The organism is Nonomuraea sp. NPDC049504 (assembly GCF_040676845.1).
In the GTDB taxonomy this organism is placed as follows: domain Bacteria; phylum Actinomycetota; class Actinomycetes; order Streptosporangiales; family Streptosporangiaceae; genus Nonomuraea; species Nonomuraea salmonea.
Window position 1 is genome coordinate 1 of the sequence record NZ_JBFAPT010000008.1, and the last position, 226859, is coordinate 226859.

General features: G+C 69.6%; 204 protein-coding genes, 3 pseudogenes and 4 riboswitches (1 of these 211 running past the window's edge). Of the genes and pseudogenes, 105 read left to right on the plus strand and 102 right to left on the minus strand.

The window, feature by feature from the left end; translation table 11 throughout:
• The first annotated feature begins 120 nt into the window (after positions 1-120).
• Positions 121-1674, plus strand: a complete 1554-nt coding sequence (locus AB0K28_RS16870; RefSeq protein ID WP_364370440.1) for an MFS transporter — start codon at positions 121-123, stop codon at positions 1672-1674.
• Between the two features lie 271 nt (positions 1675-1945).
• Here AB0K28_RS16870 and AB0K28_RS16875 read toward each other — a convergent pair whose 3' ends face one another.
• Positions 1946-2599: a GH25 family lysozyme gene (locus AB0K28_RS16875; RefSeq protein ID WP_364370443.1), complete on the minus strand. Its 654-nt coding sequence runs from the start codon at positions 2597-2599 to the stop codon at positions 1946-1948.
• An 84-nt stretch (positions 2600-2683) separates the two neighbouring features.
• A riboswitch (cyclic di-AMP (ydaO/yuaA leader) is annotated at positions 2684-2830 on the minus strand.
• Positions 2831-3362: 532 nt separating this feature from the next.
• Positions 3363-3509, plus strand: a riboswitch (cyclic di-AMP (ydaO/yuaA leader).
• A gap of 13 nt (positions 3510-3522) precedes the next feature.
• Here AB0K28_RS16875 and AB0K28_RS16880 point away from each other — a divergent pair.
• Positions 3523-4155 carry a CHAP domain-containing protein gene (locus AB0K28_RS16880; protein ID WP_364370446.1) on the plus strand — a complete coding sequence of 211 codons (633 nt, stop codon included), beginning with the start codon at positions 3523-3525 and terminating at the stop codon, positions 4153-4155.
• Positions 4156-4432: 277 nt separating this feature from the next.
• Positions 4433-4588: riboswitch (cyclic di-AMP (ydaO/yuaA leader) on the plus strand.
• Between the two features lie 13 nt (positions 4589-4601).
• The gene (locus AB0K28_RS16885; RefSeq protein WP_364370449.1) at positions 4602-5363 is read left to right on the plus strand and encodes a CHAP domain-containing protein; all 762 of its coding nucleotides are present in this window, start codon (positions 4602-4604) and stop codon (positions 5361-5363) included.
• Positions 5364-5455: 92 nt separating this feature from the next.
• Here AB0K28_RS16885 and AB0K28_RS16890 read toward each other — a convergent pair whose 3' ends face one another.
• Entirely contained in the window at positions 5456-8503 is a 3048-nt protein-coding gene (locus AB0K28_RS16890; RefSeq protein ID WP_364370452.1) for a DEAD/DEAH box helicase family protein, read from the minus strand.
• 361 nt (positions 8504-8864) lie between these two features.
• Between AB0K28_RS16890 and AB0K28_RS16895 the strand changes: the two genes are divergently transcribed.
• From AB0K28_RS16895 to AB0K28_RS16935, 9 genes are all read left to right on the plus strand, one after another.
• Positions 8865-9212, plus strand: a complete 348-nt coding sequence (locus AB0K28_RS16895) for an NADH-quinone oxidoreductase subunit A (protein WP_364370455.1) — start codon at positions 8865-8867, stop codon at positions 9210-9212.
• Positions 9203-10339 carry a hypothetical protein gene (locus tag AB0K28_RS16900; protein WP_364370457.1) on the plus strand — a complete coding sequence of 379 codons (1137 nt, stop codon included), beginning with the start codon at positions 9203-9205 and terminating at the stop codon, positions 10337-10339. Before AB0K28_RS16895 ends, AB0K28_RS16900 begins: the two co-directional genes overlap by 10 nt.
• Positions 10332-11216 (plus strand): complex I subunit 1 family protein, encoded by an 885-nt coding sequence (locus tag AB0K28_RS16905; protein WP_364370460.1) that lies wholly within the window; start codon positions 10332-10334, stop codon positions 11214-11216. The genes AB0K28_RS16900 and AB0K28_RS16905 overlap by 8 nt, the downstream gene beginning before the upstream one ends.
• Entirely contained in the window at positions 11216-11842 is a 627-nt protein-coding gene (locus AB0K28_RS16910) for an NADH-quinone oxidoreductase subunit J (RefSeq protein WP_364370463.1), read from the plus strand. The genes AB0K28_RS16905 and AB0K28_RS16910 overlap by 1 nt, the downstream gene beginning before the upstream one ends.
• Complete coding sequence (gene nuoK, locus AB0K28_RS16915) at positions 11842-12147, plus strand: NADH-quinone oxidoreductase subunit NuoK (RefSeq protein ID WP_364370466.1); 306 nt, start codon at positions 11842-11844, stop codon at positions 12145-12147. The genes AB0K28_RS16910 and nuoK overlap by 1 nt, the downstream gene beginning before the upstream one ends.
• Positions 12144-13943, plus strand: coding sequence for a proton-conducting transporter membrane subunit (locus tag AB0K28_RS16920; RefSeq protein WP_364370469.1), 1800 nt, complete (start codon positions 12144-12146; stop codon positions 13941-13943). Before nuoK ends, AB0K28_RS16920 begins: the two co-directional genes overlap by 4 nt.
• Entirely contained in the window at positions 13940-15403 is a 1464-nt protein-coding gene (locus AB0K28_RS16925; RefSeq protein ID WP_364370472.1) for an NADH-quinone oxidoreductase subunit M, read from the plus strand. The genes AB0K28_RS16920 and AB0K28_RS16925 overlap by 4 nt, the downstream gene beginning before the upstream one ends.
• Before the next feature lie 5 nt (positions 15404-15408).
• Positions 15409-16785: an NADH-quinone oxidoreductase subunit N gene (locus AB0K28_RS16930; RefSeq protein WP_364370475.1), complete on the plus strand. Its 1377-nt coding sequence runs from the start codon at positions 15409-15411 to the stop codon at positions 16783-16785.
• A 114-nt stretch (positions 16786-16899) separates the two neighbouring features.
• On the plus strand, positions 16900-17574 hold the full coding sequence (locus tag AB0K28_RS16935) for a DUF305 domain-containing protein (protein WP_364370478.1): 675 nt from the start codon (positions 16900-16902) through the stop codon (positions 17572-17574).
• A 168-nt stretch (positions 17575-17742) separates the two neighbouring features.
• Here AB0K28_RS16935 and AB0K28_RS16940 read toward each other — a convergent pair whose 3' ends face one another.
• The 4 genes from AB0K28_RS16940 to AB0K28_RS16955 all read right to left on the minus strand — a co-directional run bounded on the left by AB0K28_RS16940 (position 17743) and on the right by AB0K28_RS16955 (position 22149).
• Entirely contained in the window at positions 17743-18672 is a 930-nt protein-coding gene (locus tag AB0K28_RS16940) for an NlpC/P60 family protein (RefSeq protein ID WP_364370481.1), read from the minus strand.
• A gap of 271 nt (positions 18673-18943) precedes the next feature.
• Positions 18944-19432, minus strand: coding sequence for a universal stress protein (locus tag AB0K28_RS16945; protein ID WP_364370484.1), 489 nt, complete (start codon positions 19430-19432; stop codon positions 18944-18946).
• A 26-nt stretch (positions 19433-19458) separates the two neighbouring features.
• Positions 19459-20880, minus strand: coding sequence for an MFS transporter (locus tag AB0K28_RS16950; RefSeq protein ID WP_364370487.1), 1422 nt, complete (start codon positions 20878-20880; stop codon positions 19459-19461).
• 87 nt (positions 20881-20967) lie between these two features.
• A complete protein-coding gene (locus tag AB0K28_RS16955) occupies positions 20968-22149 on the minus strand; it encodes an MFS transporter (RefSeq protein ID WP_364370490.1) in 1182 nt (393 codons plus the stop codon).
• A 113-nt stretch (positions 22150-22262) separates the two neighbouring features.
• Here AB0K28_RS16955 and AB0K28_RS16960 point away from each other — a divergent pair, with 113 nt between their 5' ends.
• From AB0K28_RS16960 to AB0K28_RS16985, 6 genes are all read left to right on the plus strand, one after another.
• Complete coding sequence (locus AB0K28_RS16960) at positions 22263-22544, plus strand: metal-sensitive transcriptional regulator (RefSeq protein WP_364371186.1); 282 nt, start codon at positions 22263-22265, stop codon at positions 22542-22544.
• A gap of 29 nt (positions 22545-22573) precedes the next feature.
• Entirely contained in the window at positions 22574-22783 is a 210-nt protein-coding gene (locus AB0K28_RS16965) for a cation transporter (protein WP_364370493.1), read from the plus strand.
• On the plus strand, positions 22780-23757 hold the full coding sequence (locus tag AB0K28_RS16970) for a hypothetical protein (protein ID WP_364370496.1): 978 nt from the start codon (positions 22780-22782) through the stop codon (positions 23755-23757). The genes AB0K28_RS16965 and AB0K28_RS16970 overlap by 4 nt, the downstream gene beginning before the upstream one ends.
• 21 nt (positions 23758-23778) lie before the next feature.
• A complete protein-coding gene (locus AB0K28_RS16975; RefSeq protein WP_364370499.1) occupies positions 23779-26013 on the plus strand; it encodes a heavy metal translocating P-type ATPase in 2235 nt (744 codons plus the stop codon).
• Positions 26014-26224: 211 nt separating this feature from the next.
• On the plus strand, positions 26225-26470 hold the full coding sequence (locus tag AB0K28_RS16980) for a hypothetical protein (RefSeq protein ID WP_364370502.1): 246 nt from the start codon (positions 26225-26227) through the stop codon (positions 26468-26470).
• A gap of 33 nt (positions 26471-26503) precedes the next feature.
• Positions 26504-26785 carry a metal-sensitive transcriptional regulator gene (locus AB0K28_RS16985; RefSeq protein WP_357889126.1) on the plus strand — a complete coding sequence of 94 codons (282 nt, stop codon included), beginning with the start codon at positions 26504-26506 and terminating at the stop codon, positions 26783-26785.
• 58 nt (positions 26786-26843) lie between these two features.
• Here AB0K28_RS16985 and AB0K28_RS16990 read toward each other — a convergent pair whose 3' ends face one another.
• From AB0K28_RS16990 to AB0K28_RS17000, 3 genes are all read right to left on the minus strand, one after another.
• The gene (locus tag AB0K28_RS16990; protein WP_364370505.1) at positions 26844-27332 is read right to left on the minus strand and encodes a GNAT family N-acetyltransferase; all 489 of its coding nucleotides are present in this window, start codon (positions 27330-27332) and stop codon (positions 26844-26846) included.
• An 89-nt stretch (positions 27333-27421) separates the two neighbouring features.
• Entirely contained in the window at positions 27422-27832 is a 411-nt protein-coding gene (locus tag AB0K28_RS16995) for a hypothetical protein (protein ID WP_364370507.1), read from the minus strand.
• Positions 27833-27926: 94 nt separating this feature from the next.
• On the minus strand, positions 27927-28355 hold the full coding sequence (locus AB0K28_RS17000; protein WP_364370510.1) for a MarR family transcriptional regulator: 429 nt from the start codon (positions 28353-28355) through the stop codon (positions 27927-27929).
• 117 nt (positions 28356-28472) lie between these two features.
• On the opposite strand from AB0K28_RS17000, the gene AB0K28_RS17005 reads away from it, so the two are divergent.
• Positions 28473-29261, plus strand: a complete 789-nt coding sequence (locus tag AB0K28_RS17005) for a sulfite exporter TauE/SafE family protein (RefSeq protein WP_364370513.1) — start codon at positions 28473-28475, stop codon at positions 29259-29261.
• A 27-nt stretch (positions 29262-29288) separates the two neighbouring features.
• Here the strand turns inward: AB0K28_RS17005 and AB0K28_RS17010 are convergent, their stop codons facing one another.
• The 4 genes from AB0K28_RS17010 to AB0K28_RS17025 form a co-directional block, all read right to left on the minus strand.
• Complete coding sequence (locus tag AB0K28_RS17010) at positions 29289-30167, minus strand: F510_1955 family glycosylhydrolase (RefSeq protein WP_364370516.1); 879 nt, start codon at positions 30165-30167, stop codon at positions 29289-29291.
• Between the two features lie 41 nt (positions 30168-30208).
• Positions 30209-31159, minus strand: a complete 951-nt coding sequence (locus AB0K28_RS17015; RefSeq protein WP_364370519.1) for a M56 family metallopeptidase — start codon at positions 31157-31159, stop codon at positions 30209-30211.
• Entirely contained in the window at positions 31156-31530 is a 375-nt protein-coding gene (locus AB0K28_RS17020; RefSeq protein ID WP_364370522.1) for a BlaI/MecI/CopY family transcriptional regulator, read from the minus strand. Before AB0K28_RS17020 ends, AB0K28_RS17015 begins: the two co-directional genes overlap by 4 nt.
• 75 nt (positions 31531-31605) lie before the next feature.
• Complete coding sequence (locus AB0K28_RS17025) at positions 31606-32784, minus strand: FAD/NAD(P)-binding oxidoreductase (protein ID WP_364370524.1); 1179 nt, start codon at positions 32782-32784, stop codon at positions 31606-31608.
• 148 nt (positions 32785-32932) lie between these two features.
• Between AB0K28_RS17025 and AB0K28_RS17030 the strand changes: the two genes are divergently transcribed.
• From AB0K28_RS17030 to AB0K28_RS17040, 3 genes are all read left to right on the plus strand, one after another.
• Positions 32933-33142: a copper ion binding protein gene (locus tag AB0K28_RS17030; RefSeq protein WP_364371189.1), complete on the plus strand. Its 210-nt coding sequence runs from the start codon at positions 32933-32935 to the stop codon at positions 33140-33142.
• Between the two features lie 172 nt (positions 33143-33314).
• Positions 33315-33716 (plus strand): DUF6153 family protein, encoded by a 402-nt coding sequence (locus AB0K28_RS17035; protein WP_364370527.1) that lies wholly within the window; start codon positions 33315-33317, stop codon positions 33714-33716.
• A gap of 130 nt (positions 33717-33846) precedes the next feature.
• Positions 33847-34404, plus strand: a complete 558-nt coding sequence (locus tag AB0K28_RS17040) for a DUF305 domain-containing protein (RefSeq protein WP_364370530.1) — start codon at positions 33847-33849, stop codon at positions 34402-34404.
• 163 nt (positions 34405-34567) lie between these two features.
• Here AB0K28_RS17040 and AB0K28_RS17045 read toward each other — a convergent pair whose 3' ends face one another.
• Entirely contained in the window at positions 34568-35131 is a 564-nt protein-coding gene (locus AB0K28_RS17045; RefSeq protein WP_364370533.1) for a CGNR zinc finger domain-containing protein, read from the minus strand.
• 64 nt (positions 35132-35195) lie between these two features.
• Between AB0K28_RS17045 and AB0K28_RS17050 the strand changes: the two genes are divergently transcribed.
• Positions 35196-36428, plus strand: coding sequence for an MFS transporter (locus AB0K28_RS17050; RefSeq protein ID WP_364370536.1), 1233 nt, complete (start codon positions 35196-35198; stop codon positions 36426-36428).
• Between the two features lie 46 nt (positions 36429-36474).
• Here AB0K28_RS17050 and AB0K28_RS17055 read toward each other — a convergent pair whose 3' ends face one another.
• The 4 genes and pseudogenes from AB0K28_RS17055 to AB0K28_RS17070 form a co-directional block, all read right to left on the minus strand.
• On the minus strand, positions 36475-38769 hold the full coding sequence (locus AB0K28_RS17055; RefSeq protein ID WP_364370539.1) for a xanthine dehydrogenase family protein molybdopterin-binding subunit: 2295 nt from the start codon (positions 38767-38769) through the stop codon (positions 36475-36477).
• Positions 38766-39730, minus strand: a pseudogene (locus tag AB0K28_RS17060) (xanthine dehydrogenase family protein subunit M). The gene AB0K28_RS17055 and the pseudogene AB0K28_RS17060 overlap by 4 nt, the downstream one beginning before the upstream one ends.
• Positions 39727-40239: a 2Fe-2S iron-sulfur cluster-binding protein gene (locus AB0K28_RS17065; protein ID WP_364370542.1), complete on the minus strand. Its 513-nt coding sequence runs from the start codon at positions 40237-40239 to the stop codon at positions 39727-39729. The pseudogene AB0K28_RS17060 and the gene AB0K28_RS17065 overlap by 4 nt, the downstream one beginning before the upstream one ends.
• An 883-nt stretch (positions 40240-41122) precedes the next feature.
• The gene (locus tag AB0K28_RS17070; protein ID WP_364370545.1) at positions 41123-41884 is read right to left on the minus strand and encodes a hypothetical protein; all 762 of its coding nucleotides are present in this window, start codon (positions 41882-41884) and stop codon (positions 41123-41125) included.
• Between the two features lie 122 nt (positions 41885-42006).
• Here AB0K28_RS17070 and AB0K28_RS17075 point away from each other — a divergent pair, with 122 nt between their 5' ends.
• Complete coding sequence (locus AB0K28_RS17075) at positions 42007-42834, plus strand: hypothetical protein (protein ID WP_364370548.1); 828 nt, start codon at positions 42007-42009, stop codon at positions 42832-42834.
• A gap of 192 nt (positions 42835-43026) precedes the next feature.
• Here the strand turns inward: AB0K28_RS17075 and AB0K28_RS17080 are convergent, their stop codons facing one another.
• The 5 genes from AB0K28_RS17080 to AB0K28_RS17100 form a co-directional block, all read right to left on the minus strand.
• A complete protein-coding gene (locus AB0K28_RS17080; RefSeq protein WP_364370551.1) occupies positions 43027-43518 on the minus strand; it encodes a DUF305 domain-containing protein in 492 nt (163 codons plus the stop codon).
• Positions 43519-43999: 481 nt separating this feature from the next.
• Positions 44000-44773 carry a sulfite exporter TauE/SafE family protein gene (locus AB0K28_RS17085; RefSeq protein WP_364370554.1) on the minus strand — a complete coding sequence of 258 codons (774 nt, stop codon included), beginning with the start codon at positions 44771-44773 and terminating at the stop codon, positions 44000-44002.
• Positions 44770-45330: a rhodanese-like domain-containing protein gene (locus tag AB0K28_RS17090; RefSeq protein WP_364370557.1), complete on the minus strand. Its 561-nt coding sequence runs from the start codon at positions 45328-45330 to the stop codon at positions 44770-44772. Before AB0K28_RS17090 ends, AB0K28_RS17085 begins: the two co-directional genes overlap by 4 nt.
• 31 nt (positions 45331-45361) lie before the next feature.
• Complete coding sequence (locus AB0K28_RS17095) at positions 45362-46684, minus strand: MBL fold metallo-hydrolase (RefSeq protein ID WP_364370560.1); 1323 nt, start codon at positions 46682-46684, stop codon at positions 45362-45364.
• A gap of 170 nt (positions 46685-46854) precedes the next feature.
• Positions 46855-47124, minus strand: coding sequence for a metal-sensitive transcriptional regulator (locus tag AB0K28_RS17100; RefSeq protein WP_364370563.1), 270 nt, complete (start codon positions 47122-47124; stop codon positions 46855-46857).
• 301 nt (positions 47125-47425) lie between these two features.
• Here AB0K28_RS17100 and AB0K28_RS17105 point away from each other — a divergent pair, with 301 nt between their 5' ends.
• Positions 47426-47827 carry a four-helix bundle copper-binding protein gene (locus AB0K28_RS17105; RefSeq protein WP_364371192.1) on the plus strand — a complete coding sequence of 134 codons (402 nt, stop codon included), beginning with the start codon at positions 47426-47428 and terminating at the stop codon, positions 47825-47827.
• Positions 47828-47973: 146 nt separating this feature from the next.
• Here the strand turns inward: AB0K28_RS17105 and AB0K28_RS17110 are convergent, their stop codons facing one another.
• Both AB0K28_RS17110 and AB0K28_RS17115 read right to left on the minus strand, forming a co-directional pair.
• The gene (locus tag AB0K28_RS17110; RefSeq protein ID WP_364370566.1) at positions 47974-49143 is read right to left on the minus strand and encodes a DegT/DnrJ/EryC1/StrS family aminotransferase; all 1170 of its coding nucleotides are present in this window, start codon (positions 49141-49143) and stop codon (positions 47974-47976) included.
• Between the two features lie 4 nt (positions 49144-49147).
• Complete coding sequence (locus AB0K28_RS17115; RefSeq protein WP_364370569.1) at positions 49148-50257, minus strand: GNAT family N-acetyltransferase; 1110 nt, start codon at positions 50255-50257, stop codon at positions 49148-49150.
• A gap of 461 nt (positions 50258-50718) precedes the next feature.
• Between AB0K28_RS17115 and AB0K28_RS17120 the strand changes: the two genes are divergently transcribed.
• Positions 50719-50907: a cytochrome c biogenesis protein ResB gene (locus tag AB0K28_RS17120; protein WP_364370572.1), complete on the plus strand. Its 189-nt coding sequence runs from the start codon at positions 50719-50721 to the stop codon at positions 50905-50907.
• Here the strand turns inward: AB0K28_RS17120 and AB0K28_RS17125 are convergent.
• From AB0K28_RS17125 to AB0K28_RS17135, 3 genes are all read right to left on the minus strand, one after another.
• Entirely contained in the window at positions 50852-52063 is a 1212-nt protein-coding gene (locus AB0K28_RS17125; protein WP_364370575.1) for an MFS transporter, read from the minus strand. The genes AB0K28_RS17120 and AB0K28_RS17125 overlap by 56 nt on opposite strands.
• Positions 52064-52080: 17 nt before the next feature.
• The gene (locus AB0K28_RS17130; RefSeq protein ID WP_364370578.1) at positions 52081-53175 is read right to left on the minus strand and encodes a PLP-dependent cysteine synthase family protein; all 1095 of its coding nucleotides are present in this window, start codon (positions 53173-53175) and stop codon (positions 52081-52083) included.
• A gap of 77 nt (positions 53176-53252) precedes the next feature.
• Positions 53253-53651: a hypothetical protein gene (locus AB0K28_RS17135; RefSeq protein ID WP_364370581.1), complete on the minus strand. Its 399-nt coding sequence runs from the start codon at positions 53649-53651 to the stop codon at positions 53253-53255.
• A 438-nt stretch (positions 53652-54089) separates the two neighbouring features.
• Positions 54090-54236, plus strand: a riboswitch (cyclic di-AMP (ydaO/yuaA leader).
• A 12-nt stretch (positions 54237-54248) separates the two neighbouring features.
• Between AB0K28_RS17135 and AB0K28_RS17140 the strand changes: the two genes are divergently transcribed.
• Complete coding sequence (locus tag AB0K28_RS17140; protein WP_364370584.1) at positions 54249-54908, plus strand: CHAP domain-containing protein; 660 nt, start codon at positions 54249-54251, stop codon at positions 54906-54908.
• Between the two features lie 95 nt (positions 54909-55003).
• Here the strand turns inward: AB0K28_RS17140 and AB0K28_RS17145 are convergent, their stop codons facing one another.
• Complete coding sequence (locus AB0K28_RS17145) at positions 55004-55636, minus strand: class I SAM-dependent methyltransferase (RefSeq protein ID WP_364370587.1); 633 nt, start codon at positions 55634-55636, stop codon at positions 55004-55006.
• A gap of 139 nt (positions 55637-55775) precedes the next feature.
• On the opposite strand from AB0K28_RS17145, the gene AB0K28_RS17150 reads away from it, so the two are divergent.
• The 5 genes from AB0K28_RS17150 to AB0K28_RS17170 all read left to right on the plus strand — a co-directional run bounded on the left by AB0K28_RS17150 (position 55776) and on the right by AB0K28_RS17170 (position 59861).
• Positions 55776-56135 carry a BlaI/MecI/CopY family transcriptional regulator gene (locus tag AB0K28_RS17150; protein ID WP_364370590.1) on the plus strand — a complete coding sequence of 120 codons (360 nt, stop codon included), beginning with the start codon at positions 55776-55778 and terminating at the stop codon, positions 56133-56135.
• On the plus strand, positions 56132-57085 hold the full coding sequence (locus AB0K28_RS17155; RefSeq protein ID WP_364370593.1) for a M48 family metalloprotease: 954 nt from the start codon (positions 56132-56134) through the stop codon (positions 57083-57085). Before AB0K28_RS17150 ends, AB0K28_RS17155 begins: the two co-directional genes overlap by 4 nt.
• Before the next feature lie 65 nt (positions 57086-57150).
• The gene (locus AB0K28_RS17160) at positions 57151-57552 is read left to right on the plus strand and encodes a hypothetical protein (RefSeq protein ID WP_364370596.1); all 402 of its coding nucleotides are present in this window, start codon (positions 57151-57153) and stop codon (positions 57550-57552) included.
• Positions 57553-57639: 87 nt separating this feature from the next.
• Positions 57640-59190, plus strand: a complete 1551-nt coding sequence (locus tag AB0K28_RS17165) for a multicopper oxidase family protein (RefSeq protein WP_364370599.1) — start codon at positions 57640-57642, stop codon at positions 59188-59190.
• 197 nt (positions 59191-59387) lie between these two features.
• Positions 59388-59861 (plus strand): universal stress protein, encoded by a 474-nt coding sequence (locus tag AB0K28_RS17170; RefSeq protein WP_364370601.1) that lies wholly within the window; start codon positions 59388-59390, stop codon positions 59859-59861.
• 113 nt (positions 59862-59974) lie between these two features.
• On the opposite strand, the gene AB0K28_RS17175 is transcribed toward AB0K28_RS17170, so the two are convergent.
• From AB0K28_RS17175 to AB0K28_RS17205, 7 genes are all read right to left on the minus strand, one after another.
• On the minus strand, positions 59975-60730 hold the full coding sequence (locus AB0K28_RS17175) for a (2Fe-2S)-binding protein (protein ID WP_364370604.1): 756 nt from the start codon (positions 60728-60730) through the stop codon (positions 59975-59977).
• Positions 60731-60794: 64 nt separating this feature from the next.
• On the minus strand, positions 60795-62492 hold the full coding sequence (locus AB0K28_RS17180) for an ABC transporter ATP-binding protein (protein WP_364370607.1): 1698 nt from the start codon (positions 62490-62492) through the stop codon (positions 60795-60797).
• Positions 62489-63340 (minus strand): ABC transporter permease, encoded by an 852-nt coding sequence (locus AB0K28_RS17185; protein ID WP_364370610.1) that lies wholly within the window; start codon positions 63338-63340, stop codon positions 62489-62491. Before AB0K28_RS17185 ends, AB0K28_RS17180 begins: the two co-directional genes overlap by 4 nt.
• The gene (locus tag AB0K28_RS17190) at positions 63337-64308 is read right to left on the minus strand and encodes an ABC transporter permease (RefSeq protein WP_364370613.1); all 972 of its coding nucleotides are present in this window, start codon (positions 64306-64308) and stop codon (positions 63337-63339) included. The genes AB0K28_RS17185 and AB0K28_RS17190 overlap by 4 nt, the downstream gene beginning before the upstream one ends.
• Positions 64308-65882, minus strand: coding sequence for an ABC transporter substrate-binding protein (locus tag AB0K28_RS17195; protein WP_364370616.1), 1575 nt, complete (start codon positions 65880-65882; stop codon positions 64308-64310). The genes AB0K28_RS17190 and AB0K28_RS17195 overlap by 1 nt, the downstream gene beginning before the upstream one ends.
• A gap of 489 nt (positions 65883-66371) precedes the next feature.
• Positions 66372-66590, minus strand: a complete 219-nt coding sequence (locus AB0K28_RS17200) for a hypothetical protein (protein ID WP_364370619.1) — start codon at positions 66588-66590, stop codon at positions 66372-66374.
• A gap of 91 nt (positions 66591-66681) precedes the next feature.
• Positions 66682-67122, minus strand: coding sequence for a cupin domain-containing protein (locus AB0K28_RS17205; protein WP_364370622.1), 441 nt, complete (start codon positions 67120-67122; stop codon positions 66682-66684).
• 369 nt (positions 67123-67491) lie between these two features.
• Between AB0K28_RS17205 and AB0K28_RS17210 the strand changes: the two genes are divergently transcribed.
• The gene (locus AB0K28_RS17210) at positions 67492-67611 is read left to right on the plus strand and encodes a DUF305 domain-containing protein (protein ID WP_364370625.1); all 120 of its coding nucleotides are present in this window, start codon (positions 67492-67494) and stop codon (positions 67609-67611) included.
• 181 nt (positions 67612-67792) lie between these two features.
• On the opposite strand, the gene AB0K28_RS17215 is transcribed toward AB0K28_RS17210, so the two are convergent.
• The 3 genes from AB0K28_RS17215 to AB0K28_RS17225 all read right to left on the minus strand — a co-directional run bounded on the left by AB0K28_RS17215 (position 67793) and on the right by AB0K28_RS17225 (position 71236).
• The gene (locus AB0K28_RS17215) at positions 67793-69250 is read right to left on the minus strand and encodes a zinc ribbon domain-containing protein (protein WP_364370627.1); all 1458 of its coding nucleotides are present in this window, start codon (positions 69248-69250) and stop codon (positions 67793-67795) included.
• Between the two features lie 103 nt (positions 69251-69353).
• Positions 69354-70649 (minus strand): MFS transporter, encoded by a 1296-nt coding sequence (locus AB0K28_RS17220; RefSeq protein WP_364370630.1) that lies wholly within the window; start codon positions 70647-70649, stop codon positions 69354-69356.
• 95 nt (positions 70650-70744) lie between these two features.
• A complete protein-coding gene (locus AB0K28_RS17225) occupies positions 70745-71236 on the minus strand; it encodes a MerR family transcriptional regulator (RefSeq protein ID WP_364370633.1) in 492 nt (163 codons plus the stop codon).
• Positions 71237-71252: 16 nt separating this feature from the next.
• On the opposite strand from AB0K28_RS17225, the gene AB0K28_RS17230 reads away from it, so the two are divergent.
• The gene (locus tag AB0K28_RS17230; RefSeq protein WP_364370636.1) at positions 71253-72020 is read left to right on the plus strand and encodes a methyltransferase domain-containing protein; all 768 of its coding nucleotides are present in this window, start codon (positions 71253-71255) and stop codon (positions 72018-72020) included.
• 358 nt (positions 72021-72378) lie between these two features.
• Here AB0K28_RS17230 and AB0K28_RS17235 read toward each other — a convergent pair whose 3' ends face one another.
• Positions 72379-73053: a TetR/AcrR family transcriptional regulator gene (locus tag AB0K28_RS17235; protein ID WP_364370639.1), complete on the minus strand. Its 675-nt coding sequence runs from the start codon at positions 73051-73053 to the stop codon at positions 72379-72381.
• A gap of 20 nt (positions 73054-73073) precedes the next feature.
• Here AB0K28_RS17235 and AB0K28_RS17240 point away from each other — a divergent pair, with 20 nt between their 5' ends.
• The 5 genes from AB0K28_RS17240 to AB0K28_RS17260 all read left to right on the plus strand — a co-directional run bounded on the left by AB0K28_RS17240 (position 73074) and on the right by AB0K28_RS17260 (position 78264).
• Entirely contained in the window at positions 73074-74465 is a 1392-nt protein-coding gene (locus AB0K28_RS17240; RefSeq protein ID WP_364370642.1) for a DHA2 family efflux MFS transporter permease subunit, read from the plus strand.
• A complete protein-coding gene (locus AB0K28_RS17245; RefSeq protein ID WP_364370645.1) occupies positions 74462-75616 on the plus strand; it encodes an FAD-dependent monooxygenase in 1155 nt (384 codons plus the stop codon). The genes AB0K28_RS17240 and AB0K28_RS17245 overlap by 4 nt, the downstream gene beginning before the upstream one ends.
• Positions 75617-75734: 118 nt before the next feature.
• Positions 75735-76835, plus strand: a complete 1101-nt coding sequence (locus AB0K28_RS17250) for a C40 family peptidase (RefSeq protein ID WP_364370648.1) — start codon at positions 75735-75737, stop codon at positions 76833-76835.
• A 94-nt stretch (positions 76836-76929) separates the two neighbouring features.
• Positions 76930-77826, plus strand: coding sequence for a hypothetical protein (locus tag AB0K28_RS17255; protein ID WP_364370651.1), 897 nt, complete (start codon positions 76930-76932; stop codon positions 77824-77826).
• A gap of 6 nt (positions 77827-77832) precedes the next feature.
• Positions 77833-78264 carry a hypothetical protein gene (locus AB0K28_RS17260; RefSeq protein WP_364370654.1) on the plus strand — a complete coding sequence of 144 codons (432 nt, stop codon included), beginning with the start codon at positions 77833-77835 and terminating at the stop codon, positions 78262-78264.
• A 33-nt stretch (positions 78265-78297) separates the two neighbouring features.
• Here AB0K28_RS17260 and AB0K28_RS17265 read toward each other — a convergent pair whose 3' ends face one another.
• Positions 78298-79281 (minus strand): helix-turn-helix transcriptional regulator, encoded by a 984-nt coding sequence (locus tag AB0K28_RS17265; protein WP_364370657.1) that lies wholly within the window; start codon positions 79279-79281, stop codon positions 78298-78300.
• Between the two features lie 188 nt (positions 79282-79469).
• Between AB0K28_RS17265 and AB0K28_RS17270 the strand changes: the two genes are divergently transcribed.
• A complete protein-coding gene (locus AB0K28_RS17270) occupies positions 79470-79703 on the plus strand; it encodes a heavy metal-associated domain-containing protein (protein WP_364370660.1) in 234 nt (77 codons plus the stop codon).
• 59 nt (positions 79704-79762) lie between these two features.
• On the opposite strand, the gene AB0K28_RS17275 is transcribed toward AB0K28_RS17270, so the two are convergent.
• On the minus strand, positions 79763-80695 hold the full coding sequence (locus AB0K28_RS17275) for an NlpC/P60 family protein (RefSeq protein WP_364370663.1): 933 nt from the start codon (positions 80693-80695) through the stop codon (positions 79763-79765).
• A gap of 431 nt (positions 80696-81126) precedes the next feature.
• Positions 81127-81801: a GNAT family N-acetyltransferase gene (locus tag AB0K28_RS17280; RefSeq protein ID WP_364370666.1), complete on the minus strand. Its 675-nt coding sequence runs from the start codon at positions 81799-81801 to the stop codon at positions 81127-81129.
• A gap of 59 nt (positions 81802-81860) precedes the next feature.
• Here AB0K28_RS17280 and AB0K28_RS17285 point away from each other — a divergent pair, with 59 nt between their 5' ends.
• Positions 81861-82388, plus strand: a complete 528-nt coding sequence (locus tag AB0K28_RS17285) for a carboxymuconolactone decarboxylase family protein (protein WP_364370669.1) — start codon at positions 81861-81863, stop codon at positions 82386-82388.
• Between the two features lie 599 nt (positions 82389-82987).
• Here AB0K28_RS17285 and AB0K28_RS17290 read toward each other — a convergent pair.
• From AB0K28_RS17290 to AB0K28_RS17300, 3 genes are all read right to left on the minus strand, one after another.
• Positions 82988-83614 carry a DUF305 domain-containing protein gene (locus AB0K28_RS17290; protein ID WP_364370672.1) on the minus strand — a complete coding sequence of 209 codons (627 nt, stop codon included), beginning with the start codon at positions 83612-83614 and terminating at the stop codon, positions 82988-82990.
• A gap of 179 nt (positions 83615-83793) precedes the next feature.
• Positions 83794-84261 (minus strand): YdeI/OmpD-associated family protein, encoded by a 468-nt coding sequence (locus AB0K28_RS17295; protein ID WP_364370675.1) that lies wholly within the window; start codon positions 84259-84261, stop codon positions 83794-83796.
• A gap of 122 nt (positions 84262-84383) precedes the next feature.
• Positions 84384-84782, minus strand: a complete 399-nt coding sequence (locus AB0K28_RS17300) for a heavy metal-responsive transcriptional regulator (protein ID WP_364370678.1) — start codon at positions 84780-84782, stop codon at positions 84384-84386.
• A 91-nt stretch (positions 84783-84873) separates the two neighbouring features.
• Between AB0K28_RS17300 and AB0K28_RS17305 the strand changes: the two genes are divergently transcribed.
• Positions 84874-85911, plus strand: a complete 1038-nt coding sequence (locus tag AB0K28_RS17305) for an alkylmercury lyase family protein (protein ID WP_364370681.1) — start codon at positions 84874-84876, stop codon at positions 85909-85911.
• Positions 85912-85966: 55 nt separating this feature from the next.
• On the opposite strand, the gene AB0K28_RS17310 is transcribed toward AB0K28_RS17305, so the two are convergent.
• Positions 85967-86767, minus strand: a complete 801-nt coding sequence (locus AB0K28_RS17310) for a helix-turn-helix transcriptional regulator (protein ID WP_364370684.1) — start codon at positions 86765-86767, stop codon at positions 85967-85969.
• A gap of 123 nt (positions 86768-86890) precedes the next feature.
• Here AB0K28_RS17310 and AB0K28_RS17315 point away from each other — a divergent pair, with 123 nt between their 5' ends.
• Complete coding sequence (locus AB0K28_RS17315; RefSeq protein ID WP_364370687.1) at positions 86891-88294, plus strand: MFS transporter; 1404 nt, start codon at positions 86891-86893, stop codon at positions 88292-88294.
• A gap of 433 nt (positions 88295-88727) precedes the next feature.
• Positions 88728-90350: a VanW family protein gene (locus AB0K28_RS17320; RefSeq protein WP_364370690.1), complete on the plus strand. Its 1623-nt coding sequence runs from the start codon at positions 88728-88730 to the stop codon at positions 90348-90350.
• Between the two features lie 14 nt (positions 90351-90364).
• Here AB0K28_RS17320 and AB0K28_RS17325 read toward each other — a convergent pair whose 3' ends face one another.
• The gene (locus tag AB0K28_RS17325; protein ID WP_364370693.1) at positions 90365-91348 is read right to left on the minus strand and encodes a saccharopine dehydrogenase NADP-binding domain-containing protein; all 984 of its coding nucleotides are present in this window, start codon (positions 91346-91348) and stop codon (positions 90365-90367) included.
• The gene (locus AB0K28_RS17330) at positions 91345-91536 is read right to left on the minus strand and encodes a hypothetical protein (RefSeq protein ID WP_364370696.1); all 192 of its coding nucleotides are present in this window, start codon (positions 91534-91536) and stop codon (positions 91345-91347) included. The genes AB0K28_RS17325 and AB0K28_RS17330 overlap by 4 nt, the downstream gene beginning before the upstream one ends.
• 40 nt (positions 91537-91576) lie before the next feature.
• On the opposite strand from AB0K28_RS17330, the gene AB0K28_RS17335 reads away from it, so the two are divergent.
• Positions 91577-92224, plus strand: a complete 648-nt coding sequence (locus AB0K28_RS17335; RefSeq protein ID WP_364370699.1) for a helix-turn-helix domain-containing protein — start codon at positions 91577-91579, stop codon at positions 92222-92224.
• A 14-nt stretch (positions 92225-92238) separates the two neighbouring features.
• Here AB0K28_RS17335 and AB0K28_RS17340 read toward each other — a convergent pair whose 3' ends face one another.
• Both AB0K28_RS17340 and AB0K28_RS17345 read right to left on the minus strand, forming a co-directional pair.
• A complete protein-coding gene (locus AB0K28_RS17340; protein WP_364370702.1) occupies positions 92239-92892 on the minus strand; it encodes a response regulator transcription factor in 654 nt (217 codons plus the stop codon).
• Positions 92889-94103, minus strand: coding sequence for a histidine kinase (locus tag AB0K28_RS17345; RefSeq protein ID WP_364370705.1), 1215 nt, complete (start codon positions 94101-94103; stop codon positions 92889-92891). Before AB0K28_RS17345 ends, AB0K28_RS17340 begins: the two co-directional genes overlap by 4 nt.
• A 166-nt stretch (positions 94104-94269) precedes the next feature.
• On the opposite strand from AB0K28_RS17345, the gene AB0K28_RS17350 reads away from it, so the two are divergent.
• Positions 94270-94485, plus strand: coding sequence for a hypothetical protein (locus AB0K28_RS17350; RefSeq protein WP_364370708.1), 216 nt, complete (start codon positions 94270-94272; stop codon positions 94483-94485).
• Positions 94482-95015, plus strand: coding sequence for a hypothetical protein (locus tag AB0K28_RS17355; protein ID WP_364370711.1), 534 nt, complete (start codon positions 94482-94484; stop codon positions 95013-95015). The genes AB0K28_RS17350 and AB0K28_RS17355 overlap by 4 nt, the downstream gene beginning before the upstream one ends.
• 12 nt (positions 95016-95027) lie before the next feature.
• On the opposite strand, the gene AB0K28_RS17360 is transcribed toward AB0K28_RS17355, so the two are convergent.
• Both AB0K28_RS17360 and AB0K28_RS17365 read right to left on the minus strand, forming a co-directional pair.
• Positions 95028-95582 (minus strand): DUF4396 domain-containing protein, encoded by a 555-nt coding sequence (locus tag AB0K28_RS17360; RefSeq protein WP_364370714.1) that lies wholly within the window; start codon positions 95580-95582, stop codon positions 95028-95030.
• 235 nt (positions 95583-95817) lie between these two features.
• Positions 95818-96030: a hypothetical protein gene (locus tag AB0K28_RS17365; protein ID WP_364370717.1), complete on the minus strand. Its 213-nt coding sequence runs from the start codon at positions 96028-96030 to the stop codon at positions 95818-95820.
• Between the two features lie 576 nt (positions 96031-96606).
• Here AB0K28_RS17365 and AB0K28_RS17370 point away from each other — a divergent pair.
• Entirely contained in the window at positions 96607-99558 is a 2952-nt protein-coding gene (locus tag AB0K28_RS17370; RefSeq protein ID WP_364370720.1) for a hypothetical protein, read from the plus strand.
• Positions 99559-99567: 9 nt separating this feature from the next.
• Here the strand turns inward: AB0K28_RS17370 and AB0K28_RS17375 are convergent, their stop codons facing one another.
• The 8 genes and pseudogenes from AB0K28_RS17375 to AB0K28_RS17410 all read right to left on the minus strand — a co-directional run bounded on the left by AB0K28_RS17375 (position 99568) and on the right by AB0K28_RS17410 (position 108355).
• Positions 99568-100371 (minus strand): hypothetical protein, encoded by an 804-nt coding sequence (locus AB0K28_RS17375; protein WP_364370723.1) that lies wholly within the window; start codon positions 100369-100371, stop codon positions 99568-99570.
• A gap of 376 nt (positions 100372-100747) precedes the next feature.
• Complete coding sequence (locus tag AB0K28_RS17380) at positions 100748-101185, minus strand: tyrosine-type recombinase/integrase (RefSeq protein ID WP_364370726.1); 438 nt, start codon at positions 101183-101185, stop codon at positions 100748-100750.
• Positions 101186-101353: 168 nt separating this feature from the next.
• Complete coding sequence (locus tag AB0K28_RS17385) at positions 101354-101614, minus strand: hypothetical protein (RefSeq protein ID WP_364370728.1); 261 nt, start codon at positions 101612-101614, stop codon at positions 101354-101356.
• 390 nt (positions 101615-102004) lie between these two features.
• Positions 102005-102736, minus strand: a complete 732-nt coding sequence (locus AB0K28_RS17390) for a hypothetical protein (RefSeq protein WP_364370731.1) — start codon at positions 102734-102736, stop codon at positions 102005-102007.
• Between the two features lie 64 nt (positions 102737-102800).
• On the minus strand, positions 102801-103334 hold the full coding sequence (locus tag AB0K28_RS17395) for a NucA/NucB deoxyribonuclease domain-containing protein (RefSeq protein ID WP_364371195.1): 534 nt from the start codon (positions 103332-103334) through the stop codon (positions 102801-102803).
• A gap of 827 nt (positions 103335-104161) precedes the next feature.
• Positions 104162-106543: pseudogene (locus tag AB0K28_RS17400) on the minus strand (DNRLRE domain-containing protein); the annotation flags it as partial.
• A gap of 134 nt (positions 106544-106677) precedes the next feature.
• The gene (locus AB0K28_RS17405; protein WP_364370734.1) at positions 106678-107613 is read right to left on the minus strand and encodes an SEC-C domain-containing protein; all 936 of its coding nucleotides are present in this window, start codon (positions 107611-107613) and stop codon (positions 106678-106680) included.
• A gap of 157 nt (positions 107614-107770) precedes the next feature.
• Positions 107771-108355, minus strand: a complete 585-nt coding sequence (locus AB0K28_RS17410; protein ID WP_364370738.1) for a hypothetical protein — start codon at positions 108353-108355, stop codon at positions 107771-107773.
• Between the two features lie 71 nt (positions 108356-108426).
• Here AB0K28_RS17410 and AB0K28_RS17415 point away from each other — a divergent pair, with 71 nt between their 5' ends.
• Complete coding sequence (locus tag AB0K28_RS17415; protein WP_364370741.1) at positions 108427-109974, plus strand: hypothetical protein; 1548 nt, start codon at positions 108427-108429, stop codon at positions 109972-109974.
• A gap of 226 nt (positions 109975-110200) precedes the next feature.
• On the opposite strand, the gene AB0K28_RS17420 is transcribed toward AB0K28_RS17415, so the two are convergent.
• The 3 genes from AB0K28_RS17420 to AB0K28_RS17430 all read right to left on the minus strand — a co-directional run bounded on the left by AB0K28_RS17420 (position 110201) and on the right by AB0K28_RS17430 (position 112170).
• Positions 110201-110542, minus strand: coding sequence for a tyrosine-type recombinase/integrase (locus tag AB0K28_RS17420; RefSeq protein ID WP_345388636.1), 342 nt, complete (start codon positions 110540-110542; stop codon positions 110201-110203).
• A gap of 64 nt (positions 110543-110606) precedes the next feature.
• The gene (locus tag AB0K28_RS17425; RefSeq protein ID WP_345388634.1) at positions 110607-110846 is read right to left on the minus strand and encodes a hypothetical protein; all 240 of its coding nucleotides are present in this window, start codon (positions 110844-110846) and stop codon (positions 110607-110609) included.
• 4 nt (positions 110847-110850) lie between these two features.
• Entirely contained in the window at positions 110851-112170 is a 1320-nt protein-coding gene (locus tag AB0K28_RS17430; protein WP_364370745.1) for a hypothetical protein, read from the minus strand.
• Between the two features lie 524 nt (positions 112171-112694).
• Here AB0K28_RS17430 and AB0K28_RS17435 point away from each other — a divergent pair.
• The 3 genes from AB0K28_RS17435 (at position 112695) to AB0K28_RS17445 (ending at position 114322) form a co-directional block, all read left to right on the plus strand.
• Positions 112695-113111 carry a transposase gene (locus tag AB0K28_RS17435; RefSeq protein ID WP_364370748.1) on the plus strand — a complete coding sequence of 139 codons (417 nt, stop codon included), beginning with the start codon at positions 112695-112697 and terminating at the stop codon, positions 113109-113111.
• Positions 113112-113586: 475 nt separating this feature from the next.
• The gene (locus AB0K28_RS17440) at positions 113587-113955 is read left to right on the plus strand and encodes a nuclear transport factor 2 family protein (protein ID WP_345388628.1); all 369 of its coding nucleotides are present in this window, start codon (positions 113587-113589) and stop codon (positions 113953-113955) included.
• Between the two features lie 19 nt (positions 113956-113974).
• Positions 113975-114322, plus strand: coding sequence for a DUF1330 domain-containing protein (locus tag AB0K28_RS17445; protein WP_364370752.1), 348 nt, complete (start codon positions 113975-113977; stop codon positions 114320-114322).
• Here AB0K28_RS17445 and AB0K28_RS17450 read toward each other — a convergent pair.
• Both AB0K28_RS17450 and AB0K28_RS17455 read right to left on the minus strand, forming a co-directional pair.
• A complete protein-coding gene (locus tag AB0K28_RS17450; protein WP_345388622.1) occupies positions 114312-114647 on the minus strand; it encodes a cupin domain-containing protein in 336 nt (111 codons plus the stop codon). The two genes, AB0K28_RS17445 and AB0K28_RS17450, sit on opposite strands and share 11 nt — an antisense overlap.
• Before the next feature lie 12 nt (positions 114648-114659).
• Complete coding sequence (locus AB0K28_RS17455; RefSeq protein ID WP_364370755.1) at positions 114660-117398, minus strand: AAA family ATPase; 2739 nt, start codon at positions 117396-117398, stop codon at positions 114660-114662.
• Positions 117399-117809: 411 nt separating this feature from the next.
• Between AB0K28_RS17455 and AB0K28_RS17460 the strand changes: the two genes are divergently transcribed.
• The 3 genes from AB0K28_RS17460 (at position 117810) to AB0K28_RS17470 (ending at position 127278) form a co-directional block, all read left to right on the plus strand.
• Positions 117810-120767 (plus strand): AAA family ATPase, encoded by a 2958-nt coding sequence (locus tag AB0K28_RS17460; RefSeq protein ID WP_364370758.1) that lies wholly within the window; start codon positions 117810-117812, stop codon positions 120765-120767.
• A gap of 80 nt (positions 120768-120847) precedes the next feature.
• Entirely contained in the window at positions 120848-121024 is a 177-nt protein-coding gene (locus AB0K28_RS17465) for a hypothetical protein (RefSeq protein ID WP_364370761.1), read from the plus strand.
• A 17-nt stretch (positions 121025-121041) separates the two neighbouring features.
• Entirely contained in the window at positions 121042-127278 is a 6237-nt protein-coding gene (locus AB0K28_RS17470; RefSeq protein ID WP_364370764.1) for a S8 family serine peptidase, read from the plus strand.
• Here the strand turns inward: AB0K28_RS17470 and AB0K28_RS17475 are convergent.
• Both AB0K28_RS17475 and AB0K28_RS17480 read right to left on the minus strand, forming a co-directional pair.
• Positions 127241-127555: a hypothetical protein gene (locus AB0K28_RS17475; RefSeq protein WP_345388604.1), complete on the minus strand. Its 315-nt coding sequence runs from the start codon at positions 127553-127555 to the stop codon at positions 127241-127243. The genes AB0K28_RS17470 and AB0K28_RS17475 overlap by 38 nt on opposite strands.
• Before the next feature lie 64 nt (positions 127556-127619).
• Positions 127620-128624 carry a LacI family DNA-binding transcriptional regulator gene (locus tag AB0K28_RS17480; RefSeq protein WP_345388602.1) on the minus strand — a complete coding sequence of 335 codons (1005 nt, stop codon included), beginning with the start codon at positions 128622-128624 and terminating at the stop codon, positions 127620-127622.
• A gap of 79 nt (positions 128625-128703) precedes the next feature.
• Between AB0K28_RS17480 and AB0K28_RS17485 the strand changes: the two genes are divergently transcribed.
• From AB0K28_RS17485 to AB0K28_RS17505, 5 genes are all read left to right on the plus strand, one after another.
• On the plus strand, positions 128704-129981 hold the full coding sequence (locus AB0K28_RS17485) for a polysaccharide pyruvyl transferase family protein (RefSeq protein WP_364370768.1): 1278 nt from the start codon (positions 128704-128706) through the stop codon (positions 129979-129981).
• Entirely contained in the window at positions 129974-130885 is a 912-nt protein-coding gene (locus AB0K28_RS17490; RefSeq protein ID WP_364370771.1) for an ABC transporter permease subunit, read from the plus strand. The genes AB0K28_RS17485 and AB0K28_RS17490 overlap by 8 nt, the downstream gene beginning before the upstream one ends.
• A 29-nt stretch (positions 130886-130914) precedes the next feature.
• Complete coding sequence (locus tag AB0K28_RS17495; RefSeq protein ID WP_364370774.1) at positions 130915-131823, plus strand: carbohydrate ABC transporter permease; 909 nt, start codon at positions 130915-130917, stop codon at positions 131821-131823.
• A 33-nt stretch (positions 131824-131856) separates the two neighbouring features.
• Complete coding sequence (locus AB0K28_RS17500; protein WP_364370777.1) at positions 131857-133488, plus strand: extracellular solute-binding protein; 1632 nt, start codon at positions 131857-131859, stop codon at positions 133486-133488.
• Between the two features lie 88 nt (positions 133489-133576).
• Positions 133577-136930 carry an alginate lyase family protein gene (locus AB0K28_RS17505; protein WP_364370780.1) on the plus strand — a complete coding sequence of 1118 codons (3354 nt, stop codon included), beginning with the start codon at positions 133577-133579 and terminating at the stop codon, positions 136928-136930.
• Between the two features lie 315 nt (positions 136931-137245).
• On the opposite strand, the gene AB0K28_RS17510 is transcribed toward AB0K28_RS17505, so the two are convergent.
• The 5 genes from AB0K28_RS17510 to AB0K28_RS17530 form a co-directional block, all read right to left on the minus strand.
• Positions 137246-137926 (minus strand): DUF998 domain-containing protein, encoded by a 681-nt coding sequence (locus tag AB0K28_RS17510; RefSeq protein WP_364370783.1) that lies wholly within the window; start codon positions 137924-137926, stop codon positions 137246-137248.
• 139 nt (positions 137927-138065) lie between these two features.
• Positions 138066-138218: a hypothetical protein gene (locus AB0K28_RS17515; RefSeq protein WP_364370786.1), complete on the minus strand. Its 153-nt coding sequence runs from the start codon at positions 138216-138218 to the stop codon at positions 138066-138068.
• Between the two features lie 168 nt (positions 138219-138386).
• Positions 138387-138860, minus strand: a complete 474-nt coding sequence (locus AB0K28_RS17520; RefSeq protein ID WP_364370789.1) for a PASTA domain-containing protein — start codon at positions 138858-138860, stop codon at positions 138387-138389.
• Between the two features lie 218 nt (positions 138861-139078).
• A complete protein-coding gene (locus AB0K28_RS17525) occupies positions 139079-139510 on the minus strand; it encodes a hypothetical protein (protein ID WP_345388582.1) in 432 nt (143 codons plus the stop codon).
• A gap of 100 nt (positions 139511-139610) precedes the next feature.
• Positions 139611-140258, minus strand: coding sequence for a winged helix-turn-helix transcriptional regulator (locus AB0K28_RS17530; RefSeq protein ID WP_364370792.1), 648 nt, complete (start codon positions 140256-140258; stop codon positions 139611-139613).
• Positions 140259-140359: 101 nt separating this feature from the next.
• Between AB0K28_RS17530 and AB0K28_RS17535 the strand changes: the two genes are divergently transcribed.
• The 4 genes from AB0K28_RS17535 to AB0K28_RS17550 all read left to right on the plus strand — a co-directional run bounded on the left by AB0K28_RS17535 (position 140360) and on the right by AB0K28_RS17550 (position 143349).
• A complete protein-coding gene (locus AB0K28_RS17535; RefSeq protein WP_345388576.1) occupies positions 140360-140647 on the plus strand; it encodes a DUF4287 domain-containing protein in 288 nt (95 codons plus the stop codon).
• A 229-nt stretch (positions 140648-140876) separates the two neighbouring features.
• Positions 140877-141359, plus strand: a complete 483-nt coding sequence (locus tag AB0K28_RS17540; protein WP_364370795.1) for an alpha/beta fold hydrolase — start codon at positions 140877-140879, stop codon at positions 141357-141359.
• The gene (locus tag AB0K28_RS17545) at positions 141356-142087 is read left to right on the plus strand and encodes a hypothetical protein (protein WP_364370798.1); all 732 of its coding nucleotides are present in this window, start codon (positions 141356-141358) and stop codon (positions 142085-142087) included. Before AB0K28_RS17540 ends, AB0K28_RS17545 begins: the two co-directional genes overlap by 4 nt.
• Positions 142084-143349, plus strand: a complete 1266-nt coding sequence (locus AB0K28_RS17550; RefSeq protein WP_364370801.1) for an MFS transporter — start codon at positions 142084-142086, stop codon at positions 143347-143349. Before AB0K28_RS17545 ends, AB0K28_RS17550 begins: the two co-directional genes overlap by 4 nt.
• 3 nt (positions 143350-143352) lie before the next feature.
• Here AB0K28_RS17550 and AB0K28_RS17555 read toward each other — a convergent pair whose 3' ends face one another.
• Both AB0K28_RS17555 and AB0K28_RS17560 read right to left on the minus strand, forming a co-directional pair.
• The gene (locus tag AB0K28_RS17555; protein ID WP_364370804.1) at positions 143353-144234 is read right to left on the minus strand and encodes a TIGR03854 family LLM class F420-dependent oxidoreductase; all 882 of its coding nucleotides are present in this window, start codon (positions 144232-144234) and stop codon (positions 143353-143355) included.
• An 85-nt stretch (positions 144235-144319) separates the two neighbouring features.
• Positions 144320-144898 (minus strand): carboxylesterase family protein, encoded by a 579-nt coding sequence (locus tag AB0K28_RS17560; protein WP_364370807.1) that lies wholly within the window; start codon positions 144896-144898, stop codon positions 144320-144322.
• A 22-nt stretch (positions 144899-144920) separates the two neighbouring features.
• Between AB0K28_RS17560 and AB0K28_RS17565 the strand changes: the two genes are divergently transcribed.
• The 4 genes from AB0K28_RS17565 to AB0K28_RS17580 all read left to right on the plus strand — a co-directional run bounded on the left by AB0K28_RS17565 (position 144921) and on the right by AB0K28_RS17580 (position 152624).
• On the plus strand, positions 144921-145151 hold the full coding sequence (locus AB0K28_RS17565; protein WP_364370810.1) for a hypothetical protein: 231 nt from the start codon (positions 144921-144923) through the stop codon (positions 145149-145151).
• 744 nt (positions 145152-145895) lie between these two features.
• Complete coding sequence (locus AB0K28_RS17570) at positions 145896-146870, plus strand: multicopper oxidase domain-containing protein (protein WP_364370813.1); 975 nt, start codon at positions 145896-145898, stop codon at positions 146868-146870.
• Between the two features lie 105 nt (positions 146871-146975).
• Positions 146976-150914, plus strand: a complete 3939-nt coding sequence (locus tag AB0K28_RS17575; protein WP_364370815.1) for a ThuA domain-containing protein — start codon at positions 146976-146978, stop codon at positions 150912-150914.
• A gap of 69 nt (positions 150915-150983) precedes the next feature.
• Entirely contained in the window at positions 150984-152624 is a 1641-nt protein-coding gene (locus AB0K28_RS17580) for a chitobiase/beta-hexosaminidase C-terminal domain-containing protein (RefSeq protein ID WP_364370818.1), read from the plus strand.
• A 47-nt stretch (positions 152625-152671) separates the two neighbouring features.
• Here AB0K28_RS17580 and AB0K28_RS17585 read toward each other — a convergent pair whose 3' ends face one another.
• From AB0K28_RS17585 to AB0K28_RS17605, 5 genes are all read right to left on the minus strand, one after another.
• Positions 152672-153136 (minus strand): hypothetical protein, encoded by a 465-nt coding sequence (locus tag AB0K28_RS17585; protein ID WP_364370821.1) that lies wholly within the window; start codon positions 153134-153136, stop codon positions 152672-152674.
• Positions 153028-153708 (minus strand): hypothetical protein, encoded by a 681-nt coding sequence (locus tag AB0K28_RS17590; RefSeq protein WP_364370824.1) that lies wholly within the window; start codon positions 153706-153708, stop codon positions 153028-153030. Before AB0K28_RS17590 ends, AB0K28_RS17585 begins: the two co-directional genes overlap by 109 nt.
• A 197-nt stretch (positions 153709-153905) precedes the next feature.
• Positions 153906-155333, minus strand: coding sequence for a rifampin monooxygenase (gene rox / locus AB0K28_RS17595; RefSeq protein WP_364370827.1), 1428 nt, complete (start codon positions 155331-155333; stop codon positions 153906-153908).
• A gap of 51 nt (positions 155334-155384) precedes the next feature.
• Complete coding sequence (locus AB0K28_RS17600) at positions 155385-156137, minus strand: class I SAM-dependent methyltransferase (RefSeq protein WP_345388552.1); 753 nt, start codon at positions 156135-156137, stop codon at positions 155385-155387.
• Between the two features lie 93 nt (positions 156138-156230).
• The gene (locus AB0K28_RS17605; protein WP_364370831.1) at positions 156231-157412 is read right to left on the minus strand and encodes an SGNH/GDSL hydrolase family protein; all 1182 of its coding nucleotides are present in this window, start codon (positions 157410-157412) and stop codon (positions 156231-156233) included.
• Positions 157413-157730: 318 nt separating this feature from the next.
• Between AB0K28_RS17605 and AB0K28_RS17610 the strand changes: the two genes are divergently transcribed.
• The 6 genes from AB0K28_RS17610 to AB0K28_RS17635 all read left to right on the plus strand — a co-directional run bounded on the left by AB0K28_RS17610 (position 157731) and on the right by AB0K28_RS17635 (position 165598).
• Entirely contained in the window at positions 157731-158516 is a 786-nt protein-coding gene (locus AB0K28_RS17610) for a GntR family transcriptional regulator (RefSeq protein WP_364370834.1), read from the plus strand.
• 118 nt (positions 158517-158634) lie between these two features.
• Positions 158635-159669: an ABC transporter substrate-binding protein gene (locus tag AB0K28_RS17615; RefSeq protein WP_364370837.1), complete on the plus strand. Its 1035-nt coding sequence runs from the start codon at positions 158635-158637 to the stop codon at positions 159667-159669.
• Positions 159670-159674: 5 nt separating this feature from the next.
• The gene (locus AB0K28_RS17620; RefSeq protein WP_345388542.1) at positions 159675-161372 is read left to right on the plus strand and encodes an iron ABC transporter permease; all 1698 of its coding nucleotides are present in this window, start codon (positions 159675-159677) and stop codon (positions 161370-161372) included.
• Positions 161373-161392: 20 nt separating this feature from the next.
• Positions 161393-162514 carry an ABC transporter ATP-binding protein gene (locus AB0K28_RS17625; protein WP_364370840.1) on the plus strand — a complete coding sequence of 374 codons (1122 nt, stop codon included), beginning with the start codon at positions 161393-161395 and terminating at the stop codon, positions 162512-162514.
• A 4-nt stretch (positions 162515-162518) separates the two neighbouring features.
• Entirely contained in the window at positions 162519-163325 is an 807-nt protein-coding gene (locus AB0K28_RS17630) for a phosphatase (protein WP_364370843.1), read from the plus strand.
• An 11-nt stretch (positions 163326-163336) separates the two neighbouring features.
• Positions 163337-165598 (plus strand): phosphodiester glycosidase family protein, encoded by a 2262-nt coding sequence (locus AB0K28_RS17635; protein WP_364370846.1) that lies wholly within the window; start codon positions 163337-163339, stop codon positions 165596-165598.
• Positions 165599-165747: 149 nt separating this feature from the next.
• Here the strand turns inward: AB0K28_RS17635 and AB0K28_RS17640 are convergent, their stop codons facing one another.
• The gene (locus AB0K28_RS17640) at positions 165748-166617 is read right to left on the minus strand and encodes a LysR substrate-binding domain-containing protein (protein ID WP_364370849.1); all 870 of its coding nucleotides are present in this window, start codon (positions 166615-166617) and stop codon (positions 165748-165750) included.
• Between the two features lie 105 nt (positions 166618-166722).
• Here AB0K28_RS17640 and AB0K28_RS17645 point away from each other — a divergent pair, with 105 nt between their 5' ends.
• The 4 genes from AB0K28_RS17645 to AB0K28_RS17660 all read left to right on the plus strand — a co-directional run bounded on the left by AB0K28_RS17645 (position 166723) and on the right by AB0K28_RS17660 (position 171659).
• Positions 166723-167748: a hypothetical protein gene (locus AB0K28_RS17645; protein WP_364370852.1), complete on the plus strand. Its 1026-nt coding sequence runs from the start codon at positions 166723-166725 to the stop codon at positions 167746-167748.
• A gap of 295 nt (positions 167749-168043) precedes the next feature.
• On the plus strand, positions 168044-168508 hold the full coding sequence (locus tag AB0K28_RS17650; RefSeq protein ID WP_364371198.1) for a (2Fe-2S)-binding protein: 465 nt from the start codon (positions 168044-168046) through the stop codon (positions 168506-168508).
• Positions 168505-169488 (plus strand): xanthine dehydrogenase family protein subunit M, encoded by a 984-nt coding sequence (locus AB0K28_RS17655; RefSeq protein WP_364370855.1) that lies wholly within the window; start codon positions 168505-168507, stop codon positions 169486-169488. Before AB0K28_RS17650 ends, AB0K28_RS17655 begins: the two co-directional genes overlap by 4 nt.
• Positions 169485-171659: a xanthine dehydrogenase family protein molybdopterin-binding subunit gene (locus tag AB0K28_RS17660; RefSeq protein WP_364370858.1), complete on the plus strand. Its 2175-nt coding sequence runs from the start codon at positions 169485-169487 to the stop codon at positions 171657-171659. Before AB0K28_RS17655 ends, AB0K28_RS17660 begins: the two co-directional genes overlap by 4 nt.
• Here AB0K28_RS17660 and AB0K28_RS17665 read toward each other — a convergent pair.
• From AB0K28_RS17665 to AB0K28_RS17675, 3 genes are all read right to left on the minus strand, one after another.
• On the minus strand, positions 171641-172339 hold the full coding sequence (locus AB0K28_RS17665; RefSeq protein WP_364370860.1) for a TetR/AcrR family transcriptional regulator: 699 nt from the start codon (positions 172337-172339) through the stop codon (positions 171641-171643). The genes AB0K28_RS17660 and AB0K28_RS17665 overlap by 19 nt on opposite strands.
• Positions 172340-172365: 26 nt before the next feature.
• Positions 172366-173202, minus strand: a complete 837-nt coding sequence (locus AB0K28_RS17670) for an alpha/beta fold hydrolase (protein WP_364370862.1) — start codon at positions 173200-173202, stop codon at positions 172366-172368.
• A gap of 142 nt (positions 173203-173344) precedes the next feature.
• Positions 173345-174055, minus strand: a complete 711-nt coding sequence (locus tag AB0K28_RS17675) for an NUDIX domain-containing protein (RefSeq protein ID WP_345388511.1) — start codon at positions 174053-174055, stop codon at positions 173345-173347.
• 111 nt (positions 174056-174166) lie between these two features.
• Here AB0K28_RS17675 and AB0K28_RS17680 point away from each other — a divergent pair, with 111 nt between their 5' ends.
• Genes AB0K28_RS17680 through AB0K28_RS17690 form a run of 3 tightly spaced genes read left to right on the plus strand, consistent with a single transcriptional unit; the run spans position 174167 to position 177464 of the window.
• Complete coding sequence (locus tag AB0K28_RS17680; protein WP_364370864.1) at positions 174167-175912, plus strand: hypothetical protein; 1746 nt, start codon at positions 174167-174169, stop codon at positions 175910-175912.
• Positions 175909-176790 carry a 5'-methylthioadenosine/S-adenosylhomocysteine nucleosidase gene (locus AB0K28_RS17685; RefSeq protein ID WP_364370866.1) on the plus strand — a complete coding sequence of 294 codons (882 nt, stop codon included), beginning with the start codon at positions 175909-175911 and terminating at the stop codon, positions 176788-176790. Before AB0K28_RS17680 ends, AB0K28_RS17685 begins: the two co-directional genes overlap by 4 nt.
• On the plus strand, positions 176787-177464 hold the full coding sequence (locus AB0K28_RS17690; protein ID WP_364370868.1) for a hypothetical protein: 678 nt from the start codon (positions 176787-176789) through the stop codon (positions 177462-177464). The genes AB0K28_RS17685 and AB0K28_RS17690 overlap by 4 nt, the downstream gene beginning before the upstream one ends.
• A 279-nt stretch (positions 177465-177743) precedes the next feature.
• On the opposite strand, the gene AB0K28_RS17695 is transcribed toward AB0K28_RS17690, so the two are convergent.
• Positions 177744-177935, minus strand: coding sequence for a hypothetical protein (locus AB0K28_RS17695; protein ID WP_364370870.1), 192 nt, complete (start codon positions 177933-177935; stop codon positions 177744-177746).
• 165 nt (positions 177936-178100) lie between these two features.
• Here AB0K28_RS17695 and AB0K28_RS17700 point away from each other — a divergent pair.
• The 3 genes and pseudogenes from AB0K28_RS17700 to AB0K28_RS17710 all read left to right on the plus strand — a co-directional run.
• Positions 178101-178217, plus strand: a pseudogene (locus tag AB0K28_RS17700) (DUF4236 domain-containing protein); the annotation flags it as partial.
• Positions 178218-178220: 3 nt separating this feature from the next.
• Positions 178221-179096: a hypothetical protein gene (locus tag AB0K28_RS17705; protein ID WP_364371207.1), complete on the plus strand. Its 876-nt coding sequence runs from the start codon at positions 178221-178223 to the stop codon at positions 179094-179096.
• Positions 179097-179150: 54 nt separating this feature from the next.
• Entirely contained in the window at positions 179151-180665 is a 1515-nt protein-coding gene (locus tag AB0K28_RS17710) for a hypothetical protein (protein WP_364370872.1), read from the plus strand.
• Between the two features lie 12 nt (positions 180666-180677).
• Here the strand turns inward: AB0K28_RS17710 and AB0K28_RS17715 are convergent, their stop codons facing one another.
• Positions 180678-181475 (minus strand): hypothetical protein, encoded by a 798-nt coding sequence (locus tag AB0K28_RS17715; RefSeq protein WP_364370874.1) that lies wholly within the window; start codon positions 181473-181475, stop codon positions 180678-180680.
• Between the two features lie 5 nt (positions 181476-181480).
• Positions 181481-182488 carry a LacI family DNA-binding transcriptional regulator gene (locus AB0K28_RS17720; protein ID WP_364370876.1) on the minus strand — a complete coding sequence of 336 codons (1008 nt, stop codon included), beginning with the start codon at positions 182486-182488 and terminating at the stop codon, positions 181481-181483.
• A gap of 154 nt (positions 182489-182642) precedes the next feature.
• On the opposite strand from AB0K28_RS17720, the gene AB0K28_RS17725 reads away from it, so the two are divergent.
• Genes AB0K28_RS17725 through AB0K28_RS17745 form a run of 5 tightly spaced genes read left to right on the plus strand, consistent with a single transcriptional unit; the run spans position 182643 to position 188223 of the window.
• Complete coding sequence (locus AB0K28_RS17725; protein WP_364370878.1) at positions 182643-183971, plus strand: extracellular solute-binding protein; 1329 nt, start codon at positions 182643-182645, stop codon at positions 183969-183971.
• Positions 183972-183975: 4 nt separating this feature from the next.
• Positions 183976-184863: a sugar ABC transporter permease gene (locus AB0K28_RS17730; RefSeq protein WP_345388493.1), complete on the plus strand. Its 888-nt coding sequence runs from the start codon at positions 183976-183978 to the stop codon at positions 184861-184863.
• On the plus strand, positions 184863-185708 hold the full coding sequence (locus tag AB0K28_RS17735) for a carbohydrate ABC transporter permease (RefSeq protein ID WP_364370880.1): 846 nt from the start codon (positions 184863-184865) through the stop codon (positions 185706-185708). The genes AB0K28_RS17730 and AB0K28_RS17735 overlap by 1 nt, the downstream gene beginning before the upstream one ends.
• Before the next feature lie 29 nt (positions 185709-185737).
• The gene (locus AB0K28_RS17740; RefSeq protein WP_364370882.1) at positions 185738-187135 is read left to right on the plus strand and encodes a cellulase family glycosylhydrolase; all 1398 of its coding nucleotides are present in this window, start codon (positions 185738-185740) and stop codon (positions 187133-187135) included.
• Entirely contained in the window at positions 187132-188223 is a 1092-nt protein-coding gene (locus AB0K28_RS17745; protein ID WP_364370884.1) for a mandelate racemase/muconate lactonizing enzyme family protein, read from the plus strand. Before AB0K28_RS17740 ends, AB0K28_RS17745 begins: the two co-directional genes overlap by 4 nt.
• Before the next feature lie 22 nt (positions 188224-188245).
• On the opposite strand, the gene AB0K28_RS17750 is transcribed toward AB0K28_RS17745, so the two are convergent.
• Both AB0K28_RS17750 and AB0K28_RS17755 read right to left on the minus strand, forming a co-directional pair.
• A complete protein-coding gene (locus AB0K28_RS17750) occupies positions 188246-189649 on the minus strand; it encodes a hypothetical protein (RefSeq protein ID WP_364370886.1) in 1404 nt (467 codons plus the stop codon).
• 79 nt (positions 189650-189728) lie between these two features.
• Positions 189729-190703 carry a LysR family transcriptional regulator gene (locus tag AB0K28_RS17755; protein ID WP_364370888.1) on the minus strand — a complete coding sequence of 325 codons (975 nt, stop codon included), beginning with the start codon at positions 190701-190703 and terminating at the stop codon, positions 189729-189731.
• Positions 190704-190875: 172 nt separating this feature from the next.
• On the opposite strand from AB0K28_RS17755, the gene AB0K28_RS17760 reads away from it, so the two are divergent.
• Together AB0K28_RS17760 and AB0K28_RS17765 are read left to right on the plus strand one after the other, a co-directional pair.
• Positions 190876-193668, plus strand: a complete 2793-nt coding sequence (locus AB0K28_RS17760; protein WP_364370890.1) for a BTAD domain-containing putative transcriptional regulator — start codon at positions 190876-190878, stop codon at positions 193666-193668.
• A gap of 50 nt (positions 193669-193718) precedes the next feature.
• On the plus strand, positions 193719-196505 hold the full coding sequence (locus AB0K28_RS17765; protein ID WP_364370892.1) for a BTAD domain-containing putative transcriptional regulator: 2787 nt from the start codon (positions 193719-193721) through the stop codon (positions 196503-196505).
• A 38-nt stretch (positions 196506-196543) separates the two neighbouring features.
• Here AB0K28_RS17765 and AB0K28_RS17770 read toward each other — a convergent pair whose 3' ends face one another.
• Positions 196544-198178: a hypothetical protein gene (locus AB0K28_RS17770; RefSeq protein ID WP_364370894.1), complete on the minus strand. Its 1635-nt coding sequence runs from the start codon at positions 198176-198178 to the stop codon at positions 196544-196546.
• A 170-nt stretch (positions 198179-198348) separates the two neighbouring features.
• Here AB0K28_RS17770 and AB0K28_RS17775 point away from each other — a divergent pair, with 170 nt between their 5' ends.
• The gene (locus tag AB0K28_RS17775; protein ID WP_345388468.1) at positions 198349-198555 is read left to right on the plus strand and encodes a hypothetical protein; all 207 of its coding nucleotides are present in this window, start codon (positions 198349-198351) and stop codon (positions 198553-198555) included.
• A gap of 37 nt (positions 198556-198592) precedes the next feature.
• Here the strand turns inward: AB0K28_RS17775 and AB0K28_RS17780 are convergent, their stop codons facing one another.
• Together AB0K28_RS17780 and AB0K28_RS17785 are read right to left on the minus strand one after the other, a co-directional pair.
• Entirely contained in the window at positions 198593-199648 is a 1056-nt protein-coding gene (locus tag AB0K28_RS17780) for an alpha/beta hydrolase (protein ID WP_364370896.1), read from the minus strand.
• A 25-nt stretch (positions 199649-199673) separates the two neighbouring features.
• Positions 199674-200294: a DUF3887 domain-containing protein gene (locus AB0K28_RS17785; protein ID WP_364370898.1), complete on the minus strand. Its 621-nt coding sequence runs from the start codon at positions 200292-200294 to the stop codon at positions 199674-199676.
• A 474-nt stretch (positions 200295-200768) separates the two neighbouring features.
• Here AB0K28_RS17785 and AB0K28_RS17790 point away from each other — a divergent pair, with 474 nt between their 5' ends.
• Entirely contained in the window at positions 200769-203270 is a 2502-nt protein-coding gene (locus AB0K28_RS17790; protein ID WP_364370900.1) for a caspase family protein, read from the plus strand.
• Between the two features lie 35 nt (positions 203271-203305).
• Here the strand turns inward: AB0K28_RS17790 and AB0K28_RS17795 are convergent, their stop codons facing one another.
• Positions 203306-203863: a hypothetical protein gene (locus AB0K28_RS17795; protein WP_364370902.1), complete on the minus strand. Its 558-nt coding sequence runs from the start codon at positions 203861-203863 to the stop codon at positions 203306-203308.
• A 250-nt stretch (positions 203864-204113) separates the two neighbouring features.
• Here AB0K28_RS17795 and AB0K28_RS17800 point away from each other — a divergent pair, with 250 nt between their 5' ends.
• From AB0K28_RS17800 to AB0K28_RS17835, 8 genes are read left to right on the plus strand one after another with little or no spacing between them, the layout of a single operon-like run.
• Positions 204114-205586 carry an oligopeptide:H+ symporter gene (locus AB0K28_RS17800; protein ID WP_364370904.1) on the plus strand — a complete coding sequence of 491 codons (1473 nt, stop codon included), beginning with the start codon at positions 204114-204116 and terminating at the stop codon, positions 205584-205586.
• Complete coding sequence (locus tag AB0K28_RS17805; RefSeq protein ID WP_364370906.1) at positions 205583-206803, plus strand: ketosynthase chain-length factor; 1221 nt, start codon at positions 205583-205585, stop codon at positions 206801-206803. The genes AB0K28_RS17800 and AB0K28_RS17805 overlap by 4 nt, the downstream gene beginning before the upstream one ends.
• Positions 206804-206819: 16 nt before the next feature.
• Positions 206820-207575, plus strand: coding sequence for an SDR family oxidoreductase (locus AB0K28_RS17810; protein ID WP_364370908.1), 756 nt, complete (start codon positions 206820-206822; stop codon positions 207573-207575).
• Positions 207572-207931 carry an antibiotic biosynthesis monooxygenase gene (locus AB0K28_RS17815; protein WP_345409349.1) on the plus strand — a complete coding sequence of 120 codons (360 nt, stop codon included), beginning with the start codon at positions 207572-207574 and terminating at the stop codon, positions 207929-207931. The genes AB0K28_RS17810 and AB0K28_RS17815 overlap by 4 nt, the downstream gene beginning before the upstream one ends.
• Positions 207928-208248 (plus strand): antibiotic biosynthesis monooxygenase, encoded by a 321-nt coding sequence (locus AB0K28_RS17820; RefSeq protein ID WP_364370910.1) that lies wholly within the window; start codon positions 207928-207930, stop codon positions 208246-208248. Before AB0K28_RS17815 ends, AB0K28_RS17820 begins: the two co-directional genes overlap by 4 nt.
• 51 nt (positions 208249-208299) lie before the next feature.
• Complete coding sequence (locus AB0K28_RS17825) at positions 208300-209955, plus strand: acetyl-CoA carboxylase carboxyltransferase subunit alpha/beta (protein WP_364370912.1); 1656 nt, start codon at positions 208300-208302, stop codon at positions 209953-209955.
• Positions 209952-210461, plus strand: coding sequence for an acetyl-CoA carboxylase biotin carboxyl carrier protein (gene accB, locus AB0K28_RS17830; protein ID WP_345388450.1), 510 nt, complete (start codon positions 209952-209954; stop codon positions 210459-210461). Before AB0K28_RS17825 ends, accB begins: the two co-directional genes overlap by 4 nt.
• On the plus strand, positions 210458-211876 hold the full coding sequence (locus AB0K28_RS17835) for a biotin carboxylase N-terminal domain-containing protein (RefSeq protein ID WP_345388448.1): 1419 nt from the start codon (positions 210458-210460) through the stop codon (positions 211874-211876). The genes accB and AB0K28_RS17835 overlap by 4 nt, the downstream gene beginning before the upstream one ends.
• Before the next feature lie 15 nt (positions 211877-211891).
• Here AB0K28_RS17835 and AB0K28_RS17840 read toward each other — a convergent pair whose 3' ends face one another.
• The 5 genes from AB0K28_RS17840 to AB0K28_RS17860 all read right to left on the minus strand — a co-directional run bounded on the left by AB0K28_RS17840 (position 211892) and on the right by AB0K28_RS17860 (position 217087).
• On the minus strand, positions 211892-213796 hold the full coding sequence (locus tag AB0K28_RS17840) for a BTAD domain-containing putative transcriptional regulator (protein ID WP_364370915.1): 1905 nt from the start codon (positions 213794-213796) through the stop codon (positions 211892-211894).
• Positions 213797-214268: 472 nt separating this feature from the next.
• The gene (locus tag AB0K28_RS17845) at positions 214269-215525 is read right to left on the minus strand and encodes a beta-ketoacyl-[acyl-carrier-protein] synthase family protein (RefSeq protein WP_345409348.1); all 1257 of its coding nucleotides are present in this window, start codon (positions 215523-215525) and stop codon (positions 214269-214271) included.
• Positions 215522-215980 carry a cupin domain-containing protein gene (locus AB0K28_RS17850; protein WP_364370917.1) on the minus strand — a complete coding sequence of 153 codons (459 nt, stop codon included), beginning with the start codon at positions 215978-215980 and terminating at the stop codon, positions 215522-215524. Before AB0K28_RS17850 ends, AB0K28_RS17845 begins: the two co-directional genes overlap by 4 nt.
• Entirely contained in the window at positions 215977-216315 is a 339-nt protein-coding gene (locus AB0K28_RS17855; protein WP_364370919.1) for a TcmI family type II polyketide cyclase, read from the minus strand. The genes AB0K28_RS17850 and AB0K28_RS17855 overlap by 4 nt, the downstream gene beginning before the upstream one ends.
• 88 nt (positions 216316-216403) lie before the next feature.
• Positions 216404-217087 (minus strand): SDR family NAD(P)-dependent oxidoreductase, encoded by a 684-nt coding sequence (locus AB0K28_RS17860; protein ID WP_364370921.1) that lies wholly within the window; start codon positions 217085-217087, stop codon positions 216404-216406.
• A 152-nt stretch (positions 217088-217239) separates the two neighbouring features.
• Here AB0K28_RS17860 and AB0K28_RS17865 point away from each other — a divergent pair, with 152 nt between their 5' ends.
• Positions 217240-218529, plus strand: a complete 1290-nt coding sequence (locus AB0K28_RS17865) for a nucleotide disphospho-sugar-binding domain-containing protein (protein WP_364370923.1) — start codon at positions 217240-217242, stop codon at positions 218527-218529.
• A 20-nt stretch (positions 218530-218549) separates the two neighbouring features.
• Here the strand turns inward: AB0K28_RS17865 and AB0K28_RS17870 are convergent, their stop codons facing one another.
• Both AB0K28_RS17870 and AB0K28_RS17875 read right to left on the minus strand, forming a co-directional pair.
• On the minus strand, positions 218550-220550 hold the full coding sequence (locus tag AB0K28_RS17870) for a carbamoyltransferase C-terminal domain-containing protein (protein WP_364370925.1): 2001 nt from the start codon (positions 220548-220550) through the stop codon (positions 218550-218552).
• Positions 220551-220564: 14 nt separating this feature from the next.
• The gene (locus AB0K28_RS17875) at positions 220565-221695 is read right to left on the minus strand and encodes a cytochrome P450 (protein WP_364370927.1); all 1131 of its coding nucleotides are present in this window, start codon (positions 221693-221695) and stop codon (positions 220565-220567) included.
• 166 nt (positions 221696-221861) lie between these two features.
• Between AB0K28_RS17875 and AB0K28_RS17880 the strand changes: the two genes are divergently transcribed.
• On the plus strand, positions 221862-222881 hold the full coding sequence (locus AB0K28_RS17880; RefSeq protein WP_364370930.1) for a methyltransferase: 1020 nt from the start codon (positions 221862-221864) through the stop codon (positions 222879-222881).
• Here the strand turns inward: AB0K28_RS17880 and AB0K28_RS17885 are convergent.
• Positions 222829-224310, minus strand: a complete 1482-nt coding sequence (locus tag AB0K28_RS17885; RefSeq protein WP_364371201.1) for a DHA2 family efflux MFS transporter permease subunit — start codon at positions 224308-224310, stop codon at positions 222829-222831. The genes AB0K28_RS17880 and AB0K28_RS17885 overlap by 53 nt on opposite strands.
• 5 nt (positions 224311-224315) lie before the next feature.
• Entirely contained in the window at positions 224316-225338 is a 1023-nt protein-coding gene (locus AB0K28_RS17890) for an LLM class flavin-dependent oxidoreductase (protein WP_364370933.1), read from the minus strand.
• 229 nt (positions 225339-225567) lie between these two features.
• On the opposite strand from AB0K28_RS17890, the gene AB0K28_RS17895 reads away from it, so the two are divergent.
• Positions 225568-226047, plus strand: a complete 480-nt coding sequence (locus tag AB0K28_RS17895; RefSeq protein ID WP_364370936.1) for a hypothetical protein — start codon at positions 225568-225570, stop codon at positions 226045-226047.
• A gap of 69 nt (positions 226048-226116) precedes the next feature.
• On the plus strand, positions 226117-226859 hold the 5' portion of the coding sequence (locus tag AB0K28_RS17900) for an SDR family oxidoreductase (RefSeq protein WP_364370938.1). Its footprint extends 55 nt past the window's final position; 743 of the gene's 798 nt are visible here — the first part of the coding sequence; its start codon is at positions 226117-226119; its stop codon lies off the right edge, out of view.

The following is a 226859-nucleotide window of genomic DNA, read 5'->3' on the forward strand; positions in this document are numbered from 1 at the left end:
TCCCAACACATCCGAGCTCGCCAATCGGCGGTAACGCTACAAATCCATTCGACTACAGTGCGACATCATGGACATTAACTCACACAACGCCCTCTCAGAACCCGCCGAAGGAGGACGCACATGTCGTCCGCAGAAACAGCCCCTGGGGCGCACACCGGCGCCAGAACCTGGCTCGGGCTGGTCGTGCTGGTCCTGCCCGCCATGTTGCTGTTCATGATGCTGACCGTTTTGTTCCTGGCCATCCCCCAACTGGCCGCGGACCTGAAACCGAGCAGCACCCAAACGTTGTGGATCATCGACATCTACGGCTTCCTCATGGCCGGGCTCCTGGTCACCATGGGCACCCTGGGCGACCGCATCGGTCACCGCCGGCTGCTGATCGCGGGCGCGGCCGTCTTCGCCGTCGTGTCAGTGATCGCGGCCAACACCTCCGACCCCGCCATGATGATCGTCTGGAGGGCGCTGCTGGGCATCGCCGCGGCCACCCAGATGCCCGCCACCCTGGGACTCATCTTCTCCACGTTCGCCAACCCCCGGCAGCGCGGCATCGCCGTCGGCATCTGGTCGGGCGGGATCTCCGTCGGCACCGGTCTCGGCCCGGTGATCGGCGGGGCGCTGCTGGAGGCGTTTTCGTGGCGCGCGGCCTTCCTCATCGCGGTGCCCATCATGGCGATCGTCGTGATCGGCGCGCCGCTGCTGCTGCCCAACCCCCGTAACCCGGCCGCCGGCCGCCTGGACCTGTTCAGCGTGCTGCTGTCGCTGGCGACCCTGCTGCCGATCGTCTACGGCGTCAAGGAGCTGGCCAGGCCGGACTCGCTGATGCCCGCGCTGGCCGGCATCGCGGCCGGGCTGGCCTTCGGCGCGTGGTTCGTGCTGCGGCAGCTGCGCCTGCCCGAGCCGCTGCTGGACGTGCGGCTATTCGCCAACCGTACGGCCGGTGGCGCGCTGGGCGTCTTCCTGCTGGCGGCCACCGCGCTCGGCGGCATCTATCTGCTGTTCACTCAGTACCTGCAGCTCGTCGAGGGGCTCTCCCCGCTGACGGCCGGGCTGTGGGTGCTGCCTGCCGCCGCCCTGCTGGTGGTCGTCTCCACCCTCTCACCCGTCCTGGTACGGCGCGTCCGCCCCGGATACCTCATCGCGGCCGGGCTTGCCGTGCAGGTGATCGGCTACCTGATGCTCACCCAGGTCAACGCCGCCGGCGGGCTCCCGCTGCTGGTCGCGGGCTTCATCGTGCTGTATCCCGCCGTCGCGCCGTCCATGGCCCTGACCACGAACCTGGTCGTCGGCTCGGTGCCGCCGCAGAAGGCAGGGGCGGCGTCCGGGCTGGCCACCACGTGCAGCGACCTGGGTATCTCGCTCGGCATTGCGATCATCGGCAGCATCGGCGCCGCCGTCTACCGCGCCCAGGCCGCCACCACCCTCCCCGCCGCCCTGCCGTCCGAGGCCGCCGCGGCAGGCCGCGAGAGCCTGGACGGCGCGGTCTCGGCCGCGCAGAGTCTGCCGGCCGACCTCGGCACGGCGCTGCTCGCCCCGGCTCGCGAGGCCTTCACCAGCGGGCTCAACACCGCCGCCGTCATCGCCGCGGCCATCGCCGCCGGCGCGGCGATCCTGGCGATCACCAAGCTCCGCCACATCCCCGCGACCGGCCCCGCCGCCGAGGCCGAGCAGTCCTGACGCATCCAGCCGCGAAAGAAGACCACCGTTGACCACGGACCCGAACACATCCTCACCGCCTACAGCACCGAGGAACTCCTCCGAAGGCGCAGCGTCAAGTGGCGGGAGTTCCCGCCGGACGTCCTGCCCATGCGCATCGCGGAGATGGACCCCCGCTCGTCGAGCCCATCTCCTCAGCACTGATCACCGCCATCGGCCGCGGCAATACCGGTTACGCGCTCGTCGGCCGGCTCCCCGAGGCGCTTGAGATCCTCTCCGAGGATCTACGTCCCTACACGGCGGGACGGCCGAGGCCCCGCAGCTGCTCAGGAGTGAGTGCGGAGACGTTCTGGTCGACGGGGGAGTCGGTGTACTGGTGGATGGTCCAGGACTTCCAGTCGGCGGGCGGAGCGAGCTGGCCCTTGGGCTTGCTGTAGTGAGCGACCCAGAGGGGGTAGTCGGCCAGGCCCTTGCCGTAGGTGTTGGCGAAGTTCCAGCCGCTGTACAGCATCGGGGTGACCCCGGTCTTGGTCTTCACGTGGGACAGCCAGGCCTTGGCCCAGGCGTTGACCTCGGCGACGGACCTGCCGTCGGTGGTCTCCAGGTCCAGGACCAGCAGATCGCCGGCCTTGGCGGGCTGGGAGTTGACCATGGCCAGGAAGTACTCGGCCTCAGCGATGGGGTCGTTGCCGGGGTGGCCGTAGTGGTAGGCCCCGCGCACGATTCCCTTCTTGCCTAGCTCGCTCCAGTGTCGGGCGAACGAGGCGTCGCGGAAACTCGTGCCCTCGGTGGCCTTGATGATGCCGAACTGTGCCGGGCTGGCGTTCCAGTCGTAGTCGGACTCGTACCGCGAGACGTCCACGCCGTAAGTAAACGACCTGGCTTCGTGCTGAGCGCTGTGGGTCGCGTCGTGGCCCGTGGTCTCGGCGAACGCCGTCCCCGTCACGCCGGTGATGGCTGCGGTTCCGGCCAGGACGGCTCCTGCTACGGCAATGCTGAAGCGCTTGTAGTCGAGCTTGATGGTGTTGACTCCTTGCTTCCATGCCGCCTACCGGGTTAGCTGACGGGTTCGGGACTGGAAGTGCCCTACGGACGCCGCCTGGTTGGCGTCCGATTCACCCCAAAGAACGATGGGTCCCCGGCTCCGCAGTGTCTGCGGACTCGGCGGCCGAGCGCCCTCGCACGAGAGTGCTGGAGATGGCGCACGGTCCGGTCAAGAAAGGCGGCGTCAGGCGAAAGGCTCATCCATAGGACGCCGCGCTGCCTAAAGGTACATATTTACCCAAAGAGAGTGCAAGTGGAGCAAAGTGGACGTCCACGAGTCGGGGCTCTTTCGGGCGAGAACTGCCGTGCCAGCAGGGGTTTCCGGTTTGGGTAAAGCCTCACGCCCGTCGCTGCTTGTCCTGTTCGGCGTAGCTCGTGAAGGCGAAACTCCGGTCGGCTGTGTGACTCCAGGGCACTGTGTGGCAGACGATACAAACGATTCGGCAACGCTCTCTCATCGATCGTGAGTAGGTAAAGGATTTTATCGGGATCGCCTGCAGGGCAGGGTATTCCGTCGCCTTCTCCCGAGGCTCGCTTGCATCTTTCTATGCGTTTCGCTTACCTTCGAGGACTCACGGCGTATCGCCTGGCAGCGTTGCCTGTCGCGGAACGTCTCTGTATTGCCGAGACCGCCTCTCACCAGCATGAACGTCGTGACTGCGGGTGTGATGCGGCCGCCGAATTCGCGATCTCGCGGAGCCGGGGACCCACATGTTCCTGGGGTGAATCGGCGCGCTCCGCAGGAGCGTTCCGTAGGGCACTTCCACGCCCGAACCCGTCAGCTAACCCGGTAGGCGGCATGGAAGCAAGGAGCAATTTCCACTCATGCGTAAGAACGTCTTCGCCCATGCCCTGAAGCCCGCGACCCTTGGCGGGTTGGCCGCCGCGGCCAGTGTGGCTACAGGCGCGATGCTCGCCGGCACGCCAGCCTTCGCCGCCGACCACCAAGCCCAGAAGCCTGCGACGCAGGCGTCCGCGCAGTCGGTGCTGAAGATCGCTGAGTCGCAGATCGGCGTGGCAGAGAACGCCGCGGGTGGCGGAACGCCGTTCCACAGCTGGTACATGTCCTCCCAGCGGGCGAAGGAGACCATCGCCCGTGACGGCGGCAGCGTGCAGGCCTACGCCAACGCGCCGTGGTGCGCCATGTTCGTCTCCTGGGTGGGCGAGAAGGCGGGTGCCCGTTCGACCGTGGGCTGGGATGCGTACACCGTCACCTGGGCCAAGTGGTTCCAGGCCAACAAGAAGTGGGGCACGCTCGCCAAGCCCGGCGCCGTCGTCTTCTACGACTGGAACGGCAAGAGCACTACGGGCATCGACCACATGGGCCTGGTCAAGCAGGACAACGGCAACGGGACGATCACCACGGTCGAGGGCAACACCGGCAACGGCAAGGTCGAGCAGCGGATCCGGCCCAAGTCGCAGGTGGTGGGCTACGGGTACCCCGAGTACAAGGCCTGACCTGTAAGCAGGCCGACAGAGAGCTCCTTGCCAGTGCGATGGTCAAGGGAACACGGGTGGTGCAGGACGACTTCCTGCACCACCCGTTGCATGTGAAGCCTGCCTGAGGCACGGTGAGCGGCCGGCGCCGTGCAGCCTCCGTATAGGCGGGGCAAGGTAGGGCCCAAGCTGCACTCCCCGCGCGGGGTAGATCTTTTTCGCATAGCATCACAAACAGGTCAACCCATCTACTACAGTGCATCGTACTGGTCGGGTGACCTGGCTTCTCCCGAAGTCGATCGGCCAGCCGCTCAATCCCGGCGTGTCCGGGAACCGGGGAACCAACCGCGTGGAGCGATCCACGTACGGGGTGAATCCGCCGCAGGTGCGGCGGTAGGGCGTCTCCTGGCCCGAATCCGTCAGCTAACCCGGTAGGCGGTCGAGGAGAAGGGCTATTCCCCCGGCCTATGGCATCCATTGACGAGGGCCTGCTTGAGGCTGCCCAGAAGTATCTCGGCTACCAGGAGCAGAGCAGCGGCTACACCAGGTTCGGCGACTGGTACTACGTCAACGTGGATTCCAGCGACTCCTACTTCAGGACCGCTCCCTGGTGTGACATGTTCATCACCTGGGCCGCCAACCAGGCGGGCGTCGAGAAGTATGTCGGCGAGTTCGCCTACACGGTGGACCACGCAAGGTGGTTCAAGTCGCAGGGAGCATGGAGCAACAGGCCTGAACCGGGTGCGATCGTGTTCTACGACTGGAGCGGCTCCAAGGACCTCGGCGGCATCGATCACGCGGGCATCGTGGAGCGGGTGGACGGTGAGAGGATCTCCACGATCGAGGGCAACGTCGACAGGGTGTGGCTCAAGCGCAAGGAGCGCGATCAGAACAAGGTCGTCGGGTACGGACTGCCGAAGAAAGTGCGGGAAAAGATGGGAGACGGCGGCAGAGAGGTCTACATCATCGAGGGTGAGTTAGGTTCCCCTCCACTGCAGCCGGCCGCCTTCGGCAAGGCAGGGCCTCCCAAAGCCGCCACAGCATCCGTGACCTCGGCCTCGCCCGACAGCATGACTTTGATCGACGTGATGGCTGTTCCGGCAGGCTCTCTCGCCATGCTGATCGGCGCGACCCTGATCATCAAGCGAGCAAGAGCGCGCCGCGTCGCCGTCGTGGCTGGGCGGCATCGCAAAGTGGCCTGCGGCCGACATCGAACTCCTTCTGACTAGCCAGCTGGCTCGCTCGTACCAACTTGAGGCGTCGCGGGAGGCAGACGCAAGATCGCCTTCCTGTACACGTAGACAAGCGGGGTGAACAAGCCTTATGCACTGCAATGGACGGTGAGTGACGCGTCGGCGGTGTGGCGGACATGAAGTTCGGTGGCGGCCAGCTGCTCCAGCTGGTCAAAGGATGCCTGCGCCTTCGACAGCCCAGGCTGAACGATGACGATCTCGAAGGTGTACCGAAGAAGCTTCGCCCGGTCTCGCAGCCGGTACAACGCGGCGAGGTCGCCGGCTTCCCAGGGTGAGACGCCGGTTCTCGCATACTTCTTGCGCGCGCGCTGCGCCAAATGCTGGAAGAGCCGCGTGGGGTTCTCGCGCCAGCGGACGCTCTTCATCGCCTGGCCGCAGACCTCGTACAGGTCCTTCACTTGTGCAGCAGCCTTTCCCGTGCGCGCGTACTTGCAGTGCACAAGGCGGACAAGAAGATGATCGCTGTTGAGCGCCATGGCCACGACATCAGCGACTTCGCCGGCACCGTCGTCGTCCAGCACGACATCCCAGTGACGCTCACTGAGCAGGTCCCGGATGGCCCTGGCCTGGATGGAGTGGGGTAGCTTCGCCGACTCCTGCGACTCCACCCTGAGGTCGGTGCCCGTCCAATCGAGGGCGATGAGCCTTTCCCGAGGGTAGGGCTCGATGTCCTGGTCGATCCGCAGCAGAACGCCATCCGGTTGCAGCATGAGATCGCCTTGGAACAGTACGGTCAGTCCCACTGTGTTCAGCCATTGGCTCAAGGACAGGGACGAGTTCCTGGCGTGGACGATCAGCTCGCTGGACGACAGGCATTGGTAGAAGAGTTTCCCTGCTTGGATGTCAAGCTGGTACGGAACGGTCCAGTGATCGGTGGCAACCTCGAACACGACAGGGCCGGTGGTCGAGCTGTTGTCCGGGCGGAGGTCGGCGTCGAGGATCCAATATCGGCGACCGTCGTACTCCAGCTGGAGGGTCTCAGTGGCCAGATCGTAGAGGTTCCATGGCCATTCGAGGGACAGGACCGCGGCGGTGGGGCGCTCCTGAATCGGTTCGGGCAGAATGAAGTTCGCGATGATGTCCTCGATGCTGATCGAGTCGTCGAGCAGGCGCGGGCCGATCTCGTTGCACCAGTCACGCCAGTACTTCACATTGCTGGCGGTGTCCGGGCTCCAGACACGGCCCTTGGCGCTGGCGGCGATGGAGACGCGTTCGCCACGGCGGTAGCCTGTGCCGGCGATGTGGGTCTGCGTCTTGGTCCGTGCCTCGGCCGTGGGGAAACCCTGGCTGACGTCGGTGCCGACGTGCATGGAGAATCGCCGGAACTGGTTTCGCACGTCGAGGACGCCGACGTTGGTGGGGATGAGGCGAACGATGTCGCCGAAGGCCCTGTAGACGGTCGATCCGGTGAAGCCGCTCGCGCCTTCGCCGAGCACGGCCTCGGCCAGGTCTTCGAAGATCCCATCGTTGGCGGAGTTGTTGATGTAGAGCAGCCGTCGTTCTTGATCGAAGTAGAGGACGTACAGCTCGTAGCTGGTCTCCTCCAGTACCCGGCTCTCGCTCCACCTGACCGGGCCATGGCGTTCGACCACACACCAGGCCACGCCCGCGCGCGGGTTCAGGCCGATGGGATCGGTGAGAAGGCTGTCAGGGCCGAAGTAGTCGTAGAGCGCGTCTGGATTCCAAGAGGCGGTCGGTGCGCGATAGACGACGGTGCTCAGCTTGGGCTGAAGGTTGCTCAGTACGAGGTCCTCGGGCCGGCTGGTGAACCCCATCTCGAACTCGCTGACCTCGACCTCGGCCTCCACAGCCGCTTCGGACAGGTTCCGAACTACAACGTTCCAGTTGGCATCCTCGGCGTACAGGCTCCGCAGGCGAGTGTCGAGCTCGCTGTCGGGGCGGCTGACGAACATCCACGCGTCCCCAAGGTGTTGGTCTCCCGGCTGAGCTCGAGTGAAGCGGCCGATGAACTGCAGCGTCACGCTCAGGCTCTTCTGCGGGTCGTGCACAGCCGCGATCTTCAAAGCGGGAAGGTCGAAACCTTCACCGAGCATGTTGACGCAGACAATGATCAACGCCTCGCGGCTCTTGATCGCCGTCAAGGCCTCCCGTCTCGCGCGGATTCCCATCCGGCTGTTCAAGATCACAGGATTGAGGTCGGGAGCAAGTTGCTGGTACAGCTCCAGGAGTTCCTGCGCTCGCGGGATGGACCTGGCTCTGGCCATCAGGAGATGGTCGAGGCCTGCGTCGAGATCCGCGCGCAACTGGGCAACGGCTTTCGTCGCAAGTGTTCTGTCGGGGTCGGCGAAGTCGAGGACGGACACGTAATTGATCGGGGCGAAGTACCCATCCTTCTGAGCCTCACGCAGCGGGAAGCTATAGACGATCTTCCCGGCGATGTGACGGCCGTCTTCTCGGAAAGGCGTTGCGGTGAACTGCACCACGCGCCGATCAGTGAACCACGCACGGACATACGACCAGGTTGGCGCCTCCACATGGTGTGCCTCATCAACGAACAGATGGGTGCATGCGGTGAGAATGGCGGTACGGACCCCCTCGGCGCACTTCTGCAGCACCTGAGGCGTCGCGACGATGACATTGCATGCCTCGGCAAATCGCGCGGCCTCGTCGCCGTCGTCCATGCCTTTGGTCATGCGGCCGACGACGGGCCGGCAGGCGTCTGGGTGCACGATTCCGAATCGCTGCAGGACACCGAGCTGCTCGAACTTTCCCGCCACTTGATCCCGTAAGTGATCCGACGGCACGAGTACCAAGAGCTTCGATATCTTTGCGGCGACCAGCAGGGCGAGCATGGTTTCGGTCTTGCCCGTGCCGGTCGGCATCACGACGGTGGCGGGTTCGGTGGGTGCGGTCGTCCAGTGCCCCAGAACGCAATGCAACGCACCGAGCTGAGCCCGCCGCAGTCCGCTCTCATCGAAACTCAGCGCACCGAAATAGGAGGCGACAACTTCCTCTGGCGTCATCAGCTCCAGATTGCCCGGCGAGCTTCGCCGGGCGACCTCTTGGGGAGCCAAGAGCTGACGAACGACGTTGCCGCCAAATGAGACGGGAGCTGCCCAGACATCGGCGGGCTCCTCTGAATGATTTCCGGCCATCGCATGCCCCTAGACACACGAGAGCACCGACCAGCTCAGCGTTCCCCGTCGCTTGCGCCCCGTGAGTTATGCGGTCGCTCTCTGTTAACGAGAGCCTCAGCATACCCTCCTCTTGGCCCCTGACGATGTGAATAACGGCCGACCCGTATCTGCACGAGCTACACCTCTTATGACCGCTGATTATGGAGGTGATCACTTAGATCGGGCGTGCCGAGCAGTACGGCGGCCATCACGATCGGGCGCATGATGGTGAGCCTCGCCAGGCCTCCAGCATGACCGGCGAGGCGATGTGGACCGAGATGGTTGCCAGGATGCGCCATGGGCACTATGGATCTTAGTAGATTCTGCCCGGAGAAGACTCATGCCACCTTGGACGGCTGTTCTCGGCCTGGTCACCCTGCTCGCTGTAGGCGTGCTTGCGATCTATCTGGTCTCGCTGCTGCTCAGTCCTCGTCAGGTCCTCGGCGCGCGTCCGTTCCTGTCCGGGAATCACCCTCAGGAGCATGCCCTCTCGCGCTACCACGTGCGGTGGTACGCGGTGACCCTGGTCTTCCTGGCCTTCGACATGGAAATGGTCTTCATGTATCCCTGGGCGCTCGTCGTCGCCGAGGTGGGCACCGTGGCGTTGGTGGAGATGTTCATCTTCCTCGGCCTGCTCATGGTGGGCGTGGTCTATGCCTGGCGGGAGGGGGCGTTCCGGTGGTCGTGATCGAGTGGTTGCTGAAGCGGGCTGCACAGCATCCGCGGACGGTCGTCGTCAACGCTGCGGACGGGACCCGGGCCCGGCTGCTGTGCGCGGCCGAGATCGCGCGGCGGCGGTGGCAATCCGCGCTGTCCCCGGGAGAGGCCGACCTGCTCGTCGTCTGTGGTGCTCCGAACGAGGAGTTCGCGGAGGCCGTCCGGACGGTCTGGGACGATCTGCCGAGCCCCCGTGCGCGAGTCGACGTGCCAGGCGACGCCTCGCAGGACCTGGTCGTCCAGTCCCTGGACCGTGCGGTCGCGCAGCTGGCCGATGGGGAGGCGCAATGGCGAGACGCCGCGAGCCGAGCGGGCAGACCGAAGTCACCTGATGCACGTGGATCGGGCACATCCCACGAGGGGCACGATCCCCACGGTATGCACAGCCAGAGACATGACAGCCATGAGGGCGGTCGCCACGGCCACCACATGGGTGATCCGGGTGGCCTGGCGATGGCGGGCCGGGGCCCTGACCGTGACGGGCTGAGCCTTGACCGCCTGCACGTACCGCTCGGCCCGATCCTGCCCGACTGGCCGTGCGGGTTGGTGGTGGACACCGTGCTGCAGGGCGACGTGATCCAGGAGGCCACGGTCAGGTGGCTGGGGGGCGGTGAGTCGTTCTGGACGGAGCCGTGGGACAGGGCGGCGGCTGGCCGGCTTGTGACGCGTGGTGAGGCCGAGCGGCGGCGGGCGGCTGCTCATCTCGACAGTCTCAGCCGGCTGCTGTCGGTCGCGGGATGGCCCACCGCCGCCTGTGGCGCCCGGACGTTGCGGGATCAACTGCTCGCAGAGGCGTCGCGCGCGGCGCTGACGGCTCCGTACGAACGTCTCGCCAGGCAGGTGCGTCGTTCCCGGACGCTGCGCTGGATGCTGCGCGGCGTCGGATCGGCCCGGGATGGCGACGCGGCGGCGAGGCTGGAGGCATGGCTCACCGCCACGCGGGCGGCCATCGCCTCGATCGAGGAAGAGGCGCCGCTCGACGTGGAACGCCCTGCCGGGAACCTCCTGAACCCCGAACTGCTCGTCGGCGCCGAGTTGGCCAGCGCGCGGCTGATCATCGCGAGCCTGGACCCGGCTCCGGCGGTCGCCCATGCCTGAGGTCGCGGCGCTGTCGCTTCCCCTGGCGCTGGTGGTGCTGGGGCTGGCCGCCGCCGGTCTCGATGCCGTCCTGAGCGGGGGCCGGGCGAGCGCCCCGTTCGGTGAGGTGGCCCGGCTGCTCGTCCAGCAGCGCCGCCGTACGTTGCTGCCCGACGTGCTGCTTCTGCGGATCGGCGTCATCAGTCTGGTGGCCGCGCCGCTGCTGGCGGGGATCGTGATCCCGCTGGGGGACGTTCCCGTGGCGGACCTGTCCGCGGGCATCGTCTGGTTCAACGCCATGGAGGTGTGCGTCTGGGGCTCGCTCTGGCTCACCGGATGGTCGGTCAACTCGGTGTTCCCGCTGGTCGGCGCCTACCGGTTCGTCGCTCAGGGGCTGGCCTACGAGCTGCCGCACATGTTCGCGCTCATCACCGTGGCACTCGGGGCGGGGTCGCTGCGGATGAGCGACGCGGTGCAGGCGCAGCAGGGGCTCTGGTTCGTGGTCTGGATGCCGCTCGCCTTCCTGATCTACCTGGTCTCCGCGCTGGCGATGGCGTTCTGGGGGCCGATGAGCCAGCCCGTGGGGAGTGATCTGGCGGGTGGCGTGCGGGCCGAGCTGTCGGGGCCCGATCGGCTGCTGTTCCAGGCGGGACGGTACGCGCTGCTGGTGGTGGCCGCGGCGGCGGCCGTACCGCTGTTCCTCGGGGGAGGCGCGGGTCCGGTGCTGCCGAGCTGGCTGTGGGTGCTGGTCAAGACGATGGCGGTGCTGGGGTTCCTGGTCTGGGTACGGCATCGCGTGCCGGCCGTCCGGATGGATCGCTTCACCCAGGTGTCGTGGCTGGTGCTGATCCCGCTCGCGCTCGTTCAGCTGCTCGTCGTCGGAATCGTGGTGGTGTGATGGCCGTCGCCTTCTGGATCCTGGCCGTCGTCTCCGTGGCCGCCGGGATCGCGGTGTTCGTGGTCGACTCGATGGCGCGGGCGACGTTCGCCCTGCTCGCCTCCCTGCTGGCGGTCGGGCTCGCGTTCCTGCTCATCGACCTGGAGTATCTCGGTGTCCTGATCATCCTGATGATGGTCATGGAAATGCTGGTCATGGCGGTGTTCATGATCATGTACATGATGAATCCAGCGGGCCTCATGCCGATGAAGATGGTCCACAACAACCGTGGAGCGGTGATCATCTCGGCCGTGGTCTTCGTGCTCCTCGTCGCGGGGATCTTCCTCACCTCCTGGCCGCGGCGCAGGGGAGAACCGCCCCCTGATCCCACCCACCAGCTCGGGCTCGCCATCATGGGGCCGAAGATGCTCGTCATGATGGTCATCGGAGTGGCCATCCTGGCCACGATGATCTCCACCGTGGTGCTCGCCACGCATCGCGGACGTTACGACCGCTACGGGGACGACCTGAGGCGAAACCGCCCGCTCGATCCCGGGCCGGGCTCCGGGACACCCATCCCGGCCGCTCCCGAGCGCCACGGCGGGCATGCTTCGTGCGGCTCGGCCGGTCCCGGTGAGGAGACCTGATGTCGCTCGAAGCCTTCCTCGTGCTGGCCGCTGCGCTGTTCGCCGTCGGCCTGTACGGCGCGCTGTCACAGCAGTCGATCGTGATGCTGATGATGGGCCTGGAGCTGATGATCAACGGGTTGATCGTGGCCGGCGGGGCGTTCTGGTACTACCTCGCTCCGCAGAACGCCGATGGCCAGGTTCTGGTGCTGGTAGCGGTCACGGTGATGGCCCTTGAGATGGCGATGGGCTTCGCCGTCGTCACCGCGCTGTTTCGGGCGCGGGAGGTGGACATGACCGACGACGCCCAGGACCTGAAGGGATGAGCCTGCTCTCGCTGCTGCTGCCGGCGCTGCCCGTCGTGGCGGGCGGCGTCCTGCTCCTCGTCCGCCGTGCCGCGCCGGCGGTCACGCTGCTGGTGGCGCTGGTGACCGTAGTTCAAGCCGTGCTGGCCGCGGTCGTGCGTCCTGCCATGACGTTCGAGGTGTTCGCCGGTTTCGAGGCGGGGCTCGCGGTCGACGGGCTGTCCGCGGTCATGGTCGTCACGGTGGCGGTGATCGCGCTGGCCGTGCTCGTCTTCGCGGCGGGGGAGATCCACGAGTCCGAGGGCCGGTTCTTCGGGCTGATGCTCATCTTCATCGGCGCCATGCTGGTCACCGTCACCGCGACGGACCTCCTGCTGCTGCTCATGGCGTGGGAGGTCATGGGCGCCATGTCGTACGCGCTGATCGGCTTCTGGTGGCGCGACCCGGGCCGGGTACGGTCGGGGACCATCGCCTTCGTCACCACCCGTGCCGGCGACATGGGGCTCTACCTGGCCGCAGGCGGCGCCATCGCCGGAGCCCACGCACTGACCCTGGCGAGCCTGAGCGCCTTGAGCGCTCCATGGCTGCACCTCGTGGCGGCCGGGCTCGTCGCCGCCGCGCTGGGGAAATCCGCGCAGCTGCCCTTCTCCTTCTGGCTCTCGCGGGCGATGGCGGGCCCGAGCCCGGTTTCGGCGTTGCTGCACTCGGCCACGATGGTCGCCGCGGGCGCCTACCTGCTCCTGCGGACCGCACCCTTGCTGGCGGCGACCGGCTGGGCGGGGCCGCTGGTGGCCTGGGCGGGAGCGTTGACGGCGTTGCTGCTCGGCGCGGTCGCCTTCGCGCAACACGACCTCAAGCAACTGCTGGCCGCCTCCACGTGCGCGCAGATCGGATTCATGGTGCTGGCCGCGGGCGTCTCGGCGGTCGCCGGCGGAACGGCGCAGCTCGTCGCGCATGCGGCGGTGAAGAGCCTGCTCTTCCTCGGGGCCGGCGCGTGGCTGACCGCGCTCGGCACCCAGCGGCTCCCCGAGCTTCAGGGCGCCGCACGGCGGTATCCCCTGGTGGGGGTCACCTTCGGGATCGGTGCCCTGGCGCTGGCCGGGCTGCCGCCGCTGTCGCTGTGGGTGACCAAGGACGCGGTGCTGGCCGCGGTCGACGATCCCGTTCTGTCCGTGGTGTCGCTGGCAGCGGGCGCGCTCGCCGCAGCGTATGCGGCGAAGGCACTGATCGCCGTCTGGCTACCCGCGCCGGAGCAGCGGGATGTGCCGCGGCTTGGGCTCCTCGAACGGCTGCCGCTGCCTCCGCTGGCCCTGCTCGCCATGGTTCTGGGGATCATCGGGCTCCCGGCCCTGTTCGACGCGTGGGCCCGGCTGCTCGACGCGCCAGGGCCCGCTCCCGAGGCGGGCGAGCTGACCGCGTCGGGATTGCTGGCTACAGCCCTTGTGCTGCTGGTCACCTGGACCCGCGGAGCGTTTGGCGAGGTCAGCGTGCTGACCGGTTGGTTGCGCCTGGAACCGCTCGTGGTCGCGGTGATCTGGCAGCCGTTGATGGCGGTGGCCAGGGCGCTGGCCCGCTTCGATGACAGCGTGATCGACGGTGCGGTCCGTGCCGTGGCACGCGCCGCGACAGCGACGGCCAGGACCGCCCGCTCGCCCTTCGAATCAGGCGTGGACGGCCTCATCCGTGGCGCCGCCGGCGGTGTGGGGCGGCTCGGCGCGCTGGCGAGGAAGCCGCAGACCGGCCAGGTGCACACCTATCTCGCCCAGGCGACGGTGGCCGCCGTCCTCCTGGCGATCGTCATTGTGCTGGTGAGGTGACCGTGCTCTCGCTGACCATCTTCCTGCCGCTCCTGGCCGCCGCGTTGCTGGCCGTGCCGCGGCTGCCCGCCAGGTGGGTCTGGGTAACCGCTGCAGCTACCGACCTGGTGCTGGTCGTGGTCATGTGGCTCGGATACGGCGAGGGGATCGGCTACGAGGAACGGCTGCGCTGGATCCCCTCCGTGGGCGCGGGATACCACGTCGGCGTCGACGGCCTGTCCCTGCCGCTGATCGCGCTCACCGCGGTGCTGTTCCTGGCTTGCGCGATCTACTCGCTGAAGCAGGAAGAGCGGCCGAAGTCGTACGCCGCGCTCTTCCTATTCCTGCAGACGGTCTCCACGGGCCTGTTCGCCGCCCTGGACCTCCTGCTGTTCTTCGTCTTCTTCGACCTGTCGATCGTCGGCATGTACTTCGTGATCGTCGGCTGGGGGCACGGCGACCGAGCCCGTTCGGCGCTGAAGTTCTTCCTCTATACCTTCCTCGGCTCGCTCGCCCTCCTGCTCGGATTCATCGGTCTCTACCTCGGCGGCGAGCCGCGCACGTTCGACATCGTCGAGCTCACCGCGGCGCCGCCGCAGGCCGGCGCGCTGGTGCTGCTGGCCGTCGGCGTCGGACTGGCGGTCAAGACGCCCACCGTGCCCTTCCACACCTGGCTGCCTCCCGCCCACACCGACGCCCCCGCCGCCGGATCCGCCATCCTGGCGGGGATCCTGCTCAAGATGGGGACGTACGGCTTCGTCCGGATCGCCATGCCCCTGCTCCCGGGACCGTGGCGGGACTACGCCTGGGTGATCATCGTCGTCGGCGTGGTGAGCATCCTGTACGGCGCCCTGGTCGCCCTGGCGCAGCAGAACATCAAACGGCTGATCGCCTACACCTCCGTCAACCACATGGGGTACATCGTGCTGGCACTGGGCGCCGCCGGCCTCGCCGCCGGGGACGTGCCGGCCAGGCAGCTGGCGGTCACCGGCGCGATCACCCAGATGGTCAGCCACGGCCTGATCACCGGCGCGCTCTTCCTGCTCACCGGCATCCTCTGGGACCGGGCGCACAGCTACGACCTCCAACGCTTCGGCGGGATCGCGGCGACCGCCCGCACCTTCACGCTGATGACGGCCGTGGCCGCCTTCGCCTCGCTCGGCCTGCCCGGGCTGTCCGGCTTCATCGCCGAGTTCCAGATCTTCGCCGGCGTGATCGGAACGGGCCTCACCGGTGCCGTCGTCGCCGGCGGGCTGAGCATCGCAGGCATCCTGATCACCGCCGCGTTGCTCCTCCGGGTCCTGCAGCAGGCCTTTCTCGGCCCTCCCGGTGAGCTGCGCGTAGCGGAGGCCCGGACGTACGAGGTGGGCTCGATCGCCCCGCTGCTCGCGCTGTCCCTGGTGATCGGCATCGTGCCGCGCTGGCTGCTCGACCTGATCGAGCCGTTCTCGGCGGCGCTCGTGACCTGGGTCAGCCGATGACGGGCATGAACGAGAACCCCCTCGACCTCCTGCCAGAGCTGCTCATCCTGCTGGGGGCGGTCGGAGGGCTGCTCGCCGGCCTCTTCCTGCCCCGGCGGCGGCAACGGCTCGTGGGCTGGATCTGCGGGACCGCTCTGCTCGCGGCCCTGGCCGCCACCCTGGTCGCGGCCTTCCGGCCGGACCTGATGGCTTTCGAGGCCTACTCGGTGGACCTGCTGACGCACGTGGCCAGGGCCACGGTCATCGTCGCGACCCTGCTGGTGCTCGTCCTGGCCGCCGGCTGGGCGCGGGACCACAGCCGCGAGGCCGAGCTGTACGTGCTCATCATGCTCGCCGCACTCGGCACCGTGATCCTGGCGGGCGCCGACGACCTGCTCGTCCTCGTGGCCGCCTACCTGCTGGCCAGCATTCCCGCCTACGCGCTGGCGGGGTTCGCCAAGGACGCCGCGGGCACGGAGGCCGCGCTCAAGTACTACCTCATGGGCGCCTTCCTCGGCGTGCTCATGCTGGCCGGCGTCACCCTGCTCTACAGCCTCGCCGGGACGACGGCCTACCAGGAGTTCGGTCCGGTCCGGAGTGGGGTGGCCGGGCTCGCCGTGGTGCTCCTGCTCGCCGGGCTGTTGTTCAAGGCGGGCGGAGTCCCGGCGCACTTCTGGGTGCCCGACGTGACAGAGGGCACCTCACGTGCCGTGGCCGCCTTCGTCACCACCGTCCCGAAGATCGGCGCCTTCGTCGCCCTGCTCCGCCTCGCCTCTGAGGTCTTCGCCGGCCTGGACACCGGATGGCGGCCGCTGATCGCGATTGTCGCCACGGCCACGATGACCCTGGGCAACCTCGCCGCCTTCTACCAGGACAACGTGCGACGTCTGCTCGCGTACTCGACCATCAGCCAGGCCGGTTACCTGCTCGTGCCGATCGTCGTCGCCGGGCGCAGCGAGCTGGCCGAACCCGCCCTGCTCTTCTACGTGGCCGCCTACGCGATCACGAACCTCGGCGCCTTCGCGGTGGTCCTCGCCGTCGGCAAGGACCTGCTGGCGGACTACGCCGGACTCGCGCGCTCCGCTCCCGGGCTGGTCTTCGCCCTCATCGTCTGCCTGCTCGGACTGGTGGGCACGCCGCCCACGGCGGTCTTCGTCGGCAAGGTGCTCGTCTTCACCGCTGCCTGGGACGGTGGCTACGCCTGGCTGGCCGTGGTGGCGGTGATCAACACCGTGGCGAGCGTCTTCTACTACCTTCGCTGGATCCGGCCCGCCTTCCAGGGCACTGGCACGGCCACCGTCAGCCGTACGGCGACGCGAATCGCTTACCTGGCCACTACTGTCTCTTTGTTCCTGGGCGCAGGCAGTGGTGCCATGCTCGCCAGCCTCTACTACGGCTCGTAGCCCAGAGCTGAGTCGGCGCATCTGGGAGCACGTCGCAGGCATAGAGGCGGTGTGGCTGGTCAGTATCAGGAATGAAGGGATGTTCTCGCACGTCAGGAGGGGTGCTAACGGCGGATGCGGATGGGCCTCGAGGCTGTCCGCAACAAGGCCGACAGCTGTGAGGAATCGAGAGAGCGACGCATCATGCGTACCAACCGCAAGATTTCCTTCACGATTGCCGCGAGCGCACTCGCCCTGTCGACCGCGTGCGGGGGCGGCAGTACCTCGACCACCGGCTTCACATCGCTGAGCCAGACGACGCCGTCCGCCACTGCGACCAACGGCCAGCCATCGCCCGCCTTCAATGATGCGGACGTCATGTTCGCCCAGATGATGATCCTGCACCACCAGGAAGCCATCGAGATGGCCAACCTCGCTGCTACCCGATCCTCCGACTCAGAGATCAAGACGCTCGCGTCCAAGATCGAGAAGGAGCAGGAGGAGGAGATCCAGACCATGAAGGGCTGGCTGTCCGAGTGGGGCAAGCCCGAGCCCACTCCTGGTATGGGGCATGGCATGCCCGGCGGTATGCCGGACGAGGACATGCGGAAGCTCGAAGCCGCCAAGGGCAAGGAGTTCGACAGGCTCTTCGCGGAGCAGATGATCACCCATCACAAAGGGGCGATCGAGATGGCCCGCACCGAAGAGGCGGATGGAGCCGATCCGCAGGCCAAAGAACTCGCCAAGACCATCATCGCTACTCAGCAGGAAGAGGTGAAGCAGCTGGAGCAGATCCTCAAGCGGCTCTGACCTGCCCCGGTTGCCCGACGTGCGGCCTTCGGCGGCCGGGGTCGGCATTTCAGCCGCGCGCGACGATGCGGTCGACCCGGGCCCAGCGATGATTCGCCGGGCCCGGCGGTGGCTGGGGTCCATCCATTCGACGACCATTTGTTCGGTGTCGCGCGGACGGTATGACGATCACGGGCGGACTGCGCCGAGCAGGCGGTTGCGCCAGTAGTCGTCGAGGTCGACCACCTTGATGACATCTCCGGTCTGAGGGGCGTGCACCATCTTGCCGTTGCCAGCGTACATGCCCATGTGTCCCAGTCCTTTACTGAAGAGCAGGTCGCCGGGTTGCAGCGCGTCCAGGGGGACGCGGCGGCTGGCGCCCCAGGACCACTGGGTCCAGGTCGTCCGCGGCAGTTCGACGCCGCCGGTACGCCAGGCGGCCTGCGTGAGGCCGGAGCAGTCGTAGGAGCCGGGCCCGGTGCCGCCGTATCGGTAGGGCTTGCCCACCTGAGCGAAGGCGAACTGGAGCGCGCGGCGGGCGTTGCCGGAGGCTGGACCCGTGTACTCGATGCCGGGGCTGTTGGGATCGCCGGTCTGGAAGGTGCCCAGCCGCCGTAGGAGCTTGGTCTGCTCCTTGACCAGTTTGTCCACCTTGGTCTTCTCGTCGCGGACCTTGTCGCGAGCGTCGTCGGCTTCTGTCAGGACTCGTTGTGCTTCCGCGCGCCGATTGCGCAGGTCCTTCGTCGCCGCTTCGTAGGCGAGTATTTTGGCCGCTCGGTCCTGCGCCAGTTGCTCGAGGGAGGCCATGCTGCTCAGGGCCGTCTCGGAGTTGCCCTGCAGGGCGAACGCCGGCCAGCCTCCGAACGGTCCGGCCTGGTAACTGTTGCTCGCTATCGTGGCGAGTTCTTCGCGTAGCGTGCCGACCTGTGCGTCCTTGCGGCTGAGCTCGGTGTTGAGCTTCTCGTACTTCTTCTTGGCCGACTTGTACGCCTCGTTCGCCTGGTTGTACCGCTCGACCAGTTGGTCGGCCTGTTCGTTCAGCTTTACCAGCTTGGCCCGGATCTTGGCCGGTGACGGCTCGGCGAGAGCGCCGCTGGGCGTCGCGGCCAGTGCGATCAAGGCTAACGCGGTGGCTACTGCTGTTCGCCCGAGCCTCGTCCACACGGCCACTACGACGCCTCCTCGTAACTCTCTGAACCTGGGCCGAAATGGTACAGAAGGCGTGGCGGTTGTTGCCCTGCTCTGCGCAATTTCGCTGGGCAGACCGACGTACTATCGCTAGTAGCTGATCCGGTCTTACGTGTGGTTACGTGGGCGGTAGGCACCGGGTTCAACAGGCGCGTACGCGCCCCGGCTCCACGGATGGTTCGGGAGCCCGGGCGCGTACGGGTCAGCGTTCGGCACCTGCTCTGCCGGCACGGCGAGCAGCGGCCAGCGGTCTGGATGGGATGATCAGTGTCGACCTGCCGGTGGAGTGCATGACCCGGGTGGAGGTGCTGCCCGACAGCAGTGCCGGCAACCCCCGGCGCCCGCGGGAGCCAAGAACGATCAGCGAAGCGTCTATCTCCTCCGCCACGTCCACGATGGCCTCGGCGGCCGTCTCCTCGGGGACGGAGGCCACCCGGGGCTCGGCCTTCAGGCCGAGGGACCGGGCTCGCTCGGCGCCTTCAGCGGCCAGTCGTTCGGAGGCGTCGAAGGTTCTGGCGTCGAGGTCGCGCAGGTCCTCCAGGGCCGGGTGGCCTTCCAGATGAGCCGCGAGGCTTTCCAGCGGTTGGCGGGCGTAGAGAACCACGGTGGAGGCTCCCGGGAAGAGGCGTGCGGTCTCTTCGATGGCGTGCTGGGCATCGGGTGAGCCGTCGTAAGCGATAAGGATGGACATGGGAATCTCCTTCGGGTGCGGATGGGTCAGCCGCGGGAGGCGGTGACCTGATCGGTGGGCGTGCTGGTGCGGGTGCGCAGGGTCGCGGCGGCGATCAGGGCGCCCGCGAGGGCGATGGCGGCGGCTCCGACGAAGGCGGCGGAGAAGCCGTCGGTGAGGGCGGGCAGGTTGCCGAGCTGGTCGGCGCCGTTGGCGGCGGCGACGGCGGTCATGGCGGCCAGGCCGAGTGCGGAGCCGACCTGGTAGCTGGTGTTGACGATGCCGGAGGCCAGGCCGCCTTCCTCGGGGCGGGCGGAGGAGATGGCGGTGCCGAGGGAGGGGATGAAGGCCAGCGACATGCCGAGGGCGGCCACCAGGCTGGCGGGCAGGACGTCGGCGGCGAAGCTGCCGTCCGGGCTGATCAGCGAGAGCCAGGCCATGCCCGCCGTGAGCAGGACGAGGCCGGTGACGGTGGTGGTCTTCGGGCCGAAGCGGGCGATGGCCTTGGGGGCGAGGACGATCATGCCGATCATGATGAGGACGGTCATCGGGAGCAGGGCGGCGCCGCTGGGGAAGGCGCTGTAGCCGAGGACCTGCTGCAGGTAGAGGTTGAGGAAGAACCACATCGGGATCCAGGCGCCGCCCAGGAGGAGCTGGGTGAGGTTGGCGGCGGCCAGGTTCGGGGTGCGGAAGATGGACAGGCGCATCAGCGGCTCGCGGCGGCGGGCCTGGATGGCGACGAACGCGATGAGCAGCGCCGCGGCGACGGCCAGGGTGATCCAGGTCTGCGCGGAGGCCCAGCCCGCTTCGGGGGCGCGGACGATGGCGTAGACGGCGGTGCCGAGGCCGAGGGTGACGGTCAGCGTGCCGAGCACGTCGATGGAGCCGCGCGTCGAGGAGGTGGCGGGCATCAGCGGGCCGGTGGCCAGGAGCGCGGCGATCGCGATGGGGATGTTGATGTAGAAGACCCAGGGCCAGCTCAGATATTCGGTGATGAGGCCGCCGAGGAACACGCCGGCGGTGCCGCCGGCCGGGGCGGCGGCGCCGTACAGGGCCAGAGCCTTGGTCAGCTCCTTCGGGTCGTGGCCGAACAGCATCATCAGCAGGGTGAGCGCGGACGGGGCGATCAACGCGGCGCCGATGCCCTGGACGGCGCGGCCGGTCAGCTCCACCCACACCTCGGGCGCGATGCCGGCCAGCAGGGAGCCGGCGAGCAGGATCAGCCAGCCGGCGCTGAACAGCAGGCGGGCGCCGAGCAGGTCGGACAGGCGGCCGCCGAGCAGCAGCAGGCCGCCGAAGGCGACGACGTAGGCGTTGAAGACCCAGGACAGGTTCTCCTGGGAGAAGCCCAGGTCCTGCTGGATGCGGGGGAGGGCGACGCCGATGATCGAGGTGTCCATGATGACGATGAACTGGGCGGTGGCGATCAGGGCCAGCGCGGCCCAGCGCCGGGGGGATGGTGCGGACATGGGTTCTCTCCTGTCAGAATCAATACCCATGGGGGGTATTTGCGGGACAATAAATACCACTGGGGGGTATATGTCAAGCCCGCCGGATCAACGTCCGGCTTCCGGCTGCCGTCGCAGCACCGCCAGGACGATCAGCGCCGCAGGGCTGGCCAGCGCGAAGCCGACGAGCATCCCGCCGCCGACGCCGACCACTTCCTGGAGCCAGCCCAGGGCGACGTACAGCGCGCCCGCCAGGGCGGCCGACACTCCCAGAACCATGCCGGCCGCGCTCGCCGGCGCGCCGGGCGCGAGGTCCTGCGCGAGGACCACCGCGATCGGGCTGCCCACGTACAGGAGAGCGCCTGCCAGGATGGTCGCGATGAAGTAGGGGGCGCCGCCCGGCTCCAGGCCCAGGACCGCGATCAGCGGCACGGACGCGACGCCCAGCGAGCTCACCAGCACCGGCCGGCGGCCGAGGCGGGGCGCCAGCACGCCGCCGAGCAGGGATCCGAGTCCCGCAGCCAGGGAGAACGCGGCCAGCGTCCAGCCGATGAGGCCGTCGTCGGTCGGCAGGCCATGTTTGTTGACCAGCCAGATGGGGACCGAGCTGGTGAAGGTGACGAAGGCCAGGCTCGCCAGGCTCGACGCGAGCGTCAGCCCGCCGACGGGGCCACGCAGCAGGCGTACCTGGAAGAGTGCCCGCAGCGGCCTGCGGCCGTGGGGCTCCCAGTCGGGCAGCAGGGCGAACACCAAGGCGGCGAGCACGATGCCCGGCGCCATCAGCCACGGGGTGGCCTCCACGCCGAAGGCCGAGACGATCGCGAGGATCAGCACCGGCCCGAGGGCGAACCCGACCATCCCGCCCGCCGTGAACAACCCCACACCGAGCGTGCGATTCGGCACGGCCGGGCCACCGGCCACCGCCGTGCCCACAGGATGCAGCGCCGCCGACCCCATACCGCCGATGATCAGCAGGGCGAAGACCGTCACCAGGGCGGGCGCGACCCCGATCAGGCTCAGGAACAGCGAGGCCAGCAGCACGCCCGCCGCCCCGACCAGGCGCAGGCTGCGATCCTCGGCCAGCGCGCCGAAGAACGGCTGGGTGACCGATGACGAGATCGAGTAGACCGCAACGATCAGGGCCAGCAGGACGGGCCCCAGATCGAAACGGGCCTGCAAGGTCGGCAGCAGGGCTCCGAGCATCGCGGTGATCGCGTCGTTGACGAAGTGCACGATGGCCAGGAAGACGGCCAGCGACGTCCCGCCGAGGACGCCTGGCCTGCGGATCACGGCATGTCGAACTCCTCAAGTCTCACCGGGCGGCTGATGGCAGCCGTCTGTTGCCAGGAATACCATAGGGGGGTATGGTGTTATTCCGAGCGGCCGACCTGGGAGGGGTGAACATGGCCGGATACACCGGTACGAAGCAGGACCATGCGATGCGCCTGCGCCGCATCGAGGGGCAGGTCCGCGGCCTGCAGCGGATGGTCGAAGACGACAAGTACTGCATCGACATCCTGACGCAGGTGTCGGCGGCGACCAGCGCGCTGAAGTCGTTCTCCCTGTCGTTGCTCGAAGAGCACCTCGCCCACTGCGTCGCCGAGGCCACGCAGAAGGGCGGGCCGGAGGCGGAGGCCAAGGTCAAGGAGGCCTCCGACGCCATCGCACGACTTGTACGTTCCTGAACTTCCATCGGATTGAAGGAGTGACTGATATGAGCACCGCCACCTACACCGTCAAGGGCATGACCTGCGGCCACTGCGTCAGCTCGGTCAAGGAGGAGGTCAGTGAAGTGGCCGGTGTCACCGGTGTCGAGGTGGACCTGGCGACCGGCCTGCTGACCGTGGACAGTGACGGCCCCGTCGACGCGGCGAAGATCGTCGCCGCCGTCGAAGAGGCCGGTTACGAAGTGGCGAACCAGTGAACACCGCGGTGAAGCTCGGCTCGTACGTGCTGGGGCTGGCCGTCGTCTTCGGCGGCGCCCTGGGCGTGGGCAAGGTGGTCGGGCCGGTCGGCACGCAGCCGGCAGCCGAGGACCACGCCGCCATGGCGGCGCCCACCGCGAGCGCGAGCGCGGCACACGGGGAGCACGCCACCGTACAGGTGAAGGACGATACCCCCGGGGGGCTCCAAGTGTCCGAGAACGGCTACACCCTCAACCCGCTCACCCCGACGATCAAGCCCGGCGAGCCTACCGACTTTCGCTTCACCGTGACCGGCCCGGACGGCAAGGCGGTCACGGACTACCAGGTCGAGCACGACAAGAAGCTGCACCTCATCGTCGCCTCCCGCGACCTGACGACGTTCCAGCACGTGCACCCGGAGATGGCGCCGGACGGCGTCTGGTCGGTCAAGCTGACGCTGCCCAAGGCGGGCCCGTACCGCGCCTTCGCCGATTTCGCCGCGACCGGCGGCAGCGCCCTGACCCTGGGCGCCGACGTGTCCGTGGCCGGCGACTACCAGCCCGAGGCGCTCCCGCAAGAGAGCCGCACGGCGACGGTCGACGGGTATGAGGTCACCCTCGACGGCGAGCTGACGCCCGGGCAGTCGAGCAAGCTCACCCTCAAGGTCAGCAAGGACGGCAAGCCCGTCACCGACCTGCAGCCCTACCTCGGCGCCTACGGCCACCTGGTGGCCCTGCGCGCCAGGGACCTGGCCTACCTGCACGTGCACCCCGACGGAGAGCCCGGCGACGGCAAGACCAAGGCCGGCCCCGAGATCGTCTTCTACGCCGAGGTGCCCAGCACCGGCGACTACCGCCTCTTCCTCGACTTCCAGCACGAGGGCGAGGTCCGTACGGCCGGCTCCACCCTCGGTGCGGGCGAGCGCCCCGAGGTCCCCACGTCCGAGCCCACGTCGACACCGACCGGCCACGCCGACGACGGCCACAGCCACTGAGCGAGAGAAAGGAGAACGGTGATGTCCCAGGTCACCGATGACCGGCAGAACGCGGTCGAACTCTCGATCGGCGGCATGACCTGCGCCTCCTGCGCCAACCGCATCGAGCGCAAGCTGAACAAAATGGACGGCGTGACCGCCACGGTCAACTACGCCACCGAGAAGGCGAAGGTCACCTTCCCCGAAGGCATCGACCCGCGGCAGCTCATCACGGAGGTGGAGAAGGCCGGCTACACGGCGGCCCTGCCCGCCCCGCCCAAGACCGCCGGTGAGGGGCAGGCCGAGCAGGAGCCGGAGGACGAGCTCCAGCCGCTGCGCAACCGTCTCATCACCTCCGTGGTACTGGCCGTACCCGTGATCGCGATGGCGATGATCCCGCCGTTGCAGTTCACGAACTGGCAGTGGCTGTCGCTGGTGCTGGCCGCGCCGGTGGTGGTGTACGCGGGCTGGCCGTTCCACAAGGCCGCCTGGACGAACCTGCGGCACGGCGCCGCGACGATGGACACGCTGATCTCGATCGGCACGATCGCCGCGCTCGGCTGGTCGTTGTGGGCGCTGTTCTTCGGTAGCGCGGGCACGCCGGGGATGACGCACCCGTTCGCTTTCACGATCGAGCGCACCGACGGCTCCGGCAACATCTACCTGGAGGCCGCTGCAGGCGTCACGGCGTTCATCCTGGCCGGCCGCTACTTCGAGGCCCGCTCCAAGCGTCGCGCCGGGGCGGCGCTGCGGGCCCTGCTGGAGCTGGGCGCCAAGGAGGTGGAGCTGGCCGACGGCCGGCGCGTCCCGGTCGAGCAGCTCAAGGCCGGCGACCGGTTCGTCGTCCGGCCGGGTGAGAAGATCGCCACGGACGGGGTGGTCGAGGAGGGCACCTCAGCGGTGGACGCCTCGATGCTGACCGGCGAGTCCGTGCCGGTCGAGGTCGGGGTGGGCGACGCCGTTACCGGTGCCACCGTGAACGCCGGCGGCCGGCTGATCGTGCGGGCCACCCGGGTCGGCGCCGACACCCAGCTCGCCCAGATGGCCAAGCTGGTGGAGGAGGCGCAGACCGGCAAGGCGCAGGTGCAACGGCTGGCCGACCGCATCTCCGGCATCTTCGTCCCGATCGTGATCGCGCTCGCCCTCGGTACCCTCGGCTTCTGGCTGGGCACCGGGGACGGCGTGGGCGCGGCCTTCACCGCCGCGGTGGCAGTGCTGATCATCGCGTGCCCGTGCGCGCTGGGGTTGGCGACGCCGACCGCGCTGCTGGTCGGCACCGGCCGGGGTGCCCAGCTCGGCATCCTGATCAAGGGTCCTGAGGTGCTGGAGTCCACCCGCAAGATCAACACCGTGGTGCTGGACAAGACCGGCACCGTCACCGAAGGCAAGATGACCCTCACCGCCGTGCACGTGGCGGAGGGGGAGAGTGAAGAGGAGGTGCTGCGCCTGGCCGGAGCGCTGGAGTACGCCTCGGAGCACCCGATCGCCCAGGCCATCGCCAAGGGTGCCGCCGCCCGCGTCGGGGACCTGCCCGCGCCTGAGGACTTCGCGAACGTCGAAGGTCTCGGCGTGCAGGGGATCGTGGACGGGCACGCGGTGCTGGTCGGCCGTCCCCGGCTGCTGGCGGAGTGGTCCCAGCACCTGCCTGCCGACCTGGAGCGGGAGCTCCACGAAGCTCAGGTCGCCGGCCGCACCGCGGTGGCGGTCGGCTGGGACGGGCAGGCGCGCGCCGTGCTGGTGGTGGCCGACGTGGTCAAGCCGACCAGCAAGGAGGCCATCGCTCAGCTCCGCGGCCTCGGGCTGACGCCGGTCCTGCTGACCGGCGACAACGAGGCCGTGGCCAAGACGGTGGCGGCCGAGGTGGGCATCGACGAGGTGATCGCCGAGGTGCTGCCCGCCGACAAGGTGGACGTGGTCAAGAGGCTGCAGGCCGAGGGCAAGGTGGTGGCGATGGTGGGCGACGGCGTCAACGACGCCGCCGCGCTGGCTCAGGCGGACCTGGGGCTCGCCATGGGCACCGGCACCGACGCCGCCATCGAGGCCTCTGACCTGACCCTGGTCCGCGGCGACCTGCGGGTGGCAGCCGACGCCATCCGGCTGTCGCGGCGCACGCTGTCGACGATCAAGGGCAACCTGTTCTGGGCCTTCGCCTACAACGTGGCCGCCCTGCCGCTGGCCGCGCTGGGCCTGCTCAACCCGATGATCGCCGGTGCGGCGATGGCGTTCTCCAGCGTCTTCGTGGTCAGCAACAGTCTCCGGCTGCGCCGCTTCAAGTAACACGAGCGGGATGGCTCCACGTCGAACGGCGTGGAGCCATCCCTTCATTGCTGCGGTGCTGAGGCCCTGGACGCGACGAATCTCATCCGGCCACGCGGCTTGTACACGGCCAAGAGCAAGCACATCAGGATCGGGCTCCGGGGCCGCCGCGATGCCTGCCAGGAAGTGCAGAGGCTGGGTGTACATCAGCAGGACAGCAAGGGCGCCTACGTTGATCAACAGCTTGCACCGCGACGAGCAGGTAGGCCAAGCCCGGCAGCAGCTTCACGGCATGGTGCGGGACCTGCTGGCGGAAGGCGCCCGGACAGGCGCCTTTCGCGCGGACGTCGGCCCTGACGAACTCGCGACCTCTTGTTTGCACGCGGTCACGGCGGCCAGGGAGTTGCCGTCCGAGGATGCCGTTCACCGCCTCGTCACGGTGATCTTCGATGCGGTCTCACATACCGCTGAGGGGTAAGGTCATGGCGGTGGCGCCGATGGAGGGGCGGATATGGCCGGATACAGCCATGGCAAGAAGAACCACATCACCCGGTTGCGCCGTGTCGAGGGGCAGATCCGTGGCCTGCAGCGCATGGTCGAGGAGGACACGTACTGCGTCGACATCCTGACTCAGATATCCGCGGCCACCAGCGCGCTGAAGTCGTTCTCCCTGGCCCTGCTGGAGGAGCACCTCGCCCACTGCGTCGCCGAAGCGACCCGGCAGGGCGGCCCAGAGGCCGAGGCGAAGGTCAAGGAGGCCAGCGACGCCATCGCGAGGCTGGTACGTTCCTGACCACGCCCGTCACTTACATGGCGGGCGCGGTCGTGCCGCCGGCGAAGTGGAACGTGGTCTACTCCGGCTGCCAACGGCCGATCTTCTTGGAGATGAGGGTGGCGCCGATCCGCTCGTAGAAGCGTTGTGCGGCTACGTTGGCCTCGGCTACTTCCCAACGGATCACCTTGCCGTCGGCGACTTCGGCGATGCCTCGCATGAGCTGTTCCCCCACGCCGTTGCCGCGCTCGTCGCCGGTCACGTACAGGTCGTCCAGGTGGAGGTAGTCCTGGCCGGACCAGAAACCGATGCGCTGGAGCCAGGAGACGTAGCCGATGGCCTGGCCGTCCCGCTCGGCGATCAGATAGCCGACCTCGGGCCGGGCGAGCAGGCGCTTCAGGTCGTCGGTGGTCACGGTGATGGCCCACCCCTGGTCTTGGTGATCGGCGAGACCTCGGACGAGGGTGTACACGGTGGTTGCGTCATCAGGGGTGGCGCGACGGATCGATATCACGATGGTTCTCCCAGGTAGAGGTGGTGGGGTGATGCGCCTTCGAGCGCTCGCCACGCGGCCGGCCGCCGTGGCCTGAAACCCTACCCTGGCACGGTATATCAGGAAGAGACGGGGGCAGGCCGAGAGGGAGAGCGTCGGAGGGGTCAGCCGTGTTCGGCGTGCTGGCCGTGATCGGTCACCTGCGCGTCGAACCAGGCGTGCAACGCGGCGACCAGCGACGTGTCGGTCGTGGTGTAGGTGATCCGGGCGCCGTCGGGCACCTCGATGTAGCGGATGTCGAGGCGGCTGTGGCCTTGTTCGAGCTCGCGCAGGCCCGGCATCTCGCCGCCATGGATCGAGGCGGGGTCGCCGTAGTCGCCCTTGCTGAAGCCGGCCGCCTCGGCGGTCAGGTGCTCGCGGATCAACCTGACCTGCTCGGCGTCGGCAGGGTCGTCGGAGGTGACCGTCTGCACGCCGCCGGTGGTCGCCTTGGCGAAGCGGTGCGTGGTGCGCTCCAGGTCGAACGGCATCACCTGTCTGCTCTTGGCCTCGATCTCGGCCTGCCGGCCTGCCAACGCCTGATTCTCGTTCCGGGTGATGAGCGAGTACGCCGTCGCGGCGACGGTAATGAGCGCAAGCGCTGTGAGGAGCGCCTGGACGCGTCGATCTCTAAGGATCATCAATGGCCTCCGTGAGAAGGGTCAGGGCGCGCAGCACGTCGGCGCGTTCGCCCTCGGGGACGCGGTTCAGAACGGCGGAGAATCGCTCGGCCCTGGCCTCGGCCAGCCGGGCCGCGGCCTTCACTCCCTGCTCGGTGAGCTGGACCAGTCGTCCGCGCCCGTCGTCAGGCGCGGGGGTGCGCTCGGCCCAGCCGCGGGTGATGAGCTGGGTGACCAGCCGGCTGGTGGTGCTCTTCTCCAGCTTGAGCCGGTGCGCCAGCTCGCTCTGGCGCAAGGCGCCGTCTCTGGCCAGCTCGCCTAGCGCGTGGGCCTCCGACACTGGGATGGGCTGTCCACAGGGGGTCTGGTCCGGCTGGTGCAGGCCGAAGGCCCGCACGAACCGGGCCACGGCCTCCTGGAGATCGAGTTCATCCGCCATAGTTCGACGATACAACCAGATGGTTGTGTCCTGCAACTAGTGGACGGCGGGGAAAGCTCGCCATCCGATGGCAGGATCTGACAGACGATTTCGACGTTCGATCTGGGCGGTGAGCCGTTGAGCTGGTGGCAGGCGCTGGTCGGCTTTGGCGCGGGGCTGCTGATCTCGGTGGTCGCCACTCCGGTAGGGGTGTCGGGTGCGGTGTTCCTGCTGCCGGTCCAGCTCAGCGTCCTGGGTGTGCCCAGCCCAGCGGTGACGCCCACGAACCTGCTTTTCAACGTGGTAGCCACGCCCGGGGCGCTGCTGCGGCACCGCAGGCAGGCCCGGCTCGGTGGCCCGTTGACCCGCCTGCTGGTGCTGGGCACCCTGCCCGGCGTCGTGCTCGGCGCTCTCGCGCGGGTCTTCCTTCTTCCCGGGCCTCAGGTCTTCCGCCTGCTCATCGCCTGCCTGCTGTTCCCGCTGGGCGGGTGGCTGTGGGTACGAACCTTGCGCGCACCGTCCCGTCACCCACGAGCGGCTGACGGTCCCTCCCCGAGGGTCATCAGCACGATGGCGCTGGCGGTAGGGGTCGTGGGTGGGATGTACGGCATCGGCGGAGGATCCCTGCTCGGCCCCATCCTGGCCGGTCGAGGGCTGCCGGTCGCCGAGGTCGCTCCCGCCGCCCTGGCCTCAACCTTCGTCACCTCGATCGTCGGCGCGCTCACCTACGCCGTTGTGGCGGTGACCACCGCCGGTCACATCGCTCCAGACTGGACGCTCGGCCTGTGGTGCGGCTTCGGTGGGCTGATCGGCGGCTATCTGGGCGCCCGGCTGCAGCCTCATCTGCCGGAGACCGGCCTGCAGTTGCTGCTGGGCACTCTGGCCATCGCTCTGGCCGGCCTGTACGCCGTGCAAGCCTTTTCCTGAGCGACTGTCGTCAACGAGAGACGCAGGTCAGCCAGCGGGTGAGTAGGCGGTGGTGAAGGTCTTGCCGCCGTCCTTGGACTCCAGAACCGTGCCGTCCTCCAGGGCGGCCAGCAGGTGCTGCCGGTTCACGGCGGTGAAGGCGGCAGCCTGTGCGGGCAACTTACCGGTGGCCGACCACGTCTTGCCGGAGTTCTGGCTGAGGTGTATCTGGCCATCGGCGCCGGCGCCCACGATCACTTCGCCGGGCAGGACGTCGATGTGGCTGAGCAGGGGGGCCTTCGAGAGGTCGGTGTAGTTCAGGCCGCCGTCCTCGCTGACCTTCAGTCCGTCGGGCGTGGTGGCGTAGATGCGGGACGTGTGCTCGGCGCTCGCTCCGAGGTCGATCACTTTCTCTTCGGTGCCCTTCGTCCAGGTGGCGCCGCCGTCTATGCTGCGCCAGACCTTCGAGGTCTGGCTGTCGTAGGCGTACAGGTTGTCGCCGGCGGGCTGGATGGAATGGAAGTCGGCCGAACCGTCCTCCGAGAGGGTCTTCCAGGTGAGCCCGGAATCCGTCGACTTGATGAGGCCGAGATGCGGCGGTCGTCCGGGGGAGACATCCTCCGCCGAGGGGTGCCCGCTGGCCAGGAACGTTTTCGGGCCCATGATGGTGAAGCCCATGTGGTCCTGGTTCCGGTCGGCGACCCGGGTGGCGGCCGTGGGCGAAGTGACCTTGAACAGCCCGTAGTGGCCTGCCACGTAAAGGGCTCCATCGGCCGGGTCGACGCCGAGTCCGTGCACATGGCCGATGCCCGGATCCGCATGGGCCGTGCCGCCCGGCTCCTGTGCCGCCTGGCCGCAGGCGGCCAGCATGACGCCCAGTGCGATTCCGGCGGCACCTGTGCGCAGCCGCTGTCCTGCGAGCTTCATGTCGCGAGTCTACTGCTTACTACTATTGCCAATCGTAGCGACTAGAGGGTCAGCAGGGAATGGCAGTGATGGGCGAGGAACGCGGCCACGCCCGGCGCCACTGCCAGCGTGGCCGGACCCACGAGCAGTGCGGTGACCGCCACCAGCCCGGCGATGCGCTCTCGCCGGCCGAGCGGCGCCTGCGGATGCAGCATCCTGCGGACGCGCGTCAGCGCCGTCTCACCGCCCGCGCCCAGCGCGAACGCCGGCACCCTTCCCGTCGCGAGGCCGACCAGCGCGGTCGCGATGTGGATGCGCTGGTGGCGGCGTGCCGCGACGTCGTCGGCCAGCAGTTCGACCAGGCGTGTGACCTCCACGCGGGCCTGCTCGAACAGGGGAATGCGAGGGAATGCCCGGGCCAGGGCCTCGGCGGCGGCGAGCACCAGGTGGTGGCGCCCTCGCAGGTGCGCCTGTTCGTGGGCGAGCACGGCGGCCACCTGTTCGGGGGCGAGCGAGCGCAGCGCCCCGGTGGTGATGACCGCGTGGCCCTTCCTGCCGGGCAGGCAGTACACCAGGCGCTCGTCGTAGTCCACCACGAGCGCGTCGAGGTCGCCGTCGTGCCGGCCGAGCAGCGACAGCGCTTCGGCGTGCCGGCGACGTTCGCGGCGCGCACGGAGCAGGACCACGGCACCGGTATAGGCGACTCTGCTCAGGAGAAGCCCGGCGACGGCGAGACTCGCGCGGGTGCCGGCCGAGTTGAGGGCCGCCTCGTCGTGAAGCAGCGCGGCGCAGGCCTCGAACAGGTCGGCCAGGCCGTGCCCCACCACGGAGGCGGGCACGGCGACGGCGAACGCCGACAACAGTGCCGAGGCGACCACCGACGCTCCGGCCGCCTGCCACATGGCGATCGCCAGTCGCGGCGCGCGGTCGGCCCAGGAGGCTCGCTTGAGCACCTTCGGCAGAGCCAGCGCCGCGAAGAGGCCGTACAGGGCCAGGATGATCGCCACGATCATGAGCTGCGTCCCCCGGGCGGGTACACCTGGAGCGCCGCCTCCAAGGCGCTGGCCTCCTCCGGGGTCAGGCGCTCGAGGAAGTGGACCAGCGTGGCCGCCCTGTTGCCGCTCGCGGCCAGGGACGCGCGCATCACGTCGGCGGTGTAGGCCTCCTTGGACGACACCGCCTCGTAGATGTAGGCCCGGCCGACCGGCTGGCGCTTGAGCAGGCCCTTGGTGTGCAGCTTGTCCATCACGGTCATGACCGTCGTGTACGCCAGGGTGCGCTCCTGCTGCAGGTGCTCCAGGACATCCCTGACCGAGGCCGGACGCTTGATGGCCCACATGCGCTCCATGATCGTGGACTCGAGCTCCCCCAGGCCACGCACCATTTGACAGTCCCTCCACCCGCAGTCTGCATAAATGCTACCGGCGATCGTAGATAGGTGGCCAGGAGTGCCTGCTCCTCACGCCAGGGAGCTCAGGCGATCGCCGGCCACGATGGCGCGCTTGATCCGGATCAGGTCCTTGGGCGCGTTCACCGCGACCGCGCCGACGAGCGTGCCATCCTTGGCGAAGGCGACGGCGAAGCGTCCGTCGCCCGGGTCTCCCGTCACGATGCGGCTCTCGTCCGCTAGGTGTGGCAGGCCGGCGGTCTGGACGCGCGCGCCGTGCACGTGGGTGGCGAAGGCGGGCAGGTCGGCGAAGGGCTTGGCGTTCTCCGGGCCGGCCAGCAGGTTGAGCGCCGCGGCGGCCCCCTGGTCGTTGGCGTTCGACCAGTGCTCGACACGGACGAGCGTGCCCCCGTACAGGCTGTGCGGCCAGCGTGCGACGTCGCCGGCGGCGACCACGTCCTGCGCGCCCGAGGCGAACAGGCGCTCGTCGCAGACCACTCCGTCGCTCACCGTCAGCCCGCTGCCGTCCAGCCAGTCGGTGTTCGGGACCACGCCCATGCCGGCGATGACCAGGTCGGCGGGCAGCGTGCGGCCGTCGCTCAAGCGCACCCCCGTCACCCTGCCGTTCCCATCGAACCCGGTCACGCGGGTCTCACTGACGAGCTCGACACCGTTGTCCCGGTGATGGGTGGCCAGCCAGCGTGCTGTCTCGCTACATAGGACGTTCCGCATCGGATACGGGGACGCGTCCACGAGCGTGACGTTGAGCCCGAGGGCGCGTGCGGTCGAGGCGACCTCGCCCCCGATGAAGCCGCCGCCGATGACGACGACGTCGCCGGGTTCGGCGGCCAGTTCAGCGCGCAGGGCCAGGGAATCCTCGACGGTGCGCAGGGTGTACACACCCTCGGGGGCATCGGGCAGCCGTCGCGGGCGCGCGCCGGTGGCGATCACCAGGCCGTCGTAGCGGACGTCCGAGCCGTCGTCCAGGATCAGCCGCCGCTCCGAGGCGTCCAGCCGCACGGCATGGCGGCCCTTGAGCCATCGGTCGCCGACTTCCTCGGCACCGGGAAGCGTGACCTCGTCGTCGCCCTTGAGCATGCTCTTGGACAGCGGGGGACGGTTGTAGGGCAGGTGCTTCTCGGCCCCCACCAGGGTGATCGTGCCGTCGAAACCTTCACGCCGCAGAGCCTGGAACGCGCGGAGACCGGCCAGTGAGGCTCCGGCGATGGCGATGGAGTTGAGCTTTCTCATACGAGAGACAATACCCCTTAGGGGTATACGTCTCGACGTGAGCTACGTCTCATATACCCGTAGGGGGTTAGGGTTGCGTCGCGGACGTCCGTGGCATATCGTCCATCTGCCTCATACCTATGAGGGGTATTGACCGAGGGGAGTCATGATGAGCAGTGCGACCTACACCGTGAGCGGGATGACCTGTGGCCACTGCGTGGGCTCGGTGAAGTCCGAAGTCGGCAAGATCGCCGGCGTCACGGACGTCGACGTCGACCTGGCCACCGGGAAGGTGACTGTGACGGCGAACGAGCCCATCGCGGAAGCTCGTGTGCGCGACGCCGTTGAGGAAGCCGGCTACGAGCTGGTCTCCGCCTGACCGAACCCGGACGGGAGTGCCTTCGCCGGTGCTCCCGTTGAACGATTGTCAGCCGGGTGCCGTACATCCCTGTGTGGCGGCACCCGGCTGGTTCCTGGCAGGTGCTACGAGTCGCGTTAGTACACTGAAAGTGCCGTGACGTGCCGATGGTCTGCGAGGGGCGGTGGGATCTATGTGGCAGCGCCGTGCAGTACACGCACTGCGGGCCGTCCTGCTCGTGGCCCTCGCCCTGGGCGTCTGCGGCATGCACACCCTCGGACACCTGGACGGCGGGCACGGCGGCTCCTCCTCCTCCACACATGGCATGGAGGCCGTTCCTGCCGTCACATCCGTGATTCCCGCGGGCATGGAGTCCTTTGTTCCCGACGGGGAGATGCCGGGGCTCGACCCGACAGACGTCTGCCTGGCCGTGCTCATGACGTTCGTGATCCTGCTGTTGATCGCGACCTGGGCCAGGGCGGGAAGACGCGGCGACGACAAGGGCGCGACACACCCGTCCGCCGGCCAGGTCGCCAGACCTCCGCCGAAGCTCACGTCCCGGCGTCTGGCGATTCTCTCGATGTTGCGCATATAGGCCGACGGCCCGTGCGGAACAGGCGTCCTGCCTGCCCGCGAACAGGTCCGGACTTCCAACACGATCGAGAGAACAACGAGCAATGCGTATCAACCGCAAGACGTCCGTCGCCATCGCCGCAGGAGCACTCATGCTGGCGGCCGCCTGTGGCGGTAACGGCGACTCCATGGCCGGGCACGAAGGAATGGGCAGCAGCGCACCTGCCGCCACCACCGCAAGCGCGCAGCCCTCGGCCACGTTCAACGACGCGGACGTCATGTTCGCGCAGATGATGATCCCGCACCACGAGCAGGCGGTCGAGATGGCCGAGCTGGCGCCTGAGCGCGCGACCGACCCGGAGATCAAGGAGCTCGCGGCGAAGATCAAGGCCGCCCAGGACCCGGAGATCCAGACCATGAAGGGCTGGCTGACCGAGTGGGGCAAGGCCGCGCCGGAGGGCGGCATGGGGCACGACATGCCCGGCGTCATGTCCGAGGAGGACATGACGAAGCTCAAGGCGGCCAAGGGGGCGGAGTTCGACAAGCTGTTCGCGCAGCAGATGATCGCCCACCACAACGGCGCCATCGAGATGGCTCGCACCGAGCAGTCGAGCGGCTCGAACCCCGAGGCGAAGGAACTGGCCAAGACCATCGAAACGGCGCAGCAGGCCGAGGTGGAGCAATTGCAGAAGATCCTCGACCGGCTCTGATGGAGGCGACTGGTCCCGTAGCGCGGATTGTGTTTGCCGGGATGCAGCCTGCACAGCTTCCGGGAAGGGCGGCGGACGGCTCGCCCCGGCACCGGCGCCTGCCCTCGGCAGCCGTGTGAAGATCGCCACTTCGACCCACATGGGGACATCCGTGATGGCGTGATCAGGTGTGACGGCGGCTGCGGTAGGCGGCGGTCTTGGCGCGCGCCGTGCAGGCCGGGCTGCAGTAGCGGCGAGAGGCGTTGCGGGTCAGGTCGATGTAGACGGCCTCGCACTGGTGCGCCTCGCACTGCCCGAAGCGGTCGGGGCCGTAGCCGTCCACGATGAGGGCCAGCGCGGTGGCGAACTCGCCGCCCAGCGCTTCCACCTGGGTGCCGCCTGAGCCGTGGAAGTGCAGGTGAAACGGCTGGCCGACGTCCTCGACCAGGTAAGGCTGCGCCCCGTATCTGCGGATCATGGCGTTGATGCGGGCGGCCTGGTCGGCTGGATGCTCGGCCAGCAGTGCCTGCCGCAGCTCGGTGGCCAGCTCGGCCAGGCGCCGCCCCGCGTCCGGGACGGCGCGCAGGTCGGCGCCGGTGCGGTCGCCGAGCTGGGCGGCGATCGTCGCCGCCAGGTCCTCGCCCGTCGATGGCTGCACCGAGGTGCCGCCCCGCTGGCGTGCCGTGGCCAGGTTGACCAGCTCGGCGATCAGCGGGGCCTGGCGGGTGACGTTACAGGCTATTTCCACTTGACTGGTAACACTCCTTCTGGGTGTCATAGGCGTAATCAAGTTAGATAGTAACGGAGCCGCCATGTTCGCGCCCTATCGCCGTCTGCTCACCCACTCAGGCGTCCCCCGCCTGCTCGCCGCCGCCCTTCTCGTCAAGCTGGGCACGCCCGTGCTCAGCCTCGCCCTGCTGCTGGCCGCCGTCGACCGACTCGGCTCCTACGCCACCGCCGGGCTCGTGCTCACCGGCCACGCGCTGGCCCTGGCCCTGTGCGCGCCGCTCGGCGGACGCATCGCCGACCGGTACGGCCCGCGCCCGGCCCTGACCGGCTACCTGGCCGCCCACACCCTCGCCTACACCCTGCTCCTGCTCGCCCCGCCCGCCCTCATGATCGGCGCCGCGGTCCTCCTCGGCGCCACCACCCCGCCCGCAGGATCCGTCGTCAGAAGCGCCTGGCCACGCCTCGTCCCCGCCGCCCTCCTGCCCGCCGCCTACGCCGTCGACAACGCCGTCAACGAACTGATGTTCATCGTCGGCCCGCTGCTCGTGCCGGTCCTGATCTGGGTCGTCCCCGCCCAGAGCGTGGTGGCTGTGGCGGGCGCCGCGATCCTGGCCGGCACGGCCCTGTTACTGACCTCCCCGGCGGTCCGGCAGGCCCAGCCCGCCCCGCCTGGCAGACTGCGCCTGGCCGGGCCGCTCACCCACCGATACACCCTCCTCCTGCTGACCATCACCGCCTGCGGCACGTTCACCTTCGGCTGCCTGCGCATCGCCACCGTCGCCTCGGCCACCACCTTCGGCTCGGCCGCCTCCGCCGGCCTGCTCATGGGCCTCCTGTCGGCAGGAGCCCTCCTGGGCACCCTCGGGTACGGCGCGCGAGCTTGGCCCCTCGGTAGCGGACGCCTGCTCGTCCTGCTCTCGCTCGCCGAAGCGGCCGTCCTGCTCGGCGGAGTCTGGGCACCCGGCTTCGTGCCGCTTGCCATACTGATCACTTTCGTCGGTCTGGTGACCGGCCCACGTGACGCCGCAGTGCCCGCCCTGCTCGCCGACCACGCCCCTGCCGGCTACCGTACCGAGGTCTTCGCCTGGCTCAACACCTTCATGTGGGCCGGCTACGGCCTGGGCACCGCCGTCGCCGGTCACCTCACCGGCCCCGATGACACCGGCGCTACCGCGTTCGGCGCCGCGGCGGCAGCGGCCGCTGCCGCCGCGATCCTGGCGGCCGTCGCCAGCAGACTCGCCCCGCCCTCGCCCAAGCCCGTCGCGGCACCGACCGTCACTCCCGCCCGGGAGTCCGACCAGGTGGCGGATAGCTGAGTTTCGCCGCGCAGACAGCCTTGGTCGGCGAGATCCTCTCCAGAGGTTATGGGAGCAACTTGTCCGGAGTGATGGGGAGGGCTCGGAGGCGGGTGCCGGTGGCGTGGTAGACCGCGTTGGCGATGGCCGCCGCCACCCCGACAATCCCCAGTTCCCCGATGCCCTTGGCGCCGAGCGGGGTCTGGCGGTCGGGCCGGTCCACGAAGCGCACGTCGATGTCGGGCACGTCAGCATGGGTGGGGATGTGCTGTTCGGCCAGGCTGGCGTTGACGATGCGGCCGGAGCGCTCGTCGAGCAGGGTCTCCTCCATGAGGGCCATGCCGATGCCCTGGATGATGCCGCCGCGCATCTGGCCGGCGGCCTGCTTGGGGGAGACGATGCGGCCGCCGTCGAAGGCGCCGGCCCAGCGGGTGACGCGGACCTCGCCGGTGTCCTCGTCCACCCGTACCTCCGCGAAGTGCGCGCCGTAGGTGCTGGTGGTGCGTTTGAGTGTCTGGTACGGCGGCGCCGACTTGCCGGTCACCTCGACATGGTCGCGGCCTGCCAGTTCCAGGATGCGCCGGTAGGTCATGCCGCGGCCGTCCCTGGTGAACAGTCCCTCGTCGCGCGTTTCGATCTCGCCGGGCAGGAGCCCCGCGAGCGGCGTGTCCTTGGCGAGCTTGAGGAGTTCTCGTACGAGTTGGTCGCACGCGTTCCAGATGGCCGAGGCGAGGGTGGTGGTGGCCGCCGAGGCGCCGGGGATGCGGGTCCTGGCCACGTCGGAGTCGCCCTGAAGGAAGCGGATCTTGCCCATGGGCACGCCGAGGCGCTGGGCGGCGGCCTGCGTCTGGGCGGTGGAGGTACCCGCGCCCAGCTCGTTGGTGCTGCTGTGGATGGTGAAGGTGCCGTCGGCGTCCAGTCGCAGCCGGACGGCGGCGATGAGCATGGCGTCGGGGTTGATCGCGGCGGCCATGCCGTGTCCCACGAGCCAGTGCCCGTCGCGGGTGGCCCGGGGGAGCGGGGCGCGTTCGTGCCAGCCGAAGGTCTCCGCGCCGAGCAGGTAGGCCTCTCGCAGGTGGCGGCTGGTGAAGCGGTTGCCCGAGATCGGATCGCGGTCGGGCTCGTTGCGCAGGCGCAGTTCGAGCGGGTCCATGCCGAGTTCCCAAGCGAGTTCGTCCATGGCCGATTCCATGGCGAACGATCCCGGGGCGACGCCGGGGCCGCGGAAGAACGCGTTCTGGATGTGGTCCACCCGGGTCACCTTCTGGTGGGCGGAGATGTTCGGGCAGGCGTACAGGTGGCGGGAGGCGGCGATGGCGGCCTCGGCGAACTCGTCGGCGGTGCACGTGGCCAGCGCGTGGTGGACGATTGCCGTCAGCCGGCCCTGCTCGTCGGCGCCGAGCCGGACCCGGCTGCGCGTCGGCGCACGTCCGCCGGTCATCAGGTACGTCTGCGTACGCGACAATGCCAGCTTGACCGGCCGTCCCGCCAGCCTGGCGGCGGCGACGGCGAGCGCCACGTGCGGCCAGGCGCATGTCTTGCCGCCGAACCCGCCCCCGATGTACGGCGCCAGCACGTGCACCCGATCGAGGGGCAGGCCGAACTTCTTGGCGAGCATCTCCTTGACGCCGTAGGGGTATTGCGAGGTGTCGTACACGGTGAGGTCGTCGCCGTTCCACGTGGCCACGGTGGCGTGCGGTTCGAGCGCGTTGTGGTGCTCGGCCGGCGTGCTGTAGACGGCCTGCACGGTGGCCGTGGTGTCGGCCAGCCCGCGCCGCACGTTCCCGACCACTGTCCTCGACTCTTCCAGCACCGAGTGAGCCGGAGTGTAGGCGGCCTCATCCGACATCGCCAGGGTCGCGGGCTCTGGCGCGTATCGGGCCTGCACGAGCCTGGAGGCGTGTTCGGCCTGCTCCTGCGACTCGGCCACGACGACGGCGATCGGCTGGCCGTGCCAGAAGACGCGATCGGTGTTCAGGATCGGCAGGCTCATTGCGGCGGCGCCGACCGGTGCCCTGAGCGTGGCGTACGCGCCGGTGGGTCTCATCGGTGGCGCGTTCTCGTGCGTCATCACCAGCAGCACGCCGGGCGCCGCGAGCGCCCGGGAGGTGTCGATGGCGGTGACGCGGCCCTTGGCGATCGTGCTGGGCACCGCGACGGCGTAGGCCAGCTCCGCGAGGACGTGGTCGGCGGTGTAGGTGATTCCGCCGGACACTTTCGCGGGCCCGTCGAGCCGGTTAACGTCACGGCCGATCTCGCCGGGCCGGGTGGACAGGGGGTCGTGGCGGCCGTCGGGCAGCAGCCGGGCCACCTTGCCGAGGACTTTGGTGCCGAGGCCGAAGGCGCGTGAGGTGAACGTCATGCCAGCTCCACCAGGGTACGGCGGACCAGCCGCGCCGCCATCTCGATCTTGAACGCGTTGTGGCGCAGGGGTCGCGCTCCCGCGACCGACTCCCTCGCCGCTTCCTCGAAGATCCGCTCGTCCGGCGGCGCACCCGTCAGCAGGTCCTCGGCCGCGTACGCGCGCCACGGCTTGGGCGCCACGCCGCCGAGCGCGATACGGGCGGTGGCGATCGCCCGTCCTCGATTTGAAGGAGTACGGCGGCGCTCACGAGCGCGAAGGCGTAGCTGGCCCGGTCGCGCACCTTCACGTAGGCGCCCCGGGCGGGCGGCCACGGCGGTAGGTCCACGCTCGTGACCAGCTCACTACCCCTCAGAACGGTCTCGATCTCCGGTTTTTCGCCGGGCAGGAGGTGGAAATCCGTGACCGGTACGCTCCGGTCGCCCTCGGGGTCGGTGAGATTGACGGTCGCTCCGAGCGCGGCCAGTGCCACGCACATGTCGGACGGGTGGACGGCCACGCAGCTCTCGCTCGCCCCGAGGACGGCGTGACCTCGGTTGAGCCCATCCAGCGCGTCGCATCCCGCGCCAGGGGAGCGCTTGTTGCAGGCCGCGCCGAGGTCGTAGAAGTAGCGGCAACGGGTGCGCTGCAGCAGGTTGCCGCCCACCGTGGCGCGGTTGCGCAGCTGGGGGGAAGCCCCGTTCAGCAGGGCTCGCGCGAGCACCGGGTAGCGTCGGCGGATCCGGTCGTCGGTGGCGACGTGCGCGTTGCGGGCCAGTGCCCCCAGGCGCAGCCCGCCGTCGGGCAGGTCCTCGATGGCCGACAACGGTAGCCGGGAGATGTCGACGACCCGCTCGGGCCGCTCCACCTCCTCCCGCATCAGATCGAACAGATTCGTGCCTCCGGCCAGGTACCTCACCGGACCCGCGAGCCCGATCGCCTCGGACACCGACGTGGCCCTGACATAGGCGAACTCCCTCATGCCCCGGCCACCTCCCGGATGGCGGCCACGATGCCGTTGTAGGCGCCGCACCGGCACAGGTTGCCCGCCATGCGCTCCCTGATCTCGGCGCCAGTGAGCGGCGCCGGCCGCGTCAGGTCCTCGGTCACGGCGCTCGGCCGGCCGTCGCGGTGCTCGGCCAGCATGCCGATGATCGAGCAGATCTGCCCGGAGGTGCAGTAGCCGCACTGGAACCCATCATGCGTGAGGAAGGCCTGCTGCACCTGGCCGCCCAGCTCGTGGTCCGCCATGGCCTCGATGGTGACGATCTCCATGCCGTCGCACTGCACGGCCGGCGTCAGGCAGGAGTTGACCCGCTCGCCGTCGAGCAGGACCGTGCACGCGCCGCAGGCACCCTGGTCGCAGCCCTTCTTCGTGCCGGTCAGACCCAGGTGCTCGCGCAGGCAGTCGAGCAGCGAGGTGCGGGGATCCAGGGACAGATCATGAACTCGTCCGTTCACGTCCAGATGGATGGGTATGTGGCCGTTCATCAACGCCTCCGACGATTTCGTACATACGTGTACGATTTATTGCCACGATACCCCATGGGTGTATACGGGACGGCTGGGCGCCGCGTTGGAGTGCCCAGCCGTTGAGGTTCGGCTACCGCCGGCGGACGAAGGCCACCATGATCCCCATGGCGCTGTCACGGCTGCTGGGCTGGTTGTGCTGGGCGTGCAAGCTGATCCTGTACCCGAGAGAGAAGGTGTGATTCGGCTCGCAGGTGGTGAAGTCCGACACCGAGCCCATGTGCGCCATCAGCGGGCGTTCGATGGCTGTCCGAGGTGACGGTGTTGGCGTCGGCGGGGTGGCCGTCGGGCCCGGGCCCTGGCCCTGCCGGGCCCATCATGGAGTCGGGCGCGTATCCCGCCACGGAGGTGCAGCCCTCGTGTCCAGGAATGCGGCTAGGCGCCTCGGTCTTCCTGAGAAGAACGCGCTTCTGGTGAACGCCCCGCGTGCGGACTCGGTCAAGCTCAAAGCCGCTGTCGCGCAAGCTGCCGTGGGAGATCCAGGTCGCCGTTCTCGAGTCCGTGTTCAAACCACTCCAACCAGGCAAGCCTGTGAACTCGCTGTCCAGAGAGCGGATCCATACGGTCCTGACAGCGGCTGCGACCAAGCTCGGTGCCCCCTACGTCCGGGGTGCCGAGGGGCCCGAGGCCTTCGACTACTCCGCCCTGCGGCCCTCAGGTGCCCCCTCGCTGAGATGCGGCCAGGCGACCTCATCGTCTGGCGACTGGACCCGACGAACCCCCGCTACATCTCGCATGCGATCATCTACTGGGGGATGGGAAGATGATCCAGGCTCCTCCGTGCACACGCGAAAATCTCGCGGGAGTCGTCAGAGTGGTCACCACCCGGCCGGAACTCTAGCCGTCATGGAGTCGGAGTCCGACGATCAAGGTCGGAGAGCTGCTTCTGGATACGCTCGTGCATTTCGCGCGTGGACCGGTCGGGCTTCCACTCGTGTGGTGCCCTGAGCCAGTCCAGGGTGGTGTGCTCGATGTCCTTCACATCTGCCGACATCGTACGGAGCTTCGTCATGAGCTCTCGAGGTTCCGTAACGGTCATGAAGTGAACGTCAAGGAACAGGTCGAGCGGTTGCCCGATGATCGCGACCCATAGCGCGAAACGTTCATGGGGAGAAGTTACGTGCCGGCGAATCGGTCCCGGCAGGTGAGCCATGACCCACTTGTAGGTCTTGTAAGTCCGGCCGCGTACTGGATAGTTCGAATAGAGGCGAACGATTCGTCCCGTGAGCAGGTTGAACTGCTCAAGGGCATCCTCGATCACCCGATGGTCGGGCTCGGGTAGGAGGACCTGGCCCGCGAGTTCGGTGATCGCCTTCGACAGCCGGCGAGCTGCGTCGGCGTACTGCAGCGCGATGGTGCGACGGTGCTCCTCGTCGCGCGTGCGGCGATCTGCTCGCGCCATGAGCCGGGACGCGTACCAAGCGGCAGCGAGGGCGCCGAGAACGCCGAAGGCCGCTCCGCCGAAGTCTCCCCAGATGACGTCCTGCCACCAACTCCAGTCGTCTGGTGGTACCTCAACGTTGACGACGGGGGCGGGCGGCGTCACGACGACCGTCTGCGTCACCGTGGATGGGGGAGTCGGCTGCGGTTCGAGAGACTGAAGCACGTGGCCGATTATTATAGATATCGGCGCATTAGGTATGGAACGTTACCGATCCGTGAGTAGTGCCCGTTATGTCGCATACTAAAGAGTCGACTGGCGGTATATGTATCTAGGATCGTTGCCCCATGGGTGCAGATTTCCAGCCATACACACTCCACCTTGAGGGTGTCAGTATCGAGGCGTACATCCTAGACAAGGTCAAGCTCAAGTTCCGGCCGCCCTACATCGAGACCGCCGCGCACCCGGAGGCCTTAGAGATGTGGTGGAAGTGGCTCACCTACGTCTTCGACCTGCCCGACCCTGCCAGGGCGCCACGCCTGACGCTGCCGCTGTCCAAGGACGGCAGGGATCTGGTGGAGCGGTACATGCTCTCGATCGACGATCTGCTGGAGAGCTCGCTCCTCAACGTGGAACAGCGGTTCGCATACAACGTGACCGCCGGCGGGGTTGAAGAGAACCTCCAGCGTGAATTTCTCAGCAGAGAGGTCAGCCGGGGCGTTGCGGTTACTTTCCGCCAGTTCTATTCGCCAAAGGAAGAGGCGAGCTTCGAGCGTGTCTACAAGATGCTCTGCAAGCGCCTGAAGGGCGAGCCGCCGAACGTGCGCGAAAACGGCATGCGGATGCTGGCGCCGTGGCATCAGGCGCACAACAAACTTCGCGCCCACTCTCTCAAGCAGCTGGTTCGTAAGAAGATGGTCGAGGACGGTGTCATGGGCGGACCATACGTGGCGTTCGGCTACGAGCGTCCACCCGAGGTTCTCATCTCGTATTACCAGTACGGCGACCTGATCCACTGGGGTGAGAAGAGGGAGCCGCTGGCGAAGGTCGCCGCGGAAGACCCGGTACTTGAGGGGATGTACCGCATCACCTTCATGGAGGCCATGTTCGTTTTCGCCCACATCTACCTGGGATTCGCCCAGGCGATCGAGGCGCTCAGCAGACCCTCCTCCTAACACCCTCCAACATCAACGGCACCACGTCGTCCCCTTGGTCGCGGCGTTGGACTGGCGGGTAGAACCTCAGGCCAACTTTTACGGCTGACGCTGGAGGTCGTTGACACCACTCCTAGTGTCCTGCTTGCGAGGGGCCATGCAGCCTTCCTGCCTATAAGGGGTATTTGGTTCGTGGCGTTCCTGCTCGTCCGATCAGCGCCCGAGAGACCGGAGCAGGCGGTTCATCGTCAGGATCTCTTGGGACTGGTCGTCCTTCACGGATTGGGCGAGATCGAGCGCTTCTCTGTTCTTGCCGTTCTGCAGCTCGTCGATCGCCATGGAGACGGCCTGTGCATGGTGCATGCGCATCATCATGAGAAACATGCGGTCCACTTCCGTCCGGGGAACGGAACGGAGCATCTCGAGATCCTGACTGTTCATCTGCTGCACGGCCGGTGGGTCGGTCATCGGACGGGCGCCGTGTCGCTGTAGCCAGTTCCGGATCTGGCGAATTTCCGCTGTCTGCGCCGCGATGATGCGTGCGGCCAGTGCGCGTACCTGGGAAACCGCGGCGCGCTGCTGGGCCACGGTGGCCATGCGGATGGCGGTTTCGTGATGAGGCACCAGCATGGACATGAACGTCACATCGTGACGTACGGTGGCCGGCGCGCTGGTGACCGCCGCAGCGGTGGGTCCGACGCCCATGGCTGCTGCGGCAGGTGCCGCGGTCACGGCAGCGGTGAGCGGTATCAGGACCCATGCGAGCCAACGCTGAGAACAGGACCGAGTCATGTCATCCCCCTGGTGACGAGCTGTCGCTTCGCTTGACGCGTGCTTCGCTGCTCACGGCGAGGGAGCGTCCCACCCGTTAGCGTCGGCACGCCGGGGGGAGACTGTCCCGTTATAACACATGCCCAACGCCCCGCTGGGCGACCCGGCCTGCCACGGCGGGGTGTCCACCGAACCTCTGAATCAGAAATGGCCGCTTCGAGATCGTCGTAGAGCTTCTACTGCAGTGAGGCACACAGCACCGTAGGCCGCCGGGTCCGGTTTCAGCTCACGGGGTGACCAGGGGCCGGCTCTCATCGCTTCGGCTGGGTTGCGTTCTTCATGACCCGGGGCTGAGGTCAGATGGCCGAGCCGTTTCCCCCTTGGGGCCTGTCGCTGCCACCAGCTCACGTGTGCGCTAGAGGAAGGCACCGGCGGCGACCGCAGGGGCCAGGACCAGCACGGTCCAGGCGAAGCATCGCCGCACCTGCTCGGCTGACAGCCGTGCAGCCAGCCGTCCCGCTACCAGCGAGGCGAGCAGTGCCGTGCCGGCGAAGGCTGCCACGAGGGCGTAGTCCAGGTGCGCGCCGGTGTGCCCGGCGAAGGCGGCCACGGAGTTGATGCAGATGATCACCAGTGAGGTGCCGGCGGCCTCGGTGGCGCTCAGGCCGAGCAGCAGACCGAGTGCGGGCACGACGGCGAACCCGCCGCCGACGCCGAGCACTCCGGTCATGAGTCCTACTCCGGCGCCCGCGGCAAGCGTGCGTGGCAGACAGCGGCGGCGGTTGATCCGGCCCGATTCGGTACGGCAGGCACCGCCATCAGCTTCGGGACCGTGCATCATGCGTATGGCCACCATGACCATGATGACGGCGAAGGCGGGTAACAGCAGCGCGTCCGGCAGGCTGCGGCCGAACAGCGCACCGGCCAGAGCGGCGGGAACGCCGCTCACAGCGAACACGGCGGCCACGCTCCAGCGCACCTGGCCACTGCGTAGGCGTGGGATGAGGGCGCCGATGCTGGAAACGGTGACGATCGCGAGCGCGGTCGGGATCGCCGTCGCCATGGGTTGTCCGGCGCCGTAGACCAGCACCGGCACGGCCAGCACCGAGCCGCCCGCCCCCAGCAGGCCAAGGCTGACGCCCACGACCAGTGCGCCGATCAGCACCAGGGCGAGCGTTGCCGTCGTCATCGGCGACAGGCCTGCGCGAGCGCGGCTGCAGGGTCGGTCGCGGTGGCGCGGTTGTACGGCAGCCGGGCCAGCAGCAGCCCCATCATGCAGGTGTCGCTCGCCCCGGCGTAGGTCAGTCCGGCCCCGACGAACGCGGTGAGGAGCAAGCTCCATGGCGTCAGGACGCTCAGCAGGACGGAGACGAGGACTAGCAGACCGGCCACGAGACGAACCTGCCGTTCCAGGCTCCAGCGTTGCCGGCCTCTGATGACGGGCGCGCCGGCCGCGATCCAGGCGTTCATGCCGCCGGTCATGACCGCCGATGTGGACAGTCCCGCTCTGAACAGTGCGGCATGCGCGGTGCTCGCCCGGGCTCCGGACTGGCAGATGAGCACGATCTGGCCGGGCGCGCCGTCAGTGAGCTGGGGGAGGTGGTTCTGCAGCCGGTCCAGGGGCACGCTGACGGCGCCGTCGATGTGTGCGGTCTCGAACTCGGCAGGGGTACGCACGTCCAGCAGCAGGACGCCGGCGGCGGTGGCGGTCATGGCGCGGGTGGTGGCCACGTCGATGGTGGTCAAGCGGGTTCTCCGTTCGGACGATCAGGGCTGTTCAGGCGGCCACTGCGGCGGCGACCTGAGGGGCTCCGGCTCCGGTGAGCACGACGGGCTCGTAGCCGTGGCGGGTCAAGATGGTGGCGGCGATGGCGGCGCGGCGGCCGGAGCCGCAGGCCACCAGGACCGGCCGGTCCGGATCGAGTTCGGCGGGGATGCCGTCGGTGATCAGGTCGGGCAGGAAGCGCTCGATCGCGCCGGGCAGCGGGGCGGCGCGGTGCTCGCTGGGCATGCGTACGTCCAGAATCTGGGCGCCGGGCAGCCGGTTCAGGAACGTCGGTAGTTCGGCCAGCTGGAAGCGGGCGGTGGCGGCTGTGCCGAGGTCGCCGATGACACCGCGTACGTCGTCCAGTCCGATCCTGGTGAGCTGGGTGCGGGCTTCGGCGACGTCCTGGCCGGGCTCGGCCACCAGGGCGATCGGCTCGCCGTAGGGCAGCAGCCAGCCTGCCCAGCTGCCGAAGTCGTCGGCGAGCTCGATGCCGGTTGAGCCGGGCAGGAAGCCGGCGGCCTGCGCGGCCCGCGGCCGGATGTCGAGCACGTGCACCTCATCGGTCAGGTCGGCCACCGTGATCTCGGGCAGGTCCGGCCCGGGCGCGGGCGGGACGCCGAGCGTGTTGGCGGGGCCTATATACGCGTAGAAGGCGGGGATGGGCATGGGATCGGCCAGTAGCTCGTCAGCGAGCGCGGCGGCGGTGGGCAGAGCGAGCAGGGGGTTGCCGTCCTGTTCGGCGCCGATCGTGGAGGTGTGGCGCCCGGCGCCGGTCGTGGTGCAGAACGATCCCTCGCCGTGGGTCGGGTACAGGCCGACGTCGCGGGGCAGTGCGGCCAGCCGGTGCAGGGAGCCGTGCTGGAGCCGGGCCAAGGTCGGGGCTCGCTCGGGCCCGAGCAGGTCGGCACGGCCCGCGGAGGCCACCAGGAGGCTGCCGCCGGAGAAGACCGCCACCGGCTCGCCATCGATGAGCACCAGGTAGCTGGTGTGCTCGGGAGTGTGGCCGGGCGTGTGCAGCGGCCGGATGCTCAGGCCGCCGCCGGCGGCCAGGTCCTCCAGGTGGAAGGCGGGCGTGTACGGATACGCCGCCGCTGCGGCGGCGGGCAGCACCAGCTCGGCCCCGGTACGCGATGCGGCCTGCTGGGCGCCTGAGACGTAGTCGTTGTGCAGGTGGGTCTCCAGCACCAAGCGCAGCTCGAGATCCCGCTCGGTGACGGCGTCCAGGAATCGGCCGATGTCGCGCTGTGGGTCCACCAGAACGCCCTTGCCTTCATGGACGAGCAGGTAACTCTGATCACCTAGCCCAGGCGTACGGAACGTAATGATCTCCATGTCGATCCTCTCGGAAGCTGGCTACCCCCGGGGGTATGCGCGGTACAGGTACCCCGGGGGGTATGTGGGAGTCATGGGGGTGTGCCTCTGGGCAGGCCGGTCATCGGCAGCTGGCGCCGAAGGAGTGGTCCCGGGGCAGGCCGGGGTCTGAGCGGAAGGGTGGGGAGAGGTCAGGCCAGGGCGAGGAAGAGCTTTTCCATCTCCTCCATCGACATGGGCGGCTGCTCACCGCGATTCTGAGCGTCCTGGCAATGCCGCAGCCCACTGGCCACGATCTTGAAGCCGGCCCGATCCAGCGCCTTGGAAACGGCCGCCAGCTGCGTGAGCACCTTCACGCAATCCTCGCCCGCCTCGATCATCGCGATCACGCCGGCGAGTTGCCCGTGGGCGCGACGCAGCCGCACCACGGCATCGCCAACCATCGATTCCGTCAGCTCCATACCCCCCAGGGTACCTGAGTACGGGTGTGCTGCCGACTCAGGGAGGGCATCGCGCCAGGTCAAGGACCGTACTGAGGCGCCACCATCGGCTGCGGGACCGGCACGCCAGCTCCGATCATGGTCAGAGGAAACCGGCAGCGGACTTGCCGTTCAAGATGGCAACGCCGAAGGCGCTGGCGGTACGCGCGAGAGCCGGGAGATCTACGAACGTTCGTAGTTTCTTGTCGTTAGCCAGCCCACACTCCGGGTCATTCGGACCCGTCCGTAGCCAGTCAACGAACGAGGATTGAAAATGGCGACCCTGCAAGTGGCGGAGATGCTGTCCACCTATCCCAAGGACCTGGGTGGCGTCGACCAGACGCGCCTCATCGCCTGCATCGAGGAATGCCTGCGCTGCGCCCAAACCTGTACGGCGTGCGCGGACGCCTGCCTCAGCGAGGACATGGTCGAACAACTCACCAAGTGCATCCGCACCAACCTCGACTGCGCCGACATCTGCGAGACCACCGCTCGCGTCCTCTCCCGGCACACCGGCTACGACGCCAACATCACGCGTGCCGTCCTGGAAGCCTGCGCGCAGGTGTGCAAGGCGTGCGGTGACGAGTGCGCGCAGCACACGAAGCACCGCCACTGCGGCGTCTGCGCCGAGGCATGCCGCGCCTGCGAACGCGCCTGCCGTGACCTGCTCGGCGCGCTCGGCTGACCTAACGTCGGCTTGACCCTTTCCGGGAGCGTCATCGGCTCTGGAACCGGGATCAGTGTCGTGGCACTACGCAGCTCGTCCGAACCGCAAACTTCGCAGTAGTCCCTGACGCCGCGAGTCGTGGGCGACACCTGTGGTCTGTGGTGTCAGGTGTCAGGCACCGATGTCGGGGCGGCAAGCTTCGACAGGATGGACCAAGCCCGGTCGGCCTGCAGGGGATCGACGGGTAGCACGTGGCGCGACCACCAACGGGCCGGTGCGGGGGCCGGAGACGGTTCTACGAGGCCTGGCGCGTAGTCATCGAACGGCGGGTCGTAGACGTAGCCTGTGATCACCCCTTCCCGTCGCAATGCCTCGATCGCCTTGTCGCGGTCCTCGATGAGCAGCGGCACTCGGAACAGTGGTTGATCGAGATGTTCGCGCACGCCGGGTGCCACCGTCTCCAGCTGGGCGAGCCGGCGTACACCGGCCAGCCTGCGTTCGCGCGTGGCCTCCAGGACCGCGAGCCGCCGCAGTGCATGCCGCTCGGTCGGGCGCCCTTGGCGCATCCGATAGTGGTGGTTGTCGGCCTGTGCCCAGGGAGTGAGCGCGTCCAGCCCGGGATATAAGGTTCCCGTTCCGGTCAGTCGCCAGGCCAGGGCAGTGCGGCGCAGGGGGATCCTGTGTCCTTGCCTGGGCTCGTGAATACCGAGCCATTGTCCGAGTGCCCACGCAGGATGGGCCAGAGCGGTTCCCGCGACGGCGTTCCGGGCGGAAATCATCATCAGGAGCGCGAGTTCGGTTGCCGGGTATCGCGGAGTGAGCCAGTGCTCACGTACACGTTGCAGTGCCTGGCGATCAGCCGATGAGGCCGTCGTCACGATGCCACCCGGAGCCGCTCCGGCGGCCTTGGACAGGCTGAAGATCCCCGCGTCGCCGAAGGTGCCCACACCGCCCCCCGCCACCGTGGTCTGGATCGCGTGTGCGGCGTCTTCGATCAGTGGGATGCCTTGTTCGGCGCACACCCTTCCAAGGGTGATGACGTCGTCCGGGAGACCATAGAGGTTCGTGGTCAGAATCCCGTCGAAACGCAGGCCATCGAGGCTGTGTGCGTCGATGTTGCCCGTGCGGGGGTCGATCGGCGCGATCACCGGGCGCAGTCCCGCGGCCAGCACCAGGAACAGGATCTCGTCAGCCGAGATCGGAGACATCAGCAGGCGCCGGCCCGGCGCCAGCCAGTGGCGGAGTGAGATGAAGATTCCGAACCTGTTCGACGGCACGTACAGACACTCCCGGCCCAGGCGTGAGGCGAACGCGGCCTCCAGTCGCTCGAACATCGGTTCACCTCGAAGAAGACGTGCGATCGGGTGCCGACGAGCGCAGCGTGGTCCGCAGTTTGCCGTAGGTCTTGAGCAAGCGGTCGGCCGGCATCCGCAAGGATGGGTTGGCCAGCACGGTCCTGCGCGCGCTGCTCACTGGCGTGCGGAGCAACCAGCGCACCCCTGCTGCCACTGTCGGGCGGGCCAGCCGGCCCTCGGCCACCCACCACTGTCCGTTCTTGAGCTTCTCCTTGTACTCCTTCTCGCCACGGCCCATGTCGATGACCTGGATTCCGTGCTTGGACGCCTGCTCCGCCATGGCCAGATGCTGGATGAGCCCGGGCGAGTAGACCGCGAAGGCGGGGTCGTAGGCGGGGAACCAGCCTGCCAGGACCGTGTCGCTGCGCAAGCCGAAATGGCCGGCCACCGGCCGGTCATCCACCCAGAGCATGTCGAGGACGCCGTCGAAGGACGGGGTGTTCGTGTGAAGCAGGTCCTCCACCAGTTGAATGATCCAGGGATGTGCGAAGCGGTCAGTGCGGCCCGTCCTGCGATACTGCTCGCTCTTCCATCGGATGAGCGTGCGCAATCCGTCCAGGTCGCGGGTGCCGTAGTGGTGGCGCAGCTCCCCGTGATCCCGAGCGATCTTGCGGGACTTGTACTGCGTGGTCCGATACGTCTTACCGGACTCACGCTTGACGGTGTCGGCATACGCCTCGTAGCCGTCACGCAGGTCAATGATCGGGGAGGGATGTCGGCTGATGTGATGATCGGAAAACTGATGCGCGATCAGGTGATCGAACTCCCAGACGTCCAGCCTGCACGCCTGTAGCAAGTTGTTCACGTCGAGGTCCAGACCGCAGGCGAGGATCATGCCCTGCGCGTCCGTGAGTCCGGCTCCGACCGGCTTGCCCACACCCATCGAATGCTTCTGGAAAGGGAAGAAGCCGACGATCTCGCCGGCGTCCTCGATGACGGCTACCCGCACGTCGTTTCGGAGCCGGCCGACTGTGATCGTGAACTCCGGGCACAGGAACGGGCTGACATGGTCGGTGCTTTCGCGTAGCAAGGTCCGCCAGGTGTCCAGTTCGGCTGGGCCCAGTTCCTTGGGCTGAATGACGGTGATCTTCATTGGCCCCACAGTGCTCGATAGGAATTACTACGCATCATAGTTGATAGCGGTGCCCGTTGGCGCGCGAAGGCGGACCCCGATCGGGTGAAGATCCTCGACCCATCCATTCCAATTCGGTTGGTTGGATCGTGGTACGTCAGAGAGCTCATCCGTAAGCGCAAATGGGCGCACTTCGGCTGGCGGCCGGCGATGATCCTTTGAAGCATCGGTGGTCCGGAGGCGACTGCTTGCGCGAGGCTGGCTTCGTCCTCTGACGATGGATGCATGGCAGGTCAAACCTGGAAGCTTCTCCGACCTTTCATAGTAGTGGTGTGGTGAAGGTCGTGATCGAGGAACGGGGCTCTCGCCTTTCCCTCTCTCGCTCACAGGGGCGGGCGATCCTACAGATCGAGCACTGCTGTTCCTGCTCGCGCCGGCCTCGGTGCCAGGGTCACCGATCCCCAGCGCGAGTGTCCGACCCGATGGTGGCCCAGCACTACGCCGACAACCCGGAATTGGCTGTCTGGCTGGACCGCCTGTGGCTCCACGACGTGTTCAGAGCGCCCTGGTTCGCCGCGATTCATCTCCTGCTGGTCGAGGGCAACGGCTTCGCCGTCAGCCGGACACTTCTGTATACGTCGCCTGCAATCGTCCGGTCCGGCTCATCATGAGCAGGGCTGTCGCGCACGCTCCCCCGAGGGCGGCCAGCGTCCACCACGGCAGCGTGGGCCATCCGAGTGACCGGCCGGTGTCGAATGCGGTTCCGGTGAGGAGGTTGCCCGCGGCGATACCCAGTCCGGACAGGGTGTTGTAGAAGCCGTAGTAGGTGCCGGCCAAGCGATCTCCGCTAAAGCGGGCGATGGTGGCCATCTCGAACGGATAGACGATCATTGTGCCCAGTGTGAGCAGGGCGGTGGTGAGGAGTACGGCAGCGAGGCCGGCGGCCGGGGGGAGTGGCGCGGTCAGGGGAAGGAAGGCGGCTCCCATCACCCACAATCCCCGCACCATGGCTTGCTCGGGGCTCCATCTTCGCTTCACCCACCCGGTCAGGCGTAGCTGCCCGAACGCGGCCATGGAGCCGGACAGCGCGAACAGCAGGGCCACGCCCAGTTCTGAGCCAGTGACACGACGTACTTCGATCGGCAGCCCGAGGTAGACCTGGAAGTTGAGGACGTAGGATCCGGTCATCGCCACGGAGAACAGCAGGAAGGGGCGATTGGCCAGCACCTGACGCCAGTCGCCCAGCATGCCACCCGGTGCCCCCGTCCGGCTGTCCCGCCGTGCGGGCAGCGCCCGGATCTGGGCGACGGCCAGGGCGGCGAACAGGGCGGCGGCGACCAGGCAGGTGGTACGGAAGGCCGCCGCCTGCAGGAGCAGGCCGACGAGCGGGCCGATGAGGACACCGGCCTGGTAGAAGACGTTGAAGACGGCGAACGCCTCAACCTTGCGCTCTCCTGCCTCGCGGGCGAGGTAGGCGCGGGCGGCGGGGTTGAACAGCGCCCCGGCCAGCCCGGTCAGCACGGATGCGACGATCAGCGCGGGCACCGCCTGCACCAGCCCGAGCAGGGCGAACCCGGCGGTGCGCAGGACCAGCCCTGCCATGATCAACGGCTTGCAGCCGAGCCGGTCGGCCAGGCTGCCGCCGATCAGGAACATGCCCTGCTGGCTGAGGTTGCGGACGCCGAGGATCAGCCCGGCCAGCCACACGGCCAGGCCCAGATCGCCGGTCAGGTAGGTGGCCAGGTACGGCATCAGCATGTAGAAGCCGATGTTGATGGTGAGCTGGTTGACCAGCAGCAGCCGGATCGGCTGGCTGAAAGATCGCACCTGCGCCGCCGTGTCCCTCACCGGCCGGCCCTCGCCGGGGAGACGACCGTCGTGCAGCGTGTCCAGCGGGTCACCTCGGCCTCGGCCGGGTGAATGATGTCGTCCGGTTCGGGCGCCGGCATGTGGCCGAGAAGTCCGAGGCCGTCACAGTAGGTGTCGTTGAAGATGGTGTCGAAGTAGCGTTGCGGTCCGTCGGGGAAGACCGCGGCGATGCGGGTGCCGGTGGGCTGGGTCCTGGCCAGCCAGGAGGCGACCAGCGCGACCGCGCCCACGCTCCACCCTCCGGTGGCGTAGTGGCCGGTGGCGAGGCGGCGGCATGCCCACACCGCCTCGGCCGGGGCCACCCAGTGGACCTCGCTGAAGCTGTCGTAGGCGACGTTGGCCGGGTGGATGCTGCTGCCCAGCCCGCGCATCAGCCGGTCGCGGGCGGGCTGACCGAAAATCGTGGAGCCGACCGTGTCGACCCCCACCAGGCGCGCCGACGGGCAGAGGCGCCGGAGTGTCCGGTACACGCCGGCGCTGTGTCCGCCGGTGCCGACACTGCACACCAGCAGGTCCACGTGGCCCAGTTGCCCGGCCAGCTCACGGGCGAGCGCATCGTAGGCGTTGACGTTGTCGGGGTTGCGGTACTGGTCCGGGCAGTACGCGGCCGGATGCTCCTGCAGGAGTTCGAGCACCCGCTGTCGCCGGGCCTGCTGCCAGCCGCCGGTTGGGTGCGGCCTGGCCACGGTGTCGATGCCTGCGCCATAGGCAGTGAGCAGCCGGTGCATCAGCGGTTCCATCCCCGGATCGCTGACCAGGGTGACCGGGTGCCGGTAGACGATGCCTGCCAGCGCGAGCCCCAGGCCCAGCGTGCCGCTGGTGGATTCGATGATCGGCGCGCCAGGCCTCAGCTCGCCCCGGCTACGGGCCTGGCCGATCATGTAGAGGCCGGGCCGGTCCTTGATGCCTCCCGGGTTGTGCCCTTCGAGCTTGGCCCAGAAGCCGCGTTCGCTGTCGCCCCACAGCTGGGGGATCCACAGCACGGGCGTGCCGCCTACCAGCCCGGGGAGGGAAGATCGCCGCGCAGCCTCCCAGATCCGGGCAGGCTGACGCCGATGGATGGTGTTCATGATGATGAGTCCTCGCCACTGTTAGCCATGCGGAGATGTACGGCAGACGCGGCCGAACCGGCACGCGCCGGGCGGGACTACACCCGGGACACGCACACCACAGTGAGCAGGGACGCCCCCGAGGAGGACCCCGTCAGGGACGGGCCGCCGGGCTTTGTCCGAGCCGTGAGCTCTTCGCCGCCTCCGGCCATCAAGGCCACCGGCCGGACGGCGCCGGCCGGGAACAGGTCCGGTGAGGACAGGGCGGCGGGGCTCTGGCACGATGCCGCATGGTGATGGTCGTCGCCCTTGTGATCCGGCGAGCCGTCGGCGTGTGCGATGGCATGCGTGTGATGAGGCGACGGCAAACCGTCGTGAGCATGCGGTCCGAAACCACACAGGAGCAGGTGGAACGCGGCGACGATCGCGAGCACCGCAAACCAGAGGCGCCCACGCGCGTGACGCGTGGAGCTGGATGAGCGGATAACGGCGATCACAGAAAACAACGCTACATCACTCTTCGTGCACTCCTGGTTGACGCTAGGTAATCACGCCGATGCGGGTGGCCTCGTCGCGCGCCCCGTCTTATCAGCGCCGAGATGCGACTCTGACCTCGGAGAGGCGACTCCATGCCCTGCCCGCAGTGCTGGAGCCACGACCTGCGAGCCGGACACTGGCTTCCCATCGTTCCTCTGCTTTCACTCCAGCCACTCTGTTCGGCCGCTGTCGAAGGGGCGAAAGGTAAAGAATTCGCCGCAGAAACCCCGGCAACATAGGGGATCTCGTGACATGCCCCTTACTGACTCGCGGACGTGACTTGCACCGCTCTATGCACTTTTCTTACCTTTAAGGGCCTGGGCGCGCCACCGCATTCGTACGGCGTGCTTCAGATTGCCGAGACCGTGCTCCACCTGCACCTATGTATGACCCGCGGGTGGAGGCGGCCGCCGAATCCGCGACCAGCGGAACCGGGGACCCAACGTCATTTGGGGTGAATCGGAACGCTTCACTGAGGCGCTTCAGTAGGGCACTTCCACGCCCGAACCCGTCAGCTAACCCGGTAGGCGGCATGGAAGCAAGGAGCAAACCCCAGCATGACCAAGACCGTCCTTTCCTCTGCCCTGCGCAAGGTGAATGCGTCCCGACTCGCGCTCGGGGCGGCTGTGACCGCCGGCGCCGTGCTGGCCGGAGCCCCCGCCTTCGCCGCGGATCATCAGGATGACCGTGCCCGGACTGCTGAGATGGCCACCCAGAACGCCGGCCGTGCGACGGCCGACGCGATGATCAAGATCGCGGAGTCGCAGGTGGGAATCACGGAGAACGCCGCCGGTGGCGGTACGCCGTTCCACCAGTGGTACATGTCGTCCCAGCGGGCGCTTGAGACCGTGCAGCGTGACGGTGGGAACGTCCAGGCCTACGCGAACGCACCGTGGTGCGCCATGTTCGTCTCCTGGGTCGGCGAGAAGGCCGGCGTCCGCCCGACGGCCGGCTGGGACGCCTACACCGTGACGTGGGCCAAGTGGTTCCAGGACAACGGGCGCTGGGGCACCACCGCCAAGCCCGGCGCTGTCGTCTACTTCTCCTGGGACGACAGGACCGTCAACAGCATCGACCACATGGGCCTGGTCAAGAAGGACAACCAGAACGGCACGATCACCACGATCGAGGGCAACACCGGCAACGGCAAGGTGGAGGAGCGTATCCGGCCCAAGTCGCAGGTGGTCGGTTACGGCTACCCGCAGTACAGGGCCTGACCGTGCAAAGACCTTCACCCTGATCGCACATCAGCGAGCCCGGCCCTGTGACGCGGGGCCGGGCTCGCTGATGTGTTGGGCCCCGCAGTGTCGGATCACTCACCGGAAGACGCCCGAGGGCAGTATCGGGCGACGCCGAACAGGAAGTCGCCACCGATGCGGGTGGCCCAGCGATCGCCAACCTCCAGGTGGTGGCGGGCCAGCTCGGCCAGGAATTCCCCAGCGGTGAACCGGTCCGCTTCAGGGTGGACGAACAGGTGCCTGTAGGTCGGGCGTGCCAGGGCGGCGGCCGTGACTTCCTCGAAGAACAGGCGTCCGCCAGGTTTCAGCACACGGCCGATCTCGGTCAGAGTCGTTCGCCAGTCGGGGATGTGGTGGATGATGCCGAAGTCGAAGACCGCGTCATAGCTCGAATCGTCGCTGCCGAATACGGAGCGCAGGTCGTTGGCGTCTCCTTGAGCCAGCCGGACACGTCCGGCGTAGCGGGAGAGCCGCACACGTGCGCGGCGCACCATCGCGGGATCCAGATCGACGGCGTCGACATGAGCGGCACCGAACTGGTCGAGAATCAGTTTGGTGCCGTACCCGCTGCCGCAGCCGATCTCCGCCACCCGGCCACCGGGCGTGCGACCGCCCAGCTTGACGAGGAGGGGTGCTTCGTAGAGGCGCTGCAGAGCGCGCCGGGCCGGATTGTTGACGACGAGCGTTTCCACGCGATTCATGAGCATCGGAGCAAGGTCCTTCCCCCCGGACGATGGAGTTGTCCCCGCGCCCTCCGCAGCCGAATCGCCGGAGACGGTGTCGCACACGATGAGCCGCCACTTGGCCTACTACGATAGATAGCAGACTGGGTTTGGGGGTGTGGTGGTGCGTAGTCTCGGTGAGCTGGAGTCTGCGATCATGGAGCACATTTGGTCGTGTGATGCACCTGTCCCGGTTCGCGATGTGCTCGAGCGGCTGCGGGGCGACAGGACTCTGGCGTACACCACGGTCATGACGGTCATGGACAAGCTTCACAAGAAAGGCCTCCTGCGGCGCGTTCAGCATGGCCGGGCCTATTGGTACGAACCCGTCTTGAGCCACGAGGCCTACAGTGCTCAGCTCATGCAGGAGGCGCTGGCACATGGTGGTAACCAGGCGATGACGCTGATCCATTTCCTCGAACGGCTTCCCCCGGAAGAGCACGCCGCGCTCGCTTCCGCCCTGCGCCGGACGGCCCGGCAATGATCGTCAGCATCGCGTTGGCGGCGTACGCCGGTCTGCTCGCCATTGGACTGCCCGGCCTCATCGCTCGCAGCAAGCGGCTGCGTGCCGCGCCGCGTTTGTCGATGGCTACCTGGCTGGCCGGATGCGGCTCCACGATCGCCGCGGCGACGCTGAGCGGCCTGCAGCTCGCCTTTCCCACGCACACGATCGGCGACGGACTCGCCGCGCTGGTCAGCGCGTGCACCGAGATATTGGCTGGTCATCCGCCTCCCCCCGCCACGCGCCCTGCGGTCATGCTGGCGGGCCTTACCGTCAGTGGCCTGATTCTGCTCCGGCTGGGCTATGTGACGGCGGTTGTTGTATGGACCGGCTGGCGCGGTCGGCGTGCCCATCGTGCTGCCCTTCGGCTGATCGGGCAGGAGGATCCCCTGCTGGGAGCGGTGGTGGTCCCGCATGCCGAGCCTGGAGTGTACTGCGTGCCGGGCCGCCGTCCCATGACCGTGGTGACCACGGGAGCCCTTGCCGCCCTGGGCCACCGCGAGCTGGCGGCCGTACTCGCGCACGAGCGCGCCCACGTGCGTGGACGCCATCACCTCCTGCTGGCGGCCGCGCTGGCGGCCTCGCGCGCCTTTCCCCGCCTGCCGCTGTTCAGGGAGGCCGGCTCCGCCGTGCCCCACCTGGTGGAGCTGCTGGCCGACGACGCGGCGGCCCGCCGGCACGACCGGCACGTCATCGCTTCGGCCCTGGTCGCCCTGGCCCGGTCGGCGACCCCGCTGACGGCGCTCGGCGCCGGCGGGGAGACGGCGATCGCCCGGGTGACCCGGCTGCTGGCCCCTGCCCCACCGGCTCCGTCCAGGCGCGACAGAGTCGTCGGCATCGCCTGCCTCGGTGGCCTGGTGGCAGGGCCGGCCTTCGTGAGCCTCACCCCATCCTTGCTCGCTTTTCTCCTTGCATGCCCGGTATTTCGCTGACGCGGAGAGAACCCGACCAGACGTATCCACGACGTTGCATAGTAGCTATGCCGTACCCTTGGGCCATGAGGCTGAGGCAGAGCGGACGGCGCGCGGGCTTGCTCCCGGCTCTTCTGCTTGCCACGCTGCTCGCGCTGGGGCTGGCCGCGATGCACACGCTCGGCCACGTCGGCGGGCATGACGTGCCGTCTCCTGCCCCCGTGGCCATGATCCCCGGCGGCAGTGCTCACTCCGCGGCACCGGTGCCCGACCATGGCGGGGTGCCGAGCGAGAATCTCGGCTCCGCCGCCATCTGCCTGGCCATCCTGGCGGCCCTCGTCCTGTTCGCCGTACCCCTGCTGCACCTGACACGGATATTCGACGCGCGAACCGACCGTCGCCCGATCGTGAAATGGCCGGGCTCCGGTTTGCTTCGCGGCCCGCCGGCCGTCCTGATGCTGACACGAACGGTCGTCCTGCGCACGTAGAGGCCGGATCCGGACCGCTGGAACTGCCATGCCAGCCGGTCCGGCCGCCGTCCATCCGTGAGCACGACCTTTTGCGAGGCATCCATCATGCAACTCGATCGACGCACCCTGCTCCGGGCCGCCGGGCTCGGCCTCCTGGGCGGGACCGCCCTCACCGCCTGCGCCGACAAGCCCGCCGCCACTCCCGAATTCGTCACGCCGGCGAGCGAGCAGGTCCGGAGGGCGGAGCGGGCACGCCGCGCCGGAGCGGTCCGCGACTTCCGCCTGACCGCCGAAGAGACCGAGGCGGACCTCGGCGGGCTTTCCGTACGCACCTGGGCCTACGACGGGAAGATCCCCGGCACGCCCATCCGGGTGCGGGCCGGAGAGGTGATCCGCGCCCGCCTGGCCAACCGGCTGCCCCGGGACACCAGCATCCACTGGCATGGCCTGGCGCTGAGCAACGACGCCGACGGCGTTCCCGGCGTCACCCAGCAGCCCATCGCCCCAGGATCCGAGTTCGTCTACGAGTTCGCCGCCCCCGACCCCGGCACGTACTGGTTCCACCCGCACTCCGGAACCCAGCTGGACCGCGGCCTGTATGCTCCGCTGATCGTAGAAGACCCCCAAGAGCCGCTCGGCTACGACGCCGAGTGGGTCGTCGTCCTCGACGACTGGCTCGACGGGGTCACCGGCACGCCGGACGAGGTCCTGGCCGAGCTGTCCCGCGGCATGAGCATGGGCATGGACCACGGCGGCGGCACGGCCGCCTCCACCCCTGAGGACATGCCGGGGATGGACCACGGGGCCACACCTCCTGGTCAAACGGGGCACATGCTCATGGGTGCCACCAGCCTCCTGCTCGGCGGGGACGCCGGCGACGTGCGCTACCCGCACTTCCTGCTCAACGGGCGCATCCCCGCCGCTCCCGACACCTTCCGCGCCAAGCCCGGAACGCGACTGCGCATCCGGATCATCAACGCGGGCGGCGACACCGCCTTCCGCGTGGCGCTGGCCGGGCACCGGCTGACCGTCACCCACACCGACGGCATTCCCGTCCAGCACGCCGCCACTGAGGCGCTGCTGATCGGCATGGGCGAACGCTACGACGTCCTGGTCACCCTCAAGGACGGCGTCTTTCCCCTGGTCGCACTCGCCGAAGGCAAGAAGGCCCTCGCGCGCGGCCTGATCCGCACCAGCGGGAGCGTCGCGACACCCGAGGCGGGTGTGCTCCCTCGCGAACTGGACAGCGACGTCATTCGCTACACCGATCTACGTCCGGCCGACGGCGTGCGGCTGGCGCCCAAGAACCCCGACCGCACCATCAAACTGGAGCTCACCGGCACCATGATGGCCTACGACTGGGCGATCAACGGCAAGAAGTACGACCCCAAGACCATCGCACCAGTGCGCTCCGGCGAGCGGGTGCGGCTGTCGTTCGTCAACCGCACCTCGATGTGGCATCCCATGCACCTGCACGGCCACACCTTCGCCCTGGCGGACGGCGGCATCCGCAAGGACACGGCGATCGTCCTGCCCAACCGCACGCTGAATGTCGACTTCGATGCCGGCAACCCGGGCCTGTGGATGATCCACTGCCACAACATCTACCACGCCGAATCCGGCATGATGACGCTTCTCGGTTACCAGCAGGCCTGATCACCGCAGGCCAGAGCTGTGATCCGGGCCACCGTGGCCGTTCCGGGACATGATGGCCCGGATCAACCGGGCGAGCGCGGTACCGAGGAGCGCCGCCGGAAAGCAGCTGATACTAGACTCGGCTGCGAGGCAGGTGATGGGTTTCCATGAACCCTGACAACGAATCTCCGCATCTCTTGCCTGACACGGGGCCACGCGTGCTCGTCGCTCTCGACGGCTCGTTGGCGAGTCTGGTCGCGTTGCGCTGCGCCGTGAAGGAGGCCCGGCGACGCGGCGCATGCCTGTGCGCGATACGCGTGCTACCCGGCGCCGGTGCTCTTCCGGGCCTGGACGATCGACACGAGTTCTTCTCCTGGCTGCAGGAGGGGATATGGGTCTCTTTCAAGGAGGCGCTGGGCAGCATCCCCGCCGATCTCGAGGTGCGCACCGTGGTCGCTCGTGGGGCGCCCGGTCCAGCACTGGTCGATCTGGCCGACCGTGAGGACGACCTGCTCGTGCTCGGCTGCGGAGACGTGGGCCTGCTACGGCGATGGCGAGGCGCCGCCCTGAGTCTCTACTGTGTCACTCATGGCCGGTGTCAGGTGCTCACCGTGCCGCTGCCGGCCGGACTACGGGCTCTGTACCGTACAAGAGCCCGCGGCCGTGATCTGGAACGGCTGTTTGACACCTGACGACTACGGATACATGTCGTAGATATCGGGACTGCCAGGCGTTACGCATAATCTTCGACCGGCCATGACACCAAGACCCCGCCCGGGCGGCGCGAGGGGCCCGGGCGGGGTCGTCAGTGCGGGACGACACCGTCAGCCAGCACCCGCCGATAGTTCTTGACGCGTTCCTCGATGCTGTCCAGGCAGCAACTGGAGCACTTCACCTGTTCGGCGGACGTGTAGTACAGGCAGCAGGTGTTGCGCAGGTAGAAGAGTCCTTCCCGCTCACCTTCCCGCAGGCGGATGACGGTGCCCAGGCGCTCCAGCCCACTGCCGGCGGCGGCCAGGAACGCCTCGTAGGAGCTCTGCAGCCGATCGACGTCTCCACCGCGACGACTGGCGATGCAGAAGGCCGCCGCGCAGCCATGGGCCACGCCGCCGTGGAGCTGCCGGAGCCCGGCTCGGGTGCGCAGACGCATGGCTTGCGCGAGGGGCAGCAGATGCTCGTCCAGCACCCACTCCACCAGGGTTTCCAGGGGCGCCTCCACGACCTTGGGATCACGCAGGCCGACGGCCTCGAATCCGTGATGCGGAGAGAGCCGGATGGCGACGTTGCCCGGCCGCATGTCGATCACCACGCCCTCGACCGCCCACGCCAGCACGGCCGACGCCGTCACCGTGCCCGCGTACACGGCCATGACGGTCAGTGCGGTCGCGTGGTCGGAGACCTGGCCGCTGGCGTGACGCTCGGCGTCGAGCACTCGGCCCAGCTCCTCTGACTGAGGGTCCAGGAGGCGGTCGCAGCCGATCCAGTCCGCGCCTTCCGCGAGCCCGCGTTCGAGCCGGAAGCGGTCGCCGAAGGATTCCAACCGTGTGAAGACGTCTGTCACTCGTTCTGTCCTTGCTCCATCAGTTCACAACAAACGATGCATGATAGTAGTAGTCCAGCGAGAGTCAGGTTCGGGCTGCTTCGAGCAGTTGTGCCGTGTAGGGATGGGTTGGCGCGCGGGCTATGTCGGTGCACCGCCCGTGCTCGACCACCGTGCCGCTGCGCAGCACCACGATCCGGTCGCACGCCTGCACGGCCTCCCCCAGATCGTGGGTGACGAACAGCACAGCCAGCGCCCGATCGGCTGCCAGCGAACGCAACGTGGTGGCGATGCCGGCCCGCGTGGAGACGTCCAGCATCGACGTGGCCTCGTCGGCCACCAGCAGGAGGGGACCGGCCACGAGAGCCCGGGCGATGGACACGCGTTGCCGCTGCCCGCCGGACAGCTGGCTGGGGAAGCGGTGCAGGAAGTCGGGTGAGTTCGGCAGCCCGGCCGCCGCCACGGCCTCGCGGACGCGCTCGTCTCGCTGCTCGCGCGGTGTCCCGGCCACTGCGAGAGGTTCGGTGACCAGGGCCGCCACGCGCATGCCCGGGTGGAGTGCGTCGTAGGGATCCTGATGGACGAACCCGATCTGGCGCTGGAGCCTGCGCAGGCGCCGCCCGCGCAGGGCTGTCATCGACTCCCCTGCGATCTCGACGTCCCCGCCGGCCGGGCGGAGCAGGCCGAGGATGATCCGGGCCAGGGTGCTCTTGCCGGAGCCGCTCTCGCCGACAAGGCCGACGATCTCGCCGGCATGGATGTCGAGGTTCACTTCGCGCAGTGCCTCCACGGCCCGGGGCCGGCTGCGGTAGATGTGCCGGATCCCGGACACGCGCACGACCGGGGCTCCCTGGCGATGCTCGCCCCGCGGCACCACCGGATACGCCGGTTTGCCGCGATGGTGGCAGGCGACCTGCGCTTCCCCGTACGAGCGCAGCTCCGGAGCTCGCTGCGTGCACAGGTCGGTGGCCAGAGGACACCGGGCCGCGAAGGTGCATCCGCTCGGCAACACGTCGAGCGCGGGCGCCGCGCCGGGGATGCTGCCCCATGGCACCTCCCTGTCCGCGACGGGTGTGGCCCCGAGCAGGCCGGCGGTGTAGGGATGGGCGTGCTCGGCAGCCAGCGTGCGGGCGGGGCGGACCTCTGCCAGGCGTCCTGCGTACATGACGGCGACCCGGTCCGCGTACGGCATCAGCCCCGCGAGGTCATGGGAGACGATCAGCATGCTGGTGCCGAGCCCGGCGAGCAGTGCCAGAACCTGCCGCTGGGTGATCGCGTCCAGCCCTGTGGTGGGCTCGTCTGCGACCAGCAGCCGGGGCTCACCCGCCAGGGCCAGCGCGATCGCGACGCGCTGGCGCTGTCCTCCCGAGAGCTCGTGCGGGTAGCGGCGCAGCATGCCCGGCTGGAGCCCGACGCGTTCGAGCAGCTCGGCCGGTTGTGACCGGCCGCCGTGCAGGGCGAGCATCTCGATGAGCTGTGGGCCGATGCGGTGCACGGGGCTGAGGCCGGTCATCGCGCCTTGCGGCACGATGGCGATCCGGCGGCCCCGTACGCCCTTCCAGTCACCCCGGCCGACAAGCTCGTCCCCGCCGAGCATCGCGGAGCCGGTCACGACGGCGGTGCGGGGGAGCAACCCCAGCAGCGCGCGGGCGAGCGATGTCTTGCCGCAGCCGCTCTCACCCACGAGCGCCACGATCTCGCCTGCCCCGACGTCCAGACTGATCCGGTCCACAGCGGGGGAGCCGGCGTAGGACACCCTGAGGTCGCGCAGGGACAACGTCATCGGATGGCCTCTCTCAGCGCGGGATTGAGACGTTCCTCGACGGCGATGCCGATGAGCGCCAGGGCGAGCACGGTGAGCGTGATCGCGGCACCGGGGGGAAGCGCCCACCAGAGCCACGCGTCCGAGAGGAACACGCCGTTCGTCTGCACCCAGAACAGCGTGGTGCCCCAGCTCGGCGCCGTCGGGTCGCCCAGCCCGAGGAAGGACAGCGTCGCGTCGTAGATGACCGCGCGCATAGCCGTACGGACGAACACCGGGATGAGCAGGGGACCGATCAGGTAGGAGCCGTGCCGTATGAGCATCCACCAGCGCGGCGCCCCCATCGCCCGCGCAACCTCCAGGTGACCGCGGGACCACGCGGTCAGGACGGCGGCACGCAGGACCCGTGCCGGGACCGGCCACAGGATCAGCGACAGGATCGCGACCCGTGTGCCGAAGGACTGGCCCAGGAAGGCCGCCGCGAGGATGTAGAGGATCAGTTCGGGGAGCACCAGCATGACGTCGGTGCCGCGCATCAACGTGACCGACAACCAGCGCGGACCGATCCCAGCGGCTCCGCCCACCGCCGCGGCGAGCAAGGTGGTGACCGCCGCGACGATGAAGGCCAGGCTCAAGGATGTGCCGGCGCCGACGATGAGCTGGTCCAGCAGGTTCCTGCCGAGGTCGTCAGCGCCCAGAGGGAGGCCGGCTCCCGGGCGGGCGTAGGGCTCGGCGACCCTTGCCCGCCCCGCGTCGTCGGGCAGCGCCATGCCGTACAGGGCGACCCCGACGATGACGGCGAGCACGCCGACGCCTGCCCAACCCTGAGCACCGAGGAGATCGCGGCGGGGCGCGCGCAGGAACATCATCGGACGCCTCCGCTTCTGGCGCGGGGATCGAGCAGCGGGTAGGTGGCGTCGGCCAGCGCGTTCATCAGCACCACCATCAGTGTGAGCACCAGGAACGCGCCCTGCATCAGGGGGTAGTCCCGGGCCGTGATCGCGTCGAAGGTCAGGCGGCCGAGACCGGGATAGGCGAAGACGGTCTCGACCACGATCGAGCCCGCTGCCAGGAAACCGATCTCCATCATGAGGATCGTGTGCACGGGCAGGAGCGCGGGCCGCAGGGCGTGCCGCCGGATGAGCCGTCCGTACGGTACGCCCCTGGCATGCGCGTGCTGGATCGGCTCGCTGGTGAGCACGGTCAGTAGCGACGACCGGGTGTACAGGAACAGGTAGCCCATCCCGGTCAGCGTCATGGTGCTCACCGGCAGGATCAGGTGCAGCAGCACCCCGGACGCCGTCACGCCTTCGATGCCCGACACCCCGAAGGTCGGCAGGAGCTGGAGCTGAACGCCGAACAGCACGATGAGCAGCATTCCGAGCCAGAACTGGGGGAGGGAATCGAGCACCACGGCGGTGCCGAGGAGACCGGAGCCCTTGCCTGCGCGCCTGCGCAGCGCGCCGATCACCCCTAAGGTGACCCCGAGCAATGCTGTGGCCACGATGCTGGTGCCGACGAGGAGCAGCGTCCATGGCAGCGCCTCGCCGAGCGCCTGTGTGACAGGTCGCCCGTCGGACAAGGAGGTGCCGAGGTTCAGGGTGAGGACGCCGCCGAGGTAGTCGATGAACTGCTCGGGCAAGGGTTTGCCGAAGCCGTACTGGGTGGCGATCTGTGCCCGTTCCTCGGTGGTGAGCCTGGCCAGTGCCTCCGGGCTGCCGAACAGTTTCAGCGGGCCGCCCGGCAGGGCGCGGGGCAGCGCGAAGTTCAGGGTGAGCGCGACCAGCAGCACGGTGGTGTACTCGGCCAGCCTGCCTGCCGCGTATCTCCAGCCCATCAGAGTTTGAAGTCGACGAGGGAGAACTTGTTCAGCGCGGCCGAGCCGTTCTGCCAGCTCCAGCCGTTGTAAACGTCCTTGCGGAAGGCGTAGGCGCCGTTGCGGTAGTAGAGCGTCAGGAAAGGCATCTGCTCGGCGATCCGGGCCTGAAGCTGCTTGGCCGCCGCTGTTCTGGCCTCCAAGCTGGGCGCCGAGGTCAGCGTGCGCACGATCGCGTCCGTCTCGTCGTCCTCGAACCCGACGATGTTCAGCGAGCCGTCGTCCGGGTCGGAGGCGACGAGCTGGGCGATGGTGCCGGTGCTGAGCATGACGGGGGCGGACCAGCCCCACATGGACATGTCGTAATTGCGGCCCTTGCGGACGTCGTAGTCAGGCCACACCTTCGCATCCAGCGAGTCCGGGTCGAGCGAGGTGACCTTGACGGCCACGCCTACCGCCTTGAGCATGTCGCGGATCAGCTCGGCGCTGCGCAGCCGGTCGGTGGAGGTGCTCTGGACCAGCAGCTCGTACGACATCGCCCGGCCATCCAGCACCCTGACCCCGTCAGCGCCAGGCTTGGCACCCAGAGCGTCAAGCTCGCGCTTGGCCGCCTCGACGTCGTGGACGGGTGGCAACCGGTCGGGCCTGACGGGGGATTCGGCGTGGATGAAGCCAGGGTTACCGGGGGTGCCCTGCCCGAGCAGCGCGGTCTTGACCAGGTCGGCCACGTCGATGGCCTTGGCCAGCGCGCGCCGGACCTCCGGCCTGTCGAACGGCGCCCGGGTGGTGTTGAAGGCCAGCAGCGTGGAGGCGAACTCGGTGCCCTTGATGACGCCGATGTTCGGCTGGTTCTCCAGTGCCTGCAACTGCTGCGGGGGCACGATCCGGGTGGACATGTGCACCTCACCCGTACGCAGGGCGGCGAACTGAGTGGACTCCTCCGGGATGACCACGACCTTCACGGTGTCGATCTTCGGCTTGCCCATGGCGTACGAGGTGTTCGAGGTCAGCGTGCAGCCGCGGGCGTTGTCATGACGGGTCAGCTTGTACGGCCCGGTACCGACCGCCTTGTCCGTCCCTGCCTCGCTCACCTTGTCCACCGACGACCACAGATGCTCAGGCAGGATCGCCATGTCGGCCAGGATCCGGCGCGGGAACTCGGGGTCCGGCTCCTTGAGGGTCAGGGTCACCGTGTCGCCGTTCGCGGTCACGCTCTCCACCGGCCGGACGTCGATCGAGGAGTCACCCTCCATGTGCTTCTTGTAGAACTCGACGCTGAACACCACGTCGCCGGCCGTCAGCGGCTTGCCGTCGTGCCATGTGACGCCCTGCCGCAGCGGCATCGTGAACACCTTGTTGTCCGTCGTCTGGATCTGCTTGGCCAGCAGCGGTGTGACCCCGTCGCCCTGGACGATGACCAGGGTGTCGAAGATCAGCTTCACCAGGTTGTTGCCCGGGTAACCGGTCTGGTTGGTGAACGGGGTCAGGGTGCCCTCGTCGGACGAGATGGCGATGGTGAGGCTCTTGGCGGACCCGGTGGTCTGGCTGCCTCGTGGAGGTTCGGTGCCCGCGCCGCATCCGGCCAGAGACAGCAAGAGAGCGGCCGTCGATGCGAGGACTGACAGGGATAGCCGATACACGGAACCTCCCGGGGGTATAAGAGGCCGAGACCGCTCCCGCTTGAGGAAGCGGTGTTTCAAGCGACTCTATAGAGGTTTTCCGTAGATACAAGTGCCCAATATGTAAACTCCGTAATTCGCGCCCAGCAGCTCGGCTGGGCGACAGCCATGCTTATGAGCTGCGCAAACAAAGGGATCCTGAAGTCCGCGGCGGGAGTGTGAGGGTGCGTGACCTGGGCGTCCGTAATCGTCGGACAGCCTTCTCTACTATCGATAGCCGTAGGTGAGCTGGTCCGGCGGCCGCCCATGGAAATTGGTGCTCGGCCAGGAACCCGCCAGAGTGCCGATCAGGGCCGGACGAGATCCCCCGCTGATGAAGGATGTCGCCACGTCGGCGAGCTGGTCGAACGGCCGTCTGACAAAGCTGAAGGCGGGGAACCAAGTCCGGTTCCCCGCCTCTTCGCTTCACCGCGCTGTGGTGAACAGGATCGCGCACTCCTGCACCGCCTCCACGCGGTGGCGGCGTTCGGGCATGACCAGCACATCGCCGGGCAGCCCGTCCCGCGAGTCGGGCTCGGCGACAAGCCGCACCAGCCCGTGCAGCACGTGGACCGTGACCTCGCCAGGATGCTCGCGTTCGTGCATGTGCTCGCCCTGCCGCAGCGCCATCACGGTCTGCCGCAACGAACGGTCGTGTCCACCGTGGACGGTGGTGGTACTGCGGCACGGGCCAGCCTGAGCAGATTGCGGACGAGCGCAGTCAACGAAACCTTGGTCATGCCTGCGGTGCGCGACGGTCTCGCCGGGCTTCCAACTCCTCCGGGCTGACCGGGACCAGCATCGGCTGCCCAGGCGGGCAGAACATCGTCACCACGACTGCCGACTCCTCGTCGGCGAGGTGGTTGCCGTCCTGGTAGTGGATCAGGTCCCCGCCGGGCTCCCAGAACGCCTCACCGGCCCGAAGAACCCGTACGGGTTCACCTTCGAGCTCGAAGTTGATGGCGCCCTTGACCACGTACCCGTACGCGGGGCCGGGGTGCCGGTGAGGCGGCGCACCAGGGCTGTTCGGCGGCAGCGTGATCAGGATCGTCATCGCCTCGGCGCCCTCCGGCGCAGCGGGAGCCCCCGGCACGGAGGAGACCACGTCGATCTTCGGCGGCGGCCCGCTCTTGTCGGGGTTCTCGAGGTGATGAGCGTGAGCTTGATCGGTGTGCATCAGGCTTCCTTCTGGCAAGTGGCCTACTGGATCCGGCCGTGCACCAGCTCAGACCAGATAGGGTCCCCGATGTGTGACAACGCCTTACGCGGGACGGCCGCTGGAACCGCATCCGCGCAGCTCAAGATTTGGGTCGTTTCGGGGGATCGTCGGCGAGCGGTGGCGCGTCTTGACGGCGGTACGGAGCGTCCTTGTGGACCCGTGCCCCGGCGATGTCGAGGTTGCCGGCCTCCGCGTGCATCGCCCCCGCGGCTGCTGTCAGCCCTTGCCGTTCTGATCGTTGGTGTGTCGTGACGTCCCAGCGCAGAAGTGCCTCACCCACGCCCAGACCGGAGATGCCTCCCTTAGCCCACGAATCAGTCCACAGAGATGGCCCGTACGGAGCAGGGCGATGGCTCCAATCCCCGGGCCAAGGCACTGGCCAAGACCATAGAGACTACTCAGCGGGCCGAGGTGAAACGCTTCCAGAAGATCCTTAACCGGCTCTGATCAAGGACGTGGCGGGTCGCTTGAGCGCGACAAGTGCCCGGGCACTCTCATGGCTGAGAGGCGTATGCGGTGGCGAGAACGGATGGGTGTCAGTGGGAGACGAAGCCGCCGGCCAGCATTCGCCGGTAGTTCATAAACGCAATCTTCGTGCCGCTGCGCTGCCTGCGGGACTTGGCGGAAGTCATCCGCCGAGAGAATGACCGCAGTAACCGCAGAACTTATGACCAGCCTCGGCCTGCATGCCGCAAGCAGTGCAGAACCTCATCACCGGCTCCCCGTACTGGCCACGCGTATGAGCGTTGTTCTTCGCCGAGTCCGGCGTGAAGGAGAGGGCGGGAGGGCGCCGGACGGTGCGGGTGCGGTCGGCCACCTCATCGAGGCGAGAGCGCACCGCCGCCAACGGCCCGGAAGAGGCCGAGACCAGTGCACGACGTCGCCACAGAAATAGGAGCCCGCCCAGCGCCGCAGCCAGGAGCAGACCCGCGGCCAGCAGAGGTAGCGTCGGGGTGCTCGGCGCCGGTTCGGTCGTGGCCACGCCTCTGTCCTCGGCGGTGCCCCTCTTGGTCAGCGACGTTTTGAGGTGCTCGGCCGCCATGACGTGTCCGGGGGACAGTTCGAGTACCCGCTGGAATCCCGTTACGGCCTGTCCGTAGTAGTGGGTGTGGAAGCGCGTCAACGCGGTTTCGAACGCCGTGTCGATGGCGCCTCGCTGAGGCCTGATGCCGGCCTTCTCCAGTGCGGAGGCGATTTCCCGGACACCGATCATTCTCGCGTCCTTGCCGCCGCCAGTGAGCAGGCCGATGACGTGCCCGTCCTGGTCGCCGATCACCGGTCCTCCGCGGAGGCCTTCGTCGACCAAGGCGCCCAGCTTGGGCGGTTCGTCGACCTTCTGCCGCGGGTCGGCGAAGCCGCGGCCTGCCGCGCTGGTCCCGCCCCTTCCTAGGTGGGCTATGTCGACGTGGTCACCCTGCTGCGGGCTCGGACGGCCGCGGAATCCCGCGACATTCACAGCCGAGCCTTCCTTGCCGGGAACCTGTGTCGCGAGTGGTGCGGTAGGAAGGCCCGTGCTCGCGGCGTCGGGACTGGAGAGCTTGAGGACGGCGGGAGTCTCCGGCGTGCCGACCTGCACGATCTCAGCCGTGGTGCTTTTCGTGTCCGGCGGCAACGTGTTGCGGAACACCTGTACGGCCGTCGTGACGTTGACCGTGCAGGCTGAAGTCGCCTTTTCCGGCGTATAGCACTGCTGAAGCTGCTCGTTGAGTTCGTCGTTTGGCACGGTGTGCTTGTCGAAGTCGCGGGGAATGCTCACTTTGTAGTGATCGGCGAAGATGCTGTTGGCAGCGTAGACCGAGGGGTTCTGCTCGCTCTTGACCACCTGGGTGAGCGTCACCATGGTCCCGTCAGGAGTGACTACGATGCCGGAGCCGGAACCGACAGGCACGTCGTAGCTGCGTTCGACTCGACGTAACTCGTCCGAATGATCCACGAGAGTGATCTCGACGCGAGCTGTGGCTTCGATGCGAACCACTGCGGGTGTGACCAGGTCGCTGATGCCACTGGGATGGTCATGGGCCAGAGCGGGGCTCGCGCAGAACGCCGGGAACGCCAGGCAGGCGGCGAGGAGAGCGAAACGCCGCATGGCCATCCCTCCTATGCCGGATAGTACAAGAATCCTCGCTGGGGACTTGAAGTCAAGGCGCGGGACCCTCCCGGATCCGACTTCCGGGAGGGTCCCGCGGCGATCAGTGGTGGTGTGCTGAGGCGGGCGCGTGGTCGTGTGGCTCGGTGCGAGGGTGCCGGTCGAGAAGGGCCCAGGTGGCCAGGGACGTCACCAGACCGGCGGCGGTGAGCAGGCCGCCGACCCAGTTCACCGAGCTCAGGCCCAAGCCGCCGTCGATGGCCGCGCCGCCGAGGTAGATGCCGATGGCGCTGCCCAGAGTGAAGGCGGAGATGTTCGCCGCGGAAGCCACGTCCGGCGCGTGCCCGGCAGCCGACATCACCCGAAGCTGGAGCGGGGCCACCACGGCGAAGGCAGCGATGCCGAAGACCAGGGTCATGACGACCGTCGCCGGCTTGCTCTCGATCGCGAACGTCATCGCGAACAAGGCGATCGCCAGCGTGCTCAGGCTGCCGATGACCGTGGGCATGACCGCCCTGTCGGCCAGCTTGCCTCCGAGGTGGTTGCCGATGAAAAGCCCGATGCCGAAGATCAGGAGCAGCGGCGTGACCCAGCCACTGGCGAATCCCGTCACCTCGGTGATCTGCGGCGCCAGGTACACGTAGCTGGTGAAGACGCCTCCGTATCCGAGCATCGTGGTCAGGAGCGCTCCCCACACGGCCGGCCGGCGCAGCGCGGCCAATTGGTCCCGCATGGAGGGCCCTTGGCCGGCTCCGCCGAGGTGGGCCAGGGCGTGCGCGTCGAGGTCTGCGTACTCCGCGCCGGGCTGCGGGTCGTGGTGGTGCTCATGACTCGCGTGCGGAGCGGCGGTACGGCCGAGCGAGGCGAGCAGGCCCAGCAGCGCGATCCCGCCGAAGACCACGAGCGTCCAGAACGTGAACCGCCAGCCGAGCGCCTGTCCGACGGCGGCTCCGATCGGAGCACCGAGGATCGTGGAGGCGGTGAGGCCGGAGAAGACAATGGCCACCGCACGGCCCTTGCGGGCCGGATCGACCAACTCGGCGGCGTACACGGCGGCGATGCCCAGGAACGCCCCATGAGCCATGGCCGAGACGACGCGTCCCGCCATGATGGTGGCGTACGTCGGACCGAGGGCGGAGATCAGGTTGCCCAGGAGGAACACGCCGGTAGTGATCAGGAGCATCGGCCGGCGGCCGAATCGGGTGCCGAGGGCGGTGAACACCGGCGCGCCGATCGCGACGCCGAGGGCGTAGACGCTTTCCAGGGCGCCGACGGCGCCGATCGTGACGTTCAGCGCTTGGGCGATCTCCCGGACGACGCCGGCGACGATGAACTCGTCGGCGCCCATCGCGAACGCTCCGACGACCATCGCCCAGATCGCCAATGGCAGCTTTCTCATCGCAGGCTCCCTAAGAGGAGGTATGTCTGCCGGGACTTGTCGTCCCGGCAGGCCTGGCGCCCGCGTAAGCATCATACCCCTGTGGGGTATTCCGGCTAGGAGTGACTTTCTTCGGCGGCCCGCAGATGCGTCGAGCGCTGAGGAAGAGCCGGTCGAATCGGAGCCTCCGGTCCGCGTGTGAGATGCGGGTCCAGAGAGATGCGCTGGGCGACCATCGCCTGGAAGTGCGGGCAGTTGCCGATGTCCTCGTGATCGCACTCAAGCGCGCAGTCGATGAGGTCGAGGGACGCCTGTGCCGCCGCGATGCGTTCCGCCAACTCTTTCCGGCGCCGAACCAGGACGGCCCGTCGTGTCGCCGGGTTGGAGGTGGTCATCATCTCCCGGATCTCGTCCAGGCTGAAGCCGGCTTCCTTGGCGCGCAGGATCACTGCCACGCGGTAGAGATCGTCCCGACCGTAGCGGCGGCGCTGTCCATTGACGCGGGCCGGTGTCAGCAGCCCCATCGTCTCCCAGTGCCGAAGGACGTGAGTGGCCAGACCGAACCGCTCCGCGACATCGCCGATGGTCATCGTGGTGCTTGACTTCATGCCGACATTAAGTCGCATGCTGGCCCGCATGTCCAAAACGACAGACTCCATGGAATCGCTCATCCAGTTGCTCGACGTCGTCGATACCCTGCCGGGGGCGACCGCGTTGCGGGCGCGGTCGTACGAGCTGCTCGATCTCGCGGAGGGCTCGGCCGTCGTCGACGTGGGCTGCGGCGCCGGACGCGCGGCCGGCGAACTGGCGCAGCGCGGAGCACGGGCGATCGGCGTGGACGTCAGCGAGGAGATGATCGCGCTGGCCCGGCACCGGTGGCCCCAGGCCGACTTCAGGGTCGGCGACGCCCGTGAACTGCCGCTCAAGGATGGCGAGGTCGCCGGTTATCGGGCGGAGAAGGTCTTCCACGAGCTCCAGGACGCCGCCGAAGCCCTTGCGGAGGCGAGACGGGTACTCGCCCCTGGCGGGCGCATCGTGCTCATCGGCCAGGACTGGGACACGTTCATCATCGACTCCGACGATCCGGCGCTCACTCGAACCATCGTGCACGCGCGTGCCGATCTGACGCCCAACCCACGCGCGGCCCGCCGCTACCGGAACCTGCTGCTTGAGGCCGGGTTCGAGCACGTGGCCCTGGAGGTGCACACAGGCGTCTTCACGAATGGGGCGATGCTGCCCATGCTCACCGGCATCGCTGAGGCCGCCCGTTCAGCAGGGGCGATCACCCCTGCACAGGAAGCGTCCTGGGTGAATGAGCAGAGACAGCGCGCTCAGCAAGGACGCATGTTCCTGGCAGTGCCGATCTTCCTCGCCTCGGGGGGCAGGCCCTAACGACGGAGCAGGATGCCGCCATCGTACGTTTGTCGCAGACGGCGCCGACGTCGGAGAAGTGGCGGCAGCGGGTGCACTACAAGAGGTTGCTCCTCGCTCACGAGGTTGGTCCCGCCGGCCACGTACGCCGCCCCTTCTGGCGGCTAGGTCGGCGGCCTCGGACACGGCGGCGGCGCGGGCGTAGACCAGCTCCCTAGCGAGTAATCGTCGCTGGACCTCGGGATTTTCAGTGCCCAGCCGCCGTCGTCCGCGCCGCTCCGGGCGCACAGGCTCGATCTGCATGGCGTGAGAGTGGGTTGGTGAATCGGTTTTAATTCACCGCTCCACGATGGTCAATGCCTTTTGGACGACTTGTCTGTTAAGCGCCTGGAGTGGCGGCGCCTGCGATCACGGCCGCGATCGCGCGGCGCATGCGCTCGTGCAGGTCCGGGGCCTGAGGGCCGCGGGTGAGCAGGAGTTGGTGTGCGGCGCCGACCAGGGCGAGGGCGAGGGACTCGACATCCGCGTCCTCGCGGATGCGTCCATGGCCCTGCTCGGCTCGCAGGTAGGTGGTGAAGGTGCGTTCGCCGGCGTCCAGTTCCAGGCTCCCGTCGGAGACGGCCTCACCGAGGTGGCTGATGATCGACGGCCTGGCCATGGCGAGCCCGGCCAGGGCGAGCAGGTTGCCGGCGAACAGGGTCTCGATGGTGTCCATGAGGTTGTCCACCATGTCGCCGGTGCCGGCCAGCCCGGGCAGGCGGGCCATGCCCGCGCCGGTCCTGGAGGCGCGGTCGAGGAAGAGCGCGGCCAGGAAGGTGTCGAGATCACCGAAGTGGTTGTAGAGCAGGCCGGTGGCACATCCGGCCTCCTTGGTGATCGCGCGTCCGGTCAGGGCCGCGGGGCCCTTCTGAAGGAGCACACGTTCGGCGGCGTTAAAGAGCTGCTGTCGTACGTCTGGGATCGCAACGCCGCGCGGTGACATGGCCAGCCAATCTACCTGATCGCTGTTTACAGAGAATGAGCATGTGCTCATACTGTATGAGCACATGCTCATTCTCTGCCCTAGGGAGGCCCATGTTCGTCTGGAGCCGCAAACATGTCTGGGTCCTCGGCGTGCTGTGCCTGGCCCAGGTGCTGGACAGCGTGGATGTCACGATCGTCAATGTGGCCCTGCCGGCGATGCAGGACGAGTTGGGCTTCTCCGCCGAGACTTTGTCGTGGGTGATCAACGCGTACATGGTGGTGTTCGGTGGATTCCTCCTGCTCGGCGGACGTCTCGGAGACCTGTACGGCCATCGCCGTGTGCTGCTGGGCGGGGTGGCGCTGTTCACCGTGGCCTCGGCGGCGGCAGGCTTCGCGCAGGACGGCTGGCTGCTCGTTGCGGCAAGAGCCGTTCAGGGGCTTGGGGCCGCGTTCATCGCTCCCATGACGCTGGCGTTGATCGCGCTGATCTTCCCCGAGGGTCCGCCAAGGAACAGGGCATTCGCCGTCTGGGGCGCCGCGACCGGAGCCGCGAGCACCGTCGGACTGATCGCGGGCGGACTGTTCGCGGACGGCCCGGGCTGGCGGTGGATCTTCTTCGTCAACCTGCCGGTCGGCGTGCTCCTCCTGATCGCCGGTCGGCTGCTGCCCGCAGGCGTTCGATCCGCCAGGACGGCCCGCGGGTTCGACCTCATCGGCGCTCTGACCTCTACCGCAGGAGTGGGCCTGCTGGCCTTCACCGTCCTGCAGAGCGACGACTGGTCATCGCCGCGTACCGTGGGACTGCTCGCGATCGCCGTCGTTCTGCTCGGCTACTTCGTGCTCCACGAGGCGAGGATCGCCCGAGAGCCGCTGGTCGCGCTGCGGTTGTTCGGCATCCGCTCGCTGCTCGGCGCCAATGCGATCCAGGCGCTGCGCGGTGCCGCCATGTTCGCCGTCTTCTACTTCGCCACCCTCTACCTGCAGGGTGTGCTGGGTTACTCCGCACTGGAGACCGGGCTGGCTTACGTGCCCCTGACTCTGATCCTCATCGTCGCGTCGTCTCTGGGGCCGGCGCTGGTCAGACGGTTCGGCATGCGTCTGGTGATCGCCGCGGGGGCGCTGGTCACCGCCGGTGGGCTGCTGATGTTCACCGGCCTGACTCCCGATGGCACCCTCGCCGGGGACGTCATGCCGGCGCTGCTCGTCGTGGGGTTGGGTCTCGGCGTCATCGTGGTCCCGCTGACCACCGCCGCTCTGGCGGGCGTACCCGCTTCCGACAGCGGTGTGGCTTCGTCCTTGCTGAACGTCAGCGCCCAACTCGGCGGGGCGCTGGGGCTCGCGGTGCTGTCAAGCCTCGTGATCCGGGCGACCGCCGGCCGGCTCGCGGACGACGAGGCGGTGGTCGGCGGGTACCGCCTCGGGTTCGGCGTAGCCGCCGGGCTCATGGCCGCCGTGGTCGTCATCGCGCTCACCGTACTCCACAACGGAAGGGAACAATCGTGACCAGGAAGGCCGTCATCGTCGGGGCGGGGATCGCAGGGCTGGCCGCCGCGCTGCGCCTGCATGAGATCGGGTGGGAGCCTGTGGTGATCGAGCGAGCCCCCGCTCGCAGGAACGGTGGGTACGCCGTCGCCTTCTTCGGCCGTGGTTACAGCGCCGCGGAACGGATGGGAGTACTGCCCGCCCTCCGTGAGCGCCATTTCGGAGCCGTGGAGATGGCGTACCTGAAGCCCGACGGGCGGCACCGCTTCACCGTGCCGCGCGACGCGGTGCGGGCACTGCTCGGCGAGCGCGGCCTGACGCTGATGCGCGGCGACATCGAGGAGGTGCTCTTCGAGGCTGTGCACGGGAAGGTGCCGATCAGGTTCGGCACCACGGTCAGCGCGGTGAAGCAGGCCGATCACGGCGTGCGGGCCGTACTTGACGACGGCACCGTACTCGACGCCGACCTGCTGATAGGGGCGGACGGGCTGCACTCGAAGGTGCGCGAGCTGGTCTTCGGCCCCGAGGAGCGCTTCCGCCGCGATCTTGGGCACGTGGTCGCCGCGACCACGCTGGACCATCTGCCTGATGGTGCACGGGAGCGCGCCTTCACCACGGTCACCCGGGTGGGCCACATCTTCATGATCGCCAACCTGGGGCGGGACCGGAACGCGGCCTTCTTCACGTACGGCACTCCGGATCCGGCCGCCGAGCTCGCCAAAGGGCCGCGACGAGCGCTGGAGCAGGCATACCGTGACGTGACCTGGGCTGCTCCAAACCTGATCAATGACCTGTCCGACGACAACGTGTACTTCGACAGCGTCAGCCAGATCATCGCCGACCGGTGGAGCGACGGGCATGTCGTGCTCCTCGGCGACGCCGCATGGTGCGTCACCCTCTTCGCCGGTTACGGCTCTTCGCTGGCCATCGGAGGCGCCGACCTGCTCGGGACGGTGCTCCAGCGGTATCCCGACGACATCCGCGCGGCCTTGCGGGAGTGGGAGGCCGAACTACGGCCCGAGGTGGAGGAGCGGCAGGCCATGGGGCGCCGCAACACGGGCTCGCATGCACCCGCTAGCCGGCTGGATCTGCTCAAACGCGACCTGCCGTTGCGCCTGGCCGGCTTTCCGCCGGTCACCCGCATGTTGCGCCGACATCTCCGCTTTCACTAGCCTCAACTATAGTTCGTCGTAGAAAAGGTGGGATTGGCGGGCGGGGAGGGTTCAACATTCCGGCTCTGCATGCGACTTGTCGCGGTTCGGTCTAACGGTGGGCCGTAGTAGCTTCTCGGTGATATTCCTGCTCTCCACGGCGATCGTCACCGTACTGGCGACGAGCGTGGTTGTCCTCGCCGGGATGGAAGAGGTACCTGAACCAGCGAAACGGATTGCACGCTCGTCTCCCACGGACAGGCGCGCTCCGTCCGCCGCGCCGGTGCCGCAGGTCGTCGCACCGCTGAAGCGGCAGCGCGAGGCGCATCTCCTCGTGCTCGGGGCGGGCACGCTGCCCTCGCAACTGGTCACCACTATCCGCCGGCAGGCAGGGGTGGCGGCGATTGAGCAGGTCGATGCCGCGCGGCTGCCCATCTCCGGCCGTTACGTGTCGACCATGGGGGTCGATCCGTCGTCGTTCCGGTCGTATACGCCTGATCCCACTGCCCGTTCGGACGCGTTGTGGCAGGCGATCGCCGCGGGAGACGCGGCAGTGTCCTACGGCCTGGGCACGGACGGCGGGCTACCTCTGGGCAGCTCGGTCAGCGCCGCCGGCCAGAGACTGCGCATCGGCGCGGTCGCCACGATGGGGCTGGGGGTCATCGACGCGGTCGTCTCGTCGCGGACTGCTAGGCGTCTGGGGCTGCCGCAGAGGAACGCCTTGCTGGTGAGCGCGCCGCGAGCCGACTCGGCCCGCCTCAAGGACGCACTGTCGCGTCGGGTGCCCTCAGGGGTGCAGGTCGTGGTCCTCAAGCCTGTCTTCAAGCAGATCAAGACCCGGGAAGCCGTCGCCTCGCTGGCGGACGACCGCATCCGAGCGGTCTTGACCGCTGCGGGGAGCAAGCTGGGCGCGCCGTACGTGTGGGGAGCGGAGGGACCTGACGCGTTCGACTGCTCTGGACTCATCCAATGGGCGTTCGGGCGTGCCGGGATCCGCCTGCCCAGGGTGACGCACCAGCAGTTCGCCAGCGGCCCTCAGGTGCCTCTTGAGGAGATGCGGCCAGGCGACCTGATCTTCTGGCGGCTCGACCCGACCAACCCCGGCTACATCTCCCACGCGGCGATCTACTGGGGTGACGGGAAGATGATTCAGGCTCCCCGGACGGGTGACGTCGTGAAGATCGTGCCCGTGCATACGAAGAACCTGGCCGGAGTCGTCCGGGTTGTCGCCTTCTCTTGAAGGCATCACCAGGAATGCCGTTTGAGTATGGGTGTACTCATCCCTTGTCCCGCTGCTCCGGCCTAGCCTCGCTGTGGAGCACGAGGAGGATGAGATGGCCACACTGCCCCGGCAAGTGATCGAAGCCATGGCCGAGCGGGCCGTACGCCTGCACCACGCCGTCTGGCATGCCTCCCGCGACACCTGGCAACGGCTGAACGAAGCGCAACGCAAGGTGTACCGCGATCACGGGTGGGAGCCGCCGCGCCCGTCGCTGACGAGGGATCAGCAGGTCGAGTTCGACAACGGCTCGGGCGAGGACTTCCTGTACATGCATCGGGAGATGATCCGCACCGTGAACGGGATCCTCGTCGGCTCGGGCGATCGGGTGGTGGGATGGCCGTCCATACCGGCAGCCGGCGACGCCGAGTTCCCCGTTCCGCCGCCGTTCACCGTTCCCGGGAGCGAGGAGACGACCCGGCAGATCGAGCAGGCCAAGTCCGCCGCGACGCTGGAGCGGCTCAGGGAACGGGAGGCCCAGGTGCGGGACCCGGCGGTGCTGCGCGGCATCAGCCTCGGCAGGCTCGGCGCGTTCATCGAGTTCAGCATCCACAACACCCTGCATCTGCGCTGGGCGGCCGAGCTGCCGCGCTACCGGCCGGGCGGCTCGGCGTTCGACGTGGACCCGCAGTGGGACGTGCCCGGCTACGACTGGCTGGCCGACACCTACTCCAGCCACGTGAATCCGATCTTCTGGAAGCTGCACGGCTGGGTCGACGCCCGAATCGACGACTGGATGCGGGCCAACGAGCTGACCGGGCCGGTCCCCTGGTCGTTCGACCCGCCGTGGATGGGGCCGGGACACCATCATCACCACACCGTGGCCGAACTGGCCCTGCGCGACCGCTCCGGCGCCGGCCTGCGGTCGCACGTACACGACCTCGAGGACACCGTCCGGGCCTTGCGGGAGAACGCCGTTCCCGAGCCCGCGCCCTTCCTCGTCCAGGACTGACCAGTCATGGACATCGCCGACCTGACGGGCACGTACACCTACCGGAGCTTCCTCGACGTGCCGGACCCGGTGGACGACTTCAACCGGCTTCGCTTCGGGCAGCTCGAACTGAGACTGTCCGCCGATCCCGGGGGAGCCCTCACCGGGCTCCTGCTCTTCTCCTCGGGGCCGCAACCACTGGTCATGGACCTCACCGGCAAGGCGTCCACCGCGGATCCGCTGCGGTTCCAGCTCACCGGCAAGGGCCGCCCGGCCACCCCCATCGCGGACTTCCACTACGAGTACGACGGAACCGTCCTGCGACGCTGGGAGGCCGGCCTCGGCCAGCGGATGACGCTCGCGGGCACCGTTCTGCGAGCGGCGGACCACGGAAGCGGGGCAAGCCTCGCCAGGGCAGGGCAGACTGCCAGCTTCCTCGCCGTCCGGCGAGCCGCCTGACCTTCCGCTGTCCGCGTGATGGTAGTTCGCCGGTCAGCCGGCGTCGAGCCAGCCGAGCCGTGCCGCCCGCACCCCTGCCTGAAAACGGCTGCTCGCTCCCAGCATCGCCGTCAGCTCGCTCACCAGGCGGGTGATGGTGCGGGTGGAGACGCCCATGCTCCGCGCGATGGCGGAGTCCTTCGCGCCGGCGGCCAGCATGCGCAGCACCGCGAGCTGCTGTTCAGTGAGCGAGACGCCGTCGGCGGAACGCGGCACGTCCTCCGGCTCCGAGGCGGTCGTCCAGCAGTAGTCGTAGATGGCCGCGAGCGATCGGACGACGCTGCCGCCCCGGATCAGGATGCTGCCCGCGTGCAGGTCCTCGGGGTCGGCCTGGAGGATGGCCGTGCGGCGATCGTAGATGAGCATGCGGGTGGGGATCAGCGGGGCCATCCGGATCTCGATGCCGTACTCCCGCCACTTGCCCATGTACTCGCGGATCAGGGGATGGGACATGGCGATCTGCGCGTGCAGGGCCCGCATCCGTACCCCATTGCGCACGGCGGTCTCGCTGCGGGAAAGGCCCGCTTCCAGCGATTCGCGCGTCCATGCGGCGACCGGGTGCATCCCCAGCACTTCGTGCTTGGCCGACTCGGCGAGCTCGTCGATGCGCTCGAACAGGTGCTCCCGATGGTCGGGCCAGGCGAAGAACTCCAGGTGTGCACGGGGGTCCGTCTGTCCGGGCAGGTCGAGATACCGCCTGGCCAGCGCGGCCGTCCTCACGTGCTGCTCCACCAGGCTGTCGAGCAACTGATGGCTGCGCCGCAGGCTCCGGTTGAGCACGGCGCTCACGTCGGCGGCGGTCTGTGTCTCCGGATTCAGCAGGTCGAGCCGCACGAGCTGCTCGCGGGCCCGGTCGATGTCCTGCGCGGCCAGACTCAACCGCTCCGCGGCCTCGGGCAGGGTCTCGCCTTGTTCCTGCATCCGGGCGTACAGAGAACGCGCGAGGTCGTCGTCTGCGGCAAGTGGCCCACTGCTCACCGGTCTCCCTTCACGGCGCTGGGTCAACGCTGAACACTGACATATGTAGCCCTCCGTCGGCAAAAGGTTCTGGTTTCCGCCATGTCCTACTTTGGAAGCCTTTCGGCCCTCCACAGCGGTCTTCCGTGCAGCACGATCTCTCCTGAACGGCGAGAACCCATCGCCGGCAAGCAGAAGGAGGCATCCCGTTGATCACTGTTGCCTACAGCCTTGTCGCCTACCGTGTCACCGGCCTGTCCCCGGAGACGTGCGAGCACTGCCTGGCCGCCATCAGGGTGGAACTGATCCAGGTGCCGGGAGTCGTGGGCGTGGAGGTCGATCCGGGGGAGGGGCGGGTGAGCATTCTCACCGACGGTCCAGTTGAGGAGGGACAGGTGCACGCGGCCATGGAAGCGGCGGGCTGCGCGGTCGCGGACGCCTGACGGTGGACACCGGGCCCGCCCTTGCCGGTGTGGCGGGCCACTCGCCCTCGATACAGGTGTCACGGGCGTACGGCACCCAGCAGACGGGTGCGCCAATAGCCATCAAGATCGCTCACCTTGATGACGTCTCCGGTCTGCGGGGCGTGGACCATCTTTCCGTTCCCCGCGTACATGCCCATGTGCCCAAGCCCCTTGCTGAAGAGCAGGTCACCCGGCTGCAACGCGTTCAGAGGGACCCGGCGGCTGGCACCCCAGCCCCATTGGGTCCAGGTCGTGCGCGGCAGCTCCACTCCGGCGGCCCGCCAGGCAGCCTGGGTGAGGCCGGAGCAGTCGTAGGAGCCAGGACCCGTGCCGCCGTACCGGTAGGGCTTGCCGATCTGCGCGAAGGCGAACCGGAGCGCCGCGAGAGCGTTGCCCGACGCCGGGCCGGTGTACTCGATGCCCGGACTGTTGGGATCGCCGGTCTTGAAGGCGCCGATCCTGCGCAGGAGCTTGGTCTGCTCGGCGACGAGCTTGTCCACCTTCTCCTTCTCGCCGCGCACCTTGTCACGCGCCGCCTCGGCCTCCGCCAGCACCCGCCTGGCCTCGTCGCGCCGATCACGCAGGTCCTTCGTGGCGGCCTGGAAGGCGCGTAGTTTCGCGGCTCTCGCCTCGGCCATCTGCTCCAGGGTGGCCATGCTGCTCAGCAGCTTGTCGGGGCTGCCATGGCCAACGAACCTGCCCATGCGCGCCAGCGGACCTAACTGGTAGTCGCTGACCGCCGCCGCGGCGAGGTCCTTCCGCAGGGCTTGAGCCTGCACGTTCTTCTGGCCGACCTCGGCGTTGAGCGCGTCGTACTTCTTCTTGGCCTTCTTGTACGCCTCGGTCGCCTGGTTGTACCGCTCGACCACCTGGTCGGCCTGCTCGTTGAGCTTCACCAGCTTGGCCCTGACCTTGGCGGGGTCAGGCTCCGCGGTGGCGGTGCCAGGGGCGGCGACCAACGCTGCTGACATCAGCGCCAACGTCACGGTTACCTGCCCAAGCCTTGACGGCACGGCCACTACGATGCCTCCTCGTAAATCCCCAAGTCTGGGGCGAAATAGTACAGAAATCCGACGCCAGGTATGACGGTTCACGGCAAGGGGCAGCTGGGACGGGAGGCACTTCGGGTGCAGCGGCCGCTGAACCGAAATCACGCGGGAATGCGCACGTCAGAGCGTGGATTCGGGTGAGGTGCGGCCCCGCGTGCCGGCGAATACTCGGGCAGGGGGCCGCGCTGTCGGCTGGGACGCGGCGGCGAGTAGCCATATACGGCCGTGCATCGTAGGAGACGTTGTTAATGTCATCGAGCCCTGACATCGATCTACGAGCCGTCCCCCCCGCCGCACACGGGGCCGCAGGGGGTTGTTCTGCGGGGCGCGCAGTGGTTGGTGAGTGCTCGAACCTACTTACGAGCCTCGGTCAGGCCGAAGGCGCGCCATCCCAGATCCTCGAAGCCTGCAGCCTGGGCGACCGTAGCGGAGGCCAGGTTCGACGGGTCGTGCATGTAGGTGGGAACGGCGCCCTCGTCCAGCACCCGTCTGGCTGCCTGGGCGACGAGTCTCCGGGCCAGCCCGCGCCCACGTGCCGGGGGAGCGGTCACCACCGCCAGCTCATGGCCGTAGGCGTCGTGTCGCTTCACCCCTACCCCCGCCAGATGTTCCCCGGTCGCGGGGTCTCTGGCGACCAGGACGTCATGGCCGAAGGGGCGCAGCCAGGCGGGGACCTCGGGATCGTCGGCAGGCAGCCAGACCCCGGCGTCCGGAAGGAGCGCAGGGCGGGTCGTCCACCGATAGACGGCGGTGAACCAGCCCCGTTCTGGAAAGCCGACCATGGCGGGTATCTGTGGCCCGAGTACGGCGAGGTCAGCGTCCATGGCATATGCGTCCGCCACGGTTTCGGCCGTGCGCGGCGGGACGGACAGTACGCCGCCCTCAGGGCTCGACACCCCGAGGACCGGATGAATCTTGCCGTCCCAGCCAGGGCGATCACGTCCGGGCGCGCCGATGATGTGCAATTCGCCGACCGGTGGCCAGCTGCCGAGCCAGTGGGACAGGTGCTCGATGAGTCGTCGTTCCACCACTTCTCCAATGTACCTTAGGGGGGTATGGTACATCCACGGCACGTTGAGGAGGAGAAATGCGACGACTGGCCCCACTTGACCCCGCTGATGCGCCGGGGAAGGCCAAGGATCTGCTGGCTGACATCGTGAGCAGGAGGGGTGGCGTCGGTGACATGGTCGCCACCATGGCCCACTCGCCGGCTCTGCTGGAGGGATATCTGGACCTTTCGCGAGCGATGAAACGCGTCAAGCTGCCGCGCACGCTCAGCGAGAAGGTCTCGCTTGCCGTTCAGGAGTGGATCGGATGCGGTACCTGCCTCCAGGCGCACACCGAGGCCGGTCGGGCGGTGGGACTCAGCGAGACGGACATCGCGCTGGCCCGGCAGGGCACCTCCACCGACGTGAGGGAGGCGGCACTCATCGCAGTCGCCGTACGCGTGCTGGTCGAGCCATCCTCCATCACCGATGAAGATATCGCCGAGTTGCGCAAGCACGGCTGGAGCGATCGGATCATCGCGGAGATCGTCGGCGTCGTCGCCCTCAATTTCCTGACCGGCGCATTCAACCTCCTAGTCGGCTTGCAGCCAGCTGAAACCACCACGTAGCCCGCTGTAAGCCGGCAGGGTCGTGGCCCTTTGCTCTGCCCGTCGGTTTCGGCTGGCAATCGGAGCAGCCGAGGGGGGTGCCGAGGATTCGCCTCATCCGATCTGGCCCTGGGTCTCGTACTTCTGCCCTTTGGGAAGGAGAGGCCCAGGGCACGACAGCGATGGCTGATTCGGGGAAGATGTGCTGGTCAGTCCCTGTTCGGCGTACGAACAGCAGCAGGGGCCAATCCTGAGGCGAAGCAGCTGGCCAAAAGATCGAGAACGAGCAGCAGGGCCGAAGTGCAGCAAATTCAGAAGATTCTCGATCGCCTTCAGTGACCCACCGCGCGGGAGTGTCCGTTCGTACCGTCGAAACAGATTCGGCCTCTTCACTGGACCTGCGGCGCTGGATGTCCCCGGGCCTGCGGCTGCTGATGTCACCGATCTCGGCCGACGAGATCCTGTTCTTGGTCCTGGCGGCCGGATTACGGTTGCGTCTTCGTGGCGCGGCATGCCTTCTGCTTGGCGCACCCCAGCCCGAGGCCAATACCCCGACCATCGAGGGATCTGAGCAGGCCCACGCACCGCGGCGGAGCCGGGTTGGGGTGGGATCACGGCGATCAGCTCGTGACGGCCTGGTCAGCTCCCATGGGGCAGGGCATGCCTTCGCCGCCGAACCAATCGGCCAGGTACTGCTGCATCTGGACCATCTCGGCGCGTTGCGCGTCGCGTACCTTGGCGGCGAAGGCGGCGACCGGTGGGTGCTGGACGTCTCCGTGCATGAGCAGCTGCTGGGACATCATGACCGCCATCATGTGGTGCGGGATCATGTCGCGCAGGAACGTCTCATCCAGCGCATCGCCGGACAGCTTCGACAGATCGCGCATCATCGGGCGGTAGCCGGTCTCCGGCGAATGCCCGCGGTACCAGGTGGCCAGCCACCTGTTCATCGTGGCGATCTCGGCGCTCTGCGTGGTGACGATCGAGGCTCCCAAGGTGCGCATCTGGGCCCGGTCCGAGCGCTGAAGCTGCTTGGCCGCGGCCACCGCCTCCTTGTGGTGGGCGATCATGTGGGTCAGATAGTCGGCCTCATCGCTGACGCTCGCCCCAGGCATCGAGCTGGTTGACGCAATCATGCCCCAACCGGGCGGCCCGGCACTCTGCTGCGAGGCCGCAGCCATGCCGCTTGCCGCCGTCGCCGCCAGCACCGAGCCGGCCGCGATCCCTGCCAGTACCGAGCGTCTCATCTCGGCCTCCAACGCTCCTGCTCAGAGCGTTTTCCTACCCTCAGCCTGGGGTAACGCACGCATCTGTGCAGGGCCGTCAGAGCCGTCACCGGCCAGGGACAGGAGCCCCTCCCTCGCCACGTCGCAACAGGGGCGGTCACGAGCCCCCCGTCGCGACCGCATGCGTCCCCGAACCCCGCTCAGGCCTGAGGGCGCTGCTTGATTCCCGCCTCCAGCAGACGAATCATTTCGGCGATCCGCTGCGCGCGCACCTCGGGGCGGCGTTTGGTGGCATCGACCCAGCGCAGATAGGCCCGCCTGTAGAACTGGGCCAAGGAGTCGAAGAAGGCGCCCGCCGCCGGGTTGGCTTCCAGCGCAGCAGCGACATCCTCGGCGAGATCCGCCCGCTGTGGCCCTTCCGGAGCCAGCACCACCGTCACGTGCGCGCCTGGCTCCAGTCCGCACCGCAGCCAGGCGGGACCGAGCAGAAACCCGCGCTGCCCCTGATGTTCGGTGATGACCGCACGAATACCCATGCCGTTGAGCGTGCCCGCCACGTGATGCACCGGCTTGGGCGCCCAGACCGCATCCGGATCGAACGGCACCGGGACGAACAGGCGTCCCCGCCCACCGGGCCGGCTCTCGACGGTGTAGTGCTGCTCCTGCACGCCCTGATACTGCCACGGCGGACCTGACGCGCCGAGCCGGCACGCAGCCACCGGGCGAGCGGGCCGGAGGATAGGGAGATGCTCCTGGGATCACTCTGCACGGAATATCGGGGCCTGAGAGGTCACGCAGGGGCCAGGATCCGGCAGATTCCTTCGGGGCCGCAGTCGGCCGGATCGACGCTTCGTGCCCGCTGGTGCAGGCTCTGCAAGGCGGTGCGGGTGGCGAGCAGTTCGGCGATGCGCGCCTCGACCTGCTCCAGGTGGGTCTCGATCAGGGTGGTGACGTGGCGGCAGGGTGGCTGTCCGGCGTCGCGGATGGCCAGCACGCTGCGGATCTCGGCCAGGGTGAGCCCGGCGGCTTGGGCGTCGCGGATGAAAGCGAGCCGTTCGGCGGCCTCGGCCGGGTAGTCGCGGTAGCCAGCGGGGGTGCGGGGCGGCTGGGGTAGCAGCCCGGCTTGTTCGTAGAAGCGGATGGTCTTGGTGGTCAGGTCGGCCGCGGTGGCCAGGGTGCCGATGCGCATGTCTCCACGCTACGGCCTTGACCTTCCAGTGCACTGGAAGATTTACCGTCGGAGGGACGCGAGCCCACAGCATGAACAGGGAGGTCAGGCGATGGAGCTGGTGGTGGTGGCGGTGCCGGACTGCCCGAATGCGCCGACGCTGGAGCGGCGGCTGGCGCAGGCGCTGGCCGACATCGGCGCCGGGCCGACCGCCTCGATCCCGCGCCGCACGGTGGCCGACACCGAGCAGGCGGCGCGCTGGCAGATGCGCGGCTCGCCGACCGTGCTGATCGACGGGATCGACCCGTTCGCCGACCCCGCGGTGCCGACCGGTCTGGCCTGCCGGATGTTTCGCGATGAGCAGGGCCGGTTGGAGGGGGCGCCGTCGGTGGCGGCGCTGCGCCGGGCGCTGGAGCAGGCACTCACCGACGGTAGCGGACCGGCGCGGTGGGAGCGGTTTCCGGTGTGGTCGGATGCGCTGGGCAGGGCAGGAGCCGGACGGCTGGCCCCGGTGGCGGGCGGGCTGCGCGCGGTCCACCAGCGGGTGTTGCGGTGCTTCGCCGAGACCGGACACGCACCCGGCATGGCGGAGCTGGCCGACTCCGTCCGCCCGTACGGCGCGAGCCCTGAGCAGGTGCTGGCCGAGCTGCACGCCGCTGACTTCCTGCGTCTGGATGCCGCAGGGCACATCCTCGCCGCCTACCCGTTCTCTTCGGTTCCCACCGCGCACCGCGTGGAGATCGCCGGCGGGCCGCAGGTGTTCGCGATGTGCGCGATCGACGCGCTTGGCATCGCCGCGATGCTCGGTCGCGACGTGCACGTCACCTCCACCGACCCGCTCGACGGCCGTCCGGTCACCGTCGAGGTCACCGCCTCCGGGCAGGCACGCTGGACACCGGCCACCGCGGTCGTGTTCGCGGGCCAGCTGGTCACCTGCGACTCCTGCGTGCCCGCACCGGGCTCCGCCGCGGCCGCCGAGGTGTGCTGCGGCTACGTCAACTTCTTCGCCGACCCCGCCGGCGCCCGCACCTGGGCCGACGCCAACCCGCAGGTAAGTGGCCAGGTCCTCGGCCAACAGACGGCCCTGGAGCTGGGTGTGGCCACCTTCGGTCCGCTCCTGATCCCACGACCGCACGTCTCGGTCTACTAGAACCCCCTCGAAGACCGAGGAGACACCCGCCATCCCGGATCCGCGCAGCAGAGGCCTATCGAGTGTCGGGAACGGCGTCTCCGCTGAGGTAGCGGCCAGGAGAGGTGCCGACGGTTCTGCGGAAAGCGGCGAGGAAAGCGCTCGGGGTCGCGTACCCCACGGCATGAGCGGCCTGTGACACGGGCCGGCCCTCAGCGAGGAGAGGCAGGGCGGCCCGCAGCCGCACGTGGGTACGCCAGCGGTCGAAGCTCATCCCGGTCTCGCGGATGAACAGCCGCGTCAGGGTACGCCGGCTCACGCCGATGGCTCGGGCGTGCGCATCCAGGCTCCGGGGGTCCGACGGCTGGGCGAGCAGGGCGTCGGCCACCGCACGTGCGCGTTCGTCGGCCGGAAGCGGAACATCGATCGGCAGAGCGGGCAAGGGACGCAACAGGTCAGGCACCACCGCCTCGGCTCGCAGCCGAGCGTCGTCGGCGAGGTCCTCGCGGGCGAGGTAGCCGATCAGCTGGGCCAGGAGCCCGTCGACCCCGACTGCGGTGGGTACCGTCCAGCCCACGGCACACCGCTCCGGGTCGAGGTAGAGGCTGCACAAGATGGCGTCGCGGGTCGCGCCGGTCCGGTGCACGACTCCGGCCGGCAACCACAGGGCCCGGGTGGGCGGCAAGACCCAGTGCGCATCGTCGACGGCGATGCTGAGCACACCGGTGCGTGTCCAGGCCAGCTGGTGATGGGTGTGGCTGTGCGGGGAGATCCATTGCCCGGACTCCAGCGGGAAGCGTCCGACGACGATCACCCCCGCGCCAGGTGGGACGCCGGTATCCACGGCCTGGATCATGCGTTCGGGACGTGTCCTCATCACGCTATTGTCTGGCCCTATCGCGGATTGTGGCCAGCTTTTGTCGGCGCATAGCGTCGGTCGGGTGCTGATTCAACCTCCTCCTCGTTCGACTGTGCTGCCGTTGATGATGGGACGCCTGCCATGACGCCGCTGTCTCCGGCCGTGGTCGGACGCCGTCGCGCGGCTCTGGTCGTGCTGTGCCTGGTGCAGTTCATGCTGGTCCTGGACGACAACGTGGTGAGCGTCGCGCTGCCCAGTCTCCGCGACGACCTGGGCTTCAGCGGCACCGGACTGGTCTGGGTCGTCAATGCGTACTTCCTGGCCTTCGGCGGGCTCTTGCTGACGGCCGGCCGAGCGGCCGATCTGCTGGGCCGGCGCCGCGTCTTCCTCATCGGGGTGGCGCTGTTCGGGCTGGCGAGTGTGGCTTGCGGGCTCGCCCAGGAGCCGTGGCAGCTCGTGGCCGGAAGGTTCGTCCAGGGTGCCGGTGCGGCCATGGCCAGCCCGGCCGCGCTGTCCCTGATCACCTTGATGTTCCCCGGAGCCGGGGAACGTGCCAGAGCACTGGCGATCTGGGGCGCCATCGCGGCCCTGGGCGGCACCGCCGGCCTGCTGATCTCCGGTGTGCTGACCGGCCTCGTCTCCTGGCGCTGGATCTTCCTGATCAACGTGCCTGTGGCGGCGACCGCGCTCGTGCTGCTGCCCCGCCTCACCACCGAGAGCCGTACCGGCCGGCGGTACCGCCTGGACGTTCCCGGAGCTCTCCTGGGCACCGCCGCCGTGGTGTCCCTGGTCCACGGCCTGCTACAGGTCGGCGAGTCGGGCTGGGCGGACGTGGCCGTCATCGTCCCCCTGATTTTGTCCGCGATCCTGGCCGCCGGGTTCCTGCTGGCGGAGACGCGGGCGGCCGAGCCACTGGTGCCGCTGTCGTTCCTGGCCCATCGCACGCGTGCCGTCGCCAACGGCGCGACACTCCTGTTCTCCGTGGCCTTCTACGCGATGGCCTTCCTGCTGATGATCCACCTGCAGACCGTGCTCGGGTACGGTCCGATCGAGGCCGGCCTCGCCTACCTGCCCTACGGTGCCGGAATTCTTCTCGGCATGCGGCTCGCCACCCGCACGGTGATGCGGATGACCATGCGCTGGATGCTGGTCCTGTCATTCCTGATCAGCTCGGCCGGGTTGTTGCTGCTGTCCGGCGTCGCACCCGGCGACTCCTACGTCGCGGGAGTGCTGCCGGGCATGCTCGTCACGAGCCTGGGCTGCGGGCTGAGCCTGCCGATCTTGACGATGGCCGCGGTCACGGGTACCACCGAGGAGGACGCCGGTCTGGGCTCGGCCTTGTTCAGCTCCGTCCAGCAGCTCGGCGGTGCCGTGGGAGTGGCGGCACTGGCCACCGTGGCAGAACGCCACAACGACGCGCTGGCCGGCTCCTCTCGTGCCGTTGCGGAAGGCTTCTCGCTCGCGCTCATCGTCGCCGCCGCCCTCCTCGCGCTCGGCGCCGTCCTCATCGCCGCAGGCCTCCGAATCCGACGCGTGGCGCTTTGACGCCACGGCGCCTGTCGCGGCCGAGAGACCATGTGGCATGACCGTTCTCCACCCTCACCTGTGCTACTAGTCCAGCTAGTAGGGTGTCTCGCGTGTGCTATCCACGGATTCGCGCCACAGCAGCGGCCCTGGCCCTTCAGGCTCCGGGTGCGCCGGCGTGCGGACAGTCACGAGCTTCCTGGACGCCCGACGACGAGAACCCGAGTAACGATGACGATCATGGGCTCGGTGTCGGGCTGGCCGGTGCTTCGAGGTCCCGTGGGTGGAACATGGCCGCAGACGTCGCTGAGCCGGATCGCCCGGCGGTGCCATGAGCGCTCCTGAGCCTGGCACTGTGCATCCGCCGGGCGACCTCATGAGGAGGTCGCGTCCCAAGCGTCGCCGCCCGTCTCGCGGCGCGTTGCGTTCGCCACGCGTGCTCATCCCGGCGGCCGTGCTTCTCGCCGCTGTCCTGGCCTATGCGGTACCGGCCATCGTGCTGTCCGGACAGGTTCCTCCGGGCACCCGGGTGGACGGTGTGGACATCGGCGGACGCTCGCCTGAGGACGCTCGCTCCCGGCTGGAAGCGGAACTGGGCAGGCGGTTGGAGCAGCCGCTGACGTTGATCGCCGCAGACGAACGCAAGCAGGCCACGCCCACGGACCTGGGTTTCGGCTTCGACGCGCGGGCGACGGTCGAGGCCGCGATGGAGGGCGCCACCACCCCGGCGGGAATCGTCCGTTCTCTCTTCGGCAGCCGGCACATCCCGCCCGTGGTCACCGTGGACGATCAGCGGCTGGCCGGGGGGCTCAGCGCCCTGGCCAAGGCCGTGAACAGGAAGCCGGTGGAAGGAGGCATTCGCTACAAGGGGCTGGAACCGCGGGCCACGTTACCCAAGTCCGGGCGGGCGCTGGATCGCGACGCGGCGGCACGAACCGTGCGAACGGCCTTCGCGGCCGGCCGTACCTCCGTCGAACTGGGCGTACGGGAAGTGAAGCCCACTCTCACGGCCGCCGAGGTCCGGCAGGTCGCCACCACCACGGCGCGCACGGCGGTCGCGGCTCCCATCACGCTGACCACTGGCGGCAAGCAGGCCACCGTCTCCCGGGAGCAGCTGGCCGCAGGCTTACGCTTTGTCCCGGACGGCAAGGGCGGACTTCGCCCGGCCTTCAACGCCGCTCACGTCAGCCAAGCTCTGGCCAGGACCTTGGTGAGCACTCCTCCCAAGGACGCCTCCTTCAAGATCGTCAGCGGGAGGCCCCGGGTCATCCCCGCACGCGCCGGCCGGGGCGCCGATGCCAAGGCGTTCGGCCCGGCCATCGCCAAGGCCGTGGTGACGGGAAATCGGCGGATCGAGTTGCCGGCGGTGGAGCGGCAGCCACGCGTGACCACGGCGGAGGCGAAGGAGATGGGGGTCAAGGAGAAGGTCAGCTCCTTCACCACGCACCATCCCTGCTGCGCACCACGGGTGACGAACATCCATCGCATCGCCGACATCGTGGACGGGTACGTGGTCCAGCCCGGCGAGACGTTCTCGCTCAACGGCGTGGTCGGCAAGCGAGACAAGGCGCGCGGCTTCGTCGAGGCGCCGATGATCCTCAACAACCGGTTCGTCAACGACGTGGGCGGCGGCGTGTCGCAGTTCGCCACCACCATGTTCAACGCGGTCTTCTTCGGCGGGTTCGAAGACGTCCAGCACAGGCCGCACCAGTACTACATCTCCCGCTATCCGGCCGGGCGGGAGTCCACGGTCTCCTTCCCCCAGCCGGACTTTCGCTGGCGCAACGACTTCGAACACGGCGTCCTGATCAAGACTTCGTACACGGCCACCTCGATCACCGTGCAGTTCTGGAGCACCAAGCGCTACGACATCGAGTCCGAGAGCTCGGCCCGCTACAACACCAAACCCATCCAGAGCCTCACCGAGTCCGGGCCCGACTGCATTCCCATGGAGGGCGTGGAGGGGTTCACCATCGACGTGTGGCGGATCTTCAAGCAGAACGGCAAGGTGGTGCGCAAGCAGCGCTTCAACACCGTCTACGATCCCGAACCGCGTCTCACGTGCACGAAGTCCTGACGAGGGCTGACAGTTCACCCGAGCTGGTCGTCGAGGTCGAGCGCAAAGCCTTCGGCGGCCAGCTCCGTCAGGAAGGTGACGGGCTCCACCAGTTGTTCGATGTGCCCGGCCCCGGCGGGCAGGCCGGGGAGGCGGCGGATCAGGAGGGCGGCGGCGCGTCCGGTGGCGCGGCTCTGCCGCCGTCCGTGGAAGGACGCCCGTACGGTGCCGGAGCGCACCGTCACGGCGAACCCGTCGCCGCCCACATGAGCCGCGCCGAGGGCGCGCAGCAGCAGCGCGCGGACCTTGGGGCGGTGCAGGAGCCGGGCAACGGCCGGGCGCCCGGCCGCGGACAACAGCCGGGTCACCAGGCGGGAGTCCAGGCACAGACCGGTGCGCGCCGAGGGCGTGCCCAGGGTGGTGGGCAGCGTGTACTGGTCGGAGAACGGGAAGCGGTGGACGACGCGTTCCCCGTACGGTTGCGGGAACCGCATGCTCCAGGAGCCCTGGAGCGTGCCGAGCCCGTCCAGGGTCCAGGCGAGTGCCGCGGGCCCGTGCGCCTCGCCTGAGCCGAGCAGCGCGCCGATGAGCAGTTCCTCCGTCTGGGATGTCGAGCGTTCGGCGCAGATCCGCGCCAGCAGGTTGGTCACTCCGGGGACCAGGCCGACGCTGAGCGCGATCGTCGCACCCTTCCGCCTGGCTGGCTCGTCCAGCTGCTCCAGGCCGGTGAGCAGAGGGTGGGAGGCGGTCACGTCCACGTAGTGGATGCCGCGTTCCACGCAGGCGCGGGCGACACGGACGTTGTCGATCTCGGCGCACATGAGCACGGTGTCCACTCCGTGCAGGGCCCTGGCGAGGTCGGCGGGGTCGGTGGCGTCCACGCGCATCGCGGTGGTGCCGGGGATCGGGCGGGCCTTGTCCGGGTTGCGTCCGGCCACGATGACGTTCATGCTGGTGAGCGCGTCGGCCGCCTCGCGGCCGACCGCCCCGTAACCGCCGAGGATGAGGACGTTGTTCATCGTGCGGCTCCCTCGAACGCGGGCTCGCGGGTGAACATGACGAGCGCGCAGGCGATGCCTGCGGCGAGTACGGCCGCACCGGCGAAGCCGAGCCGCAGCCCGTCGGCGAGCGCCACGGTCCAGGTGTTGACCACCCCGGCCGGCGCGGTGGGTGAGAGGCTGCTGCGCCCTAACGTTTTCGTAGTCATACTACGATAATGTTTTTGTAGTGCTGCTACAGTCAAGTTCGTGAGTGCCACGTCACAGCGACCGGGAAAGCCCGACGGCCGGGCGGCCAGGGCGGCGGTCACGCGCGCCCGTATCCTCAAGGCCGCCACCGACCTGTTCGCCACCGCCGGCTACACGGGCACCAGCATCGGCGCCATCGCCGCCAAGGCCGGCGTGGGGGAGCAGACCATCTACTACGCCTTCGGCACCAAGAAGGCCATCCTCGCCACCGCGCTCGACCAGGCCATCGCCGGAGACGACCAGCCCATCCCCACACTGGAACGCCCCTGGGCCACCGACGCCCTCGCCGACCCCGACCCGTGCGGGCAACTGCGCCGCCAGGTCGCCGGCGCGGGGGACATCTACCTGCGCGCCGCGCCCCTGCTGGACGTCGTACGCAGCGCCGCCCCCACCGACCCGGACCTGAGCGAGCTGTGGTCGGCCAACCTCCGGCAACGGCTGACGGTCCAGCTCGCCTTCGCCCACGCTCTGGCGTCCAAGACCCGGCTACGCGACGACCTCACCCCGGACACCGCCGCCGACATCGCGCTGGCGATCCTGTCGCCCGAGACCTACAACCTCCTGGCCGGCGAGCGGAAATGGCCGCACGCCGCCTGGCAGGCCTGGGCCGAGCGCGCTCTGATCAGCATGCTCACCACCTTGGCCTGACGAGCAGGTCATCGTCACTCTGCTCGGTTCAGTCCGTTCTCATAAGCGAAGATCACCACCTGGACGCGATCGCGCAGCCCGAGCTTCATGAACAGCCTCTTGACGTGGGTTCTGATCGTCGACTCCTCGACGACCAGGGCCGCGGCGATCTCGCGGTTCGACAGGCCACGGGCAACCAGCTCGAGGACCTCTCGCTCGCGCCGGGTCAACCCGGCCAGCAGAGCCTGATCGGCGAGGTCCGGCGCCGGCTGCCGGGCCATGCGGTCGATCACCCGCCGCGTCACCGACGGCGACAGCAGCGAGTCGCCGGCGGCGACGATGTGGACAGCGGCGATGAGATCCTCGGGCCGGGTGCGTTTGAGCAGGAAGCCGGAGGCGCCGGCCCGCAACGCCCCGAAGATGTAGTCGTCCTGCTCGAAGGTGGTCAGGATGAGAACCCGCGCACCCGGGGCGATGCGCGACAACTCCCGGGTGGCCATGATGCCGTCCATGTCCGGCATGCGAACATCCATGAGCACCACGTCAGGCCCGAGCCGGCGCGCCTGCTCGACCGCCTGGCGCCCGGTTGCTGCCTGGCCGACGATGTCGATGGTGGGATCGTTGGTGAGCAGTTCGATCAGCCCTGCTCGCATCAGGTCGTCGTCATCGCTGATCAGCACCCGCGTCATGGGCGGTGGCCTCCGTAGGGGATGCGGGCGCGGACGCGGAAGGCGTTCTCGGCGCGGTCGACGTCGAGGCTACCTCCCATCAGCGTCGCGCGTTCCCGCATGCCGATCAGACCGTGCCCGCCACCATGGCGTCGAACGGCGGCCGCGGGCACCTTGTTGAGGACGGTCATCTCCACGGCGGCCTCACCGAAGACCAGCTCGACCCCGGCGCAGCCGTCTCCGTGGCGGGCCGCGTTCGTCAGCGCCTCCTGCAGGATCCGATACGCGGCCTGATCCGCCAGCCCGCCGAAGTCTGGCGGAGACCCGGAAGCGTTCAGCGTGACCTTCAGCCCCGCGGCGCGGTGACGCGAGATCAGGTCGTCGAGCGAGGCGAGCCCGGGCGGCGCCTCATCCGCCGCGTCGCCGTGCCCACGGAGCGTGCCGACGATCTGGTCGATCTCACCGGCCGTCTGCCGTGCCAGCTCCTCGATGGCCTCCAGCGCCCGCAGCGAGCGTTCCGGATCCTGGCGGTGCCGCAGCCGGGCCGCGCCCGCCCGGACGGCGATCACGCTGATCGCATGCCCGGCCGAGTCATGCAGGTCACGGGCGATACGGGTACGTTCCTCCGCGGCGGCCAGCAGCCGTTCCTGCTCGGCCTCGCGTTCCGCCCGCATGGCCCGCTCCCGAAGCTCGGCGATCTGCTCGCGCCGCAGCCTCGTCCGCTCGCCGGCGAACCACGCCACCGCCCACGTGATCGGCGTCAGAGACAGGGCGATCCCGGGAACGTCACGGGCGGCCATACTCGCGCCCAGGTGAGCGACGCCCAGGCCACAGACCACGGCCGTGGCCCGCCAGGTCCAGGGCGACTGCCGCTCGCGGCTGGCCGTCAACAGGTAGAGCGCGGCGACGGGGCCGAGCATCAGCACCGAGCGATAGTCCAGGGCCGACAGCACCACGCTCGCCGCCGCAGCCGCAGCGAACACGCCGAGCGGTGAGCGCCGCCAGAGCACCAGCGGCACGGCCGACAAGCCCACCAGTACCAGGGCGAGCGCATCGAGGTCACCTGCCCCGGCGCGCGCCGGGTTCATACCGCCGTGAGGGAGGAGACCAAGCCCATGGGCCAGCAGCACCAGCGACCCGCCGAACACGGCGATCGTCAAGGTGACGTCGAACAGCGTTCCCCAGACGGGCCGGGCCGCGAAGAGCCGGCGCGCGCTGATCTGGGAGGACACGAACGCCAAGGCTACCTGCGCGCCCTCCGGACCGAATCCCCCTGACGGATGAACCTTGTCCACGCCATGGGGACGCGGAAGTTCTCCTCACAGGGGGAAGCGCCACCCCACCCGCTGGATGTGAAGTGGTGAGCCCGACATGGCGGCAAGAACGGAAGGACAGCACATGACGAACTCGGTCCCCGGCCCTGACGGTGGCACCGCCCCCGACCGCGGATCACCTCCGCGCATGCCTCGCTGGGTGAAGACGGCCGTGATCGTGGTCGGCGTGCTGCTCCTGCTGTTCGCCCTCATGCGGATCACCGGCCTTGGAGGTGAGCATGGGCCGGGACGGCACCTGCCCACGGGACCAGGCGCCAGCGAACAGCAGGGAGGAGCATGACCATGCCGCGCGGCCTCCGCACGGCCGCGCTCGTCGCACACGTCACCTGCTCGGTCGGCTGGCTGGGCGCGGTCGCCGCCTACCTGGCGCTCGACATCGCGACGGTGAACAGCCAGGATGTCGCCACCGTGCGCGGGGCGTACCTCGCCAAGGACATCGCGACCTCGTACGTCATCGTCCCGCTCGCCTGGGCCGCGCTGGCCACGGGCCTGCTGCAGTCACTGGGGACCACGTGGGGATTGTTCCGTCACTACTGGGTGCTGGCGAAACTCACGCTGACGGTCGTCGCCACGGTCGTCCTGCTGGCGGAGGCGCGGACCGTCACCGCCCTGGCCGAGTACGCGGCCAGCAGCGCTGATCCTCGCGCCTTGCCCGGCACGCTGCCGCACTCCGTCGGTGGCCTGGCCGTGCTGTTCCTGATCACGATCCTGTCCGTGGTGAAACCACAGGGGTTGACCCGATACGGATGGCGAAAACAGCAGGACAACCGCCGCAAGAAGGCCACAAGCCGGGCCAGTACCCTGGCCTAGAGGGGGCCGTACTCAGTGGCCCTGGTGATACTGGTGGATCACCGCATGGCCCTTGCCTCGGGAGATCAGCCACTTGTTCACCGGCGTCGTCAGCACGAAGGCCACCAGCAAGGCCCCGGCCAGCGCCACCCAGAACAACCAGCTGGCCAGGCCCGCGTCCATGGCGCCCGGCACGATCAGCATGACGCCGTTGTCCAAGATCTCCATCACCGCGATGGAAAGGGTGTCCGCGGCCAGCGCGACCTTCAACGCGCTGCGGAAGTCCACCCCGGCGCGCAGTACGCCCCGCATGGTGAGCGCATAGCCGAAGACGAAGGCCAAGGCCACCGCCAGCACGATGGTCGCGACGTTGGACAGGCCGGCCCAGGTGCCGATCACCATGCCCAGCACTTCGCCGATGGCACAGCCGGTCAGGCAATGCAGAGTCGCCTGCGCGGCCATGCCCCACGTGGCCGTGGGGGTGGCAGATGTTTCATATCCGGAGTGTTCGGTCGCGTGGTGAGTGTGCCCGTGCTCGTCGTGCGAGGTCGAGCCGGGACTCGGGTGGTGGTGACCGCTGTGATCCATGTGATTCTCCATAGTCGTGGGGTCCAGATTGTACGGGTAAGGGGTATAAGAGAGAAACACGTGGACTGATGGGGTTTGTAGGCATTCGCGACCTTAGAGGGGAGAAGGGAGAGCCTGTTGGGCCATGATCAAACTATGTGAAGTAGTAGGCGAGGTGCGTGATCCACCTGAACACCAACACCGGGTCCAGCACGTGCGGGCCAACTCTGGTGTCGCCCCGTCCGGCCCGGCGGGTTCAGGACACGGTGGGCCCTACGGCATTGAAGACCAGGAAGGTGGAGCTGTCCGGGGTGTCGATCTGGAAGGCGTAACAACCGGGCGCCTTCAATCGGACGTAGCCGGGACGGTCGCGCCAGTCCTTGGCCTGAGGATCAGGCGGGATGACGATCTCGTTCTTGAGCGGCTCTCTATGCGTGCCGTCGAACGCGACGGGGGCTGTCGCCGTCAAGCCGCCGTCCCTTGATGACGACGGGGTCGCGCAGGTCGGGCGCGGCGAACCCCCGCGGCGCTGTCGGCCGGGTCACGGTGCACGTGACCCGGCATTGGCCCCCCGGGGCGACAACAGGGAGCGACGGCGCCCGGCAGGACCCTCACCCGATACCCCGGCTGGCGCGATGCGGGTTCAACGTGAGCCGAAGGCATCCCATACACCTCCCCGATCCCCGCGAGTCCGGCAAGATGCGCACCGTCCACGCCCGGTTCATACACAACGACCGACTCGTCGACGCCCTCCATCTCCAAGTCTCCTGCACCCTCCTGCACGACGATCAGGTCCGCGCCACATGACCAGTTCCGCGCCCGCGACGTCGGGCACAACTCCGCCCTCAGACAGGTGGGCAACCGTCTTGTCGGCATCCTTCATGGCTGTCTGAAACCCACTACGACGAGGCAACCGCCTGGTCAGACCGATTCGAACAGCTCGCAGCTTGACATCCAAGCTTCAGGGACGCCTGACGGGGAGGGTCTTGCCGCCCGCTCCCCACCGGGGTTCGATGCGTCTGGGCGACAGGCGGAAGGGGCGTACATGGCGGCTGGGCGGGGACGCACCCTGGGCAAGCGGATGGCCGGCGTCGTCTTGATCGCGATCTGTCTCGTATTCGCAGCGGTGGGAGCCCCCTTGGCGGCGCACGCCCTGCCCGACAAGCTGTGCAGAGTCGCCTTCACCATCACCACGGGCCCTGACGGGTTGCGCGACGATTCAATGGAGTCAATCAAGCTGGGCGACCGGCCCACCGGCCCGTTCTTCCTCTTCGAGGACGCCAACGGCGACGGCATATCCGATCCCGAGCCACTGCTCCAGTTCCACTCGGGCAGCACCGGCGACCGCCCTCACGCCACCTTCACGTGGAATGCGGTGCTGTCGCCCTGCGTACCGCTGCGCACCGTGCTCGATGGGTTCTTCCTCCACCACTTCTCCGCCGCGCCGGACGACATGGCGGACAACTGGGATCTGGCTGCTCTGCGCATCCTGGACCGCGACTCGAACACCGTCCTCGTCGACCTCGCCGCGCCGGCCGGGCAGTACCTGCACAGGTTCGGCAAGAACGCGAACCAGACCTTCAGCGTCCGCGACCCCGATACCGATGGTGACGGCCTGACCGACCGCGTTGAGCGCGAAGGCACCAAGTACGCCGACGGCACGGCCGACACCTGGCTGCCGGACCACGGCGCCGACCCGTGCCGCGCCACCATCGCGGTCGAGATCGACTGGCTCGACGACGGCACGGATGACGGCGATGACGAGCCGTCCTCTGAGGCGATCGCCGAGGTGGTCGCCATGTTCGACGCGGCGCCGCGCCCGGCTCTGCCCGCCTGCCCGTACGGCCACACGCCGAAGCCAGGCATCCAGTTGCTCGTGCACGTCGACGATGCCATCCCGGTCACCCCTGAGCAGCGTAAGCAACCGCTCAACATCGTGCGGGACGGCAAGACGCCGTTCGATCGTTTCCGCGCCGCCCACTTCACCGGCGGCCGGGCCAACATCTTCCGCTACAACATCTGGGGTTACCAGCACGACGACACCGACGGCAGCGGATGGTGCTGCGACGGCCGGGACTTCATGGTCACGCTCGGCACCTGGGCGGGCATCGTTCCCGTGCGGGTGCAGGGCGGAACGTTCGCGCACGAGCTCGGCCATGCCCTCGGTCTCCTCCACGGCGGTGCCGACGACGTCAATCACAAGCCGAACTACCTGTCGGTGATGAACTACAACTACCAGTTCGTGGGCCTGCCCGACATCAGCGATTGGCACGCGTCGATCGAGACGATCGGCCCGGCCACGGACGGCGGCACCCGTCTACGCCAGGCGCTCGACCAGGTGAGCAGGCTCGACTACTCCAGGGAAACGCTGCCCGCACTGGACCGCCGCCGCCTCGATGAGCACACCGGCATCGGCGTCGGCACCGACACCATGGCGGCTTGGTGGGACAACAAGGGAAACCTGCGAACGGGCGACGGCTCCACCGGGCTGGACTGGGACGCCGACTCCACACTCGACGAGCACCCGGTCGCCGTCGACGTCAACGGCGAGTTCCAGAAGTGCGTCGACGGCATGGACCCGGACCGTACGCCGCCCAACAACGACGAGTTGGAGACCGAACCCGCCCGGAACACCGATGACCTGTCCAGGTACGGCCTGATCTACGCCGGTCTCAACGGCCAGTGCGACACCATCCCCCTGCCAACCGACCGGGCCAGAGTGATCCCCGGTTTCCACTACCCCCTCCTGTACGGCTACGACGACCATCTCGACGGTTCGGACGACTGGCAGCGCCTCGGGTTCCGCATCGGCGTCTCACCGGATGCCGGGCAGCCGCTGCCGGAGCCGGCCAGCGAGATGGGTACGGAGGAGATCAAACGCCACCGGTCACGCCTCGTGGACGCCATGGTCGCCATGAGCGGCCCGAGACCGGCGCCGGCGCCGCGCTGGGGCTACGCCTACATGGACCGGGCCACTGTGTCCGAGGCGCCGATCGGCGTCGTGACGCCGCTGAACCCGTACTGGCAGTGGACCACCGGCCGACTCGACTCCGGCGCGGCTGGCCGGCGCGCCGAGGTCGTGCACACTGGTACGGGTGAGTACGAGGTGCGCCTTCCCGGGGTCGCGGCCGCGGCCGGGATTGCGCACGTGACTGCGTACCGGACCGTGTACCGCGGCCGCACCTGCGGCGTCACCGGTTACGCCCCCGACGGTCCGGACGAGCTGATTCGCGTACGCTGCTTTAACGAGGCGGGCGCGCCGGTGGACTGGTGGTTCACGATGTTCTTCGCCGCACCCGCCGTGGGGACGAGCCCCTACGCCACCGTCAAGTACGACGATGGCGCCGGGGGCTCGGCGACGGTGAATCCCGTCCACAACGACGGCACGGTGAACTCGGCCGGCGGCGTCATCCGCGTCGTGCGCGAGGGCACTGGCCGCTACCGGGTGACCCTGGAGGGCGCGGACTTCGCGGCGGGAACCGGCCATGTTCAGGTGACCCCCTTCGGCGCCGGGCGGCCCGCACGGTGCGCCCCGGTGGGCACCACGCCGGGCACCGGCCGGGTCGAGATCGCCGTGGCGTGCCACGAGATCGGCGACGCGGCCACCGCGCGGCCCGCCGACTCGCTGTGGTTGCTCTCCTACGTGGATGGCGCCGGGCTGCACAGGGACGCGGGCACGCCGGCCGCCTACACGAGCGTCTCCGGCGACCCGGCCGACCCGGTCGTGGATGCCTCTCGCTCCTTCAGCGGCAACGGCGAGGTGCCGGTGGTCACCAGGCTCGGCACGGGCTACTACCGCCTCACCTGGAACACTCTGGGCAAGACCGGCGACAGCGTGCAGGTCACCGCGACGGGGCCGGACGGCCGTTACTGTCACCTCGGCACGATCGACTCCTACGCCGCGCCGCCCCGGGTCTCGGTCTACGTCTGGTGTCACAGCCCCGCCGGCGTCCCCGGCGACAGTACGTTCGGCGTCGCCTACCTTCGCGCGCCCTGACCGGCCCGATCACTTCTGCCAGACGGTGTAGGCGATCTCCAGCGGGACGTCGCCCTCCGGCACGGCGCGGATCTGGACGGCGAGGAGGTTGTCCTCGACCGTGCGAGCGCAGGCCCAGGCGCCGGCCTTCATGTCACCGATGACCACCATGTCGTAGTCGCGGACCTGCAATGCCGCCGCGCACGCGGCGGCGTCCGGGCGGCCTTCGACGGGGGTGATGGGGAGGGCTCCGCCGCCGGCCGTCCACAGCTCGCGGTAGGGGCCGACATACACGACATCGCTGGCGCCCGGCCGTACCTCGCCGATCTTCCCGGTCTCCGCGTCCAGGTAGTCCTGGTCCTTCAACGACGCCGCACCCTGGCGCAGCACCTGCCCGGACGCGACGGAAGCCACCGCGCCGGCCGTCGCCGCCGCCGCCGGCCCGGAGGCTGACCCGGTGCCGGGAGACGGAGTGCCGCCGGCTCCCGAGGGCCCGGGGGAGCCGGCCGCGGCGGGGTACTTTTCCGCCTCAGGGGATTCGCCGAAGAACTGGCCGATCATCGCGCCCGTCACCCCGGCGCCGGTGCCGACCAGGACCACCATCACCATGGCCCGCCGCCCGATCGGCTGCCCGACAAGCTGGATCAGCCCGAGTACGCCGGCGAGGACCGCCAGCAACCCGGCCACCAGAATCCACTGTCTCGCGCCGCTGGTAACCAACTGCGCCACGGCGGCGAGGTCGGCGATTGAGCCGAGCCCGACGAGGAGGTTCGTCCACCGGGGGGAACCGCGATCACCGCCCGCGTCGGCGGACGGGGTCTCCGCAACACCCATCCCGGCATCCTCCTCGCGGGCGACCGTCGCGTCCCCCTTCTCGATATAGCGATGATCAGACACTGCGTTACCGGCTTGAAGCGGCCGAAACGCTTTCACGGCCCAGTTCTGGACTGTCTAGATGGCGATTGCGTCCATGGGAGTGGTGTACAGGTTGGAGCACGTGCCGAGCACAGGACTGCCCTCTACGTAGTGTCGGCGTGCTCTGCGGTGCTGAATCCAATGTGTGGCGCCACCCGCAATGATCACATCAGGGTGTCCGCCGTGCTCGGCGCGTGCTCGTACGCCCCGTCATGCGCCGTCAGAGCCCGGCACGGCCTGGCACGTAAAACGCGCTGAGACGGCACAATACATCACTCAACGGCACGTGACGGCACTAAAGGATCTTGCTTCTAATCCGACGGTCGCAGGTTCGAATCCTGCAGGGCGCGCTTTTCACCAGCGGAAACCTCAGCTGTGTCCGCGCGCCGGCGCGGCCTGGGGCAGATGTGAGGCGAAGCTGAGTCAGCCGCCGAGTGGCCGCTCCAGCGCGGACGCGGCTTTCAGCACCAGCCGGGGCCGTTTCCCGGGCCGCGTGGTGGGCCACCTCTGGCAGCACCGAGACGTAGGTGTCGGCGGTCAGCACGATGCTGGCATGCCCGAGCATGGCCTGCACCACCTTCAGGTCGGTGTGCGCGGCCAGCGCCAGGGTGGCGGCGCCATGTCGCAGGTCGTGCAGCCGGATAGGTGGCTGTCCGGAGGCGGCCACCAGCCGGCGGAACCGGCCAGTGAGGTAGTCCGGCCGCAACGGCGCCCCATCCACGGTAGTGAACACGTAGCCCGAGTCTCGTCAGCGGGTGACCGCCGCCGCGCTCAGTTCCCCTTGGCGCTCATAGTGCCGGGTCAGCCCCCGTACGGTCTCCGCATCCAGGGCCACCACCCGGCAACTGGCGGCGCTTTTCGGTGGCCCGACCACGACCTGGCCGTCGGCGTGCACTCGCTGCTACGTGACCGCCAGCTCCGCAGTCTGCAGGTCGATGTCCGTCCAGCGCAGCCCGGTCAGCTCATCCCGGCGCAGGCCGCGCAGCGCGGCCAGCCACCAGGCGGCATACAGGCGGTCCTGCGTGACACCGGCCAGGAAGGTCGCAAACTGCTGTTCGGTCCTGACCGCTACGGTCGACGCTCTTCGCGCTGCTGCCGTCGGGCGGTCCGCCCGGCGGTCCGGACCACCGGATGCGTCGCCGGGGATGGGGCAACTCGGCATCGTTGGCCGGGTTGACCGAAACCAACCGGGCGCGCACCGTTGCGTTCAGCGCAGTCTGCATGGTGGCGTGGATTCGTACCGTGGTCGCAGGTGACAACCGGCGCCGTCTCCGCATCGACAAAGCCGCATCGCCTGCTGATCTGCACATGAATCTCTGCCGTCTGTGGCATTCCCTCCTTCGCGGTGTGCGCCGACGGATGTCAGCTGTGGCTTGCACTCGATCGGTGGACGAGGTCACGCCAAGTGTCCGGAGTGCTGGGGAAAGTTGCCCGTAGAGACACGCCAGTATGCCAGCAGCCCCCTGGGCGGGTCTTGCTCCTGCTGAGTCATGAGATCGTGCAGGTGCCCTGGCCGCTTCAGGACAAGCGCGGGCACCTTGCACCTCGCGGTTCAGCTGATGGTGTATCGGGTGTGGTGACCCTCCATCCACGTCTCGTCGAGTTCCCGGCCGGTTACGCGCCCTACGAGAATCAGTGCCGACGTGATACATGTGGCCAATTGCGGGCTGTAGCCGTTCAGAGAGAGATCCAGCAGGTGGCTCCATTCTGGCGGCATGCTCTCGTACGCGTCGTCGACCATGTCGTCGTCTGGCAAGTCGTAGAGCGTCTCCTTCCAGGCGGAGTATTCATGCCAACCCGGCAATAGATCGGGATCGCTTTCCCAGGAGGCGTCTTGGATATCGAACTGGAGGCCGGTGGCGTAACTGTCGAGCGCGTGCGGGTCTTGACCCTTGCGTGCATCCGGCTTTGTCACGCCGAAGGCGGTGACGTAGTATCCGCCAACCGCATAGTAGATGTCGTGGACACCATCAACCGTCCAGGCGACCCGCAGAGCGCGACGATTTCCAGCCGATAAGGCGGGCAAAGCGTCGAACGGCGTTGGGTCGCCCACGATCTGCGTCCAGCTGTTGTTGATACTCCCCATCCATGCAAGACGGGTATTTTCGCCGATATCCAACCCTCTGGCCAGGTCTTCCCATTTGCACATGACTCCTGATGCGGGGTCCGCGCCGATCTGCGCGGCAACTTGGGCAAGGTCGGTGTTCTCCACCCACAGACCATGGAAAGACATCCCCATGCGGTACTTGTAGGCGAGGTGCCAAAGCCTCTCCGACTGTCTCATTCATTTTCTCCTGCTGGAAGGCGGTATTTCGGGGACGCCGCTCCGACGACGTCCCCGAAATAGGTCATTGAACCGCTACCCAGAACTTGTTGCCGAGCAGGACCCGGTACCTGGCATAGAACACTGCGAGATCGCCACCGGCAGTCGAGTTGTGCGTTCCCAGGACAGCCTGTACGGAGAAATTGTCCTTTCCGTACTGGGGGTGATCGTATGCGCCGCCTTCTTTTGTGGATGCGAATGGATATTCATCGCACTGTTGCCATTCGTCCTCGGGGGCGCCATTCTTTTTCCGGGGCCGATCGGCAAAAAACTCCTCACATACGAGGTTTTTGGCTTTTGTGTTCTGATTGTAACGGTTTGATTGGGAGTCGATTCGCGTGAGCGGATCTCGTTCGGGCGTGCCTTTGGGCGCATTCCAATTGCCTGGGATATGTTTTTGGACGGACTTGAAAGGCACTGTGTTCTCGGGTTGGGTGAAAGCTTTCTCGATATGTCGGGCGACCTGGCCGTAATCGAAGTTCCAAGGTCGCAGAACCAGAACGCGCTTGGCTGCGGAGAATATGCAGCTCCCCTTGTAGAACTCGAGTTTTCCGCCCATGGGTTGGTTGTCGCAACGGACTCTGGGTGCGGTCTCGCGGAGACGTTCAGGGTTCGCGTCCACCCACTTAGGATGTCCCCATCCCGGCAGTGTTTGCTTGTCGCCGCTGCCTGGATTCTTCGGGTTGTCGTAGGTAATCCATGGCTCAATGGTGCAGCGACTGGGGCCGCCATCCAAGGATCGGATGATGAATTCGTTGTCGCCGTTCCTGATCCATTTTTCGACGCGTTCGGTGCGGGTGGAGTCCCCATTGCGGTCAAGGTTGAAGCGACGACCATGCAATTCGTGCTCCCGCCCGCAACCTTGAGCTGTAGGGAGAGGGTCTTGTCGAGCGCAGCGTCATCTATGCCGTCTCCGCCGATCAGCTCTTCCAGGAAATTGCCGTCGGACCAGAAGTTGTCGACTCTGGTCCATACCTTGACGTTACGGGGATGCATAGTGCCGCCCCCAATAACTCCTGTTCCGCTGCTATCTCCCAGGTAAGAGTGCATGACCACAGTCCAGTCGAAGTTCAAGAAGTCGTCGATGTCTTTTACCGTCTTCTTGCACTGACATTTTTTATCGTACTTTTCCGTCTCCTCGTATATTGCGAACATGAGGTGGCGGCTCCAGCAGCTCGAGTATGTTACGACCTTGTCCCAGCCATCGGTGTTTGCATGGCTGTTCCCTGCTCGGGCGTCACGCTCGTCCTCGCACTTCTGCAGCGACATTCGCTCATAGTCGAACGCGGGCAAAGCCTGAGGGGTAGGAGCTCGCTCTGGAGTCCTCGGATTCGTAGAGGCATCAGCGATGGCTGCTGGAACGGTCAGTAGGTCGGATATGTCCTCCTCGCCTAAAGCTCTCTGGTATACACGGGCGTTGTCTATGGCCCCTCGCATCTCGGCTCCTAGGAGCATTTTCGTGGAGCCGTTCCATGCCGGGTAACTAATTGGTGTGGTCTTCAGCAGTTGGCCGTTGAGGTAGAGCGATGCCGACTTGGCAGCAGCATCGTATGTACCAGCGAGGTGGAACCACTCGTTGACGGGCGGCTCGACGTCGGAGAGTACACCTTCATGTACCGCGTCCGCCGTATCCGCGTTGGTCAACGTGAAGATTAGCCCGTGGTCTTGCGTATTACCCAAGCGGAACGGCGTTTGATGCGCCCCCCGCTGTTCGATGACGCTGTAGTTTCCTTCCTTGTCATCCCACTGCAGCCAAGCGGCCACCGAGAAGCTCTGGTCAGTGCGAATCACCGGTCCGGCGGTCTGGGCCAAGGGCTCCTCGCCGGGTTGGGTGACGTCGATGGCGAACGTCTGCCAGTCCGACCAGGCCGATGAGGTGTCGTCGGTGACCGCGCGCAGCCGCCAGCGCACCTTCCAGCCGTCGGCGAGTGCCCCCGCGGGGACGGTCACGCTCGTTTGGGCGCCGGAGGCGATCTCGTCCGAAGAGCCGGCCCAGATCTGGCCGCTGCCTTGACCGTCGGGGGCTGACGGGTCGTGCTCGATTTCGGCCTCCGCCCGGAGCGTCTGGCCGGTGGGGTGGGTGAGGGTGGCCTGCAGCGCTGGGGTGAGCGTGGTGGTCACCGTGACGCCGTCCGCCACCTTGGAGGGGGTGATGGCCAACGCGGTGGCGGTGGGTTTGGGCACATCGACGGTGAACGTCTGCCAGTCCGACCAGGCCGAGGTGGTGGTGGCCGAGACGGCGCGGGCGCGCCAGCGCACCTTCCATCCGTCGAACAGGGTGTCCGCCGGAACGGTGATGGTGGCCTGTGTCCCGGCCGGGACGTTGTCCGCGGTTCCGGTCCAGATCTGGCCGGTCCCCTGTTCGGCAGGGGCGGCCGGGTCGTGTTCGAGTTCGACTTCCGCCCGCAGCGGTTTGCCGGCCGGGTCGATGACCTGGGCGAGCAGCGACGGGGTGGGCGTGGGGGTGACGGTGGCACCGTCCACCTGCTCGGACGGGGTGACCTGCAGGGCGCCGACGGCCGGTTCGGAGACCGGGTCGGGTACGTCCACGGTCACCGCCTGCCATTCCGACCAGGGCGAGCCAACGGTGGTGGCGGTGTTGATCGCGCGGACGCGCCAGCGCACCTTCCACTCATCAGCGAGCTTGCCGTCGGGGATGATGACCGATGCCTGAGTGCTGGTGGCGACATCGTCCACCGTGCCGGTCCAGATCTGACCGCTGCCCTGCCCCGACGCGGTGGGGTCGTGTTCGACCTCGAACTCGGCCCGCAGTGGCTGGGCGGCCGGGTCGGTGACCGTCGCACGCATGGCCGGGGTCAGGCTGGTGGCCACCGTGACGCCATCTCTCACCTCGGATGGGGTGACTTGGAGGGCATCGACGGCCGGGTTGGGCACGTCCACCGTTGCCGTCTGCCAGTCCGACCACGCCGAGGTTGACGAGGTGGCGGCGTTGGCGGCGCGGGCGCGCCAGCGGATCTTCCAGCCGTCGGCGAGCTTGCCTGCGGGTACGCTTGTCGTCGCCTGGCTTCCCGACGCGACGGCGGCTGAGATGCCGGTCCAGATCTGGCCGGTTCCTTGCTCCGGGGCGGCCGGGTCGTGCTCGATCTCGAATTGCCCGGTGAGGTCGCCGCTGGCGGTGTCGGCGACGGTGACGGCCAGTTGCGGGGTGAGCGAGGTGGCGATCACCGTCCCGTCCGTGCTGGTGGCCGGGCTGATCTGCAACTCTGCCACAGTGGGCGTGGAGCCGAGCGTGTAGGTGACGTCCAACGTGGGTTTGTTGGTGGCGTTGAACGAGTCAAAGGCCCGGTCGTATGGCGGTCGGCCGTCGTCCAGCGTCTCATCCACGCCGCGCAGCATAAGCCCGTGGTTGGCGCTGCCGGCCGCCCACGCCTGAGCCATCGCGGCGAGGTTCCAGCTCATCGTGCCGGGCGCGCCGCAGGTGGCGGCGTCATTGGCGACGGATTCCCCGGCGGTGGTGGTGCCGGGCTGGTTTTCCCAGGTCAGCTCGACGTCGGTCCAGGCGGCGGTGATCCGTTGGGCCTTGATGCCGGATTGGGCGTCGCCGCACCCGACGGCGTCGGTGCGGCGCATGCTGAGCGTGGCCGCCGACACATTGACGTTGGCCAGGGTAGTGGTGTCGAACTTCAGGTAGGCACGCTCCACCAGCGGCGCCGGTTCGCCGTCGTCGTAGGTGCCCACCCACAGCGTCTTGTTGCGGTAGGTGCTCGACCCCGGGGTTCCGTAGTTGGAGATCCACACATCGGTCATATCCGGCAGGGTGACCGCCGCGGCCAGCGTCACCGGATAGGTCGTGCCCACGTCTGCCAGGAACTTCTGGTCCGGCTCGACCACCAGCTCCGTGCGGCCATCCACGTCGCATCGCCTACGAGAACGACCTCACGTTACTGGCTCCCCATACCAAGGCGTCGGCAGCACTGCTTGTACTTCCGTCCCGAGCGGCACCAGCATGGGGCGTTCCGCTCCGTCCGCCATGGCAGGTCTGTGGCATCCAAGGCCGCGTCCTCGAAGTACTCGCCGATCGGGTCGGCAAGGTCGGGGCGCTGAATCATGAGCTGGGCGAATGCGGTGAAGTCGGCATACAGGAGATGCAGCTTGGAGCCCTCGCTGGCGAGTTCGAGACCGGCCAGCTCGACGCGGGAGCGGTGATTGTCCCAGTCGGTTCCATACTTTTCGGCGATCTGCGGCCACCGCTGGGAGAGGCGGTCGAAGTCCTCACGGGGCCAGAACAGGGTGCGCGGATCGCCCTCTTTCTCATGCCAGTGGGCGTCCGGATCCGGCGCCGCGGGCGCGTCGGGGAAGCCCATATCGCGGCGGAGCCGGTCGATCGACCGTTGTAGCTGAGCGGCGGACAGAGCCTTGCCTTGCCTGGTCAGCCGCTCCTGGCCGCCGACCAGGATCTGCAAGGCGCCGGCCTGATCGCCGCTCTCGCCGAGCGCGTCAGCGTAAAGGTCATAGTCGGTCCAGTCCGCCAGCCCCTCCTTGACCACGCGGCGGAAGGTCGCGGAGGCATCCTCGGTCCGGCCTTGTTGGTGCAGGAGCGCGGCCAGCCGGGCCAACGGCTCCATGTTCCGCCGCCGGAGGTTTTCGGTGTCCGCTCGGCGTAGAAGCTCTATCGCCCGATCGACCTCGCCGTCCATCGCCAGGAAGTCGCAGGCCACCATCAGCGCGTACGGCCGATCGAAGTCCTCACCGCGAAGATCGGGGTCATCGACGGCTGCCAGCACTCGGGCCACTGCCGCATCCCGCTCGGCTCCGGAGAAGCGGCCCATGCCCAGATTGTCGATGTCGGCTTGGCTCACCAGGTTGTCGCTCGTCACCCGTACGAGCGTAGAGGCACCGCCACGGCCATCTGTCCGACTCCACTACGGGTGCTGTCTTGGCGGGTCAGAAGAGATACGGGTGGTCCCTGTTGGCTCTGATCTCCGTGGGGAACACAAGTTGGGCGCAAGGCATCGCCGTCTGGGCCGCTATCGTTCAGTCGCTCTCTGACAGCAACGCCGGGTTGTAGCCGTCTACCAGGCTGACCGGCTCGTCGACAGTGATCGTGAAGTCCCAGCCCTCATTCTGGATCGCCTGGCCGAGTTCGTTCCAGGTCATCTGCCGGCCGTCGACGACCACGGCCATCTCATCCGGGCTGCGCCAGATGATCCTGCCCCGTACTTCGCGGTCGGCGATGGTCATCTCGCCGGTGAACGGGCTGCGCCTCAGGTAGTGTCTGCCGATCTCGCGGCGGGCGCTCTCCCGCACATGGTCAAGGGCGCGCTGAGGATCGGCGTGAGGGTCGGCGAGCGCCCTGAAGGTATACCCGTCCTCGACGTCGACTTCCGTGAGCTCGGCGTCGATGCCGGTGGCGCCGTGAGTGAGGCGGTAGGCCAGGACATGTGGTCGTCCGTCCGGATCGACGAACCTCTCCGGTGGCGGAGGCGGCGTTAGCGGATCACGCCCCGTACGGTCACACATCCAGGAGTTCCAGCAGGCGTCGCAGAGCATGCCCACGGTGTTCAGGGAAATCCGGGCCGGACGTCCACACCAACTGCACTCTGCGTTTTCGGCAGCCACCCGTTGACCTTACGCCTGCGGGATGTCCCGGGCTCGTACTTCGAGATCGGCGAGGCGATACGCTCGCGGCTATGCCCTCCGTCGCCGAGAGCCCGGTGTTCACAGCCGCTCACGCCCTGGCCTCCTGGGTAGAGGGCGGTCGGGCGGTCACCCCATCGATCGCGATCAAACCGGCGCTGGTGCCCGATGCCGCGCTGGCGCTCGGTGTGGCGTGTCCGGTCAAGGTCCGACGCCTCAGCGATGTGCCGGAACTGCAGCGGGCTTGGCTGACCGCGGTGGCGGCAGGACTGGTCACGATCGAGGGCTCGCGTGCCGTTCGGGCCGAACCCGCGCCAGCGCTTGACACCGAGGCCTGGTATGCAGCCTTGGAGCAGGTGATCGCGGCGCAGTTCACGGACCCCTGCGGGGTGGACTCGCGGATCTGCTGCCTGGTCATGCTGGACCTGCTGGCGGAGGACGCGCCGCCGCTGGGCGGGGCGCTGCGCGCGGCGGTGGAGCAGGGGATGCGGCAGCGTGGTGATTGGGACTGGCGCTTCGTCGGGCTGGCCGATCGGCATCCCGTCGACCACCTGCTGACAATCCTGGTCGCATTCGGTGTGGTCGACGACCGGTTGATGGTCACGGAGCTGGGCGAACACGCTCGCAAAGAGCTGGCGGAACGGTTGCCGCCGCCGATCACCGCAGATCTGAGCGCGGATGAGGTACTGCGCAGGATCGCTACAGCCCCGCCGGAGGAGGTGCCGGAGTTGCTGTGGCGGTGGCGGATCGCGGATGTCCAACCGGGCTCCCGCAAGCTGGTCGATCGGCTCCCCGAACTGTTGCGGGCGGCGGCTGAGGCGTCCCCAGCCGGACGGCTCAGTGTTGTCGAGGTCGTGGCCGAGCGTGGTGGTGCCGGGGAGTTGTGGCAGGCGGTGCGTGACCTGCCTCTACTGGGACCGCATGCCCGCTGGTGGTTGGATGCGGAGATTGAAGGGGATCGGGAGTGGCGGGCGGTTGACTATGCGCTGGCGGCGCTTGATCGCTATGGGGTGACTGACGCTCGGTACGTTCTGCTGGACATGATGGGCGGCGACCTCCATGAAGGAGTTGGGGGCAGTGGGCACCCGGAAGCGGGTCGGCTCCTGGTCGTCCTGCCACGGACGGCGCCGGCGATTCCTGGCTACCAGCTCAAGATCTCCGTCGCTGGGGTGTGGCGGCGGGTGCTGGTTCCGGAGAACTATTCGCTGGGTGATCTGCACCGGGTTATTCAGAGATTGTTCGGCTGGTCGGATGAGCACCTTCATGTGTTCAGGGTCGGCAAGCGTCGCTTCAGCGACCCCTTCCGGCCGTTGGAGGAGTGCGGGGACGAAGACCTGTGCCGGTTGAACCGGGTGCTGCCCGCACCGCGATCGGTGCTGCGGTACACCTACGATCTCGGTGATTGCTGGGAGCACGAGATTCTCCTGGAGAGGGTGGTCGCCGACGAACTCGCTGCCCCGATCTGTGTGGACGGCCGCGGCGACAACCCGATCGAGGACTACAACCCGGAGTACCCCGAAGAGTTGATGCCCTTCGACCGGGATGCCATCAACCGGGCGCTGGCAAGACCGACTCTGGCGGGTGAGGGCGATGACGAGTGACCGGGCACGGACCGCGATGCCGGCTCAGGCTTCCGGTAGACCCTGCGACGCCTCTCGCGCCCGGGTCCGCACGTATTCGTCGCCCGCGTGCTAGATCATCGGATCAAGGCCCCTTCTAATCCGACGGTCGCAGGTTCGAATCCTGCAGGGCGCGCTTTCACCAGCGGAAACCTCAGCCGCGCCCGCGCGCCGGCGCGGCATGGGGCAGATGTGAGGCAATCCTGAGTCAGCCGCCGAGCGGCCGCCCCAGCGCGGACGCGGCCTTCAGTACCAGCTGGGCCGTCTCCTGGGCCGCGTGGTGGGTCACCTCGGGCAGCACCGAGACGTAGGTGTCGGCGGTCAGCACGATGCTGGCGTGCCCGAGCATGGCCTGCACCACCTTCAGGTCGGTGTGCGCGGCCAGCGCCAGGGTGGCGGCGCCGTGCCGCAGGTCGTGCAGCCGGATGGGCGGTTGTCCTGAGGCGGCCACCAGCCGGCGGAACCGGCCGGTGAGGTAGTCCGGCCGCAACGGCGCCCCATCCGCGGTGGTGAACACGTACCCCGAGTCCTGCCAGGGGGTGCCCGCCACCGCGCTCAGCTTTCTTGGCGCTCGCGGTGGCGGGTCAGCACCCGTACGGTCTCCGCGTCCAGGGCTACCACGCGGCAACTGGCTCAATGGTGCAGCGACTGGGACCACCGTCCATGGATCGGACGATGAATTCGTTGTCGCCGTTCCTGATCCATTCTTCTACGCGTTCGGTGCGGGTGAAGTCCCCATTGCGGTCAAGGTTTGAAGCGACGACCATGCAATTCGTGCTCCCGCCCGCAACCTTGAGCTGTAGGGAGAGGATCTTGTCGAGCGCAGCGTCATCTATGCCGTCTCCGCCGATCATCCCGTCATTTCAGGCCGTCGAGGAAAGACTTGGCCACCTTCGTCAGGGCGGGTTGCGCGACTGCCGGCTCGAAGAACGGTGCCCGGTAGTCGGCGGCGTCGACGAGACCGCCTCCGGTCGTCGTCCCCCGGAACGTGACCTCGACCGTCCGGTCGCCGACCAGGACCTTGATGAGAATCTCCGTCGTGGGGGGCGCGCTCTTGTCGTGAAGCTTGGTGGTGCTGGAGACCACGACGAATGCCTTCTCGCCGAGCCCGGAGAGCTCCTGGCGGGGTTCGTAGTCCGTGTGGAGGCGATCGCTGGTGAGGCCGCCCCCGTTGTGGTACCGGTCGTACTTCTTGGCATCGCGATCGAACTGGAACGTCGAGCCGGTGTCGCCGCCACCCCAGTCGACCATGTGAATGCCGAGTTCACCGCCGCGAGCGGTGAACTCCTGCCCGGGCCGGTGCTTGATGACCTCCTTGACCGACCAGGTGCAGGTGGTCTGCTTGATCCTGCCGTCATTGGTGCTGACGGACGGTCCGCCGACGGCGGGGAAGAACGCCGACTCGATCTGTTCGGCGGTGACGATGCCGCAGGGCCCGGTGAGTTTCACCTTGTCGGCACTCTTGGCCATTTCCGCGGCGATGAGCTTGGCGACGTTCCCTGCCGAGGCCCGCGTCTCGTCGCCGGAGGGGTACTTGGCGCCGGTCCGGTTGTCACCGCCGTAGGTGACCTTGACCAGCCAGGGTCCCTGCCGGACGAACACCTCCGCCTTGAGGCCGCTCCTGCCTATCGAGGTCTGGCTGTAGGAGGCGTCGCCATACTCCAGCGGCTTGAGCTCGCCGAATGCCGAGCCTGAGGTCCTGCCATCGATCCGCTTGCCGTTCCGGACGTTGACTCGCCGCGCGTGCGTTTGCTTGTCCTGGCCGAAGCGGTCCGTGGCGTATTCGACGGCACTGCGTGTCCCTGCGCTCTTGGCTTCCACGGAGATGCTCAGCGCGCGATATCCGAGAACGCCGTTGCCGACGTCCATCTTGTTGTTCGTCCAGCTGCAGGCTGCCCGCTTCTCGGTGTCGGTGGCGGCCCCAGTGGATGCGTCCTTCCCGCCGTATTCGGCGTCCGCCACCAGGCTTTTACGGAGATCGCCCGGTACGGCGGCGCAGAGCTGGTCGCCGGTGATCGCCCGGAGTTTCCCCGCCTCGGTGGTCCTCGCCGCCTCGGCCGTGGGCGACCGGGCCGGATTGCCCCGGCCGGGGGTCGGGCTCGCGGGCGGGCCGGCTTCGGCACGGCTCAGGAGCAGCGAGCCCCCTGCCAGTCCGCCGAGCACGACGACGCCGAGCACGACGACGAGGGCGATCAGCGGCCCCTTCCCTCCGCTTCCGTTGCCGTTCGGCGGAGGTGGAGACCAATGCCCGCCGGATCCGCCTTGCGGGTGGCGCGGCTGCTCGCCGGGACCAGGAGGCCACCGTACGCCCGGTCCCGGCGGTGCACCCTGTGCGGGGGGTGGAAAGCTGCCCGGAGGCCAGGCCTGCCCGGGGTGCCGGCCGCCCGGATGTCCGGGCGCGCCGGATCCGTGGGATGGCGGGTAAGGGGTGGACATCGGAGAACCTCCAGAGCGGGCGAGCCTGCCGCCCCTGATATGGCAGGCATACGGGAGGAAGGGGTGCTTCATCCCTTGCGCCCCGGACGCGAGCCTACGGATGGCGGGAACGCGGGTGTGTCAGGCGAACGCCCTTCATCGTGATTACGGTTCGGTCAACCGTCAGAGTGCAGTTTGCGAGCGTATTCCTGTGATGTCGTAGTGTGATCGTAGAGATTTGTAGCGTTACCACCGGTTAGCGGGCCCGGCCGTGCTGTGATGGGCGGGTGACTGAGCGCAAGCAGTCCCCGAGCGACTTGTCCGACGCGCAGTGGGCGTTGATCGAACCGGTACTCACCGCATGGAAGGCCGTGCACCCGTCCGTCAGCTACGAATTGCGTGAGATCGTCAACGTCATCCGCTACCAGGGACGGACCGGCGTTCACTGGGACTACCTCCCGATTGCCGACCCGAGCCTGGTCGTACTGGACAGCAGCAGATCCGCCCACTTCGGCTTAATACGAGTGACTCCCGCAGCGCTCGGAGGCCTACCTGACGTGGGCCGCGATCACCCTCATGGCCGGGCAACTGACCAGGAAGAAGCCGCCGGCGTGGACCCGAAGGCCAGCATCAGCGCCGCGGGCCGGAGTGCGGCGGCGGGCTCAGTCAGTTGGAGCTGGGGACGCGATGTCGATGCCGGCTGAGCGCATTCTTGTCTCGGACAACGCCGCCAGCCTGACTCAGGCTGGCTTCTGCTCGTGTCCGTGGTGGTTGAGCAGGCTGTACCGGACCGCGCCGTCGGTGCGAGCCCGGAGTGCGGCCGGGATCGGCAGCAGTGAGGGATGGGCGAGACAGTACTCGGCCAAGGTGTGGCGAGTCCGTCGATCCGGGGGTCGTCCGGCTCCCGTTCAGCGGCACTGCGGACTTGCCGCAACCGCGATGGTTGTCGTGGGTTCTTGGCCTTTTCTCGCAGGTCAGAGACCGATGAGCTTGTCAGGCACGTCAGGCGCGTCAGGCGCGTCGGTCGGGTGCTCACAGCACGCGGTGTGGCTGCGATCCAGCTCACCATGATCGACCGTCAACTCCGGTACCGAAGTACTTAAGCACGTCAGATTCCGCGTCGTTCCCGCCTCCGTAAGTTGGTGGTCACAAGAGAGCACGATCACTGAGGAGAACGACATGAGCGACATGAACGAGTTGGTCCAGCGCTACCTCGCCGCGTGGAACGAGACCGACGCCGCCGCGCGGCAGGCCGTCCTGGCGGAGGTCTTCGCGCAGGACGCGGTGTACACCGACCCGCTGGTCTCCGTACGGGGCAGGGACGGGCTCGACGCCACCATCGCGGCGGTTCAGGGGCAGTTCGGCGGGCTGGTCTTCAGCCTCGGCGGCACCGTGGACGCGCACCACGACATCGCCCGGTTCACCTGGCACCTTGGACCTGAGGGCGGCGAGCCGATCGTCATCGGCTTCGACGTGGCGGTGATCGGTGATGACGGGCGGATCAGCCAGGTGCTCGGCTTCCTGGACAAAGTGCCCGCCGGAGCCTGAACACCTTCAAGGAGGAACCATGACCGCATATGTGATCGCGCATCTTCGTGACCCGGAGCGGTTGCACCAGGACGTGGCGGAGTACCTGGAGAGGATCCAGTCGACGCTGGACCCGTTCTCCGGCCGCTTCGTCGTCCATGGGGGACCGGTGGACGTCCGTGAGGGCCAGTGGTCCGGGGGCGTCGTCATGCTCGAGTTCCCGTCGGTGCACAACGCGCGCGGCTGGTACGAGTCCGCCGCCTACCAGGCGATCCTGCCGCTGCGAGCGGACCATTTGGAGGGCGAGGTGATCATCGTCGAAGGCGTCGGCCCCGACCACGATTCGGCCGCGATGGGCGCCGAATACCGCGAAGCGCTCAAGGGATGACGTCGTAGTTGAAGCCGAAGGCGCGGACACCGGTCTCCGTACGGGGCCGGTGGCTCGTCTTCGGGCCGAAGGCGACGTAGGTGCCGGGGCCGTGGGTGCGGTCGCCCTCGATGAGCTCGCCGCTCACGACGAAGTACGCCTCGCCGTAGGTGTCGTGAACGTCGAGGTCCGGCCATTCGGCGCCGGGGGCGAGGTCGATCACCCACGTCCTGATCCCGGGCATGCCCGGCAGCATCCGTACGTCGATGCCGGGGCCCAGCTCCATCGGCGTGACCTCATTGACGTCCACGGGGAGTATTTGCCCAGGTAGGACCTGTTCGCTCATCGGGACACGATCTCACAGCCCGAGTCGATCGGCGAACTCCTTGAGCTCGCCCCGGGAGGCGACGCCGAGCTTGGGATATGCCTTGTAGAGGTGGAAGCCGACCGTACGGTGGCTGAGGAAGAGCTGCGCGGCGATGTCGCGGTTGGACAGGCCCTGCGCGGCGAGGCGGGCGATCTGCAGTTCTTGCGGGGTGAGACCGGCGGCCACGCCCTCGGCCGGTCTGGGGCCTTGGCCCGGGGCGCCGGTCGCGGTGAGCTCGCCGCGCGCGCGTTCGGCCCACGGCCGCATGCCCAGCCGGTCGAAGACCTCCAGGGCGTCGTGCAACGGCCCGCGCGCCTCGGCCTTGCGCTGGGCCCTGCGCAGCCATTCGCCGTAGAGCAGCGCGGTCCTCGCGTACTCCAGCGGGCGGGCGTCCTGGCTGTGCAGGTCGAGGGCCGCCGTGTAGAGCGCCTCAGCCTGGTCGTCGGCGGCCAGCAGCCCGCGGCAGCGCAGCACGAGTGCGTCGGCCCACGGCTGCCGTACCGACCCGGCCCACGTCGCCAGGCGTGCCAGCGGCTCGGCGGCGCGCTCCGGCGACCCCACCCGTACGGCCGACTCCACCAGGTCGGGAGTGGAACGGGTGGCGCAGATGTGATGGCGCATCGGCTCGCGGGTCAGGCGCTCGAAGCGGTCGAGCGCCGCCTCGGCGCGGCCGAGACCGAGGTCGAGCAGCCCAAGCGACCAGTGCGCCCACGGCGCACCGGGCGAGATGGCCGCGGCGGTGGCCCCCGCGAGCCCCTCCTCGGCGTTGCGCCGGCAGGCGGCCTCCTCGCCTTTGGCCGCATCGAGGTAGGCGAGCACGCTGCTGAACTGGCTGACCCACTGCTGCTGGCCGGTGTCGCGGGCGAGCCCCAGGGCCTCGGTCGCGGTAGCGAGCGCGTCCAGGTGCCGGCCGGTGAACACCTCTCCCTCGGCCATGAAGAACAGCACCGTCGGCAGCCTCCCGGCGCCGCCCCGGTCGCGGCATCCGGCCGCGAGCTCGGTCGCCAGCTCGTAGGCGTCGGCGTCCTGGCCCAATGCGAGCGCCGCGCCGCAGAGGATCATCAACGCCTGGTCGGGGGCCCGGCCGCGCCGCCGTACCGCCGCGAGGGTGTCGCCCAGCGGCGGCGGCCGCTCGGAACGGCCCCGGCCGAGATGGACGAGGTACGGCCCCACCGGCGCGAGTGGATCCGCGTCGTCGAGCGGCAGCGCGGCCAGCCGGTCCAGCGTCGCCGCGAGCTGCCGTTCGCCCAGGTACCAGGAGGTGTGCACGGCCTGGATCAGCAGTACGGCGGCCTGGCCTGGATCGGTGTCGCGGATAAGCCCGGCGCCGTCGAGCAGCAACCGGTGGGCGGCCGGGTAGGAGCCCTGCCAGAAGTCCGCGAGCGCCCGCACCTGGGCGACTCGCGCCTGCATCGCCGGGTCTTCGTCCAGCCCCCGGGCCGCGCGGCCCCCCAGATCCCTGGCGCGCTCCAGATCGCCTGCCTCCAGCGCCGCCTCAGCCGCAAGAGCCTCCCGTCGAGCCCTGGCGCCGGGCTCGACGCTCAGGCGGGCGGCCCGTTCGTAGGCCGCCGCGGCCGCCCCGTGGCCACTGCGTTCGCGGGCGCGGGAGGCGGTGCGTTCCAGCGCGGCGGCGGTCTCTTCGTCGGCTCCGGTGGCGGCGGCCGCCAGATGCCAGGCCCGGCGGTCGGCGTGCTCCGGCGAGCCGAGAGCGGCGGCCAGCGCGCGGTGGGCGGCGAGGCGCTGCCCGAGCGGCGCCCGCTGGTAGACGGCGGCGCGGATCAGCGGATGGCGGAACCGTATCGTGGTGCCGTCGGCGTCGCCGCGCAACACCAGGCCGGCCTGCTCGGCGGGGGACAGGTCCTCGACGGCCGCCCCCAGCTCGGCGGCGGCACGCAGGATCACGGCGAGCTCGCCGGTTTCGCCGGCCGCCGCGACCAGAAGCAGGCTCTGGCAGGCCGCGGGCATCCGGCTGACCTGGCCGTGGAAGGCCAGTTGCAGCCGGTCGGTGAGGGGGAGCGCCCCCGGCGAGAACGCGCTGCCGCCTTCGGCCACCAGGGCGACCGGCAGCTCCAGCAGCGCCAAGGGGTTGCCGCCGGCCTCGGCGAGCAGGCGGTAGCGTAGGGCGGGCGCGAGCGGATGCCGGTCGAGCAGGGCCGCTGCCGCATGCGGGGCCAGCCCGGAAAGGCGCGACTCCGGCAGGCCGGGGGCGGGAAAGGAGCCCTCGCCGTCCCGGGCAGCGAAGATCATGACCACGCCCTCGGTGTGCAGGCGCCGGGCGGCGAACAGCAGCGCCTCCCGCGAGGCGCGGTCGAGCCACTGCGCGTCATCCACGAGACACAGCAGTCCCGTCTCGTCCGCGTACTCCGCCAGGAGGGACAGCACCGCCAGCCCCACCAGCATCGGCTCCGAGCCGGTCGCGGGCCCGAGCCCGAACGCCGCCTCCAGGGCCGCGCGCTGCGGGCCTGGCAGCGCGGCGAGATAGCCGAGCGCCGGGCGCAGCAGCAACTGCAGCCCCGAGAACGGCAGCTCCGCCTCGAACTCGACGCCCGCGCCGCGGACCAGCCGCAGGTCGCGGGCCGACGCGGCGGCGTGGTCGAGCAACGCCGTCTTGCCGATGCCCGGCTCGCCGCGCAGCACCAGCGCCGAACTGCCCCCCGCCCGCGCCCTCGCCAGCAGTTCGGCGATCGCGTCCATTTCGGGCTCTCTTCCGTACAGTCCCCCCGCGCCCATGACCCCATCCTGGCATTCGTCCAGGCAGGCTCACGATGGGGCCATGAGAGCCACGCTTTCGTCTTTCACGGAGGTCGCGGAACCGACAGCGGTCGCGGAACCGACAGCGAACGGCCCGGGCTCAAGCCGCGGGGCACTGATCACCGCCGGTGACATCACAGAACTGACCTGCGGGAACAGCAGGGGGTCCCGCTATCCGCCAGGGCTCAAGCTGCGGGCGCTTGACGGAGTGTGGGGATGTCGCCTCACGCGGTGCGCTTCTACCTGACCGGGCTCTACGGCAGCGACACCAGCACTCGGCCCATCCTCCTGACCGGTGAGGTCGTCGTTTCAAGCTCTCTGCCAAGATTGTCGGGCTGACAGACAGAATGTGCCGTTGCGCCCGAGCATCGGAAAGCGAGATCATCACGCATGCTCGACCCCTTGCCGCCCGAGGACGATGGGGCCTCACCAGCGGTTTCCACGCCGCATTTCGTGGGTCGTGATCGGGAGATGGCGGCGCTTCGAGTCGCCTTGGCCAGGCCGCCGGCGATCGTGCTGGTGGAGGGTGAGGCGGGGATCGGGAAGAGCCGGCTGGTGCGGGAGTGGCTGGCCGCGCCTGACCAGCGCACTGCCTTGGTCTCGGTGTGCCCACCGCTGCGCGAGTCGCTGACGTTGGGGCCGATCGTCGACGCGTTCCGTGGGATCGACCGCCCGGTGTCGCGGTTGCGGCTCACCGAGCTCGCGGGTGCGTTACGGCCCCTGTTCCCTGAATGGTCCTCGGACCTGCCGCCCGCACTGCCGCCTTTGAGCGATGCGAAGGCGGCACGGCATCGCCTGTTCCGCGCCCTGGACGAGCTGCTGCGGGCTCTGCACGTCGACGTTCTCGTGCTCGAGGACGCTCACTGGGCGGACGAGGTGACCTTGGAGTTCCTGCTGTTCGTCGCCTCTCGACAGCAATCGGACGGGCCGAGCCTCGTGATCTCCTATCGGCCGGAGGAGGTGGACGCCGGATCGCTGTTGCTGCGGCTGACGTCCCGGTTTCCGGCCGGCGTGACCCAGCTGAGGATCGCCCTGGCGCCGCTGCGACCCGACGACACGGCGGCGCTGGTGTCCTCGATGCTGGACGGCAACCCGATATCGCAGGAGTTCACGACGTTCATGCATGAGCGGACCGGTGGGGTGCCGCTGGTGCTGGAGGAGTCGGTTCGCCTGATGTGCGACCGTGCCGACCTCGTCTTCCGCGACGGACAGTGGGTCCGGCTGAAGCTGCGCAAGCTGCAGGTGCCGCCGACGGTGCGCGACTCCACCCGGGAGCGGGTGGGCCGTCTGTCGCCGGCGGCGCAGCAGGTGTTGCGAGCCGCGGCCACGTTGGCCGAGCGGTCATCGGTGGCCACGATCGCGATGACCGCCGGTCTGCCACCGGCCGCGTGCCGAGGCGCCATCGCGGAGGCGGCCGACGTCGGCGTCCTGGACGGAGACGACCGCGGCCAGTGGCGATTCCGGCACGTGCTGGCCGCCACGGCCGTCTACGAAGCGATCCCGTCGGCCGAACGCAGACACTTGCACCTGCTGGCCGGCCGGGCCTTGGAGGGCATCGATCCGCCGCCTGTCGCACGCCTTGCCCACCACTTCCGTGAGGCGGGCGAGACACGGTCCTGGGCGCGGTACGCCGAGCAGGGTGCCGAGCTGGCCATGGCCTCGGGTGACCACACCAAGGCGGTCGACTTGCTGGTCGATCTGTTCTCGTGGTCCGAGCTGCCGCCGGCGGATCGGGCACGGGTCGCGCGCATCGCCGGAGTAGCCGCACTGGGCCGTCGCGAACCGGTCGACGAGGTCTACCACCGGGTGATCCGTACCTTGCGCTCGGTGCTGGAGACCCCCGGTCTCTCCGCCCGCCAGCAGGCCGAGATCCGTAACCCCTTGGGCCGGCTGCTGATCATCGGGGGTGAGGCGCAGGCCGCGCTCAGCGAGCTCGAGCAAGCGGTGACCAACCTCGACCATGACCCGGTCGAGGCGGCCCGGGCGATGACCTATCTGGGATGGGCCTACGCGGGACCGTGGCCGGCGTCGACCCATCGGCGCTGGCTGGATCGCGCCGCTGAGCTCACCGCCGAAGTCGACTCTCCCGCGGAGCGGCTCAACCTGGCCGGCAACCGAGCCGCCGCGCTGCTCATGCTCGGCGCGGAGGAGGCCTGGGACGTCGTCGCCGACCTGCCCATCGACGGCGCGACCTCGGCGGAGCGGCTCGACGTGGCCCGCATCCACACCAATGTCGGGACCGGCGCGCTGATCTGGGGCCGGTACGCCGACGCGGACAAGCACCTCGCCGTGGCCATGCGCCTTGCCGAGGCCGAGCAGGCGTCCCGGCTGCGACACAACGTCCGGCTCGAACAGGGCAACCTGGCGTGGTTCACCGGCCGGTGGGAGGGTCTCGCGGAGACAAGCGCGGCGCTCGCCGATGCCGACCGGGACCGGCCGGCGCTCTACCTCGGCAGCATTCGCCTCGCGGCCCGGCTGGCGGCCGCCGCCGGGCGGCGGCGCGCCGCGATGGAGCAGTTCCGGCTGGTCCTTGAGGAGTCCGCCCGTCTCGGCGCGGCCGACGACACGATGGAGGCCGCCGCCGCGCTGGCCAGACTGTGGCTGACGGAGGGGAACAGCGGCCGGGCGCTGCAGATCACGAACGAGCCGATGGACACGGTCCGGAGAAAAGGCATCTGGGTCTGGGCGACGGACCTCGTCCCCGCCCGGATCGAGGCGCATCTCGTCGCGGGCGACCTGCGGGCCGCGACTCGCCTGGGCGACCAGTTCGCCAGAGGACTGCGTGGCCGTACGGCGCCTGCGCCTCGCGCCGCCCTCGCCGTATGCCGTGCTCTGCTGACCGCCGCGGCCGGAGACCACGCCCGCGCGGCGAGGGCGTACGACCGGGCGGCGCGAGCCTGGGACGCGTTGCCACGCCCCTACGACGCCATGCTCGCCCGCGAGCGTCAAGCCGAGGCGCTCATGGCGCAAGGCCATGTCGAACAGGGCCGAGAACTGCTGGCCGCACAGTACGAGCGACTGTTCGGGCTCGGAGCCCGCGGCGATGCGGACCGTGTCGCACAGCGGCTTCGCGAACACGGCGCCGAGGTTCCGCGCTTGTGGCGCGGCGGCCGGCGGGGGTACGGCGACCGGCTCTCGCCTCGTGAGCTCGACGTGGTCCGGCTGGTCGTCGCCGGCAAGACGAACCGGGAGATCAGCCGGATCCTGGCCAAGTCACCGGCCACGGTGGATCAACAACTGCGCGCGGCGATGCGTAAGTTGAAGGTGAGTACCCGAACCGCGCTCGCCGTCAAGGCAGTAGAGGCCGGAGTGTTCGCGGAAGAGGACTCCCTCGGCGACCTGTCATGAAAATTGACGTATCCGCCGGATAGCGAAGATCGCTCGTCACCCTGAGCATGACTCCATGATCCATGCCCCTAGGGCAGTGCATGCCTGAGCGACCTGTCGCGCGTGACGACTCCCTCATCGAGCACCAGCAACCACTTGAGCTGTCGCGAGGCGGCGTCAGCACCCCTGACGCCCCCGACGCCCCTGACGCCCCCGATACCCGGGATGACGGCGATGACGGCGATGACGAGAGCCACGACCCCTACCAACCCCTGTAGGCCGGAGGACCCCCCACGTGAGACTGCAAGCCCTCGTCACCTCGCTGGCCTTAGCGGTCGGCCTGAGCATGATCGCGCCACCGCCGGCGTCGGCCGCTGAGCCGGATCCCGGTGCACCCGCCAACAAGATCGCGTCGGACCTGAAGGGCCGTTTCCGCACGGAGCCGGTCTCCGACTTCTGGATCACGTTCGACGCCAAGGCCGACCTCGCGCCGGCGATGAAGATCGCCGACTGGACCGCTCGCGGTCAGTTCGTCTACGACGCATTGAAGGCCGCGGCCAAGTCCTCCGCGGCATCCGTCTCCGCCCAGCTCGACGCGGCGGGCGTGAAGTACACGTCCTACCCGCTCGTCAACGCCGTGCTCGTCAAGGGCGGCACGCAGAAGCTCGCGCTCGACGTCGCCTCGGTCGGGCAGGTCGCCGAGATCCATGCGTCGCCGCAGGTCGCGCTGGTCCAGCCCATCGACGAGAAGACGCCGGACGACCAGGCCGCGCGCCCCGCCGCCCCCAAGGACGCCTCCAAGGACGCCGACGCGCACGCCTCCAAGGACGCCGACGCGGACGCCGACGAGGACGGCACCGTCGCGTGGGGCCTGGACGCCATTCACGCCCCCGAGGCCTGGGCCATGGGGGCCACCGGTTCGGGCATCACCGTGTCCAACCTCGACTCGGGCGTTCAGTTCGACCACCCCGCCCTGACGCGGCAGTACCGCGGCAAGAAGCCCGACGGCACCGTCGACCACAACTACAACTGGATGGCCACCCGGGGCACGTGCGCCGGAGCACCGTGCGACGACGACGGACACGGCACGCACACCATGGGCACCATGGTCGGCGACGACGGCACCAACCACGTCGGCGTCGCCCCGGACGCGCAGTGGATCGCGACGAACGGCTGCTGCGACAGCACCGGCGTCGAGTCGTTGCTCAAGTCCGGCTGGTGGTTGCTCGCCCCGACCGACGTCAACGGGAACAACCCCGACCCGTCCAAGCGCCCCCACGTCATCAACAACTCGTGGGGCCAGACCGTCGAGCACAACTTCGACGACTTCTTCCGGGCCATCGACGAGGCCTGGAGCGCAGCAGGCATCTTCAGCGTCTGGTCATCGGGCAACACCTCGCCGTACGCGGCGTGCGACACCGTCTCCTCGCCGGGCTCCGCCGAGAGTGCCTACTCGGTCGGCGCCTACGCGTCGGACGGCACGCTCGCGTTGTTCTCCCGCAAGGGCGAGGGTGAAGGTGGCCGGATCAAGCCCGAGATCTCCGCTCCGGGCGTCGCCGTCACGTCGTCCTACCCGAACGACGGTTACGTCGCGATGTCCGGCACCTCGATGGCGGCTCCCCACGTCGCCGGCGCCGTCGCCGCCCTGTGGAGCTACGACCCGACCCTCATCGGGCAGGTCGAGGAGACTCGCCGCCTGCTGGCCGAGTCGGCCGTCGACGTCGACGACACCGAGTGCGGCGGCACCGCCGGCTTCAACAACAAGTACGGCGAAGGCCGGCTCGACCTCGTCCGCCTGCTCGAGCTCGCACCCCGGCAGGGCGGTACCCTCACCGGTGTCGTCACCGCCGACGGCGCCCCGGTCTCCGGCGTCGACGTGATGATCAGCGGACCGTTCAGCCGGTCCGTCGGGACCGACAAGGACGGCCGGTTCAAGGTCAGCCTCCCGGTCGGCGACTACCAGATCAGCACCGAGTCCTTCGGGTACCTGCCCGCGACCGCGAGCGCCGCGATCGCCCTCGGCCAGGACACCTCGGTCGAGATCGCCCTCACCGCCGCCGCGCGCCACGACATCAGCGGCAGGGTCATCGACGACAAGAAACAGCCCGTCCCGAACGCCGACGTCTCCGTCAAGGACACGCCGCTGGACGCCGTGCGCACGGACGCCAACGGCGCGTTCACGATCGCCGGTGTGCCGGAGGGCCGGTACGGGCTCGCCGTCACGCCCAACGCCTGCTTCTCGCCGACGTCCGTCCCGCTGACCGTCGGTGCCGAGAACACGTCGCTGGAGATCCCGGTCGGGCTCGTCGTCGACAAGGGCGGCTACAGCTGCTCCGTCTCCGAGGGGGAGTACTTGCGCGGTACCGACCCGGTCACGTACGGGAGCGGCGTGTGGGCGACGGTGAACCTGCCGTTCCCGGTCGCGCTCTACAACGGCAGCCATGACAGCCTCGCGATCAGCCTGCGCGGCGTGATCTCCCCGGACAACTCCACGGGACCCGGTTTCGGCGGTGCCGGCCTCTTCCCGTTCACCGTCTCGTCCCCCGTCCAGTTCGCCTCCGGCGGAGGAGTCTTCACGGCGGCCACCAAGGTCGACGGCGAGGACGCGTTCGTCATCGAGTTCCGCGACGCCAAGATCTGGGCCTACCCGATCCGGTCCGAGTACACGGAGCCGGTCAGCTTCTCGGCCACGCTCACCCGCTCGGGCAAGGTGATCTACGGGTACGGCGACGGCATCGGGACCGACGACCCGGTGACCGGCGGCGCCCGCACCATCACCGGCATCCAGGGCTGGGCCGGTGTGGACGGCATCCGGTTCTCCGAGAACGTCCCGGTGCTCCACGACGGGATGATCGTCACCTACGATCTTCCGGACTGGGGCTACCTCGACGCGACCGTCGTCGACAAGAACGACGGGCTGCCGGTGTCCGGGGCCAAGGTCTCGTTCACCGACAAGAACGGCCTCGTCGAGAGCGTCACGACCAACGGGACGGGTGTCGTGCACCGCCAGTTGCCGGTCGCCGGCTACACGATGACCGTCGAGGCGCCGAACTACGTGACGGGGTCGTACGACTTCACTCTCGACAAGCTCTTCGCGAAGGCCACGATCGACGCGCGTCTCAGCACGGGCGTCGCCGGCCTGCAGGTGAGCGGCCTCGACGCCGTGATGGGAACCGACCAGAACGGTGTGGGCTCGCTGACGCTGACCAACACCGGTTCCGCCCCGCTCACGTACGACCTGGGCGAGGCGGCGCGCCACCCCGAGCTCGACGCCGCCGGCGCCACCACGCGCGCCGGGAAGGGCGCGGACAGCACGATCGACCTCAAGGCGTGGAAGGCCGGCGCGAGCGGCATGAAGCGGTCGAACGTCGACGGCAAGGCCGCGAAGGTGAGCGCCGCGGAAGCGAAGGCGGCCGACAAGGTCGGCGCGACCTCCGGCGGCGACGTCATCACCCGCATCGAGATCCCGGGCACGATCGCGGAGAAGGAACCCTCCGGCATCGGGTACGACGGCGACGTGTGGGTGCACGACTACAACGCGAAGACCAACACCGCCTACACCGTGACGGGCAAGCGGACCGGCAAGGTCTTCGACGCCTCGTGGAATCCCGCGTACCGGGCGTTCGACATGGCGCTCGACACCAAGACCGGTGACATGTGCCAGATGGAGGACAGCCCGGCCAGCTACATCCACTGCTTCGACCGGGAGACCGGGAAGGAGACCCGGCAGATCAAGGGTGACTGGTCAACGCTGCAGCTGACCGGACTCGCCTACAACCCCGCCGAGGACGTGTTCTACGTCGGCGGCCGGGCGAACGGCCTGATCGGAACCGTCGCCGGGACGTCGCACGACAACGCGGGTGCGCTGCTGTCCTTCTGCGCCCCGCCGCTGCCCGAGGTGATGGGCCTGGCCTACAACCAGGCCTCCGACACCATCTGGTACACCGACCTCACCTCGGACAGGCCCACCCGCCTGCTGCAGGTCGACCCCGACGACTGCTCGCTCGTCAACGCGTGGTGGTTCCCAGGCCAGAAGGTGGGCCAGGGTGGGGGCCTCGAGACCGACGCGACCGGGGCGCTGTGGGCGGCGGACCAGATCGCCGATGACGTCGTGCTGGTCGACGTCGAGGACGACCTGGTCACCGACCTGCCCTGGCTGTCGCTCTCCTCGACCGGCGGCACCCTCGCCCCGGGCGAGTCGGCGACGGTCAAGGTCTCGATCTCCTCGAAGGACGCCGACCCGGGCACTGTCGGCGCGAACATCATCGTGCGCTCCGACTCAGGACGGCAGCCCAAGACCTACGTCCCGGTGACGCTCACGACCACGAAGTACCAGGTCGGCGTCAACGCAGGCGGCCCCTCGTTCACCGACGCCGCCGGCTACACCTGGTCCGGCGACCAGGCGGCTCGTGGCAAGGACTGGGGCTACGCCGGGAAGGGCAAGACCGTCTCCACGAGGGCCCCGATCGCGGGCACCGAGGACGACGCCCTGTTCCAGGCCCAGCGCACCACGCCGGACAAGGACCTGGTCTACACGTTCCCCGACGCGCCGAAGGGCACCTACGCCGTCGACCTCGGGTTCGCCGAGATCGAGCAGGTGAAGCAGGGCAAGCGGGTGTTCGACGTCCTCATCGACGACGAGCTGACGCAGTACGCCTACGACCCCGTGAAAGCCGTCGGCCCGAACACGGCCGACTGGCACACCGCCGTCGTGCGGCACGACGGCGGTCCGCTGACCGTGGAGCTGAGGGGCAGCAAGGGTCTGCGGGCCCCGAGCGTCGCGGCGCTGCGCGTGACGCTCGATCCGCGCGGAGACAAGGAGGAGCCGGAGCCCCAGCCCGAGGAGCCGGAGCCGGGCCCCGTGCCCGTGTCTCCCGCCGGTCGCTCGTACGCGATGAAGGTGAGCGACGGGCTCTACCGCCAGGGTACGCAGGACTCCGGGTGGCACGGCGACGACGCCTGCGGCGTGCTGTGGTTCGACTCCAGCTTCCTGTTCCCGTTCTACGACACGGCCTGGGACGGCGTGTGCGTGACGACGAACGGCGCGTTGATCTTCGACCGGGCCAACGCCCTGGGGAACAACACGGCGCTGCCGTCGCCATACGCGTTCGACGCGGTCTTTCCGTTCTGGGACGACCTGGTCGTCGACAACGAGGCGGGCATCTACTTCGGCACGACCGAGGTGGACGGCCTGGCCGCTGAGGTCATCGAGTGGCGCAACGTCACCTTCGACAGCGACAGGACGGCCCGGGTGAGCTTCTCGGTCACCCTGATCGCGGACGGCCGCATCCAGATCGGGTACGGCGACGGCATCGGCGGCGACAACCCCGTCACCCGCGGGTCGTCGGCGACGGTCGGCCTGGAGAGCCTGGCGGGCAACCCCGCGAACCAGTACTCCTTCAACCAGCCCATCCTGACGGCCGGTCTGGGGCTGGAGTACACTCTCCCGGCCGCGGGCACGATCGAGGGCACGGTCACCGACGCGAACGACGGCAAGCCGATCGCGGGCGCGATCGTCACGCTCACCGGGCCGAACGGTGAGCGGGTCATCACCGCCGACGAGAAGGGCCGGTGGAAGGCCCAGGCACTGGTCGGTGCGAACACCGTGCAGGTCTGGGCGCCGAACTACGTCGCGGCCGGCCACCCCGTCACCATCGCCAAGAAGGATCAGGCCGAGGTGGTCGACACGGCGTTGACCACGGGCGTCGCAAAGGTCACCGGAGGTGACCTCGACTGGCTCCTCGGCCGGAACCAGAAGGCGACGGCCGACGTGATCGTGACCAACACCGGCTCCGCCCCGCTCGAGGTGCGGCTCAGCGAGCAGAAACGCACCAGCGACGGCGGGCACGAGGCCGCCGACCTTCCGTGGCTGACCCTCACGGGCGCGGCCGCGGCCGGCACGGTCAAGCTCGCGGCCGGCGAGTCCACCACGGTCACGGCGACGGCCGACAACGCCGCAGTCTCGCCCGGCGTGTTCGTCGGGGACGTGCTCGTGGCGTCGAACGCCGGCAAGGGCGAAGCCCAGCTCAGGCCGGTCCGCCTGGCGACCTCGGCCTACTGGCAGGGCGTCGACGCGGGCGGGCCAGGGCACGTCGCCGCCGACGGCTTCGTCTGGTCGCCCGACCAGAAACTCGGCTCGCGGCCGTGGGGCTACGTCGGCGGCAAGGCCCGTGCCACCAAGGCCGGCATCGCCGGCACGGAGAACGACGACCTGTTCCGCACCCAGCGGACCGGCGAGACGTTCGCCTATGTGTTCAAGAACGCGCCCGCCGGGATGTACCGCATCGGCCTCGACTTCGCGGAGATCGAGAACGTCAAGGTCGGCAAGCGCGCCTTCGATGTCCTGGTCGACGGCGAAGTCGCGCTCCACGACCACGACGTGCAGAAGAAAGTGGGTGCGCTGACCGCGGACATGAACACGGTCACCGTCGAGCACGGCGGCGGCGATCTGAAGGTCGAGTTCCTCCGCGAGAAGGGCGAGCGCGACCCGATACTCAACGCCCTGAAGGTCCAGGAGGACCCGCGCCTGTGAGATAGCCGACCAATCCGCCCGCAGCGGTCAGAGCCTCCTCGGAGAGGATCGCCCTGGAGGCTCTGACCACGCCTACCGAGTTCGCGGCATGCGACCTGCGCTCGCCGGGAACTCCATCCATGCAGACATCCTGCAGGGCGCGCCATCGAGACCAGGCAATCCACGGGTTGACCTGGTCTTCTGCATGATCGGACCGGTTGTCCACATGCTGATGCGGATGGCATTCGGTGAACCATTCCGGCACCAGGCCGAGATAGTGGCGTTCCATGTTGTCCATGGGTGCTGCTCGAGCAGCAAGTCAGGTGGCTTCAGCTGTGGCTGTGCGGTGCTGTGGTGTCCGATCAATCGCGGGGCCGGGTCAGGGCTGTCGCTGAGTCGCGGATCATCAGCTCGGGTTCGGGGTCGGTGATGATGCCGCCGGTGATCGGGCGCCCCGCGATCAAGTCGTAGAGCGCCTCGACGCCGGCGCGGCCGAGGTCGTACATGGGCATCCGGACGGCGGTGACGGCCGGGCGGAGGTGTTGCATCAGGTCGACGTCGTGGATGCCGACCACGGACAGCTGGTCGGGGATGGCGATGCCGAGGTCGTGGGCGGCGGCCAGGACGCCGACCGCGCTCATGATGTTGTTGACGACGATGGCGGTCGGCGCGGTGGCCGCCTGCATGGCCTGCCGGAGGCCGTCGGCGCCGGCCTGCTCGCCGAAGCCGGTGGCCAGGTGCGGGGCCGGGGTCAGGCCGGCGGCGGACATCGCCTGCCGGTAGCCCAGGTAGCGCTGCTGGGCGAGGTATCCGGAACCGCCGACGAAGACGATGTGGCGGTGGCCGAGGTTGGCCAGGAACCGCGTCGCGATCTCGCCCGCGCGAAGGTCGTCCACGTCGATCCAGGGGTGGTCCACGTCGTGTTCCAGGATGAGGATCGGCTTGGGGTGGGAGCGGAGCTCGGCCATCACGTCGTCGTCCAGCAGCCCTTCGCCGCGGATCAGGATGCCGTCGACCGTGCCATGGCTGAGCAGCCGGGTCAGGAACCGGCTGCCGGAGCGCGTCGTCTCGGCATCGCCCAGCAGGACCGTCGCGCCGTGCTCCGCCGCCGCCTCGTAGACCCCGCGCCGCAGCGGTCCGTAGACCGGGTTGTCGATCTTGTTGAGGATCATCGCGATCATGTCGGTCTGGTTGAGCCGTAGCGAGCGCGCCGTCTGGTTGGGCTGGTAGCCCAGCTGCTGCATCGCCTCGAGCACCCGGGCGCGGGTGGATTCCTTCATCCGGGTGTGGCTCGTGCCGTTGACCACCGCCGACACCACGGCGAGCGACACTCCGGCGGCTCGTGCGACGTCACGTTGCGTTGCCATGGTGAAAGCCTACTCGGTTATTGACGTAACGTCTCACCATCCCTATGTTGAAGCAACGTTACGTCATGAAGGAGTCTGTATGACATCGACACGTCGCACCGTCCTCCTGCGGTCCTCCTGGGCGACGGTGAACATCGGCGACGTGGCCCACTCCCCTGGCGTGGTGCGGGCGTTTCAGCGGTTCGCGCCCGAGGTCGAGGTCGTCCTCTGGCCGATACGGCTGGAGGAGCGCGAACGATCCATGCTGCGGCACGCGTTTCCCGACGTGCGCGTCGTCGACGGCGCTCTCGGCGTGGACGGGCCGAGCCCCCCTGAGCTCGCCGCCGCCATCGACGGCGCTGACGTCCTGATGCACGGATCGGGCGCGGACGCCTTCCAGGGCGCCGAGATCGATTGGTGGCGCGAGCACGTGGGCCGCCCGTACGGGTACTTCGGGATCACCGTGGATCCGCTGTGCCCGCCGACCATGGCGACGCTGCCCGAGCTGGCACAGATGGTCGATCAGCTCCCGCCGTCCTATCTCGAGGACGACGTCAAGGACCGTTTCGACGGCGCCGACTTCGTGTACTGCCGCGAGACGCTGACCCTGGCCACCCTGCGCGGCCAGAAGATCACCGGGCCCGACCTCGCCTTCGGGCCGGACGGCACGTTCGCGTTCGACCACACCGACGACGTCGCCGCCGCTCGCCTGCTGGAGGACCTCGGCCTGCGGCCCGGCCGGTTCGCCTGCTTCGTCCCGCGGCTGCGCTACGCCCCGTACGCGAAGATCTACGGCACCGCACCGACCCGCGAGCAGATGCGGCGCGACGCGATCAACCGGGCCACCGTGACGCAGGACCTGGCGGTGCTGGCGGCGGCGATCGAGACCTGGGTACGCGTCAGCGGCCTGCCGGCCGTCGTGGTGCCCGAGATGAGCTATGCCGTAGAGCTGGCTCACGAGCAGCTTCCCGGCCTGCTCAGCCCGCAGACGCTCGATCAGGTCAGGATCCTGGACCGCTACTGGCCGCTGGAGGAGGCGACCGGCGTCTACGCCGTCTCGTCGCTGGTGGTCAGCATGGAGTGTCATTCGCCGATCATGGCCGCACGACATGCGATCCCGACGGTCTACCTCCGGCAGCCGACCGAGACCACGAAGTCCCAGATGTTCGCCGACCTCGGCGCCCCCGACCTGGTGATCGAGCTCGACCATCGCGCCGCGGCGACGGTCGTCGCGGCGGTCACCGACATCGCGACCGACCCGGCACCCGCGATCGCCCGGAGCAGGAGGGTCGCGGCCAACGCCGACGACCGGCTGCGGGCGGCGGTGGAAGCCTGCGTGGCAGGCCGGCCCCTATCGGCGGGGATCGGCGATGCATAGGCTGCGCGAGCGCTGGCGGCGCGACCGGGTCCTGCTGCTGCTGGCGCTGCCCGGGGTCACGGTGCTGCTGCTGTTCCACTATCTGCCGCTCGGCGGGAACATCATCGCGTTCCAGGACTTCCAGCCGTTCCTCGGGATCTGGCACAGCCCGTACGTCGGGCTGGACAACTTCGAGCCGGTGCTCACCGGCGACCCGGTGTTCCTCAACGCGCTCGTCAACACGCTGATCATCACGCTGATCCAGGTGGTCTTCGTGTTCCCGCTGCCGATCTGCCTGGCGTTGATCCTGAACGCGACCGTCAGCGAACGGCTCAAGCGCCTCGCCCAGTCGATCCTCTACATGCCGCACTTCCTGTCCTGGGTGATCGTGGTCGCCCTGTTCCAGCAGATGTTCGGCAACGGCGGGATGCTCAACGCCTGGCTGCGCTCGGCCGACCTGTCCACGTTCAGCATCGTCGGCGTCCCCGAGCTGTTCAAACTCATGATCACCTCGCAGGTGATCTGGAAGGACACCGGCTGGTCGACGATCATCTTCCTCGCCGCGCTGTCCAGGGTGGATCCGGCGCAGATGGAGGCCGCGGTGGTGGACGGCGCCTCGGCGGTGCGCCGCCTGTGGCACGTGACCCTGCCCGCCATCCGCCCGGTGATCGTCCTGCTGCTGATCCTGCGGCTCGGTGACTCGCTGTCCGTCGGGTTCGAGCAGATCATCCTGCAGCAGGCACAGGTCGGCGCCGGCGCGAGCGAAGTGCTCGACACCTACGTCTACAACCACGGGATCGTCGGCGGCGACTGGGGCACCGCGGCCGCGGTGGGGCTGATCAAGGGCATCGTCGGTGTCGCGCTCGTGCTCGGCGCCAACCGGCTGGCGCACGCCCTGGGCGAGCAGGGGGTGTACGCCAAATGACGAGCCGACCAGCGGTGTCCGCGGCGCGCATGAGGCCACACTCGGGCCCCGGCGAGCGTCCGGTCTGGATGGGCGAGCCGAGCAGGCTGGGGGTCGGTGCCCGGGGACTCGTGCTCGGCCTGGGCTGCCTGGCGGTCCTGGTGCCGTTCTGGGCGGTGCTCATGACCAGCATCGCCTCCCCGGAAGAGGTCAACAGCGCGGGCGGCTTCGTGCTGTGGACGAACGAACCGACGCTGGACGCCTACCGTGCCGTCCTGTCCGGCGGGATCGTCACCCGTGCGCTGCTGGTGAGCGCCGGCATCACCCTGCTCGGCACGGCACTCAGCCTCGTCGCCACGATCGCCCTGGCGTACGCGCTGTCGCGGCCGGGTGCGTTGCTGCAGAAGCCGATCCTGCTGATGACGCTGTTCACCCTGCTGTTCAACCCGGGCATCATCCCGATGTACCTGACGGTCAAGCAGCTCGGCCTGCTGGACGACTACCTGGCACTGATCCTGCCGGTGCTGGTGAACGCCTTCAACGTCATCGTCATGCGTGCGTTCTTCCAGGGCATCCCCGGTGAGCTGCGGGAGAGCGCCTACATCGACGGCGCCGGGGAGCTGCGCATCCTGCTGCGGATCGTCCTGCCCCTGTCGAAGGCGGTCGTCTCCGTGATCGGGCTGTTCTACGCGGTGGCGTACTGGAACTCCTTCTTCTCCGCGATGTTGTACCTCCAGTCGTCGGAGAAGTGGCCGCTGCAGCTCGTGCTGCGCACCTACGTCGTCAACAACACCCCGATCGGGGCCGACCAGCTCAGCTCGAACCTGGAGAACCTGCCCCCACAGGTCTCCGTCCAGATGGCGATCCTCGTCATCTCCGTCCTGCCCATCCTCTTCATCTACCCCTTCATCCAAAAGCACTTCGCCAAGGGACTCATGGTCGGCGCCGTCAAGGGCTGACCGGTCGTCCGCGCAGTGTGGCAAGGAGACGTCATGGCACCCACCTTCAGCCGCCGCCGCGTCCTGGCACTCGGCGCGGCAACGGGGCTGGCCCCGCTGCTCGGGGCCTGCGGCGACGGCGGCCCGAGCTCGCCGAACGGCTCGAACAGCCCGGCCGGGTCGCTCAAGCTGCCCACCTACAAGCCCGTCACCGTGGCCGCGCCCGACCTGGCCGCCGAGCCGGCCGGGGTGTCGCCGGGATACTTCACCTACCCGGCCACCTCCAGCGCCGCAGCACAGCCGGTGCGGGGTGAAGCCGTCACGGCACTGACGTACACCTATGACCCGATCGCCCCCGCGCTCGGCTCGAACCCCTACTGGCAGAACCTCAACAGCAAGCTCGGCACCGAGCTGAAGATCACGTACGTCGCCTCGACCGACTACAAGAGCAAGGTCGCCACGACCATCGCCGGTGGCGACGTGCCCGACATCGTGGCCGTCCAGGGCGTCGTCCAGCAGATGCCGGCCATGCTGCAGGCGACGTTCACCGACCTCACCGAGCACCTGTCAGGTGACGCGGTCCTCGCCTACCCGAACCTCGCCGCCCTGCCCACCGACGCCTGGCGCGGCACCGTCTACGACCAGCGGATCTGGGGCGTCCCCGTGCCGCGGGCCCGGATCGGCACGGTGCTCTACACCCGGGCCGACCTGCTGGAGAAGGCAGGGCTCGGCCTCCAGCCCGATTCGTGGGCCGAGTTCAAGGAGATGGCGCGTGCGCTGACCGACGAGCGGGCCGGTCGGTGGGCGTTCGGGCAGATCCCGTTCAACACGATCCTCGAGATGAACGGGATCACCGGCAACTGGCCCGGCGGCGTCGGCGTCTGGCAGGCCCAAGGCGGCGTCTTCACCCACTCGGGGACGACACCGCAGTTCATCCAGGCCCTTGCGGACACCGTCGAGCTGGTGAAGTCGGGAGTGGTGCATCCCGACCACGCGGGCGCGCCCAACACGAAGCGCAACGCGTGGATGCTGGCCGGCACGACCTCGTTCACCATCGGCGGGTACGCCGGGTGGGGCAAGTTCTACGGCCAGGCGAAGGACGTGCCCGGCTTCCGCCTGACCGGCATGCTCTCGCCCACCCGCGACGGCAAGGGGACGCGGGTACGCACGCCCGGCCCGACCCTGTCCAGCTTCACCGCCATCGCCAGGACCGACGACGCCAACCGGATCAAGCAGATCCTCAAGGTCCTCGACTGGTTGTGCGCGCCCTTCGGCAGCAGCGAGTACCTGGCGCTCCGGTACGGCGTCGAGGGCCAGACGTTCACCCGAGACGGCGCCGATCCGGCACTCACCGAGGCCGGGCGCAGCCAGCTGTTCCTGCCGGTGCGCTACCTCGCCGAGGCATCGCCCGTCATCTACGAGCCGGGCAACCGCCAGGCCGTCCAGGACCAGCACGACCACCAGGTCGCCGGCGTCCCGCTCGCCGTCGAGGACCCGACGCTCGGGCTGTACTCGGAGACCGCCGCCAGCAAGGCGGCCAGCGAGCAGCAGGAGCTGGACTCGGTGCTGCTGGAGATCCAGCTGGGCAACAAGCCCGTCTCGGCGTGGCAGCCGGCCATCAAGAAGTACATGGACCGGGTGGGCGACAAGATCAAGGCCGAGTACGAGGAGCAGGCGGGTGGCTGACGTGGATTCGCACGAAGGTAGGGAGAAACCAGTGGTGAGACGGAGCAGGTTACGTCGGTACACGCGTCGCCGGGCACGTGCGGCGGTCGTGCTGGCTCTGGTGGCGGCGTTCCTGTCGCCGGCCGGTGCCGCCGTCGCCGACATGTCGGACCTCGGCCGGCTGCTCGACCTGACGCGCCCGGAGCTCGGCGCGGTGGCGGCCGAACTGGCCGCCGGTGACGAGGCGGGCGCCGCGAGCGAGCTCAAGGTCTATTACGCGGGCCGCACCGGCGTCCAGTACCCGGCTCCGGCCGCGGGCTCGGGCGGTGGCGACTCGGGCCCCGACGAGCTCGCGGCGGGGATCTTCCGGTTCGGCTCCCAGACCCGCGATTTCTACGACAGCGCCGAGCAGCGGATCGACGTCGACTGGCAGGACCTCTGGGGTGGGACACAGACCGCCCCCGGCGGCGCGCAGACGTTGATGAGCGACTTCACGTTCATGCCCAAACTGGCCTCCGCTTACCTGACCGAGAGCGACCCGGCGAAGCGTGCGGCGTACGCGAAGGCGTGGATGGACATCTCGCTGGACTTCTTCGCCGACAACCAGAGCTGGCCGCAGGGCCGCAACCTGTCGGCGGCCAAGCGGCTCGCCCAGCTGGTCAGCACGTTCTCCGTGTTCAGGGCCGATCCCGGCATCGACGCCGGCGATCTCGTGGCGTACCTGTCCGGCGTGCACGCCACGACGAACTACCTCGTCGGGGTGCTGCCAGTACATTTCGGCAACAACTGGTACATGTCGATGGCCCGCTCCGTCCACGCGGCAGCCGTGTTCCTGCCCGAGTTCTCGGCAGCGTCCGGCTGGGAGTGGTTCGCGATGCGCTCGGCCGAGCGGTTCCTGCGCACGTGGTTGAAGGGCGACGGGGTGTACCGCGAGCCGGCGTTCAACTATCAGGCGTACGTGGCGGACATGCTCAACTCCGTCATCGCACTCGCGCAGAGCAACGGACGGGCCGTTCCTGACGCGCTCGTCCAGGGGGCGGACTGGATCGCGGACTCGCTGTTCGCGACCCGTCAGCCGAACCTCGAACCCGCGGCGATCGGCGACACGCCGAACGACACCGCGGGTACGTCGGCCATCCGCAGGAGCGGCGTCCGCAACTCCTGGTCCGACTTCACCTGGGTCGCCTCCGGCCGGACGCAGGGGACCGTCCCGACACTGTCGTCCACGGTGTTCCCCATCAGCTTCGCGGTGCAGCGTTCCGGGTGGGACGCCGACGCCCGCTACATGCTGATCAACAACCAGAACACCAGTTACACCGCCTCGCATCGGCATCCGGACGACCTCAGCCTGGTGATGGCGGCGTACGGGCGTCCGCTGATCGTCGACTCCGGGGTGGGGGACTACAGCGCGACTCCGACGAACGAGTGGATGCGCCGTCAAACCGAGGCGCACAACACCGTCGAGGTCGACGGGGAGCCACAGGCCAAAAGCGTTCCCCGCACGACGTCGCGGTGGCGCTCGAACGCGGGCCTCGACATCTACCGCGGTGCGGCGATGGGCTACCGGCCGGTCGAGCACGATCGCGTGGTCTACTTCGTCAAGCCCGGCTTCTGGGTGGTCTCCGACGCCCTCACCGGTGACACCGCCGCGCACAAGTACCGGCAACTCTGGCACTTCCCCGGAGATCCGGTGACCGTCAACTCGACGACCAAGGCCGCCACGGTCGGGTTCGACACCGTGCCGGGAGCCGCGCCCGTCGCCGGGGTGCGGCTCATCCCGGTGGCGACGTCCGGCGCCGCGGTGACCCCCAGGGTCCACAACCATGGCGCCGTACGGGTCGGCGAGCGGGTGCTCACCGACGTCGACTTCCTGTCGTACGACTGGTCCTCCAGCGGGGCGACGGGACTGGACACGGTCGTGGTTCCCGGCCCGGCCGGCGCGGCGCCCTCGGTGACGGCGAAGCGCATCGCCATGTCCGGCGTGAGCCACTCCACGGCGACGGCGATGGAGATCGCCATGCCGGGCGCGACCGGGCGCTTCTACCTGTCGCGCGAGGCGAACCCTTCGTCGCGGACGTTCGGGGCCGCCACGACCAACGCCGAGACCGCGTACCTCGAACGTGCTTCGGGCGGCGGGCTCACCAGGTACGCGCTGACCAGAGGGACGTCGCTGACCGACGCGAACAGCACCGTCATCAGCGCGTCCGCACCGGTGTCCGACGTCAGCGTGGAGCTGAGCGGCACGACCGCCCGGATCTCGATGGGGGACCCGTTCACCGGCACGCTCTCCCTCCACGCGCCGAACGCGACCTCGGTGACGGTGAACGGCACCCCGACCGCGTTCACCCGCGCGGGCGACCTCGTCACCGTGTCACTGCAGGAACAGTTCGCCCCGGCGCCCGTGCTCGACGACGAGTTCGACGACGCCGGCCTGGACCGCACCGTCCATGACTTCGACGGGTCCTTCGGCGGCTGGACGCCGGTCCAGGGGACCTGGGCGGTGAGCGGCGGACAGCTGGCACAGACCTCGACCGCGGACATCGTCTCGTTCGCGGCGCTGCAGGACGTGCCGGATGACGTGGTCATGTCCGCGGACGTCGTTCCCGGAGCGCGCGGCCAGACGACCTCCCGTACCGGTCTCGCGTTCCGCTACCAGAATTCCCGCAACTACTACCGGGCCGAAGTGCTCAACTCCACGTCGGGCGCGACGCTCAAGCTCGTGAAGATCGACGACTCGGAGACCGAGGTCCTCGCGGAGACCGCACTGCCGGGCGGCGCGAACGTCCCGCACACGCTGGTCGTCTCCGCGATCGGGAAGCATCTGAGCGCCAAGGTCGGCGACACGTCGATCTCCGCGGACGACACGCGGTTCCCGACGGGCGGTGCCGCCGCCTACACGCATCGGCGGGCCGCGACCTTCGACGACATCGTGATCAGGGAAGGACTCGACCAGGCCAATTGGCGAGGAATAAGCGGGTCCGTGTCCGTCGCCTCGGGCAAGCTGCGCCTCACGCCGGCCGACGGCCGGGCGCACGTCCTGGCCGAGTCGACCCTGCCGAAGCGCTTCTCCGACGCGTGCGACTACGCCGTGGAGACCACGCTCACGCTCGAGGGACCCGCCGCCGGTAACGCGGGCATCTCACTGCGGGACAGCACGGACGCGTACGGGTACCGGATCCACATCGGCAGGACGAGCGACGGAGACCGGTACGCGAGCATCATCCGCGAGGCCCACGCGTCCGGCCCCGTCATCGTGGCCAAGGCAGATCTCAGCGACCCGCTGACCGGTCCCGTGCGACTGGGCGCGGCGATTCACGGCGACCGCATCACGATGACGTTGAACGGCGAGGAGATCCTGAAGGGCCGCGACACCGTTGTACGCAGCGGCGGCGTCGGGCTCTACGCCTCCACGAAGACCTCGTTCGAGAACCTCACCGTCGCCGGGTCCTGCGGGGGGCGCTAGCCCCGCCCCTGCCACGAGCAGGTGCCCTCGCCGCTTCAGGACGAGCGTGGGCACCCGCACGGTGAGGTGGATCATTACGGGGACGCGGTCGTCACCGACGAGGAGTTCCGTGCGCAGGTGACTGCGGAGTACTGCTGAGAGGCCGGCCTCCCGAACACTGGGGGCCGGCTCTCGTTCAGCGGTGGGTGGTCCGTTCAGGCGTCCCAGGGGTGGGTTTCCAGGTCGCCCAGGTGATCGACGGTCATGTGGTGCGGGTCGGGGGAGGCCGGCGGGGCACTCGCCGTGGACTGGAGCGGCCCTCCATGGCAGAGATGGTCAGGCGGGTGCCGTCGCGCGGAGCCGAGTCAGCCGGTATGCGGCCAGGAGCGACGTCCACGTCATGATGAGCGCGATGGCGAGGGCGAAGGCGACATTGGCCATGCGGGAGCCCTGCATCACGAAGATCGAGATCCAGGCCGCGAGAAAGAGTACGCCGATCGCCCTGCTCAGGGCGGCCCGGCCGCGGCGTTGGGTCGCCGCGAAGTGCCGGCCGAACGCGAAACACGCGGCGACCAGCGCGAGGAAGGCGACCCCGGAGACGAGCAGGTGCACCATCCCCTGCGTGCTCATGCTCGTGGGCGTGCCGAGGGGCGTCCCAGGCGGAAAGCCGTCGGCAGGATCGGCGGGGAAGAAGGCGGCGGCGACCATCCCGGCGCCGAAGACGCCGACCAGCCGCGGCCCCCAGATGCCGCCCCGGCTCGCCGGGTCATGCGCCCGGTGCAGGCCGACCGCTCCCGCCACGAACAGCAGGCCGCTGACCGCGAAGTTGGCGATCTGGATCCAGCCCTGGTCACCGTTGCTCAGCATGCTGGCGGGGTACCGGCTGATGTCGAACCCGTCCCTGGTGAGCATCTGCAGCAGGAGCACGACGATGTAGAGCGGGCCGGCGAGGGTGCCGCACATCAGCAGTGTCCGCGTCGCCCTGCCGGCCGCTGGGGTGGTGAGGTCGCCGGTCATGTGGCCTGTTCCTCTCACGAGAACGAGATGACTTGTGGCGCGCGGGGTCATCTGCCGCCGTCCCCGCCGGTCTCGGAAACGAAGTGGTGCACGGGTAATGCGGCGGCTGTGGAGGCGCCGTTTCGCAGGTCACTGTCGATCATTCGTCGTCCTCCTCCTCATCGTTGAAGCCGGGCCGGCCATATGCGCCCGGCGGCTCGTCAAGCGGGTGGTGGTGCTCGCGCCGGGCACCCGCGAGTTCGGTGCCCAGCGCGTCCAGGCACCAGCTCCAGAACCGGCGAAAGCGCTCCATCTGAATGCCGACCTCCCGGGTGGTGCGGGGCCGGCGTCGTACGGACACAGGGGATCCCGGCCGCGTCGCCGAACACGTCGAGTGACTGCACGAGGCCAACAATCCCAGTTATCACTTATATAAGTCAACCCTAATATGTCTTGCGAGAACCGTAGCCCGGGAAGGCGGCTACGGGGTGCACGTCCCCTTGCTGTCGGCGACCAGCAGCGTCAGCGTCGTCCCGTAGTGCTGGCGCATGCTCTGGCCGGCGGGTGGGTCCTGGGTGCAGACGGTGCGTTCGAGGTGCGAACCGTCGTCGTATCCCTCGATCACGATGGGTCGGCTGCTGACGAGTGGGAAGCCGAGCTGCAGGGCGGCCTGCTTCGCTTCGTCGCCGGCCTTGCCGACGAAGTTCGGCACGACGGGCCAATGGGTGACGCGGCCATCGGGCGGGCAGGGCACCTGCGGAGGCAGGAAGCCGAGCTCTACCTTCTTGGCCTGAGAGTCCTCGACCTGGGTGCAGACGATCCAGGTGCCGGAGTAGGACTCACCGTCGAACAGGCGGCCGTCGGGCAGAGCCTTGTACGCGGTGGCATAGGCGGGCCAGGAGCGCCCCAGTTCGCCGCTGACGGCGTCGAGCGTCTTGCCCTTGAAGGAGGGCAAGACGGGGGACGGACGTTGCGATCCTGCACTGCTCGCCTCGCCCGCTCCCGTGGAAGCTCCGCCAGAGCAGGCCGCCAGACCGAGCGCGGGCACGGTCAGCAAACCGAGTGCAAGGAGGCTGATTCTCATCACTGCAGCTCCTGATCGTGATCGGACATGGCCCGACCTTCATGGTCGTCTTCGCGCTGCGGGGCAGCGCACCGGTGATCGGTCGGCGGCTAGGCGACGTTGAACCACTTGGTGCACGTCCAGCGGTTGCTGGATTTCAGGCAGGCGCGGAACCAGCGGCCGCTCGGCTGGTTCACGCCGCGGGTGTGGGCTCCTCCTCCCTTGGCCTTGGCGTGGCAGGAGTGGTAGCCGTGGCCGTAACCGTCGCCCCAGTCGAGAGAGATCCGGTCGCCTTCGCGGAGCTGCCCGCCGTGGACCCAGAAGACGTTCTGGCCCTTGTACGGCCTGTTCGTTGACTTGACCAGGACCGCGAACGCCCCGTTGCCGCGTTGGGTGGCGGTCATTTCGATGCCCTTGTGCGCGTTGATGCCAGGCCCGCACGTGTAGTTGACGGGACCCGCGGCGGCGGCCTGCGCCTGGGCGGGCACGGCGGCCATCAGCAGCCCGGCCGCCACTCCGGCGGCCATCCAGCGTCGCATCATCCTCGCTCCTTCGCGTCCGTCGATGAACGAAGGATGGCCGAGGGGACGTTGAAGATCTGTTGAGTCCGCGTTGAAGCGCTGAAGGTCAGGGCCTGTCCCGTCAGAAGCGGAACATCTCGGCGAATCGGTCGAGCAGTGCGGGGTCGCCTTCTGTACGTACGCTGCCCTCGCGGAGTACGTCGTCAGGAGTCTTGCTGCCGCTCATCAGTTCGCGGATGGGGTGGCCGGTGAGGCGTTCGATGACGAGGTCGGGGGAGGGGTGGGGGCCGATGCCGACGGTGAGCTCTCCATGGGTGATCTGCAGGCGGAGCGTGATGTCCCTCATGCGGATCTCGTAGCCGGCGGTGATTTTTCCGGCTGCTTCCGGTCGGTAGGTGGTGTGGAAGGACATGGCGACCGATTCGGCGGTGATGAGCTCGCCCGGGCGGGGCTCGGTGAGTGTCCGCGCGCCCCAGCGGCCCAGCGCCACCAGCGCGGGCTCGAGGTCGCGTCCGTAGTCGGTGAGCTCGTAGACCACGGCGCGCTCGGGGTGCGGCAGCGCGCGGCGGGTGGCCAGGCCCGCCTCTTCCAGCTGTTTGAGGCGGGTCGAAAGGATGTTGGTCGGGATGGCAGGAAGGCCCTTGTGCAGGTCGGTGAAGCGCTGGGGCCCGATGAGCAGGTTGCGGATGATCAGCACGCTCCACCGTTCGCCGACCATCTCCATCGCGCGGGCCAGGCCGCAGAACTGTCCGTACTCCCGAGACGCCATGATGCAGATCCTAGCCCATGCTTCAGTTGACAAAGCGTACTTGTAAAAGACAAGCTATCCTGGCGCGAGATCGTGACAGGTCGTACAGAATGGAGGAGCGCATGTCGTTCCAGGCCTACCTCGACAACATCGAGACCAAGACCGGGCTGACTCCACGTGAGTTCATCGCTCTGGCGAAGGAACGCGGCTTCGACGACCCGTCAGTGAAGGCCGGAGTGATCGTCGACTGGCTGAAGCAGGACTATGGGCTCGGACGTGGACACGCGATGGCGTTGGTGCACGTCATCAAGAAGGGGCCGAAGATCGACGCCAAGCACGTCGGCAGCTCGGGCTCCCACCGCGACGAGTCCGACACGCTCTGGCTGGACGGCAAGAACAACCGCCCCTGACGAGCTGCCGCTGGGACCGGCGGAGCGCTCAGGCCCGGAGGAAGGCTCTGATCGCCAGGACGGAAGGGATCGGGTTGCTGAGCGGCTTGGTCACCCGGTCGATCCCCGCCGGCGGTACGTGGGGTGGATGATCAACGCCCTGTCCTGGCGCGGCTCGGTGTGCGGGCCGTTGTAGCACGGGAAGCCCGTCATGCGGTCTCGGACGGCGCTCCGCTGTAGGTCCTGAGGTATGCCCCGTCTCCCCGGCATCGTCTTCCGTGATCACGTCATCCCGGTTCCGCTGGTCCACGGCGTCGACGGCGCACCCGAGACCGAGGTCTTCGCCCGCGAGGTCGTGGCCGCGGGCAGGGAGAGCGACGATCTGCCGTGGCTGTGCTTCTTGAACGGCGGGCCCGGCTCGAAGGCACCGCGGCCGCCGGCGCCCGCCTGGCTGACGGTGGCGTTGCGCACCCACCGCGTCCTGCTGCTGGATCAGCGGGGCACCGGCCGCAGCACCCCGCTGCACGCGCGGGCGGCAGCCGGGTGGTCGGACGCGGAGCTGGCCACGTACATCGGCCGGCTGCGCGCCGACAGCATCGTGGCGGACGCCGAGATCGTCCGGCGCAGGCTCGCGGGTGACCGTCCGTGGACGACGCTGGGGCAGAGTTACGGTGGGTTCGTCACTATGACGTACCTGTCCATGGCGCCGGAGGACTCGCCGGCTGCCTGGTGACCGGCGGTGTGCCGCCGCTGACGGCGACCGCCGGCGAGGTGTACGCCCGCCTCTACCCTCGGGTGGCCGCCAAGAACGCCGCCCTCTACCGGCGCCACCCCGAGGACGTCGATCGGGTGCGCAGGATCGCCGACCACCTGGCCGCGCACGACGTGCGGCTGCCCGACGGAGACCGGCTCGGCGTCGCCCGGTTCCGCAGCCCGGGCAAGATGCTGGGCAGCGGCGACGGCCTCGAACGGCTGCACTGGCTGCTCGAGGACGCCTGGCACGGCGATGATCTGAGCGATTCCTTCCGGTACGCGGTGATGACGGCGACCGGGTTCGTCGAGGGCCCGCTGTCGCGCTGCAGGAGTACATCTACGGTGCCCCCCGGCCGGCCCACCGGCTGGGCCGCGGAGGAGGAGCTCGCCCGGCATCCTCGCTTCGCCGCCGACGCCGATCCGATGCTGTTCACCGGCGCGATGATGTACCGCTGGATGTTCGCGGAGATCCGCGCGCTGCGCCCGTTCGCGGGGGCGGCCGACCTGCGCGGCGCCGGGCACGCGGCGGCCTTCCTGGCCGTCCAGCGGCTGCGGCGGCGGCTCGCGCTCCCGCGTCACCTGTACGCCGCGATCGCCGGTCAGCCCAAGCCGGTCTGTCTTCGCCGGCCGGACGACGTCGTGAACGGCCTCCTGGCGCGGAGATCCCGGGCATGGGGGGTGCCTTCGTGGGCAGGTTGCGGCTCGTGAGCATCTGGACGCGGCCGCGGGAGCTGCTGGGCGGGCTGTTCTCCGGGCCGCTGGGGCGGCTGCTGGCCATCGCCCTCCTGACGAACACGGGCCGCGGCGTCTGGCTGGCGTCCTTCGTCCTGTTCTACACCCGCTCGATCGGGTTATCCCCGGCCCAGGTGGGCGTCGGCGCGCTCGTCGCGGGCGTCGTCGGCATCGGCTCCACCACGCCCGTCGGCATGGTCGCCGACCGGTTCGGGCTCAGTCGTAGCCTGCTCGTCCTCTACCTGATCAGCGCCGTGGCGTTCCTGCTCTATCTGGGGGTGACCGGCTTCTGGTCGTTCATCGTGGTGGGCTGCGTGGCCGCGGTGGCCGGGGAGAGCAGCGTCGGCGTCAGGACGGCGCTGATCACCGCGCTGGCGCCCGGCGGGGAGCGCATCGCGGCGCTCGCGAAGTACCGCGTCGTCAGTCAGGTCGGCATGGCCGCAGGAGCCGGGGCCGGCGCCCTCGTGATCCAGGTGGACTCGCGGCCCGTCTACACCGCCATGCTGGTCGGCACGGCTCTGGCGTATCTGCTCGCGGCGCTGCTCGTCGGCCGGCTGCCCAGGGCGGAGGGCGGCCGCGGGCGGCGCGGGCGGCGTGGCTCCGGGCGGGTGCTCAGGGATCACCGCTACCTCACCCTGGCGGGGTTGTTCGGCGTCCTGACCGTCAACTGGTCCATGCTCTCGGTCGGCATCCCTTTGTGGGTGGCTGAGCACACCGACGCGCCGCGCTGGACGTCGGGGGCGATCCTCGTGGCCAACACCGCCGCGATCGCGCTGCTCCAGGTCAGGTTCTCCCGGTCGGCGGAGACAGTGCCCGGAGCGGGGCGCGCCAGCGTCAGATCCGGGCTCCTCTTCGCCCTGGCCTGCGCGGTCTTCGCGACGACGGCGGGGACGTCGGGCGTTCTGACCATGGTGCTGCTGTTCGTCGCGGGCGCGATCCACATCATCGGCGAGCTGCTCTACGTCGCGGGCTCGTGGGGGGTCTCGGTGGGGCTCATGCCCGAGGACGCCCAGGGTGAGTACCAGGGGGCGATGGCGGCGGGCACGGCGAGCGCGCAGGCGCTGGGGCCGCTGCTCATGACGACGTTCGTCGTGGGGTGGGGGAGCCCGGGGTGGCTGGTGCTGGCCGGGCTGTTCGCCCTGGCCGGGTGGGCGGCGTTCGGGGTGGCCCGCAGCGCGTGGAGGCGGGTGGCACCCGAAGCGGCGGCCCCCGGAGAGGACCCGGCCAGGGCGTCCTGACGCTCAGGTCTGCAGGGGCATGAGGTGGGTGGCGAAGTCGTCGAGCCAGCGTTCGGCCGAGGGCACGGGGGTGGCGGGGCGGACGACGAACTTGGTGATGCCGGCCTCGACGAAGCGTTCGATCATCGCTCGGGCTGCGGGCCAGCCGACCGGGACGATCTCGGCGGGGTCGGCGCCGGGGTTGCGTCTGGCGATGGCGTCGAGCGCGGTGGCGGGGATCTCGGTGGTGGCGACCGCGAGGCTGGTGCCGTAGTGGTCGGCTTCGATCTCGCGGCTGGCCTCGGCCGCATGCGCGGCGATCGCCGTACGGCCCGCGGCGGCCTGGTCAGGAGTGAGGAAGCTGGCGAGCCAGCCGTCGGCGAGCCGGCCGGCGCGGCGCAGGGCGCGCTCGCCGCTGCCGCCGACCCAGATGTCGAGCGGTTTCGGCGGGAGAGGGCCGATGCCGACGTCCTGCACGGTGAAGTACTCGCCGTGGAAGGTCACCTTCTCCTGGCTCAGGAGGAGCCTCAGCAGTTCGAGCGACTCGTCGAACACCGCGCCGCGCGGCCCGGGGACGGGGAACGCCTCCCGGTCGGCGGGTCTGGCCGGGGTCAGGCCGAAGGCCGGCAGCACGCGCTTGGGGGCGAGCGCGGCCAGGGACGCCAGTTGCTTGGCCACCCGCAGCGGGTGGCGGCCCGGCAGGATCATCACACCCGTGCCGACCTTGAGCTTGCGGGTGGCGGCCAGCGTGTACGCCATGCCGACCAGCGGCTCTACGGCCGGCCCTTGGACCAGCTCCGACAGCCACAGCGAGTCGATCCCGAGGGCCTCGGCTCGCTCCGCCAGCCCGGCGAGGTGGTGAGGGGTGTCTCCCGGCGGCGGCGCGATCCCGATGCGTACCTTCATCGGCCCATTATCGCGGCCCTCAGCGACGTCGCCGGCGGTGACGTCGCGTGACTCCCGTACGGCCGCCTGAGGGCCGGCCCAGTGATCACCCACAAGACGCGCGAACGTAAGCGTTCAGGCCCGGTGCGATCGGGTGTCGCCGACACTCCAGAAGCGGTAGTGGTGGTCCTTGACGAAGTCGGCGCGCTTCCAGTGCCCGGGACGTCAGGGACTGCACGTGCCAGCCGGCCTGGCCACGGTCGTCGTGCAGGCGAGGCCAGACTCGCTCGCCACCGCCGTTGGGGTCACCAGTGGCGGCGAAGCGGGTCCAGGCCGCAATCAGGCGGTCACTGAGATCGGCCTGTCGGGGCGACAGCTCGTCGAACAGGGCTAGGTCGAACAGGTACGGGAGTTCGGCCATGTGCTGGGCGGCGGCCGGGAAGCTGGGCTTGGGATAGCCCGCGTACCAAGGGGTCTTCTGCTCGGCGAACTCGAACATGCGCGTGGAGGTCCAGCGGGACAGCGCTCGGGCGGTGTCGAGAGTCGGTGCGGACCAGATCGAGTCGGTTTTCACTGCCGCGAGCGTCTGCCCCGCGGAGGCCTTCAGCGGGTAGCGCTTCAGCACGGCATCAACCTGCTTGCCGTAGGCCTGCCTGACCGCGGGCTTGTAGTCCTTGGCGGGCATGGGCCCCGACCTGGGAGCTAGGGTGGCCGACGGCGTCGCCGAAGGCTGGCGCGGCATGGCCGCCATCCTGCAGAGCGTGCCGGAGGAGACCGTCTCCCGCCATTCTGCCCGCACGCTCGGCATGATCCAGACGGCACTGATGGCGGGTGTGATGATCCAGAGCCTCAGTGATCCGGCGAACGCGCCCACCTCGGCCGAAGTTCTGGAAGGGCTTCGCGCGTTGGCGAAGATCGCGAATCTCACGGAGTCATGATCCGTCGTAGCGACCGCCGCCGGTGACGACGCCGGGGCCGATGTAGCGGTTCGAGTGGTTGGGTGATTGTCCGTTATGTCGATGGATCGGGCCATGGGTGATGTGATCTTCACGACCGCTACCAGAACTACGACGCCACCGATGCTGTCCTACGCGACGCACCCCTCGGCAGCCCATGGATGCCGCCCGACCCGGCCGCCGCCTGACGCTCCGGAGCCGGCGCACCCTCGCACGCCTCTGAACGATCACACAGCGCGATCATCAGAACCCGGAATGCGCAGGTCGTGAATGCTTACGCGCGAACGCATACTGATCACCATCACCACTCCAAGCTCAGGACATTGCGCCGGGGAAGGGGCCGGTATAAAGCCTGCATAAAGTGATCGCTTCGGGCCCATTGATAACACCCGTGCTCACTCGTTGTCCAGTCACCAGTTTCGGCACTGGTGTGATCGAAGCAGTCGCCATCAGCCGATACGCTGCGTCACACCCGCCCCAAATGGCCGCATCCGGCCACTTGTCGGACGAGTCGCTCGCTCGTACGACGGACACAGGGAGTGAGCATCGGCCTAACGCCGATGACCTGCCCGTCCTTAGCCGGATATGAGCTGAAGTTCTGACGCTTTCGGTGTTACTTCTTGACATTTCGCCGGAAATGGCGCGTACTTCGATCGAAGATCGGTCTAACTACCCCCGCCCCGAGCACCGCACAAAACCCTCGCAAGCGTCACCGATTGGGGAACCATGACCGAAGTACGTAGCGGCATGGCCGAAAACCTGCTCTCCCGGCGTGCCTTCACCACCTCGGCGGCGGCCGCCGCCCTCGCACCCCTGGTCACCACGCAACCCACCGCGGCGTCGTCCCAGGCCGGCCCGGCCGCGGGCGCGGTCCGCCGCATCACCCTGTACGCCGAGCGGCTGCCGGACGGCCAGCTCGGCTACGGCCTGGAGCCCGGCAAGGCGACGATCCCCGGGCCGCTCATCGAGATGGTCGAAGGCGACACGCTGGAGATCGAGATGGTCAACACCCTCGACGTCGCGGCCAGCCTGCACGTCCACGGCGTGGACTACGACGTGGCCAGCGACGGCACCCGGCTGAACGACGGCGTCGTCGAGCCCGGCGGCCGGCGTACCTACATCTGGCGTACCCACGCGCAGGGCAAGCGCGGGGGCGGCGCCGGCATCGAGCCGGGCAGCGCCGGCTACTGGCACTACCACGACCACGTGGTGGGCACCCCGCACGGCACGGTCGGCATCCGGCAGGGGCTCTACGGCCCGCTGGTGGTCCGGCGGAAGAAGGACGTCAGGCCGGACAAGACGTTCACCGTCGTGTTCAACGACATGATGATCAACAACCGCCCCGCGCACGACGCCCCCGAGTTCGTGGCCAAGGCCGGCGAGCGGGTGGAGTGGATCGTGATCACGCACGGCGAGTTCTACCACACCTTCCACATCCACGGGCACCGCTGGGCCGACAACCGCACCGGCATGCTGGAGAGCGCCGACGACCCGAGCCGGATCATCGACACCAAGATCTGCGGGCCCGCCGAGTCGTTCGGCTTCCAGCTGATCGCGGGCGAGCGGGTCGGGCCTGGGGCGTGGATGTACCACTGCCACGTCCAGAGCCACTCCGACATGGGGATGGCCGGCATCTTCAAGGTGACCGACGAGAACGGGAACGTGCCAGGTCAGTCCGGCGACGGTCACACAGGCCACTAGAAGAACCCTCGACATCCGCGACAGATCCCGAGCCACTCTCGATCCCGAGGAGCGACGATGGGTCGAACAGACCGTTTACCGTCCCGATCATCTTTCTGGCGGCGCGTGTTGACAACGCTGTCGATCGCCGTCCTGGTGCTCGGCCTGGCGCCACCGGCCGTCACGCCGGCCCTGGCCCAGGCCCCCGCCGCCCCGGACGCCAAGAAGGCCGCCGTCCGCGTGCTGGTCTTCAGCGGCCTGGCCGCGCAGCAGGACGACCCGGTGCGGACGGCCGTGACCGCGATCAGGGAACTGAGCAAGAAGAACGGGTTCACCGTCGAGGAGGCCCAGGATCCCGCGGTCTTCACCGCCGACAACCTGGCCCGCTACCGCGGCGTGGTGTTCCTGTCCGCCAACGGCGTGACCCTGGACGAGGCGCAGCTCGCCGCCTTCCAGACGTTCATCAGGAACGGCGGCGGGTTCGTCGGCATCCGCGACGCCGCCAAGGCGCAGGTGGACTCGGCCTGGTTCACCGAGCTGATCGGCACCCGCCCCGTCGGCGCCCTGCCCATCGCCGAGAAGGTGACGGAGAGCGCGGCGAGCGGCGAGAACCCGCCGAACGAGACCAAGGACAAGGTGTTCGACGGCGACAACGACACCAAGTGGCTGGCCAGGACGCCGACCGCGTGGGTGCAGGGCAAGCTGGAGGAGCCGGTCGCGATCGCGCACTACGCGCTGACCTCGGCCAACGACTTCGCGGGCCGGGACCCGAAGGACTGGACGCTCAAGGGCTCGCAGGACGGGACGACCTGGACGGATCTCGACAAGCGCAGCGGGGAGACCTTCCCCCAGCGGTTCCAGACCAAGGACTACGAGTTCGAGAACGACACGGCGTACCAGTACTACCGGCTCGACATCACCGCGAACAGCGGAGAACCGCTCATCCAGCTCGCCGAGCTGCGGCTGTACGGGCCCGACGCCGCGCCTCCGCCCGAGCCGAAGGCGCAGAAGGCCACCGTGGACATCGTCGACCGGCGGCACCCGGCGAACGAGGGGCTGCCGCTCACGCTGTCGCGGACCGACAAGTGGCTGAGCTGGAGCCCGAACCCGGTGGGCAAGGTCCACACGATCGCGCAGGTCGAGGAGTGGACGTACAACCCGAAGATGGACGGCAACGGCGCGTTCCACCCGGTCTCCTGGTGCCGTGACTACGACGGCGGCCGGTCCTTCTACACCGGCATGGGCGGCACCGCGGACAGCTACGCCGACAAGCACTTCCGCACCCACCTCACCGGCGCCATCCGGTGGGCGGCCGGCATCGTCAGGGGCGACTGCCAGGCGACCATCGCCTCCAACTACGCCGTGGAGCGGCTGACCGGGCAGAACGCGCAGGGCCAGATGGACCAGATCGGCGAGCCGCACGGCCTGACCGTCGCGCCGAACGGCAAGGTCTTCTTCATCGGCAAGGCGGCCTGCGCCACCGGCCCGGTCCCCGACTGGAACGACCCGAAGGTGGGCCTCGGCTGCGGCACCATCCACCAGTGGGACCCGCGCACCAAGCAGGTCAAGCTGCTCGCCACGCTGCCCGTCATGGGCAACCGCGGCAGCGGCGACGAGCTGGTCAAGAACGAGGAGGGCCTGGTCGGAATCACGCTCGACCCGGACTTCGCGGAGAACGGCTACATCTACGTCTACTGGATGCCGCACGCCTCGATCGACCGCGACCGGCGCATCGGCAAGCGCACGGTCTCCCGATTCAACTACGAGTCGCGGACCCAGACGATCGACCTGGACAGCCGCAAGGACCTGCTGGCGTGGGACACCCAGATCCACAGCTGCTGCCACGCGGGCGGCGGCATGGCCTTCGACGACGACGGCAACCTCTACATCGGCACCGGTGACAGCAACTCCTCCGGCGGGTCCAGCGGCTACTCCGGCAACAACTGGACCCAGGACTACAAGGGCACCTCGTTCCAGGACGCCCGGCGTACCTCGGGGAACACCAACGACCTCAACGGCAAGATCCTGCGCATCCACCCCGAGCCCGACGGCACCTACACGATCCCCGAGGGCAACCTGTTCACCGGCGAGGAGGAGGGCGGCGGCAAGACCCGCCCCGAGATCTGGGTGATGGGCGTGCGCAACATCGCGCGGCTCCAGTGGGACAAGGTGAACGACTGGATCACCGCCGGCTGGGTCGGCCCCGACGCCTTCGGCCCGAGCGAGACGTGGGGCCCGGCGAAGTACGAGACCGCGACCGTGCTCACCTCCGCCGGCAACCAGGGCTGGCCGTACTGCATGGGCGACAAGCAGCCCTACCGCGACCGCAGCAACAGCGACGCCACACAGCCGGCCGACTGGTACGACTGCGACGACCTCAAGAACACCTCGCCCCGCAACACCGGCCTGGTGGACATCCCGCCGGCGCGCAAGAACATGATCTGGTACTCGCCGCAGGGCGGCGGCCCCGTCTACCCCGAGCGGCAGGACGGCAGCGGGCTCCCGTCGTACCAGCAGGGCGAGGAGACCTTCACCATGCCGTACCTCAAGGGCGGCAACCAGGCGGTCATGTCCGGCCCGACCTATCACCGCTCCCTGGTCGACACCGCCAGCGGGGTCGCGTGGCCGGAGTACTGGGACGGCAAGTGGTTCATCGGCGACGAGGGCAACAGCAACAACCGCATCGCCGTGACCGTGGACCCGAAGACCGCGAAGGACGCGGGCCGGCCGGCGTTCGCCGAGGACCTGCGGCACATCATCCCGGGCGGCACCGGCGCGAACCAGCTCCAGTCGTGGATGGACGCGAAGTTCGGCCCCGACGGCGCGCTCTACATGCTCGACTACGGCAACGGCTTCTTCAGCCTGCACCCGAACCAGAAGCTGATCCGCATCACCTACAAGGGCGGCCCCGCGACGCCGGACCCGAGCGCGGCCGTGGTGCGCCCGGCCCGGCAGAACGCCGACCCCAGGACGATGACGTTCTCCAGCGCCCAGGCCGGCGGCGTGGCGTGGGAGTGGAACTTCGGCGACGGCAGCGAGCCGTCCACGCAGGCCGCCCCGACGCACACCTACCCCGGCTTCGGCGTCTACCAGGCGACGCTGAAGGTCACCTACGCCGACGGCGAGCAGTCCACCGGGAAGATCGTCGTCACGGTCGGCTGCGGCGCGCCCGACGCCAGGCCGACGGTGCAGTTCCTCGACACGCTCACCGGCGTGCGCAACAAGGTCGTCGCGGGCGGCTGCACGATCAACGACCTGATCGACGACGAGCGCCAGTGGAAGAACCACAACCAGTTCGTCAAGCACGTGCAGGCCGTCGTGGACCAGCTCCTGGCGGACGGCGTCGTCACCGCCCAGGAGGCGGACGCCCTGCGCAAGGCCGGCCGCCAGTCGGAGGTCGGCAAGGTGAGCGGGTACGAGCCCATCTTCGACGGCACGGCGTCGTCGCTGCTGGGCTGGAGTCAGGCGCCGTCCGGGCGGTTCACCCTCCAGCCGGACGGCACGATCCGCAGCTCGGGCGGCCTGGGCATGCTGTGGTACGCGGACAAGGCGTACGCGGACTTCTCGGTCCGGCTGCAGTTCCGTGACAGCTCGCCCGGCACGACCCGCGCCAACAGCGGCGTCTTCGTCCGGTTCCCCGACCTGAGGACCCCGCTGGAGCAGCGTCCCGCGGGAAGCTGCGGCACGGTCGGCTCGGCGCGCACGTCACCCGCGTGGGTCGCGATCTTCTGCGGCCACGAGATCCAGATCTACGACGGCGACACGGGCGAGCCGCAGAAGACCGGCTCGGTCTACAACTTCTCGTCCAACAGCCTGAGCCGGGCCGGGGTGACCCCGAAGGGCCAGTGGAACGACTACGAGGTCAGGGTGGTCGGCCAGCACTACACGATCATCCGCAACGGCACGGTGATCAGCGAGTTCGACAACACGCCGGGGAAGGCGTCGTCGCGCGCCGGTGACCCGCCCACGGACCTGCGCCAGTTCATCAGCGGGTTCATCGGGCTGCAGAACCACGGCGACAGCGACGTGATCGACTTCCGCAACATCCGCGTGCGCGAACTCTAGGCCGGGTGCCGGGCGCCGTCCCCCCCTGCGCCCGGCACCCCCCACCAGCTCGGAAAGGTGCATCGACCCATGCATGTCTCCCTCTTACGTCGAGTGCGGGCAGCGGTGACGGCGCCGCGGCTCGCGGTGGTGCTGCTCGCCGTGGCGCTTCCCGCGCTCTTCCTCACCTCCGTCCAGGCCGAGGTCCAGCCTCGTCCGCAGGCCGTCTCCGTGCAGGCCGTCTCCGTGCAGGCCGTCTCCGTGAAGGCCGCGGAGCAGGTGCTGACCTGGACCGCCGACGACAGCATGACCGCGTACAAGACGGCGCCGGAATCGGCGACGGCGGGCCCCGCCACCATCGTCTTCGAGAACAGCACGGCAACCGGCAACACGACCGGCATGACGCACACGCTGACCTTCGACGTCTCGACCCCCGGCTACAACCACGACGTCAACCTCAACATCATCGCCAGCCCCTTCGACGCCGACGGCGGCCGGCACGTCGCCCAGGTGAACCTCACCCCCGGCAAGTACCGCTACTCCTGCGTGATCCCCGGACATGGCCAGATGGTCGGCGAGTTCGTCGTCACCGACGGCGGGGGCGAGGACACGACCGCGCCGCAGGTCGCCGCGCAGGTGGCGGGCGACCAGAACGAGGAAGGCGCCTACGTCGGCGCGGCGACGGTCACGATCTCGGCAAGCGACACCGAGTCCGGCGTGGACAGCGTCGAGTACGCGCTCGACGGCGGCGAGTTCGCCGCCTACACCGCCCCGGTCTCGGTCGACCAGCCCGGCGAGCACACGGTGACCTTCCGCGCCACCGACAAGGCGGGCAACACCTCGGAGGTGGGCTCGGTGACGTTCACCGTGGCGGCTCCGCAGGGCGACGACACCACGCCGCCCGAGGTCACCGGGGAGGTGACCGGCGACAGGAACGAGGAAGGCCAGTACGTGGGCGCGGCGACGGTGACGCTCACGGCGAGCGACGCCGGCTCCGGCGTGGACACCGTGGAGTACTCGCTGGACGGCCAGCCGTTCGCGGCGTACACCGAACCGCTGCCGGTGGACCAGCCCGGCGAGCACACGGTGTCGTACCGTGCCACCGACAAGGCGGGCAACACCTCGGAGGTGGGCTCGGTGACGTTCACCGTGGCGGCCTCGCAGGGCGGGGACACCACCCCGCCGCAGGTCTCCGCGCAGCTCTCGGGCCAGCAGGACTCGGCGGGCAACTACGTCGGCTCGGCGACCGTGATGCTCTCGGTGAGCGACACCGAGTCGGGGGTCGCCACGCTGGAGTACTCGCTCGACGGTGAGCCCTACGCCGAATATCCGTCCCCGGTGTCGGTCACCGAGCCCGGCGCGCACACCTTCGCGTACCGGGCCACCGACCGGGCCGGCAACACCTCGCCGGTGGCGACGTTGCGGTTCACCGTGGTCTCTCCCGAGGACGACACCACGCTGCCGCAGGTGGCGGCCGCGCTCACCGGCACCCAGGACTGGGCCTGGAACTACGTGGGCTCGGCGACGGTGACGCTGACGGCGAGCGACGTCGGCTCAGGGCTGGACAAGGTGGAGTACTCGCTGGACGGCCAGCCGTTCGCGGTCTACACGAAGCCGCTGAAGGTCGACCAGCCCGGCGCGCACGTCCTGTCGTACCGGGCCACCGACAAGGCGGGGAACATGGCGGTCGGCACCGCCCCCTTCATGATCGTCGAACCCGCCGCCGAGTAGTTTTCGAGCTCCGGCCCCGGGGTCCCGGGGCCGGACGGAAGCGCGGCTCAGCCGCGCTCGCGCATCGTGAGGAAGCAGACGGCGGCGGCCACCGTCAGGACCGGGACGCCCACGAGGATCGGAGCTCTCAAGCCCCACTCCGCCGCGACCAGGCCGCCGAGGAGGGCGCCCAGCGGGGAGGCGCTCATCACCGCGGTCATCGCGGCGCTGCTCACCCGGCCGAGCATGTCGGCCGGGGTGAGTCGCTGGCGCGTGGTGCGGGCCACGACGGCCCAGACGCCGAACGCGCCGCTTGTGACGATCAGGCCCCCGGCCACCACGACGGGGGAAGAGGTGAGGCCGATCATCAGCTGCCCGATCGCGGCGGAGCCGAGACACCCGGCCAGCGCCCCCGCCGGGCTGATCAGGCGCGTGACGCGGGCCGCCAGGGCGCCTCCCGCGAGGCCGCCGATCGCGCCGACGCCGAGCAGCAGGCCGTAACCCCAGGCCGGGAGGCCGAGGACCGCGGGCACGTACAGGACGAGGACGGCGAACCAGACGCTGTCCATCGCGGCGAACACGGCGCGAACCCGGACCGGCCGAGCAGCGTCAGACGTCTCTTGTCCTGCTCGCGGCGGAGCGTGCCGGCCTTGGCCTCCAGCCGGCGCAGCGCCCGGAAGCGCCGGTTGTACTGCCGTTTCGACACCTCGATGCCGGCCGCCTCGCGTTCGGCCCTGTCCAGGCGGTCGTCGAGGAAGTCGCCGTGCCCGGTGAGCCAGCCGACCTCGTCTCCCACGCGTGCGGCGAACCCCATGAGCGCGTCCGGCCGGTCGCCGTCCACCGTGGACGCCTCCTCGGGCACCTCGAACAACCGCGCCGTCGCCGCCACCTGCCGCGCCCCGCCCACGGGCCGGGCGAAGTCCTCGCTCATCGAGGTCGCGTACCCGCGCCGCGCGCCGGAGTGCTCCGCCGCCCGCTCCAGCAGCTCGCGCTCCCGATCGGTCAGGCCCGGTTCCGCGCGCAGGACGAGCTCGGCGATGTCCTCGGGACGCCGCCGCTGATCGAGTGACGCGTGCAGCTCCGCCAGAAGCGCGTGATCAGTCACGCTGCTCATTATGACCATGGTCCATCACGGCCACTGGGCGGCGCTGCCGATGGGCCGATCGGGCACTCCAGGCAGACGACGAGATATGCGTCGCCGATCATGAGGCCGCTGGGGGGCCGGTCAGCTCGGGGAAGATCTCCGCCACGTCGTACGGGGGCGGCGGCGTCGTCAGGCCCACGTCTTCTCCTCCGGTCAGGTCAGGGAGTGACGGTACCGAACCAGCGGGACAGTTCGGTGGTCAGCTCTGACTGGGTGTCGCCGGTCCAGGCCACGTGGCCGTCCGGGCGGAGGAGGAGGGCGGGGGCGGGCAGGCCGGCGGTGCGGGCCGCGATGTGGTCCACGCGGTCCGTCCAGCCCTCGGCCGAGAGGCGGCCGGTGCCGTCGAGGAGCAGGGCGCGGCCGGAGCGCATGCGCGGGTAGAGGCGGCCGTCGCCCAGGTCGATGTCGCGCAGGCGGCGTCCCACCAGGCCGGAGCCGGGGCCGAAGTCGTAGCGGACGCCGATGGCGGTGAGCTGCTCGGCGAGGTACGTGCTCACCTCGTCGAACCGCAGGAGCCGCCCCAGCAGCCGTCCCACCGCCCTGGGGCCTGGCTCGGCGGACATCAGGTGCATGCGGACACGCGTGTCGTCCAGCACGCCGGCCGCCACCGGGCGGCGTTCGGCCTCGTAGGTGTCCAGCAGCCCGTCCGGCGCCCAGCCCGCGACCTCGGCGGCCAGCTTCCAGCCGAGGTTGAAGGCGTCCTGGACGCCGAGGTTCAGCCCCTGCCCACCGGCCGGTGGATGGACGTGGGCCGCGTCCCCGGCCAGCAGCACCCGGCCCGCGCGGTAGCGGTCGGCCAGGCGGGTGGCGTCGCCGAAGCGGGACAGCCAGCGTGGGGCCCGTACGCCGAAGTCCGTGCCCGCGACCGCCTTGAGCGCCTGCCGGAAGTCCTCAAGCGCGGGCGGCACGGCGCGGTCCTCGGCCACGTCCAGCGCGGGCACGACCACCCGGTACGCCCCGCCGCCCAGCGGCGCCAGGCCGAAGCGCGGCTGCGTCTGACGGATCCGCGCGACGGCGGCGGCGATCGCCGACGGGTCCTCGTCCGCCTCCATCTCGCCGAGCAGCGTGTCCATCCTGCTCGGCTCGCCGGGGAAGCCGATGCCGAGCAGCTTGCGCACGGTGCTGCGGCCGCCGTCGCAGCCCGCGAGGTAGCGGGCGCGCAGGCGCGTGCCGTCGCTCAGCTCGGCGGTCACGCCGTCGTCGTCCTGGTCGAGGTCGGTCAGCTGGGCGCCGCGCCGGATCTCGGCGCCCAGCCCCGCGGCGTGCTCGGCCAGCAGGCGTTCGGTGACGATCTGCGGGATGGCGAGCAGGTAGCCGTGCGCGGTGTCCAGATCGGCGGGCGCGGGCCGGTCCGCCCCGCCGAGTGAGACGCGCAGCGGGTGCCGGCGGCCGTGGTCGAGGAAGCGTTCCAGCAGGCCGCGCTGGTCCATGATCTCGATGCTGCGTACGTGCAGGCCCTGCGCCTTGGCGTACGGGGCCGGCTCGGTCTCCTTCTCCAGCACCAGCACCCGTACGCCGTGCAGCCGCAGCTCGGCCGCCAGCATCAGACCGGTCGGCCCGCCACCTGCGATGATCACGTCGAACATGCGCTCCAGTCTGGGCCGTGCCCGGGGTCTTGCCGCAAGCCCCGGGTCGCGCTATAGCTTGGAAGCGGCAGGGGGGACGCGATAGACCGACACGTGCGAGCGTGACTCGGCGGTGAACTCGGCTCCCGCCCAGTCCGCGTGCCGGGTCTCCAGCTCCATTCCGGCCAGCTGAGCCATGAGGTCGAGTTCGGCCGGCCAGATGTAGCGGTGCGGGCTGCGGAACAATTCGGCCTGCCTGCCCTCGGAGAACCTGAAGTGGTGTGAGACGACGTGCTGGCGCAGCACGTCGTAGGTGTACAAGCCGATGTAGCCGGGCTCGGAGTGCCGGACCGTGGCCTGCCGCCCCGGGGGCAGCTCGCGCAGCTCGGGTACCCACAGCTCGATCACGAACCGGCCGCCGGGGCTGAGATGCCGGGCGGCGTTGCGGAAGCACGCGACCTGTTCGGCCTGCGTGAGCAGGTTCGAGATGGTGTTGTAGATGAGGTAGACGAGCGTGTACTTCCCCGGGGCCGTGGCCGTCGCCATGTCACCGACGACCACCGGGATCGTCGCCTCGTCCGCCTTGGCACGCAGTTGGGCGATCATGGCGGGTGACAGCTCGATGCCGGTGACCGGCACCCCGCGCTCGGCGAGCGGCACGGCCACCCGGCCGGTTCCGATGGCGAACTCGAGCGCCCGCCCGTCCCCGGCGAGGCCGGCGAGGCGGTCCACCGCTGGCCCCAGGACCTCGGGGGCGAACATGCCGGTGCCCGGCGTGTCGTAGCGCTGCGCGGTCTCGGCGTCCCAGATGTCTTCCTGTCGCATGCCGGCCACGGTGCCAACGAGGCGCCGGTGATGTCCACCGAAATGACGGCCGACGCCGGTGACGGCGTCGGCCGTGCTCGGAGATCCGGCAGGTCAGTGGTCGTGTCTCCGCAGGATCGGGCGCAGCACCTTCTCGTACGCCTTCGCGTACGTCGCCATGCCGAGGTCGCTCGGGTGCGAGCCGTCCACCAGCTCCTCAGGCCCGGGGAGCTTGTCGGCCGAGAGGTAGGACAGACCTCTGACGCCGGAGGCGCGCAGGTTCTCGTAGGCCGTGCGCAGGGCGGCCGCGTTCTGGGCGTTGCGGGTGCGGCGGAACTCGACGAACTGGCCGTCGCCGTACCGGCGGTCCTCGACCATCACGATGGGCGTGTCGGGGCGGGCGGCGCGCAGGATGCGGATGAAGGGTTCTGCGCGCTCGGAGATCTGCTGCGGGTTCATGTTGGGGGAGCTGTCGACCACGTAGACGGACGCGTCGAGCTCGGTGAGGAGCTGGGCGATCTCGGGCTCCATGCGCGCGTTGCCGGAGAAGCCGAGGTTGATGGTGGGGACGTCGAAGCGGCGGCCCAGGAGCGCGGTGATGGACATGCCGGGCCTGGACGCGACGCCGCCCTGCATGATCGAGCTGCCGTAGAAGACGGCGGGCGGGGTGGTGCGCGGCGCGACCCCGAGGAACTTGGCGCCGGCCTGGACGCCGATCTCCAGCCGCTGCGGGCTGTTGTAGAGCGGCAGGTACGCGGTGTAGAGGCGCTCGCCCGGATCGACCGCGATGCCCATCTGCTGGTCGACGTTCTGCGCCGCCGGGTGCGTGTTGGCGAGCCAGGCGTCCTGGCCTTCCGGGGTGCGCGCGTACAGGTCGACGCCGCTGTGGCCGATGGCGGGCATGTGGTACATCGCGACGGTGGCCAGGCTGAGCCGGTAGCGGGCCCGGAAGATGGTCGAGTCGGTGACGAACCGGGTCAGGAGCCCCGAGGAGTTGCGGCTGCGCACCCAGACCTCGGGGGTCACGACGCCTTCCGCCTTGGCCGGCAGCCGGTCGTAGTAGGCCGCCGTGTCGGACCAGCCCTTGCCCTCGACGCCCCAGTGCGAGACGTCGTACCAGGCGATGTCGCCCTCGACGCTGGGCGTCACCTCGACGAACTCGGTGGGCCACGCGGCGGGCGGGTGCGGGACGGCGGCGTTCGCCGGCGTCGGTAACAGGCCGGGGATCGCGAGGGCGGCGCCGCCGGCGCCCGCGAGCCCGAAGAGATGACGTCGATTGACCATGTGGTTGCCCATCGGTGCTCCCTTGTCGGAACGATGCTGCTCAGGGCTGAGGCCGGTCGGGGGGAGGCGCGGGTCGGGGCAGGGTGGTCATGCGTCGGCCCTGATGCGACGATGATCGGACCCGGCCTGACGGTCGCGGCCAGCCATGGGACGGAGGAGTGGCGGTGGCGTCAGCACGCCCCGCCCTGGTTCACCGGAAGGTCATGATTCTTCGGTGACTGTAAGAGTTGGTATACAAGTCGTCAATACCAATCCGTGGCCGTGACGTAAAATGCGGGGGAAGTGCGGGTGTCGCCATAAAGGGGCCATAGAGGGCAGGAGGGGGTGGACGTGAGCGACGCGGACGCTCGTCGCGGGCGCAAGCACAACATGGTCCGCGAGCGGATCATGAGCCTGCTCGAAGACCTCAACGTGGGAGATCCGATTCCGCCCGAGCGGGTGCTCGAAGAGGACTGCGGCGTCTCCAGGCTCACAGTGCGGCGCGCCGTCGACGACCTGGTCAGGGACGGCCACCTCATCCGCAAGCAGGGCAGCGGCACCTACGTCGCGCGGCCCACGATCACGCAGTCGCCGACGGCGTCGTCGTTCTCCATGGGGCTGCGCAGGCGGGGCATCACGCCCTCGACCCGCGTCGTCGGCGTGGAGCGCTCCGACGCGGGCGTGCGCATGAGCTGGCGGCTGCAGATCGCGCCGTCCGACACGATCGTGACGATCCGCCGGCTGCGGCTGGCCGACGGCGACCCGATCGCGCTCGCCACCACGACGCTGCCCGACGCGCTGGTGCCCGGCCTGCCCGCCGACGAGCTGGAGGAGAAGTCCCTCTACCAGTTGCTGTCGGAGAAGTACGGCCTGAAGGTGGCGGCCGGCACGCAGACCATCGAGCCGACGGTGCTCAGCCAGGAGGAGTCGGCCGTGCTGGACGCGCCGCCGTACTCTCCGGCGTTCCTCTTCAGGACGGCGACCCGCACGTCGGACGGCGTTCCCATCGAGTTCACCCAGACGTTGTTCCGCGGCGACCGCTACATGATCACATCGGAGCTGGACCTGACGGCGACCCCTGAGGAGGACCTCGGACACCCCCGCGGAGTGACCCACACGGCGACGTCTCTGGGATGACGAGCAGCCAATTGGTCTACAAGAGGTATTGACACCTCGCGTCACAGATAACACCATTTCGTGCATCGTGACCTTGCGTCCCCTTCCTGTGGGCGCATCGATCCGAAGGCGGTCACTCATGCACAAGTCCCTGTTACGAGTCGCCGCAGGCGCGCTCTCTCTCGCACTCCTCATGTTCGGGTCGGCCTGCGGGTCCGGCGGCGACGACGCCGCGTCCGCGTCCGGCGGCGGCACGGTGACCTGGTACACGCCGATGCCGGAAGAGCCCGCCCGGCGGCTGGCCGAGGCGTTCACGGCCGAGACCGGCACCGAGGTCGAGGTGCTGCGGCAGAGCGCCGGCGAGCTCCTGGCGCGGCTGAAGGCCGAGGCGGGCCGTCCGGCGGCCGACGTGATCGGCCTGGCCAGCGGGGACGCCGGACCGCTCGCCAAGGAGAAGCTGATCCGGTCGTTCAAGCCCGCCGCCGAGGGCATCGACAAGCGGTTCGTCGACCCCGAGGGCTACTGGCACGCCAACGAGCTCATCCTGATGACCGTCGGCGTCAACGCCGACCGGTGGAAGGAGGAGACCGGCGGCGCCCCGCTCCCGACGACGTGGGACGAGCTGCTGCGCCCCGACCTGAAGGGCCAGCTCGTCATGCCGAACCCGACGCTGTCCGGCACCGGGTACACGTTCGTGGCGACGCAGATCTTCCGCCACGGCGACGAGGCGGGCGCGTGGAAGTTCCTCGACGAGTTCCACAAGCTGATCGGCCAGTACACCGACAGCGGGGGAGCGCCGTCGCAGCTGGTCGCCACCGGCGAGTACGCCGCCGGCGTCTCCTTCGCCCACGACCTGCTCAACGTGCGCGGGGCCGGGTTCCCCATCGAGCTCGTCTACCCCAAGCCCACCGGCGTCGTCATCTCCGGCAACGCGCTCGTCCAGGGCTCGCCGAACCCCCAGGGCGGCGAGAAGTTCGTCCAGTGGCTGCAGGGCAGGAAGGCGTCCCAGATGATCGTCGACCTCGTCCACTCCTACCCCGTGCGCAGCGACGTGGACCTGCCCGACGGCGCGCAGGGTCTCGCCGAGCTCGACCTGGTGGACTACGACCCGGTACGCGCGGGTGAGATGCGCGACGCGGTGTCCAAGGAGTTCGCCAAGCGGTACGGGGTCTGATGCCCGTGCCTTCGACGACCCAGCGGACCGTCGTACCAGAAGAAAGGACCGAGCGGGCCCCCGGGACCCGGCCTGACTGGCAGCGGCGCAGTCGCCGCCGCCTGCTGGCCGACCGGATCACGGTGGGCACGCTCGTCGCCTACGTCGCCGGCCTGCTCCTCCTCCTCGTCCTCGTGCCGACGGTCGCCATGCTGTTCGAGCCCGACGGCGAGGCGTGGAGCAGGCTGGCCGAGCCGCGCGTGGCGACGGCCGCGAAGAACACCGTCGTCATCGGTGTGGCCTCGACGCTGAGCGCCACCGTGGTCGGCTTCCTGTTCGCCTACGCCCTCAGCCGGCCCGACATCAGGGGCCGGGCCGTGCTGCGGGTGATGGCCCTGCTCCCGCTGATCTCGCCGCCGTTCGTCGTCGGCCTGGCGGTGCTGCTGCTGTTCGGGCGGCGCGGCCTGATCACGCACGAGCTGTTCGGTCTCGACATCAGCCTCCTGGGGCTCGGCGGGCTCTGGCTCGTGCAGACGCTCGCCTTCTTCCCCATGGCCACGCTGACCCTGCTGCCGACGCTGAAGAACATCGGCTCCACCCTGGAGTGGGCCAGCCGGGACCTCGGCTGGACCTGGTTCCAGACCTTCCGCCGGGTCACGCTGCCGCTGGCGTTCCCCACGATCCTGAACGCGCTGCTGCTCGTCGGCATGTTCGTCATCACCGACTTCGGCAACCCCGTCCTCATCGGGGCCGGGTACCAGGTGCTGTCGGTCGAGGCGTACGTGCAGGCCGTGGGCCGGCAGGACTTCGGGATGGCGGCGGTGCTGTGCGTGCTGCTGTTCGTACCGACGCTGATCCTCTTCCTGATCCAGCGGCGCGTGCTCGCGCGGCGCTCCGCCGTCACCGTGTCGGGGAAGACGGGCAGCCTGCCGCCCGCGCCGCTGCCCGCGGCCGTGCGGCGCGGCCTGCTCACCGTCCTCGGCCTGGTGAGCGTCCTGATGATCCTCATCTACGGGAGCATCCTGGTCGGCTCGTTCACCCGGGCGTGGGGCGCGGACTGGAGCCTGACGCTGGACCACTGGCAGACGGCCCTCCTGCGCGGCGACGACATCCGCAACTCCGCGCTGTTCTCCGCCACGGCGGCGATCATCACGACGATCAGCACGCTGGTCGCCGCGTACGTCGTGCACCGCACGCGGGTCTTCGGCCGGGGCGTGATGGACGGGCTCGCGGTGCTGCCGTCGGCGATCCCCGGGACGATGATCGGCATCTCGTGGCTGCTCACGTTCAACGAGCCGCCGATCGCGCTGACCGGCACCGCGCTGATCCTGGTGCTGGTCATGGTCGTGCGGGCCATCCCGGTCGGCTACCGGACCGCGGTGACCACCATCAACCAGATCAGCCCGTCGATCGACGAGGCCGCCACCGACCTCGGCGCCTCGCGCGCCCGGGTCATCGTCCAGATCATGTTCCCCCTGCTGGGCGGCGCGTTCACCACGTCGCTCGTGTTCGGGTTCCTCCACGCGATCAACACGCTGAGTGCCGTGATCTTCCTGACCTCGCCGGGCATCGGCCTGGGCGCGCCCACCATCGTCAACCTCGCCGAGTTCGGCCAGTGGGGCGCCGCGACCGGCGTCGCGGCCGGCCTGATGGTGGTCAGCTTCGCCGGGCTCGCCGTCGCGAAGCTCGCCCTCGGCTCCCGGCTGCGGCTCTACGACCTGTGACACCTGCTGATGGAGATTCCATGATCGAACTGAAGGCGTTGTGCAAGTCGTTCGGCGGGGTGCCGGCCGTACGCGACCTCGACCTCGTCGTCGGCCGCGGCGAGTTCCTCTGCCTCCTCGGCTCCAGCGGGTGCGGCAAGAGCACCACGTTGCGGATGATCGCCGGGTTCATCCAGCCGGACAGCGGGAGCGTGCTCATCGACGGCGTGGACGTGTCGGGGTACGGCCCCGACGCGCGGCCGACGTCCATGGTGTTCCAGGACTACGCGATCTTCCCGCACCTCACCGTCGCGGAGAACATCGAGTTCGGGCTGAAGGCGCAGAAACTGGCCAAGGACGAGCGGGCCCGGCGCACCGAGGAGGCGCTGGAGCTGGTCGGCCTCACGGGTCTCGGCGGCCGGCGGCCGAACGAGCTGTCGGGCGGCCAGCAGCAGCGCGTCGCGGTCGCCCGGTCGCTGGCGATCCGGCCGTCGGTGCTGCTCATGGACGAGCCGCTGTCCAACCTCGACGCGAAGACCCGCATCCAGTTGCGCACCCAGCTGCGCGAGATCCAGCGCGACACCGGGACGACGATCGTCTACGTCACCCACGACCAGGAGGAGGCGCTGGCCCTGGGCGACCGGATCGCCGTCATGAAGGACGGCTCGCTCGAACAGCTCGGCAGCGGGCACGAGATCTACCTGGCCCCGTCCAACGGGTTCGTCGCCGACTTCGTCGGCATCACGAACTGGCTGGCGGGGGAGTACGCGGGCGGCTCGGACGAGTCGTGGGAGGTGAACGTCGCGGGAGCGGTGCTCCCCGCGACGCCCGCGAGCACGTCGTCCTCCGTCTCGCCCGGCTCACCCGTGGACGTGTCGGTACGCCCCGAGGACGTGTCGCTCAGCGAGGAGGACGCCCCCGGCGCGGGGGCGCTGCGCGGCGTCGTCCGCGACGTGCAGTTCCTCGGCCCGGTCGTCCGCACCTACGTCGAGGTCGGCGGCTCGGTCGTGATCGTGCACTCGGCCCAGAGCGGCTGGTCGCCGGGGGCGAAGGTGCGGCTGAGCATCGGCGAGGGAGCGGCGCGGGCGTTCCCCAGGGTCGAGGGCGCGTGGCGCCCGCCGGAAGCCGCCGCCCGTCCCGTCGTCGCGGCGGCGGCGAGCTGACGGCATGGGCATCGCACACGAAGAGGCGGACCTGCGCGAGCTGCTCGTCGAGCGGAGACTGTCCGGCGGCATCAGGACCGTCCGCCGGCAGTCACTGGCGTACGCGCACAAGATGCTCAAGGGAGACCTGGACAACACCTTCGGCCTGGAGGACTGGCGTACCGCGGCCATCGACGAGGTCGTGGCCGCCGTCGAGGCCGGCATCGGCGACCGCATCACCGACGGCGACCCCGAGCTCGGGTACATCGCGCCCGAGCACACGCTGGCCGGCATCAGGGCGCACGCCGACGCCCTCGCCCCCTTCCTGCGGGACGGCGGCGGCACGGTGCTGCTGGCGACCGGGCACCCGACCGGGCTGCTCGACCACTACGCCGACCTGGCGCGCGCGCTGCGGAGCGCGGGCAACAGGATCGTCCGCGTCCTCGACGACCACCGGCTCGACCGCGCCGTCGGGGCCCACGCCGCCGGCGAGACCGGGATCCGGTTCTTCGGCGGGGTCGCGTGCGCCTTCCACGACGAGGCGATCCTGCACACCCACCGGCCCGACTACATGGAGGCCATGATCGCCGCGGTGGCCGGCGGCGGCGCGCGGATCGATCTCGTCATCGCCGACCACGGCATGGCGGGCGCGGCGATCGCGGCCGGCCTGCACACGCTGTCGATCGCCGACGCCAACGACATCGCCCTGTTCCTGGCGCACGCCAGGGGACGGCACGAGCCCGTCCTGCCGATCGAGGACAACTTCACGCCCGCCGAGTTCGCGCCGGTGACGGCGTACATGCTCCGGCGCGCGGCCGATATCGCTGTTTGAGGAGGATGGTCATGTCCCGTCGTGGTTTGCGGCGCTGGAGCCTGTTATCTGCGGCTCTCGCTTTCGTCCTGACCGGCCCGGCGTACGCGGCGACGCCGCCGCCCGCCGCCGCGGCGGTCGTCGTCGAGGGCCGCACCGAGACCTACCGTGAGACCCAGCCGGTCGCTCCCGGCGTCGAGCTGAGCACGGTCGAGCTGTACGGGCCCGACGGCGCCACCGGGGAGCCCGGCTGGCTGCAGACGTACCAGATGTCCGTCGACCTCAAGGCCGGCGTGCAGATCGGGCGGCTGTTCCCCGGCCAGGTCGCCGCGCGGCGGCCGCTGCTCGACATGGCGCGCGAAGCGGGCGCCATCGCGGCGACGAACGCCGACTACTTCGACATCGCCGCCTCGGGCGCGCCGTGGGGCGTGGCCGTCCAGGACGGCGAGCTGCTGCAGTCGCCGCTGCCCAACACGAAGGCGACGCAGACGAACCAGACCGCGGTGATGTTCTCCGAGGACCAGATCGGCGCCATCGGCGAGATCGTCTTCGAGGGCACCGTCAAGCTGCCCGGCGGGACCGTCCCCCTGGACGCGCTCAACAAGGCCGAGCTGCTCAAGGACCAGATCGGGATGTTCACCCCGGTCTGGGGCACCTACTGCCGCTGCCATCCGGTCAGGGGCGTCGCGCGGACCATCGAGGTGGTCGTGCGCGACGGCGTCGTGACCGAGGTGCTGGACGTCCCCCGCGAGGGCGCGATCACCGAAGGCGCGTTCGTGCTGGTGGGACGGGAGGCCGGCGCCGACGCGCTGTCCTCGCTGCGGGTCGGCGACCCCGTCTCCGTCGACTACGCCGTACGCGCTCCCGGCGACATGAAGGTCAAGGCGGCCGTGAGCGGACGCCAGCTCATCGTCGCCGACGGCAAGCCGCTCCAGCTCCCGCCCGAGAACAACACGCCGGAGCCCCGCACCGCCGTCGGGTTCTCCGCCGACGGGACCAAGATGTGGCTGGTCGCGGTGGACGGCCGGCAACCCGAGTTCTCCCGCGGCGTCGGGCTGGACGAGCTGGCCGAGATGATGGTGAAGCTGGGGGCGCACACCGCGCTCAACCTCGACGGCGGCGGCTCGACCACGCTCGTCGTCCGCGAACCGGGCCAGCAGCAGGTGGACCTCGTCAACCGGCCGTCGGACGCGGCGGGCACCCGTCCCGTGCCGACCGGGCTGGCCATGTTCCTGCCCAAGGGCAGCGGCAAGGCCAAGGGCTTCTGGGTGAGCACGGCGACCGAGCGCGACCGGTTCCCCGGGCCCGAGGCCGCCGCGTCGTGGCGTACCGAGCGGGTCTTCCCCGGGCTCACCCGCCGGCTGACGGCGGCCGCGTACGACGAGACGTACGGGCCCGCCGACAAGCCCCGCAACGTCAGGCCGCAGTGGCGGGCCGGCAACGGCCGGGTCGGCCGGGTGGACCGCGACGGCGTCTTCCGGGCGCTGGCGTCCGGTGAGACGACCGTGACGGCCAAGCACGGCAAGGCCGCCGGCGACATCGGCCTCACCGTGCTCGGCCCGCTGGCCCGCCTGGAGACCGGCACCCGCCGCATCAACCTCCTGACCAAGGACGCCCAGGGGACCTTCGAGGTCAACGGCGCGGACGCCGCCGGATACGCCGCCCCCATCGACCCCGCCGACGTCCGCCTCACCTACGACAAGGCGGCGCTGGACGTGACCCCGACCGGCGACGGCGCGTTCACCGTCACCGCCAAGGCCGCCGAGGGCGAGCACGTCGTCACGGTGACCGCCGGCGGCGTGCGGACCGAGCTGGTCGTCGGCATCGGAACCTCCCAGGACGTCGTGGACACCTTCGACGACACGTCGAACTGGGACTTCTGGAGCCTGCGCGCCACCGGCACCGCCTCCTCCACCCCCGACGGTCACGCCGGGAACGGGCTGAAGCTGGACTACGACTTCACCCAGAGCACCGAGACGCGCGGCGTCGGCATCTGGCCGTCCGCCAACCTCCTCCCGGTGGCCGGCCAGCCGACGGCGTTCAAGCTGTGGGTGCGGTCGGAGGGCCACGACCAGCGGACCCGCCTGGAGGTCGTCGACCGCAACGGCACCCTGCACACGATCGAACCCGCCTTCATCACCGAACCCGGGTGGCAGCAGATCACGTACGACGTGCCGGACGGCATGGCGTACCCGGTGAGCCTGCGCCGCATCTTCTTCAACGAGATCAACCCCGACGCCCGCTACACCGGCACGCTGGTCCTGGACGAACTGACCGCCGTGGCCGCCGGCTGACCCCACCTGGGCGCGGCGACCGATCGGTCGCCGCGCCCAGGCATGCACTCGACCCGCACGGTGCGATCGAGGCGTGCTCAACGTCCAGGAGCCCGTCACGCTTGCGGTCATCATGGGTCTCCAGGCCGTCACCGCCACCGCGCTCCGCCTCACCCACCGTGCCGGCCGGTGAGGCGGAGCAGGGCGGACTCGCGGAGCGGGGTGAGCAGGGGATTGTCGTCGCCGGCTCGCGTCGCGAGTGCCACCTGGCTCGGCGGCACGCCGTCCAGGGGGACGCTGGTGACGCCCGGGTGGTCCGCGCGCAGGCCGGCGGAGACGATGGCCACGGCCTGGCCGGCGGCGACGATCTCGAACTTCTCCTCGGGCGACTCCACGAGCGGGCCGTCCGCGCGGGGGACCAGGCGCCAGTACGCGTTCCACAGCGGGTCGGGCAGGCGGGGGATGGGTTCGCCGTCGAGGTCGTCGAGGGTCACGTGGTCCTTGCCGGCCAGGCGGTGGTCGCGGGCGACGAGGACGACGCGCGGCTCGTCGTACAGGAGCGTCACCTGGAGGCCGGCGTCGCGGAGCGGGAGGCGGCACACCGCCGCGTCCACCCGGCGCTCCAGCAGCGCGGCGCGCGGTTCGTTCCAGGCCAGCTGCACCACGCGGACGTCGGCGTCGGGATGGCGGTGGCGCAGCTCGCGTACGGCGGGCAGGACGGGCACGTGCAGGGTGTGCCCGATCGCGATCCTGCGGGGACGGGCCGCGGCGCGGGTGGCGGACACCGCCTGCGCCGATGACCGCAACAACGCCTTGGCGCGCGGCAGGAACACCTCGCCGGCCTCGGTGAGCCGGGTGCCGTGCGGGGTGCGGTCGAGCAGGGGAGTGCCGAGCCGGCGTTCGAGCGCGCGGATCTGGCGGCTCAGCGAGGGCTGGGTGATGTGCAGGGCCTGCGCGGCCCGGCCGAAGTGCCGGTGCTCGGCGACGACGGTGAAGTAGCGCACTGATCGTAAGTCGAGATCCGGCTCTGACTCGGCCATGCCTGCAGCATAGCTCCGGGCCTGACGTCGGGTGATGCCTCGGGCGTATGAGGATGCCGCACAGGCTTTGGACCGCGCGGGCGGGCTCTCCCGACCATGGGAGCCATGAGAAGAAGCGAGAACCACGTGTCCGCGACGACGCGCCGCGCCGTGCTCAGAACGGCGGCCGGGCTGTCGGCCGTCCCCCTCCTCGCCGGCACGACGGCGGCGGCCGCGCCCGGCGAGGACGAGATCCTGCGGCAGATGGCCGACGCGTTCGGCCAGCAGCTCCGCTCGCCGATCATGCACACGCCGGCGGAGCAGGGCCTCGACTACGAGGACGTCACCTTCCAGGCGATCGACGGCGTGCCCATCGAGGGCTGGTTCATCCCCGCCCGTGGCTCCGACCGGCTGATCATCGCCAACCATCCGATGGGATTCAACCGGTCGGGGCTGCCCGGCCATCTGGAGCCGTGGACGTCGATCTGGAGCTCCAGTGGCAACGACATCGAGGTGGATCTCGTGCCCGACTACAAGATCCTGCACGACGCCGGCTACAACGTGCTCGCCTACGATCTGCGCAACTCCGGCCTCAGCGGCGCCGCCAACGGCGGCATCGCCTCCAGCGGGATCTTCGAGTCGCGTGACGTGCTCGGCTCGCTCCGGTACGCGCGCGAGCGCCGCGACACCAAGGGCATGCGGATCGGGCTGTTCAGCCGCTGCCTGGGCTGCAGTTCGACGTTCCACGCGATGAGCAGGGAGCCGCGGGCGTTCGAGGGCGTGCGCTGCCTGGTGGGGCCGCAGCCGGTCACCATGGAGGTCATCATGGCGCGGCGGCTGGTCATGGCAGGGGTGCCGGCCGATCGCATCGACGAGCTGGAGCGGCTGGTGGTGCTGCGGACCGGCATCCCGTTCGCGGCACGGCAGCCGCGGGAGTGGGCGAAGGGGGTGCGGGTTCCGACGTTCCTGTACCAGGTGCACGACGACACGCTCACGCATCCGAGCGACGTGCAGGCGATGTTCGACAACATCCCGGTCGCCGACAAGAGGCTCCAATGGGTACGCGGCACGAACCGCCGCTTCGACGGCTACCTGGAGTTCCAGCGGCGGCCGCAGCCGATGCTGGAGTGGTTCGCGTCCCACATGAGCTGAATCGCTGCTAACACGCTGCCGTTAGCACCTCTTGACGTAAGCACCGATAACGAAATAGCGTTTTCAGTGCTTACATGTCTGGGGAGGGAGCGCGATGAACGACCACGGCAGCAGATCCACCTTCGACCCGCACGAACCACCGGAGAAACGTACGGAAGCCCTGCTCGACCCGTCCCTGCACACCCGCCGCACGGTGATCAAGGGCGCCGCCGTGACCGCGGCCGCCGCGGCGGTGGCGGGGAGCGGCATCGCGTTCCCCGCCCCGGCACACGCCGCCGCCGCGCCCGGCACGACGATGGAGATCGAGATGACCGTCAACGGCCGGGCGCGCACGGTCGTCCTGGAGCCGCGGGTGACCTTGCTGGACGCGTTACGCGAGCGGCTCGGCCTGACCGGCACCAAGAAGGGCTGCGACCGCGGCGAGTGCGGGGCCTGCACGGTGCTGGTGGACGGCGAGCGGGTCAAGTCGTGCCTGACGCTGGCGGTGATGCGGCAGGGGGCCGAGATCACCACGGTGGAGGGGCTGGCGCGGGGCGACGAGCTGCACCCGGTGCAGGAGGCGTTCATCAAGCACGACGCCTTCCAGTGCGGCGCCTGCACGCCCGGCCAGATCATGTCGGCGGTGGCCTGCATCGACGAGGGGCACGCGGGTTCCGAGACGGAGATCCGCGAGTGGATGAGCGGGAACCTGTGCCGGTGCGCGGCCTACCAGAACATCGTGGCCGCCGTCGCCGACGCCGCGAAGGAGGTGCGGCGATGAGGGCCTTCGGCTACACCGTAGCCCGCGACCCGGCCGGCGCGGTGCGGGCCGCGACGAGCACCCCCAACGCGACGTACGTGGCGGGCGGCACGGACCTGCTCAACCTCATGCGTGACGGCGCCGAGGCCCACGACCACCTCATCGACGTCAACCGGCTGAACCTCGCCTCCATCACCGCCCGCTCCGGCGCGCTGCGCATCGGAGCGGCGGCCAGGATGCGGCAGGTCGCCGAGCACGCCGGGGTGCGCGAAGAGTTCCCCGTGCTGTCGGAGGCGCTGCTGGCCTCGGCGTCCCCGCAGGTGCGCAACATGGCCTCGATCGGCGGGAACCTGTTGCAGCGCACCAGGTGCGGATACTTCCGCGACGCCGGCTCGGCCTGCAACAAGCGGGTGCCCGGCAGCGGCTGCCCCGCCATCACCGGTCAGAACAGGCCGCACGCCGTCCTCGGGGGCAGCGACCACTGCATCGCCACCCACCCCTCCGACCTGGCGGTGGCGCTGACCGCGCTGGAGGCGACCGTGCACCTGCTCGGCCCCGGTGGCGAGCGCGCGGTCCCCATCGCCGACTTCTACCTCCTGCCCGGGTCCACTCCTGACCAGGAGACGGCCATGCGTCCCGGCGAGCTGATCACCCGGGTCGACGTGCCCCGCACGGACCTCGCCGGGCGGTCGCGTTACCTGAAGCTGCGCGACCGGGCCACGTTCGAGTTCGCGGTGGTGTCGGTGGCCGCCGCGCTGCGGACGAGGGGCGGCGTGGTGCGGGACGTACGGCTGGCGTTCGGCGGCGTGGGCACCCGCCCGTGGCGGGACACCCGGGTCGAGGCGGCGCTGCGGGGCCGTCCGCTCACCCCGCAGGCGATCCAGGAGGCGGGCCGGCTCCTGGTCGCGGACGCGAAGCCGTACGAGGGGAACGCGTTCAAGGTCGAGCTCGTCCAGCGGGCGCTGGTGAGCATCCTCGGTGAGCTGGGAGGGCTGCGATGAGCGGGCTGGTGGGCAAGGGCGTGGCGCGGGTGGACGGCCGGGCGAAGGTCACCGGCGCCGCCCGTTACGCCGCTGACCAGGAGGTGTCCGGTGTGCTGCACGGCGCGCTGGTGATGAGCACGATCGCGCGTGGCGAGGTGCTGGAGATCGACGGCCGGGCGGCGCTGGCGCATCCGGGCGTGGTCGCGGTCTACACGCACGCGGACCTGCGGCGGCTCAATTTGCCGAATTTTCCGTACAACCGGCGGTTCATCCCTATGCAGGACACGCGGGTGCACCAGCAGGGGCAGCCGGTCGCGTACGTCGTGGCCGAGACCCTGGAGCAGGCCCAGGAGGGGGCCGCGCTGGTGAAGGTGCGCTACCGGGCCGAGGAGCCGGTCGTCCGGATGGCGGACGTGCTCGGCGAGGCGTTCCTGCCCGAGCGGTTCCGCGACCGGCCCAACGAGATCGCCAGGGGTGACGCCGCCGCCGCGTTCGAACAGGCACCGGTACGCGTCGACCGGACGTACAGCAGCCCGATGCACCACCACAACCCGATCGAGCCGCACACCACCACCGCCGTCTGGGAGAACGGCACCCTGACCCTCTACGAGAGCACCCAGGGCGTGGTGTTCGCGCGGGACGCCGTCGCGACCGCGTTCGGGTTCGACCAGCCGGCGGAGAAGGTCAGGGTCGTCTCGCCCTACCTGGGCGGCGGGTTCGGCGCCAAGGGCCCCACGTACCCGCACACCCTGCTCACCGCGGCGGTGGCGGAGCTCTGCGGCCGGCCCGTGCGGCTGGTGCTGTCGCGCGCGCAGATGTACACCTCCAACGGCCACCGCGCCGAGCACCGCCACCACCTGCGGCTGGGCGCCGACCGGCAGGGCCGGCTGACCGCCATCGAGAGCACCTCGACGGCCCAGGTGACCCGCGTGGACGAGGCGATCTACAACGGCAGCGAGTCGGCGGTGCGCCTGTACGCCTGCCCGAACGTGCACGTACGCCAGCTCGGCGTCCGCCTCGACCTGCCCACGTCGAGCTACATGCGCTCGCCCGAGACGACCGCGCACTTCGGCCTCGAGACCGCCATGGACGAGCTGAGCTACGAGCTCGGCATCGACCCCGTCGAGCTGCGCGTACGCAACCACACCGACGTCGACCAGCAGGCCGACCCGCCCGCGCCCTACCCGGGCAAGCGGCTGCTGGAGTGCTACCGGGTGGCGGCCGAGGCGTTCGGCTGGTCACGGCGCAGGCCCAAGCCGGGCACCACCAGGGACGGCGACGAGTACGTCGGCTGGGGCATGGCCACCGAGACCCACACCCACGCCGCCATCCCGTCCCAGGCCAGGCTCACCGTCGGCACCGACGGGCGGGCGACGCTGCGGACCGCGACCCAGGAGATCGGCACCGGCACCTACACCGTGCTCACCCAGATCGCCGCGGAAGGGCTCGGCCTGCCGCTCGGGCACGTCACGACGCTGCTCGGCGACACCGCGTACCCCGCCGCCTCTCTGTCCGCCGGGTCGGCCACGATGCCCAGCGTGGCGGGCCCGGCGGCCGAGGCGGCGGGGCAGGCGCGGCAGGCCGTGATCGCGCTGGCCGTCGCCGACCCGCGCTCACCGCTGCACGGCGTGCCCGCCGGCGAGGTCGTGGCCGAGAACGGCCGCCTGTCCGCTCGCGGGCGCACGGACACCTACCGCGACGTCATGCGCCGCCACGGCCGGCCCGTCGAGGCCACGGGGAGCAGGAGGAACACCGGCGGGCACGCGTTCGGCGCGGTGTTCCTCGAGGTGCGCATCCACCCACGGCTGGGGCGGCTGCGGGTGTCGCGGGTGGTGGCCGCGTACGACCTGGGCCGGGTGCTCAACCGCAGGACCGCGCGCGGGCAGGTCATCGGCGGGGTGACGTGGGGGATCGGGTTCGCGCTGATGGAGCACACGATGGTGGACCCGAACACCGCGCGGGTCGTCAACCCGAACCTGTCGACGTACCTCGTGCCCGTCTGCGCGGACGTGCCGTCGGTGGAGGCGCTCTTCGTGGACCCTGAGGAGCCGAACGCCGAGCTGACCGGGATCCGCGGCTTCGGCGAGACGCCGGGGACCGGGGTGCCCGCTGCCATCGGCAACGCCATCTACCACGCCATCGGCCGGCGGCTCAGGGACGTGCCCTTCACTCAGGACAAGCTGCTCTGAGCGGCCCTGTCGAGCAGCTCGTCCAGCAGGGCCCGCTCGCCCGGCGTGTAAAGACCCGGCACGTCGTCGAGGACGGCCGTCAACCCCACGGCCCGCTGAGCCACGCTCGGCGGGCCGGTCGGCGTCTCCGTGGTGATCGCCGCCAGCACCGCCTCGCGCAGACGGCCGGGCAGGGCCGGGTCGCGCTGCTCCTGCGGGGTGCGGATGAGGTTGAGCGTGCAGCCGACGCTCGCCGCGTGGATCATGTCCATCGCGGTGCGTACGCCGACGGTGAGCCGGCCGGCGGCGGCGATGCGCTCGATCAGCAGGCGCAGCTTCTCCATCGACCGCTCGGTGCTGCGCCGGTGGGCGTCGGGGGTCTGGCGGCCGAACATGAGCATGTACTGCTCGGGGTTCTCCAGGCCGAAGCCGACGTGGTTGTCCCAGCCGCGGCGCAGGTCGTCCACGGGGTCGCCGGAGGGCTCCTGCCTGTCCTTGCTCGCGAGATAGCGGGCGAACCCGTCGGCGGCGACCGCTTCGAGCAGCCCGTTCATGTCGGTGAACAGGCGGTAGAGCGTGGGCGCCTGCACACCGGCCGCCGCGCTGACCGTACGCGTGGTCACCCCTTCGCGGCCCTTGTCGCGCAGCAACTGGGTGGTGGCGTCGATGATGCGCTGGCGAACCTCTTCCCGATCAGCCATATATCAACGATAACAGAATTCCGCTATCAACCGTTCTGTACGATCACCTCGGCCAACCGGCCGGGCATGGACAGGAACGGCGAGTGGGAGGCGTCGAGCGAGACGACGGACATCGGGTTGCCGGGGAACGCCGCGTCCGCCTCGGCGACGAACCTCCTCTGCACGGCCGGCTGGAGCGCCTGGTCCTTGGCGCAGAGGACGTACGTCCGCGGCACCGACCCCCAGCCCGCCCGGGTCAGCGTCGTGGTGCCCAGCATGATCCCGAGCGGCCCGTCCGGGGTCAGCAGCCCGGCGGCGGCGTCGGCGAGCACCGGATCCACATCACCGTAGAACGCCTCCCGCAACCCCCGCCGGTAGGCCGGGGCATCGGTGGCGACGTCCAGCCGCAGCGCACCGATCCCGGCCGGATCCCCCTGCAGCAGGGGCGCGACCTGATCGCCCGCGGCCTCCGGAATCCGCGTGTAGGCCGCCGCCGGCGTGTCCGACGCCGGCATGTACGCCGTGAGATACAGGGCATCCGCCACCAGTTCGGGCGCCTGCTCGGCCACCCGCGTCAGCACCGGCCCCGCCGCGCTGTGGGCGACCACCGTGACCGGCTCACCCCGGCCGACCCGCTTGACCTGCTCCGTCAGCAACGCGGCCGCGCCGTCCAGGCTCACGTCCGCGACGGGCGACACCTCTGCGGCGACCGCCGCGCGATCGTAGGGCCGCTCGGTGAACCACCGGGGACGGCGCGCATAGAGCCCGTGCCCCGCCAGGTCCACGGCGACGGCCGTCCGCCCCGCGGCGACCAGGTGGGGGATGACCTCGCTCCAGCACCAGGAGCCGTGCCAGAAACCATGAACCAATACCAGCGTGGACATGAACGCTCCCTGGGGGTGACGTCTGCAGGCTTATGGGGCACAGGAGTTCGACGGCCTGAAGAACCGCAACGGCGACTTCCCCGGCGCCACGCGGAACGGCCTCGCGATCCATACTGCCCGCCCCACGCGCGCCTCGCGGAGACTAGCGCAGGGCAGAAGTGGTCGTGTGGCGTCGGGCGAGGTGCCCCTCGCGTAGCAGCGGCGGGTGCAGAAGCTGGGCGGGGCCGCGGCGGTAGAGGGGGGCGGGACGACCTGGCTCAGTGAACCGCCGTTCCCCTGTGGCCTCCAAGAACTGGTCGGCGCGGGTGACCTTGCGACGGAAATTGCTTGGGTCGAGTTTGAGCCCCCATACGGTCTCATAGACCTTGCGCAGGTCGGAGATGGTGAACGGTTCGGGGCAGAATGCGGTGGCCACCGTCGTGTACTCCAGTTGCGACCGGGCTCGCTCCAACGCGTCGCGAAGGATGGTCAGGTGGTCGAAGGCCAGCAGATCGGGCTCGGGCAGGACCGACGACACCGGCGCCCACGCGGCCTTCGCGGCATCCGTGCCCGCCTGGGGAATCGGCAGGTCGGGGCCGAGTGCCAGGAAGGCCATGGTGATCACGCGTCCCCGAGGGTCGCGATTCGGTTCGCTGTAGGCGCGAAGTTGTTCCAGATGCAGTAGGGCCGCGTCCAGGCCCGTCTCCTCCTCGAGTTCGCGCCGGGCGGCGTGCTCAAGGGTCTCACCGGGCCGTAGGAAACCGCCGGGGAGAGCCTGGCAGCCTCTGTACGGTTCATTTCCGCGTTCGATGAGGAGAACATGTAGTTCGTCGTCCCGAATGGTGAGGATGACGAGGTCGACAGTGACCTTCATCCCCACTTGGTGCTCGCGTGACAAGACTCTCTCCCTTTAGGTCATCTTGACCTTATATGGTTGCGGACTTAAGGTCATAGCTACCTAAACTCAGCAGGAGATAGGGGCCACATGGCCAACGGTGCGGATTCACCTGGGCGGCGACCTGCTCATCCACGGGGTAAAGCCACCCGGCAACTGTGTGCCGGCGTCTACTTCGACCGGGACTTTCGCGACTCGGTGATCTGGCGGGTGCTGCTCGACCCCGCTCATCGCGTGGCGCCTTCGTACGGCTTCGATCTGGTGCCTGTTGTTGCGCACGCCAAGCGTGCGCTGATGCTGGAGGTCTGCGAGCGGCTCGGATTTCTCTCGGTGTTCGTCGGGGCATGGCTGGTCCTGCCCGCGCTTGCCCTCACGGTGGTGTGCATCCTGCTGCTCTGGCTGGCTGTGCGGCGCCTGGCTCGTACGCTGCCCGCGGTCGGGCGACGGCAGGCGCTGGAGGCAGTCGACCACTTCCTGCACCGCAGGCGATACCGCCGGCACAAGCGCGGGCTGGAGGAACTGCGACGCGAAGTGAGACTGCTGTTCATAGCGTGTGCAGCGCTCATCGTCACCCCCCTTCTGATGACGGGGCTGCAATATCAGTCCATCGAGAGCGTGCTCCGCATGGCGGTGGCGCTCATCGCCGCGCTGGCCCTCTTCGCGTTCACCGCGGCCGCAGGCCGACGGCTGGGTGCCAACCGCATGTGGGTCTCCGACTCGTTGGGTTTCGGACGGATGAGCCAGCGCATGAAACGCATCAGGGAACAGCAGGAGTCCGAGTACGCGATTTACCGGCGGCCTGTAACGAAAAGCGAGGAAGACGACGAGGACGAGGACGGTATCCGCCTGCGTTTGACGGCCGACTACTTCGAAGATCCGCAGGACATCTTCGTCGGCGCGGGCGAGCTCGTGCACAAGTGGCTTCCACCGCTCATCGTGCCCCTGCTCCCGGAGGCGGAAGCGCCCGAAGCCGAGGAAAGCGTCCGTGACTTCGAGCCGGACATGCTGGTGGACGTGCTGCACAAGGCTGTAGAGGAGGTCGGTGGGGAAAACGAGCCGACCTCGCTGCCGGGTCTCAGCATCGGGGATCGCATCTACGTAGAGGAGATGGTCCTGTCCAAGGATCGGGACCGCCTGCGACGCTCGCTCGATCCGGACGAGCGCAGGAAGATAATCAATAACCCCTACGGTCCCTTTCACCACTTCCTGGAGATCTCCACGTCGCCGACCGGTGAGGTGGTCGTGACGGTGTTCGTCCGCGTCACGATCAAGGCCAGAACGCTCTGTCTCGACTTCGCGGCCTGTGCCCTGACCCGGCTACCCAGAGAGTACGAAATCCTCGATCACTACGGCGAAAGAGGATGGGTGTCGGTGGTGCGGGAGGGACTCAAAGCGGTCCTGCGCCTGCCGGACGAGATTCTGGCCATGCGGCGCATCGCCGGTGTGCCTCGGCTGCTCCTGGCCTGGTTGCTGGCCCGCGTCGACTGGACGGTCCTGCCGCGCAGAGGGTCGGCCGTCGGGACGGCTCATCGAGTGCGCGAGGATCGCGCCACCCCCTGGCAAGATGCCGAGCACGACCGCGCCGAGATTCTCGGCCTGATGAAGATCATCGAGCAGCGGCTGTTATGGGCGACGGAGAAATTCCTGGAGGACCACGGTGTGGACACCTCCGAGTTCAAGAAGCGGGCGCAGCTGATCATCAGTGCAACGGTTCTCAACATGGGCCGAATGGAGATCCGTGACTCGGCCATCGGCAAGAACGCCTCCCGGACCAATCAGTACGGGTCCGATCAGCAACAGGAGCCCAACGACCAAAAGGACGGTGAATCATCGTGAGCCGGCTGCACGTCGACGGCATCCTGAACTACGGCGGCACCATGACTGTGCGCGACTCGGCGGTGGGCAGCAACGCCAAGGTGGTACGGACCGCCGGAGCGTCTCGCGACGAAGCCGCGGAGCGCGCCCAGGTGGGCGTGATCACCATCCTGCCGCTGGAGACCCGGGCCGTGCAGGCCGCACTCGGCCTGCGCAGGGATCGCGTCGGAGATCTCACGTTCTACCGGGCGGTCGTGGACGGAGTGACGGTGGCCGCCACCATGACTCTCGAACAGGGACAACGCTCGGCCATGGCCGCATACGCCAACCTTGTCGAAGCCTTCGACCCTGAGGTCACGGTGCTGGTGGGGATCGGTGGAGGTATCCACAAGTCCGTGGCCATCGGTGACGTGATCCTGGCCACGGAAATGGTCTACTACGACTTGCGCAAGGTCACGCCCTCCGGCACTCATCGCCGCGGTCAGACGCGGCCGGTGCCCGCTGGCGTCGGCCATGCGATCAACACCTTCCTGGCCGGTCTCGATGCGTCTCACCAGCTGACGATCGTAGATCCTGAGGGAACGTCGCGATCGCCGGCTGTGCATGCGGGCCCCATCGGGTCAGGGGAAGCGGTCATCGCGGACGAGGACGCCGCCGAGATCGCGTTCCTGGCATCGTTCAACGACAAGATCCTTGCCGTTGACATGGAAGCGGGTGGTCTCGGACAAGCTTGCCACGAACGCTCAGCCGCCTCGGGACGCCAGCATCGTTGGATGGTCATACGGGGCATCTCCGACCACGCCGATCAGCACAAGTCCGACACACCTCAGCAAGTCGCGGCTTGGCACGCCGCTCAAGTCCTGCGTCGTCTGCTGCCTTACCTCAAGACCAAGCGATGAACGACTTCACCCTGGGAGTGGTCAGCTCGATGGCGGCGACAGCACTCTCCGTCGCGGTGGGATGGGTTCTCTCTGCCCGTGCCCGCGACTGGGCCGTCGCTGTACTCTCGCACTATTCCGGGTTGGGGGTGCGCAAGCTGTACCGCCAGCAGCGGCGGGCGGCGGACGAATTGGCTACCGACCTGGCCCGCGCTCGGTGGGTTTGCGTGCTCACCGGCCGCGGCAACGAGCTCACGCGGGACGCCTTCGCCCCGATCTGGTCAGGCGCGGTACGCCCCCTCGATGCGGTGAAGGTGCTGCTGCCCGACCCCCGGCCGGGCTCCTGGCTGGTCAGGCGAGAGGAGTCGCTCCGTCGCTTCGACCGGGGGCTACGGCCCGGTATGTTGCTCGAGCAGGTGCGCAACAACGCGGAGTACGTGCGGGAAGCAGCGCAGCACATGGACGTCGTCGAGTTGCGCTTCTACGACATGCCGAACCTGTATCGCATCATTCTGACCGACGAAGTCGCGTACATAACGCTCTACGACGAGACCGAACACGGTCGTAACTCACCCTGTCTGGTTGCGCGACCACCGGGACTGCTCTACGGGCTTGCCCTGCGCATCTTCACCAGCGCCTGGGAGAGCAGCGGTTCCGCTCGCACCAGCCCTGCGAATTCGGACCTGGGAGGGTGACGGCTTGGCGCACCATCTGGCGGCCTGCGCCGGGACTCCTACGCCAACATGCGTTGATACGCGAGGGCGGACATATGCCCTCTGCACCTCCACCGAAGGCCCCGCAGGGGACGACAGGCTGGGATCGGTTCTCCATCTCGTTCCAGTGTGCACGCGAGGAGCATCTTCGGCACGTCCCGGCGCAACGGGACGTCGTCGACGACGGGCGAGGGCGCTGGTCATGACCAAGCGACACAGCTTGACGACCACCAGCGCCGCTTCTCGCATTGCTACGACACGCTAGTCGGCGGTGCGCAGCAGCATCGCCTCCACCTCGGCGCCGGCGTCGGCCGTGCACACGTACGTGGGCCTTCCCGTCGCCGGTTCGACGAAGTACAGGGTCGCCCGCTTGCCGCACCGCGAGCACCGGGCATCGGGCCCGCCACCGAGTTCGGCCAGCCCGACCTTGATCTCTGGGATCACGAAAGCCATGCGGGAAGCGTAGATCGGCAAGATCAGATCGTCCGTGGCGACAACCCGCCTTGCGAAATCATGCCCGTTCGTTGTTCCACCTGGGAGACGCCGACCCGAGTTCTGGGACGTCGGGCTCGGTAACGGCGGTCCTGGCTGGAGGGATTCCTCATCGTGGGCTTCTATGTGCGTACCAGCCTGAGGGTTGGACCGTTCCGTTTCACGCTTGGTCAGGCTGGGATGGGGGTCTCGACCGGGATTCCGGGGCTTCGGGCGGGGATGGGACCTCGGGGCAACGTTGTGCGCATGGGGCACGGCATGGTCTCCTACCGCACCACCGCGCCCGGACGTGACGTGGTCATGCACGATGCCGTCAGCCTGGTCCCGGCGCAGCCGAGCGACATAGTCCAGCAGTTGCAGCGGGCCGCCGCGCGCCGAGCGTACTGGCCGTTCGCGCTGGCCGCGCTGCTCGTAGCGGGGCTGGTGACAGGACGTTTCGGGCTGGTCGTCGTCGCGGTCGGGCTGCCTTTCGTGCTCTGGGTGGCGTTGCGCGATCGCGCGGCTCGCGCGGTCGTCGTCATGTACGACGTGACCGACGAGGCCGCCCGGCGCTTCGATCACCTCGTCGGCTCGATCGCCGGTCTCCAGCACGCCCACGGATTCTGGCTGATCACCGCATCGGGCGCGGTCATCGACGCCTACCAGTTCAAGGTGAACGCCGGCGCCTCCACACTGCTGCGCAGGCTGAACGCCGCGGCCCAGTTCGCGGGCCCGCGGATGCTGGTCACCAACCTCGCCGTCCCGACCTTGACCGCGGGCAGCCTGTCGGTGCACTTCCTCCCCGACCGCGTCCTGGTGCAGGACGGCCGCCACATCGCCGATCTCGCCTACCAGCACCTCCAGGTCGCCGTGGAACCTTCGCGCTTCATCGAGGAGGGGCCGGTGCCACGCGACGGCACGGTCGTGGGCTCCACGTGGCGCTACGTCAACGTCAAGGGCGGCCCCGACCGCCGCTTCAAGAACAACGCCCTCCTGCCGATCCTGCTGTACGGCAGGCTCATCCTGCGCAGCCACTGCGGCCTCCACCTCGCCTGGGACGCCTCACAGCCGCCGCTCGTCCACGCGGTGGCGACTGCGCTCCAGCACCTCATCGCCACCCACCCACCCGTCATCCACCCTTGAGAAGTCGCGAAACCGGCATGCCGGGAGCGTTTCCGCCGTGCCAGAGTGATCAGCATGCCCCCTGCGTACGTCACCGACGAGCCGCCGCTCACCTACGACGACAGCTTCGACGTGCCGGTCCTCTTCCGCGACAAGCCGGCGAGAAAGCCCAGTAAGCAGCGGCTGACGGCCCCGCTCAAACTGTGGACCGGTTCGGGCGCGTTCCCGTCGGCCGATGGCTGGTACGTCGCGACCACCACCTGGCGAGAGATCATCAAAGCCGCCACCGAGGTCGGCCGCGACGTCACCCCGCACTTACAGCATCAGCCGCGGTACGCGCACGGCGAGCTCATCGCCCGTGTCGCCCCGCTGTACGCCTATCTCGGCATGCACCTCGTGACATCCCAGCATTCCGTACGCGGCACAACAGGTCGGCGTCTGACCCTGAACCCGGTGTTCGCGTACGGCACCGAGCGAAGCGCGAAAAACGCGGCCTCCTACCGGCTGGGTATGACGATGGCCGAATGGGCCTGCCGCTCGCTGCTGGGCCTGGGCCAGACCGAGCACCTCGAACTGGGCGGCCCGATTCGGGCCTTGCGCGACACGTTCAAGGATCCGAAGGAAAGGCTGCCCGACTTATGGGGGCGGCACCAGGAAGAGGACCTGTACTGGCTGATCGAGGCCAAAGGCGGTGATGTGGGCCTCGGCACGCTCCGCAAGGGGTGGGCGCAGCTGAGCGCCGGCAGCACGATCCTCAGCGCGTACGCCCATCGCATTGTCCTGGTTGGGGCGTGCGTGCGGCCAGGGGAAGACCTGTTCCTCACCATCGACCACGATCGGCACCGAGGACGGCCGCCGATCGACCCGACCGGGTCTCGTACGGGTTATGAGTCAGCTGTCGGCGGGGCCACGCTCGAAGACCGGATCGGCGACAGCGATGACGCGCTTATCGGTGCGGCCCGCGCCCAGATGCTCGTCTACCTGGCGCTGCGCTCCGCTCCCACCTCGCAACTGCGCATCGTCCCTGTTGCCGCCGACCGCCGGTCGCGGCGTCGTCGGCGGTCCGAGATGGTCACACCTCTGGAGGGCGATGATGACACCCGCGCCATGCGGGCCGAAGCCCGTGCGGCGGCGCCCCAAACCGACAGACACACCCTGCGTGCCAGAGTCCGGGCCATGGGTTCCGATGACTTCCTCACCTGCCGCATTCCTGGGACCGAGGTGCACCTCGGGATGACGCGGAAGCTGTTCGCCGTCTGCGAGCGTCTCCGCGAGGAAGATCTCGCCATCGCTCAGCGCACCCCTGGGCTGCGCGCCGAGGACCGGCAGACCGATGTCCGGGACCTCAGTGATGACGCGCTGGAGGAACGGCGGCTCACGCAACGGAGGATCTTCCGGGAGCAGCAGGAGGAAGCTCGCCCCCGCCTGCGCCCTCTGCTCCGCAACGCTTACGAGCGGGGTGCGGCGAGCGAGTGGAGCAACCTGCTAGGCCGTCCCCAGGAGCCGGAATACGACCTGGGTAACGAGGAACGTCTCGAAGCGGCGACGCCGGAGACGTACCTGGCCGTCAGCCGTTACAACCTGCCGTAGCACCAGAGACGATCAGTGGTGGTGGTGGTGGAGTGTCACGTTCGCCTGCCTGGAGACTTCCTCGTTCGGGTCCCGTAGCAGGAGTTCCAGGATCTCTCGTGGGGTGGTGGGCCAGGTGGCGAGCCACCAGCGCACGTTCAGTGAGCGGTCCTTGGCGAGCAGCCGGAGGTCCTCCTCGTCCAGTTCCACGAATTTCAGCAGGGTCGCGCGGACGCGGGCCGAGCGGTCGCGGGTGAGGGTGTGGCGCTGCTCGGGAGTGGTGCGGGGGTTCTGGGCGACGCCGGCGCGGACGAGGGCGCTCCGCGAGGTCAGCAGGCGGGCGAGGACGTCGGGGAACGGGGTGCGGGCCGCCAGCGACTCGCGGACCTCTTCCGAGGGGTCGAGCAGCAGCTGTTCGGTGGTGTCGCGGTCGAGGGTCTCTTCCTCGGCGAGGAGGCGGCGGAGGTCCTCGTCGGGGGATTCGATGATCTTGCGCCGGACGCGCCGGTCGGCCTGCGGGTGGGAGGGCAGCTCCCAGCGCACCGACCCGTGCGGGTCGTCGACCAGAAACAGCAGGAGGTCGGCGGGGCAGGAGGGGTTGGCGGCCAGGGTCTGGCGGGTTCTGAGGTCGGGGTCGTTCGCCAGGGGGCGGAGCAGGTCCCAGGCGTCCACGTCGGTGCGGGCCGCCAGCACGCGCCGGACGGATCGGGACGGGTCGTTCGCCAGCACGGCCAGGACGTCCCTCGGTAAGGGGACGGCTTGTGCGGCGAGGACGCGGTGCCGCACCAGCCTGGCGTGCGCGAGACCGCGGAGATCGTCCTGAGGCGGCATGGCCCCTACTTCGGCGGGGCGCAGGAGGAGCGGGGGACGAGGCGGGTGGGGAGGCGGACGTGGCGCTGGGCGGGGTCGCGGCCGGCCAGCAGGTCGAGGAGCATCTCGACGGCTATCAGGCCCATCTGCTGGATCGGCTGCTCGACCGTCGTCAGGGGCGGGTCGCTCATCATGCTCTCGGGGACGTTGTCGAAGCCTATGACCGAGAGGTCGTCCGGGACGCGCAGGCCCATCGACGTGGCCACCTCGATCGTGGAGATGGCGGAGACGTCGTTCGCGGCGAAGATCGCGGTGGGCGGGTCGGGGAGGGTGAGCAGCTCACGGACGGTGTTGCGGGCGTCGGTCTCGTCGTAGCCGGCGACGCGGATGAGGGCGGGGTCCGGCGGGAGACCGGCGTCGGCCAGGGCGGAGCGGTAGCCCTCCTCGCGTAGCGGCCCCGACTCCAGGTCGCGGGGCGGCCGGCCGAGGAAGCCGATGCGCCGGTGGCCGAGGGCGATGAGGTGTTCGGTGGCCAGGCGGCCGCCCTGGAGGTTGTCGGCGTCGACCGTCGGGACGGTCTCGCGCCCGCTGTGCGGATCGACGGCCACGACGGGGGTGCCGCCGTCGACGTCGAGCACCGTGGGCGTGACCAGCACCGCGCCGTCGATGAGCGTGCCGGACAGGCGCGACAGGTAGCGCCGCTCCCAGCCGAGCCGGCCCGAGCCCTTGCCGCCGCCCGCGTAGACCACCAGCTCGTAGTCGGTGCCCCTGATCGCGCGGGCGGCGCCCTTGAGCAGCTCGGCGCTGAACGGCTCGATGTCCCAGACGAGGACACCGATCACGTTGGTGCGCTGGTTGCGCAGGCTGCGGGCCACGAGGCTGGACTCGTAGCCGAGCTCGGCGATCACCTCGCGCACCCGGTCGACGGTGGCCGCCGCCACGCCGTAGCGGTCGTTGAGCACCTTCGACACCGTCGCCACCGACACCCCGGCATGCTCGGCGACGTCGCGGATCGTCACGCGGCCACTGTTCACGGCGCCGATCCTAGCGCATGTAAAACGTTATCGATAACGATTGACATCGACGTGAGCGGACTTGCACCATGTCGGACTAACCGCAGCAAGACCGGCTGTGTGCGGTGTCATGCCGGAGCTTCGTCTCCGGCGGGTGCGCAGGAAGGTGAAGGACATGAAGACAGCGGTCGGATCCCCCAGACCACTGCTCGCGATCGGGCTCGCCGTGCTGACGGTGGGCGTCGCCGCCTGCGGGACCTCCGGTCCCCGGCAGGCCGGGAGCACTTCGGCGGACGCGGGAGGCCCTTCCGCGTGGATCATCAGCGGCGTCACCGCCAAGGCCTTCCAGAACTCCTTCGATTCCTGGAACGCGGCCCACGAAGGGCAGAAGTTCGCCATCCAGGAGTTCGCCAACGACCCCTACAAGCAGAAGATCCGCACCGCCGTCGGCGCGAAGCAGGCCCCCACGCTGATCTACGGCTGGGGCGGCGGCGTGCTCAAGTCGTACGTGGCCGCCGGCGCCGTCGAGGACCTGAGCGACCTCGCGGCGGACCCCGCGGTCAAGGACCGGTTCCTGCCCTCGATCGCCGCGGTAGGCAAGGTGGACGGCAAGACGTACGCGGTGCCGAACAACGGCGTCAAACCGGTGGTCGTCTACTACAACAAGGACCTGTTCGCCAAGATCGGCGCCCAGCCGCCCAAGACGTGGAACGAGCTGATGGCGCTGGTGCCGAAATTCACGGGGGCGGGCATCGCGCCGTTCACCGTGAGCGGCCAGGCCAAGTGGCCGCTGCTGCCGTGGCTGGCGTACCTGATCGACCGCATCGGCGGCCCCCGCGTCATGGACGACATCACCGCGGGTAAGCCGAACGCCTGGTCGGACCCGGCGGTGACGGAGGCCAACAAGAAGATCCAGGAGCTGGTCAAGGCGGGCGGCTTCGTCAAGGGCTTCTCCTCGATCTCCACCGACAGCGGCGCCGACGTGGCCCTGCTCTACACCGGCAAGGCCGCGATGACGCTCGGCCTGCCCGCGACGTACCAGACGATCAAGACGGCGAACCCGCAGTTCGTCAAGGACGGCAAGCTCGGTTACGTGCCGTTCCCCGTGGTGGAGGGCGGCAAGGGCGACCCCGCGAACGTGGTGGGCAACCCGACCAACTTCTGGTCGATCTCGGCGGCGGCGACGCCGGAGCAGAAGCAGGCGGCCCGTGAGTACGTCAAGAGCGACCTGCTGAACGAGAAGTACGCCGCCGACCTGCTGGCCGTCGGCAACGTTCCGCCGGTGGAAGGAGCGGAGGACGCCATCGCCGCGTCCGACGACCCCGCGTACTACTCGATGATCTACGAGACGGCGAAGAAGGCTCCGAACTTCCAGCTCAGCCTGGACCAGGCGCTCGCCCCCGAGGCGGGCGACAAGCTGCTGACCACGCTGCAGCAGGTCTTCCTCGAAGAGATCACCCCAGAGCAGTTCGCCACCACCATGAACGCCACGATCACCGGCTGAGGCGATGCACGTGTCCGCAACCCGAGCCCGCACCCGCAGCGGGCTGTTCACCCTGCCGGCGCTGGTGATGTTCGTGGTGTTCGCCGTGGTCCCGCTCGCGGGCGCGGTGGTCCTCAGCCTCACCCGGTGGGACGGCCTCGGCGAGATCTCGTGGGAGGGCCTCGGCAACTGGGCCGAGGTGCTGCACGACCCGGTGACCGGCAACGCGCTCCTGCTCACCCTCAAGATCATGGTGTTCTCGTGGGTGGTGCAGACGCCGATCAGCCTGCTGCTCGGCGTGTTCACCGCGGGGACCCAGCGCTACCGGGCGGTGCTCGCCGTGCTGTACTTCCTGCCGCTGCTGCTCTCGTCGGCCGCCGTGGCCATCGCGTTCAAGGCCGTGCTCGACCCGAACTTCGGCCTCGGCGGGGTGCCGGGCCTCGGTTTCCTCAGCCTCGACTGGCTCGGCGACCCCGACCTCGTGCTGTACGTCGTGATCTTCGTGATCGCGTGGCAGTTCGTGCCCTTCCACACCCTGCTCTACCAGGCCGCCGTCCGGCAGATCCCGGCCTCCCTGTACGAGGCCGCCGACATCGACGGCGCCGGCCGCGTCAAGCAGTTCCGCTACGTCACCCTGCCGCAGCTCCGCAACACCGTCGTCACGTCGTCCACACTCATGGTGACCGGCTCGCTGACGTACTTCGACGTGGTGTTCGTGCTCACCGGCGGCGGTCCTGGCAACGCGACACGGCTGCTCCCGCTCGACATGTACCTCACCGGCTTCTCGGCCAACGACATGGGCAAGGCCAGCGTGCTCGCCGTGATCCTGGTCGTGACCGGGCTGGCGCTGGCCTTCTCGTTGACCAAGTACACCGGCTTCGCCCGCATGCGCAGCGAACAGGAAGGGCTCTGATGGCCACCACCCTGACCAGGACCAAGGTACGGCGGCTGCCCAACGTCGGCGCCGGCATCGGCGGCCTCGTCTGGCTGGCCGTCATCATCGTGCCCATCTACTACGTGGTGATCTCCAGCCTGCGCAGCCAGACCGGCTTCTTCGCCAGCAACCCGCTGGCCCTGCCGGACAGCGTCTCGCTCGACAACTACGCGCTGGTGCTGGAGAGCGGGTTCGGCCGCTACTTCCTCAACAGCGTCATCATCACGGTGGTCTCGGTCGTGGTGACGGTCGCGTTCTCGCTGATGGCGGCGTACGGGGTGGTGCGCGGGGAGGGCAGGCTCGCGCGTACGGGCTTCTCGGTCTTCCTGCTGGGCCTGGCGATCCCGGTGCACGCCACGATCATCCCGCTCTACTACATGATCACCCGCCTGCACCTGTACGACAGCCTGCTCGCGCTGATCCTGCCGTCCATCGGCTTCGCGATCCCGATCACGGTGCTGATCCTGGCGAACTTCATCCGCGACATCCCCAGGGAGCTGTTCGAGTCGATGCGGATGGACGGGGCGGGCGACTGGGTCATGCTGTGGCGGCTGGTGCTGCCGCTGGCCCGTCCGGCCCTGGTCACGGTCGGCATCTACGACGCGCTGCACGTCTGGAACGGCTTCCTGTTCCCCCTCATCCTCACCCAGAGCCCCGACCTGCGCGTGCTGCCGATGGCGCTGTGGGCGTTCCAGGGCGAGTTCACCGTGGACGTGCCCGCGGTGCTGGCCGCCGTGGTGCTGTCCACCCTGCCCATGCTCGTCGCGTACGTGCTGGGCCGCCGCCACCTCGTACGCGGCCTCACGGCCGGCTTCGGCAAATGACCCTCAACCCAAGGAGAGATCCCCTCACCATGCACGACGAGTCCGCAAGGCTGCACATCGACGGCGACCGACTGGTGACCGCGTCCGGCGAGACGGTTCGCCTGCGCGGCGTCGGGCTCGGCGGCTGGATGAACATGGAGAACTTCATCACCGGCTACCCCTCGACCGAGGAGCTGCAGCGCGCCGCGCTGCGCCGGGTGCTCGGGCAGGACGTCTACGACGCCTTCTTCGAGCGTTTCCTGGAGGTGTTCTTCACCGACGACGACGCGCGCTTCCTCGCCGATCTCGGCATGAACAGCGTCAGGGTGCCGTTCAACTACCGGCACTTCGAGGACGACGACCGGCCGATGCGGCTCAAGGAGGAAGGTTTCCTGCTGCTCGACCGGGTGATCGAGACGTGCGCGCGGCACGGCCTCTACACCGTGCTCGACCTGCACGCCGCGCCCGGCTACCACAACCAGCGCTGGCACAGCGACAACCCCACGCACCGGTCGCTGTTCTGGACGCACCGGCACTTCCAGGACCGGGTCGTGCACCTGTGGGAGGCGCTGGCCGACCGGTACAAGGACAACCCGTGGGTCGCGGGCTACAACCCGCTCAACGAGCCGGCCGACCCGTCGGGCGAGCGCATCGGGCCGTTCTACGAGCGGCTGCACGCCGCGATCAGAGCCGTCGATCCGTCGCACGTCCTCTTCCTGGACGGCAACCGGCACGCCACCGACTTCGAGCTGTTCGCCGACCCGCTGCCCGGCACGGTCTACACCGTGCACGACTACGCGCTGGCCGGCTTCGCCGACAGCGGCGACTACCCGGGCCTCTCGCGGGGGCGGCACGTCGATCGCGACTACCTGGAGGCCAGGTTCCTGGAGCGGGCGGAGTACATGCGGCGTACCGGGACGCCGATCTGGGTGGGGGAGTTCGGGCCGGTCTACAGCACGCCGTACGGGGGCGACCCGGCGCTCGACGGCGCCCGGTACCGCGTGCTGGCCGACCAGCTCGGCATCTACGACGCGTACGGGGCCGGCTGGAGCCTGTGGACGTACAAGGACATCGGGTTGCAGGGCGTCGTTCACGCCGCCGCGGACTCGCCGTACCTGCGCAGGATCGCGCCTGTCCTGGAGAAGAAGGCCCGGCTGGGCGTGGACGTGTGGGGCGGCGTGGACACCGGCGTCCGGCACCTGCTGGAGCCGATCGAGCGGACCGTGGCCGAGGAGTTCCCGGGTTTCGACCCGCCGCCGTTCGGCCAGCGGCAGTGGATCCACGTGCTGGTGCGGCACATCCTGCTGGCCGAGCCCATGGTGGACGAGTTCGCCGCGCTCTTCGCCGGCATCGACGCGGAACAGGCCAGGGAGCTGGCGGACTCGTTCCGGTTCGACCGCTGCGCCGTACGGGCCCCCCTCGCCGAGACGCTGAGGAAGCACCTGTGAAGATCACCGAGATCGAGACCCTGACCCGGGGCAAGCTCGCCGTCGTCCTGGTCCGTACCGACGACGGCCTGGAGGGCATCGGGCAGACCGCGCCGTACGAGGCGGCCACCACGGTCAGCGTGCTGCACTCGATGGTCGCGCCGATGTTCGTCGGCCGCGACCCGTGGGACGCCGAGGCGCTGGTCGACGCCTGCCTGCGGACGCACTACAAGTTCCCGAGCAGCTTCCTGCACCGCGCGCTCGCCGGGGTGGAGACGGCGCTCTGGGACATCATGGGCAAGGCGGCGGGCCGGCCGGTGTGCCAGCTGATCGGCGGGCACGCGCGCACGTCCGTCCCCATGTACGCCTCCAGCATGTCCCGCGCCATCACCCCCGAGGACGAGGCGGAGCGGCTCGGCCGGCTCATCGCCGAGCAGGGGTTCCGCGCGGTCAAGATCCGGGTGGGGGAGGCGATGGGGCGCGACGGCGACGCGGCGCCGGGGCGTACCGAGCGGATCATCACGCACCTGCGCGACGCGCTCGGCCCCGACGTCGACCTGTCGGCGGACGCCAACGGCGGGTACTCGGTGCCCAGGGCGATCAGGGTCGGCCGGATGCTGGAGGAGCACGGCTACTTCCACTTCGAGGAGCCCTGCCCGTTCACCGACCTCGAAGCGACCGCCCAGGTCACGGCGGCCCTCGACATCGCGGTCTCCGGCGGCGAGCAGGACTTCTCGCTGCCGCAGTTCGGCCGCATGATCGCGATGCGCGCGGTGGACATCGTGCAGCCCGACATCGGCTACATCGGCGGCATCTCGCGCGCCCGCAAGGTCGCCGTGCTCGCCGAGGCGGCCGGGATCCCGTGCACGCCGCACTGCGCGAACGACTCCCTGCTGCGCGTCTTCACCCTGCATCTCGCCGCGGCGATGCCGGCCTGCGCGCATCCGCAGGAGTGGAGCATCGAGACCACCCCGTGGACGCGGGACGTCTACGGGCCGATGCCCGAGGTGCGCGACGGCGAAGTCCCGGTGCCGACGGAGCCCGGCTGGGGCGTCGAGCTGCTGCCGTCCTTCGCCCGCACCGCCGACCGGGCCCTGACCCGCGCCTGATCACCCGTCAGCGTGCGAAGCCTCACCCGGTGGCGTACAGGCCGGCGATGAGCGCTCCGAGGTCGGCGCCGTAGTTCTCGTGGTAGACCTGCGCCGAGCAGTAGACCGGGCCGCCCTGGCGGGTGAGGTTCGGCGTCCAGACGGCGGCGTTCTCCACGCCCGGATCGCTCATCGTCATGCCGGTGAGGGTGATGTCGTCCACACCGGCGTCCACGACGTAGTTGGTCACGGCCTTGCGCTCGTACAGACGCCATTGCAGCGTCGCGCTCGTCGCGCCGGCCAGCCGGGACGTGACGTCGGCCGTCGCCCGCACCCACGTGCCCGCCGTGTCGGCCGTGACGTCACGCTCCCAGACCACCGTGCCGTTGAGCAGGAGCTGCTTGACGTGGTGGCCCGCCGGATCCTGCGGCCCGCGGGTGTCGCTGTGGTGGAAGGTGATCCGCTTGACCGTCCCCGAGGTCACGGTGGCCGTCCGCGTCGCGCCGCACCACATGCCGGCCTTGGTCGCGGTGTTCTGCTGGACCACGAAGCTCAGCCGCCCGGAGCCCGTGCGGGCCAGGTTGTCGGCCGCGGGGCGCGTCCACGCCAGGTCGCGGGAGTGGTACGGGAGCTTGTACTGCAGGACGCCGGCCAGCTCACCGCTGCGGACGTGCTCGACACCCTTCCTGGTGACCGCCTCGACGTAGGACACCGTGGGCTTCTGGGCGGCGTGGCTCAGGGGGTAGGCGTAAGGCATCAGGTAGATCTCGGTGCCGGGCAGCCGCTGGGCGAGCTGCCGCACCTGGTGCGACAGGCTCCACGGCCAGGAGGTGTCGCGGTACGGCTCGTCGCGGAAGGGGAAGATCACCCCGTCCATCAGCGGGATCTGCTCGGCGACGAACGCGTCGGTGAACTGGGGGTGGTAGACGGTCGGGACGAATCTGAGGTCGGGGCTGATCGCCTCGGCCGCCGCCCGCATCTGCCGGAGGTAGGCGGGAGTGAACGTGCGGAGGTCGTAGGCGTAGTCGTCCACCGTCCAGCCGGTCAGGTTCGGGTGGCTCGCGGCGAGCTTGGCGATCTCGCGCGACCAGGCGACGTAGTCGTGCCTGAACGGCTTCGACACGCAGCAGCCCGCCTGGCTCGGCGAGTACACCAGCACCCAGACGTCGATCCCCGCCGCGGCGGCCGCGGGCAGGAACTCGTCGCGCAGGTCGGTCCACTGCACGTCGTCACCAGCCATCGGATACACGTAGGTGTTCGCGTTGATCGCCTTCAGCCCGGCGATGATCGCCTTGGTGTCGGTGTGCCTGATCCCGTCGGCGCGTGGTTGCTCCTCGCGTATGAGGTTGCCCACCGTGCCCAGGACGCCGGGGGCGGCGGCATGGGACGCGCCGGGAAGCATTGACAGCAGCACGACGAGCACGGTCGCGAGCGCGAGACGGGTCACGGGGGTCCTTCGCCAGGTGATCAGGGGTGAGACCGGTGAGCGTAATGGCGGGCGGTATGCGGACGGTATAGCTGGATCGTCACAAGCCGACGGAGCCCGGCTGGGGCGTCGAACTGTTCTTCGCCCGCACCGCCGATCGGGCACTGACCCGCGTCTGACCACCCGTCAGCGTGGCCTCCGCGTGCCGCCGGAAGGCCGCGACCAGCCGGCTCCCGTCGCCGGCGCGGGTGGCGAGCACGACCTGGCTCGGCTCGACGCCGCGCAGGGGGACGGTGGTCAGGGCGGGATGCAGGCCGGTGGCGTGGTCGAGGGGCGGGCCGACGGCCACCGCCCGCCCCTCGGCGATGAGCTCGTGCTTGTCCTCGAGGTCCTCGACCAGCGGGCCGTCGGGGGCGGGCCGCCCGTCGGGACGGGGATCCATCCGCCAGTAGGCGTTGAGCAGCGCGTCCGTACGCCGGACGTGGGGGATCGGCTCGCCGGCGATGTCGTCGAGGGTGACCGAGTCGCGGCTGGCCAGCCGGTGGTCGCGTGCGACGACCAGGACGCGGGGCTCGTCGTGGAGGACCGTGACGTGGAGCTGATCGGTGGCGAACGGCAGCCGGGTCACGACCGCGTCGACGCGGTGGTCGAGCAGGGCCGACCGCGAGTCGTTCCAGGCCAGCAGGCGGGTCTTCACCTCGGCGTCCGGCTCGGCCTGCCGCAGGGCGCGTACGGCGGGGGTGATGACCAGGCCGCGGGTGTAGCCGATGGTGATCTCATGGGTCTGCGCGGCGGCGCGGGCGCGGGCCATGGCCTGGCCCGCCGACCGCAGCAGCTCGCCGGCCAGGGGCAGGAAGACCTCCCCTGCCTCGGACAGGCGGGTGCCGCGCGTCGAACGGTCGAGCAACCGGGCGCCGAGCTGCTGCTCCAGACGCCGGATCTGGCGGCTCAGCGAGGGCTGGGTGGTGTGCAGGGCCTCCGCCGCGCGCCCGAAGTGGCGGTGCCCGGCGAGGACGACGAAGCACTGCACGAGCCTCAGGTCGAGATCGATGGGGTCGGGGAACGCGTCGGCCATCCGCCCAGGCTAGCCCTGCCCTGCGGTGATACGCGAGAGGTATGACCGCTGGCCCGGCTCAAGGCCTCTTGCGCGAGGTCAGTCGTAAGGGGCGGATCGTCACAAACAGCCAGTGGGTGGATCGGCGCGGTGACTAGAATTCGTGATCTTGGCTGACGACGGGAGCGTTCGCTTGAGCCTGGAGATCAAGTTCCTGGGTCCGCTGGAGGTCGAGGCGGGCGGCACGGTGGTCACGATCAGCGGGGCGCGGCGGATCGGCGTGCTGGTCCGGCTCGCCCTCGACGCCGGGCAGGTCGTGCTGACCGAGACGCTGCTGTCCGACGTGTGGGCGAGCAGCTCCGCCGTCACCGCCACCAAGCAACTGCACATCGTGATCTCGAAGCTGCGCGACACGCTCGGCCCCGACGCCATCGAGACCGTTCCTGGCGGCTACCGGCTCGCCGTCGAACGTGACCACGTTGACGTGCACGCCTTCGCCCACCTGTCCAGGCAGGCCCGCGCCGCCTGCGCGGACGGCGCCACGGCCACCGCGGACGCGCTGTTCCGCGGCGCGCTGGAGCTGTGGCGGGGGCCGGTGCTGACCGAGGTGGACACGCCCTGGGCGGGCATCGAGGCCGAGCGGCTGGAGGCGGAGCGGCTCAGCGTCCTTGAGGACCACGCCGAGCTGCGGCTGGCCGCCGGCGACCAGCGGGCCCTGGCCGGCGAGCTCGCCGGGCTCGCCCGGGCGCACCCGCTGCGCGAACGTCTCGCCGCCCAGCTCATGCTCGCGCTCTATCGGGACGGCCGGGCGCCCGAGGCGCTGGAGGCGTACCAGCGCCTGCGCCGGGCCATGGTGGACGAGCTGGGGATCGAGCCGGACGCGGAGCTCCGCCGGCTGCACCAGGCCGTCCTCGCCAAGGATCCCGCGCTCGACCTGCCCAGGACGCGGCGGCTTCAGCACGTCCCTCCGGCGGAGCTGCCCGCCGACGTCCAGGCGTTCACGGCGCGGACGGCCGAGGCGGAGCGGCTGCGGGCCGACCTGGTGCGGGCCGACCTGCTGAGCGACGCCACGGTGACCGTGATCGACGGGCCCGGCGGCGTCGGCAAGTCGGCGCTCGCCGTCCACGTCGCGCACGGCGTCGCCGACCGCTTCACCGACGGCGTCATCTACGTCAACCTGCACGGCTCCACCGCCAGGCTCGCCCCGCTCGCCCCCATCGAGGCGCTGCGCCACCTGCTGCGCTCGCTGGGCCTCGACGGCGCCGCCATCCCCTCCGAGACCGAGGAGGCCGCCGCCCGCTATCGCTCGCTCACCGCCGCGAGCGACCTGCTGGTCATTCTTGACAACGCCCGCAACGTCCGCCAGGTCCGCCCGCTCATCCCGGCCGGGCCCCGCTGCCGCGTGCTGATCACCAGCCGCGATCCGCTCGCCACCCTGAACAACGCCCGGCACCTGCACCTCGGCGGGCTCGACGACGCCAACGCGGCCACCCTGCTCACCCGGATCGTCGGAGTCGGCCGCATGGAGGCCGAGCCGCAGGCCGTCGAGGAGATCGTCCGGCTCTGCGGCGGTTTCCCGCTCGCGCTGCGCATCGTGGCCGCGCGCCTGGCCGCGCGTCCCGACCGGCCGCTCTCCCACCTCGCGGTCCGCCTCGCCGACGCCACCAGGCGGCTCGACCTGCTGGAGTACGCGGACCTCGCGGTACGCGCCGGCCTCGTGGTCAGCCACCAGCAGCTACGCGAGGAGCCCGCCGGCCAGGACGCCGCGCACCTGCTCTGCCTGCTCGGGCTGGCGGACCTGCCGGCGTACACGCCCGCCGCCACGGCCGCGCTGGCCGGCTGGCCGGAGCACCGCGCCGAGACCGCCCTGGAGCACCTGCTGGACGCCCGCCTGCTCGAACGCGCGGGCCCCGACCGCTACCAGCTCCACGACCTGGTCGGCCTGTACGCACGCGAGCAGGACCTCCCCGGCGACGAACGCGCGAGCGCGACCCGCCGCGTGCTGCACCACTACCTGGCCACCGCGCAACGGGCCGCCGACCTGCTGAACGACCACACGGAGGCCGGCCTGTACGCCACCGACCAGGCGGGTGAGGAGCTGCCCACGCTGGAGGCCGCCAACGCCTGGCTGGACGGGGAGCGGGACAACCTCCTGGCCGCGGTGCGCCAGGCGGCACGGCTGGCCGACGGCTCGGCGGTCGGGCTCGCCCACCACCTGCTGTGGCTGTTCGACCGCCGGGGATGGTTCGCCGAGGCACTCGAAGCGGGTGCGGAGGTGCTGCGGCAGGCCAGGGAGCGGGCGGACTGGCAGGCCCAGGTCAGCCTGCTGCAGGGGCTCGCCGGCATCCACCAGCAGGTCGGCGGTCTCCAGGAATCCGTGCGCTGCCTGGAGGACGCGCTGGCGTGCGTCGAACGGACGGAATCGCCCCGCAGGAAGGCCGGCCTCTACAACGACCTCGGCATCACCTACACCCAGATGGAGCGCTACGACGACGCGCTCACCGCGCTGCGCGGCGCCCTCGTCATCACCCAGGAGGAGGGGCGGACCCTGCACGAGGGGATGGTCCGCTCCAACCGGGCCCAGGTCTATCACCGGCAGGGAAGGCACGCCGAAGCCGAGGACGAGGCGCGGCTCGCCCTGGCGTTGACGGTGAAGGAGCAGGGCAACGCCGGCGCGGTGGGCGTCGCGCACGACACGCTGGCCGACTGCCTGCGGGCGCGGGGCTCGCTCGAGGAGGCGGTCGGCGAGTTCCGGATGGGCATCGAGTACCAGCGGGAGGCGGCCTACACCATGGGCCTCGCCGTGTCCCACTGGTGGCTCGGCCACACCCTGCACGACCTGGGCCGGCACGACGAGGCCAGGGAGTCGTGGCGGGCGTCGCTGGCGCTCCTGCGCGACGCCCGGCTGATCACGCCCGGCGAGGAGGCCCGCTACCTTGCGCAGCCGGTCCCCGACCTGCCAGAGGCGATCAAGAACCAGCTGTGAGCGCCGGGATATACCCGTGCCATACTGCGCCTGCGTAGGGTCTGGCCCTGATGAGACTCGAGATCGGGCTGCTCGGGCCCTGGCAGATCACGATGGACGGGCGGCCCCTGCCGCTGTCCGGCCACCGCCGCGTCGCTGTGCTGACGCGCCTGGCGCTGGACGCCGGCCGGCCCGTCACCACGCGGCAACTCGTCGCCGACGTGTGGGGGCGGTCCTCCACCACCACGGCCGCCAAACAGGTCAAGATCGTGGTGTCGAAGCTGCGCGACACGCTCGGCGCCGGCGCCATCGCGACCGTCCCCGGCGGCTACCTGCTCGACCTGCCCCGCGACCAGATCGACGCGCACCACTTCACGCTGCTGGCCGGGCAGGCGCGGGCGGCCCGCGACCGGGGCGAGCCCGGCACGGCGGACAGGTGGTTCCGCCAGGCGCTGGACCTGTGGCGGGGGCGGGCCCTGGCCTGGCTGGACGAGCCGTGGGCGCAGGTCGAGGCCAAGCGCCTGGAGGCCGAACGCCTCGCCGTCTACGAGGACCACACCGAGCTCCGGCTGGCCGCGGGCGACCATGTCGCGGTGATGGCGGACCTCGTTCCGCACGTACAGGCGCACCCACTGCGGGAGGGGCCGCGCGCGCAGCTCATGCTGGCGCTCTACCGCGCGGAGCGGCCGGCCGAGGCGCTCGCCGTCTACCAGGAGGGGCACGCGGCCATGGTCGGCGAGCTCGGCCTCGAACCGGGCGCGCGGCTGCGCCGGCTGCGGGACGCCATCCTCGCCAGAGACCCCGCGCTCGACCTGCCCGCGCCCACGCGGCAGGGCACGATCGTCCCGGCCGAGCTGCCCGCCGACACCCGGTCGTTCACCGCCCGGCAGGAGGAGGTGACGTGGCTGAGCGAGGCGCTGCTGCACGCGAACGTGGCCGTCATCGACGGGCCGGGCGGGGTGGGCAAGTCGGCGCTCGCCGTCCACGTGGCGCACACGGTGGCCGGGCGGTTCCGCGACGGCGTCATCTACCTCAACATGAACGGCTCCACGCCCGGCCTGCCGCCCCTGCCGGTGCCCGACGGCCTGGGCCACGTGCTGCGGTCGCTGGGTCTCGACGGGTCCGCCGTGCCGTCCGACGTGGAGGGAGCGGTGGCCCGCTACCGGGCGCTCACCGAGGGGAGCGAGGTGCTCCTCATCCTGGACAACGCGCTCGACGCCCGGCAGGTGCGGCCGCTCATCCCGGCCGGGCCGCGCTGCCGCACCGTCATCACCAGCCGCACCGCACTCGGCAGGCTGGACGCGGAGCTCGGGGACGTCCGCCGGCTGCACCTGGCCGGGCTCGGCCATCGGGACGCCGTCACGCTGCTGTCCAGGATCGCCGGTCCCGACCGCGTCGAGCGCGAGCCCGAGGCCGCCGCGGCGGTCGCCCGGCTCTGCGGCGGACTGCCGCTGGCCGTGCGCATCGCCGGCGCCCGCCTGGTGGCGCGGCCCGACCGGCGGGTGGCCGACCTCGCCGACCGCCTGGCCGACGCCACCCGCCGCCTCGACACCCTGCAGTACGACGACCTCGCGGTACGCGCCGGCATCGCGGTCAGCCACCGGCAGCTCCACGAGGAGCAGGACGGCCACGACGCCGCGCACGTGCTGCCGCTCCTGGGCCTGCTCGACACGCCGACCCACACCCCGGCCGCCACGGCCGCCCTGGCCGGCTGGCCTGAGCCACGGGCGGAGGCGGCCCTCGATCACCTGCGCGGCGCCCGGCTCGTGGAACCAGCGGGCCGCGACCGGTACCGCTTCCACGACCTCATCCGCCTGTACGCCAGGGAGCAGGCCGCCGAGTTGCCCGAGAACGAGCGCGCGGCCGCGCTCGACCGCGGCTACCACCACTATCTGGCCACGCTCAACACCGCCACCCTGCTCGTGCACCCCCAGCCCATGGAGCCGTACTACGAGGCCGAGCAGCCCGGCGTCCCGCTCGCCGACGCGCAGGAGGCCGGCAGGTGGACCGAGGCGGAGCGGGACAACCTCCTCGCCGTGACCCACCAGGCGATGGAGTCCGCGGTGCCGCACGTCGCCCTCGGGATGGCGCTGGGGCTGCACATGCCGTTCAACTACCGGGGCTGGGTCACCCACCTGGCCGACATCCACGCCGGCGCGGTCGAGCTGGCCGCGCGGTGCGGCGACCGGGCGGGTGAGGCGCAGGCGGCGGCGTACCTCGGCTGGGTCCACCGCGACCAGGGGCGCGACGAGCAGGCCATCGCGGACCTGGAACGGGCGGCGAAGTGCTGGGACGAGGCCGGGCTGCCGCACCGGCGCACCGGGCCCATCAACAATCTGGGGATCATCCACACCAAGCTGGACCGGCTCGACCGCGCCCACGCCTACCTGTCCGAGGCGCTGTCGATCGCCTTGGCGAGAGGCGAGGAGTACCAGCGCGGGGCCATACTCAACAACCGCGCGCACGTGCTCTACCGGCAGGGCCGCTACGACGAGGCCGTCGCCGAGGCGAAGGAGGCGACCGCGGCGTGGGCCGGCAGCCTGTACGGCGAGGGCCTGTCCCGCGAGACCCTGGCCCGCGCGTACATGCACGCCGGCCGCCTGGAGGAGGCCGCAGAAACCTTCCAGGTGGCGCTGACGCTCCTGCACGAGGGCGGCTACCGCATCGGCTACGCCGTCGCCGCCTGGTGGTCCGCCCAGACCCTGCACGCCCTGGGCAGGACGGACCTGGCGCGCAGGGACTGGCGCCGCTGCTTCACCGCGCTCCTGGAGGCCCGCCTGCTGACCCGTTCGGAGGTGGACGAGCTGCTGGCACAGCCCGTCCCCGCGATGCCTCAGCCGGTCAGGCACATGCTCTAGGCGGAAGCCCCGCCGGTCGGCGGCGGGGCTCGCGCACGTCACTCGACCGTGATGCGGTGAATGGCCTTGGCCGGGCCGGCCGTGATGTCACCTCCCCATGTCGCGAGGTAGGTGTAGCGGCCGGCGGTGGTGAGGGTGTCGGTGAGCGTGAACGTGCCGTCGGCGTTCAGGCGCACCGGCGGGAGCGTCACGCTGTCGCTGGCGTCGTCGACCTTGATGCTGCGCAGCACGGTGAACGTGGTCCACGAACCGAGCGACCGGCCGTTCGCCGTCAAGGTGCCGGTCAGCTGCACGGTCGTGCCGGCGGTGCCCGTCTCGGGGCCGTCCAGGGTGAGGGTGGACCTGTCCCTGGCGTTCAGGGCGGCGAAGGCGCCGGCGCGGCGGTAGCGATCGTCGCCCTCCCAGTACACCAGGTAGATCCACTCGCCCCGCTCCGGCATGGTGTCCTCGAAGCTGAACGTGCCGTCCTTACCGGTCCGCACGCCGGTGATCAGCTCCTTCCCCTCGTAGGTCGAGCGCCGGACCACAGTGAGCGGCTTGAGCGCGAGCGGCTTGCCGTCGGCACGGGTGAGCCGGCCCTCGATGGTGGCCGGCGAGCCGACGTACGCGTACGTCGGGGCCGTCACCGTCAGCGTGGAGGCCGGCAGCTCGGCGCCGGTCACCCGCCACAGCAGCAGCCGGTCCGTCGTGCTGCGCAGCAGCATGAAGACGTCGGAGCCGGAGAACGCGACGCCGTCCAGGAGTGCCTCGGCGTCCCACTGCTCGGCCCCGAACAGCGCCGTGCCGCTCGCGGCGTCGTAGACGGTGAGGTCGTTGTTGCCGTATTCGGCGGCCAAGGCGACGTAGGCGCCGTCGCCGCTGAGTGCCACGGCCGACGCGTAGCCGATCCAGCCGTCGCCGTATTCGCCGCTCACGGTCAGCGTGCGGGTGTCGAACCGGATGACGTCGTTGGGGCTGCTGGCCATGGCGAACAGCGCGGTGCCGTCGGAGCTCAGCGCGAGGTCGCGCAGGTAGTCCAGGTAGACCTGGTCGCCTTCGATGGTGCCGCGCAGCTCGGGGGTGTCGCCGCCGACGTCGTAGACCAGCAGGTCACCCTCGTGCACGCTGCGCTGGCCGACCACCAGCGTGTCGCCGGCGGCCGCGAGCACCGGAGCGCGCAGCTGCTCGCCGCCGACCGCCACCGGAACGGGGGCGGTCGCGCTCAGGTCGAGGCCGACGACGCCGCCCTTGCCGGTGTCGCAGCCGTGCCCCACCCACAGCCGCTCGCCCAGCAGCGCCAGGCTGACGGGGCACGGGTGTGACGACAGGTCGAGCCTGCGGGTGACGGCGAGGGTCGCGGTGTCGATCTCGGCGACCTCGTTGGAGCCGCTGAGCGCCGCGTACAGGCGGGCGCCGTCCTGGGCCATGGCCAGCTGGCGGACGCCGGACAGCCCGGTGATGACGTCGCCGGTGGGGGTGCCGGTGGCGTCGGCCACGATGACCCGGTCGTCGGCGCCGACGAACACCCGGCCGCCGCCGACGGCCAGGTCGGCGCTGTAGGCCTGGGTGGTCACCCCGAGGTCGGCGGGGGCGGTGGCCGCCGCGGCGGCGGGGGTGGCGATGGTGAGCAGGCCCGCGATCAGGCCGGCGGCGCCCAGGTGAGCGGCTAATCGGCGGACGAGGGAATGACGCACGAGAACCTCCGAAGACGATGGGAACGTACGTTCTAATAACGTCGTACGGAGGCTCTCGCGTCAAGATCGGCCACTCGCGTGACACCGAACCGTGATCATGCGAATTCCAGGATGGCGGGTTCGGGCGGACGGTGCGAATGTAGAGGCATGGCGACCCGCTGGAGGAGAACGTGGGAACCCCCGAGCTGACCACCAAGATCGTGCTTGCCGCCGTCCGCGACCACGGAGACGCGGCCTACGACTTCCTCATCGACGACTACCCGTCCGACCGGGTGATCGCCGAGTTCACCAAGGCGGCCAGGTCGGGCTTCACCACGTTCGGGGTGGCGGTGCACATGGCGTCGCTGACCGACAAGGGCCGTAAGGAGCTCGGCTGAAGGCAAGGGCCGTAAGGAGCTCGGCTGAAGGCGCCGGTCACCGGGCGAACGCCTGGAGCGCCTTCTTGAGCTGCCGTGAGTACGGCAGCGGGTCGCCGTAGTGCTCGGCGGTCCTGCTCGGGTCCTCCTTGAGCACGTGGCTGACCCCGGTCAGGCGGACGAACGTCGTGCCGGCCTTCCTCAGCCCGGTGGCCAGGTGCTCGACGTCCGCGCAGCTCACCTGGATGTCGGCGTCGCTGCAGCTCAGCAGCGCCGGGGTGCGGGGCTTGAGCCGGGCGGCGACCTTGGGCGGGTCGAGGCGGTCGATCTCCGACAGGAACTTCGCGTTCACGGGGGAGAGCAGGCTCGACAGGCCGCCGGGCAGGTTCGGCGGCACCGTGCCGTCGGCGCGCAGCGACGCGACGGCACGCGCCATGGCCTCCTCGATCTCCTTCGCCTGCGCCTCGGTGATGAGGCCCGCCTGCGCCTGGGCCCTGAGCTGGGCGGCGACCTGGGCGCTGATGACGTCGAGGTAGCGGCGGCTCAGCGGCTGGAGCAGGGCGACGCCGCGCACCGGGGTCTTCGACCTGGTGGCGAGCAGGAGGGCGAACAGCGCGCCCTCGCTGTGCCCGATGGCGGTGAGCCGGCGCCTGTCGACGCCGGGCCGCCTGGCCAGGAACGCCAGCGCCGCCTGGGCCTGCCGCTCGAAGACGCCGACGCCGACCTCGGCGACCTTGTCCGCGTACGGGCCGAGCCCGGTCTTGCCGGTGCCCAGCTTGTCGTAGCGCAGGCTCGCCACGCCCGCCTTGGACAGCAGCTCGGCCGTCGACTTCAGCGTGTTCACCCCGCTGAGCAGGGCGCTGTTGCCGTCGCGGTCGGTGGGGCCGCTGCCCGCGATCAGCAGCACCGCCGGGATGGGCCTGCCCGCGCGTGCCGGGTGGCGCCAGGTGCCGTACACGGTCATGCCGTCCACCCGGAAGCTCACCTCCTCCTCGACCCAGCGGGCCTGCACGGAGGCGGCGGCCGGGGGAGCGGCGGCGGCTCCGTCCACGTACGCGGCGGTCAGGAGGGTGAACGCGCACAGGCAGGACGTCAGGCGTGAGCGGACGGGCATGGGTCACTCCATTCCTCGGGGAACGTCACAGAGCGTCGGGGCGCAGGAGGTAGAACCCGGCGATCCTGCCGTCGTGGTCGTAGGTGACGCGCAGGGTCAGCTCGCCCGCCTCGAAGAACAGCGGGGCGTTCACGACGGTGTGGTCGGCCGCCTGGTGAGCCGTCGGCTCGCCCATGCGTTCGTAGCCGCCGATCGCGCCGACCACCTGCGCCCAGACCGTGGCGAGCTGGTCGGGGGAGAGCCCGGCGGCCATCGTCTCGTCGAAGTCGCGGCGCACCTCCTCCCACCGGCCGCCGACCAGGCCGGCGACCAGCGCCGCCGTACGGTCGGCCGCGCCGGGCAGGATCGTGTCGGTCATGGGAGCTCCTGTTCGCGGGTCGAGGGGCCGGCCGAAGCGCTGGAACGCCGCCTGCCTGCTGGAGCCCAGCACGTCGCCGATCTCCTGCCAGGTGTGCCCGGCCGTGCGCGCGCCGGCGACCGCCGCCCGCATGGCCTGATCGGCCACCCGCGCGAGGTCCCGAGCCGCCGCCACCGCCTCAAGCGGCGCGGCGGCGGCACTCAGCCGCTCCAGCAACCGCCCCGCGGCCTCCGCCAGGTCCGGTTCCGTTGCGTCGTCAATATTTCCTTTACGAGCGACCTCTGTCAAGTTCTCTTTTACGTGCTCCGCCTGCTCGCGAGCCCTCCGCGCCGCACTCCGACAGGTCGCATCGCAGTACTCACGCTTTCTCCCCCGCCCTGACCTGGCGGGAAGTGACTTCCCGCACTGGCGGCAGGCCGGGCCGTCGTACGACTCCACGCCGCTGCTCCTTATTTCGTGCCATGGTCGTTAGCACGTTATCGTAGCCCAGGGCAGCACGAAATGCAGTGGCAGGGCGAGGGCGGTGGCCGCTCACGCGTCGCCGGTCGTGGATCCGAGGCCGGCCACTGCTGACACCCGGCGGCAAGTCGAAACGCGGTAAGCGCTTGTTCCGGAAAAATAATTCGCATTCAGCTTCATATGTGATGGGGCCGCCGAAAAATTGCACGTGGCCGCGATGGGCCACTTCTCATGACAGCACGTTGAGCAATGTCTAGAATGCGGTGGCCGCTATCATCGAGGTGCCCCGAGGGGGTGGCCTGAGTGAGTGAAAAGACTCGGCTGAGTGTGACGGTCGTCGATGACTCCGCCGACCCCCAAGGTTTGCACGAGGCCACTTCGTGGCTCCGCGACGAACTCCTTCATCTCGACGTGGTGGTCAGCGCGGACGGTACGGATCCGGCCCCCGCAGGTGCCAGGGCCGACCTGGCACTGACGCTCGGCGGGCTGGTGATCGCGCTGACCGGTACGGAGGTGCTGGGCTCCATCGTCGGCGCGATCACCGCCTGGCTGGGGCGCAACCAGCACCGCTCCGTCAAGCTCGAACTCGATGGGGACGTGCTGGAGGTGACCGGCGTCAGGTCCGACCAGCAGCGAGAGCTGATCGACGCTTGGCTGCGCCGTAGGCAGACCGATGCCTCTCCAGCCTCCGGGCGACGGCTTGCGTTGATCGTGGCCGGCGATGAGTACCGGGATCCGGGACTGCGCCGGCTTCGCGCACCCGCGCAGGACGCCGAAGCCCTGGCGCGGGTTCTGGGCGACGAATCCATCGGTGGCTTCGATGTCCGTACGCTGTTGAATGAATCGACATCCGTGGTCAACGAAGCCGTGGAGGAATTTTTCGCCGACCGGCATCCTGACGATCTGCTCCTGTTGCATTTCTCCGGGCATGGCGTCAAAAACGACAGCGGCGATCTGTACTTCGCCACCACCACGACGAAATTGCATCGGCTCGGCGCGACTGCGGTCGCGGCCGAGTTCGTCAACCGGCAGATGTCCCGCAGCCGATGCCGGCGCGTGGTGCTTCTGCTCGACTGTTGTTACGCGGGCGCCTTCGCTCGCGGGGCACTTCCGCGGGCAGGCGCGACTCTCCATGTCGAAGACCAATTCGGCGGGCGGGGTCGTGTCGTGATCACCGCGTCGAACGCGCTGGAGTACGCGTTCGACGGGCTGGAACTGGCCGATGAGGCGGCGGCTTCGCCCTCCGTGTTCACCCGTGCGCTGGTCGATGGGCTGGAGACCGGTCTGGCCGACCGTGACCAGGACGGCTATGTAGGAGTGCACGAGCTGTACGACTACGTGTACGACCGGGTCCGGGCCGCCACCCCCAAACAGACTCCTGGCAAGTGGACGTTCGACGTTCAGGGTGACCTCATCATCGCCCGCCGGGGCCGGCCGGTCGCCGAGCCCACGCCGCTGCCGGACGATCTGCTGGGGACTCTCGAGCACCCCTTGGCGAAGGTCAGGTCGGGAGCGGTCGAAGAACTCGAACGCCTGCTGCGCGGACGGCACGCGGGACTGGCGCTTGCGGCACGACTGGCACTGGAGCAACTGGTCGACGACGACAGCCGGATGGTCTCACAAGCGGCGACCAAGGCTCTGAGCGCCGCCGGGGAAGCGTCGGCGGACGTACCCTCCCCGATCCCCTCCGCCGTGCCGAAGCACGTTGGCGCACGACAGCCGGCCCCAGAAGCGCCGCTGTCAACACGACTCGTCGAGCCACCGGAGCCGGAAGACAGGACAGACGCGTCGGTCGAGCCGACGAGCAGCACGTCGGCGACAGGCTCCTCGACGATGGCAACGGTGCCGGAGGCGGCGTCGTATGGGTCGCCCGTCCTTCGCGGTCCTGCTCTCATGGCCGCATTCTTCCTGCTCGTCGGCAGCGTCCTCCTACCCAGCCTCTCCTCTTGGCCCCGTCTCACGTTGGCGTTACGCGGGACCCACGATTACCTGGTCGGTCTCCCTCTCCCTCACGGCATCGTCATATGGGCCCTGGCACTCGCTGTCGCGGCGACGGCTGTAGGCCTTCTGCGGGAGGGGCGCCTCAGGAATGCGGCTCTGGGCGCGGCCGCAGGTCTGGGCGCCGTGGAACTGGGCCTGCTCGCCGGACTCGGTGGACTGGCGACCGTGGGCGACGACCTCGAGATCATGGTGATCATGGTGGGGGTGGCGCTCATCCTGCCGGTCGTGTTCCTGGAGGCCGTTCGATCACAGCCGGATGCGGCAGCGAGAGTGGGCAACTCCGTCGCCGCGATCATCTCCATCGTGATGGTCATCCTTCTCGTTTCGCATCCGTTCGGCGTGCTCCGTGCCGGCAACGGGGGAGCGGTGGTGTCGCTGTTGCTCGTCGCAGCCGCCGCGTTGCTGCTCAGGGCAGCCAAACGGCCGAGGGCGGGTCGGTCTCGGCTGCCGATCCTGTTCAGTGTGGTGACCGCGCTCCTCCTGTTCGTCGCTCTCGCCAAGTTCCCGACCACGAGTGAAGAGGTCGACGGAGTCGTGACCGCGTACTCCTGCGTCCTGTTCGTGCTCCTGGCGCTCGCCGTGGAGGTCGTCGGTGAACAGCCGGAGACGGTGGCGGTGGCTCAGGTCGTCGCGGTCTTCGGTCTGTTGACGAACCTCATCATCGCGTCACCGTTCATGGGCTTCATTGTGGTGCTGCTGGTGTCAGCGGGGGTGTGTGCGGCCATCTCCGCTGTTGCCGGCATGCCTTCCGTGATCGCGAGATGGCACGCGAGTACGGCAGCCGGGGTGCGCGACGCTCGTTGAGGTGGTTGCGCTGCGGATGGCCCCTGAGCCGCGCGTCAGACCCTGATGCCTTTGACGATGGCGGGGAGGTCGCGGATCAGGGGCTGGCCGGCCATCACGGTGACGACGACGCCGCTGCGTGGCACCCAGCCGACGTACCGGCCGTGGCCCAGTGCCCCGTCGCCGGTCTTGCCGAGGACCTTTCTGCCGCCCAGCCGCGCGGGCTTGCCGGCGCTCGTGAACGTGCCGAGGGCCACGGGGAGCTTCCGCAGGTCCTTCAGGTCGCGCGCCTTCGGCCAGCAGACCACCCGCACCCACAGGGATCGGTGAGCGCGGTCGGTGTCGTCGCGGTCGTCCGACCAGCGGTAGGCGTACTCGGTGACGCCGTCGTGCTTCGACGCCTCCAGCTCCCCGTAGGTGAAGCCCTTCGGGAGGTGGGCGACGCGGACCCCCTTGAGCGCTCGGGTGCCCTTGGCCGGCCTGTCGGTGCGTCCCTTCAGCTCCGCCTTCGACGGGGCGGGGCAGGTGGGAGCGGCGTGCGCGGGCAGCGCGATCAAGGTCGCGGCGGCGATGGGGGCCGCGGTGAGGGCGGCGAGGATTCTGATCGTTTTCATGCCGGGTTGGATGCCGGTCCGCGCCCATAAGTTGCGGCGAACGCCGATGGGCCGGCGCCCGCTGCCCGCGCCGCAAGGGAGATTCGAGTCGGCTGCCGTACCCAAGAGGGGTGTTGCTGGGTCAAGCCGAAAGAAGGGCCTGCATGTACGGACTGACAGTTCTGGTGCGCGCCGGCGAGCGGGCGGGCGGCCTCCCCCGGGGCGGCGGGCCGCGATGAGCACCGCCGACAGAGCCATCACCCTGCGCGCGATGCCTCGCTGGTACTTCACCCTGTTCACCAGCGACGCGCTCGAACGCTTCGGCTTCTACGGCCTGCAGGCCATCCTGGTGCTGTACGCCTCGGCCCCCGCCGCGAGCGGCGGGCTCGGCCTGCCGGTCACCGACGCGGCGACGTTGTTCGGCGCCTGGATCGGCTTCATGTTCATGCTGTCCATCGCCGGCGGCTGGCTCGGCGACCGGGTGCTGGGCAACCGGCGCGCGCTGGTCGCGGGCTGCCTGACGGGCATGGCCGGATACGTGTGCCTGGCGGTGCCCGCAGGCTGGGCGGCGGCGGTGGGCCTGCCGCTGGTGGCGATCGGCGGCGCGGTCTACAAGCCGAACCACCAGGCCATGATCAACATGATGTTCGCCGGGAGCCGGGGCCGCGAGGCCGGCATCTCGCTGATGTACGTCGCCACCCAGGTCTCGGCTTTGGCGGCGCCGCTGCTGGTCGGCTATCTGGGCGAGCGGGTCAGCTGGAGCCTGGCGTTCCTGGTCGCGGCGCTGGTCATGCTGATCACCGGGGTGCAGCTCCGGGTGAGCGCCGCCCAGTTCGGCGACGTCGGGCAGCGGCCGGTGCGGCCTTTGACGGCCGGCGAGCGGGCGGCCGCCGCGCGGCGTACCGGGCTGGCCGGCGGGGTGGTCCTCGCCCTGGTGCTCGGCCTGGGGCTGGCCGGGATGCTGAGCGTGTCGCTGGCGATCGGGCTGGTCGGCGTGTTCAGCGTGATCGTGCCGATCGTCGGCTACACCGTGGTCTACCGCAACCGCGGGCTCGGCGCGGACGACCGGCGCAGGCTGCGCGCGTTCCTCGCCGTGTTCCTGGGCTCCACGCTGTTCTGGATGATCGTCGCGCACGCCGCGTCGCTGCTGAACCTCTTCGCCCGCGACCACGTGGACCGCGTGGTGTTCGGCATGGAGATCCCGGCGAGCTGGCTGCAGGCGGCGACGCCGCTGTTCATCCTCATGCTCGCGCCGCTGATCGCGGTGACGCTGCCGGCGCTGTCGGGCCGCACCCACGTGCCGGTCAAGCTGGCCATCGGGCTCGTCCTCGTCGGCGGCGGCTTCCTCATCATGTCGCTGACCACGGTGTTCGCCGCGTCCGGCGAGAAGGTGTCACCGCTGTGGCTGGTCGTCGTCTACCTCACCCACGCGTGCGGCGAGGTCATCGTCGCCGCGGTGATCATCTCGGCCGCCGCCGACGTGCTGCCGGCCGGCTACATGGGACGCACGCTCGGCCTGATGTGGCTGTTCGCCGGGCTCGGCGGCGGGCTGGGCAGCGGCGTGGTCAGGCTCGCGGAAGTCGTCCCCGAGCCGATCTACTACCTCGGCCTCGGAGGCGTGGCGAGCGTCGTCGGGCTCGCGTTCGCGCTCGGCCGGCGGGCCCTCGCCAACGGGCTCGCGGCGGGCCTGGAGACACCGGCGGAGCGCCCGGAGAGCGACGCCGTCACGGAGGGCAGCCGATGAGCGAACGCAACGACCGGCCGGTGGTGACGGGCATCGGCGTCATCGCCCCCACCGGCATGGACACCGAGACGCACTGGCAGGCCACGCTGGCCGGCAAGTCGGGCATCGGCAGGATCACCCGCTTCGACGCCGGCGGCTATCCGGTGCGGCTGGCCGGGCAGGTGCCCGGGTTCGTCGCCGCGGAACGCCTGCCCAACCGGCTCATCCCGCAGACCGACCACTGGACGCACATGGGCCTGGCGGCGGCCGAGTCGGCGCTGGCCGACGCCCGCGTGGTGCCCGCCGAGCTGCCCGAGTACGAGATGGCGGTGGTGACCGCGAGCTCGTCGGGCGGCACCGAGTTCGGCCAGCACGAGATGGAGCGGCTCTACCAGAACGGGCCGTCCTGGGTGGGCGCGTACCAGTCGATCGCCTGGTTCTACGCCGCCACCACCGGCCAGGTGTCGATCAGGCACGGCATGCGCGGCCCCTGCGGGGTGATCTGCTGCGAGCAGGCCGGCGGCCTGGACGCGGTCGGGCAGGCGCGCAGGCTGATCCGGCGGGGCTCGCGCATCGTGGTGACCGGCGGCACCGACGCCTCGCTGTGCCCGTACGGGCTGGTCGCGCAGCTGTCCAACGGCAGGATGTCCACCGTCGACGACCCCGAGCGGGCGTACCTGCCGTTCGACGAGGACGCCTCCGGCTACCTGCCGGGGGAGGGCGGCGCGATGCTCATCGTGGAGAGCGCCGAGAGCGCGGCGCGGCGCGGCGCGACCGTCTACGGCGCGGTCGCCGGCTACGCGGCGGGCTTCGACCCCGCCCCGGGCTCGGACCGGCCGCCGGCCCTGCGCCGCACGATCGAACGCGCGCTCGCCGACGCCGGCACGTCGCCGTCCGCCATCGACGTCGTGTTCGCCGACGCCTGCGGCACGCCGGACGACGACCTGGCCGAGGCGCGGGCCATCACCGAGGTGTTCGGCCCGCGCGGCGTCCCGGTCACCGCGCCCAAGACCCTGACCGGCCGGCTCTACGGCGGCGGCGCCGCACTCGACGTGGCGACGGCGCTGCTCGCGCTGCGCGACGGCGTCGTCCCCGCCACCGCCGGCACCTCCCGGCTCGCGCCGGGCTGCGACATCGACCTGGTCCTCGGCCGGCCGCGCGACGGCGCGCTGCGGACCGCGCTCGTCCTGGCCCGCGGGCACGGCGGATTCACCGCCGCGCTCGTGCTCACGAAGTGAAAGGGAAGGGAACACCATGGATCTCGGCCTGAGCGGTAAGCGGGCACTCGTCACCGGCGGCACCCGCGGCGTGGGCCGCGGCATCGTGCTCGCGCTCGCCAAGGCGGGCGTGGACGTCGTCACCAACTACCGGCAGGAGGGTGAGAACGTCGTCTCGCTGGAGCACGAGCTCAAGCAGATCGGCGGCCGTCACGGCGTGCTGCGCGCCGACCTCACCGACCCCGGGCAGATCGCCGGCCTGCTGGAGCAGTGCGGCGAGCGGTTCGACGGCCGGCTCGACCTGGTGGTCAACAACGCCGCCGCGATCAGCCACGTCCCCTACGCCAAGCTCGACCTCGCCGAGTGGCAGCGCATCGTGGACACCAACCTCACCGCCGTGCACCTGACGATCCAGAACGCGCTGCCGCTGCTGGGCGCGGGCTCGTCGGTCATCGGCGTCAGCTCGAAGTCGATCGAGGTCGGCATCCCGCTGCGCGCCCACTACACCGCGACCAAGGCCGCGCTGCACGGCTTGTTCCGCACCCTGGCCAGGGAGTTCGGCCCGCAGGGCATCCGGTTCAACGTGGTGGCGCTCGGCATGATCTACACCGAGGCGTTCGACGCGATGCCTGAGGAGCAGCGCAACCAGATGATCGAGCGCTACTCCGGCAAGACCTGCCTGGGCCGGCTCGGCACCCCCGACGAGGTGGCGGGCGCGGTGATGTGGCTGGCAGGAGACCTGTCGCGGTTCGTCACCGGCTCCGTCGTGTCCGTGGACGGGGGGATCTCATGAGCCAGGCCCGGTTCCGCGTCATGCTGCGCCTGCAGATCAAGCCCGGGATGGAGCGCGAGTTCGAGCGGGTGTGGATGGAGGTCGGCGACTCGGTCACCACGCACCCGGCCAACCTCGGCCAGTGGCTCGCCCGCGACGGCGAGGAGAAGGGCGTCTACCACATCATGAGCGACTGGGTGGACGAGCCGCGCTTCCGCGAGTTCGAGCTGAGCGAGCGGCACCTGGAGCACCGCAAGAAGCTGCACCCGTACCGCTCGGGCGGGTCCATGAGCACGGCGCACATCGTCGCGCACCTGCCCGGCTCCACCTCGGAGGAGACGGCCACGCACGACGCGTGGGAGGAGGCGGCGCGATGACGGCTCAGGCGCCCGACGGGCACGGCGTCCGGGTGCTGCTCTACCACGCCACGGACGACCCGGCCGGCATCGAGGCGGCCTACCACGAGGCGAGCAACCGGCTGGCCGGGGTGCCCGGCCTGCTCGGCAACGAGCTGCTGCGCTCGGTCACCGACGAGGGCGACTTCGTGGTGGTGAGCACGTGGCGCAGCATGGAGGACTTCGAGAAATGGGAGCAGGGGCCGGAGCACAAGCGGCAGACGGCGCCGCTACGCCCCTTCCGTGACGGCAGGATGCGCCGGCCGTTCGCCGTCTACCTAGTAACAGCGTCCTACTAGCCAGGAGACCGGCTCGTGAAACTCGTTCCGAATGGGACTTCGCATACCACGATGGATCTGACCGACTGGCTGTCCTGCGCGGGCTGCGGGATGCTCGTCTACCGCAAGCGGTTCGACCGCATGGGCGGGGTGTGCCCCGACTGCGGCAGGCACGCGCCGCTGACCGCTGAGCAGCGGCTCGGGCGGCTGCTCGACCCCCGCTCCGGCACGACGGTGGAGCCCGCGCCGTCGGTGCACGACCCGCTCCGGTTCGAGGACCTGCTGCCGTACGCCGACCGGCTGGACACCGCCCGCTCGCGCACCGGCATGGACTGCGCGGTGCGGGTGGTGCGCGGCACCGCGCGCGGGCGCGGCGTCGTGGTGGCGGTCATGGACTTCCGCTTCCTCGGCGGCAGCATGGGCACCGCCGAGGGCGAGGCGGTCGTGGCCGCCGCCGAGGAGGCGCTGAAGCACCGGCTGCCGCTGCTGATCGTCACCGCGTCGGGCGGCGCGCGCATGCAGGAGGGCGCGTTCTCCCTGCTGCAGATGGCACGGACGAGCAACGCGATGGCGGCACTTGACGAGGCGGGCCTGCTGACGATCACGCTGGTGACCGACCCCACCTACGGCGGGGTGGCGGCGTCGTACGCCACGCTCTCCGACGTGATCATCGCCGAGCCCGGCGCCAGGATGGGCTTCGCCGGGCCCCGGGTGATCGAGCAGACCATCAGGCAACGGCTGCCCGAGGGCTTCCAGACCGCCGAGTTCCTGCTGGAGCACGGCCTGCTCGACGGCGTCGTGCCGCGCGCCGAGCTGCCGCAGGTGCTGCAGCCGCTGCTCGCCCTGGGCACGCCGGCCGAGCCCGGCTGGGGCGCGGCCGCCGAGGACCCGGTGATCCGCTACCCGGACCTGCTGCCCGAGCGCCCCGCCGCGCAGGTGGTCAAGCTGGCCCGCGACCTGGGCCGGCCGACCACGCTCGACCACGTCGCCGCCTGGGGCGGCGAGTTCGTGGAGCTGCGCGGCGACCGGGCGGGCGCCGACTGCCCCGCCGTGGTGGGCGGCCTGACCGACCTGGACGGCCTGCCGGTGATGGTGATCGGCCACCAGAAGGGCCACACCACCCAGGAGCTGGTACGCCGCGACTTCGGCATGCCGTCGCCGGCCGGCTACCGCAAGGCGGTGCGCCTCATGCGGCTGGCCGCGAAACTGCGGGTGCCGGTGGTCACACTCATCGACACGCCTGGAGCGCACCCCGGCCTGGAGGCCGAGCGGCACGGCCAGGCGCACGCGATCGCCGACTGCCTGCGGGTGATGGGCTCGCTCGACGTGCCCGTGGTCAGCGTGGTCACCGGGGAGGGCGGCAGCGGCGGCGCCCTGGCGCTCGCGGTGGCCGACCGGCTGCTGGTGTGCGAGAACGCCACGTTCTCGGTGATCAGCCCGGAGGGCTGCGCGGCGATCCTGTGGCGCAGCGGCGAGGCCGCCGCCACGGCGGCGGACGCGCTCGGCGTGGACGCGCCGACGCTGCTCGCCAACGGCATCGTGGACGGCGTCGTGCCGGAGCCCGCGGGCGGCGCGCACGTGGCGCCCGGGCAGGCGAGCGAGCTGGTGCGTGACGCGGTCGTGTGCGCGCTGCGCGAACTGCGCGAGCAGGACGGCGCCGCGCTGCGCGAGGCCAGGCGGCGGCGCCTGCGCTGGTTCGGCACCTACAGGGAGAAGGTGACTCTATGACGGACGGGCAGCAGCCGAGCGCCTGGGACGGCGCGCTGGCCGGCCTGGGCGCGCGGGACGCGGTGGCGATCCTGTGCCGGGGGCTGGCCGACGCCGTCCAGGCGGCGCCCAGGCCGCCGAGCAGGGCGTGCGTCCGGCTGGGCAACGCGAGCATCGAGGTCGAGTGGCCGGCGCTCGCCGAGCCCGCGCCCGGCGCGTACGCCCCGCCGGCCCAGGAGCCGGCCCAGGACACGGCGGACCCCGCCACCGACGCGGCGGGGCACACGGTGCGGGCCGAGCTGGTGGGCACCTTCTACCGCAGGCCCGAGCCGGGCGCGAAGCCGTTCGTCGAGGTCGGGGACCTCGTCGAGCCGGGCCAGCAGGTGGCCATCGTGGAGGCGATGAAGCTGATGAACCCCGTGACGGCGGACGTGGGCGGCCGGGTGTCGCACGTCCTCGTGGACGACGCCCAGGGCGTCGAGTACGACCAGCCGCTCATCGTGATCGACCAGGAAGCCGACGAATGACCGGGGACACGCGCCGCCCGTTCGACACCGTCCTGGTGGCCAACCGCGGCGAGATCGCGCTGCGCATCGTACGGACGTGCCGGGAGATGGGCATCAGGACCGTCGTCGTGCACTCGTCGGTCGACCGCGACTCGGCCGCCGTACGCGCCGCCGACGTCGCCACCCAGATTGGCCCGGGACCGGCGAAACGCAGCTACCTCTACCCGCCGGCGATCATCGAGGCCGCGCTGCGCACCGGCGCGCAGGCCGTGCACCCCGGGTACGGGTTCCTGTCCGAGGACCCCGACTTCGCGGAGATCTGCGCGGCCAACGGCCTCGTCTTCGTCGGCGCCCGCCCCGAGGTCATGGCGAGACTCGGGGACAAGGCGCTGGCCAGGAGCATGATGGCGGACGCCGGCCTGCCGGTGCTGCCCGGCACGCCCGAACCCGTCGGCACCGTCGCCGACGTGGTGGAGGCCGGGCGGCGCATCGGCTTCCCACTGATCATCAAGGCGGTGGCCGGCGGCGGCGGGCGCGGCATGGCGGTGGTGCGCAGGATGGAGGACCTGGCGTCCGCCTACCGCGCCACCGGCGCCGCCGCGCGCGCGGTGTTCGGCGACGGCCGGGTCTACCTCGAACGGCTGATGGAGCGGGCCAAGCACGTCGAGGTCCAGGTGCTGGCCGACGAGCACGGCTCGGTCGTGGCGCTCGGCGACCGCGACTGCTCCGTGCAGCGGCGGCACCAGAAGCTCATCGAGGAGACCCCCGCGCCCGGGGTGTCGCCCGGGGTGTCCGCCCGGCTCGCCGAGGCGGCGGTCGCCGGGGCGAAGGCGGCGGGCTTCACCGGCGCGGGGACGTTCGAGTTCCTGGTGGCCGGCGAGGAGTTCGCGTTCATCGAGGTCAACTCGCGCATCCAGGTCGAGCACCCGGTCACCGAGGCGGTGACCGGGATCGACATCGTCCGCGAGCAGCTCTGGATCGCCGCCGGCCGGCCGCTCTCCTTCTCGCAGGAGGACGTCCGCCCGCGCGGCGTCGCCGTGGAGTGCCGCATCAACGCCGAGGACCCGGAGCGGGACTTCGCGCCGAGCGCGGGCACGCTGAGCGAGTTCGTGCCGCCGGGCGGCCCGTTCCTCCGCGTGGACACGCACGCCTACGCGGGGTACGCGGTGCCGCCCGACTACGACTCGCTGCTGGCCAAGGTGATCGCCTGGGGGCCCGACCGCGAGCAGGCGATCGCGAGGATGGAGCGGGCCCTCGCGGAGTTCCGCATCGAGGGCCGCGGCGTCCGTACGACGAAGGCGCTGCTGCGGGCCGTGCTGGCCGAGCCGGCCTTCCGGGCGGGCAGCCACACCACGTCGCTGCTGACCGAGGGCGTCTCGATGAACGGGACGCCCGCCCGCTCGGCGGGTTCACCCCCGGGTGCGAGCCGGGGGTGAACCGCCGAGGCGGGGTCAGGAGACGTGCGCATGTCCGGCACCGACGGCTCGGTAAGCGGCCGAGCCGTCGACCGGGCCCGCGTCCGCGAGCAGCAACCGCCCCGCCGCCCGCACGCTGGGTAGGAAACGGTAGTGCAGGTCCCCGTCCGTTCCGAGTTCGGCGACCATCAGCTGGAACTCGACGAGCTCGTCCAGCAGCGACTCCGTCTGCGCCTCGGTCATGTCGAGCAGGCACGAGGCGAAGCGCGGTGTGAACGTCGAGATGTCCAGCCTGGTGAGCTTGCGGAAGGCCCGCTGGACGCTCAGCGGGGCCAGCCGGTAGCTCAGCTCCACGCTGGCGTACAGGAACAGCTCGTGGTGGTTGGGCGTGCCGGGTTCGGACGGCAGGCCGCTGCCCTTGACCACCTTGCTCAGCGGCCAGTGCCGTCTGAGCTGCAGCAGCGCGGCGGCCGCCTGCAGCGCCGTGGGCAGGCCGTCGCAGAGGCGCACCAGCTCGCGGGCGGCGGCCTCGTCCTCCATGACGCGGTGCTTGCCGAGCACGTTGGTCAGCAGCCGCAGGCCCTCCTCGACGTTGAGCGGGCCCACCTCCACGACCGCGGTCACCACCGGCGCCGACAGCTGCCTGCGCGCGGTGACCAGGACGCCGCAGTCGGGGCTCGCCGGCACCAGCGGAAGGAGCTGGTCGGCGCGGACCACGTCGTCGAGGGTCACCAGCACGTGCCGGTCGGCCGTCCAGGTGCGGAAGAGCCGGGAGCGCTCGCTCAGCGTGCCGGGGATGCGGTCCTCGGGCACGTCGAGCGCGCGCAGGAACTCGGCGAGCACGTCGCGGGGGTCGGCGGGGCGGCCCTGGGCGTCCACCAGCCGCGCGTAGAGCTGGCCGTCGGGGTAGGGGCCGTTGGCCCGGTGCCCGACCTGCGCGCACAGCGCGGACTTGCCGGATCCTGGTGGACCGGTGATGACGACCACCGGTGGCGCGTGATGCTGCCGCGCGGACAGTGCCCCCAGCACGGCGCCGACCTGCGGCTGTCGGCCGACCAGGGCGGTGCGCTCAGGCGGGAGCTGGCGCGGCGGCCTCGTACGGCTCAGCATGACGGGCGCCCTGGGCTGGGGGAGTGCGAGGCTTTCGTCGGCCGCCAGGACGGCTCGGTGCAGCTGTTCGAGGTCGCTGGACGGGTCGAGGCCCAGCTCGCTGGCGAGTGTGTTGCGGGTGCGCTGATAGACCTGCAGCGCCTCGGAGCGCCGGCCCGCGCGGTGCAGCGCCAGCATCAGCTTGCCCTGGAACCCTTCGTGGGTGGGCTGCTCGGCGGCCAGCCTGGTGAGCTCTCCGAGCAGCTCGTGGTGCCTGCCGAGGTAGAGGTCCGCCTCGATGCGGCGTTCGAGGGTGTTCCTGTTGATCTCCTCGAGCCGCAGCACCTCGGCCCGCAGCACGGGGCCGTGGCCGACGTCGACGAGCGCGGGCCCGCGCCACAGGCGCAGCGCGTGGGAGAGCGTCTCGGCCGCGGCGTTCATGTCGCCCGCCTCGAGCTCTCTCCTGCCCTGGTCGGACAGGCGCTCGAACCGCGTGGTGTCGAGCATGTCGGGGTCGAGGAACAGCGCGTAACCGTAGGGAGAGGTACGCAGTGCGGCGTCGGCGGGTGTGTCACCCGCGCCGCGCCCGTCCGGCGGCGTGCCCAGTCGCAACAGCTTGCGCAGCTGGTAGATGTACGTCTGCAACGTGGTGGTCACACTCGCCGGCGGGTTGTCCTCCCAGAGCTCCTCAATGATCTTGTCGGTTCTGACGACGATGCTCGACTGGACGGCCAGCAAACTGAGCACCGTGCGCAGTTTGGGGGCCGACGGCGTCAGGACGACGCCATGTCTGAGCACTTCCATTGGTCCGAGCAGGTTGATTTCCACCACCACACGCACCGTCCCCTGCATCCATTGGCCGGCGTACGTGCGGGAGGACCCCGCACGCCGCGCGCCATGCGTCTGCTTACCCGAGAGCGTGCGCCGACAGCGTTGAGACGTCACCCCGTTGTCGTCGGCCACACTGGACGATCTGCTTCCTCAAGGGAATTTAGCAGATGCGTGTTACAAGATCTCGAAATTCACTCGAAGATCACTGGGTTTCGGTGGATAGTGGTACTTGACTGAGAATATTGCCACATCTGACTAATGGCATCAGGGAAATCCCTGAACCTGGCCCCTACTTTCCGGCGCCGCCTTCCTGTGCAGATGCCCGTCAACGAGCCGTACGCGATTAGCGGCGAGCCTGTGACCTGGGTATATCCCGGGTATGCCGAATCGCGGCCCTTACCGGCGAGTAGTGGTGATCCCTGGTTTCACTACTCTTCCCCTTTGTCACCTTGACATGGATAGATAATCGAGTCATGGCTATTGTGCTGTGCCGTTATACGGAACGGGCCAGGACCATCGCGCTTTGGAACCCGCCGAAACCACTGCCCACACTCAGCACCACGTCCATTTCGTGGTCGCGCGCTGTAATCGGCACATAGTCCAGGTCGCATTCGGGATCGCGGTTGTGCAGATTGGCCGTGGGCGGCACGACCTGCCGTTCCAGGGCCAGAGCGCACGCCGCGACCTCCAGCGAGCCGATCGCACCGAGTGAGTGCCCGACCATCGACTTGATCGAGCTCGCCGGGATCTCGTACGCGCGCTGCCCGAGGCTGCGCTTGAACGCCGCCGTCTCGTGCCGGTCGTTCTGGCGCGTCCCCGAGCCGTGCGCGTTGATGTAGTCGACGTCCGCCGGGTCGATCCGCGCCTGGTCCATCGCCACCCTGATCGCCTCGGCCATCTCGCGCCCGTCGGGCCGCAGGCCGGTCATGTGGAAGGCGTTGCTGCGGCTGGCGAATCCCGCCAGGTGCGCGTAGATCCGGGCGCCGCGCCGCCGCGCCGACTCGGCCTCCTCCAGCACCATCACGGCGGCGCCCTCACCGAGCACGAAACCGTTCCTGGTCGCGTCGAAGGGGCGCGAGGCGTGCTCGGGGTCGTCGTTGCTCGGCGAGGTCGCCCTGATCGCGTCGAAGCAGGCGGAGGTGATGGGCGACAGCGGCGCGTCCGTCGCCCCGGCGATCACGACGTCCGCCGCGCCCTCCTGGATGAGGACGGCGCCGTGGCCGACCGCGTCCAGCCCCGAGGTGCAGCCGGTCGAGATCAGCGCCGCCGGGCCCTCGGCGCCCGCCTCCCACGCCACCTCGACGGCCAGCGTGCTCGGCACCATGTAGCCGTACAGGTGCGGCACGCCGTAGGTGTGGTCGGCGAGCCAGTGGCGGCCCTCGTCGGTCAGGACCGTGTACTCCTCCTCCAGGCTCATCGTGCAGCCCACGGCGCTGCCGACGGCGACGCCGACCCGGTCCGGCTCGACGGTCCCGAAGTCGAGACCGCTGTCGGCGACCGCCTCCCTGGTGCAGACCGTGGCGAACTGGGCCGCCCGGTCCATCCGCCTGACCTGCTGCGCCGACAGCCCCGCGGCCCTCGGGTCGAAGTCCACCTCGGCCGCGATCTGCGAGCGGAACCCGCTCGGATCGAACAGCGTGATCCGCCGGGTCGCGGTACGCCCTTCGGTGAGCAGGTTCCAGAACGCCTCCCGGCCGATGCCGCCCGGCGCGACCACCCCGATGCCGGTGATCACCGCCTCTCTGCTCAACTCGGCCCCCCGACCTGCGGGCCGGGCTCCTGCGGCGCCGGCAGCTGCTCGGTGTCCACGTGACCGAGCTCGGGACGGGGCGCCAGCGGCGACAGGTGGAAGACCACCTGCGCGCGCTCCGTCCCGACGTTCACCAGCCGGTGCCGTACGTCGATCGGCACCAGCAGCGAGTCGCCGGCGTTCAGCGGGACCGGCGCGCCGTCCAGGCTCATCTCCAGCTCGCCCGCGACGACGTGCAGGAACTCCTCCGAGTACGGGTGGTAGTGCTCGGCGACGAACTCCCCGGCCTCCAGGTAGAGCACGCCGCCGAACCCGGAGGCGCAGCCGGCCGTCTTGGGGCTCAGCGTGACCCTGATGTCGCCGCCGCGGCGGCGGTTGGGCGCCACGTCCGCGGCCTTCACCACGGCGGGCCTGGCCGTCTTGGCGATCTTCGCGCCGGTCATGTCCGTAGTCACTGGATCCTCCCCTTGTCGCTGGTCCACACGTAGAACGGGCTCGCCATGGCGTCCTTCGGCTCCTTCCAGTCGGGGTCGTACGGCGCGACCAGCTTGGCCAGCCGCGCGTTGACGTCCTCATAGAGCGGGTGGCTGCGCGCCTTGTAGAGGTTGGGGGAGATGTCCTCGTCCGCCTCGACGAGATGGAAGTAGAGGTCGTGGAAGTGGAAGAGGGTCCGCCTGCTCACCCCCACCATGTGGGGCAGCTCCGACTCGTCCGACGCGCCGAACGCATCGGCGATCGGCCCGATGTTGCCGGCGCTCCTGAGCTTGGCGACGATCAAGGTCCTGTGCACGTTCCTCGCCTCCTGCGGTGAGTGGGAAAGGCTGCCTCGATGGTGGCCGTACGCAGTGGAAAGATGCTCGAAGTAAGCTCCATCGGGCTCACCACCCGATCTCCCTGCCGCCGCTCAGGAACACGCCGGAAGGCCCATCGTCGGGCAGGGTGGCGGCGTCGGCGATGCCGGCGGCGGCCTGCTCGGGGGTCCGCTCCGCCCTCGGCATCATCCTGGTCCTGGTCTGTCCCGGGTTGACCGCGTTGACCAGCACGCCGGTGCCCTTGGTGCAGGTGGCCAGCATCGTCGTCAGCCCGTTGATCGCGGCCTTCGACACCGAGTACGCCGGCGCCCCCGTCCACAGCCCCGCGCTGAACGACCCGGTGCCGCTGGAGACGAAGACCACCCGCCCCCAGCCCCTCTTCACCATGCCGGGCACGAACGCCTGGGCCACCCGCCAGCCGCCCAGCAGGTTGACCGCGAGCGTGCGCTCGACCACGTCCAGCGGCACCGCCAGCGGGTCGTCGCCGGCGTCGAGCAGCACGCCCGCGTTGCACACGAGCACGTCCACGGCGCCGAGCCGGGCCGCCGCCCGCCCGGCCGCGTCGGGATCGGTGACGTCGAGGGGATGGGCGCGGACGTCGGGGCCGATGCGCGCGGCGGCCTCGGCGGCGGCGTCGCCGTCCCGCGCGGTGACGATGACGCGCAGGCCCCGGCGACGCAGCTCGGCGGCGGTCGCGTGCCCCAGCCCTCGGTTGGCCCCGGTGATCAGGGCGGTGCGTGGTTCGCTCATGCCGCCACGATGGCCGCGCCCGCTCGATGCGCGACGGTGCCGCGCTCCAGCGAGTCTCCAGGGCGCGGTGCCATCGTCGGCGCAGGAGCACGCGCCCTCCGACCAGCTCTGACGGCGGGCGCGACCGCGATCAGCCGAGGAGGAGATGCCCCATGCGGGTGCTGTTCACGACCTGGGCCTGGCCCTCGCACCTGTACGCGCTGGTCCCGCTGGCCCGCGCCTGCCGCGCCGCGGGGCACGAGGTGATCGTCGCCAGCGAGCCAGGACTGACCCGCGACATCCTGCGCGCCGACCTGCCGGCGGCGGTCGTGGGAACGGACGTCGACACGGCCGGGATGGTCCACGAGTTCCTGCTGCCCCTGCCGGGCGATCCCGCGCCGGTGCGCGACGGCAAGGGACCCAGGGTGCTGCGCATGCTGATGGCGCACGCGGAGACCATGACGCCCGGCCTCGTCGAGCTGATCAGGGACTGGCGGGCCGACCTGGTGGTGTACGACCAGGTGACGCTGGCGGGCCCGGTCGCCGCGGCGGTCACGGGCGTCCCCGCCGTGCGCCAGCTCTACGGCGTGGACCTGCTGCAGCGGGCCCGCGCCGTGCTGCCGGACGCGCTGGCGCCGCTCGCCGACCGGCTCGGCGCGGGGCCGGTGGACCCGTACGGCGCGGTGAGCGTGGACCCGGTGCCCACGGGCATGCAGCTGCCCGGCGAGCACCGGGTGCTGCCGATGCGGCACCTGGCCTACAACGGGCCGGAGGCCGCGCCCTGGCGCTCGCCGGCCACGCGCGGCCGGCCCCGGGTGTGCGTGAGCTGGGGGCACACCATCGCCAAGGTGGACCCGTCCAGGTTCGTCGCCGGCCGGATCGCCGCGGCGCTCGCGGAGGCGGGCTTCGACGTGGTGCTCGCGGTCTCCGCCGCGCAGCGCGACCTGCTCGCCGCCCGGCCCGACCTGCGGGCCGGCGAGTGGGCCGGCCAGTGGGCGGGGCAGCGGGCGGGCCAGCGGGCGGGGCAGTGGGACCCGCCGGCCGGGCGTCGGGACCAGCCGCCCGGCCGGCGGGAGGCGGAGGGCTCGCTGCCGGAGAACGTGCGCGTCGTGGTGGACACGCCGCTGCGCGACGCGCTGCGCGACTGCGACGTCTTCGTCGGGCACGGCGGCGCCGGCGGCATACTCGCCGCGCTCGCCCAAGGGCTGCCCATGCTGCTGGTGCCGCAGCTGCCCGACCACGCCGGGCACTCGGGGCGGGCCGTGGCGACCGGCGCGGCGTCCGTGCTCGGCGCGGCCGGGCTGACGCCCGAGGCCGTGCGGGACGAGGTGACCAGGCTGCTGGACGCCCCCGAGCCCGGCCTGGCCGCCGCCGAGCTGTGCGAGGAGATGGCCGCCCGGCCGGCGCCCGCCGAGGTGGCGGGCGCGCTGACCGAGCTGACCCCCTCACTCGCCCGCAGCTGAACGCCGGATCCGCCGGATCGCTACGCCCCGGTGATCTGGCGGACGGCGCCCAGCTCCAGGTTGAGCAGCGCGTCGGGCCCGAACGTGGTGAACCGGTGCTCGGCGCGCCGCATGCTGCGCTCGGCGGCCTGCCGCAGCGACGGGTCGGCGCGCAGCCGGCTGTCCACCGCCTCGTACGCCTCCGCCGCCCCCTCCTCCGTGCGCAGGTCGAACTTCCCGCTCAGGGCGAGGTCCAGGTAGAGCACGTGCAGGTACAGCTCGGGCAGCCCGTACGGGTTCAGCTCGGCGTGCACGGCCTCGGCCCGGCTCTCCGGGATGGCGGTGAACGGCTGCCGCATCCGCGGGTAGGGCCCGCCCGCGGCGTAACGGTCGAAGTTCTTGAACGCCACCCTGCGCCCGTTGAGATAGGCGACGCTGATCCTCCTGCGCAGGCAGAAGTTGATCGTCTCGCGGATGGTGTCGATGATCGGCTCGCCCTTGTCGTTCAGCGAGGTGTTGCAGAGCATCGGCACGCCGGTGCGCTCGTGGAAGGCGGTCAGCAGCGCGTGCAGCGCCGGGTTCTGCCCGGCGTTGAGCGACTGCACGCGGGCCGAGTAGTCGAGGTGCGCCACCGCCGGGATCTGGGCGCGCCGCTCCTCCCTGATCGTGAAGGTCTCCAGCATGTACGGCGACGGCCTGCTGTCCTCGAACCACTCCGCCAGCCGGTCCTCCAGCACCACCGGCGCGACGGGCCGCCACCACTCGCGCAGCTTGAACGCGTTGAGCGCGTCCTTGGCCGCCCGCGACGTCGGGTCGCCGATCAGGCTGCGGTTGCCCAGCGCCCGCGGCCCGATCTCGGAGCGGCCGTGGAACCAGGCGATGGGCTCGGCCAGGATGTCCCGTACGGCCTGGTCCAGATCGAGGTCGGAGACCTCCGCGACGTGGTCGCCGAACTCCGCGAGCGCCCCGTCGAGGTCGTCGTCCGCCCGTCCCAGGTACGCGCCGGGGAAGCGGAAGGTGAACGGCTCGCCGCCGGTCTTCTTGTGGAAGGCGGCCAGGCCGATGCCGACCGCCTGCCCGCCGTCGTCCACGCAGGGCGGGGCGAGGAAGCCGCGGAAGCCGTACTTCTCCATGAGGTGGCTGTTGGTGGGGCAGTTCAGCGCGTAGCCGCCGGCCAGCGCGAGGTGCGTGGTCGCCGGGTCGAGGTCGTAGCGCTCCAGCGCGGTCTCGATGTTGCGCTCCATCACCATGACCGAGATCGCCTGGATCTCCTTCATGGCGGCGCTGACGAAGCTCTCCTCCTCGGTGAAGTCGGGGTCGGTGCTCGCCGTCTCCTTGACCTGGGCGACGATTTCCTCGAACGCGCGCGGCGCGCCCTCCAGCGCGGCCAGGCCGGTGAAGTCGTAGGAGTCGAGGATGTGCTGACGGTCGCACCGCCCGGTGGCCGTGGTCGCGGTGGCGAGCGCCATCAGCGTGCCCTCGCGCATCTTGAACCGGTCCTTGGCGGTGCTGTAGAGCAGGCCGGGCGAGGCGACGGGGAACGTCTCGACGACGCCGCGCCGGCTGACCGCGCCGGTGAACCAGTAGCGCTTGTAACGCCCGTCGAGCAGGCGGTCGGGGCCGCCGTCCACGGCCAGCGTCAGGATGTCGCCGCCGAAGAACGTCTCGCTGTCCAGCAGCATCGCGCTGTAGAGGTGCGCGATGCTGTGGAAGGACAGCTCCGGATACTCCTCGACGAAGTGGTAGTCGTTCGTGGTCGCGAGCCCCGGGGTGCCCCAGATCTCGGTCATGTCGTCGAGCGACACCCCGAACGGGCCGATCAGGCCGTTCACGAACGCACGCAGCTCCTCCAAGCTGAGGAACGGCGTCCGATGGTGTTTCAAGCCGCTCATCCGCTCGAACTCCCAGTGGCCGAGGAGCCGGATCAGCGATCCCTCCTTGTGCCACAGCGACACGTTGTTGTCGTGCCGGTACGACACCATCGCCAGCCGGTGCAGGCCGGGGATGGTCACGTAGCTCGAAAGATAGAAGCCGTCTCGCATGTCTCCTCCGGTGGTCACCAGGTGACGGGAACCTCGACGAAGCCGAGTTCGAGTGGGTTGTCGTGATGCCTGAGCTCGGCCACGTCCACCGCGAGCCGCAGGCCGGGGAAGCGCCCGATCAGCTGGGCGAACGCGGTCCGCAGCTCGAGCCTGGCCAGCGCCGCGCCCAGGCAGTAGTGGGGTCCCGCGCTGAAGGCGATCTGGTCCCGCGCGTCCCTGGTGACGTCCAGGCGCAGCGGGTCGGGGAACACGGACGCGTCGAAGTTGGCGGACTCCAGCACCGGCACCACGCCGGAGCCGGCCGGCACGGGGCACCCGCCGATCTCGATGTCGTCGGTGACGTAGCGCAGCATCGACAGCGAGTGGCCGGCCACCTGGAAGCGCAGCAGCTCCTCCACCGCGTCGGGGATGCGCTCGGGCTCGTCGCGCAGCAGGGCGAGCTGGTCGGGGTGCTGCATGAGGAGCACCGCTCCGCTGCCGATCTGCGCCGCGGTCGTCTCGTGCCCGGCCATCAGCAGCACCGTGCACCAGACGTGCAGCTCGTGCGTGCTCAGCCGCCCGTCCTGGTCGTCGTGCACGGAGATCAGCTCGCTGATCAGGTCGTCACCCGGGTCCGCCCGCTTGACCTCGATCAGCTCGCCGATGTACTGCCACGCCTCGCCCAGCCCGGTACGGAAGCGCTCCTGGTCGGCCACGGGGACGCCGAGCAGGCGGCAGATGACCCGCAGCGTCAGCGGCAGCGCGAACTCGGAGACCAGGTCCACCGGTGGTCTCCGCCACCGGCCGAGCAGCTCCGCCACCACCTCCTCGACGTAGGGGCCCAGTTTCTCGATCCGCGCCGGGGTGAACGCCTTCGTCATCAGGCGGCGCATGCGGGTGTGCTCGGGCGGATCCCGGTCGATCTTCGGGTTCTGGAACATCTTGGTCCTCGCCGCCGCCGTCATGCGCGGCGCGCCGGGGCGCTCCCTGTTACGGCTCAGGCGCCGGTCCGACAGCACCGCCCGCACGTCCTCGTAGCGCGTGACCAGATAGACCGGGTCGCCGCTCGGCATGACCGCCCGTACCACCGGCTCGTCCCGGAGCGTGGCGAGTTCCTCCGGCGGTCGTGCCCCGGGCGGCCAGTCGAACGGGAACTTGAGCGTCATCGGGCTCTCCTGCTCTGCGTGAGGTCGTCACCCAGAACGATGGGCGCGGCGGCTCAAGGCGCCCGCAAGCGGCGCTGGACTCTCGTCCTGGTCTCGCTCGGTGTTCGAGCGGGCGAGCAGAGCATGAGGCGGCACATCGTCCACCAGGTGGTGAGAGGAAACGGATATGACCAGCACGACAGGACCGTCTCCCGCGGCCAGGGTCCGCCGCCTGTCCAACTCGGTGCAGGACGCCGCGATCGTGCGGGCGGCGGCTGAGCTCGGACTCGCCGACGCGGTCGGCGACGGGCCCACGCCGGTGACCGAGATCGCCGCGCGGGTGTCCGCCGATCCGGCGACGCTGGCCCGCCTCCTGCGGGCGCTCACCGCGTACGGGATCTTCGAGCAGGTGACCCCGGACGTGTACGCGCACACCGAGATGTCACGCGCGATGCGCAGGGACCATCCTGGTGGCCTCATCCACACCCTGCTCACCCCGTCCGACTGGGGCTGGGCGATGTGGGGCAGGCTCGCGGAGTCGGTCAGGGCCGGCCGGTGCCTGTTCCCCGACGTCTTCGGCGCCGACTTCTTCGACTACCTGGGCGAGCACCCCGAGGCGCAGGCGCGGATGTTCCGCGGCATGACGTCGTGGTCGGACCAGATGAATCCGGCGCTGGTGGGCGCGCTGCCGCTGGAGGGCGCCGGCACCGTCGCCGACATGGGCGCGGGCTCGGGGACGCTGCTGCGCGCGATCCTGGAGCACGCCCCGCACGTGTCGGGCGTCTGGTTCGACACCGAGGCCACGCTGGCCGTGGTGGAGGACGAGCTGCTGTCGGGCCCGCTGTCGGAGCGCTGCGCGCTGGTCACCGGCGACTACTTCCACGAGGTGCCCTTCAGCGCCGACCTGTACGTCTTCAAGCTCACCCTGCACATGTACGACGACGAGCCCTCCGAGCGCATCCTGCGCAACGTGGCGGCGTCGGCCAAGCCGGGGGCGCGCATCGTCATCGCCGACCCGCTGCTGCAGGACCCGCCGGAGAGCAAGTTCGTCCCGTCGATGGACCTGCACATGCTGCTGGTCATGGGCGGCAAGGAGCGCACCGAGCAGGACTACGCCGACCTGTTCAAGCGGGCCGGCCTGGAGTTCACCGGCATCACGCCGACGGGGACCGACTTGCATCTGACCGTGGGGCGGGTTCCCGGCTGACCCGCCGGGACCGCGCGTTCAGGCAGGAGGCGAGCGCCGCGAGCAGCACGCTCGCGGCGCACACCAGCAGCGTGAACCTGACCGCCGCGCCGAACGCGGTCCCGTAGGAGGTGCTCGCGAGGCCGGCGTCCAGCCTGGCCTGCAGCACCGTGCCCAGCACGGAGATCCCGAACAGCGTCCCGGTCTGGCGGATCGTGTTGAACACCCCGGAGGCGGCCCCCGCCAGGTCGGGGCGCACGTCCCGCATGGCGAGCGAGGTGATCGGGCCGAACGCCGCCGACTGCGACAGCCCGGCGATCGCGAGCGGCGCCACCAGCGCGTACCCGGCCACGCCGGGCCGGCTGAGCAGCGCGACGGCGGCCAGGGCGGCGGCGTAGACGAGCAGGCCGCCCAGCAGCACCCGCTCACCGCCGTACCGCTCGGTCAGGCGGGCCGTGACGGGGAAGCCGAACGTCATGCCCAGCGCCCACGGCGCCAGCGTGAGCCCGGCCTGCGCGGCCGGCATGCCGAGCACCGTCTGCAGGAAGAGCGTCATGGTCAGCGACAGCGTGATCACGCACATCGACACGATCGCCATGGACGCCGTCATCAGCGTGAACGTGCGGTCGGCGAACAGCCGGGTCGGTACCAGCGGCTCCCGCGCGCGGTGCTGGTGGACGACGAACCCCGCGAGGAGCAGGAGGCCGAGCCCGATCACCATCGGCACGGTGACCGGCACGTCCGCCACCGACGCGACCGTGCCCCAGCCGTAGTGCCTGCCCTCCAGCAGGCCGAACGTGATCGCGCCGAGCCCCACGCCGGCCAGGGTCGCGCCCGCCGCGTTCAGCCGCCTGGCGGCCTGGCCGGTCACGGCGGGCGGGACGACGAGCAGGGTGAGCACCACGATGAGCACGCCGACCGGCAGGTTCATGGCGAAGATCGAGCGCCAGCCGGCCGTGGAGACCAGCAGGCCGCCGAGCGTCGGCCCCGCCACGCCGGCGAGGCCCGCGGTCACCCCCCACACCGCGCTCGCCCGCCCGCGCCGTTCCGGCGGGAAGACCAGCGTCATCATCGTCAGCGTCTGCGGGATGATCAGCGCGGCGCCGACGCCCTGGAGCAGGCGGGCGCCGATGAGCTGCCACGGCGTCTGGGCGAACCCGCACAAGGTCGAGGCGACGGTGAAGACCGCCATGCCCGTGAGGAACACGGTACGCGGCCCCGCCACGTCGCCCAGCCGGCCGGCGGTGACGGTCAGCACGGCCAGGGCCAGCACGTAACCGCCGACCACCCACAGCACCTCGCTGAGGCTCGCGCCGAGCCCCGCCTGGATCTCGGGGACGGCGATGCTGACCGAGGTGGAGTTGAGGATCGTGATGAAGTAGCCGAGGCAGGTGGTCGTCATGACCGCCCAGGGGTTGCCGCGCAGCGCGGCGAGCCTGCGGGTGCCCATGGCGCTCACGCGGCGAGGCCGGCGCGGTCCAGCGCCGTCGCCGCGGTGCGCAGGATCTCGACGCGTTCGGCGGTCGTGCCGCCGAAGGGCGAGATGAGCAGGGTGGTGATGCCGTGCTCGGCGTACGCGCGCATCCGCTCGGCGACCCGCTCGGGCGGGCCGAGCAGCGAGATGTGCTCCACCAGGCCGGCCGGCACCGCGGCGGCGGCCCCGCGCGGGTCGCCCGCGGCCATGCGCTCGTGCACGACGGCGCTCTCGCGGCCGTACCCCAGCCGCTCGAAGAGCGCGAGGTAGACGTTGCGGCTGCGGCCGCCCATGCCGAGGAAGTGCGACAGGTAGCCCCTGATCGGCGTGGCGGCCGTCTCGACGTCGGCGCCCAGCGCCATGGGGACGCCGCAGAGCACCTCGAACCCGGCGAGCTGCTTGCCCGCGCGGGCCCGGCCGGCGCGCAGGGCGTCGATGGTCTTCGGCAGCTCGCCCGGCGGCGAGAACGCGCCCAGCCAGCCGTCGGCGATCTCGCCGGCCAGTTCGAGTCCGCCCGGCGCGACGGCGGCGAGGTAGATGGGCACCCGGGCCGGCTCGCCGTACAGCCGCAGCGGCGCGGCCGTGCAGCCCTCGGGCGGGAGCCGGTAGTGGGCGCCCGCGTGGGTGACCGGCTCGCCGGTGAGGGCGCGGCGCACGATGTCCACGTACTCGCGGGTCCTGGCGAGCGGCCGCCGGAACGGCACGCCGTGCCAGCCCTCCGAGATGTCCGGGTTCGACACCCCGAGTCCCAGCCGGAACCGGCCGCCGGACAGGGCGTCGAGCGTGGAGGCGGTCAACGCGGTCATCGCCGGCGTGCGGCCGGGCACCTGGAAGACGCCGGAGGCCAGGCCGATGCGGGTGGTCGCGGTGGCCACGGCCCCCAGAACGGTCGCGCCGTCCGCGCGGAAACCCTCCGGGACGACCGCGAGGTCGAACCCGAGCCGTTCGGCCTCCCGCGCGACCTCCACCGCGTCGACGTAGGAGAGATTGACACCGAGCTTCATGCCTAGGCCGTCCCTTCTGTGAGGCCGCTCTATGAGGCCGCTCTATGAGGCCGCTTCGTGAGGCCGCCGGTACGGCGGGCCGCGCCTGCGCGCTCAGCGTCACAGGCCCGCCTCGAAGACCGAGCAGGTAACGGCGGAAGTGCGGTGGGGCGATCTCGGCCGAGGGCGGTTGGACCGCCGTTCGAGCACCCTGCCGGATAAAGGAGTGCCACGTCCGAAAGGAGCTCACATGAGAACGGACCTGAACCGCCGCAGCCTGCTCAGCCGAGGCGGGAGCCTCGCCCCGCTGGTCGGGCTCGGCCTGCTCGCCGGCGCCACGCCCGCCGCCGCCGAGACCGGCGCCCAGGAGAGCAGGCTCCTCCCGCTGCTCGGCACCTGGGCGGTGGAGGTCACCTTCCCCAGTGTGAACCGGCCGCCGGAGGCCGGCCTGTTCGCGTTCGTCGCCGACGGCGTCCTGGTGGCGACCACGACGGGGGCGGGCCACCTCAGCCTGGGCTCGTGGCGGCTGGCCTCAGGCGGCTTCTCGTTCTCCTTCCGCCACTTCATGTACGCCGACGACGACGGCACCTGGACCGGCGAGGTGCGCATCGAGCAGACCGGCACGTTCACCTCCTCCTCCTGGCGGGCGACCGGCACCGGCACCGCCTTCGACACCGAGGGCAACCAGGTCGCCGTGGTCCAGAGCGCGACCACCGCCACCCGCTACTGACCCACTTCAGCCTGATTCGAGCCGCTGTCGACGTACGACCGCGACGCTGCACATCGGAGAGGAGCCAACATGGAACTCGGACTCGCGGGCAAGGTCGTCCTGGTCACCGGTGGCAGTGGATCCATCGGCGCCGCCATGGCGGAGGCGTTCGCCGCGGAGGGCGCCCACGTCGCGCTGACCTTCCGCGACAACGCGCAACGCGCCGAAGAGCTGGCCCGCGTCATCGGCGAGCGGGGCGGCCGGGCGATGGTCGTCAAGTACGACCTCGCCGACCCGGCCGCCATCCGCTCGTGCGTGAGCGCCGTGCTCGACGAGTGGGGCCGGCTCGACGTGCTCGTGCTGAGCGCGTCCGCGCAGGACGGCACCCGCACCGCGCCGGTGAACTTCGAGGACGTGCCGCCCGAGGAGTGGTCGCCGCTGCTCCGGGCGGACGTCGAGGGCTCCTTCCACACGGTGCAGGCCGTGCTGCCGGCCATGCGGCGCCAGGCATGGGGCCGCATCATCCTCATCTCGGCCAACATCGTCGCCCGCGGCGCGCCCGGGGACGAGGCGTTCGTGTCGAGCAAGATGGCGCTGCACGGCCTGGGCCGCACGCTGGCCACCGAGCTGGCACCCGACGGGATCCTCGTCAACGTGGTCGCCCCGGGGGCCACGGTGAGCAGGGGCTTCCTGCGCCGCTTCCCCGAGGAGAAGCAGGCGAGGTTCGCCGAGCTGGACGACGTACAGATCAAGCGCATGCTCAACCAGGACCGTCCCGTCGGCAAGGTGTCGACACCCGCGGACGTCGCCAACACCGTGCTGTTCCTGGCGTC

What these genes read in the sequence shown, in the direction of transcription:
- AB0K28_RS16870 (WP_364370440.1), top strand. Translation starts at nt 121, where the DNA reads ATGTCGTCCGCAGAAACAGCCCCTGGGGCGCACACCGGCGCCAGAACC.
- AB0K28_RS16880 (WP_364370446.1), top strand. Translation starts at nt 3,523, where the DNA reads ATGCGTAAGAACGTCTTCGCCCATGCCCTGAAGCCCGCGACCCTTGGC.
- AB0K28_RS16885 (WP_364370449.1), top strand. Translation starts at nt 4,602, where the DNA reads ATGGCATCCATTGACGAGGGCCTGCTTGAGGCTGCCCAGAAGTATCTC.
- AB0K28_RS16890 (WP_364370452.1), bottom strand. Translation starts at nt 8,503, where the DNA reads ATGGCCGGAAATCATTCAGAGGAGCCCGCCGATGTCTGGGCAGCTCCC.
- AB0K28_RS16895 (WP_364370455.1), top strand. Translation starts at nt 8,865, where the DNA reads ATGCCACCTTGGACGGCTGTTCTCGGCCTGGTCACCCTGCTCGCTGTA.
- AB0K28_RS16905 (WP_364370460.1), top strand. Translation starts at nt 10,332, where the DNA reads ATGCCTGAGGTCGCGGCGCTGTCGCTTCCCCTGGCGCTGGTGGTGCTG.
- AB0K28_RS16910 (WP_364370463.1), top strand. Translation starts at nt 11,216, where the DNA reads ATGGCCGTCGCCTTCTGGATCCTGGCCGTCGTCTCCGTGGCCGCCGGG.
- nuoK (WP_364370466.1), top strand. Translation starts at nt 11,842, where the DNA reads ATGTCGCTCGAAGCCTTCCTCGTGCTGGCCGCTGCGCTGTTCGCCGTC.
- AB0K28_RS16920 (WP_364370469.1), top strand. Translation starts at nt 12,144, where the DNA reads ATGAGCCTGCTCTCGCTGCTGCTGCCGGCGCTGCCCGTCGTGGCGGGC.
- AB0K28_RS16930 (WP_364370475.1), top strand. Translation starts at nt 15,409, where the DNA reads ATGAACGAGAACCCCCTCGACCTCCTGCCAGAGCTGCTCATCCTGCTG.
- AB0K28_RS16935 (WP_364370478.1), top strand. Translation starts at nt 16,900, where the DNA reads ATGCGGATGGGCCTCGAGGCTGTCCGCAACAAGGCCGACAGCTGTGAG.
- AB0K28_RS16945 (WP_364370484.1), bottom strand. Translation starts at nt 19,432, where the DNA reads ATGTCCATCCTTATCGCTTACGACGGCTCACCCGATGCCCAGCACGCC.
- AB0K28_RS16950 (WP_364370487.1), bottom strand. Translation starts at nt 20,880, where the DNA reads ATGTCCGCACCATCCCCCCGGCGCTGGGCCGCGCTGGCCCTGATCGCC.
- AB0K28_RS16960 (WP_364371186.1), top strand. Translation starts at nt 22,263, where the DNA reads ATGGCCGGATACACCGGTACGAAGCAGGACCATGCGATGCGCCTGCGC.
- AB0K28_RS16965 (WP_364370493.1), top strand. Translation starts at nt 22,574, where the DNA reads ATGAGCACCGCCACCTACACCGTCAAGGGCATGACCTGCGGCCACTGC.
- AB0K28_RS16975 (WP_364370499.1), top strand. Translation starts at nt 23,779, where the DNA reads ATGTCCCAGGTCACCGATGACCGGCAGAACGCGGTCGAACTCTCGATC.
- AB0K28_RS16985 (WP_357889126.1), top strand. Translation starts at nt 26,504, where the DNA reads ATGGCCGGATACAGCCATGGCAAGAAGAACCACATCACCCGGTTGCGC.
- AB0K28_RS17000 (WP_364370510.1), bottom strand. Translation starts at nt 28,355, where the DNA reads ATGGCGGATGAACTCGATCTCCAGGAGGCCGTGGCCCGGTTCGTGCGG.
- AB0K28_RS17010 (WP_364370516.1), bottom strand. Translation starts at nt 30,167, where the DNA reads ATGAAGCTCGCAGGACAGCGGCTGCGCACAGGTGCCGCCGGAATCGCA.
- AB0K28_RS17015 (WP_364370519.1), bottom strand. Translation starts at nt 31,159, where the DNA reads ATGATCGTGGCGATCATCCTGGCCCTGTACGGCCTCTTCGCGGCGCTG.
- AB0K28_RS17020 (WP_364370522.1), bottom strand. Translation starts at nt 31,530, where the DNA reads ATGGTGCGTGGCCTGGGGGAGCTCGAGTCCACGATCATGGAGCGCATG.
- AB0K28_RS17025 (WP_364370524.1), bottom strand. Translation starts at nt 32,784, where the DNA reads ATGAGAAAGCTCAACTCCATCGCCATCGCCGGAGCCTCACTGGCCGGT.
- AB0K28_RS17030 (WP_364371189.1), top strand. Translation starts at nt 32,933, where the DNA reads ATGAGCAGTGCGACCTACACCGTGAGCGGGATGACCTGTGGCCACTGC.
- AB0K28_RS17035 (WP_364370527.1), top strand. Translation starts at nt 33,315, where the DNA reads ATGTGGCAGCGCCGTGCAGTACACGCACTGCGGGCCGTCCTGCTCGTG.
- AB0K28_RS17040 (WP_364370530.1), top strand. Translation starts at nt 33,847, where the DNA reads ATGCTGGCGGCCGCCTGTGGCGGTAACGGCGACTCCATGGCCGGGCAC.
- AB0K28_RS17050 (WP_364370536.1), top strand. Translation starts at nt 35,196, where the DNA reads ATGTTCGCGCCCTATCGCCGTCTGCTCACCCACTCAGGCGTCCCCCGC.
- AB0K28_RS17055 (WP_364370539.1), bottom strand. Translation starts at nt 38,769, where the DNA reads ATGACGTTCACCTCACGCGCCTTCGGCCTCGGCACCAAAGTCCTCGGC.
- AB0K28_RS17065 (WP_364370542.1), bottom strand. Translation starts at nt 40,239, where the DNA reads ATGAACGGCCACATACCCATCCATCTGGACGTGAACGGACGAGTTCAT.
- AB0K28_RS17075 (WP_364370548.1), top strand. Translation starts at nt 42,007, where the DNA reads ATGGGTGCAGATTTCCAGCCATACACACTCCACCTTGAGGGTGTCAGT.
- AB0K28_RS17080 (WP_364370551.1), bottom strand. Translation starts at nt 43,518, where the DNA reads ATGGGCGTCGGACCCACCGCTGCGGCGGTCACCAGCGCGCCGGCCACC.
- AB0K28_RS17085 (WP_364370554.1), bottom strand. Translation starts at nt 44,773, where the DNA reads ATGACGACGGCAACGCTCGCCCTGGTGCTGATCGGCGCACTGGTCGTG.
- AB0K28_RS17095 (WP_364370560.1), bottom strand. Translation starts at nt 46,684, where the DNA reads ATGGAGATCATTACGTTCCGTACGCCTGGGCTAGGTGATCAGAGTTAC.
- AB0K28_RS17100 (WP_364370563.1), bottom strand. Translation starts at nt 47,124, where the DNA reads ATGGAGCTGACGGAATCGATGGTTGGCGATGCCGTGGTGCGGCTGCGT.
- AB0K28_RS17110 (WP_364370566.1), bottom strand. Translation starts at nt 49,143, where the DNA reads ATGTTCGAGCGACTGGAGGCCGCGTTCGCCTCACGCCTGGGCCGGGAG.
- AB0K28_RS17115 (WP_364370569.1), bottom strand. Translation starts at nt 50,257, where the DNA reads ATGAAGATCACCGTCATTCAGCCCAAGGAACTGGGCCCAGCCGAACTG.
- AB0K28_RS17120 (WP_364370572.1), top strand. Translation starts at nt 50,719, where the DNA reads ATGGTGGCCCAGCACTACGCCGACAACCCGGAATTGGCTGTCTGGCTG.
- AB0K28_RS17130 (WP_364370578.1), bottom strand. Translation starts at nt 53,175, where the DNA reads ATGAACACCATCCATCGGCGTCAGCCTGCCCGGATCTGGGAGGCTGCG.
- AB0K28_RS17140 (WP_364370584.1), top strand. Translation starts at nt 54,249, where the DNA reads ATGACCAAGACCGTCCTTTCCTCTGCCCTGCGCAAGGTGAATGCGTCC.
- AB0K28_RS17145 (WP_364370587.1), bottom strand. Translation starts at nt 55,636, where the DNA reads ATGCTCATGAATCGCGTGGAAACGCTCGTCGTCAACAATCCGGCCCGG.
- AB0K28_RS17155 (WP_364370593.1), top strand. Translation starts at nt 56,132, where the DNA reads ATGATCGTCAGCATCGCGTTGGCGGCGTACGCCGGTCTGCTCGCCATT.
- AB0K28_RS17160 (WP_364370596.1), top strand. Translation starts at nt 57,151, where the DNA reads ATGAGGCTGAGGCAGAGCGGACGGCGCGCGGGCTTGCTCCCGGCTCTT.
- AB0K28_RS17165 (WP_364370599.1), top strand. Translation starts at nt 57,640, where the DNA reads ATGCAACTCGATCGACGCACCCTGCTCCGGGCCGCCGGGCTCGGCCTC.
- AB0K28_RS17180 (WP_364370607.1), bottom strand. Translation starts at nt 62,492, where the DNA reads ATGACGTTGTCCCTGCGCGACCTCAGGGTGTCCTACGCCGGCTCCCCC.
- AB0K28_RS17185 (WP_364370610.1), bottom strand. Translation starts at nt 63,340, where the DNA reads ATGATGTTCCTGCGCGCGCCCCGCCGCGATCTCCTCGGTGCTCAGGGT.
- AB0K28_RS17190 (WP_364370613.1), bottom strand. Translation starts at nt 64,308, where the DNA reads ATGGGCTGGAGATACGCGGCAGGCAGGCTGGCCGAGTACACCACCGTG.
- AB0K28_RS17205 (WP_364370622.1), bottom strand. Translation starts at nt 67,122, where the DNA reads ATGCACACCGATCAAGCTCACGCTCATCACCTCGAGAACCCCGACAAG.
- AB0K28_RS17210 (WP_364370625.1), top strand. Translation starts at nt 67,492, where the DNA reads ATGGCCCGTACGGAGCAGGGCGATGGCTCCAATCCCCGGGCCAAGGCA.
- AB0K28_RS17215 (WP_364370627.1), bottom strand. Translation starts at nt 69,250, where the DNA reads ATGCGGCGTTTCGCTCTCCTCGCCGCCTGCCTGGCGTTCCCGGCGTTC.
- AB0K28_RS17220 (WP_364370630.1), bottom strand. Translation starts at nt 70,649, where the DNA reads ATGAGAAAGCTGCCATTGGCGATCTGGGCGATGGTCGTCGGAGCGTTC.
- AB0K28_RS17225 (WP_364370633.1), bottom strand. Translation starts at nt 71,236, where the DNA reads ATGAAGTCAAGCACCACGATGACCATCGGCGATGTCGCGGAGCGGTTC.
- AB0K28_RS17230 (WP_364370636.1), top strand. Translation starts at nt 71,253, where the DNA reads ATGCTGGCCCGCATGTCCAAAACGACAGACTCCATGGAATCGCTCATC.
- AB0K28_RS17235 (WP_364370639.1), bottom strand. Translation starts at nt 73,053, where the DNA reads ATGAGCATGTGCTCATACAGTATGAGCACATGCTCATTCTCTGTAAAC.
- AB0K28_RS17240 (WP_364370642.1), top strand. Translation starts at nt 73,074, where the DNA reads ATGTTCGTCTGGAGCCGCAAACATGTCTGGGTCCTCGGCGTGCTGTGC.
- AB0K28_RS17255 (WP_364370651.1), top strand. Translation starts at nt 76,930, where the DNA reads ATGGCCACACTGCCCCGGCAAGTGATCGAAGCCATGGCCGAGCGGGCC.
- AB0K28_RS17260 (WP_364370654.1), top strand. Translation starts at nt 77,833, where the DNA reads ATGGACATCGCCGACCTGACGGGCACGTACACCTACCGGAGCTTCCTC.
- AB0K28_RS17275 (WP_364370663.1), bottom strand. Translation starts at nt 80,695, where the DNA reads ATGTCAGCAGCGTTGGTCGCCGCCCCTGGCACCGCCACCGCGGAGCCT.
- AB0K28_RS17285 (WP_364370669.1), top strand. Translation starts at nt 81,861, where the DNA reads ATGCGACGACTGGCCCCACTTGACCCCGCTGATGCGCCGGGGAAGGCC.
- AB0K28_RS17290 (WP_364370672.1), bottom strand. Translation starts at nt 83,614, where the DNA reads ATGAGACGCTCGGTACTGGCAGGGATCGCGGCCGGCTCGGTGCTGGCG.
- AB0K28_RS17300 (WP_364370678.1), bottom strand. Translation starts at nt 84,782, where the DNA reads ATGCGCATCGGCACCCTGGCCACCGCGGCCGACCTGACCACCAAGACC.
- AB0K28_RS17305 (WP_364370681.1), top strand. Translation starts at nt 84,874, where the DNA reads ATGGAGCTGGTGGTGGTGGCGGTGCCGGACTGCCCGAATGCGCCGACG.
- AB0K28_RS17310 (WP_364370684.1), bottom strand. Translation starts at nt 86,767, where the DNA reads ATGAGGACACGTCCCGAACGCATGATCCAGGCCGTGGATACCGGCGTC.
- AB0K28_RS17315 (WP_364370687.1), top strand. Translation starts at nt 86,891, where the DNA reads ATGACGCCGCTGTCTCCGGCCGTGGTCGGACGCCGTCGCGCGGCTCTG.
- AB0K28_RS17325 (WP_364370693.1), bottom strand. Translation starts at nt 91,348, where the DNA reads ATGAACAACGTCCTCATCCTCGGCGGTTACGGGGCGGTCGGCCGCGAG.
- AB0K28_RS17330 (WP_364370696.1), bottom strand. Translation starts at nt 91,536, where the DNA reads ATGACTACGAAAACGTTAGGGCGCAGCAGCCTCTCACCCACCGCGCCG.
- AB0K28_RS17340 (WP_364370702.1), bottom strand. Translation starts at nt 92,892, where the DNA reads ATGACGCGGGTGCTGATCAGCGATGACGACGACCTGATGCGAGCAGGG.
- AB0K28_RS17350 (WP_364370708.1), top strand. Translation starts at nt 94,270, where the DNA reads ATGACGAACTCGGTCCCCGGCCCTGACGGTGGCACCGCCCCCGACCGC.
- AB0K28_RS17355 (WP_364370711.1), top strand. Translation starts at nt 94,482, where the DNA reads ATGACCATGCCGCGCGGCCTCCGCACGGCCGCGCTCGTCGCACACGTC.
- AB0K28_RS17360 (WP_364370714.1), bottom strand. Translation starts at nt 95,582, where the DNA reads ATGGATCACAGCGGTCACCACCACCCGAGTCCCGGCTCGACCTCGCAC.
- AB0K28_RS17370 (WP_364370720.1), top strand. Translation starts at nt 96,607, where the DNA reads ATGGCGGCTGGGCGGGGACGCACCCTGGGCAAGCGGATGGCCGGCGTC.
- AB0K28_RS17375 (WP_364370723.1), bottom strand. Translation starts at nt 100,371, where the DNA reads ATGGGTGTTGCGGAGACCCCGTCCGCCGACGCGGGCGGTGATCGCGGT.
- AB0K28_RS17385 (WP_364370728.1), bottom strand. Translation starts at nt 101,614, where the DNA reads ATGCCGAGTTGCCCCATCCCCGGCGACGCATCCGGTGGTCCGGACCGC.
- AB0K28_RS17390 (WP_364370731.1), bottom strand. Translation starts at nt 102,736, where the DNA reads ATGAGACAGTCGGAGAGGCTTTGGCACCTCGCCTACAAGTACCGCATG.
- AB0K28_RS17395 (WP_364371195.1), bottom strand. Translation starts at nt 103,334, where the DNA reads ATGGGCGGAAAACTCGAGTTCTACAAGGGGAGCTGCATATTCTCCGCA.
- AB0K28_RS17415 (WP_364370741.1), top strand. Translation starts at nt 108,427, where the DNA reads ATGCCCTCCGTCGCCGAGAGCCCGGTGTTCACAGCCGCTCACGCCCTG.
- AB0K28_RS17425 (WP_345388634.1), bottom strand. Translation starts at nt 110,846, where the DNA reads ATGATCGGCGGAGACGGCATAGATGACGCTGCGCTCGACAAGATCCTC.
- AB0K28_RS17440 (WP_345388628.1), top strand. Translation starts at nt 113,587, where the DNA reads ATGAGCGACATGAACGAGTTGGTCCAGCGCTACCTCGCCGCGTGGAAC.
- AB0K28_RS17445 (WP_364370752.1), top strand. Translation starts at nt 113,975, where the DNA reads ATGACCGCATATGTGATCGCGCATCTTCGTGACCCGGAGCGGTTGCAC.
- AB0K28_RS17450 (WP_345388622.1), bottom strand. Translation starts at nt 114,647, where the DNA reads ATGAGCGAACAGGTCCTACCTGGGCAAATACTCCCCGTGGACGTCAAT.
- AB0K28_RS17455 (WP_364370755.1), bottom strand. Translation starts at nt 117,398, where the DNA reads ATGGGCGCGGGGGGACTGTACGGAAGAGAGCCCGAAATGGACGCGATC.
- AB0K28_RS17460 (WP_364370758.1), top strand. Translation starts at nt 117,810, where the DNA reads ATGCTCGACCCCTTGCCGCCCGAGGACGATGGGGCCTCACCAGCGGTT.
- AB0K28_RS17465 (WP_364370761.1), top strand. Translation starts at nt 120,848, where the DNA reads ATGCCTGAGCGACCTGTCGCGCGTGACGACTCCCTCATCGAGCACCAG.
- AB0K28_RS17475 (WP_345388604.1), bottom strand. Translation starts at nt 127,555, where the DNA reads ATGGACAACATGGAACGCCACTATCTCGGCCTGGTGCCGGAATGGTTC.
- AB0K28_RS17480 (WP_345388602.1), bottom strand. Translation starts at nt 128,624, where the DNA reads ATGGCAACGCAACGTGACGTCGCACGAGCCGCCGGAGTGTCGCTCGCC.
- AB0K28_RS17485 (WP_364370768.1), top strand. Translation starts at nt 128,704, where the DNA reads ATGACATCGACACGTCGCACCGTCCTCCTGCGGTCCTCCTGGGCGACG.
- AB0K28_RS17490 (WP_364370771.1), top strand. Translation starts at nt 129,974, where the DNA reads ATGCATAGGCTGCGCGAGCGCTGGCGGCGCGACCGGGTCCTGCTGCTG.
- AB0K28_RS17495 (WP_364370774.1), top strand. Translation starts at nt 130,915, where the DNA reads ATGAGGCCACACTCGGGCCCCGGCGAGCGTCCGGTCTGGATGGGCGAG.
- AB0K28_RS17500 (WP_364370777.1), top strand. Translation starts at nt 131,857, where the DNA reads ATGGCACCCACCTTCAGCCGCCGCCGCGTCCTGGCACTCGGCGCGGCA.
- AB0K28_RS17510 (WP_364370783.1), bottom strand. Translation starts at nt 137,926, where the DNA reads ATGACCGGCGACCTCACCACCCCAGCGGCCGGCAGGGCGACGCGGACA.
- AB0K28_RS17515 (WP_364370786.1), bottom strand. Translation starts at nt 138,218, where the DNA reads ATGGAGCGCTTTCGCCGGTTCTGGAGCTGGTGCCTGGACGCGCTGGGC.
- AB0K28_RS17525 (WP_345388582.1), bottom strand. Translation starts at nt 139,510, where the DNA reads ATGATGCGACGCTGGATGGCCGCCGGAGTGGCGGCCGGGCTGCTGATG.
- AB0K28_RS17530 (WP_364370792.1), bottom strand. Translation starts at nt 140,258, where the DNA reads ATGGCGTCTCGGGAGTACGGACAGTTCTGCGGCCTGGCCCGCGCGATG.
- AB0K28_RS17535 (WP_345388576.1), top strand. Translation starts at nt 140,360, where the DNA reads ATGTCGTTCCAGGCCTACCTCGACAACATCGAGACCAAGACCGGGCTG.
- AB0K28_RS17540 (WP_364370795.1), top strand. Translation starts at nt 140,877, where the DNA reads ATGCCCCGTCTCCCCGGCATCGTCTTCCGTGATCACGTCATCCCGGTT.
- AB0K28_RS17555 (WP_364370804.1), bottom strand. Translation starts at nt 144,234, where the DNA reads ATGAAGGTACGCATCGGGATCGCGCCGCCGCCGGGAGACACCCCTCAC.
- AB0K28_RS17560 (WP_364370807.1), bottom strand. Translation starts at nt 144,898, where the DNA reads ATGCCCGCCAAGGACTACAAGCCCGCGGTCAGGCAGGCCTACGGCAAG.
- AB0K28_RS17570 (WP_364370813.1), top strand. Translation starts at nt 145,896, where the DNA reads ATGACCGAAGTACGTAGCGGCATGGCCGAAAACCTGCTCTCCCGGCGT.
- AB0K28_RS17580 (WP_364370818.1), top strand. Translation starts at nt 150,984, where the DNA reads ATGCATGTCTCCCTCTTACGTCGAGTGCGGGCAGCGGTGACGGCGCCG.
- rox (WP_364370827.1), bottom strand. Translation starts at nt 155,333, where the DNA reads ATGTTCGACGTGATCATCGCAGGTGGCGGGCCGACCGGTCTGATGCTG.
- AB0K28_RS17600 (WP_345388552.1), bottom strand. Translation starts at nt 156,137, where the DNA reads ATGCGACAGGAAGACATCTGGGACGCCGAGACCGCGCAGCGCTACGAC.
- AB0K28_RS17605 (WP_364370831.1), bottom strand. Translation starts at nt 157,412, where the DNA reads ATGGGCAACCACATGGTCAATCGACGTCATCTCTTCGGGCTCGCGGGC.
- AB0K28_RS17615 (WP_364370837.1), top strand. Translation starts at nt 158,635, where the DNA reads ATGCACAAGTCCCTGTTACGAGTCGCCGCAGGCGCGCTCTCTCTCGCA.
- AB0K28_RS17625 (WP_364370840.1), top strand. Translation starts at nt 161,393, where the DNA reads ATGATCGAACTGAAGGCGTTGTGCAAGTCGTTCGGCGGGGTGCCGGCC.
- AB0K28_RS17630 (WP_364370843.1), top strand. Translation starts at nt 162,519, where the DNA reads ATGGGCATCGCACACGAAGAGGCGGACCTGCGCGAGCTGCTCGTCGAG.
- AB0K28_RS17635 (WP_364370846.1), top strand. Translation starts at nt 163,337, where the DNA reads ATGTCCCGTCGTGGTTTGCGGCGCTGGAGCCTGTTATCTGCGGCTCTC.
- AB0K28_RS17640 (WP_364370849.1), bottom strand. Translation starts at nt 166,617, where the DNA reads ATGGCCGAGTCAGAGCCGGATCTCGACTTACGATCAGTGCGCTACTTC.
- AB0K28_RS17645 (WP_364370852.1), top strand. Translation starts at nt 166,723, where the DNA reads ATGAGAAGAAGCGAGAACCACGTGTCCGCGACGACGCGCCGCGCCGTG.
- AB0K28_RS17650 (WP_364371198.1), top strand. Translation starts at nt 168,044, where the DNA reads ATGGAGATCGAGATGACCGTCAACGGCCGGGCGCGCACGGTCGTCCTG.
- AB0K28_RS17655 (WP_364370855.1), top strand. Translation starts at nt 168,505, where the DNA reads ATGAGGGCCTTCGGCTACACCGTAGCCCGCGACCCGGCCGGCGCGGTG.
- AB0K28_RS17660 (WP_364370858.1), top strand. Translation starts at nt 169,485, where the DNA reads ATGAGCGGGCTGGTGGGCAAGGGCGTGGCGCGGGTGGACGGCCGGGCG.
- AB0K28_RS17665 (WP_364370860.1), bottom strand. Translation starts at nt 172,339, where the DNA reads ATGGCTGATCGGGAAGAGGTTCGCCAGCGCATCATCGACGCCACCACC.
- AB0K28_RS17670 (WP_364370862.1), bottom strand. Translation starts at nt 173,202, where the DNA reads ATGTCCACGCTGGTATTGGTTCATGGTTTCTGGCACGGCTCCTGGTGC.
- AB0K28_RS17675 (WP_345388511.1), bottom strand. Translation starts at nt 174,055, where the DNA reads ATGAAGGTCACTGTCGACCTCGTCATCCTCACCATTCGGGACGACGAA.
- AB0K28_RS17680 (WP_364370864.1), top strand. Translation starts at nt 174,167, where the DNA reads ATGGCCAACGGTGCGGATTCACCTGGGCGGCGACCTGCTCATCCACGG.
- AB0K28_RS17690 (WP_364370868.1), top strand. Translation starts at nt 176,787, where the DNA reads ATGAACGACTTCACCCTGGGAGTGGTCAGCTCGATGGCGGCGACAGCA.
- AB0K28_RS17695 (WP_364370870.1), bottom strand. Translation starts at nt 177,935, where the DNA reads ATGGCTTTCGTGATCCCAGAGATCAAGGTCGGGCTGGCCGAACTCGGT.
- AB0K28_RS17705 (WP_364371207.1), top strand. Translation starts at nt 178,221, where the DNA reads ATGGGGCACGGCATGGTCTCCTACCGCACCACCGCGCCCGGACGTGAC.
- AB0K28_RS17710 (WP_364370872.1), top strand. Translation starts at nt 179,151, where the DNA reads ATGCCCCCTGCGTACGTCACCGACGAGCCGCCGCTCACCTACGACGAC.
- AB0K28_RS17715 (WP_364370874.1), bottom strand. Translation starts at nt 181,475, where the DNA reads ATGCCGCCTCAGGACGATCTCCGCGGTCTCGCGCACGCCAGGCTGGTG.
- AB0K28_RS17725 (WP_364370878.1), top strand. Translation starts at nt 182,643, where the DNA reads ATGAAGACAGCGGTCGGATCCCCCAGACCACTGCTCGCGATCGGGCTC.
- AB0K28_RS17730 (WP_345388493.1), top strand. Translation starts at nt 183,976, where the DNA reads ATGCACGTGTCCGCAACCCGAGCCCGCACCCGCAGCGGGCTGTTCACC.
- AB0K28_RS17735 (WP_364370880.1), top strand. Translation starts at nt 184,863, where the DNA reads ATGGCCACCACCCTGACCAGGACCAAGGTACGGCGGCTGCCCAACGTC.
- AB0K28_RS17740 (WP_364370882.1), top strand. Translation starts at nt 185,738, where the DNA reads ATGCACGACGAGTCCGCAAGGCTGCACATCGACGGCGACCGACTGGTG.
- AB0K28_RS17755 (WP_364370888.1), bottom strand. Translation starts at nt 190,703, where the DNA reads ATGGCCGACGCGTTCCCCGACCCCATCGATCTCGACCTGAGGCTCGTG.
- AB0K28_RS17765 (WP_364370892.1), top strand. Translation starts at nt 193,719, where the DNA reads ATGAGACTCGAGATCGGGCTGCTCGGGCCCTGGCAGATCACGATGGAC.
- AB0K28_RS17780 (WP_364370896.1), bottom strand. Translation starts at nt 199,648, where the DNA reads ATGCCCGTCCGCTCACGCCTGACGTCCTGCCTGTGCGCGTTCACCCTC.
- AB0K28_RS17795 (WP_364370902.1), bottom strand. Translation starts at nt 203,863, where the DNA reads ATGAAAACGATCAGAATCCTCGCCGCCCTCACCGCGGCCCCCATCGCC.
- AB0K28_RS17800 (WP_364370904.1), top strand. Translation starts at nt 204,114, where the DNA reads ATGCCTCGCTGGTACTTCACCCTGTTCACCAGCGACGCGCTCGAACGC.
- AB0K28_RS17805 (WP_364370906.1), top strand. Translation starts at nt 205,583, where the DNA reads ATGAGCGAACGCAACGACCGGCCGGTGGTGACGGGCATCGGCGTCATC.
- AB0K28_RS17810 (WP_364370908.1), top strand. Translation starts at nt 206,820, where the DNA reads ATGGATCTCGGCCTGAGCGGTAAGCGGGCACTCGTCACCGGCGGCACC.
- AB0K28_RS17815 (WP_345409349.1), top strand. Translation starts at nt 207,572, where the DNA reads ATGAGCCAGGCCCGGTTCCGCGTCATGCTGCGCCTGCAGATCAAGCCC.
- AB0K28_RS17820 (WP_364370910.1), top strand. Translation starts at nt 207,928, where the DNA reads ATGACGGCTCAGGCGCCCGACGGGCACGGCGTCCGGGTGCTGCTCTAC.
- AB0K28_RS17825 (WP_364370912.1), top strand. Translation starts at nt 208,300, where the DNA reads ATGGATCTGACCGACTGGCTGTCCTGCGCGGGCTGCGGGATGCTCGTC.
- accB (WP_345388450.1), top strand. Translation starts at nt 209,952, where the DNA reads ATGACGGACGGGCAGCAGCCGAGCGCCTGGGACGGCGCGCTGGCCGGC.
- AB0K28_RS17835 (WP_345388448.1), top strand. Translation starts at nt 210,458, where the DNA reads ATGACCGGGGACACGCGCCGCCCGTTCGACACCGTCCTGGTGGCCAAC.
- AB0K28_RS17840 (WP_364370915.1), bottom strand. Translation starts at nt 213,796, where the DNA reads ATGCAGGGGACGGTGCGTGTGGTGGTGGAAATCAACCTGCTCGGACCA.
- AB0K28_RS17860 (WP_364370921.1), bottom strand. Translation starts at nt 217,087, where the DNA reads ATGAGCGAACCACGCACCGCCCTGATCACCGGGGCCAACCGAGGGCTG.
- AB0K28_RS17865 (WP_364370923.1), top strand. Translation starts at nt 217,240, where the DNA reads ATGCGGGTGCTGTTCACGACCTGGGCCTGGCCCTCGCACCTGTACGCG.
- AB0K28_RS17870 (WP_364370925.1), bottom strand. Translation starts at nt 220,550, where the DNA reads ATGCGAGACGGCTTCTATCTTTCGAGCTACGTGACCATCCCCGGCCTG.
- AB0K28_RS17875 (WP_364370927.1), bottom strand. Translation starts at nt 221,695, where the DNA reads ATGACGCTCAAGTTCCCGTTCGACTGGCCGCCCGGGGCACGACCGCCG.
- AB0K28_RS17880 (WP_364370930.1), top strand. Translation starts at nt 221,862, where the DNA reads ATGACCAGCACGACAGGACCGTCTCCCGCGGCCAGGGTCCGCCGCCTG.
- AB0K28_RS17885 (WP_364371201.1), bottom strand. Translation starts at nt 224,310, where the DNA reads ATGGGCACCCGCAGGCTCGCCGCGCTGCGCGGCAACCCCTGGGCGGTC.
- AB0K28_RS17890 (WP_364370933.1), bottom strand. Translation starts at nt 225,338, where the DNA reads ATGAAGCTCGGTGTCAATCTCTCCTACGTCGACGCGGTGGAGGTCGCG.
- AB0K28_RS17895 (WP_364370936.1), top strand. Translation starts at nt 225,568, where the DNA reads ATGAGAACGGACCTGAACCGCCGCAGCCTGCTCAGCCGAGGCGGGAGC.